207 protein-coding genes, 1 other RNA gene and 5 pseudogenes (1 of these 213 cut by a window edge) are annotated in these 230686 nt (G+C 60.4%); 99 read left to right on the top strand and 114 right to left on the bottom strand.

Features of this window, described 5'->3' with window-relative positions; genetic code table 11:
- A protein-coding gene (locus JZ00_RS14380) for a glucose/quinate/shikimate family membrane-bound PQQ-dependent dehydrogenase (RefSeq protein WP_039591463.1) crosses the window boundary here: on the bottom strand, nt 1-876 show its start. 1539 nt of this gene lie to the left of the window's left edge; the window shows 876 of its 2415 coding nt (coding positions 1-876); the start codon lies at nt 874-876; the stop codon falls past the left edge of the window.
- A 454-nt stretch (nt 877-1330) separates the two neighbouring features.
- On the opposite strand from JZ00_RS14380, the gene JZ00_RS14375 reads away from it, so the two are divergent.
- Both JZ00_RS14375 and JZ00_RS14370 read left to right on the top strand, forming a co-directional pair.
- Nucleotides 1331-1561, top strand: a complete 231-nt coding sequence (locus JZ00_RS14375; RefSeq protein ID WP_039591464.1) for a VF530 family protein — start codon at nt 1331-1333, stop codon at nt 1559-1561.
- Nucleotides 1562-1591: 30 nt separating this feature from the next.
- A complete protein-coding gene (locus tag JZ00_RS14370) occupies nt 1592-2209 on the top strand; it encodes a Pr6Pr family membrane protein (protein ID WP_082112092.1) in 618 nt (205 codons plus the stop codon).
- Nucleotides 2210-2282: 73 nt separating this feature from the next.
- Here JZ00_RS14370 and JZ00_RS14365 read toward each other — a convergent pair whose 3' ends face one another.
- From JZ00_RS14365 to JZ00_RS14355, 3 genes are read right to left on the bottom strand one after another with little or no spacing between them, the layout of a single operon-like run.
- Nucleotides 2283-2492 carry a DUF1289 domain-containing protein gene (locus tag JZ00_RS14365; RefSeq protein WP_039591465.1) on the bottom strand — a complete coding sequence of 70 codons (210 nt, stop codon included), beginning with the start codon at nt 2490-2492 and terminating at the stop codon, nt 2283-2285.
- Nucleotides 2489-3013 carry a gamma carbonic anhydrase family protein gene (locus tag JZ00_RS14360; protein ID WP_039591466.1) on the bottom strand — a complete coding sequence of 175 codons (525 nt, stop codon included), beginning with the start codon at nt 3011-3013 and terminating at the stop codon, nt 2489-2491. Before JZ00_RS14360 ends, JZ00_RS14365 begins: the two co-directional genes overlap by 4 nt.
- Nucleotides 3014-3029: 16 nt before the next feature.
- Entirely contained in the window at nt 3030-3629 is a 600-nt protein-coding gene (locus JZ00_RS14355; protein ID WP_039591467.1) for a CoA pyrophosphatase, read from the bottom strand.
- Nucleotides 3630-3774: 145 nt separating this feature from the next.
- On the opposite strand from JZ00_RS14355, the gene JZ00_RS14350 reads away from it, so the two are divergent.
- Complete coding sequence (locus JZ00_RS14350) at nt 3775-4326, top strand: NUDIX hydrolase (protein ID WP_039591468.1); 552 nt, start codon at nt 3775-3777, stop codon at nt 4324-4326.
- A gap of 42 nt (nt 4327-4368) precedes the next feature.
- Nucleotides 4369-4875: a L,D-transpeptidase family protein gene (locus tag JZ00_RS14345; protein ID WP_039591469.1), complete on the top strand. Its 507-nt coding sequence runs from the start codon at nt 4369-4371 to the stop codon at nt 4873-4875.
- A gap of 85 nt (nt 4876-4960) precedes the next feature.
- On the opposite strand, the gene JZ00_RS14340 is transcribed toward JZ00_RS14345, so the two are convergent.
- From JZ00_RS14340 to JZ00_RS14330, 3 genes are all read right to left on the bottom strand, one after another.
- A complete protein-coding gene (locus JZ00_RS14340) occupies nt 4961-5317 on the bottom strand; it encodes a DUF6124 family protein (protein ID WP_082112091.1) in 357 nt (118 codons plus the stop codon).
- A gap of 243 nt (nt 5318-5560) precedes the next feature.
- A complete protein-coding gene (locus tag JZ00_RS14335) occupies nt 5561-6013 on the bottom strand; it encodes a hypothetical protein (RefSeq protein ID WP_039591471.1) in 453 nt (150 codons plus the stop codon).
- On the bottom strand, nt 5997-6635 hold the full coding sequence (locus tag JZ00_RS14330; protein ID WP_039591472.1) for a DUF6036 family nucleotidyltransferase: 639 nt from the start codon (nt 6633-6635) through the stop codon (nt 5997-5999). The genes JZ00_RS14335 and JZ00_RS14330 overlap by 17 nt, the downstream gene beginning before the upstream one ends.
- A gap of 544 nt (nt 6636-7179) precedes the next feature.
- Here JZ00_RS14330 and JZ00_RS14325 point away from each other — a divergent pair.
- Genes JZ00_RS14325 through nagE form a run of 5 tightly spaced genes read left to right on the top strand, consistent with a single transcriptional unit; the run spans nt 7180 to nt 14350 of the window.
- Nucleotides 7180-7911 carry a GntR family transcriptional regulator gene (locus JZ00_RS14325; protein WP_039591473.1) on the top strand — a complete coding sequence of 244 codons (732 nt, stop codon included), beginning with the start codon at nt 7180-7182 and terminating at the stop codon, nt 7909-7911.
- 17 nt (nt 7912-7928) lie between these two features.
- The gene (nagA, locus tag JZ00_RS14320) at nt 7929-9035 is read left to right on the top strand and encodes an N-acetylglucosamine-6-phosphate deacetylase (protein WP_039591474.1); all 1107 of its coding nucleotides are present in this window, start codon (nt 7929-7931) and stop codon (nt 9033-9035) included.
- Complete coding sequence (locus JZ00_RS14315) at nt 9016-10038, top strand: SIS domain-containing protein (RefSeq protein WP_152668434.1); 1023 nt, start codon at nt 9016-9018, stop codon at nt 10036-10038. The genes nagA and JZ00_RS14315 overlap by 20 nt, the downstream gene beginning before the upstream one ends.
- Before the next feature lie 47 nt (nt 10039-10085).
- Nucleotides 10086-12599, top strand: coding sequence for a phosphoenolpyruvate--protein phosphotransferase (ptsP, locus tag JZ00_RS14310; protein WP_039591476.1), 2514 nt, complete (start codon nt 10086-10088; stop codon nt 12597-12599).
- 32 nt (nt 12600-12631) lie between these two features.
- Nucleotides 12632-14350, top strand: coding sequence for an N-acetylglucosamine-specific PTS transporter subunit IIBC (gene nagE, locus JZ00_RS14305; protein ID WP_039591477.1), 1719 nt, complete (start codon nt 12632-12634; stop codon nt 14348-14350).
- Between the two features lie 102 nt (nt 14351-14452).
- Here nagE and JZ00_RS14300 read toward each other — a convergent pair whose 3' ends face one another.
- Nucleotides 14453-14764, bottom strand: a complete 312-nt coding sequence (locus JZ00_RS14300; protein ID WP_030139606.1) for a YqfO family protein — start codon at nt 14762-14764, stop codon at nt 14453-14455.
- Between the two features lie 4 nt (nt 14765-14768).
- On the bottom strand, nt 14769-18665 hold the full coding sequence (gene purL / locus JZ00_RS14295) for a phosphoribosylformylglycinamidine synthase (protein ID WP_039591478.1): 3897 nt from the start codon (nt 18663-18665) through the stop codon (nt 14769-14771).
- A gap of 287 nt (nt 18666-18952) precedes the next feature.
- On the opposite strand from purL, the gene mltF reads away from it, so the two are divergent.
- Nucleotides 18953-20413, top strand: coding sequence for a membrane-bound lytic murein transglycosylase MltF (gene mltF, locus JZ00_RS14290; RefSeq protein WP_082112090.1), 1461 nt, complete (start codon nt 18953-18955; stop codon nt 20411-20413).
- 69 nt (nt 20414-20482) lie between these two features.
- On the opposite strand, the gene pdxJ is transcribed toward mltF, so the two are convergent.
- The 8 genes from pdxJ to lptF all read right to left on the bottom strand — a co-directional run bounded on the left by pdxJ (nt 20483) and on the right by lptF (nt 28829).
- Nucleotides 20483-21226, bottom strand: coding sequence for a pyridoxine 5'-phosphate synthase (gene pdxJ / locus JZ00_RS14285; RefSeq protein WP_039591479.1), 744 nt, complete (start codon nt 21224-21226; stop codon nt 20483-20485).
- A gap of 50 nt (nt 21227-21276) precedes the next feature.
- Complete coding sequence (gene recO, locus JZ00_RS14280) at nt 21277-21966, bottom strand: DNA repair protein RecO (RefSeq protein ID WP_039591480.1); 690 nt, start codon at nt 21964-21966, stop codon at nt 21277-21279.
- Between the two features lie 98 nt (nt 21967-22064).
- The gene (gene era, locus JZ00_RS14275; protein ID WP_039591481.1) at nt 22065-22967 is read right to left on the bottom strand and encodes a GTPase Era; all 903 of its coding nucleotides are present in this window, start codon (nt 22965-22967) and stop codon (nt 22065-22067) included.
- A complete protein-coding gene (gene rnc, locus JZ00_RS14270; RefSeq protein WP_030139612.1) occupies nt 22960-23649 on the bottom strand; it encodes a ribonuclease III in 690 nt (229 codons plus the stop codon). Before rnc ends, era begins: the two co-directional genes overlap by 8 nt.
- A 184-nt stretch (nt 23650-23833) precedes the next feature.
- Nucleotides 23834-24688, bottom strand: a complete 855-nt coding sequence (lepB, locus tag JZ00_RS14265) for a signal peptidase I (protein ID WP_039591482.1) — start codon at nt 24686-24688, stop codon at nt 23834-23836.
- Between the two features lie 5 nt (nt 24689-24693).
- The gene (gene lepA / locus JZ00_RS14260) at nt 24694-26493 is read right to left on the bottom strand and encodes a translation elongation factor 4 (protein WP_039591483.1); all 1800 of its coding nucleotides are present in this window, start codon (nt 26491-26493) and stop codon (nt 24694-24696) included.
- A 160-nt stretch (nt 26494-26653) separates the two neighbouring features.
- Nucleotides 26654-27715 (bottom strand): LPS export ABC transporter permease LptG, encoded by a 1062-nt coding sequence (lptG, locus tag JZ00_RS14255; RefSeq protein WP_039591484.1) that lies wholly within the window; start codon nt 27713-27715, stop codon nt 26654-26656.
- The gene (gene lptF, locus JZ00_RS14250; protein ID WP_039591485.1) at nt 27708-28829 is read right to left on the bottom strand and encodes an LPS export ABC transporter permease LptF; all 1122 of its coding nucleotides are present in this window, start codon (nt 28827-28829) and stop codon (nt 27708-27710) included. Before lptF ends, lptG begins: the two co-directional genes overlap by 8 nt.
- 360 nt (nt 28830-29189) lie before the next feature.
- Between lptF and JZ00_RS14245 the strand changes: the two genes are divergently transcribed.
- The 5 genes from JZ00_RS14245 (at nt 29190) to rlmF (ending at nt 35706) form a co-directional block, all read left to right on the top strand.
- Complete coding sequence (locus tag JZ00_RS14245) at nt 29190-30680, top strand: leucyl aminopeptidase (protein WP_039591486.1); 1491 nt, start codon at nt 29190-29192, stop codon at nt 30678-30680.
- 60 nt (nt 30681-30740) lie between these two features.
- Nucleotides 30741-31169: a DNA polymerase III subunit chi gene (locus tag JZ00_RS14240; RefSeq protein WP_039591487.1), complete on the top strand. Its 429-nt coding sequence runs from the start codon at nt 30741-30743 to the stop codon at nt 31167-31169.
- 7 nt (nt 31170-31176) lie between these two features.
- Nucleotides 31177-31542 carry a hypothetical protein gene (locus JZ00_RS14235; RefSeq protein WP_039591488.1) on the top strand — a complete coding sequence of 122 codons (366 nt, stop codon included), beginning with the start codon at nt 31177-31179 and terminating at the stop codon, nt 31540-31542.
- Nucleotides 31543-31700: 158 nt separating this feature from the next.
- Nucleotides 31701-34547, top strand: coding sequence for a valine--tRNA ligase (locus JZ00_RS14230; protein ID WP_039591489.1), 2847 nt, complete (start codon nt 31701-31703; stop codon nt 34545-34547).
- 139 nt (nt 34548-34686) lie between these two features.
- Entirely contained in the window at nt 34687-35706 is a 1020-nt protein-coding gene (gene rlmF / locus JZ00_RS14225) for a 23S rRNA (adenine(1618)-N(6))-methyltransferase RlmF (protein ID WP_039591490.1), read from the top strand.
- Between the two features lie 80 nt (nt 35707-35786).
- Here rlmF and JZ00_RS14220 read toward each other — a convergent pair whose 3' ends face one another.
- Nucleotides 35787-36068, bottom strand: coding sequence for an HU family DNA-binding protein (locus tag JZ00_RS14220; RefSeq protein ID WP_039591491.1), 282 nt, complete (start codon nt 36066-36068; stop codon nt 35787-35789).
- A gap of 394 nt (nt 36069-36462) precedes the next feature.
- Here JZ00_RS14220 and JZ00_RS14215 point away from each other — a divergent pair.
- The 5 genes and pseudogenes from JZ00_RS14215 to JZ00_RS14195 all read left to right on the top strand — a co-directional run.
- Nucleotides 36463-36747 (top strand): annotated as a pseudogene (locus JZ00_RS14215) (nucleoid-associated protein); the annotation flags it as partial.
- 135 nt (nt 36748-36882) lie between these two features.
- Nucleotides 36883-38031 (top strand): tyrosine-type recombinase/integrase, encoded by a 1149-nt coding sequence (locus tag JZ00_RS14210; protein WP_039591493.1) that lies wholly within the window; start codon nt 36883-36885, stop codon nt 38029-38031.
- Nucleotides 38031-39710 (top strand): hypothetical protein, encoded by a 1680-nt coding sequence (locus JZ00_RS14205; protein WP_039591494.1) that lies wholly within the window; start codon nt 38031-38033, stop codon nt 39708-39710. The genes JZ00_RS14210 and JZ00_RS14205 overlap by 1 nt, the downstream gene beginning before the upstream one ends.
- Nucleotides 39707-41587 carry a site-specific integrase gene (locus JZ00_RS14200; protein ID WP_039591495.1) on the top strand — a complete coding sequence of 627 codons (1881 nt, stop codon included), beginning with the start codon at nt 39707-39709 and terminating at the stop codon, nt 41585-41587. Before JZ00_RS14205 ends, JZ00_RS14200 begins: the two co-directional genes overlap by 4 nt.
- Nucleotides 41584-42006 carry a TetR family transcriptional regulator gene (locus JZ00_RS14195; protein WP_039591496.1) on the top strand — a complete coding sequence of 141 codons (423 nt, stop codon included), beginning with the start codon at nt 41584-41586 and terminating at the stop codon, nt 42004-42006. The genes JZ00_RS14200 and JZ00_RS14195 overlap by 4 nt, the downstream gene beginning before the upstream one ends.
- On the opposite strand, the gene yejK (JZ00_RS14190) is transcribed toward JZ00_RS14195, so the two are convergent.
- Both yejK (JZ00_RS14190) and JZ00_RS14185 read right to left on the bottom strand, forming a co-directional pair.
- Nucleotides 41992-42993, bottom strand: a complete 1002-nt coding sequence (yejK, locus tag JZ00_RS14190) for a nucleoid-associated protein YejK (RefSeq protein WP_039591497.1) — start codon at nt 42991-42993, stop codon at nt 41992-41994. The two genes, JZ00_RS14195 and yejK (JZ00_RS14190), sit on opposite strands and share 15 nt — an antisense overlap.
- A 221-nt stretch (nt 42994-43214) precedes the next feature.
- Nucleotides 43215-43442, bottom strand: a complete 228-nt coding sequence (locus JZ00_RS14185) for a hypothetical protein (protein WP_039591498.1) — start codon at nt 43440-43442, stop codon at nt 43215-43217.
- Between the two features lie 304 nt (nt 43443-43746).
- Between JZ00_RS14185 and JZ00_RS14180 the strand changes: the two genes are divergently transcribed.
- Together JZ00_RS14180 and JZ00_RS31960 are read left to right on the top strand one after the other, a co-directional pair.
- Nucleotides 43747-44169 (top strand): hypothetical protein, encoded by a 423-nt coding sequence (locus JZ00_RS14180; RefSeq protein WP_152668433.1) that lies wholly within the window; start codon nt 43747-43749, stop codon nt 44167-44169.
- Between the two features lie 71 nt (nt 44170-44240).
- Nucleotides 44241-44678 (top strand): antitoxin Xre/MbcA/ParS toxin-binding domain-containing protein, encoded by a 438-nt coding sequence (locus tag JZ00_RS31960; protein ID WP_349497281.1) that lies wholly within the window; start codon nt 44241-44243, stop codon nt 44676-44678.
- 523 nt (nt 44679-45201) lie between these two features.
- Here the strand turns inward: JZ00_RS31960 and JZ00_RS30210 are convergent.
- Nucleotides 45202-45689, bottom strand: a pseudogene (locus JZ00_RS30210) (transposase); the annotation flags it as partial.
- Between the two features lie 118 nt (nt 45690-45807).
- Nucleotides 45808-46524, bottom strand: a complete 717-nt coding sequence (locus JZ00_RS14170; RefSeq protein ID WP_020191432.1) for a GntR family transcriptional regulator — start codon at nt 46522-46524, stop codon at nt 45808-45810.
- Between the two features lie 135 nt (nt 46525-46659).
- Between JZ00_RS14170 and JZ00_RS14165 the strand changes: the two genes are divergently transcribed.
- Together JZ00_RS14165 and JZ00_RS14160 are read left to right on the top strand one after the other, a co-directional pair.
- Nucleotides 46660-48060, top strand: a complete 1401-nt coding sequence (locus JZ00_RS14165) for an FAD-binding oxidoreductase (RefSeq protein ID WP_020191431.1) — start codon at nt 46660-46662, stop codon at nt 48058-48060.
- 119 nt (nt 48061-48179) lie between these two features.
- On the top strand, nt 48180-48932 hold the full coding sequence (locus tag JZ00_RS14160) for an IclR family transcriptional regulator (RefSeq protein WP_020191430.1): 753 nt from the start codon (nt 48180-48182) through the stop codon (nt 48930-48932).
- A gap of 22 nt (nt 48933-48954) precedes the next feature.
- Here the strand turns inward: JZ00_RS14160 and JZ00_RS14155 are convergent, their stop codons facing one another.
- From JZ00_RS14155 to JZ00_RS14145, 3 genes are all read right to left on the bottom strand, one after another.
- Nucleotides 48955-50349: a GntP family permease gene (locus tag JZ00_RS14155; RefSeq protein ID WP_020191429.1), complete on the bottom strand. Its 1395-nt coding sequence runs from the start codon at nt 50347-50349 to the stop codon at nt 48955-48957.
- Nucleotides 50350-50442: 93 nt separating this feature from the next.
- Nucleotides 50443-51465: a 4-hydroxy-2-oxovalerate aldolase gene (gene dmpG, locus JZ00_RS14150; protein ID WP_020191428.1), complete on the bottom strand. Its 1023-nt coding sequence runs from the start codon at nt 51463-51465 to the stop codon at nt 50443-50445.
- 1 nt (nt 51466) lies between these two features.
- A complete protein-coding gene (locus JZ00_RS14145) occupies nt 51467-52420 on the bottom strand; it encodes an acetaldehyde dehydrogenase (acetylating) (RefSeq protein ID WP_020191427.1) in 954 nt (317 codons plus the stop codon).
- Nucleotides 52421-52801: 381 nt separating this feature from the next.
- Here JZ00_RS14145 and JZ00_RS30205 point away from each other — a divergent pair.
- Nucleotides 52802-53224: pseudogene (locus JZ00_RS30205) on the top strand (IS3 family transposase); the annotation flags it as partial.
- Here the strand turns inward: JZ00_RS30205 and JZ00_RS14140 are convergent.
- Complete coding sequence (locus JZ00_RS14140) at nt 53198-53638, bottom strand: site-specific integrase (RefSeq protein ID WP_235433086.1); 441 nt, start codon at nt 53636-53638, stop codon at nt 53198-53200. The pseudogene JZ00_RS30205 and the gene JZ00_RS14140 sit on opposite strands and share 27 nt — an antisense overlap.
- Nucleotides 53639-53760: 122 nt before the next feature.
- On the opposite strand from JZ00_RS14140, the gene yejK (JZ00_RS14135) reads away from it, so the two are divergent.
- Complete coding sequence (yejK, locus tag JZ00_RS14135; protein ID WP_082112089.1) at nt 53761-54528, top strand: nucleoid-associated protein YejK; 768 nt, start codon at nt 53761-53763, stop codon at nt 54526-54528.
- Between the two features lie 50 nt (nt 54529-54578).
- On the opposite strand, the gene JZ00_RS14130 is transcribed toward yejK (JZ00_RS14135), so the two are convergent.
- The 5 genes from JZ00_RS14130 to JZ00_RS14110 all read right to left on the bottom strand — a co-directional run bounded on the left by JZ00_RS14130 (nt 54579) and on the right by JZ00_RS14110 (nt 58493).
- Entirely contained in the window at nt 54579-55514 is a 936-nt protein-coding gene (locus tag JZ00_RS14130) for a glutathione S-transferase family protein (RefSeq protein WP_039591500.1), read from the bottom strand.
- Nucleotides 55515-55593: 79 nt separating this feature from the next.
- A complete protein-coding gene (locus tag JZ00_RS14125) occupies nt 55594-55917 on the bottom strand; it encodes a GIY-YIG nuclease family protein (protein ID WP_039591501.1) in 324 nt (107 codons plus the stop codon).
- Nucleotides 55918-55957: 40 nt separating this feature from the next.
- Nucleotides 55958-56428, bottom strand: coding sequence for a nuclear transport factor 2 family protein (locus JZ00_RS14120; RefSeq protein WP_039591502.1), 471 nt, complete (start codon nt 56426-56428; stop codon nt 55958-55960).
- Between the two features lie 87 nt (nt 56429-56515).
- A complete protein-coding gene (locus JZ00_RS14115; protein ID WP_039591503.1) occupies nt 56516-57844 on the bottom strand; it encodes a CynX/NimT family MFS transporter in 1329 nt (442 codons plus the stop codon).
- On the bottom strand, nt 57834-58493 hold the full coding sequence (locus JZ00_RS14110; protein WP_039591504.1) for a FadR/GntR family transcriptional regulator: 660 nt from the start codon (nt 58491-58493) through the stop codon (nt 57834-57836). The genes JZ00_RS14115 and JZ00_RS14110 overlap by 11 nt, the downstream gene beginning before the upstream one ends.
- Nucleotides 58494-58657: 164 nt before the next feature.
- Here JZ00_RS14110 and JZ00_RS14105 point away from each other — a divergent pair, with 164 nt between their 5' ends.
- Nucleotides 58658-58969, top strand: a complete 312-nt coding sequence (locus JZ00_RS14105) for a type II toxin-antitoxin system MqsR family toxin (RefSeq protein ID WP_039591505.1) — start codon at nt 58658-58660, stop codon at nt 58967-58969.
- The gene (locus JZ00_RS14100; protein WP_039591506.1) at nt 58966-59448 is read left to right on the top strand and encodes a type II toxin-antitoxin system MqsA family antitoxin; all 483 of its coding nucleotides are present in this window, start codon (nt 58966-58968) and stop codon (nt 59446-59448) included. Before JZ00_RS14105 ends, JZ00_RS14100 begins: the two co-directional genes overlap by 4 nt.
- 59 nt (nt 59449-59507) lie before the next feature.
- Here the strand turns inward: JZ00_RS14100 and JZ00_RS14095 are convergent, their stop codons facing one another.
- The 4 genes from JZ00_RS14095 to JZ00_RS14080 form a co-directional block, all read right to left on the bottom strand.
- On the bottom strand, nt 59508-60272 hold the full coding sequence (locus tag JZ00_RS14095) for an amino acid ABC transporter ATP-binding protein (RefSeq protein WP_003178331.1): 765 nt from the start codon (nt 60270-60272) through the stop codon (nt 59508-59510).
- A 10-nt stretch (nt 60273-60282) separates the two neighbouring features.
- Entirely contained in the window at nt 60283-61380 is a 1098-nt protein-coding gene (locus JZ00_RS14090) for an amino acid ABC transporter permease (RefSeq protein ID WP_039591507.1), read from the bottom strand.
- 10 nt (nt 61381-61390) lie between these two features.
- A complete protein-coding gene (locus JZ00_RS14085; protein WP_039591508.1) occupies nt 61391-62572 on the bottom strand; it encodes an amino acid ABC transporter permease in 1182 nt (393 codons plus the stop codon).
- A 65-nt stretch (nt 62573-62637) separates the two neighbouring features.
- Nucleotides 62638-63669 (bottom strand): amino acid ABC transporter substrate-binding protein, encoded by a 1032-nt coding sequence (locus tag JZ00_RS14080; RefSeq protein ID WP_039591509.1) that lies wholly within the window; start codon nt 63667-63669, stop codon nt 62638-62640.
- Nucleotides 63670-64140: 471 nt separating this feature from the next.
- On the opposite strand from JZ00_RS14080, the gene JZ00_RS14075 reads away from it, so the two are divergent.
- The 5 genes from JZ00_RS14075 to JZ00_RS14055 all read left to right on the top strand — a co-directional run bounded on the left by JZ00_RS14075 (nt 64141) and on the right by JZ00_RS14055 (nt 69350).
- Nucleotides 64141-64797, top strand: coding sequence for an alpha/beta hydrolase (locus tag JZ00_RS14075; protein ID WP_039591510.1), 657 nt, complete (start codon nt 64141-64143; stop codon nt 64795-64797).
- 98 nt (nt 64798-64895) lie between these two features.
- Nucleotides 64896-66374 carry an ATP-dependent RNA helicase RhlB gene (gene rhlB, locus JZ00_RS14070; RefSeq protein WP_039591511.1) on the top strand — a complete coding sequence of 493 codons (1479 nt, stop codon included), beginning with the start codon at nt 64896-64898 and terminating at the stop codon, nt 66372-66374.
- A gap of 125 nt (nt 66375-66499) precedes the next feature.
- The gene (locus JZ00_RS14065) at nt 66500-67447 is read left to right on the top strand and encodes an ornithine cyclodeaminase family protein (RefSeq protein ID WP_039591512.1); all 948 of its coding nucleotides are present in this window, start codon (nt 66500-66502) and stop codon (nt 67445-67447) included.
- 61 nt (nt 67448-67508) lie between these two features.
- The gene (locus JZ00_RS14060) at nt 67509-68651 is read left to right on the top strand and encodes an NAD(P)/FAD-dependent oxidoreductase (protein WP_039591513.1); all 1143 of its coding nucleotides are present in this window, start codon (nt 67509-67511) and stop codon (nt 68649-68651) included.
- Nucleotides 68652-68723: 72 nt separating this feature from the next.
- Nucleotides 68724-69350 carry a helix-turn-helix transcriptional regulator gene (locus JZ00_RS14055; protein ID WP_039591514.1) on the top strand — a complete coding sequence of 209 codons (627 nt, stop codon included), beginning with the start codon at nt 68724-68726 and terminating at the stop codon, nt 69348-69350.
- A gap of 125 nt (nt 69351-69475) precedes the next feature.
- Here the strand turns inward: JZ00_RS14055 and JZ00_RS14050 are convergent, their stop codons facing one another.
- The 6 genes from JZ00_RS14050 to JZ00_RS14025 form a co-directional block, all read right to left on the bottom strand.
- Nucleotides 69476-70252 (bottom strand): ABC transporter substrate-binding protein, encoded by a 777-nt coding sequence (locus JZ00_RS14050; RefSeq protein WP_039591515.1) that lies wholly within the window; start codon nt 70250-70252, stop codon nt 69476-69478.
- Nucleotides 70253-70430: 178 nt separating this feature from the next.
- Nucleotides 70431-70883: a molybdopterin synthase catalytic subunit MoaE gene (gene moaE / locus JZ00_RS14045; protein WP_039591516.1), complete on the bottom strand. Its 453-nt coding sequence runs from the start codon at nt 70881-70883 to the stop codon at nt 70431-70433.
- 3 nt (nt 70884-70886) lie between these two features.
- Nucleotides 70887-71129 carry a molybdopterin converting factor subunit 1 gene (moaD, locus tag JZ00_RS14040; protein WP_039591517.1) on the bottom strand — a complete coding sequence of 81 codons (243 nt, stop codon included), beginning with the start codon at nt 71127-71129 and terminating at the stop codon, nt 70887-70889.
- Nucleotides 71126-71599 (bottom strand): cyclic pyranopterin monophosphate synthase MoaC, encoded by a 474-nt coding sequence (gene moaC / locus JZ00_RS14035; protein WP_039591518.1) that lies wholly within the window; start codon nt 71597-71599, stop codon nt 71126-71128. Before moaC ends, moaD begins: the two co-directional genes overlap by 4 nt.
- A gap of 168 nt (nt 71600-71767) precedes the next feature.
- Nucleotides 71768-73162 carry a PhoH family protein gene (locus JZ00_RS14030; protein WP_039591519.1) on the bottom strand — a complete coding sequence of 465 codons (1395 nt, stop codon included), beginning with the start codon at nt 73160-73162 and terminating at the stop codon, nt 71768-71770.
- Between the two features lie 335 nt (nt 73163-73497).
- Nucleotides 73498-74622, bottom strand: coding sequence for a polysaccharide deacetylase family protein (locus JZ00_RS14025; RefSeq protein ID WP_039591520.1), 1125 nt, complete (start codon nt 74620-74622; stop codon nt 73498-73500).
- 182 nt (nt 74623-74804) lie between these two features.
- Here JZ00_RS14025 and yaaA point away from each other — a divergent pair, with 182 nt between their 5' ends.
- From yaaA to JZ00_RS13960, 13 genes are all read left to right on the top strand, one after another.
- A complete protein-coding gene (yaaA, locus tag JZ00_RS14020; RefSeq protein WP_039591521.1) occupies nt 74805-75584 on the top strand; it encodes a peroxide stress protein YaaA in 780 nt (259 codons plus the stop codon).
- 810 nt (nt 75585-76394) lie between these two features.
- Nucleotides 76395-77711, top strand: a complete 1317-nt coding sequence (locus JZ00_RS14015) for a nucleotide sugar dehydrogenase (protein WP_039591522.1) — start codon at nt 76395-76397, stop codon at nt 77709-77711.
- A 100-nt stretch (nt 77712-77811) separates the two neighbouring features.
- Nucleotides 77812-79293 carry a mannuronan synthase gene (gene alg8 / locus JZ00_RS14010; RefSeq protein WP_411829929.1) on the top strand — a complete coding sequence of 494 codons (1482 nt, stop codon included), beginning with the start codon at nt 77812-77814 and terminating at the stop codon, nt 79291-79293.
- Nucleotides 79294-79328: 35 nt separating this feature from the next.
- Nucleotides 79329-80498, top strand: a complete 1170-nt coding sequence (locus tag JZ00_RS14005) for an alginate biosynthesis protein Alg44 (protein WP_039591524.1) — start codon at nt 79329-79331, stop codon at nt 80496-80498.
- A 15-nt stretch (nt 80499-80513) separates the two neighbouring features.
- Nucleotides 80514-81998 carry an alginate biosynthesis TPR repeat lipoprotein AlgK gene (algK, locus tag JZ00_RS14000; RefSeq protein WP_039591656.1) on the top strand — a complete coding sequence of 495 codons (1485 nt, stop codon included), beginning with the start codon at nt 80514-80516 and terminating at the stop codon, nt 81996-81998.
- Nucleotides 81999-82003: 5 nt separating this feature from the next.
- Nucleotides 82004-83488 carry an alginate export family protein gene (locus tag JZ00_RS13995; protein ID WP_039591657.1) on the top strand — a complete coding sequence of 495 codons (1485 nt, stop codon included), beginning with the start codon at nt 82004-82006 and terminating at the stop codon, nt 83486-83488.
- Nucleotides 83489-83514: 26 nt separating this feature from the next.
- The gene (algG, locus tag JZ00_RS13990; protein ID WP_039591525.1) at nt 83515-85107 is read left to right on the top strand and encodes a mannuronan 5-epimerase AlgG; all 1593 of its coding nucleotides are present in this window, start codon (nt 83515-83517) and stop codon (nt 85105-85107) included.
- A gap of 12 nt (nt 85108-85119) precedes the next feature.
- Nucleotides 85120-86571 carry an alginate O-acetyltransferase gene (locus tag JZ00_RS13985; protein ID WP_039591526.1) on the top strand — a complete coding sequence of 484 codons (1452 nt, stop codon included), beginning with the start codon at nt 85120-85122 and terminating at the stop codon, nt 86569-86571.
- 11 nt (nt 86572-86582) lie between these two features.
- The gene (locus JZ00_RS13980) at nt 86583-87719 is read left to right on the top strand and encodes a mannuronate-specific alginate lyase (protein ID WP_039591527.1); all 1137 of its coding nucleotides are present in this window, start codon (nt 86583-86585) and stop codon (nt 87717-87719) included.
- A 119-nt stretch (nt 87720-87838) separates the two neighbouring features.
- A complete protein-coding gene (locus JZ00_RS13975; protein WP_039591528.1) occupies nt 87839-89404 on the top strand; it encodes an MBOAT family O-acyltransferase in 1566 nt (521 codons plus the stop codon).
- Nucleotides 89405-89415: 11 nt separating this feature from the next.
- The gene (locus JZ00_RS13970; protein WP_039591529.1) at nt 89416-90591 is read left to right on the top strand and encodes an alginate O-acetyltransferase; all 1176 of its coding nucleotides are present in this window, start codon (nt 89416-89418) and stop codon (nt 90589-90591) included.
- A gap of 14 nt (nt 90592-90605) precedes the next feature.
- Nucleotides 90606-91271: an alginate O-acetyltransferase AlgF gene (locus tag JZ00_RS13965; protein ID WP_039591530.1), complete on the top strand. Its 666-nt coding sequence runs from the start codon at nt 90606-90608 to the stop codon at nt 91269-91271.
- Between the two features lie 111 nt (nt 91272-91382).
- Nucleotides 91383-92834 carry a mannose-1-phosphate guanylyltransferase/mannose-6-phosphate isomerase gene (locus tag JZ00_RS13960; protein WP_039591531.1) on the top strand — a complete coding sequence of 484 codons (1452 nt, stop codon included), beginning with the start codon at nt 91383-91385 and terminating at the stop codon, nt 92832-92834.
- A gap of 72 nt (nt 92835-92906) precedes the next feature.
- Here JZ00_RS13960 and JZ00_RS13955 read toward each other — a convergent pair whose 3' ends face one another.
- Nucleotides 92907-95732 (bottom strand): RHS repeat domain-containing protein, encoded by a 2826-nt coding sequence (locus JZ00_RS13955; protein WP_082112088.1) that lies wholly within the window; start codon nt 95730-95732, stop codon nt 92907-92909.
- Nucleotides 95733-95873: 141 nt separating this feature from the next.
- Here JZ00_RS13955 and JZ00_RS13950 point away from each other — a divergent pair.
- Nucleotides 95874-96038, top strand: a pseudogene (locus tag JZ00_RS13950) (mannose-1-phosphate guanylyltransferase/mannose-6-phosphate isomerase); the annotation flags it as partial.
- 108 nt (nt 96039-96146) lie between these two features.
- On the opposite strand, the gene JZ00_RS13945 reads toward JZ00_RS13950, so the two are convergent.
- Both JZ00_RS13945 and JZ00_RS13940 read right to left on the bottom strand, forming a co-directional pair.
- Nucleotides 96147-96788, bottom strand: a complete 642-nt coding sequence (locus JZ00_RS13945) for a hypothetical protein (protein WP_152668431.1) — start codon at nt 96786-96788, stop codon at nt 96147-96149.
- Nucleotides 96716-98971 (bottom strand): RHS repeat domain-containing protein, encoded by a 2256-nt coding sequence (locus tag JZ00_RS13940; RefSeq protein ID WP_082112087.1) that lies wholly within the window; start codon nt 98969-98971, stop codon nt 96716-96718. Before JZ00_RS13940 ends, JZ00_RS13945 begins: the two co-directional genes overlap by 73 nt.
- 174 nt (nt 98972-99145) lie before the next feature.
- Between JZ00_RS13940 and JZ00_RS13935 the strand changes: the two genes are divergently transcribed.
- Nucleotides 99146-99610, top strand: coding sequence for a hypothetical protein (locus tag JZ00_RS13935; protein WP_039591534.1), 465 nt, complete (start codon nt 99146-99148; stop codon nt 99608-99610).
- Between the two features lie 34 nt (nt 99611-99644).
- Nucleotides 99645-100469, top strand: a complete 825-nt coding sequence (locus tag JZ00_RS13930; protein ID WP_039591535.1) for an SDR family oxidoreductase — start codon at nt 99645-99647, stop codon at nt 100467-100469.
- Nucleotides 100470-100533: 64 nt separating this feature from the next.
- Here JZ00_RS13930 and JZ00_RS13925 read toward each other — a convergent pair whose 3' ends face one another.
- From JZ00_RS13925 to JZ00_RS13905, 5 genes are all read right to left on the bottom strand, one after another.
- Nucleotides 100534-105516, bottom strand: a complete 4983-nt coding sequence (locus JZ00_RS13925; RefSeq protein WP_039591536.1) for a leucine-rich repeat domain-containing protein — start codon at nt 105514-105516, stop codon at nt 100534-100536.
- Nucleotides 105517-105601: 85 nt separating this feature from the next.
- The gene (locus JZ00_RS13920) at nt 105602-106465 is read right to left on the bottom strand and encodes an efflux RND transporter periplasmic adaptor subunit (protein ID WP_039591537.1); all 864 of its coding nucleotides are present in this window, start codon (nt 106463-106465) and stop codon (nt 105602-105604) included.
- Between the two features lie 10 nt (nt 106466-106475).
- Nucleotides 106476-106676, bottom strand: a complete 201-nt coding sequence (locus JZ00_RS13915; protein WP_039591538.1) for a DUF1656 domain-containing protein — start codon at nt 106674-106676, stop codon at nt 106476-106478.
- Entirely contained in the window at nt 106666-108864 is a 2199-nt protein-coding gene (locus JZ00_RS13910; RefSeq protein WP_039591539.1) for an FUSC family protein, read from the bottom strand. Before JZ00_RS13910 ends, JZ00_RS13915 begins: the two co-directional genes overlap by 11 nt.
- A 2-nt stretch (nt 108865-108866) precedes the next feature.
- Nucleotides 108867-110432, bottom strand: coding sequence for an efflux transporter outer membrane subunit (locus tag JZ00_RS13905; RefSeq protein ID WP_045156832.1), 1566 nt, complete (start codon nt 110430-110432; stop codon nt 108867-108869).
- A 300-nt stretch (nt 110433-110732) separates the two neighbouring features.
- Here JZ00_RS13905 and JZ00_RS13900 point away from each other — a divergent pair, with 300 nt between their 5' ends.
- Nucleotides 110733-111701, top strand: a complete 969-nt coding sequence (locus JZ00_RS13900; RefSeq protein ID WP_039591540.1) for a LysR family transcriptional regulator — start codon at nt 110733-110735, stop codon at nt 111699-111701.
- A 27-nt stretch (nt 111702-111728) separates the two neighbouring features.
- Here the strand turns inward: JZ00_RS13900 and JZ00_RS13895 are convergent, their stop codons facing one another.
- Complete coding sequence (locus JZ00_RS13895; protein WP_039591541.1) at nt 111729-111983, bottom strand: hypothetical protein; 255 nt, start codon at nt 111981-111983, stop codon at nt 111729-111731.
- A gap of 228 nt (nt 111984-112211) precedes the next feature.
- Here JZ00_RS13895 and JZ00_RS13890 point away from each other — a divergent pair, with 228 nt between their 5' ends.
- The 5 genes from JZ00_RS13890 to JZ00_RS13870 all read left to right on the top strand — a co-directional run bounded on the left by JZ00_RS13890 (nt 112212) and on the right by JZ00_RS13870 (nt 120145).
- The gene (locus JZ00_RS13890; protein WP_039591542.1) at nt 112212-113369 is read left to right on the top strand and encodes an efflux RND transporter periplasmic adaptor subunit; all 1158 of its coding nucleotides are present in this window, start codon (nt 112212-112214) and stop codon (nt 113367-113369) included.
- Nucleotides 113366-116476 carry a multidrug efflux RND transporter permease subunit gene (locus JZ00_RS13885; protein ID WP_039591543.1) on the top strand — a complete coding sequence of 1037 codons (3111 nt, stop codon included), beginning with the start codon at nt 113366-113368 and terminating at the stop codon, nt 116474-116476. The genes JZ00_RS13890 and JZ00_RS13885 overlap by 4 nt, the downstream gene beginning before the upstream one ends.
- 9 nt (nt 116477-116485) lie before the next feature.
- Entirely contained in the window at nt 116486-117160 is a 675-nt protein-coding gene (locus JZ00_RS13880; protein WP_039591544.1) for a heavy metal response regulator transcription factor, read from the top strand.
- A complete protein-coding gene (locus JZ00_RS13875) occupies nt 117147-118514 on the top strand; it encodes a heavy metal sensor histidine kinase (RefSeq protein WP_039591545.1) in 1368 nt (455 codons plus the stop codon). The genes JZ00_RS13880 and JZ00_RS13875 overlap by 14 nt, the downstream gene beginning before the upstream one ends.
- 146 nt (nt 118515-118660) lie before the next feature.
- A complete protein-coding gene (locus tag JZ00_RS13870; RefSeq protein ID WP_039591661.1) occupies nt 118661-120145 on the top strand; it encodes a GGDEF domain-containing protein in 1485 nt (494 codons plus the stop codon).
- A gap of 104 nt (nt 120146-120249) precedes the next feature.
- On the opposite strand, the gene lpxC is transcribed toward JZ00_RS13870, so the two are convergent.
- From lpxC to rsmI, 18 genes are all read right to left on the bottom strand, one after another.
- Entirely contained in the window at nt 120250-121161 is a 912-nt protein-coding gene (gene lpxC / locus JZ00_RS13865; RefSeq protein WP_011063304.1) for a UDP-3-O-acyl-N-acetylglucosamine deacetylase, read from the bottom strand.
- Nucleotides 121162-121273: 112 nt separating this feature from the next.
- Nucleotides 121274-122467, bottom strand: coding sequence for a cell division protein FtsZ (gene ftsZ, locus JZ00_RS13860; RefSeq protein ID WP_039591546.1), 1194 nt, complete (start codon nt 122465-122467; stop codon nt 121274-121276).
- A gap of 99 nt (nt 122468-122566) precedes the next feature.
- Complete coding sequence (gene ftsA / locus JZ00_RS13855; RefSeq protein WP_003205342.1) at nt 122567-123826, bottom strand: cell division protein FtsA; 1260 nt, start codon at nt 123824-123826, stop codon at nt 122567-122569.
- A gap of 15 nt (nt 123827-123841) precedes the next feature.
- Nucleotides 123842-124708, bottom strand: a complete 867-nt coding sequence (locus tag JZ00_RS13850) for a cell division protein FtsQ/DivIB (protein ID WP_039591547.1) — start codon at nt 124706-124708, stop codon at nt 123842-123844.
- 3 nt (nt 124709-124711) lie between these two features.
- Nucleotides 124712-125677, bottom strand: coding sequence for a D-alanine--D-alanine ligase (locus JZ00_RS13845; protein WP_039591548.1), 966 nt, complete (start codon nt 125675-125677; stop codon nt 124712-124714).
- Nucleotides 125674-127134 (bottom strand): UDP-N-acetylmuramate--L-alanine ligase, encoded by a 1461-nt coding sequence (gene murC / locus JZ00_RS13840; protein ID WP_039591549.1) that lies wholly within the window; start codon nt 127132-127134, stop codon nt 125674-125676. The genes JZ00_RS13845 and murC overlap by 4 nt, the downstream gene beginning before the upstream one ends.
- Nucleotides 127127-128197 carry an undecaprenyldiphospho-muramoylpentapeptide beta-N-acetylglucosaminyltransferase gene (murG, locus tag JZ00_RS13835; protein ID WP_039591550.1) on the bottom strand — a complete coding sequence of 357 codons (1071 nt, stop codon included), beginning with the start codon at nt 128195-128197 and terminating at the stop codon, nt 127127-127129. The genes murC and murG overlap by 8 nt, the downstream gene beginning before the upstream one ends.
- Nucleotides 128187-129404, bottom strand: a complete 1218-nt coding sequence (gene ftsW, locus JZ00_RS13830) for a putative lipid II flippase FtsW (RefSeq protein WP_039591551.1) — start codon at nt 129402-129404, stop codon at nt 128187-128189. The genes murG and ftsW overlap by 11 nt, the downstream gene beginning before the upstream one ends.
- Entirely contained in the window at nt 129401-130747 is a 1347-nt protein-coding gene (gene murD, locus JZ00_RS13825) for a UDP-N-acetylmuramoyl-L-alanine--D-glutamate ligase (RefSeq protein WP_039591552.1), read from the bottom strand. Before murD ends, ftsW begins: the two co-directional genes overlap by 4 nt.
- Nucleotides 130748-130752: 5 nt before the next feature.
- A complete protein-coding gene (mraY, locus tag JZ00_RS13820; RefSeq protein ID WP_039591553.1) occupies nt 130753-131835 on the bottom strand; it encodes a phospho-N-acetylmuramoyl-pentapeptide-transferase in 1083 nt (360 codons plus the stop codon).
- Nucleotides 131835-133202, bottom strand: coding sequence for a UDP-N-acetylmuramoyl-tripeptide--D-alanyl-D-alanine ligase (locus tag JZ00_RS13815; protein WP_039591554.1), 1368 nt, complete (start codon nt 133200-133202; stop codon nt 131835-131837). Before JZ00_RS13815 ends, mraY begins: the two co-directional genes overlap by 1 nt.
- The gene (locus JZ00_RS13810) at nt 133195-134658 is read right to left on the bottom strand and encodes a UDP-N-acetylmuramoyl-L-alanyl-D-glutamate--2,6-diaminopimelate ligase (RefSeq protein WP_039591555.1); all 1464 of its coding nucleotides are present in this window, start codon (nt 134656-134658) and stop codon (nt 133195-133197) included. The genes JZ00_RS13815 and JZ00_RS13810 overlap by 8 nt, the downstream gene beginning before the upstream one ends.
- Nucleotides 134658-136397 carry a peptidoglycan D,D-transpeptidase FtsI family protein gene (locus JZ00_RS13805; protein WP_200900488.1) on the bottom strand — a complete coding sequence of 580 codons (1740 nt, stop codon included), beginning with the start codon at nt 136395-136397 and terminating at the stop codon, nt 134658-134660. The genes JZ00_RS13810 and JZ00_RS13805 overlap by 1 nt, the downstream gene beginning before the upstream one ends.
- Complete coding sequence (gene ftsL, locus JZ00_RS13800) at nt 136397-136690, bottom strand: cell division protein FtsL (RefSeq protein ID WP_039591557.1); 294 nt, start codon at nt 136688-136690, stop codon at nt 136397-136399. The genes JZ00_RS13805 and ftsL overlap by 1 nt, the downstream gene beginning before the upstream one ends.
- Nucleotides 136687-137634, bottom strand: coding sequence for a 16S rRNA (cytosine(1402)-N(4))-methyltransferase RsmH (gene rsmH, locus JZ00_RS13795; RefSeq protein ID WP_039591558.1), 948 nt, complete (start codon nt 137632-137634; stop codon nt 136687-136689). Before rsmH ends, ftsL begins: the two co-directional genes overlap by 4 nt.
- Nucleotides 137631-138086: a division/cell wall cluster transcriptional repressor MraZ gene (mraZ, locus tag JZ00_RS13790; RefSeq protein WP_003205355.1), complete on the bottom strand. Its 456-nt coding sequence runs from the start codon at nt 138084-138086 to the stop codon at nt 137631-137633. The genes rsmH and mraZ overlap by 4 nt, the downstream gene beginning before the upstream one ends.
- Before the next feature lie 307 nt (nt 138087-138393).
- An RNA gene (gene rnpB, locus JZ00_RS29730) (RNase P RNA component class A) lies at nt 138394-138747 on the bottom strand.
- A 74-nt stretch (nt 138748-138821) separates the two neighbouring features.
- A complete protein-coding gene (gene rsmI / locus JZ00_RS13785; protein WP_039591559.1) occupies nt 138822-139694 on the bottom strand; it encodes a 16S rRNA (cytidine(1402)-2'-O)-methyltransferase in 873 nt (290 codons plus the stop codon).
- 236 nt (nt 139695-139930) lie between these two features.
- Between rsmI and JZ00_RS13780 the strand changes: the two genes are divergently transcribed.
- The 4 genes from JZ00_RS13780 to JZ00_RS13765 all read left to right on the top strand — a co-directional run bounded on the left by JZ00_RS13780 (nt 139931) and on the right by JZ00_RS13765 (nt 143374).
- Nucleotides 139931-141742, top strand: a complete 1812-nt coding sequence (locus tag JZ00_RS13780; protein WP_039591560.1) for a penicillin-binding protein activator — start codon at nt 139931-139933, stop codon at nt 141740-141742.
- On the top strand, nt 141742-142104 hold the full coding sequence (locus tag JZ00_RS13775; protein WP_039591561.1) for a YraN family protein: 363 nt from the start codon (nt 141742-141744) through the stop codon (nt 142102-142104). The genes JZ00_RS13780 and JZ00_RS13775 overlap by 1 nt, the downstream gene beginning before the upstream one ends.
- A gap of 101 nt (nt 142105-142205) precedes the next feature.
- Nucleotides 142206-142799, top strand: a complete 594-nt coding sequence (locus JZ00_RS13770; protein ID WP_007928463.1) for a phosphoheptose isomerase — start codon at nt 142206-142208, stop codon at nt 142797-142799.
- Complete coding sequence (locus tag JZ00_RS13765; protein WP_030139689.1) at nt 142796-143374, top strand: BON domain-containing protein; 579 nt, start codon at nt 142796-142798, stop codon at nt 143372-143374. Before JZ00_RS13770 ends, JZ00_RS13765 begins: the two co-directional genes overlap by 4 nt.
- A gap of 219 nt (nt 143375-143593) precedes the next feature.
- Here JZ00_RS13765 and JZ00_RS13760 read toward each other — a convergent pair whose 3' ends face one another.
- The 7 genes from JZ00_RS13760 to rplM form a co-directional block, all read right to left on the bottom strand.
- Entirely contained in the window at nt 143594-144007 is a 414-nt protein-coding gene (locus JZ00_RS13760) for a ClpXP protease specificity-enhancing factor (protein WP_039591562.1), read from the bottom strand.
- Between the two features lie 16 nt (nt 144008-144023).
- A complete protein-coding gene (locus tag JZ00_RS13755; RefSeq protein WP_030138559.1) occupies nt 144024-144641 on the bottom strand; it encodes a glutathione S-transferase N-terminal domain-containing protein in 618 nt (205 codons plus the stop codon).
- 152 nt (nt 144642-144793) lie between these two features.
- Complete coding sequence (locus tag JZ00_RS13750) at nt 144794-145576, bottom strand: cytochrome c1 (RefSeq protein ID WP_039591563.1); 783 nt, start codon at nt 145574-145576, stop codon at nt 144794-144796.
- Nucleotides 145576-146787, bottom strand: a complete 1212-nt coding sequence (locus JZ00_RS13745; RefSeq protein ID WP_039591564.1) for a cytochrome b — start codon at nt 146785-146787, stop codon at nt 145576-145578. The genes JZ00_RS13750 and JZ00_RS13745 overlap by 1 nt, the downstream gene beginning before the upstream one ends.
- The gene (petA, locus tag JZ00_RS13740) at nt 146787-147380 is read right to left on the bottom strand and encodes a ubiquinol-cytochrome c reductase iron-sulfur subunit (protein ID WP_039591565.1); all 594 of its coding nucleotides are present in this window, start codon (nt 147378-147380) and stop codon (nt 146787-146789) included. Before petA ends, JZ00_RS13745 begins: the two co-directional genes overlap by 1 nt.
- Nucleotides 147381-147636: 256 nt before the next feature.
- Nucleotides 147637-148029 (bottom strand): 30S ribosomal protein S9, encoded by a 393-nt coding sequence (gene rpsI / locus JZ00_RS13735; protein WP_003228056.1) that lies wholly within the window; start codon nt 148027-148029, stop codon nt 147637-147639.
- A gap of 14 nt (nt 148030-148043) precedes the next feature.
- Complete coding sequence (rplM, locus tag JZ00_RS13730) at nt 148044-148472, bottom strand: 50S ribosomal protein L13 (protein WP_003205365.1); 429 nt, start codon at nt 148470-148472, stop codon at nt 148044-148046.
- Between the two features lie 245 nt (nt 148473-148717).
- Here rplM and JZ00_RS13725 point away from each other — a divergent pair, with 245 nt between their 5' ends.
- On the top strand, nt 148718-149758 hold the full coding sequence (locus JZ00_RS13725) for an NADP(H)-dependent aldo-keto reductase (RefSeq protein ID WP_039591566.1): 1041 nt from the start codon (nt 148718-148720) through the stop codon (nt 149756-149758).
- A 133-nt stretch (nt 149759-149891) separates the two neighbouring features.
- Here the strand turns inward: JZ00_RS13725 and JZ00_RS13720 are convergent, their stop codons facing one another.
- Nucleotides 149892-151028 (bottom strand): acyl-CoA dehydrogenase family protein, encoded by a 1137-nt coding sequence (locus tag JZ00_RS13720; protein WP_039591567.1) that lies wholly within the window; start codon nt 151026-151028, stop codon nt 149892-149894.
- A 242-nt stretch (nt 151029-151270) separates the two neighbouring features.
- On the opposite strand from JZ00_RS13720, the gene JZ00_RS13715 reads away from it, so the two are divergent.
- The 5 genes from JZ00_RS13715 to JZ00_RS13695 all read left to right on the top strand — a co-directional run bounded on the left by JZ00_RS13715 (nt 151271) and on the right by JZ00_RS13695 (nt 157747).
- Nucleotides 151271-152167, top strand: a complete 897-nt coding sequence (locus JZ00_RS13715; RefSeq protein WP_196304804.1) for a GlxA family transcriptional regulator — start codon at nt 151271-151273, stop codon at nt 152165-152167.
- A gap of 260 nt (nt 152168-152427) precedes the next feature.
- Nucleotides 152428-154374, top strand: a complete 1947-nt coding sequence (locus JZ00_RS13710; protein ID WP_039591662.1) for a flavin monoamine oxidase family protein — start codon at nt 152428-152430, stop codon at nt 154372-154374.
- Nucleotides 154375-154560: 186 nt separating this feature from the next.
- Nucleotides 154561-155448 (top strand): nitrilase family protein, encoded by an 888-nt coding sequence (locus JZ00_RS13705; RefSeq protein WP_039591569.1) that lies wholly within the window; start codon nt 154561-154563, stop codon nt 155446-155448.
- A 15-nt stretch (nt 155449-155463) separates the two neighbouring features.
- Nucleotides 155464-156675 carry a threonine/serine exporter family protein gene (locus JZ00_RS13700; RefSeq protein WP_039591570.1) on the top strand — a complete coding sequence of 404 codons (1212 nt, stop codon included), beginning with the start codon at nt 155464-155466 and terminating at the stop codon, nt 156673-156675.
- Between the two features lie 79 nt (nt 156676-156754).
- Complete coding sequence (locus tag JZ00_RS13695) at nt 156755-157747, top strand: asparaginase (RefSeq protein ID WP_039591571.1); 993 nt, start codon at nt 156755-156757, stop codon at nt 157745-157747.
- Between the two features lie 115 nt (nt 157748-157862).
- Here JZ00_RS13695 and zapE read toward each other — a convergent pair whose 3' ends face one another.
- From zapE to JZ00_RS13680, 3 genes are all read right to left on the bottom strand, one after another.
- The gene (gene zapE, locus JZ00_RS13690; RefSeq protein ID WP_039591572.1) at nt 157863-158957 is read right to left on the bottom strand and encodes a cell division protein ZapE; all 1095 of its coding nucleotides are present in this window, start codon (nt 158955-158957) and stop codon (nt 157863-157865) included.
- A gap of 101 nt (nt 158958-159058) precedes the next feature.
- Nucleotides 159059-160414, bottom strand: coding sequence for a tryptophan--tRNA ligase (locus tag JZ00_RS13685; protein WP_039591573.1), 1356 nt, complete (start codon nt 160412-160414; stop codon nt 159059-159061).
- Between the two features lie 24 nt (nt 160415-160438).
- The gene (locus tag JZ00_RS13680; RefSeq protein ID WP_039591574.1) at nt 160439-161068 is read right to left on the bottom strand and encodes an alpha/beta hydrolase; all 630 of its coding nucleotides are present in this window, start codon (nt 161066-161068) and stop codon (nt 160439-160441) included.
- A 147-nt stretch (nt 161069-161215) separates the two neighbouring features.
- Between JZ00_RS13680 and JZ00_RS13675 the strand changes: the two genes are divergently transcribed.
- Nucleotides 161216-161653, top strand: a complete 438-nt coding sequence (locus JZ00_RS13675) for a Z-ring associated ZapG family protein (protein ID WP_039591575.1) — start codon at nt 161216-161218, stop codon at nt 161651-161653.
- A 123-nt stretch (nt 161654-161776) separates the two neighbouring features.
- On the opposite strand, the gene JZ00_RS13670 is transcribed toward JZ00_RS13675, so the two are convergent.
- The 8 genes from JZ00_RS13670 to ehuR form a co-directional block, all read right to left on the bottom strand.
- A complete protein-coding gene (locus JZ00_RS13670) occupies nt 161777-163162 on the bottom strand; it encodes an aspartate aminotransferase family protein (RefSeq protein WP_039591576.1) in 1386 nt (461 codons plus the stop codon).
- Entirely contained in the window at nt 163159-164646 is a 1488-nt protein-coding gene (locus tag JZ00_RS13665; RefSeq protein WP_039591577.1) for an NAD-dependent succinate-semialdehyde dehydrogenase, read from the bottom strand. Before JZ00_RS13665 ends, JZ00_RS13670 begins: the two co-directional genes overlap by 4 nt.
- Before the next feature lie 130 nt (nt 164647-164776).
- The gene (locus JZ00_RS13660) at nt 164777-165256 is read right to left on the bottom strand and encodes an Lrp/AsnC family transcriptional regulator (protein ID WP_039591578.1); all 480 of its coding nucleotides are present in this window, start codon (nt 165254-165256) and stop codon (nt 164777-164779) included.
- 96 nt (nt 165257-165352) lie between these two features.
- Nucleotides 165353-166354, bottom strand: a complete 1002-nt coding sequence (gene doeB / locus JZ00_RS13655; protein ID WP_039591579.1) for a N(2)-acetyl-L-2,4-diaminobutanoate deacetylase DoeB — start codon at nt 166352-166354, stop codon at nt 165353-165355.
- 3 nt (nt 166355-166357) lie between these two features.
- Entirely contained in the window at nt 166358-167548 is a 1191-nt protein-coding gene (gene doeA / locus JZ00_RS13650) for an ectoine hydrolase DoeA (protein WP_039591580.1), read from the bottom strand.
- Between the two features lie 40 nt (nt 167549-167588).
- Entirely contained in the window at nt 167589-168581 is a 993-nt protein-coding gene (locus JZ00_RS13645) for a cyclodeaminase (protein WP_039591581.1), read from the bottom strand.
- A 22-nt stretch (nt 168582-168603) separates the two neighbouring features.
- Nucleotides 168604-169575: a hydroxyectoine utilization dehydratase EutB gene (gene eutB, locus JZ00_RS13640; RefSeq protein WP_039591582.1), complete on the bottom strand. Its 972-nt coding sequence runs from the start codon at nt 169573-169575 to the stop codon at nt 168604-168606.
- 177 nt (nt 169576-169752) lie between these two features.
- Nucleotides 169753-171147, bottom strand: a complete 1395-nt coding sequence (gene ehuR / locus JZ00_RS13635; protein WP_039591583.1) for a MocR-like ectoine utilization transcription factor EhuR — start codon at nt 171145-171147, stop codon at nt 169753-169755.
- 289 nt (nt 171148-171436) lie between these two features.
- Between ehuR and ehuB the strand changes: the two genes are divergently transcribed.
- From ehuB to ehuA, 4 genes are all read left to right on the top strand, one after another.
- Complete coding sequence (gene ehuB / locus JZ00_RS13630) at nt 171437-172294, top strand: ectoine/hydroxyectoine ABC transporter substrate-binding protein EhuB (RefSeq protein WP_039591584.1); 858 nt, start codon at nt 171437-171439, stop codon at nt 172292-172294.
- A 72-nt stretch (nt 172295-172366) separates the two neighbouring features.
- Complete coding sequence (gene ehuC, locus JZ00_RS13625) at nt 172367-173026, top strand: ectoine/hydroxyectoine ABC transporter permease subunit EhuC (RefSeq protein WP_039591585.1); 660 nt, start codon at nt 172367-172369, stop codon at nt 173024-173026.
- Nucleotides 173023-173679, top strand: a complete 657-nt coding sequence (ehuD, locus tag JZ00_RS13620; RefSeq protein ID WP_039591587.1) for an ectoine/hydroxyectoine ABC transporter permease subunit EhuD — start codon at nt 173023-173025, stop codon at nt 173677-173679. The genes ehuC and ehuD overlap by 4 nt, the downstream gene beginning before the upstream one ends.
- Nucleotides 173679-174548, top strand: coding sequence for an ectoine/hydroxyectoine ABC transporter ATP-binding protein EhuA (gene ehuA, locus JZ00_RS13615; protein WP_408003292.1), 870 nt, complete (start codon nt 173679-173681; stop codon nt 174546-174548). Before ehuD ends, ehuA begins: the two co-directional genes overlap by 1 nt.
- 119 nt (nt 174549-174667) lie before the next feature.
- On the opposite strand, the gene JZ00_RS13610 is transcribed toward ehuA, so the two are convergent.
- Together JZ00_RS13610 and JZ00_RS13605 are read right to left on the bottom strand one after the other, a co-directional pair.
- The gene (locus JZ00_RS13610; protein WP_039591588.1) at nt 174668-175402 is read right to left on the bottom strand and encodes an OmpA family protein; all 735 of its coding nucleotides are present in this window, start codon (nt 175400-175402) and stop codon (nt 174668-174670) included.
- Nucleotides 175403-175554: 152 nt separating this feature from the next.
- Nucleotides 175555-176730: an aspartate aminotransferase family protein gene (locus JZ00_RS13605; protein WP_039591589.1), complete on the bottom strand. Its 1176-nt coding sequence runs from the start codon at nt 176728-176730 to the stop codon at nt 175555-175557.
- 98 nt (nt 176731-176828) lie between these two features.
- Between JZ00_RS13605 and JZ00_RS13600 the strand changes: the two are divergent.
- The 4 genes and pseudogenes from JZ00_RS13600 (at nt 176829) to JZ00_RS13585 (ending at nt 180535) form a co-directional block, all read left to right on the top strand.
- A pseudogene (locus JZ00_RS13600) lies at nt 176829-177744 on the top strand (LysR family transcriptional regulator).
- A 135-nt stretch (nt 177745-177879) separates the two neighbouring features.
- Complete coding sequence (locus JZ00_RS13595; RefSeq protein WP_039591591.1) at nt 177880-178893, top strand: sensor domain-containing diguanylate cyclase; 1014 nt, start codon at nt 177880-177882, stop codon at nt 178891-178893.
- A 73-nt stretch (nt 178894-178966) separates the two neighbouring features.
- Nucleotides 178967-179710 (top strand): DUF72 domain-containing protein, encoded by a 744-nt coding sequence (locus JZ00_RS13590; RefSeq protein ID WP_039591592.1) that lies wholly within the window; start codon nt 178967-178969, stop codon nt 179708-179710.
- A 120-nt stretch (nt 179711-179830) separates the two neighbouring features.
- A complete protein-coding gene (locus JZ00_RS13585) occupies nt 179831-180535 on the top strand; it encodes a hypothetical protein (protein WP_039591593.1) in 705 nt (234 codons plus the stop codon).
- 192 nt (nt 180536-180727) lie between these two features.
- Here the strand turns inward: JZ00_RS13585 and JZ00_RS13580 are convergent, their stop codons facing one another.
- The 8 genes from JZ00_RS13580 to hmpA all read right to left on the bottom strand — a co-directional run bounded on the left by JZ00_RS13580 (nt 180728) and on the right by hmpA (nt 188895).
- Nucleotides 180728-181042, bottom strand: a complete 315-nt coding sequence (locus JZ00_RS13580) for a helix-turn-helix domain-containing protein (protein WP_039591594.1) — start codon at nt 181040-181042, stop codon at nt 180728-180730.
- Nucleotides 181043-181259: 217 nt separating this feature from the next.
- Entirely contained in the window at nt 181260-182147 is an 888-nt protein-coding gene (gene cyoE, locus JZ00_RS13575) for a heme o synthase (RefSeq protein ID WP_039591595.1), read from the bottom strand.
- 11 nt (nt 182148-182158) lie between these two features.
- Nucleotides 182159-182494, bottom strand: coding sequence for a cytochrome o ubiquinol oxidase subunit IV (cyoD, locus tag JZ00_RS13570; RefSeq protein WP_039591596.1), 336 nt, complete (start codon nt 182492-182494; stop codon nt 182159-182161).
- Nucleotides 182495-183121, bottom strand: coding sequence for a cytochrome o ubiquinol oxidase subunit III (locus JZ00_RS13565; protein ID WP_039591598.1), 627 nt, complete (start codon nt 183119-183121; stop codon nt 182495-182497). It lies immediately after the preceding gene.
- Nucleotides 183122-183124: 3 nt separating this feature from the next.
- Nucleotides 183125-185155, bottom strand: coding sequence for a cytochrome o ubiquinol oxidase subunit I (gene cyoB, locus JZ00_RS13560; RefSeq protein ID WP_039591599.1), 2031 nt, complete (start codon nt 185153-185155; stop codon nt 183125-183127).
- Nucleotides 185156-185158: 3 nt separating this feature from the next.
- Nucleotides 185159-186106: a ubiquinol oxidase subunit II gene (cyoA, locus tag JZ00_RS13555; protein WP_039591600.1), complete on the bottom strand. Its 948-nt coding sequence runs from the start codon at nt 186104-186106 to the stop codon at nt 185159-185161.
- A 786-nt stretch (nt 186107-186892) separates the two neighbouring features.
- The gene (locus tag JZ00_RS13550) at nt 186893-187402 is read right to left on the bottom strand and encodes a disulfide bond formation protein B (RefSeq protein ID WP_039591602.1); all 510 of its coding nucleotides are present in this window, start codon (nt 187400-187402) and stop codon (nt 186893-186895) included.
- Between the two features lie 311 nt (nt 187403-187713).
- Nucleotides 187714-188895, bottom strand: coding sequence for an NO-inducible flavohemoprotein (hmpA, locus tag JZ00_RS13545; RefSeq protein WP_039591603.1), 1182 nt, complete (start codon nt 188893-188895; stop codon nt 187714-187716).
- 150 nt (nt 188896-189045) lie between these two features.
- On the opposite strand from hmpA, the gene norR reads away from it, so the two are divergent.
- The 5 genes from norR to JZ00_RS13520 all read left to right on the top strand — a co-directional run bounded on the left by norR (nt 189046) and on the right by JZ00_RS13520 (nt 194092).
- Nucleotides 189046-190599 carry a nitric oxide reductase transcriptional regulator NorR gene (norR, locus tag JZ00_RS13540; RefSeq protein ID WP_039591604.1) on the top strand — a complete coding sequence of 518 codons (1554 nt, stop codon included), beginning with the start codon at nt 189046-189048 and terminating at the stop codon, nt 190597-190599.
- Between the two features lie 135 nt (nt 190600-190734).
- Complete coding sequence (locus JZ00_RS13535) at nt 190735-191637, top strand: chemotaxis protein CheV (RefSeq protein WP_039591605.1); 903 nt, start codon at nt 190735-190737, stop codon at nt 191635-191637.
- Nucleotides 191638-191765: 128 nt separating this feature from the next.
- Nucleotides 191766-192092, top strand: coding sequence for a hypothetical protein (locus JZ00_RS13530; protein WP_039591606.1), 327 nt, complete (start codon nt 191766-191768; stop codon nt 192090-192092).
- A 79-nt stretch (nt 192093-192171) separates the two neighbouring features.
- The gene (locus tag JZ00_RS13525; protein WP_039591607.1) at nt 192172-192921 is read left to right on the top strand and encodes a YkgJ family cysteine cluster protein; all 750 of its coding nucleotides are present in this window, start codon (nt 192172-192174) and stop codon (nt 192919-192921) included.
- Between the two features lie 199 nt (nt 192922-193120).
- Nucleotides 193121-194092 carry a 2-hydroxyacid dehydrogenase gene (locus JZ00_RS13520; RefSeq protein ID WP_039591608.1) on the top strand — a complete coding sequence of 324 codons (972 nt, stop codon included), beginning with the start codon at nt 193121-193123 and terminating at the stop codon, nt 194090-194092.
- Between the two features lie 60 nt (nt 194093-194152).
- Here the strand turns inward: JZ00_RS13520 and JZ00_RS13515 are convergent, their stop codons facing one another.
- Nucleotides 194153-195055, bottom strand: coding sequence for a DMT family transporter (locus JZ00_RS13515; protein WP_039591609.1), 903 nt, complete (start codon nt 195053-195055; stop codon nt 194153-194155).
- A 136-nt stretch (nt 195056-195191) separates the two neighbouring features.
- Between JZ00_RS13515 and JZ00_RS13510 the strand changes: the two genes are divergently transcribed.
- From JZ00_RS13510 to fecA, 4 genes are all read left to right on the top strand, one after another.
- Nucleotides 195192-196067 (top strand): helix-turn-helix domain-containing protein, encoded by an 876-nt coding sequence (locus JZ00_RS13510; RefSeq protein ID WP_039591610.1) that lies wholly within the window; start codon nt 195192-195194, stop codon nt 196065-196067.
- A 129-nt stretch (nt 196068-196196) separates the two neighbouring features.
- Nucleotides 196197-196685 carry a sigma-70 family RNA polymerase sigma factor gene (locus JZ00_RS13505; RefSeq protein WP_039591611.1) on the top strand — a complete coding sequence of 163 codons (489 nt, stop codon included), beginning with the start codon at nt 196197-196199 and terminating at the stop codon, nt 196683-196685.
- Nucleotides 196682-197641: a FecR domain-containing protein gene (locus JZ00_RS13500; protein ID WP_039591612.1), complete on the top strand. Its 960-nt coding sequence runs from the start codon at nt 196682-196684 to the stop codon at nt 197639-197641. Before JZ00_RS13505 ends, JZ00_RS13500 begins: the two co-directional genes overlap by 4 nt.
- Nucleotides 197642-197751: 110 nt before the next feature.
- Nucleotides 197752-200091, top strand: a complete 2340-nt coding sequence (gene fecA / locus JZ00_RS13495; protein ID WP_039591614.1) for a TonB-dependent Fe(3+) dicitrate receptor FecA — start codon at nt 197752-197754, stop codon at nt 200089-200091.
- A gap of 82 nt (nt 200092-200173) precedes the next feature.
- On the opposite strand, the gene JZ00_RS13490 is transcribed toward fecA, so the two are convergent.
- Entirely contained in the window at nt 200174-200584 is a 411-nt protein-coding gene (locus JZ00_RS13490) for an HPF/RaiA family ribosome-associated protein (protein ID WP_039591615.1), read from the bottom strand.
- Nucleotides 200585-201082: 498 nt separating this feature from the next.
- Between JZ00_RS13490 and JZ00_RS13480 the strand changes: the two genes are divergently transcribed.
- Entirely contained in the window at nt 201083-201400 is a 318-nt protein-coding gene (locus tag JZ00_RS13480; protein WP_039591618.1) for a DUF3509 domain-containing protein, read from the top strand.
- On the opposite strand, the gene JZ00_RS13475 is transcribed toward JZ00_RS13480, so the two are convergent.
- Nucleotides 201397-201897, bottom strand: a complete 501-nt coding sequence (locus JZ00_RS13475; RefSeq protein ID WP_039591619.1) for a phosphate-starvation-inducible protein PsiE — start codon at nt 201895-201897, stop codon at nt 201397-201399. The genes JZ00_RS13480 and JZ00_RS13475 overlap by 4 nt on opposite strands.
- A 288-nt stretch (nt 201898-202185) precedes the next feature.
- Between JZ00_RS13475 and JZ00_RS13470 the strand changes: the two genes are divergently transcribed.
- On the top strand, nt 202186-202446 hold the full coding sequence (locus JZ00_RS13470; RefSeq protein WP_003205410.1) for a YebG family protein: 261 nt from the start codon (nt 202186-202188) through the stop codon (nt 202444-202446).
- A 76-nt stretch (nt 202447-202522) separates the two neighbouring features.
- On the opposite strand, the gene JZ00_RS13465 is transcribed toward JZ00_RS13470, so the two are convergent.
- A complete protein-coding gene (locus tag JZ00_RS13465) occupies nt 202523-203542 on the bottom strand; it encodes a Leu/Phe/Val dehydrogenase (protein ID WP_039591620.1) in 1020 nt (339 codons plus the stop codon).
- A gap of 185 nt (nt 203543-203727) precedes the next feature.
- On the opposite strand from JZ00_RS13465, the gene JZ00_RS13460 reads away from it, so the two are divergent.
- Nucleotides 203728-204531 carry a SirB1 family protein gene (locus JZ00_RS13460; RefSeq protein WP_039591621.1) on the top strand — a complete coding sequence of 268 codons (804 nt, stop codon included), beginning with the start codon at nt 203728-203730 and terminating at the stop codon, nt 204529-204531.
- Between the two features lie 44 nt (nt 204532-204575).
- Here JZ00_RS13460 and maiA read toward each other — a convergent pair whose 3' ends face one another.
- The 3 genes from maiA to hmgA are packed head-to-tail and all read right to left on the bottom strand — an operon-like array spanning nt 204576 to nt 207836.
- A complete protein-coding gene (maiA, locus tag JZ00_RS13455) occupies nt 204576-205214 on the bottom strand; it encodes a maleylacetoacetate isomerase (protein WP_039591622.1) in 639 nt (212 codons plus the stop codon).
- Between the two features lie 9 nt (nt 205215-205223).
- Nucleotides 205224-206528, bottom strand: coding sequence for a fumarylacetoacetase (fahA, locus tag JZ00_RS13450; RefSeq protein WP_039591623.1), 1305 nt, complete (start codon nt 206526-206528; stop codon nt 205224-205226).
- A 3-nt stretch (nt 206529-206531) separates the two neighbouring features.
- The gene (hmgA, locus tag JZ00_RS13445; protein ID WP_039591624.1) at nt 206532-207836 is read right to left on the bottom strand and encodes a homogentisate 1,2-dioxygenase; all 1305 of its coding nucleotides are present in this window, start codon (nt 207834-207836) and stop codon (nt 206532-206534) included.
- A 151-nt stretch (nt 207837-207987) separates the two neighbouring features.
- Here hmgA and JZ00_RS13440 point away from each other — a divergent pair, with 151 nt between their 5' ends.
- Nucleotides 207988-208800: an IclR family transcriptional regulator gene (locus tag JZ00_RS13440; protein WP_039591625.1), complete on the top strand. Its 813-nt coding sequence runs from the start codon at nt 207988-207990 to the stop codon at nt 208798-208800.
- On the opposite strand, the gene JZ00_RS13435 is transcribed toward JZ00_RS13440, so the two are convergent.
- The 4 genes from JZ00_RS13435 to JZ00_RS13420 form a co-directional block, all read right to left on the bottom strand.
- Nucleotides 208772-209473 carry a hypothetical protein gene (locus tag JZ00_RS13435; protein WP_039591626.1) on the bottom strand — a complete coding sequence of 234 codons (702 nt, stop codon included), beginning with the start codon at nt 209471-209473 and terminating at the stop codon, nt 208772-208774. The two genes, JZ00_RS13440 and JZ00_RS13435, sit on opposite strands and share 29 nt — an antisense overlap.
- A 182-nt stretch (nt 209474-209655) precedes the next feature.
- On the bottom strand, nt 209656-212208 hold the full coding sequence (locus tag JZ00_RS13430; protein ID WP_039591627.1) for a helix-turn-helix transcriptional regulator: 2553 nt from the start codon (nt 212206-212208) through the stop codon (nt 209656-209658).
- A gap of 144 nt (nt 212209-212352) precedes the next feature.
- Entirely contained in the window at nt 212353-213720 is a 1368-nt protein-coding gene (locus JZ00_RS13425) for a DUF1329 domain-containing protein (protein WP_039591628.1), read from the bottom strand.
- Between the two features lie 22 nt (nt 213721-213742).
- Nucleotides 213743-215536 (bottom strand): DUF1302 domain-containing protein, encoded by a 1794-nt coding sequence (locus tag JZ00_RS13420; RefSeq protein ID WP_039591629.1) that lies wholly within the window; start codon nt 215534-215536, stop codon nt 213743-213745.
- 647 nt (nt 215537-216183) lie between these two features.
- On the opposite strand from JZ00_RS13420, the gene JZ00_RS13415 reads away from it, so the two are divergent.
- Entirely contained in the window at nt 216184-216948 is a 765-nt protein-coding gene (locus JZ00_RS13415) for an N-acetylmuramoyl-L-alanine amidase (protein ID WP_039591630.1), read from the top strand.
- Between the two features lie 41 nt (nt 216949-216989).
- Here JZ00_RS13415 and JZ00_RS13410 read toward each other — a convergent pair whose 3' ends face one another.
- The 4 genes from JZ00_RS13410 to JZ00_RS13395 all read right to left on the bottom strand — a co-directional run bounded on the left by JZ00_RS13410 (nt 216990) and on the right by JZ00_RS13395 (nt 220322).
- Complete coding sequence (locus tag JZ00_RS13410; RefSeq protein ID WP_039591631.1) at nt 216990-217901, bottom strand: SDR family oxidoreductase; 912 nt, start codon at nt 217899-217901, stop codon at nt 216990-216992.
- Nucleotides 217902-218049: 148 nt separating this feature from the next.
- The gene (locus JZ00_RS13405; protein WP_039591632.1) at nt 218050-218952 is read right to left on the bottom strand and encodes an alpha/beta fold hydrolase; all 903 of its coding nucleotides are present in this window, start codon (nt 218950-218952) and stop codon (nt 218050-218052) included.
- Nucleotides 218952-219734, bottom strand: a complete 783-nt coding sequence (locus JZ00_RS13400; protein ID WP_039591633.1) for a class II aldolase/adducin family protein — start codon at nt 219732-219734, stop codon at nt 218952-218954. The genes JZ00_RS13405 and JZ00_RS13400 overlap by 1 nt, the downstream gene beginning before the upstream one ends.
- A 108-nt stretch (nt 219735-219842) precedes the next feature.
- On the bottom strand, nt 219843-220322 hold the full coding sequence (locus tag JZ00_RS13395; RefSeq protein ID WP_039591634.1) for a flavodoxin: 480 nt from the start codon (nt 220320-220322) through the stop codon (nt 219843-219845).
- Between the two features lie 149 nt (nt 220323-220471).
- Here JZ00_RS13395 and JZ00_RS13390 point away from each other — a divergent pair, with 149 nt between their 5' ends.
- Both JZ00_RS13390 and JZ00_RS13385 read left to right on the top strand, forming a co-directional pair.
- The gene (locus tag JZ00_RS13390) at nt 220472-220945 is read left to right on the top strand and encodes a PAS domain-containing protein (protein WP_039591635.1); all 474 of its coding nucleotides are present in this window, start codon (nt 220472-220474) and stop codon (nt 220943-220945) included.
- 49 nt (nt 220946-220994) lie between these two features.
- The gene (locus JZ00_RS13385; RefSeq protein WP_039591636.1) at nt 220995-221600 is read left to right on the top strand and encodes a hypothetical protein; all 606 of its coding nucleotides are present in this window, start codon (nt 220995-220997) and stop codon (nt 221598-221600) included.
- Between the two features lie 8 nt (nt 221601-221608).
- Here the strand turns inward: JZ00_RS13385 and JZ00_RS13380 are convergent, their stop codons facing one another.
- On the bottom strand, nt 221609-222568 hold the full coding sequence (locus tag JZ00_RS13380) for a MerR family transcriptional regulator (RefSeq protein ID WP_039591637.1): 960 nt from the start codon (nt 222566-222568) through the stop codon (nt 221609-221611).
- A 223-nt stretch (nt 222569-222791) separates the two neighbouring features.
- Here JZ00_RS13380 and JZ00_RS13375 point away from each other — a divergent pair, with 223 nt between their 5' ends.
- From JZ00_RS13375 to JZ00_RS13345, 7 genes are all read left to right on the top strand, one after another.
- Entirely contained in the window at nt 222792-223352 is a 561-nt protein-coding gene (locus tag JZ00_RS13375) for an antibiotic biosynthesis monooxygenase (protein ID WP_039591638.1), read from the top strand.
- Nucleotides 223353-223464: 112 nt separating this feature from the next.
- Nucleotides 223465-224169 (top strand): dihydromonapterin reductase, encoded by a 705-nt coding sequence (folM, locus tag JZ00_RS13370; protein WP_039591640.1) that lies wholly within the window; start codon nt 223465-223467, stop codon nt 224167-224169.
- A gap of 21 nt (nt 224170-224190) precedes the next feature.
- The gene (gene folE / locus JZ00_RS13365; RefSeq protein ID WP_039591642.1) at nt 224191-224748 is read left to right on the top strand and encodes a GTP cyclohydrolase I FolE; all 558 of its coding nucleotides are present in this window, start codon (nt 224191-224193) and stop codon (nt 224746-224748) included.
- A complete protein-coding gene (gene folX, locus JZ00_RS13360) occupies nt 224749-225129 on the top strand; it encodes a dihydroneopterin triphosphate 2'-epimerase (RefSeq protein ID WP_025211888.1) in 381 nt (126 codons plus the stop codon).
- 97 nt (nt 225130-225226) lie between these two features.
- Nucleotides 225227-225523, top strand: a complete 297-nt coding sequence (locus JZ00_RS13355) for a DUF1244 domain-containing protein (RefSeq protein ID WP_039591643.1) — start codon at nt 225227-225229, stop codon at nt 225521-225523.
- Nucleotides 225516-225854, top strand: a complete 339-nt coding sequence (locus JZ00_RS13350) for a HopJ type III effector protein (RefSeq protein ID WP_039591644.1) — start codon at nt 225516-225518, stop codon at nt 225852-225854. The genes JZ00_RS13355 and JZ00_RS13350 overlap by 8 nt, the downstream gene beginning before the upstream one ends.
- A 189-nt stretch (nt 225855-226043) precedes the next feature.
- The gene (locus JZ00_RS13345; protein WP_039591645.1) at nt 226044-227294 is read left to right on the top strand and encodes a 2-aminoadipate transaminase; all 1251 of its coding nucleotides are present in this window, start codon (nt 226044-226046) and stop codon (nt 227292-227294) included.
- A gap of 101 nt (nt 227295-227395) precedes the next feature.
- Here the strand turns inward: JZ00_RS13345 and trxB are convergent, their stop codons facing one another.
- Nucleotides 227396-228358, bottom strand: a complete 963-nt coding sequence (trxB, locus tag JZ00_RS13340) for a thioredoxin-disulfide reductase (RefSeq protein ID WP_030139882.1) — start codon at nt 228356-228358, stop codon at nt 227396-227398.
- A gap of 310 nt (nt 228359-228668) precedes the next feature.
- Here trxB and cysZ point away from each other — a divergent pair, with 310 nt between their 5' ends.
- A complete protein-coding gene (gene cysZ, locus JZ00_RS13335) occupies nt 228669-229424 on the top strand; it encodes a sulfate transporter CysZ (RefSeq protein WP_039591646.1) in 756 nt (251 codons plus the stop codon).
- Nucleotides 229425-229488: 64 nt separating this feature from the next.
- A complete protein-coding gene (locus JZ00_RS13330) occupies nt 229489-230664 on the top strand; it encodes a glycosyltransferase family 4 protein (protein ID WP_039591647.1) in 1176 nt (391 codons plus the stop codon).
- Nucleotides 230665-230686 lie beyond the last annotated feature (22 nt).

Raw genomic sequence — 230686 nt, 5'->3', positions numbered from 1 at the left:
GCTCTGCTCGGCGGACGCGTAGACAGCATCGTCGTGGTAGGTCACGCCACGGCAGGTCATGTGGGCCCAACCCTTGAAGTTTTCCGCTTTTTGCGTGGAAAGCTTCGGATCGAAACGCCAGATTTCCTTGCCGGTTTCAGGCTCCAGGGCGATCACTTGGCTGTGAGGCGTGCACACGTAGAGCATGCCGTTGACCTTCAACGGAGTGTTTTCGGCGGTGGTTTCGCCCGGATCGTTCGGCCCTGGCAGGTCGCCAGTGCGATAGGACCAGGCTTGCTTCAGCTTGCTGACGTTCTCGGGGGTGATTTGCGCCAGCGGCGAATAGCGGTCGCCATGGGCGCTGCGGCCGTAGGAGTTCCAATCCCCGTCCGGCATGGCCGGTGCGGTGTTGGTCATGCCCGGCACGCTGTCGCGGTCCAGTTGACCCTTGATTTCACCGGGATTGGTGAATTGGCTGGCCAGCGCGGCGATACCGGCGATCACGACGGCGGCGCCCAGCGCTCGGGTGCCCATGGGCGAAGCATCGCCGGTCAGCAGCGGGCGGCGGAACCACGGCAGCAGCATGACGATGCCCAAGGCAAACAGCATTGCCAGGCGTGGCACCAATTGCCACCAATCCAGGCCCACTTCCCATAATGCCCAGACCGTACTGGCGAAGAGCACCAGCGCGTACAGGCCCAGCGCTGCACGGCGCGCCAGGACCAGCAGTACACCAGTGATCGCCAGGCCGATACCGGCCAGCAAGTAATACAGCGAGCCGCCGAGCGTACTCAGTTTGATCCCACCGGCCAGCAAGGCCAGCCCCATCAATAGAAGCAGAATGCCGAGCAAGCTCGGTAGCAGACGGCTTCGACTCAAAGCACCCTCAGCGCTCATAGTGTGTATCTCCGTGACGTTTCAAAGAGTCCCGCGCAAGTAGTCACTTTAGATGACGATCCTGAGGGGGCATGGTTCAGTTGAAAAAAGGCAAATTCGATTGACGCGGTCCGCTGTGGGAGCGGGCTTGCTCGCGAAAGCGGTTGACCCGCCACCCCAACGCTGAATACACCGCACGCTGAGATAGCGCTGTCTCTGCAGAGTCAGTGCAATAGGGCCAGGAAAGCAATTCACCACATGCAACCGCTCTGGCACGCTAGAAGAAGCGTTTCAGCGGGCGGCGCAAGGATAATGTCCTGTTACAAATAGAGAAAGCGCTTTTGTTGACATGGATCATCTCGGATTCGGTAACAGTGTGGCAGACCCACAAGGCAGTGATAACAGCGGCACTTCCCCCCGAAGGGCGCCTCGGCTAAGGTGCGCGGCTTTACAGCTCTCCATGCATAGGCCTGCCATGACCGAACCGAACAATAACCCGCTGCACGGCGTGACGCTGGAGCAGATCCTCAACATTCTGGTGCAGCACTACGAATGGTCGGGCCTGGCCGAACGCATCGACATCCGTTGCTTCAAGAGCGACCCGAGCATCAAGTCGAGCCTGACCTTCCTGCGCAAGACGCCATGGGCGCGAGAAAAAGTCGAACGCCTGTACGTCAAGCTGATGCGCACCAAGCGGCCCGATTGAACCGTGGGCGTTCGAACCGGTTTCGTGTGGATGCTGGCATTGCTCGGCTGGGCGGGATTGAGTATCCAGCTTTACTTGATTCTGCTCGGGCGCTGGGAACTGGGCGCGAGCCTGTTGGGTGGCCTGGTCAATTTCCTCAGTTTTTTTACGGTGCTGACCAATACCTTGGCCGCCGTAGTGCTGACCTGGGAACTGACACAGCGCGAATCAGCCGTCCGGCGCTGGTTCCTGCTTCCTGCGGTACGCAGCGGCATCGCGGTGAGCATCGCCCTGGTCGGCCTCGCCTATAACCTGCTGCTGCGCCACCTTTGGCAGCCGCAAGGCTGGCAATTTATTGCCGATGAATTACTCCACGACGTCATGCCGGTGCTGTTCATCATCTACTGGGGGCTGTGGGTGCCCAAAGGCACGTTGCGCCTGGCCCACATCGGACTCTGGATGATTTATCCGCTGGTGTACTTCGCTTACATCCTGCTGCGGGGAGATTTGCTGGCGGCCTATCCCTACCCGTTCATTGACGTGGCGAGCCTGGGTTATCCACAGGTGTTCATCAATGCCGGGGGGATATTGGCGGGGTTCGTCGGGATTGCGCTGGGGGTGGTGGGGTTGGATCGGTGGTTGGGACGACGATCGGTTGAAGCCTTGTGAGATGCCCTTGTGGCGAGGGCATTAAATCCCCTCGCCACAGATCATTTTTTGCCACAGGGGGATGTGTTCACAATCATCGCCCCGCCGGCAACATCCACACCAACCCACTGGCCTTGGCCCGTTCATGGCACAACGCCAAAACCCCGCGCCGCTCGGCATTGTCCATCCGGCTCCACCGGGTGATTTCCGCCACGGTGCGTTGGCAGCCGGTACAGATGTCGTCATCGTCGAGCGCGCAGATGTTCACGCAGGGCGATGGCACCGGGCGTTCGGGCGCGTTCATTGTTCCTGCTCGACCAGGTCGCGAGCATAGCGCTGCGCGTTGTGCACATAGTGCGCCGCACTGGCTACGAGCATGTTCTTCTGGGCGTCGGTCAATTCCCGCACCACCTTGCCGGGGGAGCCCATTACCAGCGAACCGTCGGGAATCTCCTTGCCTTCGCCGATCAGCGAATTGGCGCCGATGATGCAGTTCTTGCCGATCTTCGCGCCGTTGAGGATCACTGCGTTGATGCCGATCAGGCTGTAGTCTCCGACGGTGCAGCCGTGGAGCATGGCGTTGTGGCCAATGGTCACGCCGGTGCCGATGGTCAGCGGATAACCCATGTCGGTGTGCATCACGGTGCCGTCCTGCACGTTGCTGTCCTTGCCGATCAGGATCAATTCGTTGTCACCCCGCAACACGGCGTTGAACCAGACGTTGGCGCCCTCTTCGAGGCGGACCTTGCCCACCAGCGTGGCGTTGGGCGCGACCCAGCTCTGTGGATGGGTTTCGACACGGGCATCGCCCAGGCGGTATTTCATGAGGTGTCCTCGGGCATCAGGTGTTGATGAAAGTCTTGGGCGGGGTGTGCAGGTCGATATCGGCGTCGTACAGCAGATTCACCAACTCAACGATCATGATCGCCGTCAGGCCCCAGATCTTGTACCCCTCGAAGCGGTAGCTGGGCACGTACCAACTGCGGCCCTGGTAGTCGATGCGGTGCGTGTGCTCGCGCGGGTCTTCGCGGAAAAACTCCAGCGGCACGCTGAACACCGCGGCGATCTCGGCGTCGTTGGGCTGGTATTCGACGTAATCCGGTATCACGCCGACATACGGCGTGACCTTGATGCCATGCAGCGAGATCAACGGGCTGAGGGGGCCGATCACTTCGACCAGGCCGGGCGGCAGGCCGATTTCTTCCTCGGCTTCGCGCAGGGCGGTGAAGATCAGGTCGGGGTCCTCCGGGTCTCGGCGCCCGCCGGGGAAAGCCACCTCGCCGCCGTGGGTCGAGAGACCGCTGGCGCGCAGGGTCAGCACCAGCTCCGGTTCATCGCTGCGAGTGATCGGCACCAGCACCGCAGCTTCCGGGAAACGTTGGTCAGCCTGCAGATCACGCGGGGTATGGTTGCTTACTCGATGCAGTAGCTCGTCCAGCATGAGACTTCTCGATTTATTCGCTACCTTGCATCATGCACCAATCGTTCAAGCGGCCCAAGCCCCGCACCGCGTCGTGTCGCGAAACGACAACTTGCCGCACCGGCCAACGCACGCCAAGATAGGCGCAGCCTTCAGGAATCCCAGCATGAAATTCTGCAGCCAGTGCGGTAACCCGGTAACCCAGCGCATACCCGAGGGCGACTCGCGCCTGCGCTTTGTTTGCGACACCTGCCACACCATCCATTACCAGAACCCCAACATTGTCGCCGGTTGCGTGCCGACCTGGGGCAGTAAAGTCCTGTTGTGCCGGCGCGCCATCGAGCCGCGGCGCGGTTACTGGACATTGCCGGCAGGCTTCATGGAGAACGGCGAGACCGTCGAGCAGGCCGCCGTGCGTGAAACCGCCGAGGAAGCCTGCGCCCGAGTGCGCAACCTGAGCATCTATACGCTGATCGACGTACCGCACATCAGCCAGGTGCATGTATTCTTCCGCGCCGAACTGATGGACCTGGACTTCGCCGCCGGGCCCGAAAGCCTGGAAGTGCAGTTGTTCGAAGAGGCGGACATCCCCTGGGACGAGCTGGCTTTCCGCACCGTCGGCCGTACCCTAGAATACTTCTACGCTGACCGGCGGGCCGAGGATTACCCGGTGCGATCCGAGTCGATACCGCCGCTGGCTCAGCCCGCCAATACTTAGAAAATCCAATATAGCCGCGACACCTCTAGGGATATCGTTTCAATGCGCTGGTTGCTTGTCCTGTTCTGCTTGTCATTCACCGCGGTGTCCCAGGCCGCCGCCGTGGGAACCTACAATGGCAAGGTCATCGAAAAAGTGCTGGTGCTCAAGTCCGCCCATCAATTGCAATTGATCAACGACGGCAAGCCGCTCAAGACCTATCGCATCTCACTGGGCAAAGGCGCCAAGAAAGGCCCCAAGCTGATCGAAGGCGACAAGCGCACCCCCGAAGGTTTTTACTGGATCGACTGGCGCAAGGTCAGCGACAAGTTCTACCTGTCGATGCACATCTCCTACCCCAACATCAGCGACGCCGCCCGCGCCCGCCGTGAAGGCGTGGAGCCGGGGGGCATGATCATGATCCACGGCACCCCGGATTCGGAAGACAATCCTGAGCAGTTGTTCCATACGCTGGACTGGACCGACGGCTGCATTGCCATGCGCAATGTGGACATGCGCGAGGTGTGGAACCTGGTGCCGGATGGGACGATGATCGAGATTCGGCCGTAACCTCCACTTGCTTTGGTGAGCAGCTCTTGGCGAGGGAGCTTGCTCCCGCTGGGACGGTCCGACGATGAGGCCGGCAACTATGGCGTCAAGTCCGCAACTCAACCCGGTCCAACGCCTTGTTCGCCAACAACGTCCCCAGCTCGATCATCTGCGCCACACCCAACGCCACATGGCGACGCGAACCGTCCAAGTCAAACAGCAGGTCGCTCAGCACCGCATTGGCCGAGGCCAGGGTTTCGCTGAGGTTGGCTAGCAGGGCTTCGGTGTCGACGTTGTCCGATACGGTGAACAACTGCACCGAGGGTTTGGGTTCTGGTTCGCCGTCGTCGGGCTTGAGGTAATGGTCCATCGCGCGGTCGGCGGCTTCTTTGAGCTTGTCGGGGGCGTAGTCGCCGTAGGGGAAGGCTGAGGCGGGTTTGGGCATGTCAGAATTATTTTTCAATTGAAGCTCCTTTGATTTAATGGAGCCCAGGACAAAGCGTCCGGGCCTATTGCCCCCTGATTTTTTTCGGACGGTCAAACCCGGTCGCTGAATTGGCAGCGACACCCAAAGGCTAGAGCCCTGCCTTCCGAGGCACAACCTTAAAAACATGTCGGAAACTTCGGTGCGTCTGACAGACCAAGGGATGATGATTCACATAACAAAAAACCGGCCTAGGCCGGTTTTCGTTGATGACATTCGTATTCACCCAAAAGCTGCGCGCTGCTCAGCCTCATAATGCCGAGTCTGAAAAGGCAAGAGGGTTTGCACCTTCAAGCCAAGACCTTCATTCAGCCCCCAAGAGAGAGCGAGTTCATCACGGCGTTTGCGAAGCGCAACAGCGGTTTGTGAGGTTATGGCTTGCTTGGGTGTCGAGCGTAAAAATAGCTCAAGGGCTTTGAAGACCTCCAACGCACGGCTGTCCGTGACACAGGAAAATCGAGTGAGTCGTTCGAGCAAATATCCTGCGCGACGCAACTCGAGCTCATCAGTGTGTTGACTCAAGAAAGCCTGGGTTACGCTTATCAAGTCCAAATTGGAGTACCAAACAGCTTTGGCTGTGCTCACGAGCGCAACATCATCTGCGTGATCCAACGGGCTTTTGACCAATTTGTCCAGAGCGGCTGAGAGGACTTGGCCGTTAGCAGGCTTCGCCATCTGTATTCTCCAAATAATTTTGCAAAATAGAGGTAAGAACAGAGGTTGGAGACTCTTTGTTGCCAACATATACATCAATCGCCTGCGATGCCAGTCGACTCAGCTCAGCGGTCAATATGAAGCCGGCCCTCAGGAGCGCCATGATATCGCCAATATCTTGATCCGTTGCTCTGCCCAGTTTTGAAATCGCAATATCGACAGGGGCAGCAATGTGAACGTGCAAAGGAGATTCTACCGAGAACTCTTCAAGAGGGAGGCTTCGAGCCCAATAGTCTTCGTGAATCGGACCGAAGCTAGTGTTGTATTGAAGGTCGTAGTTGAGCTCCATCAACCGGCCGGATTTTTCGTCGACGAATTGCTCAGGCACTTCCGCAAGCAAGGTTCGAAGATGAAAATTTTCTGGAAGGTTTGCCTCATAAATTTCGGCGTCAACGTCCATGGAGACACGATGGTTCGTATAAAGGTGCACTGCGCACCCACCAAAAATGATGATTTTGAGCACCCCAGGCGCTGCGTTCTCAAACGTCAGCTCCGCTTCGACAGACTTGAACATTGAAATCAAAGCCTGTCCTAGGGCGGTACCTGTATTAAGTCGGGGAGTGATCATATCCGGCAGTTTCATGTTTGAACCTCAGAGGCTGATGTTGCTCCTTGAAACTTGGATCTGCCGCTTGGTCGTCCTAAAGACTGGTAAGCGATCCCTGCGCTAGGAGATTTGGGCCTCGAAAGCTAGAGCCCTCGCTTCCGAGGCACAACCTTAAAAACATGTCGGAAACTTCGGTGCGTCTGACAGACCGTCCACTTGACCATGGATGTTTCAGACGAAATTCCAGATAGGCTTTTTTTGGATTGAATTGGGTACATAACCATTGCTGCGGTAACGGATATACACAAAACGCCCCATCACCGCTCACCACCAAAAATAAATATCAAATCTCAAAACCCGCCCCTCATGCATACCACTGACCTCTAAAAACCCCAGCCCAACGCTGCAATTCAACGCCACATCATCACCACCCTAATACCACTTGAAGAACCACCCTCATAGAGACCCAGAAAACGCTATAAAACCCCGGAAAAGCAGCGTTGACATGGTATTCAAGTGGTATTAGTTTCCACCCCGTTAGCCGAGGAAAACTCCTACAATCGCATCGGACGCATCGCCAATGAACGACATCCTGGTCCTACGCCCCGACGACACCCAACCCACCCCGCTCTACCTGCAATTGGCACGCAACCTCGAAGCGGCCATCCACGCCGGCCATTGGAAAGCCGAGCAAGCGATGCCTTCCGAGCGCAGCCTGAGCGAGCAACTGGGTATTTCCCGGGTGACCGCCCGCAAGGCGCTGGAGGTGCTGTTCGAACAAGGCCTGATCCGCCGCAACCAAGGCTCGGGCACCTTCATCACGCCGCGCCTGGAACAACCGCTCTCGCGCCTCAGCGGCTTCAGCGAGATGCTCCGGCTCAAAGGCTTCGTGCCCGGTTCACAGTGGCTGGAGCGGAACATCACCCCGCCGACCCACGAAGAATTGATCCGCCTGGGCCTGTCGCCCACCGACAAAGTTGCCCGGCTCAAACGGCTGCGCAAGGCCGACGACACGGTCATGGCCATCGAGATGAGCACCCTGCCCGCGTCGATCATTCCCAAGCCGCAGGCGGTGGGCGATTCGCTTTATGAATTTCTCGACGGCATCGGCAAACCGGTGGTGCGCGCCCTACAGCACATCCAGGCCATCAACGCCTCGGACGAGTTCGCCGCCCTGGTGGGCATCGCCCCCGGCACCGCGATGCTGCTGATGACCCGGGTCGGCTACCTGGAAGACAACACGCCCATCGAAGTCACCGACACCTATTGCCGCAACGACTACTACGACTTTGTCGCAGAGTTGCGGCGCTAGACGACCAGAGAATCCCCATGTCCGAAGACAACATCCTCACCGCCAACGGTTGGATCCGCGGCCGCCTGGTCCATGAACACGGCAGGGTCGTGTCCATCGAAGGCCAGCCTTGCGATCCGACGAGCAATGACCTGCCCTACCTGCTGCCCGGCTTCATCGACCTGCACGTGCACGGCGGCGGTGGCAAGGACATCATGGAAGGCGCCGCGGCGTTCGACACCATTGCCCGCACCCATGTGCGCTTCGGCACCACGGCGTTGCTCGCCACCACCATGACGGCGCCGAGCGAAGAAATCGCCAGCGTACTCAAGGCCCTCGGTGAGTTCTGCGAACAGCGGTCCAGCGGCAGTGCACGTGTTCTCGGTGTGCACCTGGAAGGCCCCTATATCAACCCCGGCAAACTCGGCGCCCAACCGAATTTCGCCCACACCGCGTTGATGGCAGAAGTGGAGGCGTACCTGGCCCTGGCGCCAATCCGGGTGATTACCGTCGCGCCGGAAATCGCCGGTCACGATGCCCTGATCCGCGCCCTCAGCGCTCGCGGCGTGCGCATGCAGATCGGCCATACCCTCGGCAGTTACGAAGAAGGCGTCGCGGCGCTCACGGCCGGGGCCAGCAGTTTTACCCATCTGTACAACGCCATGAGCCCGTTGCATCACCGCGAGCCGGGCATCGTCGGCGCGGCGCTGGCCCATGCGCAATATGCCGAGCTGATCCCGGATCTGCTGCACGTGCACCCCGGCGCCATGCGCGTGGCGTTGCGTTCGATCCCGTGCCTGTATTGCGTCACCGACTCCACCGCCGCCGCCGGCATGCCCGATGGCGAATACAAGCTGGGCAGCCACACCGTCACCAAATGCCTGGGCGGTGTGCGCCTGGCCGACGGCACCCTGGCCGGCAGCACCCTGACCATGGACCAGGCTTTGCGCAACCTGGTGAAAATCGGCCTGCCCCTCGACGACGCCTCCCGACGCCTGTCGCAATTTCCCGCCGATTACCTCGGCCTGCCCGAACGCGGACGCCTGCAACCCGGCGCCTGGGCCGACTGTGTGCGCCTTGACCGAGCCCTGAACCTGATCGACGTGATGGTCGAAGGAGAAGCCATTGACTTGCAAAATGCTTGAAGAGGCCCTCGCCTCGGCCGAAGCCGTCGAGCGGCAATTACAGCGGCTGGATCCGACGCTGGCGGAAATCGCCGGACGCCTGCGCCGTCAACCGCCGCAGGTGGCGATGACTGTCGCTCGGGGCAGTTCCGACCATGCCGCCAGTTACTTCGCCTACCTGACCATGCAGCAATTGGGCTTGCCGGTGGCGTCGCTGCCGATGTCGGTGGTCACCCTGCAACAGGCGCCGCTGAAGGTCAGCGGCCAGGTGGCGTTCGCCTTCTCCCAATCGGGACAGAGCCCGGACCTGGTCAACAGCCTGCGCCTGTTGCGCAAGCGCGGCGCCTTGAGCGTGGCGATGGTCAACGCAGAGGATTCTCCCCTGGAGGCGGCCTGTGAATTCAACGTGCCGTTGTGCGCCGGCATCGAAAGCAGCGTTGCCGCGACCAAGAGTTTTATCGCCACCCTCAGCGCCAGCGCACGGTTGGTGGCTCACTGGAAAGACGATGCCGAGTTGCTCGAAGCCGGCGATGCCTTGCCCGGAGGACTGCGCGACGCCGCGAGCCAGGATTGGAGCCCTGCCGTCGAGGCCTTGCGCGAATGCCAGCGGCTCATGGTGATCGGCCGTGGCGCCGGGTTCGCCATCGCCCAGGAAGCGGCGCTCAAATTCAAGGAGACCTCGGCGATCCAGGCCGAAGCCTTCAGCAGCGCCGAGGTCCGCCACGGGCCGATGGCGCTGATCGATGAGCATTATCCGTTGCTGGTGTTCGCGCCGCGCGGTGCCGAGCAGGCGGGTGTGTTGAGCCTGGCCGCCGACATGCGCCAGCGCGGGGCCCGGGTATTGCTGGCTGCGCCGGATGACATCGTCGAGCGCGACTTGACGCTGAGCTGCGCCGAGCATGCGGCCCTGGACCCGATCCTGGCGATTCAGAGTTTCTATGGCATGGCCGCCCGGCTGGCGGTAGCCCGAGGCCTGGACCCGGATCAGCCACGGCATTTGAGCAAGGTCACCCGGACCCACTGACCCGATAAGCCACGCAAGGCCAACGAGATCCCAAAGAGAGCGAGCCCATGCCCAACAACAATAAAGAGCTGATCCTCAGCGCCCCGCTCAGCGGTCCGGTGCTCACCCTCACCAACGTCCCGGACGCGGTATTCGCCAGCGGCGCCATGGGCGACGGGATCGCCATCGATCCACTGAACGACACCCTCTACGCACCGTGCGATGGCGAGGTAATCCACGTCGCTCGCACCGGCCACGCCGTGACCCTGCGAGCCGACAACGGCGCCGAGCTGCTGCTGCACCTGGGGCTGGACACCGTCGAGTTGCAGGGCGACGGTTTTTCCATGCTGGTCAAGGAAGGTGCGCGGATCAGCCACGGCCAGGCGCTGCTGCGCTATGACCTCGACAAAGTGGCCCAACGCTGCAAGAGCCTGGTCAGCCTGCTGATCGTTACCAATGGCGAACACTTCCAGGCACGGCCGATTACCCTTAAAGGCGTCAAGGTCGGCGATCCCTTGTTGCACATCGTCGCCAAGGCGCCAGGCGAAGAACGCGTCGATGATTCGGATGGCGGCATCGAAGTGTCCGGCCAGATCCGCATCGCCCATCGCGGCGGCCTGCATGCGCGACCGGCAGCCTTGGTTCGCCAGACCGCACAGGGTTTCAAGAGCCGCTCGCACCTGCACTTCGGCGGCCGGTCGGCGTCCTGCGACAGTGTGATGGGCATGATGGGCCTGGCGATCAGCGAGCAGGCCGAAGTGCATGTCAGCTGTCGCGGCCGCGATGCCGAAGCGGCATTGCAAGCGTTGCTGGCGACCCTGTCCACGGCGTTGGCCGAAGAGGTCCACGCGAAGGCGCCGCAGGTCCAGCCGCCCAGGCGTGCCGCTGAAGATGGCGTATTGCAAGGCGTCTGCGCCGCGCCTGGCTTGGTGAGCGGACCGCTGATTCGATTGGACGGTATCCAATTGTCCGAGGATCCCGGCGGCCACGACGCCGAAGAACAACGGCAACGATTGCGCCAGGCCCTTGGGCAAGTCAGCCGCGATATCCAGCAGACGCTGGCAAACGCCCAAGCCCGGCACCTGGTCGATGAGCAAGCGATTTTCAGCGCCCACCTGGCGTTACTGGAAGATCCAGTGCTGCTGGACGCCGCGTACCAGTCCATCGATCAAGGTTGTGCGGCGACCCACGCCTGGAGCCACTCCATTGACCTGCAGTGCCAAGTACTGCGGCAATTGCACAGCGCGCTGCTGGCCGAGCGCGCCAACGATTTGCATGACCTGCGCCAGCGAGTCCTGCGGGCGCTGCTCGGTGAGGCCTGGCAATTCGACGTACCGGCGGGCGCCATTGTCGTCGCCCAGGAACTGACGCCGTCGGACCTGTTGCAACTCAGCGCCCAAGGCGTCGCCGGGGTGTGCATGGCCGCGGGCGGAGCGACCTCCCATGTGGCAATCCTCGCTCGTGGCAAAGGCCTGCCCTGCCTGGTGGCGTTGGGCGAGGTCCTGCTTGCACAGGCGCCTGGGCAGCCGGTGGTGCTGGACGCTGACAATGGCCGCCTCGAACTCACGCCAACCGCCGAACGCCTGGCGCAGGTGCAACAAGCACAGACCCGACGCGCAGCCCTGCGCGCCGAGCAACGGACCCTTGCCCATACACCTGCGCGAACCGTCGATGGGGTGGAGGTTGAAGTCGCCGCCAACGTCGCCTCCAGCGTCGAGGCAAGCGAGTCCTTGGCCAACGGCGCCGATGGCATCGGCTTGCTGCGCACCGAATTTCTCTTCGTCGACCGTCACACCGCACCCGACGAAGAGGAGCAACGCCAGGCCTATCAAGCCGTGCTCGATGCCATGGGCGACAAGCCGGTGATCATCCGCACCATCGACGTCGGCGGTGACAAACAACTGGACTACCTGCCGCTGCCGACCGAAGCCAACCCGGTGCTCGGCCTGCGGGGCATTCGCCTGGCCCAGGCGCGGCCGGAGCTGCTGGATCAACAGCTGCGCGCACTGCTGCAAACTCGGCCGCTGCAGCGCTGCCGGATTCTGTTGCCGATGGTCACCGAGGTCGACGAGCTGCTGCACATCCGCCAGCGCCTCGACGTATTGGGTGCCGAACTTGGCGTGAGCGAACGCCCGCAGCTTGGAGTGATGATCGAAGTACCGGCCGCCGCCCTGCTCGCCGAGCAACTGGCCGAGCACGCGGACTTCCTGTCCATCGGCACCAACGACCTGTCCCAATACACCCTGGCCATGGACCGCGACCACGCCGGTCTCGCCGCCCGGGTCGATGCCTTGCACCCGGCGCTGTTGCGGCTGATTGCCCAGACCTGCGCCGGCGCCGCCAAACATGGGCGTTGGGTCGGCGTGTGCGGGGCCCTGGCCTCCGATCCCCTGGCGACGCCGGTGCTGATCGGGCTGGGTGTGCGAGAGCTGTCGGTCAGCCCGCCGCAAATCGGCGAAATCAAGGATCGCGTACGCCGCCTCGATGCCGCCCAGTGCCGCCGCGTCAGTACCGATTTGCTCAACCTCGCCAGCGCCGCCGCCGTGCGCCAGGCCTGTCATCAACACTGGCCCCTGGGCTGAGCCACGTCGAAGAACAATAAAGGAGAGACGCCATGTACCAGCATTTCATCGAAGGGCTTCAGCGCCTCGGCCGGGCGTTGATGCTGCCGATCGCGATCTTGCCGATCGCCGGCCTGCTGCTGCGCCTGGGTGACACGGACCTGTTGAATATCGCGATCATCCACGATGCCGGCGAAGCGATTTTCGCCAACCTGCCGATGATCTTCGCCATCGGCATCGCCGTGGGCTTCGCCCGGGACAACAACGGCACGGCCGGGCTGGCCGGGGCCATCGGCTACTTGGTGATGATCGCGACGCTGAAGGTGCTCGACGCGACCATCAACATGGGCATGCTCGCCGGAATCATCAGCGGCCTGTTGGCCGGCGCGCTGTACAACCGCTTCAAGGACATCAAGCTGCCGGAGTACCTGGCGTTTTTTGGCGGGCGACGCTTCGTGCCGATTGTCACCGGTTTCAGCGCCGTGGGCCTTGGCCTGGTGTTCGGCCTGATCTGGCCGCCGATCCAGCACGGCATCAACGCCTTCGGCGAGCTGCTGATGGCCAGCGGCAGCTTCGGCGCGTTCGTCTTTGGCGTGTTCAACCGGTTACTGATCGTGACCGGCCTGCACCACATCCTCAACAACATGGCCTGGTTCATCTTCGGCAGCTTCACTGACCCCACCACCGGCGCGGTCGTCACCGGTGACCTGACCCGCTATTTCGCCGGCGACCCCAAGGGCGGCCAATTCATGACCGGCATGTTCCCGGTGATGCTCTTCGGCCTGCCCGCCGCGTGCCTGGCAATGTACCGCAACGCCCTGCCGCAGCGGCGCAAAGTCATGGGCGGGATCTTCTTGTCGATGGCGCTGACTTCATTCCTGACCGGCGTCACCGAGCCCATCGAATTTGCCTTCATGTTCCTCGCGCCACTGTTGTACCTGGTCCACGCGTTGCTCACCGGCCTATCGATGGCGGTGACCAATATGTTGGATATCCACTTGGGCTTTACCTTCTCGGGCGGCTTTATCGACATGGTGCTGGGCTGGGGCGAATCCACCAACGGCTGGTTGGTCGTTCCGGTGGGCCTGGCCTATGCGCTGATCTATTACCTGGTGTTCGATTTCTGTATCCGCCGCTTCGACCTGAAGACGCCGGGGCGTGAAGAGGTGCCGGCGGGCAACAAACCGGTCATCGCCGAAAACCAACGCGCCGCTGCGTATATCCAGGCCTTGGGCGGCGCCGACAACCTGATCACCGTCGGCGCCTGCACCACACGCTTGCGCCTGGACATGGTGGACCGCAACAAGGCGTCCGACCCCCAGCTCAAGGCCCTCGGCGCCATGGCCGTGGTCCGCCCTGGCAACGGCGGCAGCTTGCAGGTGGTGGTGGGGCCGATGGCCGATAGCATCGCTGATGAGATCCGCTTGGCGTTGCCCTCTTCCGAACGGGCTGCCCCAACGCCCGAACCGGAAACTATCGAAGAATCGCCACGCGTGCCCACTGCCGAAGCGCAACAATGGCTCGATGCCCTGGGCGGTGGCGGGAATGTATTGCAGCTTGATTGCGTGGCGATGAGCCGTTTGCGGGTGCAGTTGGCTGATGGCAAGCGGTTGTCGGAAAGCCAGCTCAAGGCGCTGGGTTGCCAGGGGGTTAGCTCGCTGGAGGGTGGCGTCTGGCACTTGCTGCTAGGGGAGAAAGCGCCGGGGTTGTGGCGGGCGTTGGCAACGGCTGTAAATCGAGACGGGGTCAAGGCTGAAGCCTCCAGTGGCTGACACAGCACAATTCCTGTGGCGAGGGTTCGTGTACACAAAATCACCGGCAATAAAAAACCCGCTGAACCAGTCAGCGGGTTTTTCGTTTTCAGCGCAGGAGAATCAGAATTCCTCCAACCGCCACACTTCATACGCCGGTGTCTCGTAGGGATGGCTCTGTTTCAGCGCCTCCACCACGGGGCGGATCAACTCATCGGCGACAACAAGCTCCACCTTCCACTCCTCGACCTGCTCGACCTGCCCCGCCTCGCCAATGAACGGCTGGCTGCCGTCCAAGGGGCGAAACTGACCCAGGCCCAGTACCTGCCAAGCGCAATGATCATAATCGCCGATTCGCCCGCCACCGGCAGCGAATACGGCGCTTTTGACCTCGTCCACATGGCTGGCCGGGACAAAGAAGCAGAGCTTGTACACCGTCTTAGTTCACCCAGACGCGCGCGTTGCGGAACATGCGCATCCATGGCGCGTCTTCGTTCCAGTCGTCCGAACGCCACGAGTTCTGCACCGCGCGGAACACCCGCTCCGGGTGCGGCATCATGATCGTGACGCGGCCGTCGCGGCTGGTCAGGCCGGTGATCCCGCGCGGCGAGCCGTTCGGGTTGGCCGGGTAGGTTTCGGTGACCTTGCCGTGGTTGTCGACGAAACGCAGCGACACGCAACCGGACAAGTCGGCTTCGAGCAAGGCTTCTTCGCTTTCGAATTCCGCATGGCCTTCGCCGTGGGCGATGGCGATCGGCATGCGCGAACCAGCCATGCCCTGCAGGAAGATCGAGTTCGACTCCTGCACCTGGACCATCGCCACGCGGGCTTCGAACTGCTCGGAACGGTTACGCACGAAGTGCGGCCAGAATTCGCTGCCCGGGATCAGCTCGTGCAGGTTGGACATCATCTGGCAACCGTTGCACACGCCGAGGGTGAAGCTGTCGGTACGTTCGAAGAAGCCTTGGAACGCATCGCGGGCGCGGCTGTTGAACAGCGCCGACTTGGCCCAGCCTTCACCGGCGCCCAGCACGTCGCCATAGGAGAAGCCACCACACGCGACCATGCCCTTGAAGTCGTTCAGGTCGACACGACCGGCGAGGATGTCGCTCATGTGCACGTCGATCGCGTTGAAACCGGCGCGGTCGAACGCGGCTGCCATCTCCACCTGCCCATTGACGCCCTGCTCACGCAGGACTGCCACTTGTGGGCGAATGCCTTTCTTGATGTAGGGCGCGGCCACGTTGTCGTTGACGTCGTAGCTGAGCTTGGCGCTCAGGCCCGGGTTGTCTTCTTCCAGCAGCGCGTCGAACTCCTGCTCCGCGCAGTCGGCGTTGTCGCGCAGGCGCTGGATCTGGTAGCTGGTCTCGGCCCACTGGCGCTGCAACAGGCGGCGCTGGCCTTCGAAGACGGTGTCGCCATTGAAGGTTATGTTGATGTGGGCGTTGTTGATCGGCTGGCCGATCACCGAGACGCATTCGGCCAGGCCGGCGGCGCTGAACTGGGCGAGGATGTCCGGGGTCGCGTCCTGGCGAACCTGGATCACTGCTCCCAGTTCTTCGTTGAACAGGATCGCCGGGATTTCGCTGGCCGATTCGGCCACGCTGTCCAGGGTCAGGTTGAGGCCGCAGTGGCCGGCGAAGGCCATTTCCATCACGGTGGTCAGCAAGCCGCCATCGGAACGGTCGTGGTAGGCCAGCAGGTGACCGTCGGCGTTGAGGCCCTGGATCACGGCAAAGAACGCCTTCAGGTCCTCGGCGTCGTCGACGTCCGGCGCTTGCGAACCAAGCTTGCCATGCACCTGGGCCAGGATCGAGGCGCCCATGCGGTTCTGGCCACGGCCCAGGTCGATCAGGATCAGGTCCGTGGTGCCTTTGTCCATGCGCAGTTGCGGGGTCAGGGTCTGGCGGATGTCGGTGACCGGTGCGAAACCGGTCACGATCAGCGACAGCGGCGAGGTCACGCTCTTGTCCACGCCTTCGTCGTTCCAGCGCGTGGCCATGGACATGGAGTCCTTGCCCACTGGAATGGTGATGCCCAGCTCAGGGCACAGCTCCATGCCGACCGCCTTGACGGTGTCGTACAGGCGGGCGTCTTCACCGGGGTGGCCGGCGGCGGACATCCAGTTGGCTGACAGCTTGATGTCGGAGATCTTGCCGATACGCGAAGCCGCGATGTTGGTCAGGGTCTCGCCGATCGCCATGCGACCCGAAGCCGGGGCGTCCAGCAGCGCCAGCGGCGTGCGCTCGCCCATCGCCATGGCTTCGCCGGTGTAGACGTCGAAGCTGGTGGCGGTCACGGCCACGTCGGCCACCGGTACCTGCCATGGGCCGACCATCTGGTCACGGGCCACGAGGCCGGTGATGGTGCGGTCGCCGATGGTGATCAGGAAGCTCTTGCTCGCCACGGCCGGGTGATGCAGGACGCGCTCGATGGACTCGGCGATGTCAAGGGTGGACGGATCGAAATCGTCGCCCAGCTCGGCCTCGCGAACCGCCGAACGGTGCATACGCGGGGCCTTGCCCAGCAGCACTTCCAGCGGCATGTCCACCGGGCTGTTGCCGAAGTGGCTGTCGGTCACGGTCAGTTGCGGCTCGGCGGTGGCTTCACCCACCACGGCGAACGGGCAACGCTCACGCTCGCAAATCGCCTGGAAGCGCTCGAAGTCGGCCGGGCCGACCGCCAGGACGTAACGCTCCTGGGATTCGTTGCTCCAGATTTCGTGCGGGGCCATGCCCGGCTCGTCATTCGGAATGTTGCGCAGTTCGAAGCGGCCGCCACGGCCACCATCGTTGACCAGTTCCGGGAAGGCATTGGACAGGCCGCCCGCGCCGACGTCGTGGATAAAGCTGATCGGGTTCTGCTCGCCCAACTGCCAGCAACGGTCGATGACTTCCTGGCAACGGCGTTCCATTTCCGGGTTTTCCCGCTGGACCGAAGCGAAGTCCAGGTCCGCCGAGCTGGTGCCGGTGGCCATGGAGGATGCCGCGCCGCCGCCCAGGCCGATCAACATGGCCGGGCCGCCGAGGACGATCAGCTTGGAGCCGACCACGATTTCGCCTTTCTGCACGTGTTCGGCGCGGATGTTGCCCATGCCGCCGGCGAGCATGATCGGCTTGTGGTAACCACGGACTTCTTCACCACGGGGGGTGGTGATGGACTGTTCGAAGGTACGGAAGTAGCCGGTCAGGGCCGGACGGCCGAATTCGTTGTTGAACGCGGCGCCGCCCAGTGGGCCTTCGATCATGATGTCGAGGGCGTTGACGATGCGCTCAGGCTTGCCGTAGGGCTTTTCCCACGGCTGTTGGAAGCCCGGGATCTGCAGGTTCGATACGGTGAAACCGGTCAGGCCAGCCTTGGGCTTGGCACCGCGACCGGTGGCGCCTTCGTCGCGGATCTCGCCACCGGAACCGGTGGACGCGCCCGGGAACGGGGCAATGGCGGTCGGGTGGTTGTGGGTCTCGACCTTCATCAGGATGTGCACGGGCTCTTGGACCGCACCGTACTGGCGGGTCTCGGGGTTCGGGTAGAAGCGACCGGCAACGTTGCCGACGATCACCGCGGCGTTGTCCTTGTAGGCCGACAGCACACCTTCGTTGTGCATCTGGTAGGTGTTCTTGATCATGCCGAACAGGCTTTTTTCCTGGTCCTGGCCGTCAATATCCCAACTGGCGTTGAAGATCTTGTGGCGGCAGTGCTCGGAGTTGGCCTGGGCAAACATCATCAGTTCGATGTCGTGCGGGTTGCGCTTCAAGCCCTGGAAGGCGTTGACCAGGTAATCGATCTCGTCTTCGGCCAGGGCCAGGCCCAGCTCGGCGTTGGCTTTTTCCAACGCGGCACGGCCACCGCCCAACACGTCGATGGCGGTCAGCGGCTTGGGCTCGGCGTGGCTGAACAGGCCGGCGGCCTGCTCCAGGTTGCCCAGCACCACTTGGGTCATGCGGTCGTGCAGGCCTTCGGCGATCAGTTGGGCCTCGGCCTCGCTGAACTCACCGGCGACATAAAAGGCTATGCCGCGCTCCAGGCGCTGGATTTTCGACAGGCCGCAGTTGCGGGCGATGTCGCTGGCCTTGCTCGACCATGGCGAAATGGTGCCGAAACGCGGCAATACCAGGAACAGGCGACCGGTCGGCTCCTGGACCGGGACACTTGGACCGTACTTCAGAAGGCGCGCGAGCACCTGCTGTTCGTCGCCGGTCAAACCGCCGGTGACTTCGGCGAAGTGAGCGAATTCAGCATACAAGCCACTGACAGCCGGTACTTTCTGGCTCAGTTGCTCAAGAAGTTTGCTGTGGCGAAAGGCAGAAAGGGCAGGAGCGCCGCGCAGGATCAACATCTTCGGGACAGCCTCGGGAAGGGGTGTGCTTTGAGGCCGTGCATTCTAGCCTAAACCGCTGCCGACGGCACCCGAAACGCTACGTCAGGTGCCAGCCGAACGTCGGTCGCGCTGTCGACGGCAGCCTCACCCGGTCATCGGCGCCACGCCATGGAGATATTTTTTATCCACATGAGCCCTGCCGCGCGCCGGCCCGCTTGGCTTGCGGACACGTTTTGCAACCTCTAGCAGACTGGCCTTTTGCTGTCGATATATGGCGGTCGAGGCCGTTTGCGTATACTGCGCAGATGTTTTCCCCAACGGCTTTGCGTCCGCGGTACGCCAGATGGCTGATCGCAACCGGACTCTTCCTGGTGCTCAGTGGCTGTGTTGAGAAACCCAACACACTGGAGCGCGTAAAGGAGGATGGCGTGCTGCGGGTCGTTACCCGGAACAGCCCCGCCACCTACTTCCAGGATCGCAGTGGTGAAACCGGCTTCGAATACGAGCTGGTGAAGCGCTTCGCCGAGGATTTGGGGGTCGAGCTGAAAATCGAGACCGCTGACAACCTCGACGATCTCTTCAGCCAGGTCGGCAAGCCCAACGGCCCGGTGCTGGCCGCCGCGGGCCTGGTCAGCAGCGAACAGCGCAAGAAGCAGGTACGGTTTTCCCACCCTTACCTGGAAGTCACCCCGCAGGTCATCTATCGCAATGGCCAGTCACGCCCCACCGACGCGGCAGCCCTGGCCGGCAAGAAGATCATGGTGCTCAAGGGCAGCTCCCACGCCGAACAGCTGGCGCAGCTCAAGCAGCAATATCCAGGAATCGACTACGAAGAATCCGACGCCGTCGAAGTCGTCGACCTGCTGCGCATGGTCGATGAGGGCCAGATCGACCTGACCCTCGTCGATTCCAACGAAGTGGCGATGAACCAGGTCTACTTCCCCAACGTACGCGTGGCTTTCGACCTGGGCGACACCCGCAGCCAGAGCTGGGCGGTGGGCCCCGGCGAAGACAACAGCCTGCTCAACGAGATCAACGACTACCTGGACAAGGTCCAGAAGAATGGCACGCTGCAACGCTTGAAGGATCGTTACTACGGCCACGTTGACGTCCTCGGCTACATGGGCGCGACGACCTTCGCCCAGCACTTGCAGCAGCGGCTGCCCAAATACGAGCAACACTTCAAGACGTACGCCAAGAAGGAAAAGGTCGATTGGCGGCTACTGGCTGCCATTGGTTACCAGGAATCACTATGGCAACCGACAGTGACCTCCAAGACGGGCGTGCGCGGCCTGATGATGCTGACCCAGAACACCGCCCAGGCCATGGGTGTGTCCAACCGCCTCGATCCGAAGCAGAGCATCATGGGCGGCGCCAAGTACCTGGCCTACATGAAAGAACAACTGGACGAGAGCATCGAGGAACCGGACCGTACCTGGTTCGCCCTCGCCGCCTATAACGTCGGCAGCGGCCACCTCGACGACGCGCGCAAGCTCGCGGCCAAGGAAGGGCTGAATCCGAACAAGTGGCTGGACGTGAAGAAAATCCTGCCGCGCCTGTCCCAGAAACAGTGGTACAGCAAGACCCGCTACGGCTACGCCCGGGGCGGCGAACCGGTGCATTTCGTGGCGAACATCCGTCGCTACTACGACATCCTGACCTGGGTGACGCAGCCGCAACTCGAAGGCAACCAGGTGGCCGAGGGCAACCTGCACGTGCCGGGCGTGGACAAGAGCAAGCCGAACCAGGAATCCCCGCAGCTATAGGCTCTACACAATTCCTGATGTTGTGATGACCCTGTGGCGAGGGGATTTATCCCCCCGCCACAGGGTGGATCAGGACTTGGCGGCAGCCAGGATCAGCGCTTTCATTTCCGACACAGCCGACTTGAAACCGACGAACAACGCATGAGCCACCAGCGCGTGGCCGATGTTCAGCTCGTTGATACCCTTGATCGCGGCGACAGCCTCAACGTTGTGGTAATGCAAGCCATGGCCGGCGTTGACGATCAGGCCTTGGGCCAGGCCAAAGGTGACGCCATCGGCGACCCGCTGCAGCTCTTCGGCCACGTCGGTCGGGGTCTCGGCGTCGGCGTAACGCCCGGTGTGCAGTTCGATGGCCGGGGCGCCGACCCGCCTGGAGGCTTCGATCTGCCGCTCGTCGGCATCGATGAACAGCGACACCTCGGCGCCCATCTTCGACAGCCGCTCCACCGCCGCCTTGATCCGCGCCTCCTGCCCCGCCACGTCCAGGCCGCCTTCGGTGGTCAGTTCCTGGCGGGTTTCCGGCACCAGGCAGATGTGCGCCGGGCGAATGCGCTCGGCGAACGCCATCATTTCCTCGGTCACGCCCATTTCGAAGTTCATGCGGGTTTGCAGCACATCCTTGAGCAACAGCACGTCGCGTTCCTGAATGTGGCGACGGTCCTCGCGCAGGTGCACGGTGATACCGTCGGCACCCGCCTCTTCGGCATCCAGTGCGGCCTTGACCGGATCCGGGTAGCGCGTACCACGGGCCTGGCGCAGGGTGGCGACATGGTCGATGTTCACGCCGAGAAGAATGCGATTGCTGGTGCTCACGAAAAGCGCTCCTGAATGGACAGAGATTCGGCCCACAGCATACGGGGAGATCAGGGCTTGCGAAACAGCTCGCGACTGACCAGCGGCCGACCGCCCAAATGAACGGCCAAGGCTTGGCGCATCAAACGCTTGGCCGCCGCCAACGCACCCGGCGCGGTCCAGTCGGCTTCGGCCATGGCCAGGAGTTCAACGCCATTGAACAGCCCGGGTTGAAGCTGGTAGACCTGCTCCAGGCCCGCGTCCACTTGCAAGCGGTACAGCCCGTCGGCGGCGATGGGCTGGCCGTGCAGGTCGGTGTCGAGGGAAAAGCCATAGCCCAGGTCATCCAGCAGGCGCCATTCGAACGAGCGCAGCAACGGTTCCAGCGGACGCCCTTCGGCCAGTGCCAGCAGCGTGGCGGTGTAATGATCAAATACAGCGGGATGGGGATCCTCGGCCGGCAGCAGGCGGATCAACAGTTCGTTGAGGTATAGACCGCTGAACAAGGCCTCGCCATTGAGCCAGGCCGCGACACCGTTGCTTTCCATGCGCCCGACATTTTTCAACTCGCCCCGGCCGCGGAATTCGACTTCCAACGGCACGAACGGCCGCGCCAGCGTCCCCGCCTTGCCCCGCGCTCCGCGCAACACTGCCCGCAGCCGCCCTTGGGGCGTGAGGAAGTCCACCAGGGCGCTGCTTTCGCGGTAGGCGCGGCTGTGGAGGACGTAAGCGGGTTGGGCGAGGGGTTGGTTGGGCGACATCGGGGGCCTGAGTATCAGCAAGACATCAATGGATAAACGGATCCTGTGGCGAGGGAGCTTGCTCCCTCGCCACAAGAGCCCGCCCCCAGCCAAACAGATTACAGGTCGCCGTAACCCAACGAACGCAACGCCCGCTCGTCATCGGACCAGCCGCCCTTCACCTTGACCCACAGGTTGAGCATGATCTTGGAGTCGAACAGCAGCTCCATGTCCTTGCGCGCCTCGGTGCCGATGCGCTTGATACGCTCGCCCTTGTCGCCAATGATGATTTTCTTCTGGCCGTCACGTTCGACGAGGATCAAGGCATGAATGTGCAAGGTCTTGCCCTGCTGCTTGAACTCCTCGATCTCCACCGTGATCTGGTACGGCAGCTCGGCACCCATCTGACGCATGATTTTCTCGCGCACCAGCTCGGCGGCGAGGAAGCGGCTGCTGCGATCGGTGATCTGGTCTTCGGGAAAGAAGTGATCGTTTTCCGGCAGGTGCTCGGCAATTACCCGCTCCAGCGCGTCGAGGTTGTGGCCATGCTGGGCGGAGATCGGGATGATCTGGGCGTTCGGCAACTGCTCCTGCAACCAGGTCAGGTGCGGCATCAGTTCAGCCTTGTCTTCGATGCGATCGGTCTTGTTCAGTGCCACGATCAAGGGCCCGGTCACGTACTGGACGCGCTCGAGGACCATCTGGTCTTCTTCGGTCCACTTGGTGCGGTCGACCACGAAGATCACCACGTCGACGTCTTTCAACGCCGCCGAGGCGGTCTTGTTCATGTAGCGGTTCAGGGCCTTTTCGCCCCCCTTGTGCATGCCTGGGGTGTCGACATAGATCGCCTGCACGTCGCCTTCGGTCTTGATGCCCAGCATGTTGTGACGAGTGGTTTGCGGCTTGCGCGAGGTAATCGCCAGCTTCTGGCCGAGGATATGGTTCAGCAACGTGGACTTGCCCACGTTCGGCCGACCGACAATGGCGACATAGCCGCAGCGGGTGACGGTTGTATCAGTCATTGCCATTCTCCACGCCCAGGGCGATCAGTGCTGCGGCGGCCGCTACCTGTTCGGCAATACGACGGCTCACGCCCTGGCCCCGGCTTTTTTCATTCAATAAGACCACTTCGCATTCGACGAAGAAGGTTCGGCAATGCGGCTCACCCTGGATATCCACCACTTCGTAGCGTGGCAGTTCGCAACTGCGCGACTGCAGGAATTCCTGCAAGCGAGTCTTGGGATCCTTGTTGGTGTCCACCAGCGTCAAGCTGTCAATTTCGGAAGTCAACCAGGCCAGCACGCGCTCGCGCGCCATTTCCATGCCCGAGTCCAGGTAGATCGCGCCAATCAACGCCTCCAAGGCGTCGGCGAGGATCGATTCGCGGCGGAAACCGCCGCTTTTCAACTCGCCGGAACCCAGGCGCAAGTAATCGCCCAGGTCGAAACCACGGGCCAGTACCGCCAGGGTCTCACCTTTTACCAATCGTGCGCGCAAACGCGACAACTGGCCTTCGCGAGCCAGGGGGAAGCGTTCGAACAACGCCTCGCCGGCGACGAAGTTGAGGATGGCATCGCCGAGGAATTCCAGGCGTTCGTTGTTGCGCCCGGCAAAACTGCGGTGAGTGAGGGCCAGGAGCATCAGCTCCTGATCCTTGAACGTGTAGCCGAGCTGACGCTCTAGGCGGCTTAGAGAAACGCTCACGGTTTACCCACGCTGAGTTCGTGGCTGGATTCCACTACCACGGCGGCAAGGCGCCATTGGCTTGGGACAATTAACGCTGTGTTCAAAAATGACGTCCTGACTATCGTTGGCTTCATGCCTTCGGGCAACCTCGTACAGGCTCCAGAAATGCATTCGGCGCTGTGTTCAACAGCGCCGTGTGTGATTACTTGATCAGGCCAACCCGCGAGAAATTCGGCAGGTGGCTGAGTTTGGGTTCCGGCCAGCTCATCCAGACCGCAAAGGCCTTGCCGACGATATTGCGGTCGGGAACCATGCCCAGTACGTCCTTGGGTATGTTTGGATCATCCCAGTACCGGCTGTCGTTGGAGTTGTCGCGGTTGTCGCCCATCATGAAATAGTGCCCGGCCGGCACGGTCCACGAATGGTCCGGCGTGGCGCGGTAGCGGCTCATTTCCTTGCGGATCAGGTGTTCCGCCTCGCCGAGTTTTTCCTTGTAGAGCTCGGCGCTGCCCAGCGTGCCCGGTTCGGAACCGATCAACTGCTCGGCCACCAATTCGCCGTTGACGAAGAGGCGTTTGTCGGCGGTATAGCGGATCTTGTCGCCCGGCAGCCCCACCACACGCTTGATGTAGTTGACGTTCGGGTCGCTTGGGAAGCGGAACACCATCACATCGCCGCGTTGCGGGTCGCCGATCTCGATGACCTTCGTGTCGATCACTGGCAGCCGGATCCCGTAGGAAAACTTGTTCACCAGAATGAAGTCGCCCACGTCCAGGGTCGGTTTCATCGAACCGGACGGAATCTGGAACGGCTCAACCAGGAACGAGCGCAGCACCAGCACGATGAACAGCACAGGGAAGAACGACTTGCCGTACTCGACCAGCAGTGGTTCCTTGTTTAGCTTTTCAATGACCACGCCGTCAGGCTGGCTGACACTGCCCTGGTAAGAGGCAATGGCCGCCCGGCGCCTAGGCGCCAGGAACAACAGATCAAGCAACGCCAACAGGCCGCAGACGAACACGGCGATAACCAGCAACAGCGGGAAATTTAGCGACATAGGACCTAACTATCCAACCTGAGCACCGCGAGGAAGGCTTCCTGTGGAATTTCCACGTTGCCGACCTGCTTCATGCGTTTTTTACCGGCCTTCTGCTTTTCCAACAGCTTGCGCTTACGGCTGACGTCGCCGCCGTAGCATTTGGCCAATACGTTCTTTCTGAGTGCCTTGACGGTTGTACGCGCCACAATCTGCCCGCCAATGGCGGCCTGGATTGCCACATCGAACATCTGCCGCGGAATCAGCTCCTTCATCTTCTCGGTCAATGCGCGACCTTTGTAGTGCGCGTTGTCACGGTGCACGATCAACGCCAGGGCATCGACCTTCTCGCCGTTGATCAGCACATCCAGCTTCACCAGATTAGCCGATTGGTAACGATCGAAATGATAGTCCAGCGAAGCATAGCCGCGGCTGGTGGATTTGAGACGGTCGAAGAAGTCCAGCACCACTTCGTTCATCGGCAGGTCGTAGGTCACCTGGACCTGGGAGCCAAGGAACAGCATGTCGTGCTGCACGCCGCGCTTCTCGATGCACAGGGTGATGACGTTGCCCAGGTGCTCCTGAGGCACAAGGATGTTCGCCCGCACGATCGGCTCGCGCATGTCCTCGATGGCCGACAGGTCCGGCAGCTTGGACGGGTTGTCGACGTAGATCGTCTCGCCGTTCTTGAGCAGCAGTTCGAAGATTACCGTCGGCGCCGTGGTGATCAGGTCCAAGTCATACTCGCGCTCCAGGCGCTCCTGGATGATTTCCATGTGCAGCATGCCGAGGAACCCGCAACGGAAGCCGAAGCCCAGGGCGTCGGAGCTTTCCGGGGTGTATTGCAGGGACGAGTCGTTCAGCGTCAGCTTTTGCAGCGCTTCGCGGAAATCTTCGAAATCGTCGGAACTGACCGGAAACAGGCCGGCGTAGACCTGCGGCTGGATGCGTTTGAAGCCGGGCAGCACATCGACATCAGGGGTCGAGCTCAAGGTCAGGGTGTCGCCGACCGGCGCCCCGTGAATGTCCTTGATACCAGCAATGATGAAGCCCACTTCACCGGCCTTCAGGTCGACGGTGGCGGTATGTTTCGGGTTGAAGACACCGACGCTGTCCACCAGGTGGATCTTGCCGGTGGACTTGACCAGGATCTTGTCGCCCTTCTTCACGCGGCCATGGCGCACGCGAACCAGGGAAACTACGCCCAGGTAGTTGTCGAACCAGGAGTCGATGATCAACGCTTGCAGCGGATCTTCGATATTGCCGGTCGGCGCGGGAATGGTGGTAACCAGGCGTTCGAGCACTTCATCCACGCCCAGGCCGGTCTTGGCACTGCAAGCAACCGCGTCGGTGGCGTCGATGCCGATGATTTTTTCGATTTCTTCCTTCACGCGGTCCGGATCGGCCTGGGGCAGGTCGATCTTGTTCAGCACCGGCATGACTTCCAGGCCTTGCTCGATGGCCGTGTAGCAGTTGGCGACCGACTGGGCCTCGACGCCCTGGCCGGCATCGACCACCAGCAACGCACCTTCACAGGCCGCCAGCGACCGGCTGACTTCATAGGTGAAGTCGACATGGCCCGGGGTATCGATGAAGTTGAGCTGGTAGGTAATTCCGTCGCGAGCCTTGTAATAAAGGGTAACGCTGTGGGCCTTGATGGTGATCCCGCGTTCACGCTCCAGGTCCATGGAGTCCAGGACCTGGGCTTCCATTTCACGCTCGGCCAGGCCGCCGCACATCTGGATGAAGCGATCAGCCAGCGTCGACTTGCCATGGTCAATGTGGGCGATGATGGAGAAATTGCGGATATGACTCAAATCACTCACGGATCAACACTCAAAAAGGCTGCAGGCATGGCCCGCCGAAAAATAGCCGGGAATTGTACCTGATACACCGCGCAAGCGTCACGTTCGCCTGTCGATGGGCTTCTGTGGCGAGGGGATTTACTCCCTCGCCACAGAAGCTCCTCGCCACGATGAATCTGAATCAACCCGCCCGGCGCAGCAACCAGAGCCCGGCCAACGCGCAGACACCGGCCGGCACCAGCACCGCAAACAAAGGCGAGAAGCCGAATACCAGGCTCGATGGGCCGAGCAGATCCTGGGCGATACGGAAGGTAAAGCCCACCAGCACGCCGGTGAAGACCCGCTGGCCAAGCGTCACGGAGCGCAGCGGACCGAAGATAAAGGAAATGGCCATCAAGACTAGTGCAGCGGTCACCAGCGGTTGCAACACCTTGACCCAAAAAGCCAGCCAGTAGCGACCATTGTTAAGGCCCTGGTCCGCCAGGTAGTGGATGTAGCCCCACAGGCCGGTGATCGACAAGGAGTCCGGCGCCATGACGACGGTGCTGAGCAGTTGCGGGCTGAGCGCCACGTCCCAGCGCTCCTGCGGGACGGCGACGACTTCGGTGCGCTTGTCATGGAACAGCGTGGTCGTAACGTCGTTCAGTTGCCAATGGTCCTCTTCGAACTTCGCGCGCTTGGCGAAGCTTGAGGACAGCATGTGCCGCTGGTCGTCAAAGCGGTAGCGGGTCACGCCATACAGGGTGCCATTGGGCTGGACCGAGTTGATGTGGATGAACTCATCGCCCTGGCGGTGCCACAGGCCATGCTTGGCGCTTTGCGCGTCACCACCGCCCTGGGCCAGGGAACGGTTGGCCTGGGCGGTGTTCTCGGTGGCCGGGGCGATGTATTCGCCGATCAGCAAGCCCACCAACATCAACACGAGCATCGGCTTCATTACCGCCCAGACGATCCGACCGATGGACACGCCAGCGGCGCGCATGATGGTCAGTTCGCTGTTGCTCGCCAGGCTGCCAAGGCCGATCAGGCAGCCGATCAATGCGGCCATCGGCAGCATGTCGTACAAGCGGCGCGGCGCGGTCAGCAATACATAGCTCGCCACGTCCAGCAGCGTATAGGTATCGCTGACATCGCCCATCTCGTCGATGAACGCGAACAAGGTCGCCAGGCCAAGGATGATCCCCAGTACCGCGAGGATCGCCATGAAAACGCTGCTGCCGATATAGCGGTCGAGCTTAACCACGGGCCACCTCCAGCGCGCTGCGACGGCTGGCGAGTTTCAGCCGCAGTGGCTCCCAGTAGAGCAACCCGAGGCCGATGGCCAGGAAGATCGAATGCACCCACCACAAGCCCAGCGTCGGTGGGATCTTGCCCTTCTCCAGGGCACTGCGGGCGGAAATCAGGATGGTGAGGTAAGCCATATACAAGAGAATCGCCGGCAACAACTTGAGGAAACGGCCCTGGCGCGGATTGACCCTCGACAGCGGAACCGCCATGAGCGTCACGATAAACACCAGGAGCGGCAGCGACAGGCGCCACTGCAGCTCGGTACGGGCGCGGATGTCGTCGTTGCCCAGCAGACTGGCAGTCGACATCGCATCCCGGTCAGTGACTTCGTCGCTGGCCTCGGGCTTGGGCAGCAGCACGCCGTAGGTGTCGTACTTGATCGCCCGGTAATCGGCCTGCCCCGGCGTGCCGTCGTAGCGATAGCCGTTTTCCAGGATCAGGTAGCGGTTGCCGTCAGGGTTGATTTCCTGGCGCCCCTTTTCGGATACCAGCACGGAAATGCCGCGGTCCTTCTTGGTGTCCGAAGACACGTTCTTCTGGGTGATGAAGACCCCGCCCAGGTTGACGCGGTCTTCGGAAAGCTCCTCGGTATAGGTGACGCGCGTCCCGTCGCGCAGGGCCTGGAAGCGCCCCGGTACCAGGGTGTCGAATTCGGTCAGGGCGTCCTGCTGGTTGATCAGTAATTGAAACTGGTTCGCCCCTTGGGGCGCCAGGCTCAGGCTCAACCAGGCGACCACCAGTGCCACCAGCGTCGCCGGGAACAAGGAGATGCGGAACAGGCGCTGCTGGCTCATGCCGGTGGCCGACAGCACGGTCATTTCGCTGTCCAGGTACAGGCGACCATAGGCCAGCAGGATGCCGAGGAACAATCCCAGGGGCAGGATCAACTGGAGGAAGCCCGGCAGGCGGAACCCCATGATCAGGAACAGCGAGCCCGGGTCCAGGGCGCCCGAAGCCGCCTGGGCAAGGTATTTGATGAAGCGCCCACTCATGATGATGACCAGCAGCACGGCGCTGACGGCGCTCAGGGTCAGCAGGACTTCGCGGGACAGATAACGAAAGACGATCACACCAGACACTCCAGGATTGTCAGGCTGGGCTTTGTATGAAAAGTGCCTGCGCGACGACTTTTCAAACAAACCTATGGCGGCCAAACAAGAAACGTATCGAGCCGACTCACACCGCGAGCAGCCGAAAAAAGAGCCGCATTATCCTGTGATTGGACGCGCCTGTCACTGCGCACGCTTTAACCAGACGCTTCATGGCAAAAAAGTTAACGGCTGCGAGGGTTGTCAGGCTCGGGCGCCGGGGTTCAAACTGCGGCCTTTGTCGCCGGTGAGCCCCGGCGCTTCTATATAGAAGACAGCTGTTCAGCGCGCCAATGTTGTCCTGGCGCCTGGCCTCTTGACCATTGACTCAAGGATCCGGACATGGAACTGGTTGTAAAAAGCGTCAGCCCAGAAACGTTGAAGACCGCCACGCTGGTGGTTGCCGTGGGTGAAAACCGCAAGCTCGGCGTCGTCGCGACCCAGCTCGACGCCTTGAGCGGCGGTGCGATCAGCGCGGTGCTCAAGCGCGGCGACCTCGCTGGCAAGGTCGGCCAGAGCCTGTTGTTGCACAGCTTGCCTAACCTCAAGGCCGAGCGCGTGCTGCTGGTGGGCGTGGGCAAGGACGCCGAACTGGGCGACCGTCCGTTCCGCAAGATCATTGCCGGCGTGCTGGGCACCCTGAAGAGCCTGGGTGGGACCGACGCTGCGCTGGCGCTGGACGAACTGGTGGTCAAGGGCCGCGACAGCTACGGCAAGAACCGCCTGCTGGCCGAGACCCTGGTGGACGGCGAATATCAGTTCGACCGTTTCAAGAGCCAGAAAGCCGAACCCCGCGCCCTGAAAAAAATCACCGTGCTGACCATCAAGGCCGCCCAGGCTGAGGTCCAGCGCGCCGTGACCCACGCCACCGCGATTGCCAACGGCATGGCGTTCACCCGCGACCTGGGCAACCTGCCGCCGAACATCTGCCACCCGACGTTCATGGGCGAACAGGCCAAGGCGCTGGGCAAGGAATTCAAGGCCTTGAAGGTCGAAGTCTTCGACGAGAAAAAGATCAAGGACCTGGGCATGGGTTCCTTCTATGCCGTCGGCCAGGGCAGCGCCCAGCCGCCGCGCCTGATCGTCATGCAATACAACGGCGGCAAGAAATCCGAGAAGCCATACGCACTGGTCGGCAAGGGGATCACTTTCGACACCGGCGGCATCAGCCTCAAGCCGGGCGCCGGCATGGATGAAATGAAGTACGACATGGGCGGCGCCGCGAGCGTATTCGGCACCCTGCGCGCCGTGCTGGAACTGCAACTGCCGATCAACCTGGTGTGCATCCTGGCCTGCGCCGAGAACATGCCCAGCGGCACGGCCTCGCGTCCGGGCGACATCGTCACCACCATGAGCGGCCAGACCGTCGAAATCCTCAACACCGACGCCGAAGGCCGTCTGGTGCTGTGTGACGCCCTCACTTACTCCGAGCGCTTCAAGCCGCAAGCCGTGATCGACATCGCCACACTGACTGGCGCCTGCGTGGTCGCCCTCGGCGCCCATACTTCGGGCCTGCTGGGCAATAACGACGAGCTGATCGGCCAACTGCTCAGCGCCGGCCAGCAAGCCGACGACCGTGCCTGGCAGCTGCCATTGTTCGACGAATACCAGGAACAACTGGACAGCCCGTTCGCCGACATCGCCAACATCGGCGGCCCGAAAGCCGGGACCATCACGGCGGCGTGCTTCCTGTCGCGCTTCACCAAGAACCTGAACTGGGCGCACCTGGACATCGCCGGCACGGCCTGGACCAGCGGCGGCAAGGACAAGGGCGCCACCGGTCGTCCGGTTCCCCTGCTGACCCAATACCTGCTGGACCGCGCCAAGGCCTGACATCAATGATTGCCGTTGGCGTCGCCCTCGGGTGGCGCCAGCGATGGCTCCGGAACCGCAATGACCAAAGTCGATTTCTATATCCTGCCCAGCGCCGATCCCTCGGCGCGACTGGATTTCGCCTGCAAGCTCACTGAAAAGGCCTGGCGCATGGGACACCGCATCTACCTGCATTGCAGCGATGCAGCCCAGCGCGAGGACCTCGACGCACGGCTATGGGCTTTCAAAGGCGAAAGCTTCGTGCCCCATGGCCCGGCGGAAAGCGAGTCAGAGGGTGCAATCGTGCTCGGGTTGGGGGATGACTGCGCAGAGCATCAGGACCTGCTGGTCAACCTTGACCTGAAAGTGCCGGCCTTCGCCCAGCGCTTCGCCCGCGTGGCGGAAGTGGTCGTGGAAGACCCGGTCATCCGGCAAGCCGCGCGGGAGAGTTTCCGCTTCTACCGCGAACAGGGCTATCCTCTGCAAGACCACCGTTTACAGCGACTTTGAGCCTACGATGGATACTCCAAAACCACCGCAAAAACCCGCGCAATTGCTCGATGACCTCGAGTCGATCCGCCAACTGCTCGGCGACGACACCCTGCAACCGCCGCTGCTGACCGATACGGTGGAGCACGAACCGGTGCACGACGAACAGATCCCGCTGCTGTTCGACCCGATCAACGGCCAGCCGGAACCCAAGCCAGCCCCCAAGGCCGAACCAAAAGGCCCCGACGCCTTGCTGCACCTGGACCGGGAACTTCGCGCCGCCGCGCAACTGATCATGCAAGACGTCATCGACGACTTCGCCCCGCACATCGAAACCGAGATCAAGCGCCGGCTGGATGCGCGGATGGAGCGGTTGTTGAGTCAATACGAGTAACCCGGCGCCCCGATTGTGATTGTTTTCGTGGCGAGGGAGCTTGCCCCCTCGCCACGGGGATCTGTTCGCAGTCGTTGCGTACTGACTCGCCCTGCGCCCCACGCCCCGCTATACTTCCCGGCTTTTCCTGAATAAATGCCAATAGGGTCCCGCCGCGCATGGATAAGACCTACCAGCCGCACGCCATTGAAACTTCCTGGTACAACACCTGGGAGTCAGAGAATTATTTCGCTCCGCAAGGCGCGGGCGATTCCTACACCATCATGATCCCGCCGCCGAACGTCACCGGCAGCCTGCACATGGGCCACGGTTTCAACAACGCGATCATGGACGCCCTGATCCGTTTCCGGCGCATGCAAGGTCGCAACACCTTGTGGCAACCGGGCACCGACCACGCCGGCATCGCTACGCAGATGCTGGTGGAGCGTCGTCTCGAAGCCCAGGGCCAGAACCGCCATGACCTGGGTCGCGAGAAATTCCTCGAGAAAGTCTGGGAATGGAAAGACGAGTCCGGCGGCAATATCAGCCGCCAGATCCGTCGCCTCGGCTCGTCGGTGGACTGGAGCCGCGAGCGCTTCACCATGGACGACGGCCTTTCGGAAGCGGTGAAGGAAGCCTTCGTGCGCCTGCATGAAGATGGCCTGATCTACCGCGGCAAGCGCCTGGTCAACTGGGACACCAAGTTGCACACGGCCATTTCCGACCTCGAAGTGGAGAACCACGACGAGAAAGGTTTCCTGTGGAACCTGAAGTACCCGCTGGCCGACGGCGCCAAGACCGCCGAAGGCAAGGATTACCTGATCGTCGCCACCACCCGTCCGGAAACCATGCTGGGCGACTCCGCCGTGGCGGTGAACCCGAACGATGAACGTTATCAGGCGCTGATCGGCAAGTTCGTCGAGCTGCCGCTGGTTGGCCGTCGCATCCCGATCATCGGCGACGATTATTGCGACCCCGAATTCGGCACCGGCTGCGTAAAAATCACACCGGCCCACGATTTCAACGACTACGAAGTCGGCAAGCGCCACAACCTGCCGCTGCTGAACATTTTCGACAAGAACGCCCATGTGTTGCCGGCCGCCCAGGCCTTCAACCTCGACGGCACCTTGAACGAAAGCGTCGACGGCCAGATCCCGGCCGAATGCGCCGGCCTGGACCGTTTCGAGGCGCGCAAGCAGATTGTTGCCGCGTTTGACGCCGCCGGCCTGCTGGTCAGCGTCGACGACCATGCCCTGAAAGTCCCGAAAGGCGACCGCTCCGGCACCATCATCGAGCCGTGGCTGACCGACCAGTGGTATGTGTCCACCAAGCCGCTGGCCGAGCCTGCGATCGCCGCCGTGGAAGACGGCCGCATCCAGTTCGTGCCCAAGCAGTACGAGAACATGTACTTCTCGTGGATGCGCGACATCCAGGATTGGTGCATCAGTCGCCAGCTGTGGTGGGGCCACCGTATTCCGGCCTGGTACGACGAGTCGGGCAAGGTCTATGTCGGCCGCGATGAAGCCGAAGTCCGCGCCAAGCACAACCTCGGTCCGGACGTTGCCCTGGCGCAGGACAACGACGTCCTCGATACCTGGTTCAGCTCGGGCCTGTGGACGTTCTCCACACTGGGCTGGCCGCAGCAGACCGAGTTCCTGAAGAAATTCCATTCCACCGACGTGCTGGTCACCGGCTTCGACATCATTTTCTTCTGGGTCGCCCGGATGATCATGCTGACCATGCACCTGGTGAAAAACGAGGACGGCACCCCGCAAGTGCCATTCAAGACCGTCTACGTCCACGGCCTGGTGCGCGATGGCCAGGGCCAGAAGATGTCCAAGTCCAAGGGCAACGTCCTGGACCCGCTGGACATCATCGACGGCATCGACCTGGAAACCCTGGTGCAGAAACGCACCTCCGGGCTGATGCAGCCGAAACTGGCGAAGAAGATCGAGAAAGCCACCCGCGAAGAATTCGCCGAGGGCATTGCCAGCTACGGCACCGATGCCCTGCGCTTCACCTTCTGCTCGCTGGCGTCCACCGGTCGCGACATCAAGTTCGACATGGGCCGCGTCGAAGGCTATCGCAACTTCTGCAACAAGATATGGAACGCCGCGCGCTACGTGCTGGACAAAGGTGAAGACTGCGGCCAGAACGGCGAAGCCTACGAGCTGAGCCTGGCCGATCGCTGGATCATTTCCCAGTTGCAACGCACCGAAGCCGAAGTGACTCGCCAGCTCGACCAGTTCCGTTTCGACCTGGCCGCGCAGGCCTTGTACGAGTTCATCTGGAACCAGTATTGCGACTGGTATCTGGAACTGTCCAAGCCCGTGCTGTGGGACGAAAACGCACCGGTGGAGCGCCAGCGCGGCACACGTCGCACCCTGGTGCGCGTGCTGGAAGTGGCCCTGCGCCTGGCGCATCCGTTCATGCCGTTCATCACCGAGGAAATCTGGCAGCGCATCGCACCGCTCGCTGGCATCCAAGGCAAGACGATCATGCTGCAACCGTGGCCGGTGGCCAACGAGACCCGCATCGATCCGGCCGCCGAGGACGACATCGAGTGGCTGAAGACCTTCATGCTCGGCCTGCGCAACATCCGCGCCGAAATGAACATCGGCCCGGGCAAGCCGCTGACCCTGTTCCTGAAAAACGCCAGCGCCGAAGACCTGCGTCGCCTCAATGAGAACGAAGCACTGCTCAAGAAGCTGGCGAAGCTTGAATCGGTGACCGTGCTGGCTGCGGGCGAAGAAGCGCCTCTGTCGGCCACCGCATTGGTCGGCGAAATGGAAGTGCTGGTGCCAATGGCCGGCCTGATCGACAAGGCCGCGGAACTGGCGCGCCTGGACAAGGAAATCCTGCGCCTCAAAGGCGAAGTCCAGCGCGTGGGTGGCAAGCTGTCCAACGCAGGCTTCGTCGACAAGGCCCCTGCCGAAGTCATCGAGAAGGAACGGGCCAAGCTGGCCGAGGCTGAACAGGCCTTGGGCAAGCTGGCTGAGCAACACGCGCGGATCTCCAGCCTGTAACGGTTGTTCGCGATTAAAAAAGGAGGCCTGATGGCCTCCTTTTTTGTGCCTGCCACTTCTTCCTTATGCAGCAGGAACCTGTGGGCCGGATGTGGGACAATGCCCGCCACTTTATGAGCCAGCCCCGAACGATCCGCCCATGACTGTCCCTCGCACACCCCGACCTGCCCGCCAGAAGCCCAAGCTCGCCCCCGAGGCCAAAGCGCCCCGCGAGAAAGCCAGCCTGCATCCACGCAATCGCCATCAGGGACGTTATGACTTCCCGGCATTGATCAAGAGCACGCCCGAACTGGCGCAGTTCGTGATCATCAACCCCTACGGCAAGGAGAGCATCGACTTTGCCAGCCCTGAAGCGGTGCGGGTGTTCAACCGGGCGCTGCTCAAATCCTTCTACGGCATCGCCCATTGGGATATCCCGGCTGACTACCTGTGCCCGCCGGTGCCAGGGCGGGCGGACTACGTACATTTCCTCGCCGATTTGCTCGCCAGCCACAACGCAGGTGAAATCCCCCGTGGGGCTGCGGTGAAGGTGCTGGACATCGGCACCGGTGCCAATTGCGTCTATCCACTGATCGGCTACAGCGACTATCGCTGGCATTTCCTCGGTTCGGAGATCGACCCGACCGCGATTGCCTCGGCCAAGACCATCGTCCAGTCCAATGGCTTGGACAAGGTCATTCGGCTGCGCCAGCAAACCAATCGCAAGCAAATCTTGCTGGGCCTTTTGGAGAACGCCGAACGGTTCGACCTGACGATGTGCAATCCGCCGTTTCACGCCTCCCTGGAAGAAGCGACCAAGGGCAGTCAGCGCAAATGGCGTGCGCTGGGCAAGGCGGACCCGAAGCGCAAGTTGCCGGTGTTGAACTTTGGCGGCCAGGCGGCGGAGTTGTGGTGCGAGGGTGGCGAGGCGCGTTTTGTCACGCAACTGATCAGCGAAAGCGCCCAGGTGGCGGGTCAAGTGCTGTGGTTCAGCACCCTGGTGTCGAAGGCGTCCAACCTGCCGGCCATCGAGACAGCGCTCAAGAAGGCGGGAGCGTTGCAAAGCCAGGTGGTGGAGATGTCCCAGGGCCAAAAACAAAGTCGCTTCGTGGCCTGGACCTTCCAGGACGACGCGCAACAGCAAGCTTGGCGCCAGTCGCGTTGGGTTCGCAAGGACTAGAAAGGCACAGTTCCTCAGTTTTCCAAGGCAATAAAAAACCGTGCCCGGATCGCTCCGCGGCACGGTTTTATCAAGCGGTCTTACTTGTTGACCGCGTCGGTCAGGCCTTTGGCCACAACCAGCTTGATCACTTTCTTGGCCGGGATTTCGATGGCTGCGCCAGTCGAAGGGTTGCGACCGGTACGGGCAGGACGCTCGGTGACTTTCAGCTTGCCAACGCCTGGCAAGGTCAGTTCGCCGCCGTTTTCCAGCTGATCGGCAACGATTTGGCCCAGTTGGTCCAGCAGTGCACGCACGGTAGCTTTCGGTGCGTCTACAGCTTCAGCCAAATCAGCGATCAGTTGGTCTTTAGTAAGAGCCATGTAGTGTTCCTTCCCTATCAAATTCATATGGATTGCAGAGTGCAGTGTCAGCCATCGAGCCCGATCTATCTGATCAGCCGCCCTCGGTCATTACCACGACGGATCGGGGTAATAGATGCCGAAATCCGGGTTTGGTTCGACCTGACAAATGCTGAATGCACGCTTAACGCAGTGACATCGCGTAAGACCGGGCAAAACTAGCACAACGCCTGTGAAATATCCGCCTCTACCTACCCAAATGGTCAGCTTTATTGCGCTAAATCGGTAAAAAAATGCTCTCAGGGTGTCGGAAGGGTCTGAAAGGCCCTTCGACGCGTTGCAAAACCAGTGATTGCGGTACACTGGGCCCTTTTCGGGGAGCGCGCACTCCCCTCTTTCATCAGCCGAGAAATCCATGCCGATCCGTCATTGCATCGTCCACCTGATCGACAAAAAACCCGACGGCACGCCTGCTGTGCTCCACGCCCGCGACTCCGAACTGGCTGAGTCCACGGCCATCGAGAACATGCTCGCCGATCTCAATGAAAGCTATAACGCCAAGCAAGGCAAGGCCTGGGGTTTCTTCCACGCCGAGTCCGGGGCGCATCCGTTCAGCGGCTGGCTGAAGGAATACCTGGACGGCGGCAAGGACTTCACCGCCTTCAGTCGCGTAGCGGTGGAGCATCTGCAAAAACTGATGTTCTGGCACCTAGAGAACGTTAAATATTTGTGCTATTCCATACAGACATTTAGAAGCTCAGGCGCTTCAAAGGCTGCTTAAGGCCCCCTTAGCTCTACCTGAGACTAAGATAGGCGCCAATGTTGGGGGCCATCCATGGAACTTGTTCGGGCTACTGAAGATTTTGTGATCGCCGGGCAACCCCATCCAGGGTTTCCTATTCTGCTTTGGAACTCGATGGAGAGCTGCGCCCCCGCTAATCAGTTCTTCCGTCACTACTTGCTTCGTGCAGCCATTGGTTCCAAGCGATCCTGGCCAAGTACCGGACGCGCACTGTACGACTTCTTCAGCTTTCTTGAAGCCCATGACATTGGCTGGGTTGACGTAGAGCGTGGCGAGGCAAAAAGCCTTGTGGCGGCCTATCGAGATTATTGCTTAACGACATGCAAGCTGGCACCGAACAGCACTCGTCAGCGCTTGACTTACATCTGCAAGTTCTATGAATACGCACTGAAGCAGGGTTGGGTGAAACGTCTTCCCTTTGCGTACGAAGAGCGCATTGTACGAAGTCAAGAAACCTTCCTTGAACATGTCGGCTCCAGCGGTGGCAAGACCATGGCAAACGACGTGATGCCGCGTAGCTACAAGGCCCTGCCCAAGTTTTTGAGCATGCACGAAATCAAGTCGCTCTTGGCCGCTGCGGAAAATCCCCATCATCGAATGATGATACGCCTCGCGTTGCACTCGGGCCTACGCCGCGAGGAACTCGCAGCCTTCCCACTGGCCTATGTTTTCGATCCAGACAAGGTGCAAGGAACCGAGCGTAACCTGCGCATTTGTCTCGATCCCTTTGACGGAAGTGGCATGGTGACGAAAGGCAGCAAGCCGCGAACGATTTATCTGAGCCGCACGTTCATGGCCGAACTCTACCGCTACGTGATGAAGGTCCGTGGCGAGCGCGTTTCACCGAGCAAGCCTCCTCAAAAAGCGCTATTTCTCAATCAATTCGGAGAGCCTTACGCCGAGGACGGCAAGAGCCTTAACCGGATCATCAACGAAACCGGTAAGCGGGTTGGCATTAGGGTCCATACGCATATCCTCAGACACACCTACGCTACGCACACGCTAGTCAGCCTTCAGCGCAACCCCGCGAACGGGCTGAATCCTCTTGTATTCCTACAGCGACAACTTGGTCACAGCTCGATTCAGTCGACTATGGTGTACCTGCATCTTATCAACGAAATGGCCGACGAAGCCGTACTTGCCTATGACGAGGAGTTGAACTCACTGGCAGGGACAGCCTGATGCGTAAGCGCAAGGTATTTGTGAGGGCCGACCTCAGCGTTCCCCAAGTCGAACACCACCACGACTCGGCCGGTAATGTGGTCATCCTTCCCCAGGCTATCCCTGCGAGTAACACTATCGTAGAGTTTGGACGGAATACGTCCAAGAGCCGTTGCTTCGACTTTGCTCGCTGGTACGGCGTCGGTATTGATTCCATCGCCTACGCATGTCAGCGCCAGATCGAACGCTTCCTAGCCGGCCAAGATGGCGCCATCGCCACCACTACCGTGGCGGGCTACTGCGTAAATGGACTGCGCAATTTCCTCGACTGTTGCATGCTCCGGGCAACCGCTTTTGGCCGTGACTTACTGTTGAGCGACATAGACCGAGACTTGATCGACGGTTACCTAGGTCATCTGGCGGGGCTAGGCGTCTCAACAACGTCTCAAAAGACCCTTTACACGCAAACTAAGCCGGTACTTACTGCATTGGGGCGGCGTGGGCTGATTCCTATGATCGCCTCAGGCGATATGGCCACCTTCCCAAGCACACCCTTCCCGAATAGTAACCACAAGTTCAAGAGCGAGACCGCATTAACCAACAGAGAACGACAAGCGTTCAGTGCGGCACTACGGCAAGCCATCAAGCCGATATGGACCGACGGCGTGTCTGTAACCGGCGAGCTGCTGGCATTCGCACTTTTGATTGTGGCGCTGCACACCGGGCGTAATAACACGCCACTCTTGGAAATGGACCGTAACTGCCTACGTCCGCACCCGAAAGATGACAGGGTGTTCCTGGTTCTATGGAAACGGCGAGGATACAACACCAGCAAGGTGACCCTGCGCGCCGATTCGGACGTTGAACGCGTCCTTGAATCCACGCCGAGCGTAACCACCAGCGTGGAACGTCTGATTCGTCGTGTGATGGTCCTGACCGAACCTCTGGATGCGGAGGCTCCAACTGGACTCGAAGGCCGTGTATGGCTTTATCGTGCTCGCGCCTCGAAAAATTTCGGCAACGTCACCGCATTGGACTCATCAGATGTGGCAATCGCGGTAACTCGACTTGTAGCTGGATTTAACCTGACCGACAGCGATGGAAAGCCGCTACGCATAAACATCTCACGACTGCGCAAGACATTCGCCAACGCTATCTTCGAGCTGACCGGCGGAAACGTTGCAATCGCCGCCGCAGCACTCGGCAACACCCTACAGATCACCGACCAACACTATTTAGCGCCAAGTGAAGAGGCCCGTCGCAACTGGCAGTTCATGGGTGAGGTATTGGTACAGGAGTTATTGACTCGAACCATTGGCACAACCTATCGAGATACTCCCATGGGACGCTGCGCTGATCCGGAGAACGGCCAGTACGCTCCTAAGCGAAAGGGGGCGACTTGTATGAACTTCATCAACTGTCTGCGCTGCGAGCACTACGCGGTGACCACCGAAGATTTGTACAAACTGTTCAGTTTCTATTTTCGGGTATTGAGCGAACGCTCTCGCATGAATAAACGGCTCTGGGCGCGGGAATACGCTCACATTCCCCGCCTAATCGATCACTACATTGTTGGCGAAGGGCTGCGGCGCGGTACTTTCAAAGCCGCAGCGGTAGATGCCGCACGTGAGCGTGCGCGCACCCAGCCACATCCGTTCTGGTCGATTGATCTGATCCAAAGCCTGGAGGTATTTGCATGAGTGCCAACCTACCAGCAGTAATACCTTGGAACACCCTTACAGCCCAACCTAGCGATGTGCGTGGACTCCTTGAACGCGACACCTTGATCATTAGCGCCACCCAAGTCGACGGGCAGTGGATTATCCTCAGCCGCTATGGCGACGATATCTGGCTGCTCGACGGTTTCACCACCAACGTGTCGGCCAGCCAGAAACGACTAGATTTTAACCTCGTGCCAATAGCGTTTCGAGCGGTTATGAAAGCAATGATGTATCGCTACCTACGACGTGGGCGACGAGGCGGCACGCGGCCTAAAGGCAGCTCAATGAAGGGTCTTTTCCATTCTACGATGCCATTTTTACGTCATCTGGAGGTGCTTAATTTCAATCATATCGGTGCGGTGACCCCCATGGTCTGCGCAGCATATGTGAATACCTGCAAGGCGTACCGACATATCAGCCGATACCATGGTAAGCCACTGTCGCAACGTGGACTGGAGGGCCGCCTGAAGGCCGTCGAAGCTCTCTATGAGCTAAGTCAGTACACAGACGATCGGATGCCCACGCATCCCTGGCCCGAGACTTCCGCGAAGGCATTGGCGGGGCTTACTGCTCTTGGTACCCATGGCAGCAAAACGCCCCTTATTCCCGATGATGTGTTCTGCAACCTATTCGAGCGAGCCCACCAGCAGGTTGAGCGCGGTCAACAATTACTTGACCTTCGCGATGCTATTGATGCCCTCACGGTGCAGCTAAAGGGGCAACCATACACAACAGTCAATGCTGCAAAGAACCGACACCTGGAAGCCTTGGCTTGGAAGGGTGGCTTGAAGGCACTCAACAAATCACTCATTGATCTGCGTACGTCCTGTTATATCGTTATGGCCAGCACCTCCGGTTGCCGCAATCACGAGCTGGCGAACGTACAATCGGGCTCGCACTTGCGGACCCGGGACAGTCAGGGCACGGTTTATCACTGGATGCGCTCACGCTCGGACAAGACCGATGCGGGCATCCATCAATGGATGATCCCTGAGGCAGCCGTTCGCGCACTGCGTCTGATGGAGCGCTGGGCCATGCCGTATCAGGCCATGATCACCGCCGAACTCCTGAAGCGACGCCGGTCCAACCCGCATGATCCCCAGATCGTCGAGGCAAACAAGCACCGCCATGCTCTCTTCCTCGGCGTGGCTCCGGGAGGCGTCCAAGTACGCACAATTTGCAACAGTACCTGGAACTCCTGCCTAAAGGCATTTAGCAAGGAATGTGGACTGAGCTGGAACCTCTCTACCCACCAGTTCCGCCGCAAGTTCGCCAACTATGCCGCGCATAGCCGCTTCGGCGACCTGCGCTATCTCAAGGAACATTACGCGCATTGGACGCTGGACATGACCTTAGGCTACGCCATGGACGACAGTTGGGGGCAGCATTTGGATCTTGATCTATATACCGATATTCAGGACGAGTTGGATGATATCAAGCTCGGCGTCGTCGATGACTGGATCGGCGAAGCACCTCTGGCCGGGGGCTACGGTCGCTCCCTCAAGCAGTGGCAGCGAGAGCCGCAGAACTTACTGATTTTCAAGGATCATGCCTCAATGTTGAAGTCTATTGCTGAGAGCACTGCAATTCGTAGTAATGGACACGCGTGGTGCACGGCGGACAATGACGGCTGCATCGGCAATACCCTTGATCGCACACGATGCGGCAACTGCAATAACGCCGTGATCGGGAGTAAACATACGGCGATCTACCAGCGGCTCTATGAGGAGTTGAAAGGTCTGCTGCAGTGCCCAGACATTGGCGACGGCGGCCGTCAACGCGTTGAGCGCGACCTGACTCGATGCCACAGCGTACTAACACAACTGGGAATGCCTCCGGAGACTCCACTCGCATGAAGCCCACTAAGAAAGCAGCCCACTACAAACCGGCTGAGGATCGCGAAAAGGATCTGCGGCTCGCCCTTTATCGTATCCAGAAAGGTCGCCCCCATTTCGGGGAAACCAAGATTACTATCGCCGCAGTCGCCCGCGAGGCAGGCGTATCCACAGCGTTGATCCACAACTACTACCCGAAGGTTGCTGAGGCTATCCGCGAAGCTCAGGGGCGCTCCAGTCGTACTGTACGTGATATGAAACATCACGACCTGATTGCTGAGCGCAAGAGATCCGCAGCCTGCCGTCATGAGATAGAGGAACTGCGGGCCAAAATCGCCAGTCTCGCGTCCATCAACGAAATGCTATTGGACGAAAACCGTGTGCTCAAAGCCAAGGTGAGCGACCGCAAGGTGACGGATCTGGGTTCAGCGGCGTTTTAACTGATCAATGAGTTGAGTTGGCAAGCCCTTAATGATCAAGGTACCGGCGGCCTCGTCGTATTCAATCTTTTCGCCCAGTAAGTGCGCCTCGAAGCTGATCGACAGCCCTTCAGCGCGCCCGGTGAAACGGCGGAACTGGTTCAGGGTGCGTTTGTCGGCCGGAATCTCTGGCGACAAACCATAGTCACTGTTTCGGATGTGATCGTAGAACGCTTTTGGGCGATCCTCGTCAATCAGGCTAGAGAGCTCTTCTAGAGTCACCGGCTCGCCAAGCTTGGTCTGTGTGGTGGCGTAGTCGACCAGGGTCTGTGTCTTCTCCCGCGCAGACTCCTCTGGCAAGTCCTCTTTTTCGACGTAGTCGCTGAAGGCCTTCAGCAGAGTACGTGTTTCGCCCGGGCCATCGACGCCTTCCTGGCAGCCAATAAAGTCGCGGAAGTACTCTGAGACCTTCTTGCCGTTCTTGCCCTTGATGAACGATATGTACTGCTTGGAGTTCTGATTGTTTTTCCACTCCGACAGGTTGATCCGCGCCGCCAAGTGCAGTTGACCGAGGTCCAAGTGGCGAGAGGGGGTCACGTCCAGTTCGGCATTTACCGCCACACCTTCGCTGTGATGCAGCAGGGCGATGGCCAGATATTCGGTCATACCTTGCTGGTAGTGGGCAAACAGCACATGACCGCCGGTGGAGAGGTTGGATGCCTCCATCAGTGTCTGCAAATGCTTTATGGCCACGCGGCTGAAGCTAGTGAAATCCTGGCTACCGTCGAAATACTCCTTCAACCAGCCGCTGAATGGGTACGCACCAGATTCGGCATGGAAAAAGCCCCAGGCCTTGCCTTGTTTGGCGTTATAGCTGTCGTTGAGGTCAGCCAGCAGGTTCTCGATGGCGGCCGACTCGGCAAGCTCGGAGTCGCGGGCATGGAGAACTGCAGGTGTGCCGTCAGGTTTTTTGTCGATCAGATGAACAATGCAATGACGGATAGGCATCAGAGCGTTTCCTGTATGGGGGTTATTAAGAAAATCTGCACGGAGTAGACCGACGGGAAGCGTTGCTTTTAGCGCGGTATTCACCCGCCGTGCAAGACGCATTACGCCAACTATCATGGGACGCGATCAGTAACTTTACTGTACCAGCGGACATCCCGCTGCCGAGGATGATCCTCATGATGTGAGGGGCGCTCAGGACCTGCGGGAAATTAAGCTCCACATCAAAGCCCAGCGCCGGCTTGCCAGATGGACCCAAACGGCAGCCTCTCGAAGTCATCGTCATCCCATTCAATGGTGTGTAAGTAGAACAGCTCCTCGACAGCACGCAACATATCTAGCAGACAGCGCATTGCCGAGCTCGCTTCAAAGGGAGCTAGTGCGGTGCCGACGCGCGCCTGTAGTTCAGCGATACTGCATTCGACTTCGTCGCGGGAAAATGACTCAGTCATGTGCTGGGGTAGCTCTCGTGGATATTCCGATTTATCTTGTACTCATGCGCAACCGTATGACGGCAGAGGGTTAGGATTCCGCGCTGGACATTAGTGACTTTGCCACGCTCTTCCTGGCCTACGGGTAGAGCTCTTGCTTCACAGAAGGCATCTACAGAAAGGCGCGGCTACACTAGATCCTCAATAGGGGCTTGCACCGTTCTCATGAGAGGGACCGGCGATGCGCTTTTGAATTTCATACAAGCCATTGCAGCTAGCCAGCGTTCCCCAAACTCCGCCAAATTCCGCTCAGAGGCTACACGGCATGGCTTTGACAGCACGAAGACTTGAGGAAATGCTTACTCAGGCAAAAAATGAGATTCTGGCAGGAGGACGTTTCCATGCTCCAGATTGCCTTGCCCGACTTTGTGGTAAGGCACCCGATAGACTCAAGCCGGCACTCCAGCAAGCAGAGGCGAAACGGGAGATTTTTTCAATAGAATATCAGGGACAAGCGTTGTACCCGGACTACGCGTTCATGGAGAACGAGGAAGGAAATTTCCAGCGAGGCCTGGCCGAGGTAATAACAGTCCTTCACCCAACGCATGATGGGTGGGGAATGGCGTTTTGGTTCAGATCACCTAACAACTTCCTTGGGGGCCAGCGGCCAGAAGATATTCTTCCTGAGGCTCCGGAAGCAGTACTTTCAGCGGCTTGCAAGGAAGTCGACGACATCATGCCCGGTTAACTTCTAAGGGATACGCCTGGGATCGCTATGGCTCCACCTGCTGCCTATGACCGCCACGAGAGCCAGCATAAATGGTTGCTACATGTTGGCTGAAGCTATGCCCGAAAGTGTTTACCACACATATCGAGCTCGAATGGAAACGTTTCTCCAGATTCCAATCGATGCATCGGATCAATATTTCCACAAACAAATCCATCGCGGTTTTCCAGCATCTGCTGTCCAAACGCTACTCATTAGGAGCAATTAATACGAGCCCCCGCAATCGGATAGTCCCGCTCACGGCGCTTCGACGCAGGCTGGCGCAAGGCGAGCGGTTGACGATAGTGGAGAGAGACCGGCTCTTCCGAGTCATACACAACACAGCCATGGCTCAGGCACTATTCGAAGACACAGAGAAAGCAAAGCGATGGCTGACAAAACCGAAGGTTAGCTTGTCAGGCAACAGCCCGATGCGATGCTTTCCACTACGCTGGGCACACGTCGGGTCGAGGAGATGCTGGTGCGCATAGGTGAAGGCTTCGCGTTCTAACCATGCCCTTCTGCCGCAATAGCGGATCTCAATTATCGCGATTCTCGCTGACCTAGCGGGGTAAACCTTATACATCTCCGCGCCATCAACACACGCGTGTAGCCTCTCCGTTGCACACTTCGAATTAAAGGGGATTTATCTCCTGCCTACCCTAGAATTATGTGATGTCACGACTTGGCAGTCCTCCAATTCCGCGAGACAGACCAGCTTGGAATCATGTTTGCGACGCAAACATTCCTTTTTTCTCTTTTGGCGTGATGGATTCAACCTTCGGCCCCCTTGAAACGCCAAATCGATGGGTCAGCCAGGAGATGAACCAGCGTTAATTCATTTTTACCTCGCATACGGCCAGCACGCGGGTTATGGGGATGCTGCGTTAGCCCGAGATGGCCTAGGGTTTATGTTCATCTGACCACATATAGCGTCCAGCGAATTCAATTATCCTGTACTCAACAGGTTGCGTTTGATAGATAGGGGTCATCAAACCTACAACATCCACTGTCCGTACGCCTACCGGGAGCACTGCGGCCTTGGGTGAACAACTCGCTCACCCGACTGCGCAATCGAAGGCGTTCTACATCCGGTGTGCGGCGCCTGAGACGCCGAGCGTAGTAGCACGAGCGGGTCACTTCAAACACCTTGCACAGCCAATCAACCGGCTCGTGGATGCTCAACTGGTCAATCAGCGCGAACGCTCGAGATCTTCCGACATCAAGAGCGCGGTGGCCTTTTTTAAGATCGATTTTTCCCGCTCAAGGCGAGTAATTCGGGCTTCCAGCTCTTGGATTTTCTGCTGCTCCGGGGTCAGCGCTTTGCTCTGCGGGGTCACGCCCATGCGTTCTTGCTGCACCTGGTCGACCCATCGGCGCAAAGCCGACTCGCCGACACCAAGCGAGCGGCTGGCCTCAATGAAGCTGTAATCCTGCTTGAGAACGAGGTCGGCAGCCTCGCGTTTGAATTCAGGGGAAAAGGTACGGCGTTGTTTGGTCATCTGACACCTCGTTCTGGCGAGCATTCTCGCCTAAATGGGTGTCCGGTTTCATTAGACCACTACAGACCTGTCAGAGCATGAGTGGTTGGTGCAAGCATGAGATCGTGTTAAACCGACACTACAAACGCAGCTTTCGACGAATTTTCTCGACTCGGTCACTGTTTTGACTCTGTAACTCCTGACGCTCACGCAAGGTGGCGATGTAACTCTCGCGGGTTCGCAAAATATGCCGGCTAAGCAGCGTGGCAAGCGCACCCTGTTTTCCCGTTTCAGCCAGCTCGATCAGTCGTTGATGATCGTTGCATGAACGGTCTGGTTCGCCTCGGGCACGCCTGGCCAAGTGGGTACGCAAAGCCGCGACACGACCTAAATTACGTTCGTAGGCATCCACCAAATAACGATTGGCGCAGAACCTGAAAAAGCTTAGGTGGAACTCGGTATCCGCGGCGCCATAGCTCAAACGGTCGTCCTGCTCCAGCGCAGTGATCATGCGCTCCAGCGCCACACGCATCGCCTGCAGCGTGGCTTCAGGGTTACGTTCAAGTGCTCGGCGAGAAGCCTCGACTTCGAGCGTTACACGGTGCTCGCACAACTCAACAATATCGTCCTCGGTAGGACTGAAGACGTAGCTGCCTGATTTGGCGACCACGTTCACCAGGCCCTCGGTCTGCAGTAGTGCCAGCGCCTCGCGCACCGGCGTGCGGCTGACCTCAAAGGCCGCTGCCAAGCTTTCTTCAGAAAGCGCCTCCCCCAAATCCAGACGTGCAGAGACGATAGCTTCACGGATATTGTCGGCCAAGCGCACGACAAGAGATTTTTCTACGATTTTGCTCATTGGATCTACACAGATTTTCATCGCCGAGCTAGGGCTCAAGGCTGTTGGCGCAATGATAACGGAACAGCAGCTTTAAACATGTATACTAGTTGTTGTACCTTAGATTATTAAACAAACAATAAAATGGACCTCACGATGGCCACTCACGATGCGCTTCAAACATCCCCCATGCCCACTCTAATCAATGCTTTGCGCGAGCTGATCGGTGAGCGATTGAGTACAAGCCGTACCGAATGCGAGCAGCACGGGCGTGGAGAGTCTTATCATCAGACATTACCGCCGGACGCAGTGTGTTATGCCGAGTCCACCGCCGAGGTTGCGGCTATCGTCGAACTCTGCGCCGCACATCGGGTGCCGATCATTGCCTTTGGTGCTGGCACGTCGCTGGAAGGCCATGTAGGCGCCGCAATGGGCGGAGTCTGTATTGACCTGAGCCGCATGCAGAGAATCATCGATGTTCGTCCCGACGATCTGGATGTGACTGTCGAAGCAGGCGTCACCCGTATGCAACTAAATGCCGAACTGCGTACCACTGGCTTGTTCTTCCCCGTCGACCCGGGGGGAGAGAGCACCTTGGGCGGCATGGCAGCAACCCGGGCATCAGGCACTAATGCAGTGCGCTATGGGACAATGCGTGAGAACGTATTGAGCCTCACGGTAGTACTGGCCGATGGGCAAGTGATCAAGACCGCTGGCCGGGCACGCAAGTCTTCTGCCGGTTACGACCTCACGCGATTATTCGTTGGCTCGGAAGGCACGCTAGGCATCATCACTGAAGTCACTCTACGGCTTTACGGTATCCCTGAAACCACCTGTGCGTCAGTCTGCACTTTCCCGACGATTGCCGCAGCGGTGAGTTCGGTGGTTTCAATCATTCAGTATGGGATCCCAGTCTCACGCGTTGAATTGCTGGATGCGCGCACTGTGCAGGCGGTAAACCGCTTTTCCCATATGGGGCTTACAGAGACACCGACACTTTTTTTCGAGTTCGCTGGATCACCAGCCAGCGTGGCGGAACAAGTCAAACTGACGCAGGAAATTGTTGAAAGCAACGCCGCACTGGGTTTCCAGACAGCAGCCGATGCTGATGCCCGCAGCGCTCTATGGCGTGCCAGACACAATGTTCACTATGCGATGCAGTCCATGCGCCCGAATGCGCGGATCTGGAGTACCGACGTGTGCGTGCCGATTTCAGCGTTGACCAAATGCATCGCCGAAACAGCTGAAGATGTCGCCAAGGTCTCATTTTTCGTAGGCGTTGTCGGGCACGTGGGCGATGGCAACTTCCACTTGGGGCTGGTAGTCGATCCGGATAATGAAGCAGAAATGGCTGAGGCCGAGGCTCTCAATGAACGTGTGGTCGAGCGCGCTATTGCGCTGGACGGAACGTGTACCGGTGAGCATGGAATTGGGTCAGGAAAAATAAAGTACATGACGCTGGAGCACGGTGCAGCAGTTGGAGTGATGCGCTTGATTAAACAAGCGCTAGATCCCTTAGGACTGATGAACCCCGGAAAAATCCTTCCCGAAGCTTGACGCACAGAGTTAGATCCCACGCCTTCACGCAGGCATGTCTGTACTGGAGGCTTTTGGCTGGGTCTTCGTGGCAGTGCAGGGTAGAATACTCCCCCCAATTGTTGACTGCGCCAGTGCCTATGAAACCTCCACGCCAACTCGCCAGCCAGACCCTCTTTCGTGGGCTGGAGGTCGTTGATGCCGTTGCTGATGGCCTCACCACGCTTCCAGAGATCAGTGCTCGCCTAGCCGTTTCGGTCAGTACGACTCATCGCTTGGCCTCAGCGCTCGTCCAGGTCGGTTATCTTCGTTTCGAAGCGCGAAAGGGCTACAGCCTCGGACCGCATTTGATCGAGCTAGGCTTCAAAGCTCATCGCCAATCCGACTTGGCGACCCGTGCCCGTCCGCACTTACAGGCTTTGGCCGACCTGACCCACGACACTGTGCATTTGGCGACCGTGCTGGATGAACAAGTGGTGTATCTGGACAAAATTGCCGGTTCGCGCGCCGTGCAGGTCAGCTCGTTGATTGGTGGTCGTAAGCGTCTCTGCAGTACAGGTGTTGGCAAGGCACTGCTGCTGGACGAGACGGAGCAGCGTTGGGCTGAGCTGTATCGGCAAGACACTACCAGTGACTTTTGCAACGCTAAGGGCGAGTCGAACTGGTTGGCGTTGATGCGCGGTTATGTGGCTGGAGGTTATGCATTTGACCTGGGTGAGGATGACGAAGCGATTCGCTGCGTCGCGGCACCGATTCGTGATGCCAGTCGCCAGATAGTCGGTGCAGTCAGCGTATCGAGTACAGTTCAGCACATGGATGCCGCGAGGATGCAGGCGTTGATTGCCGTCGTGCAAAACAGTGCGGCGTGTATCGGTCGCGAATTGGGCGGCTGATACACGCTGTAGCTCAGTTCGGTTAAACAATTCCCGTGGTGTAGAACAGCACAATTGCTAGACCTGCCACCAGGGTCTTGATGATGGTTATGGCGAAGATATCGCCATAAGACTGGCGATGTGTAAGGCCACACACGATTAATAATGTGATGACTGCGCCGTTGTGGGGCAGTGTATCCATCCCGCCGCTAGCCATGGAAGCTATGCGGTGGAAAACCTCCAGAGGTATGCCTGCTGCATGCGCCGAGGAAATAAAAGTCTCGGCCATGGCACCTAGGGCGATACTCAGCCCCGCGATAGCAGAACCTGTCAGCGCCGACAGCACCGTAATAGAAATAGCCTCATTCAACAGTGGATCAGGAATCGCTTTCAGTGCCGCGGCTGCGACGACGAAGCCTGGGAGAATTGCCATCACGGCCCCGAAACCATATTCAGTCGCGCTGTTCATGGCCGCTAAAATCGACCCTCCAGCTGCAGCTTTACTACCTTCTGCAAATTTTGGCAGGATCACATGACCACGTGTAAGCATCAGCGTGATAATGCCTGCGAGCAGCCCGCCAAGTACCGACCACACCGCCGCGTAGGTTTTAATGTCGATAACAGCGGGCGCAACCATGCCTCCGATGCTCAGGCTGTACTTATCCCCATAAAGCTGCGGAATCAGTCGGATCAGGTAAAAATTTACGACGCACACCACTATCAGAGGTAGCAGAGCGATCAGTGGGTGGGACAGTTTTTCATTCGGGTCAGCAGGAAGCGGCTCGTTGATGTGGCCCGTGCCATAGCCTTCTCCTGCACGCAGGGCCGCGCGCCTGCGCGACTCTAAATAGAGCATGCCTGCAGCGAAAATCATTACCCCGCCAATTGTGCCCAACCAAGGGGCCGCCCACGTGCTGGTCTGAAAAAAAGTAGTCGGAATAATATTCTGTATCTGAGGACTTCCTGGTAGCGAGTCCATGGTGAAGGTAAACGCGCCCAGGGCGATTGCGCCTGGGATCAGGCGTTTGGGAATCTGGCCTTGACGGAACAACTCGGCGGCGAACGGGTATACCGCAAATACCACAACATTCAATGACACGCCGCCGTAAGTCAGAATTGCGCACGCCAATACAATCACGAGCACGGCTCGATGACTGCCTACCAGGCGGATCAATGCAGCGCTGATGGCTCGTGAGTTGCCGGAGATTTCGATCAGTTTTCCGAACAGCGCCCCAAGTAGAAACACCGGGAAAAAGTTCTTAACGAACATTGCCACCTTTTCCAAAAATATAGCGAAATAGGCGGGTGCTACTGCTGCGGGTTCAGTCAGCAAAATTGCACCTAATGCAGCAATAGGGGCGAAAATGATGACGCTGAATCCGCGGTAAGCCATGAAAATAAGGAACGCCAAAGCGGCAAGGATGACGATAACGTCCATCTGTAATGCTCCACATTATTTTAGTTATTGGGGGACGTACAACTGTCTGACGGGGTTGCTGGGGCGTTTCAATGCCACGCCCCAGCACGCGGCTCAATCCTTCTTGAGCAAGTCCAGGGCAACATCCACGATCATGTCTTCCTGCCCACCTACCATGCGCCTTTTGCCTAGTTCGACCAGTATGTCCAAGGTCTTGAGGCCGTACTTCTGGGCAGCAATCTCGGCATGACGCAAGAAACTCGAGTACACCCCGGCATAACCCAGTGCCAGAGTCTCTCGGTCTACCCGAACCGGGCGGTCCTGCAACGGACGAACAATGTCATCCGCAGCGTCTATCAGCGTGTAAAGGTCGGTGCCATGATTCCAACCAAGCCGCTCGGCAGCAGCGATAAACACTTCAAGCGGCGCATTTCCAGCTCCCGCCCCCATACCTGCAAGACTGGCGTCGATGCGATCGCAACCTTCCTCAACGGCGGCAATGGAGTTGGCGACACCTAGACTGAGGTTGTGGTGAGCATGCATACCGGTTTCGGTTTGTGGGTTAAGCACCGCCTTGAATGCACGAAAACGATCCCGTACATCTTGCATATTCATCGCACCGCCAGAGTCAGCCATGTACACGCAGGTGGCACCGTAGCTTTCCATCAATTTGGCCTGGGCTGCCAACTGCTCGGCCGGAATCATGTGACTCATCATCAGAAAACCGACGGTGTCCATACCCAACTCACGGGCGTACTCAATGTGCTGCTTTGAGACATCTGCTTCGGTGCAATGGGTCGCGATACGGACCACTCTAGCTCCAGCGTCATAGGCTGCCTTCAAATCGTGAACAGTACCTATACCTGGTAGCAGAAGGGTTGTGATCTTCGCGTGAGTGATGACATCTGCGGCAGCCTCAATCCATTCCAAGTCCGTATGAGAGGCAAAGCCGTAGTTAAAGCTTGAACCTTGCAGGCCATCCCCGTGAGCCACTTCGATTGAGTCGACACGAGCCTTGTCCAGAGCGCGGGCGATATCCTGTACGTTTTGCAGGGAATACTGATGGCGAATGGCATGACTGCCGTCGCGCAGTGTCACGTCAGAGATATAAAGTTTTTTTTCAAGGTTAAACGTCATGTCAGTCTCCTCGGGCGCTCAGCATTGACTGCGCCATGCGCTCGGCAGTTGCCAAGGCAGCGGAGGTCATGATGTCGAGATTGCCCGCGTAAGCAGGCAGGTAATGGGCCGCACCTTCAATCTCAAGGAATATTGAGGTTTTAAGACCTGAAAACCTGCCAATTCCTGGAATATTCAGCGGGGCATTTTCCGGGATGAGGTCGAACTGCACTTTTTGCTTAAGACGATAGCCCGGAACGTAGGCCTTAACAGTGGTGGCCATTTCAACTATGGACGCCTCTACCTGAGCTTGGTCAGCCGCTTCGGACAACACAAAGACGGTGTCGCGCATCATCAATGGCGGCTCGGCCGGGTTCATGACGATGATTGCCTTACCCTTGGCTGCGCCACCGAGCACTTCAACGGCTTTGGAAGTGGTCTCGGTGAACTCATCAATGTTGGCCCGAGTTCCGGGACCGGCTGATTTACTGGCAATCGAAGCGACAATTTCGGCGTAGTGCACTTTGGTCACGCGTGAAACTGCTGCAACCATTGGAATAGTGGCCTGCCCCCCACACGTGACCATGTTGACGTTGAGTTGATCGAGATTTTGTTCGAGGTTCACCACCGGGACACAGTAAGGGCCAATTGCGGCAGGTGTCAGGTCAATCAGGCGAATACCGGGCTTGATCGAGCGCAGGAAAGCATCGTTGTTCACGTGAGCCGCCGCCGATGTGGCATCGAATACAAAATCGATGTCTTTAAACACGTCGAGGCGCGTTAGTCCTTCAACCCCTTCATGGGTTACTGCCACACCCATGCGTGCAGCTCTGGCCAGACCGTCAGAGGCCGGATCGATACCGACCATGGCCGCCATCTCCAAATACTTAGCGTTACGCAGGATCTTGATCATCAAGTCGGTGCCGATATTGCCGGAACCAATAATGGCAACTTTCAGCTTTTGAAAACCCACCATGCTCCCCTCTCTTGTGATTGTGATTTCGAGGTTAAGGCGAACAAGTCGCCTGTGACGTTTAGTGGGCAGATTAGGATTCAGCATCAAAGTTGTCAATATGTGATTATTAATATCATATAGTGATATTTTTGGAAAAATAGGATCTTGATAAGGAGGGGGATTTAAACAGGGGGGGCAAGGATCCAGTCGCTACGTGGCGCGTTGAACCTGCATTAACGAAGCCGATTGCTCTGCCAAGGTAGCCCATAAACTGGCAAACCTCGTTCTTGATCCTGCTGACGGCTTGTGTGAGGCGTTCGAAATCACCCGTTCGATTTACTACGCCCTAGCCTCAGGCGGCTATCTCCGGGCGTTGGGAGCATTCGATTACGCAGTCGAGGACTGAGGCCGCTGCACTCTCTCGAAAGCCTGCTGACGTTTGCCGGTTTGGCACGAAGCACGTTTTATTATCAGCAAAAGGCGCTGCAAGCAGCGGATAAATATGCGGTTCTGAAAGCCCGGATTCGTTCGACGTTCGACCAGCACAAGGCGCGATATGGCTATCGTCGGATAACGGCTGCGGTCCGAAACACTGGCCACCTCGTCAACCACAAAACGGTTCAGCGATTGATGGCGCAACTTGGGCTAAAGAGCCTGGTGCGCGTGAAGAAATACCGCGCCTACAAAGGGGAAGTCGGCAACGCCGCGCCTAATGTTCTGAAGCGCGAGTTTGCGGCGCCGCAGCCCAATAAAAAGTGGGTAACCGATGTTACTGAATTCAAAGTCGGTGGTCAGAAGCTAGGCCATTGGCCCGCCGTCCAACTGGCGGTGCTTGAACGCCAGTTCAAAGGCTTGCCCTTTGTGCGTCATGACCAGCTTTGATCCTGGGCGAAGCCCACGATACTCATCGGCGCCGGAGAAGCCCCAGCGGCGTTGTAGGCGCACGGCAAGCCACGCATCGAGCGCGGCGAGGCAGCGGGCATGGGTCAGGTACACATTGCGCGGTCGGCAGCCCTTGGTGATGTCAGCCCGCAAGTAGACCTCGGGTTTGATGGCACCGCTGGGATAGAGCACGTCGTCCACCTCCAGCATAGCCAGCTCGGTGACGCGAATGCCGGTGGTGTGGGTGAGCCACAACAGCATCACATCACGCTCTGGCATGCGGCCAGTTACGGATGCAACACGGATCAAGTGCTTGAATTGTCCAGGGCGAAGCGAAGTAGCGCGGCGGGTGGTCATGCACAGCCACTCCGCATGCCTTGAACGGTTACCATGGAAATAATGCTAGGCGAGGGAAGAAGCACTAAGTCGCTCCGCACAAAAAATCACGAAAAAAGTTAAATTAGGTAAGTAATTGATTTATGAATGATAAATCTAATATAACAGTTAGTGACGCTCCGGAACTGATGGAAGAATCCAACCTGTCGGTGGGTGGCCACGTGCTGTTTGCGCATTACCAGCAGGGCATGACCGACTACCTGGCCATCGCCCTGCTGCACCACAGCGAAGGCGTGGCAGTCACCGATGAACTGGACGTGACCCCGTCCCGTCACCTGGACCTGGGCCAGTTGCACCTGGCGGCGCGGATCAATGTGTCGGAATGGCAAAACAACAAACAGTCCAAGCAGTACATTTCGTTCATCAAGGGCAAGAACGGCAAGAAAGTCTCGGAATACTTCCGTGACTTCATCGGCTGCCAGGAAGGCGTCGACGGCCCCGGCGAGACCCGCACCCTGCTCAAGGCCTTCAGTGACTTCGTCGAGAGCGAAGACCTGCCGGAGGACGATGCCCGGGAAAAAACCAAGACCCTGGTGGACTACGCCAGCAGCCAGGCCAAGCTCGGCGAGCCCATGGGCCTGGAAGAACTGTCCGAGCTGATCGATGAAGAGCGCCCGAAAGCCTTCTACGATCACATCCGCAACAAGGACTATGGCCTATCGCCAGAAATCCCCGCCGATAAACGCACGCTCAACCAGTTCCGCCGCTTCACCGGCCGCGCCGAAGGCTTGTCCATCAGCTTCGAAGCGCACCTGCTGGGCTCCAAGATCGAGTATGACGAGGAGGCCGGCACGCTGATCATCAAGGGCTTGCCGACATCCCTGACGGATCAGCTCAAGCGCCGTAATTGAGCACTCCCTGTGGGAGCGAGCTTGCTGGCTCCCACAAGATCATGCGTTGTTCATCGAGCCTCGACCCTGAAGCCAAACCGCGGAAAGTGCACGTGCACCACCCCGCCACGCTCATCCTCGCGCCGCAGAACCAATTCTTCGCTACCCGCAAACACCAGCTCCCCGGCCACCGGATCGACACCATAATCCGTCGCGGCGATGGTCACCTGCTGCCCCGCCACAAAGCCATTCGGGTCATTGAACAGTTCATCCGGCAACGCTGTCGGCGTGGCGTTGCGAGCTACGTCCAACGCCTCTTCGGAACTCATCTCTTTCGGCGCGCCATGACCAAAGCCCAGCACCCGTGCGAGCCAGGCCGATACGGCCGGATATTCATCCACCAACGGCGAAGTGACTGGCGTGCCCTTGAGAAACCACAGCGGATGGGCCATGGCGAAGTCGGCTATGGAAGCATCGCCCAACAGGAAATCCCCCTCCTCACGCAGCAACTGTTGTTCAAGCCGCGCCATGATCGTCAGCCATTGGTGCTTGGCCTGTTCGGCGGACAAGCGCGTGGTCGTGCCGCCACTGAACAGGCCGGCGCGGTCGCTGATGAATGCCTTGATGGCTTCAGGCGTCAGCCTGGCAAAGCGCACCGCCACCGATTCAGGCTGGAACACCAGGCTGACCGCATGCTGGAACACCACCGAATCGGCCCAGGCCGCGAAGGACGCCGCGATCATTTCTCGGCCCTCAGGGAACAGCGCCGGCGAGGCTTTTTCCTGCTCCAACCGGTGAGCGATCAACGCCGTATCGCAGTAGATATCCGCGCCGATCTGCAACACCGGCGTCTTGCGGTAGCCGCCGGTCAAGGCGGTCAGGTCGGGCTTGGGCATCATCGCAGGGATGTTCACCGATCGCCAGGCCAGGCCCTTGAAGCCCATCAGCAGGCGGGCCTTTTCGGCAAATGGTGATGTCGGGTAATGGTGAAGGATCAGCTCTGACATGAGATTCGCCAATGCAGGGAAGAAGACCCGCACTGTAGCGTGACATCGGGCAACAGCCTACCCGCGTGATAAAGGCCTATCAGTGCGATTGATCCGGCGCCGTCGCGCTGGCCACCAGGCATTCCTTGGCGCTTTTCCTGAGTTTCTTGATCAGCCGCTCCTGGCGCAGGGCCTCGCCCTTGTCGCGACAGGCCTCGGTGTACACCAGCGCCACCGCCGGGCTGGAAAGAAAGAAGCGTGCGCCTTTGCCGCTCTGGTGCTTGGCAAAGCGCCGTACCGGATCATCACTGATGCCGCAGTACAGCGAGCCATTGGCGGCCCGTACCAGATAGACGAACCAGGGCTTGCCCGGCTCGGTCGCCTCGGGCACGCACAGGTCGGAAGATTCGTTGGCGGTCGTCACAGATGTTCAGCAAGCAGGTAGGAAACAAGCCGCGATCTTATCAGCGACTGGCCTGGAACGCCCGCAGCCCCTTGAGCGCCTGGGCCCTGACGGCGTTGCGCACCAGCGGCGTCCAGCCCAGCAGCAGGCCCTTGGTGCCCAATGCCTGGCGGGACCAGCGCCACAGATCGAAGCTGTCATGGTGCTCGCAAATCTTGCCGTCGCGGAAGACAAAACGCGCCTGGATATCATTGACCACGATATTGCCGGTCTGGCTGAACAGGTACGTCGCCACCCAATGCGCGCCGCCGGTCCGCTCGTCGCTGCGCACGTTGTCGAAGGTCAGGGAAAAATCCTTGGCCCGAGTGGTCAACATGCGCCACATGTCCCCGGCATCACGCCCGCGCAGTTCGCCGAATGCCGGATCGCTGAACACCACGTCGTCGGTGTAGCAATCGCTCATGGCTTCGGCATCCAGGCGCTGGAAGGCCTGGTAGAAGCGGGTGATCAGGGCATTGTGGGCATCACTCATGGACAGGCTCCGGAAAACGGTTCGATAGGCCTGCACGATAATCCGCCACCGTCGGGAAGACCATCGTCATTCGCCATGAAAATGATATCAATGAGACTCGGTGACTCTTTCACTGACCACACCCACATACAGCGCCCGACCGGCCCCGATTCCCGCGATGATCGCCCCCAGGCCAATCACACCGAAGATCCAGCCCAGGGCACTCCAGCCTCCGGTCAAGTCGTGGACCAGGCCCACCGCGAAGGGCCCCAGCGACGCCAGCGTATAGCCGAACCCCTGGGCCATGCCGGACAGGTTGGCGGCCACATGGGCGTCGCGCGAACGCAACACGATCAGGGTAAGCGCCAGGCTGAACGTCGCGCCCTGCCCCAACCCCAGCAATATCGCCCAGCCCCACAACCCATCGATGGGTGCGTAAAGGCAACCGAACAAGCCACCCAGGGTCATGAGCATGACGACAACAATAGCCAGCCGCTGGTCCTTGCCCCGCGTCGCCAGCCAAGGCGCACTCAGGGAACTGATCAACTGCACGATGACCGACCCGGACAGCACGAGCCCGGCCTCGGTCGGGCTCAGCCCGCGACCGATGAGAATCGACGGCAGCCAGCCGAATACAATGTAGGCCAGGGACGATTGCAGCCCCATGTACAAGGTCACTTGCCAGGCCAACGGATCACGCAGCAAGCCCCGGACCCGGTAAGCCACCTGATGCGCACCGTGTTTCTGGCCGACTTGTGGCAACCAGAACATTGCCGCCAGGAGCGCAGGGGCTACCCAGAAACCCAGGCCCAAGGCCCAGCTGCCGCCGAGGTGCTGGCTCAGCGGCACCGTCGCCCCTGCCGCCATCGCGGCGCCCAGGCACAGCGCCATGGTATAGACACCGGTCATGGCGCCGGCGTGCTTGGCGAAGTCGCGCTTGACGATGCCCGGCAAAAGCACGCCGATCACACCGATACTGGCGCCCGCCAGGATGCTGCCGGCGAACAAGCCGAACTGGCCGAACGAGCTGCGCAGGACGATCCCGCCAGCCAGCGTCAGCAAGATCCCCAACACCACGCGCTCGGCACCAAAACGCCGCGCCAGCACCGGCGCCAGCGGCGCGAACAGACCCAGGCAAAGCACCGGCAACGTCGTCAACAACCCCGCTTGCGCGGCCGACAGGCCAAGGCTTTTTGAAACATCACTGAGCAGCGGCGCCATGCTCGACAGCGCCGGACGCAAGTTCAGCGCCACCAGAATCAACCCAAGCAGCAACAGCCAGGGACGTCGTACCAACGGGTGGCTCTGCTGGGCCTGCTCGTCGTCGGCTTCGGCGTCGATCAGCAGTTCTTCGAGTTCGGCGGCGCGTTTGTGCGTCGTCGCCGTGGTGCGGTCAAGCGAATCGCGGGACATGGAAAGCTCTGGTTCAGGGTTCATTGATCAACTGCCGGCAAAGGGCCTTGGCCCGCTCCGGGTCCTGGCTTTCGACGGCTTCGAGGATTTCGACGTGCAGGTCGAAAACATGTTGATGGCGGGGGATGATGTTGAGGCTCTGGCGCAGCTGTGCGCCAATAACGCTGGAAAAGTAGCGATAGAGTTCGCTCAGTGCGGGGTTGTGCGCGGCATCCACCAGCAGACGGTGAAACACCAGGTCGCAGGCGATGTAGTGCTCCAGGTCGCCGTGGTAATGCTCGCCGCTGGTTCGCAGCGCCTGGCGCAACGCAAGCAAATCCTCATCGGTGCGCCGCAGCGCCGCCAGGCCAATGGCCTCTACTTCCAAGATGTGCCGAGTTTCCCGGGCCTGTTCCAGCGAACAGCGCGACAGCACCTTGAGAGTATCCAGCGGATCGACCACCGCCCGCACGTAGCTGCCGTCGCCCTGGCGGATCTCGATCAACCCGGAAAACGCCAGCACGCGCATGGCTTCGCGCACCGTGTTGCGGCTGATCCCCAACTCCGCCACCAGTTCCGGCTCGGTGGGCAAGCGCTGGCCGACGGCCCACACCCCCTCGCTGATTCGGCGGCGCAATTGCTCCAGGGCCTGATCGACCAAGGAGCGTTTCATTAATGGAGAAATATCTGACATAGAGTCCGCCCTTTCATCCAATCATAGGATGAATTTTCTGACATGTTAGTCAGCTTCGCGTAGGACAGCAACCGCCTAGGGTCAATGAGAGAAAAAGAAGCGAGATTTTCGATTGATCAAAATTACCCTTTAAGGGTAATTTTAAGGACAAGGCACACCGTTCCATGGAAAAGAACACACCCCATTACGCCTTGGTGGCGATACAGGCGGATGTCAGGCGGCTTAAAGGGAAAGCTTTCACCAGCACTGCGAAGAACACTGCTCGGACGCTTGGTCTAAACGTCTCGGACATGCAGCAGGTCATCCATGGGCTTGAGCGAAAACAATTCTACAAATCGATGACCACCTATGACGATCATCGAGTCTGGCATGACGTCTACCACGCCAATTCACACGGTCTGCAGATTTACCTGAAGGTGACGTACCGCCCCAGCGGAGGCCCTCCGGTAATTTCCTTCAAGGAGCAAAACTCATGAAACACCAACAATGCTTCAGCTGTGGTGCCCCGGAGGGCATGTTGCATTTCGAAGGTCGCGGCGAAACCATCAGCGTCAAGGGACTGGAACGCCGGGTCGATGACTTGTCTGGCTGGGAATGTCAGATGTGCGGCGAAGTCGAGCTCGATTCAAGCTGCTCGGATCGCTACGACCACGCAGGTGATGAGCTGGTCAATGCGGCCAGGGGGATGATCGGCGAAGAGATCAAACGCATCCGCCGCAAACTGCAGTTGTCGCAAAAAGAAGCGGTGTCGTTTTTGTCAGGTGGTGGGCACAACGCGTTTTCCCGCTACGAACGCGGTGAGGTATTGCCATCAAAAGCGTTGGTGCTGCTGATGCGCCTGCTTGATCGCTATCCGCATTTGCTTGCAGATGCACGAGCCCTGGCTGAAGGTGCGGACTTGAGGGGATTCAAGACGACGGTGCACAAAGAGCACGAAACCCTCACGACTCACTGAGTCCGCTGCAAAAAAATAAACCCGGACAAGTCCGGGTTTATTTCACTGCCTAGCGCCGATCAATGCAGGATCTGGCTCAGGAACAGCTTGGTGCGGTCGTTCTGTGGGTTGTCGAAGAAGTCGTTTGGCGCTGCCTGTTCGACGATTTCACCCTTGTCCATGAAGATCACGCGGTTGGCTACGGTACGGGCGAAGCCCATTTCGTGGGTCACGCAGAGCATGGTCATGCCGTCTTCAGCCAGGCCGATCATGGTGTCGAGTACCTCCTTCACCATTTCCGGGTCGAGGGCCGAAGTCGGCTCGTCGAACAGCATGATTTTCGGTTTCATGCACAGGGCACGGGCAATCGCCACACGCTGTTGCTGACCGCCGGAGAGCTGGCCCGGGTACTTGTGCGCCTGCTCTGGAATGCGTACGCGCTCCAGGTAATGCATGGCGATTTCCTCGGCCTTGCGCTTGGGCATCTTGCGCACCCACATCGGTGCCAGCGTGCAGTTCTGCAGGATGGTCAGGTGCGGGAACAGGTTGAAGTGCTGGAACACCATGCCGACTTCACGGCGGATCGCTTCGATCTGCTTGAGGTCGTTGGTCAGCTCCACGCCATCGACCACGATGCGACCCTGCTGGTGCTCTTCCAGGCGGTTGAGGCAGCGGATGGTCGTGGACTTGCCGGAGCCCGACGGGCCGCAGAGCACGATGCGCTCGCCCTGCTTGACGTTCAGGTTGATGTCTTTCAACACGTGGAACTGGCCGTACCACTTGTTGACGCCCTGCATCTGAATAATGCCTTCAGGGCTCACAGGCTGTTTGATCGCTTCACTCATGAGTCAACTCCTAACGCTTGTGGCCAGTGTCCAGCTTGCGTTCCAAATGCATGGAATAGCGGGACATACCAAAACAGAAAATCCAGAACACCAGGGCGGCGAACACATAGCCTTCGGTGGCCATGCCCAGCCATTTCGGGTCGGCGGCAGCTTGTTTCACGCTGTTGAGCAGGTCGAAGAGGCCGATGATGATCACCAGGCTCGTGTCCTTGAACAATGCAATGAAGGTGTTGACGATCCCGGGGATTACCAGCTTCAGGGCTTGCGGCAGGATCACCAGGCCCATGCTGCGCCAGTAACCGAGGCCCATCGCCGCAGCCGCTTCGTACTGGCCCTTGGGAATCGCTTGCAGGCCACCGCGCACCACTTCGGCCACATAGGCCGACTGGAACAGGATCACGCCGATCAGCGCCCGCAGCAGCTTGTCGAAGTTCATGCCTTCTGGCAGGAACAACGGCAGCATGACCGAGGACATGAACAACACCGTGATCAACGGCACGCCGCGCCAGAACTCGATGAAGGTCACGCAGACCACGCGGATCGCCGGCAGGTTGGAACGACGGCCCAGGGCGAGGACGATACCCAGCGGCAAGGCGCCAGCGATACCGACGGTGGCGATCACCAGCGTCAGCATCAGGCCGCCCCACTGGCTGGTCGCCACGGTATCCAGGCCCAGCACGCCGCCGTGCAACAGGCACCAGGCGATGATCGGATACAGCACCAGGAAGCTCAGGCCGTAGACCGCCTTGCGGGGGAAGCGCGAGATGAACAGCGGCGCAACACCGATCACAGCCAGCCATACCGTCAGGTCGACGCGCCAGCGCAGGCCCGTCGGGTAATAGCCGTACATGAACTGGCCGAAGCGCTGCTGGATGAACACCCAGCAGGCGCCTTCCTTGGTGCAGTCGGCCTGGGTGGTGCCGACCCAGTTGGCATCCAGGATCGCCCATTGCAGGATCGGCGGGATGATCAGGTAGATCAGGTAGAACGCAAACAGCGTCAACAGCGTATTGAGCCAGCTGGAGAACATGTTTGCGCGCATCCATGCCACCACACCGATGCTGCTGCTCGGAGGGGGCATGTCGGGTTTGAAAGTATGGGATGTCATGCGCGTTTCCTCACCGCTCGATCAGCGCAATGCGCTTGTTGTACCAGTTCATCAGCAAGGAAATGCTGATACTGATCGCCAGGTACACGCTCATGGTGATCGCAATCACCTCGATAGCCTGGCCGGTCTGGTTCAACACCGTGCCGGCAAACAGCGAAACCATTTCCGGGTAACCGATACCGGCCGCCAGGGAAGAGTTCTTCGCCAGGTTCAGGTATTGGCTGGTCAACGGCGGGATGATCACACGCAGGGCTTGCGGGATGATCACCTTGCGCAGGGTCGGGCCGTTGCGCAGGCCCAGGGAGTGGGCAGCTTCGGTCTGACCGTGACTGACCGACTTGATGCCCGAACGCACGATCTCGGCGATGAACGCCGCGGTGTACACCGTCAGTGCCAAGGTCAATGCCAGCAACTCGGGAATCAGTACCCAGCCACCGACGAAGTTGAAGCCCTTGAGCTCCGGCATTTCCCAGTGCACAGGAGCGCCGAAGACCAGGGCGCACAACGCCGGGATCACCAGGAACAACGCCAGGCCCACCCAGAATTTATGAAACGGCTCGCCAGTCGCTTCGAAACGCTTGTTGGCCCAGCGGGTCATCAGCACGATGGCGACAATCGCCAGCACGACGCTGATCACAAATGGCCAGAACCCGTCCGCCACCAGCGCGGCCGGCATATTCAGGCCCCGGCTGCTGACAAAGAAGGTGTCGCCGAAGTTATGGGCGGCGCGCGGCCCCGGCATGGTCAGGAACACCGCGAAGTACCAGAACAGGATCTGCAACAGTGGCGGGATGTTACGGAAAACCTCCACATACACCGTTGCTAGCTTGGCGATGATCCAGTTTTTCGACAGTCGGGCCACGCCGACTATGAAACCGAGAATCGTCGCCAGGATCACACCGATAAACGTCACCAGCAGTGTGTTGAGCAACCCGATGACAAAGACGCGGGCATAACTGTCCGCCTCGGTGTAGTCGATCAGGGTTTGAGCGATGCCAAAACCGGCACTGCGCTCCAGAAAGCCGAAACCGGAAGTGATGCCCCGGTGTTCCAGGTTGGTTTGTGTGTTATCGAACAGAAACCAGCCCAGCGAAATAACCGCCACGATGGTGACGATCTGAAATACCCACGCACGCACTCGTGGATCGCTGAGGCTGAGCCTCTGCTTAGGTGCGCCGATTGAATTTTGCATGAAGTGCCCCGCAAGGAATGGAACAGAACATCACCCGGTGGTTGGCCCACCGGGTGATAGAACCATCAGCGCACTGGTGGTGCGTATTGAATGCCGCCTGCGTTCCACAGAGCGTTCAGACCGCGATCGATCTGCAGCGGGGTGTCCTTGCCGAGGTTGCGCTCGAACATTTCACCGTAGTTGCCGACTTGCTTGACGATCTGCACGACCCAGTCTTTCGGCAGCTTCAGGTCTTTACCGTATTCACCGTCAGCGCCCAGCATACGGGCAACGTCCGGGTTCTTGGTGGACTTGGCTTCAGCTTCGACGTTCTTCGAAGTCACGCCTGCTTCTTCAGCGTTGAGCATGGCGTAGCCAGTCCAACGCACGATAGCCAGCCACTCGTCGTCGCCGTTACGCACGACCGGGCCCAGTGGCTCCTTGGAAATGGTTTCTGGCAGAACCACGTAGTCCTTCGGCGAAGCCAGCTTGCTGCGCTGGGCGAACAGTTGGGACTTGTCGGAAGTCAGCACGTCGCAACGACCGGATTCCAGCGACTTGGCGCTTTCATCGGAGGTGTCGAAAGTGATCGGGGTGTACTTCAGGCCGTTGGCGCGGAAGTAATCGGACACGTTCAGCTCGGTGGTGGTACCGGCCTGGATGCAGATGGTCGCACCGTCCAGTTCCTTGGCGCTCTTGACGCCCAATTTGCTGTTGGCCAGGAAACCGATGCCGTCATAGTAGGTGATGAAGCCAGGAAACTTCAGGCCCATGCCAGCATCACGGGAGCTGGTCATGGTGGAGTTGCGCGACAGCACGTCGATTTCGCCCGACTGCAGCGCGGTGAAGCGCTCCTTGGCGTTCAACTGGCTGAACTTGACCTTGGTCGCGTCACCGAATACCGCTGCGGCCACGGCGCGGCAGAAGTCAGCGTCGATACCGACGATCTTGCCGGTGGAATCAGGCACCGAGAAGCCCGGCAGGCCATCACTTACACCACATTGCACAAAACCTTTCTTCTGCACGGCATCCAGGGTTGCACCCGCCTGAGCGAACCCGCTGACACCGAGGACTGCTGCTGCAGTCACGACTGCCAGGGTGGATTTCAGTAACTTCATTCAAACCTCCAGTTTTGCTCTTGTTGTGTCGGAGCTCGAGCCCTGTCGCACCCTTTTGAGGCATTGCCGACCCTTGTTGGCTTTTTTTAGGGTCAACCGACGTCTGGGCCTTCGCTATGAGTCTATTAATGAGAGCGCCCATAAACAGCGGCCTGCTCACTTCTCACCAATCGGCCGAACGGGCTGTAGCCCTTCACGTTCGCGAAGCCCGTAGCGGCTATTGGCGAACATCCATCACCGGATTTCTGATATCCCATGCGTCGCGTCGAGCTGATAGTGTTACCGCGCAGCGTAAGAATCATCACTCGGCTAAACCAATAGCAAAGCCCGTACCACACCGCTGCGCTTGTCCCTTACTGGGAACGTCAAGACAAAAAGTTGTAGCATTGCGACATGTAATTAACTGAGGCGCCAGGCGCGCACCGTAAACACGCACTGATTGAGCGCGCCCGCACATTTTTGGAGCACACCATGACCGACCCCTTGATTCTCGAGCCCCCTGGCACCGCCGACGCGTGCGTAATCTGGCTCCACGGCCTGGGTGCCGATCGATACGACTTCATGCCGGTAGCCGAAATGTTGCAGCAAAGTCTGCACACCACGCGTTTCGTCTTGCCCCAGGCACCGACCCAGCCCGTCACGATCAACGGCGGTTATGCCATGCCGAGCTGGTACGACATTCGCGCCCTGCGCCCGGCCCGAGCGATTGACGAAGACCAATTGGAAAGCTCGGCACAGCGGGTCATTGACCTGATGAAAACCCAGCGAGCCTGCGGAATAGACGCTTCGCGAATCTTCCTCGCGGGTTTTTCCCAGGGCGGCGCCGTGGTCTATCACACAGCGTTCGTCAAATGGCAGGGGCCGCTGGGTGGCGTGATCGCCCTGTCCACTTATGCCCCAACGTTCGGCGAAGAACTGCAATTGTCTGCGAGCCAGCAACGCATTCCGGTGCTGGCGCTGCACGGACAATACGATGAAGTGGTACTCAACCCGATGGGCCGGACTGCGAAGGAGTATCTGAAGCAGCATGGTGTCACCGTGACATGGCGAGAATACCCAATGGGCCACGAAGTGTTACCCGAGGAGATTCGCGACATCGGCACCTGGCTGGCCGAGCGGCTGCGCTAAGAGGCCAATCGCCACGTCAACGCTTTGATGAACACACTACGCCGCGCCCGTTTCTTGCATTACACTGGCCGGCGTACATTCCTTAACCAATCGATGAGATGACCGTGCTCAAAGCACTCAAGAAGATGTTCGGTAAAAGCGAGGCCGAGCAGCTCGCGCCTGTTTCCAGCGCGCCAGTCCAAGCCCCGAGCCGCACCGATGCGCAACAACCGCGCCGGACCGCTCCGCCGGTTGCGCAGGCAAAAACAACGCCCACGACCTCCCCCGCTGCCCAGCCCGTCGCCGCACCGGCCGATGAAAAGCCACGCAGCGAAGCGCCAAGGCCACGCCGCGAACGCGCACCAAAACCGCCCGTCGTCGCTTGGAAGCTCGAAGACTTCGTCGTGGAACCCCAGGAAGGCAAGACCCGCTTCCACGACTTCAAGCTCGCCCCCGAATTGATGCATGCCATCCAGGACCTGGGTTTCCCTTACTGCACGCCGATCCAGGCGCAAGTGCTCGGTTACACCCTCGCCGGCAAAGATGCCATCGGCCGCGCCCAGACCGGTACCGGCAAGACCGCCGCGTTCCTGATCTCCATCATTACCCAGTTGCTCCAGACCCCGCCGCCCAGGGAACGCTACATGGGTGAACCGCGGGCACTGATCATCGCGCCGACCCGCGAGCTGGTGGTGCAGATCGCCAAGGACGCCGCCGACCTGACCAAGTACACCGGCCTGAACGTGATGACGTTCGTGGGCGGCATGGACTTCGACAAGCAGCTCAAGCACCTCGAAGCCCGCCACTGCGACATTCTGGTCGCCACGCCGGGCCGCCTGCTGGACTTCAACCAGCGCGGCGACGTTCACCTGGACATGGTCGAGGTGATGGTGCTGGACGAAGCCGACCGCATGCTCGACATGGGCTTCATCCCGCAGGTGCGCCAGATCATTCGCCAGACCCCGCCGAAAAGCGAACGCCAGACCCTGCTGTTCTCCGCCACCTTCACCGAAGACGTGATGAACCTGGCCAAGCAATGGACGACCGACCCGGCCATCGTCGAGATCGAAGCCGAGAACGTCGCCAGCGAAAACGTCGAACAACACATCTACGCAGTCGCCGGTGCCGACAAATACAAGCTGCTTTACAACCTGGTCAACGACAACGGTTGGGAGCGGGTGATGGTGTTCGCCAACCGCAAGGACGAAGTGCGCCGCATCGAAGAACGCTTGGTGCGCGATGGCGTCAACGCCGCCCAACTCTCCGGCGACGTGCCCCAGCACAAGCGCATCAAGACCCTCGAAGGTTTCCGCGAAGGCAAGATCCGCGTGCTGGTTGCCACCGACGTGGCCGGCCGCGGCATCCACATTGATGGCATCAGCCACGTGATCAACTTCACCCTGCCGGAAGTGCCGGACGATTACGTGCACCGTATCGGCCGCACCGGTCGTGCCGGGGCCGCGGGGGTTTCGATCAGCTTCGCTGGCGAAGATGACTCTTACCAGTTGCCGTCGATCGAAGCGCTGCTGGGTCGCAAGATCAGCTGCGAGATGCCGCCGACTCATCTGTTGCGACCGGTTGAGCGTAAGCGGCCTTAACCGCTTGACGAGACAAGAGGCGCAGCCCGCAAAGGCTGCGCTTTTTTTTGCCTGGGGATATTGCCCGATAAAACTAAAAGTCCATAATGGACAAATTAGTTTATACGAGACACTCGGAGCACACGATGACCAGCACGCCTCAAGTCATGACCCAAGCCCAGGCCCGAGCGCTGCTCGAACACGTCGATGTGCCGCAGATCCTGCGCAAGCTGTTCCGCGATCTCGCCGCCGGACAAGCAGTGCAACCAGCCCAGCAGTTGGTGGTTTTCCCTCAAGGCGCCGGGGACTTCATCAATTACCTGGGCGTGCTGGCTGAAGACCAGGTCTACGGGATCAAGACCTCGCCCTATATCGTCCGTGAGCAAGGCCCATTGGTTACCGCCTGGACTTTGCTGATGTCTATGCAGACCGGCCTGCCGTTGTTGCTGTGTGACGCAGCCCTGCTGACAACGGTCCGCACCGCCGCGACGACCGCCGTTGCCATCGATGCCCTCGCTCCCCTCGAGGCCAAGCGCCTGGCGGTAATCGGCAGTGGCGCAGTGGCGCGCGCCCATGTGCAGTACGTCAAGGGACTGCGGGATTGGCAGGGCATCAGTCTCTATTCACCAAGCCTGAGAGACCGGGCACCTGAAGATCTCGCGCTGATCACCGACCTGGACCCACGCCTGCAGATTTGCGACACCCTTGAAGCCGCGCTACAGGACGCCGACGTGGTGATGCTCTGCACCTCGTCCGCCAAAGCGGTGCTTGATCCACAGGCCCTGGTTAAACCTGCGCTGATCACCTCCATCAGCACCAACGCCCCACGCGCCCATGAAGTGCCGCCCGAGCGCCTCAACGATATGGACGTGTTCTGTGACTATCGTCAGACCACTCCGGGCTCGGCCGGCGAGATGCTGATCGCCAGCGAGCAACATGGCTGGCAGGCATCGAGTATCGTCGGTGACTTGCCTGACCTGCTGAGCGAACGGGTGGCGCAGCCGAACTACGAGCGCCATGTGTTCTTCCGCTCCATCGGGTTGGGGCTGGAAGATGTTGCGCTGGCGAATGCGCTGTATCGACTTCATAACTGACACCACTGTAGTCCCGGCGGGATTTCAAACTCTCCGGCACCGTGTTCGACAGGAGCGCTCCATGACACAAGCAGACTTCATCATCATCGGCGGCGGCATCGCCGGTGCCTCCACCGGCTACTGGCTCGCGCCCCACGGCCGGGTCATTGTGCTCGAACGCGAAACTCATCCGGCCTACCATTCCACCGGACGCTCGGCGGCGCTGTACACCGCCGCTTATGGCACGCCACAGGTAAGGGCGTTGACCCAGGCCAGCCGGGATTTTTTCGACGCCCCGCCAACCGGTTTCTGCGAGCATCCGTTGCTCACACCACGCGGCGAGATGACTGTGGATTTCACCGGTGACCCGACCGAACTGAACAACCAATACCTCAGCGCCAAGGCCACGGTGCCGCAGATGCAGCTGCTCAGCGCCGAAGAAGCCTGCGTGCGGCTGCCGATATTGCGGCGGGAAAAAGTCCACGGCGCGATCTATGACCCCACTGCCTGTGACATCGACACCGATGCGCTGCACCAAGGTTACTTGCGCGGCATTCGTCGCAGCGGCGGCGAGGTGCACACCGACAGCGAAGTGCTCGACTTGATCCGGGACGATCAAGGGCAATGGCAGGTCAGAACCGCCAGCCAGACTTTCTGCGCGCCCGTGCTGATCAACGCGGCCGGCGCCTGGGCCGACCAAGTGGCCGAAATGGCCGGTGCGCCCAAGCTGGGGCTGCAACCAAAGCGGCGGGCAGCATTCATTTTCGCCGGCCCCGAGGGCGTGGACATTCATGACTGGCCGATGTTGGTGAGCCTCGACGAGTCCTTCTACATGAAGCCGGACGCCGGCATGTTCCTCGGTTCGCCCGCCAATGCCGATCCCGTCGAGCCTCACGACGTACAGCCCGAAGAGCTGGACATCGCCATGGGTATCTACCAGATCGAAGAAGCGACCACCCTGACCATCCGCCGCCCGACTCGCACCTGGGCCGGACTGCGCAGTTTCGTGCACGACGGCGATCTACTGGCCGGTTTCGATCCACATGTGCCCGGCCTTTTCTGGGTCGCGGCCCAAGGCGGCTACGGCATCCAGACCTCCCCCGCCATGGGCCAGGCCAGCGCGGCCCTGGTGCGCGGAGAACCATTGCCCGAACCCTTGGCCCGTTTCGGCCTGAACGCTGCGATGTTGTCACCCGCACGCCTGGGCGGACCTTCACCAAGGTGACGCATCTCCACGATTGCGGCACACTCCCTCGCGCCCCTGCTTCACGGGGCGCTGACTGCCTGGAGTCCTGTCATGAATGCCCCGCAAGCCGATCCGGCACTGGATAATTTCCGCACTATCGCCGATGCCATCGCCACGCTGTTCTATCCCCACGCTGAAGTGGTGTTGCATGACCTGCGCACGCAACGGGTCGATTACATCGCCAACAACCTGTCCAAGCGCGAAGTGGGCAACGACTCGTCCTTGGAAGACATGCTCAGCGAAGACGTCAGCGAACGAAACATCGGGCCATACGAGAAGTTGAATTGGGACGGCCAGAAAATCCGCAGCCTCAGCAGCGTGCTGCGAGACGCAGACGGCCACCCGCTGGCGGTGCTGTGCATCAACCTGAATATCTCGCTGTTTGAAAACGCCAAGGCAGCGCTGGACCTGTTCTTGTCACCGAGCAAGTTGATTGCACAGCCGGACTCGCTGTTTCGCGATGATTGGCAGGAGCGGATCAACACCTTCCTCCACGCCTGGATGCGCGAGCGTCAACTGAGCCTGAACCTGCTGAACCGCGACCACAAGCGCGAGCTGGTACTGGCACTGCATGCCGAGGGTGCATTCAAGGGCAAGAGCGCGTCCAACTATGTGGCGAACGTGCTGAACATGGGGCGGGCGACGGTGTACAAACATCTGAAGGAGTTGAAGGGCTGAGGTTTGTGTCGCATGGCCTGACGCCTTCGCGAGCAGTCTCGCTTCCACATTTGATTTTGTTGCACACAAATATCGTGCACGACGCAAATTCCTGTGGGAGCTAACCTGCTAGCGAAGGCGATGTATCAGTCTCCGTAGATATCCGACTTGAAATACTTGGCCTGGATCTTCTGGTACTCGCCATTGGCCCTAATCCCGTCGATGGCCGCGTTCAAGTCCGCCACCAGTTGGGTATTGCCTTTGCGCACCGCAATCCCGGCACCCTCACCGACGTATTTCGGATCCTTGAGCTCCGGCCCGACAAACGCGTAGCCCTTGCCACGAGGCATCGACAGGAAATCTTCCAGCGGGATCGTGTCGGCGAAAATCGCGTCCAGGCGCCCCGACGCCAGATCCATGTAGATTTCTTCGTTATTGCTGTAGCGCTTGACCGTCACGCCTTTTGGCTCGAAGACTTCCGTGGCGAAACGATCCGTGGTGGTGGCCCGCTGCACGCCCACGGTCTTGCCCTTAAGGCTGGCGTACTGGTCATCGACTACAGCGCCTTCCTTCATTACCAGCCGCGACGAAGTGAAATAGTACTTGTGGGTGAAATCCACCGACTTCTTGCGCTCTTCGGTGATGGTCATGGACGACAGCGCCAAGTCGATCTTCTTCACCTTGAGGGACGGGATCAGTCCGTCGAACTCCCCTTCGATCCACTCGCACTTGACCTGCATCTGCGCGCACAAGGCATTGCCTATGTCGTAGTCGAAACCTTCGATCTTGCCTTCCGAGGTCTTGGAAGCAAACGGTGGATAAGCGGCCTCGATACCGATGCGCAAGGTTTTCTCGGCGGCGAACAGACTGCTGGAGGCCAACAGGCTCAAGGCCAGGCCGGTAATGAGGGGGAGTTTCTTCATGGTCGTTCTCTCGCGGGTTGTTGTTGGTTTGGCAGAGAAAGGTGGACGCGACTACTTTGTACTTATAAATCCATACTGGACTTTAATGTACATGTCGTCAATTGGATAAACAGGGGAATGCGATGGGAGGCTGCTCGCGAATCGCGCATTCGCAAGCAACAAAAGAATGACAGGCTGCCTACTGCTTCCAGCGATCCGCCGCCGCATGATCACTGTCACGCCCTTCCACCCAGCGCGGGCCGTCGACGGTGTTTTCCTTCTTCCAGAACGGCGCACGGGTCTTGAGGTAATCCATCACAAAGGCGCAGGCGTCGAACGCCGCCTGGCGATGGGCGCTGGCAGCGCCGACAAAAACAATCGGCTCACCCGGCTCCAGGGCGCCGATGCGGTGCAGCACTTCGAGCTTGAGCAACGGCCAGCGCTGCTCGGCCTCGATGGCGATCTTGCCCAGGGCTTTTTCGGTCATGCCCGGGTAATGCTCCAGGAACATCCCCGACACATCGAGACCGTCATTGAAATCACGCACGTAGCCGACAAAGCTCACCACCGCTCCCACGCCGACATTGGCCGCGTGCATCGCATTGACTTCAACTCCCGGATCGAACGGCTCGACCTGCACACGAATGGCCATGGTTCAGCCTCCGGTCACGGTGGGGAAAAACGCGACTTCGTCACCGTCTGCCAATGGTTCGTCGAGCTGGCACAGCTCTTCGTTGCGCGCACACATCAGGTTCTGCTCCTTCAGGACCTCGGCGCCGTCGCGCTGCGCAAGCAACGCGCGCACATCCTCGACGGTGGAAAAATCGCCTTCGACCTGTACCGAATCCACGCCAAGCGCTTCACGATAGCGCGCAAAAAATTTCACGGTGATTTTCATGGGGCATCCGCCTGGAAATGGCCGCTCTTGCCGCCGAGTTTTTCCAGCACCCGCACGCCTTCGATGGTCATGGCACGGTCCACGGCCTTGCACATGTCGTAGATGGTCAGCGCGGCGACGCTGGCGGCGGTGAGCGCTTCCATTTCCACACCGGTCTGCCCCGACAGTTTGCAACGGGCAACGATGCGCACGCGATCCTCACCTTCGGCATTGAGCTCGACCTTGACGCTGGTGAGCATCAGCGGGTGGCAGAGGGGAATCAGGTCGCTGGTTTTCTTGGCAGCCTGGATACCGGCAATACGGGCAACGGCAAATACATCGCCCTTGGGGTGGCCGCCACTGACGATCATTTGCAGGGTGTCGGGCAGCATGCGTACAAAGGCTTCGGCGGTGGCTTCACGGAAGGTCACGGCCTTGTCGGTCACGTCGACCATGTTGGCGCGACCTTGGGAATCGAGATGAGTCAGCACAGGGTTACTCCTGATCAGGAGCAAGGATTGTAAACCCGTGGGTCAGATTCCGGCAGGGCTGATTGTCGCACCCATGTCCATCCTGGATCTGCAAGCTCGCACACAGGGAATTGCCAGCAGCCATAAAAAACCAGGCAACGGTGAGGTTGCCCGGTTCTGATGAATCAATTACAGATGAGACTCAGCGTATTCGGCCAGGATCGAGCGCGGTACGCCTTGCAGGGTGATGTGGACGCCGTTGGGGAAGTCCTTGAAACGTTCGGTCAGGTAGGTCAGCCCGGAGCTGGTCGCGGACAGGTAAGGGGTGTCGATCTGTGCCAGGTTACCCAGGCACACCACTTTGGAACCGGCGCCGGCACGGGTGATGATGGTTTTCATCTGGTGCGGGGTCAGGTTCTGGCATTCGTCGATCAGGATCAGGCTCTGCTGGAAGCTGCGACCCCGGATGTAGTTGAGGGATTTGAACTGCAACGGCACTTTGCTGAGGATGTAGTCGACGCTGCCATGGGTGCTTTCGTCGTCCATGTGCAAGGCTTCGAGGTTGTCGGTGATTGCGCCCAGCCACGGCTCCATTTTTTCCGCTTCGGTGCCGGGCAGGAAGCCGATCTCCTGGTCGAGGCCCTGCACGCTGCGGGTGGCGATGATGCGCCGGTAGCGTTTGCTGACCATGGTCTGCTCGATGGCGGCGGCCAGGGCCAGGATGGTCTTGCCGGAGCCGGCGGCGCCGGACAGGTTGACCAGGTGGATGTCCGGATCGAGCAAGGCGAACAGCGCCAGGCTTTGGTAGATGTCACGAGGCTTGAGGCCCCATGCCTCTTGATGCAACAGGGGTTCCTGATGCAGGTCGAGAATCAGCAGTTTGTCGACCTGGATTTCCTTGATCCAGCCGACGAAGCCTTGTTCGTCAATGATGAATTCGTTGAGGTGCACCGCCGGCAGGTTGTCGATCAGTTGCACCTGGTGCCAGGTGCGCCCGTGGTCCTGACGGGTTTCGACCTTGCTTACGCGGTCCCAGAAGGAGCCGGTCATCGTGTGATAGCCGTTGGGCAGCAGCGACACGTCGTCGACCAGTTGGTCGGTGCTGTAGTCCTCGGCCGCTATCCCGCAGGCGCGGGCCTTGAGGCGCATGTTGATGTCTTTGGTCACCAGCACCACGGCTTGGTCCTTGTTGCGCGCGTGCAGGTCGATCAATTGGTTGATGATGATGTTGTCGTTCAGGTGTTCGGGCAGTACCAGGTTGGGCTCGGTGCGCTTGCTCATCAGGATCGAGAGCAAGCCCTTGGGACCGCTTTTGCCGCGCTGGATCGGCACGCCCAGCTCGACGTCTTCGGGAGAGGCGTCCCCCAGGGTCTTGTCGATCAGGCGGATCGCCTGGCGACATTCGGCCGCCACGCTGTGATGCCCGCTCTTGAGCTTGTCCAGCTCTTCAAGGACGGTCATCGGAAGGGCAACGTGGTGTTCTTCGAAGTTCAGCAGCGCGTTTGGATCGTGGATCAATACGTTGGTATCGAGTACATACAGGATTGGCTGGTTGGAGGAAGGGCTACGTCCGTGGTCATCCATACTCGGTCACCTTTGTGGGGGCCATTCGACGCAATACCGTGACAGTGCTGCGCCTCGAGGTAGCCACCGAATTCACCCGCGACGATTCGGGCGAACTGCACACAATCTGGGTCTTGGAAGACGCCACCTGTGTTGCAGGTTTCGGCGGTCTGACTTCTTGATACTCCAAAACACATGACAGGAAAAAGCACTTTGACGCTTTTTTGAAGTTTATTTTTCAGAGTGACGAATAACCCTTGGCGTACCGCTGCCGCACCGTTAAAGTCGGAAGTCGGGTCGCACCGAATGCGTGCCAGAAAACCCGTCCTGCCCAATGTTTCCGGGACCTTCGTCCCTCAGCGAAACGCGTCCTGACAATCCTCCCAACCGATCCCGCTTTGTGCCGTTTGCGCAATGAGCCAGGGCAGCGCGATTTTCACTGCGTCCTGCTTGGCGTTGAAGTTGATCACGCCATGGCGCCACAACAGCATGAGGGTCAGTGCTCGCTGGGCGCTCTGTTCGGGCTTGAGACGGTTCGCGCTGTCCTGGGGATCAATGTCCCACAGTGCCACTTGCAAACCCTGGGTCCGGAAAAACGATTGCGCATCGCCCCGGCGCTGGCCTTGGGGCGGGCGGAACAGCGGCACGAAGTTCTCCGGCAGCTTGCCCTTGACCAGATCGACGCTGCGCCGCACCGAATCCTGCCAATCCTGCCAGAAACTGTGAGAGCGAAACTCCCAGCCCTGCACGCCGACGCATTGTCGCGAATAAAGGGCCTGGAGATCGTTGACCGAGCGATCCGCAAGCCGCGCCTGGATATCCTTGCCCAGTACGAAGAACGTGCCGTTCATGTTCGATTTGCGCAGGTATTCCGTCAGCCACGGGGTGTTATCCGGCGCGACATTGGCGCCGCTGTCGAAGGTCAGCAAAAACAGCCGGTCGTTCATCTGCTCGCCGTTGCGCTCGTAATCGCCAAAACGCTCGACTTCGCTGCTGACTTGAGGGAACAGGGCCGCCTTGCGCAGCAGTTCATCCCGATAGTGGGTATGGAAGATCCGGCTCGGCTCGGCCCACTTGATGTAATACGAGTTGTCATCGAGCTGGAACCTGCCCGCCTCCTCCTTCAAGGTCCCCATGTCTTCGACCAGATAGCAGAAGGAGGCGTCCAGTTCGCAACTTCGCTGGGCGAAGTTGTAGCTCGATAGCAGGCGTTGCCAAAGCCGTGCGCGCAGCGCGTCGACCGCCGCCATATTGACCGAGCGCAACCCAAGGTACTGCTTGAGCGCCACTTCATCCATGGCGTCGATGTCCAGCAACACCCGGGCGAACATCAGGATTTCGGCCCGCGAGGCGACATCGAACAGCGTCGGGTTGCCGAGTTGCTCAGGCCAGGTGCTGCGGTCCAGGGTGGCGACATCGTTGGGTGCGGCGACCGCAGCGAAACTCAACAACCAGGCCGACAGTAGAAGGACGATACGCAAAGGGGATGTCTCCATAACGAAACCCGCGCGGCATGATAGCTGATCCTGGTGTGACGCTCTTGTGCGACCGCCTCCTTCCTGATGAACCTGGCTTGCTCACCATCCATCCCCTATCAACCCAATAGCTGGAGTCCACCCGTACAACCCCCTAGAATCGCCGCACCCTCAAAGGAGACGTTTGCATGCTGATGGTGATTTCCCCCGCCAAGACCCTCGATTTCGAAACACCGCCGGCCATCGAGCGCTTCACCCTGCCGCAGTACCTGGACCATTCCCAGGAATTGGTCGAGCAACTGCGTGAACTGTCGCCGGCCCAGATCAGCGAACTGATGCACGTTTCGGACAAGATCGGCGGCCTCAACGCCGCGCGGTTCGGCAGTTGGAACCCGGCGTTCACTCCGGCCAACGCCAAACAGGCGTTGCTCGCCTTCAAGGGCGACGTTTATACCGGCCTCGACGCGCAAAGCCTCGGTGAAGCCGATCTCGACTACGCCCAGCAGCACCTGCGCATGCTGTCAGGCTTGTATGGCCTGCTGCGCCCACTGGACCTGATGCAGCCTTATCGCCTGGAGATGGGCACGAAGCTGGCCAACGCCCGGGGCAAGGACCTATATGCGTTCTGGGGCACCCGCATCAGCGAATGGTTGAACGAAGCCCTGGCCGAACAGGGTGACGACGTATTGTTGAACCTGGCGTCCAATGAATACTTCACGGCGGTAAAACGCAGTGCACTGAAAGCACGCGTGATCGATACCGAATTCAAGGATCTCAAGAACGGCCAGTACAAAATCATCAGTTTCTACGCCAAAAAAGCCAGGGGCCTGATGAGCCGATTTGTCATTGAGCAGCGCATCGATGACCCCGCGGCACTCAAGGCATTCGACGTGCAGGGTTATCGCTACAACCCCGAACAATCTTCACCACAAAAACTGGTCTTCTTGCGCGACCACGCCCCGCAATAACGCAACGCCTCTTTCAGGCCCCTATAAGGGGCCTCGATCACACCGCTAGATGTCATCGCAGTTCCCCATACCAATTGACACTTTATTGGCGTCAATAAAACCAACACACCCTGCGCTAACTTTTCTTTCACTCGACAAATGTCAGATTTTTCCGTAGTGGCACGGAAATTTTTCATCGGTAGTGGCACAAAACTATCTACCCTCCCCAACTCCCCGAAACTAAAGGCCAAAATCGCAAGTGCTATCACTATGAGGGCAGTGCCATCTAAGCAGATATTTCGAAAAATTTCGAAAATGGCGATGAGCGGATCGGAACTATGTGAAATTGCACGGCTCATACCACCCGTAACGATTCTCGCCGAGCGTGTACGAGATAACTTACATAGCACGTCGTCCGAAGTAACCGAGTTGTAACGACAACTTAGCGAAACGGTCGTCTAATTGGATCCACCCTAAAAGGACGGGAGATAACGCACCATTACTATCCCCTACAAGGCCAAGGCTGCGCCCCTATTAACGTGCTCACCCGAGCACACAAGCTTCTGATTTTGTGGGCTTTTTGCCAGGAGTCTGAAGTGAAAGATCTTTTGCACGGACGTCCCGCCAACGAGGACTGGCTGCATAACAGGGCAGGTCATAACAACTAGGCCGCTTTGCGCACAACTTGAGTGCAATTATTTAGTCACTCGGAACTTTTGTATGCCTGCACACGGCACTGTGGCGCCTGCATTCCACACTTCCGAGTGCACGATGACCGCTGAACACTATTAACTCCGGCCATTTAATGGCGTGAAAACAGAGGTAAATGCGATGCGCATTAGCATATTTGGTTTGGGTTACGTCGGTGCAGTATGTGCCGGTTGCCTGTCTGCACGGGGCCATGACGTAGTTGGCGTAGATGTCGCCAAAGACAAAATCGACATGATCAACGCGGGTAAATCCCCGATCGTTGAACCGGGTCTTGGCGAGCTGTTGGCGCAAGGCATTCAAACCGGCCGACTGCGTGGTACTACCAACTTCGCCGAAGCAATTCGTGATACTGACCTGTCCATGATTTGCGTTGGCACGCCAAGTAAAAAGAATGGCGACCTGGAACTGAACTACATCGAAGCAGTGTGCCGTGAAATCGGTTTTGTCCTGCGCGAGAAGTCCACCCGCCACACCATCGTGGTTCGCAGTACTGTACTGCCAGGCACCGTTGCCAACGTGGTCATCCCGATCCTCGAAGACTGCTCCGGCAAGAAAGCCGGCGTTGATTTCGGCGTCGCGGTCAACCCTGAGTTCCTGCGTGAAAGCACCGCGATCAAGGACTACGACCAGCCGCCAATGACCGTCATCGGCGAGTTCGACACCGCCTCGGGCGATGTCCTGCAATCGCTGTACGAAGAGCTCGATGCGCCGATCATCCGCAAGGACATCGCCGTCGCCGAGATGATCAAGTACACCTGCAACGTCTGGCACGCCACCAAGGTGACGTTTGCCAACGAGATCGGCAACATCGCCAAGGCTGTCGGCGTCGATGGTCGTGAAGTGATGGACGTGGTCTGCCAGGACAAGGCGCTGAACCTTTCCCAGTACTACATGCGCCCTGGCTTCGCCTTCGGCGGTTCGTGCCTGCCAAAGGACGTGCGCGCCCTGACCTATCGCGCAAGCTCGCTGGACGTCGAAGCGCCGCTGCTCAACTCGCTGATGCGCAGCAACGAATCCCAAGTGCAGAACGCGTTCGACATCGTTTCCAGCCACGACAAGCGCAAAGTCGCCCTGCTGGGCCTGAGCTTCAAGGCCGGTACCGACGACCTGCGTGAAAGCCCACTGGTAGAGCTGGCGGAAATGCTGATCGGCAAGGGCTTCGACTTGAAGATCTACGACAGCAACGTCGAATACGCTCGTGTCCACGGTGCGAACAAGGATTACATCGAGTCGAAGATTCCTCACGTCTCGTCCTTGCTCAACGCCGACTTCGACTCGGTGATCGACAGCTCCGACATCATCATCCTGGGTAACCGCGACGAGAAGTTCCGCGCGCTGACCGAGAACGTACCGGAAGGCAAGCAGGTCATCGACCTGGTTGGCTTCATGTCCAAGGCCACCTCTCCGAATGGCCGGACCGAAGGTATCTGCTGGTAAGTCTGTTTGCCGGCCGGGATTCGTCCCGGCCGGCCTTTCGCCTGCCTTAACCCATCGGGCCGCCCACAAGGCCCGCCCGAGATAGAGACGGATGCAGATTATGCACAGGCTAAAGCACGGCCTGCTTCAGGCCGCCGGTTGGCTGTTTTACTTGAGTTTACTGATGGGCATCGCCACGGCGTTGCCCACGTCCACGTTCGACTCCGAATCCAAGGATTTCATTTTCCTGATCGGTGCCGTGGGCATCTGGCGTTACTCCATGGGAGCGACGCATTTCGTGCGCGGCATGATCTTCCTGTACATCGTCTACCCACACCTGCGCCGCAAGGTACGCAAGTTGGGCAAGGCGGCGGACCCGTCCCATGTGTACCTGATGGTCACCAGCTTTCGCATCGACGCACTGACCACCGCCCAGGTCTATGGCTCGGTGATTCGCGAAGCCATCGAGTGCGGGCTGCCCACCACCGTGGTTTGCTCCATCGTGGAAATGTCCGACGAGTTGCTGGTCAAGAGCCTCTGGGCTCGCATGAACCCACCGGAACACGTCAAGCTGGACTTCGTGCGCATCCCCGGTACCGGCAAGCGTGATGGCCTGGCCTACGGTTTCCGCGCCATCTCCCGCCACCTGCCGGACGATCGCGCAGTGGTCGCGGTGATCGATGGCGACACCGTCCTCGCAGAGGGCGTGGTGCGCAAGACCGTGCCGTGGTTCCAGCTGTTCGGCAACGTCGGCGGCCTGACCACCAACGAGTTCTGCGAAGTACGCGGCGGCTACATCATGAGCGAGTGGCACAAGCTGCGTTTCGCCCAGCGTCACATCAACATGTGCTCCATGGCCCTGTCCAAGCGCGTGTTGACCATGACCGGACGCATGTCCGTATTCCGCGCGACCGTGGTCACCAACCCGGACTTCATCGCCGACGTGGAAAGCGACTCGCTGCAACACTGGCGCCTGGGCCGCTTCAAGTTCCTCACCGGTGACGACAAGTCGAGTTGGTTCAGCCTGATGCGCCTGGGCTACGACACGTTCTACGTGCCGGACGCGGCCATCAACACGGTGGAACATCCGCCGGAAAAAAGCTTCATCAAGGCGAGTCGCAAGTTGATGTTCCGTTGGTACGGCAACAACTTGCGGCAGAACTCCCGGGCCCTGGGCCTGGGTCTGCGGCGTCTGGGCCTGTTCACTTCGGTGGTGCTGTTCGACCAGCGCGTGTCGATGTGGACTTCGCTGCTGGGCCTGACCGTGGCGATCATCGCCAGCGTCAAGTACGGCACCGCGTTCATCCTGGTGTACCTGTTGTGGATCGGCATCACGCGGTTGCTCCTGACCCTGCTGCTGTCGTGCTCCGGACACCGGATCGGCCCGGCCTACCCGGCGATTCTCTATTACAACCAGATCGTCGGCGCGCTGGTGAAGATCTATGTGTTCTTCCGCCTCGATCAACAGTCCTGGACCCGCCAGCCCACCCACCTGACCCGTGATCTCGCCAGCTTTCAACGTTGGTTCAACACCTGGTCGTCTCGGACCATGACCTTCTCCGCCGGCAGCATCTTTGTCGCCGTGCTGCTGACGATGGTCTGACCGAACTTGCCTGAATTAACTAGGAAATCGCCCCTATGAACACCGCCGTCAACGTCAACGTAGTGCATGAATCCGAAGCCCAACGCCAACACGCCCGGGTCAAAATCCCGGCCAAGTTGCGCTTCTTCGGCCCTGACCGTACGCCCATGGAAGTCAAGGTCCTGGACCTGTCCGCCGGTGGGCTGTGCTTCAACGCCGGCCAACTGCCGCTCAAGGTTGGCGAGACCTACAAGGCTCGCCTGCAGTTCGTGATCGACAACCTCGGCCTGGCCATGGACGTGGAACTGCAGATCCGTTCCTACGACCGCCAGACCGGCCGCACCGGTTGCCAGTTCCAGAACCTGGAGCCGCGTGACATTTCGACACTGCGCCACATCATCACCTCGCACCTGGCCGGCGACATCGTTGGCGTCGGTGACGTGCTGGCGACCCTGCAGCGCGACAACTTCACCAAGGCCCGCAAACAGAAAGACGACAACGGCGGCATGAGCGCCTTCGGTCGCCTGCGCGCCGTGACCTTCAGCCTGGGCATCTTCGTTGTCGGCCTGGCGGCGTTCGGTTTCATCTTCAAGTCGGTGTACGGCATGTACTTCGTCAGCCACGCCCAGGCCGGTATCGTCAACGTACCGGGCATGGCCATCACCATGCCGCGCGACGGCACCGTGCAGAGCCTGGTCAAGGCCGACGGCCTGGCCGCCAAGGGCGCTCCGCTGGCGACTTTCAGCACCAGCATGCTGGACGTGCTCAAGGGTCACCTGGACGACAACCAACTGCAGCCGGCCAAGGTTGAAGAACTGTTCGGCAAGCAAATGACCGGCACCCTGACCTCGCCATGCGATTGCATCGTGGCCCAGCAACTGGTTTCCAACGGCCAGTACGCCAGCAAGGGCGACGTGATCTTCCAACTGGTTCCACGCGGTGCCGAAGCCAACGTCGAAGCGCGCTTCTCCTATCGTCAGTTCGGCGACGTGCGTCCAGGTACACCGGTCAGCTTCCAGGTGGCCGGCGAAGACGCCACCCGCACCGGCAAGATCGTCAGCAGCACCAGCCTGAAAAGCGCCGACCTGTCCTCCGATATCCGCGTGCTGATCCAGCCTGACGAAGCCCTCGACAGCGCATTGGCCGGCCGTCCGGTGGAAGTTGTCAGCGATCGTGGCCCAAGCCTGAACTGGCTGATCGACAAAGCCATGGCCGTTGGTCTTTAAGTCGAGGATATGCCCGTGACCATTATAAAAATCCTGAACAGCCCACAGACCCTGTGGGAGCGAGCCTGCTCGCGAAAGGATCAACGCGGTCAGGACGATGCGCCGCAAGCTCGTTCCCAAGTGGGAACCCTCTGTGCCCTGGCATTGGCAGTGAGCCTGGCCGGTTGCGCCGGCCTGCCCGACCAGCGCCTGGCCAACGAAGCCCTCAAGCGCGGCGACACGGCGCTGGCGCAGCAGAACTATCAGCAACTGGCAGACCTGGGCTACAGCGAAGCCCAGGTCGGCCTGGCCGATATCCAGGTGGACAGCCGCGACCCCGAGCAGATGAGAAAGGCCGAGGCGACCTACCGCGCCGCGGCTGACATCTCGCCACGGGCCCAGGCTCGCCTGGGTCGCCTGCTGGTGGCCAAGCCCGGTTCCACCGAAGCGGAAAAACACGAAGCCGAAGGCCTGTTGAAGAAAGCCTTCGCCAACGGTGAAAGCAGCACCTTGATCCCGCTGGCGATGCTGTACCTGCAATATCCCCATAGCTTCCCGAACGTCAACGCACAGCAGCAGATCAGCCAATGGCGCAGCGCCGGCTACCCGGAAGCGGGCCTGGCGCAGATCCTGCTCTATCGTACCCAGGGCACTTACGACCAGCACCTGGACGAAGTGGAAAAGGTCTGCAAAGCCGCGTTGGCCACCACCGACATCTGCTACGTCGAACTGGCCACGGTCTATCAGAAACGCGGCCAACCGGAACAGCAGGCCGAGCTGATCAAGCAAATGCAAGCCGGTCACGCCCGCGGCGTGGTCTCGGCCCAGCGTGTAGACAGCGTCGCCCGAGTCCTGGCCGATCAGAGCCTGGGCAAGACTGACGAGAAAACCGCCCAGTCGCTGCTTGAAGGCATCGCCCCCGGCTACCCCGCTTCCTGGGTCAGCCTGGCTCAGCTGCTCTACGATTTCCCCGAGCTGGGTGACGTCGACAAGATGATGCAGTACCTGGAAAACGGCCGAGCGGCCGACCAGCCTCGCGCCGAGCTGTTGCTGGGCAAGCTGTACTACGAAGGCAAATGGGTGCCCGCCGACGCCAAGGTCGCCGAGGCGCATTTCCAGAAAGCCGTGGGCCGCGAAGTGGCCGCCGATTACTACCTCGGCCAGATCTATCGCCGTGGCTACCTGGGCCAGGTGTATTCGCAGAAGGCTCTGGATCACCTGCTCAAGGCCGCCCGCAACGGCCAGAACAGCGCCGACTACGCCATTGCCCAGCTGTTCTCCCAAGGCAAGGGCACCAAGCCCAACCCGGTCAACGCCTATGTGTTCAGCCAGTTGGCCAAGGTCCAGAACACCCCGCAGGCCACCGAGCTTGCCCAGACCCTCGAAGCGCAATTACCGCCGGAACAACTTGCACAAGCGCAACGCCTGCTACAACAAGAGCAGGCCATTCGCGGCGCAATGAGCCCCGATACGCTTGAACTGCAAGCCCTAAAAGAAGATGACGGCGAGGAACCTCTATGAAGCTTTTGAAGCTCAACCCTTTTGTGCAGGCTGGTATTGGCCTGTCGTTTGCCCTGCTGTGGTCCTGCCCGACCCTGGCGGCGCTGACCGAAAGCAAGAATTTCGGCCTAGAAGTGAAGATTACCGGCCAGTCCGAAGATGACCGCGACCTTGGCACCCAGCGCGGTGGCGATGTCAACGGCGTCGGCCTGGACCTGCGTCCCTGGATCTACGGGGAAAGCGGCGCGTGGAGCGCCTACGCCATGGCCCAGGCCGTGACGTCCACCGACATCATCGAGACCGACACCCTGCAGCAGTCGGATGACGCGACCCAACAAACCGACAGCGGCGACCGCGAGGCCAAGAAGAGCTACCTGGCCATGCGCGAGTTCTGGATCGGCTACCGGGGCCTGACCCAGTATCCGGGCGAACAGTTGAAATTCGGTCGCCAGCGCCTGCGCAATGACGACGGCCAGTGGCGCGACACCAACATCGAAGCCCTGAACTGGACCTTCGATACCACCCTTTTGCGCGCCAACCTGGGCGTGGCCGAACGTTTCAGCGAATACCGCACCGACCTCAAGGAGCTGTCGCCCCAGGACGAGGATCGCATGCATGTCTACGGTGACGTCGGCTACCAATGGATGCCAGGCCAGTGGGCCGGGATCCGCGCCCACCACAGCCACGACAACGGCAGCCTCGACTACCCGATCCCGGGCCAGGCCATCGACACCCTGGACAAGACCCAGAATGGCGACCTGACCTGGCTCGGCCTGGAAGCCAACAGCGACGCCTACAACTGGCGCAACACCAATACCGTCAATTACTGGGCAAGCGTCACCGGGATGACCGGCGACCGCGACACGGTCAACCCGCTCAACGCCGACGGCACCCGTCCGGCACAGCTCAAGCGCAGCGACGACGTCGACGGCTGGGCAACCGACCTGGGTATCCGCCTGCGTCTGGACCCGCAATGGCAAGTCGGTGCGGCTTATGCCCGGGCCAGCGAGGACTACGAACAGAACGGCCTGCAAAGCAACCGCTCGAACTTCACCGGCACCCGCTCGCGCGTCCATCGTTTCGGCGAAGCCTTCCGCGGCGAAATGGCCAACACCCAGAGCGCCAGCCTGTTCGGTTCCTGGCAGTTGCGCGACGAATACGACGCCAGCCTGGTGTACCACAAGTTCTGGCGCGTCGACGGCAACAAGACGGTGGGCAGCAATGGCATCAATGCCGTGCAAAACAACACCGACGACGTGACCGGCGCCATCTTGTCCACCTCGACCCTGCCGCTGCGCGATGGCGAGAAGGACCTGGGCCAGGAAGTCGACCTGGTGGTCACCAAGTACTTCAAGCAAGGCCTGCTGCCGGCTGCGCTGAGTCAATCCATAGATGAGCCGTCGGCGCTGGTGCGCTTTCGTGGCGGCGTGTTCAAGCCAGGCGACGCCTATGGCAAAGAGGTCGATTCGTACATGCATCGCGCCTTTGTCGACGTGATCTGGCGCTTCTGATGCGAACGGCCATGGGAGTGCCCGATATGAACCGCTACCTCAGGAACAGCCAGGCGATGAAAGGTTCGATCAGCCTGTTGGCCGCGGCGATGCTGCTGGCCGGCTCGTCGGCGTTCGCCAACGTTGAACCGGTGGTCAAGCCGGGCAACGTGGCCAAGGAACTGCAACAAGCCAAGACCTACACCGTCAGCAGCGCGCCAACCGCACCGCTGGAACTGGCCGCGCCCACCCTGCCCGACCTCTCCGGCTACACCGCCGAAGCGGTCGCGGCGAAGATCGTGCGCAGCAAGCCCGGCAAGGTCAGCGTACGGCGGATGATGCAGGAAAACGCCTTGAAGGACTTCATCGGCGGCGACAACAAGATGGCCGAGTGGGTGGTGCGCCAGCACGGCATCCCGCAGGCCATCTTCATCGACGACGGCTATATGAACCTCAAGGACCTGGTCAAGAAGGTGCCCAAGCAGTACCTCAAGGAAACGTCGCCAGGGGTGTTCCTGGCACGGATTCCGATTGTCGTGGGCGAAAAAGGCATCCTGGAGATCGACAAGCAGACCCAGGAACTGCGCCTGTCCCAAGAGGGCGGCTCGTTCCTGGTCAACGATGGCCGGATGTTCATCAGCGACACCAAGGTCACCGGCTGGCGCGAGAAGGACAACGGCCCCGCCACGTTCCGTTCGCCCAATGAGTTTCGTCCGTTCCTGCTGGCCTGGGGCGGCACCGAGACCTACATCGTCAATTCGAAGATGGCCAGCTTCGGCTACGCCAACAGTAAGTCGTACGGGGTGAGTATTTCCCAGTACACGCCAAACATGGCCAAGGTCCTCAAGCGCCCGGAACCGACCGGCTGGATCATCGGTTCCGAGTTCTCGGACATGTGGTACGGCTTCTACTGCTACGAAACCAATGACTTCGTGGTCAAGGGCAATACCTACAAAGACAACATCGTCTACGGCATCGACCCGCACGACCGTTCCCATCGGCTGATCATTGCCGACAATACTGTGTTCGGGACCAAGAAGAAGCACGGGATCATTATTTCCCGTGAGGTCAACGACAGCTTCATTTTCAACAACCGCAGCTACGACAACAAACTCTCGGGCCTGGTGATCGACCGTAACAGCATCAACAACGTGATCGCCTACAACGAGATCTACAAGAACCACACCGACGGCATCACTCTCTATGAGAGTGGTGACAACCTGCTGTGGGGCAACAAGGTGATCAGCAACCGCCGCCACGGCATCCGGATTCGTAACAGCGTGAACATCCGCCTGTACGAAAACCTGTCCATGGCCAACGGCCTGACCGGCCTCTACGGCCACATCAAGGACCTGTCGGACACCGACCGGGACATCAAGCTCGACCCGTTCGACGCCCAGGTCTCGCTGATCGTGGTCGGCGGCGAACTGGCCGGCAATGGCAGCGGCCCGCTGTCCATCGACTCGCCGTTGAGCGTCGAGCTGTACCGCGTGTCCATGCTCGCGCCGACCAAATCCAGCGGCATCAGCTTCACGGGGATCCTGGGTGAACGCCAGGACGAAATCCTCGACCTGCTGGTGCGCCAGCAAAAAGCCGTGCTGATCGACCCTGTCGAACGCCAGACCGAAATGCGGGACTGAGGAATGACCTTTATGAACCCACACATGATCAAACTTCTGGGCCTGTCCGCCCTGACTGCCGGCATTCTCGCCGCCGCAAGCGGCGCGCGCGCCGATGAAGTCAAAGCACCGACGTTTACGGCCGAACCGTGCTGCAACCTGTGCCCGGCTGCCCACGACGCGAAGAACTACACCACGCGCTACCAGCAAAACTTCACCACGCTGGTGCAGGCCCAGGGTGACTGGCTGTTCCGTACCCAGGAAGACCTGCGCACGGAATTCAACACCACGCCGGCCGGCTACAAACGCATGCAGCAGCTGCACGATGCGTTCAAGAAAAAAGGCGTCGAGCTGGTGCTCGTCTACCAGCCGACCCGCGGCCTGGTGAATCGCAACAAGCTCAACCCGCAGGAAAAGGCCGCGTTCGACTACGAGAAAGCGCTGACCAACTACAAATCCATGCTCGGCCGTTTCGCCCAGATGGGTTACGTCGTGCCGGACCTGTCGCCGCTGACCAACGAGAACCTGCCCGAAACCCTGCCGGCCCACGATTTCTATTTCCGTGGCGACCAGCACTGGACACCTTACGGTGCCCAGCGCACGGCGAAAATCGTCGCCGAGAAGGTCAAGCAGATCCCGGCCTTCGCCGACATTCCCAAGCGTGAGTTCGAAACCAAGAAGTCCGGCCGCATGGGCAAGACCGGCACCCTGCACAACATGGCCGGGCAACTGTGCGGCACCAGCTACGCGATCCAATACATGGACCAGTTCACCACCGAGCCCAAGGGCGAGGCAGGCGATGGCGACCTGTTCGGTGATTCCAGCGATCCGCAAATCACCCTGGTGGGCACCAGTCACAGCGGCAAGAACTACAACTTCGCCGGTTTCCTGCAGGAAGCCATCGGCGCCGACATCCTCAACGTGGCCTTCCCTGGTGGCGGTTTGGAGGGCGCGATGATCCAGTACCTGGGCAGCGAAGAATTCCAGAAGAACCCGCCGAAGATTCTCATCTGGGAATTCTCGCCGTTGTATCGCCTGGACCAGGAAACCATCTACCGCCAGATGATGGCGCTGCTGGACAACAACGGTTGCGAAGGCAAGCCGGCACTGATGAGCAGCAAGACCAAGCTCAAGCCGGGCAAGAACGAATTGATGGTCAACAGCAAGAATATGGACCTGCGTAACGGCAGTCACCAGGTCGACATCCGCTTCGCCGACACCTCGGTGAAAACCTTGCAAGCCACCCTCTGGTACATGAATGGGCGCCACGAGGACATCAAGATCGAAAAACCGAACACCTCCGAAACCGACGGACGTTTCGCCTTCCAACTGCGCACCGACGAGGACTGGGCTTCCCAGAACCTCCTGGCGCTGGAAGTCCAAGGACCTGAAGCCGGCAAGGAGCCACTGCAAGTGGAAGCGAAAGTCTGCAAACGCAACGCATCTCCGCAAGCCGAGCAACAAACGGCTCAAATCGGACAATGAGGTCTCGTCTCATGACCAGAATCATGCGCACCCGAACGTTGAAAACGCTGCTGGCGCCGTCCCTGCTGACCCTGGCGATGTTCGCCGGGGCCACGCAGGCCGCGGCTCCACTGCGCCCGCCACAGGGCTACTTCGCACCGATTGAAAAGGTCAAAGAAGGCGACGGCGGCAAGGGCTGCGAGGCCGTGCCGACCCCGTACACCGGCTCGCTGCAGTTTCGCAGCAAATACGAGGGCTCCGACAAGGCTCGCGCAACGCTGAACGTGCAATCGGAAAAAGCCTTCCGCGACAGCACCGCCGACATCACCAAGATCGAGCGCGGCATCAGCAAGCAAGTCATGCAGTTCATGCGCGACGGTCGTCCCGAGCAGCTGGAATGCACGCTGAACTGGCTGACCGCCTGGGCCAAGGCCGATGCGTTGATGTCCAAGGACTTCAACCACACCGGCAAGTCCATGCGCAAATGGGCATTGGGCAGCATGGCTTCGGCCTATGTGCGCCTGAAGTTCTCCGAGTCGCGCCCGCTGGCGAACCATCAGGAGCAGGCGCAACTGATCGAAGGCTGGTTCAGCAAGATGGCCGATCAGGTGGTCAGCGATTGGGACAACCTGCCGCTGGACAAGACCAACAACCACTCGTACTGGGCCGCCTGGTCGGTCATGGCCACGTCCGTGGCGACCAACCGCCGCGACCTGTTCGATTGGGCCGTCAAGGAATACAAGGTCGGCGTCAACCAGGTCGATGCCGAGGGTTATCTGCCCAACGAGCTCAAGCGCAAGCAACGCGCCCTGTCCTACCACAACTATGCCCTGCCGCCGCTGGCGATGATCGCCAGTTTCGCCCAGGTCAACGGCGTGGACCTGCGCCAGGAAAACAACGGTGCCCTCAAGCGACTGGGTGACCGGGTGCTGGCCGGGGTGAAAGACCCGGACATCTTCGAAGAGAAGAACGGCGAAGAGCAGGACATGAAGGATCTGAAGATCGATTCGAAATTCGCCTGGCTCGAACCGTTCTGCAGCCTCTACACCTGCTCCGAGGATGTGCTGGAACGCAAGCACGAGATGCAACCGTTCAAGACCTTCCGCCTCGGCGGTGACTTGACCCGGGTGTACGACCCCTCACGGGAGAAAGGCGAAAAAGGAAGCTGACACCCTTCTCTCTGCCTGGCAGGGAAGTGGTCTGTTTCAAATGCAATGCCCCCCGGTTTTCATGGGGGGGTTTGGGGGGCTCTGGCCCTTGACTGTTGATTCAACAAGGAGAGATCGGGATGGTATTTTCATCCAATGTGTTCCTGTTCCTGTTCCTGCCGATCTTTCTCGGCTTGTACTACCTGAGCGGGCAACGCTATCGCAACCTGCTGCTGCTGATCGCCAGCTATGTGTTCTATGCCTGGTGGCGCGTGGACTTCCTGGCCCTGTTCGCCGGCGTGACCCTGTGGAACTACTGGATCGGCCTGAAAGTCGGCGCCGCCGGTGTGCGCACCAAACCGGCCCAGCGCTGGCTGCTGCTCGGCGTGGGCGTGGACTTGGCCATCCTGGGCTATTTCAAATACGCCAACTTCGGCGTGGACAGCCTCAACGCAATCATCACCAGCTTCGGGCTCAACCCGTTCATCCTGACCCACGTGCTGTTGCCGATCGGGATCTCGTTCTACATCTTCGAGTCCATCAGCTACATCATCGACGTGTATCGCGGTGATACGCCGGCGACCCGCAACCTGATCGACTTCGCGGCGTTCGTGGCGATCTTCCCGCACCTGATCGCCGGCCCCGTGCTGCGTTTCCGTGACTTGGCCGACCAGTTCAACAACCGCACCCACACGCTGGACAAGTTCTCCGAAGGCTGCACGCGCTTCATGCAGGGCTTCATCAAGAAAGTGTTCATCGCCGACACCCTGGCGGTGGTGGCCGACCATTGCTTTGCCCTGCAGAACCCGACCACGGGCGACGCCTGGCTCGGTGCCCTGGCGTACACCGCGCAGCTGTACTTCGACTTCTCCGGCTACAGCGACATGGCCATCGGCCTGGGCTTGATGATGGGTTTCCGCTTCATGGAAAACTTCAAGCAGCCCTACATCAGCCAATCGATCACTGAGTTCTGGCGCCGCTGGCACATCAGCCTGTCGACCTGGCTGCGTGACTACCTCTACATCACCCTGGGCGGTAACCGCAAAGGCACGCTGATGACCTATCGCAACCTGTTCCTGACCATGCTGCTGGGTGGTCTGTGGCACGGTGCGAACATCACCTACGTGATCTGGGGTGCCTGGCACGGCATGTGGCTGGCCATCGAAAAAGCGGTGGGCATCAACACCACGCCACGCAGCATCAACCCGATCCGCTGGGCACTGACGTTCCTGCTGGTGGTGATGGGCTGGGTAATCTTCCGTGCCGAGAACCTGCACGTGGCCGGTCGCATGTACAGCGCCATGTTCAGCTTCGGTGACTGGTCGCTGTCGGAACTGACCCGCGCCAACCTCACCGGCCTGCAGATCGCCACGCTGGTGGTGGCCTACGCCACCCTCGCCTTCTTCGGCCTGCGGGACTTCTACACCAATCGTCCGCCGGTCAAGGCCAAGCCTGAGATGGACACCGAAGCCAATGGCCCGGCCACTGCGCAACCGGGGCTGATCAAGGCTGTTCCGGGCGACAACCCGTCGACCATCCATGAACCCGGCTACACCGTGGGCGTAGAAGCCCAGGTGCAACCGGCCTACTGGACCGTGGACTGGTCACGCTATGTGATGCGCACCCTGGTGTTGGTGCTGTTCATCGCCTCGATTCTCAAACTGTCGGCGCAAAGCTTCTCGCCGTTCCTTTACTTCCAGTTCTGAGGGATCCGGACATGACCCGCTCATTACGCATCTTCTACGTCGCGCTGTTTATGTTGATCCTGACGGCGCTGGGTATTTGGTCGATGCGCAGCTTCCTTGGCTTCAGCACCAACCCCGATGCGACCGTGCTCAACGGTCGCTGGGCCAAAGCCGTGGAAACGCACTACGACGATGAATTCCCGATCAAGCGCCTGGGCACCAATATCTGGGCCGCGCTGGACTACAAGCTGTTCAACGAAGGCCGCAAAGGCGTGGTCCTGGGCCGCGACCAGTGGCTGTTCAGCGACGAAGAGTTCAACCCGATCGTCAACGAAGAGCAGAACCTGCAAGGCAACTACGCGCTGATCGAAGGCGTGCGCCAGAAGCTCAAGGAACAAGGCATCACCCTGGTCATGGCGATCGTGCCGGCCAAGGCGCGCCTGTATCCCGAGCACCTGGGTGAAGTGAAGCCTTCGAGCATTCACGCCAACCTGTACCAGGACTTCCATGCCCGCGTGGCAGCGGACAAGATCGTCGCCCCTGACCTGCTCGCCCCGCTGCAGCAGGCCAAGCAAAGCGGCCAGCAAGTGTTCCTGCGCACCGACACCCACTGGACGCCGGAAGGCGCGCAAATTGCTGCGGAACATCTGGCCAAGGCCATTGCCGAACGCACACCACTCAACGGTGAGCCCCAGCGTTTCGTCACCGAGCCTGCGGAGAAAATCATCCACAAGGGCGACCTGCGCCAGTTCCTGCCGCTGGACCCGCTGTTCGAAAACCTGATGCCGGCCCAGGAGCCGCTGGTCAAGCGCAACACCCGTGAAGCCGATGACCAGCCGGCCAGCGAGGACGCGTTGTTCGCCGATGCCCAGGTGCCTGTGGCCCTGATCGGTACCAGCTACAGCGCCAACCCCAACTGGAACTTCGTCGGTGCACTCAAGCAAGCCCTGCACAGTGATGTTGTGAACTACGCCGAGGACGGCCACGGCCCGATTCTGCCGATGCTCAGCTACCTCAAGAGCGACGCTTTCAAGAACAGCCCGCCACAGGTGCTGATCTGGGAGTTCCCTGAACGTTATCTGCCCGTGAACAACGAGATCGGCGACGCCGATCCACAGTGGGTCGCCGAACTCAAGCAAGCCGGCGCCCGCCAACAGAACGTAGCTGCAAACACACAATCCGAGACGCCCGATCGGGCGCAAAACTGAAAGAGAGGTCCACCATGACTTTCAACACTACTCCTCGCCGTCTCGCTGCTCGCTCCTTCAAGGCCGTTGCCCTGGTCGCCAGCATGAGCGCCCTTTCCTTCTCGGCCTTCGCCGGTGACTCGGCCCTCTATGGTCCGGTCGCGCCAAAAGGTTCGAGCTTCGTGCGGGTCTACAACGCCAGCAACGCCGAAGTCAGCGCCACCGTCGGCAGCACCAATATCAGCGACGTAGCCCCACTGGCCAGCAGCGACTTCAGCTTCATGCCTGGCGGCGACTACAGCGCCAAGGTAGGCAGCCAGACCGTACCGGTTAAACTGGCTTCCGATCACTATTACACCCTGGTCAACAACGCCAGCGGCCAGCCACAACTGATCGAAGAACCACCGTTCAAGAACAAGCAGAAATCCCTGGTACGCGTACAGAACCTCAGCGACAAAGCCCTGACCCTCAAGACTGCCGACGGCAAGACCGAAGTGGTTCCGAACGTAGCGGCCAAGGGCCGTGGCGAGCGTGAAATCAACCCGGTGAAAGTCAGCCTGGCCCTGTTCGAAGGCGACAAGAAAGTTGGCGATCTGAAGCCAGTCGCCCTGGAGCGCGGCGAAGCGGCCGTGCTGTATGTGACCGGTTCGGGTAGCAACCTGTCGCCGGTCTGGGTCAAGCGCCCGGTTTCCACCCGCTGATCATTTGCCCGGGTGGCCTGAGGGCCGCCCGGGCACGGAACAAAAACAAGAGAGTGAAACGACAGAACGCAGTAGCTCTAAAACCATTTCGATTTTGTAGGAGTAACACACATGATTCCGGTGATCTTGTCAGGTGGTAGCGGCTCACGTCTTTGGCCGCTTTCGCGCAAGCAGTTCCCTAAACAGTTCCTGGCCCTGACCGGCGAACACACCCTGTTCCAGCAGACCCTCGAGCGCCTGGTGTTCGAAGGCATGGACACCCCGATCGTGGTCTGCAACAAAGAGCACCGCTTCATCGTCAACGAGCAGCTGTCCGGCCAGAACCTGGAGGCCCAGCGCATCCTGATGGAGCCGTTCGGTCGCAACACCGCGCCAGCCGTGGCCCTGACCGCGATGATGCTGGTCAACGAAGGCCGCGACGAACTGATGCTGGTGTTGCCAGCCGACCACGTCATCGAAGATCAGAAGGCCCTGCAACGCGCCCTCGCCCTGGCAACCGTGGCCGCCGAACGTGGCGAAATGGTGCTGTTCGGCGTACCGGCCACCAAGCCGGAAACCGGCTATGGCTACATCAAGTCGACCAACGATGCGCTGCTGCCTGAAGGCGTGAGCCGCGTCTCGCACTTCGTCGAGAAACCCGACGTCAAGCGCGCCACCGAGTTCGTCGAAGCCGGCGGTTACTTCTGGAACAGCGGCATGTTCCTGTTCCGCGCCAGCCGCTTCCTCGAAGAACTGAAGAAGCACGATCCGGACATCTACGACACCTGCCTGCTGACCCTGGAGCGCAGCGAGCAGACCGCCGACACCATCACCTTCGACGACGCCACTTTCGCCTGCTGCCCGGACAACTCCATCGACTACGCCGTGATGGAAAAAACCCAACGCGCCTGCGTAGTGCCGCTGTCGGCCGGCTGGAGCGACGTCGGTTGCTGGGCATCGCTGTGGGAAGTCAACGCCAAGGACACCAACGGCAACGTCACCAAGGGCGACGTCGTGATCCAGGACAGCCGCAACTGCATGATCCACGGCAACGGCAAGCTGGTGTCGGTGATCGGCCTGGACAACATCGTCGTGGTGGAGACCAAGGACGCCATGATGATCGCCCACAAGGACAAGGTCCAAGGCGTCAAGCAACTGGTCAACACCCTCAACGCCCAGGGCCGCACCGAAACCCAGAACCACTGCGAGGTCTATCGTCCGTGGGGCTCCTATGATTCGGTGGACATGGGCGGTCGTTTCCAGGTCAAGCACATCTCGGTCAAGCCGGGCGCGTGCCTGTCGCTGCAGATGCACCACCACCGTGCCGAACACTGGATCGTGGTCAGCGGCACCGCCGAAGTGACCTGTGACGAGAACGTGTTCCTGCTCACTGAAAACCAGTCGACCTACATCCCGATCGCGTCGGTCCACCGCCTGCGCAACCCGGGCAAGATCCCGCTGGAGATCATCGAAGTGCAGTCCGGTAGCTACCTGGGCGAAGACGACATCGAGCGTTTCGAAGATATCTACGGTCGTTCCACTCCGATCGAACGCGGCGTGTCGGTGAAGACCATCGCGCAGTAACGATCAGCAGAACAAGAAGCCCTCATCCAGCCCACTGCGTCCCCTATCCGCAGTGGGTTGGGTGGGGGCTTTTTAGTTCTTTCTTCGAAAATTCATTAACAATCCGGGGTATGAATCTGCATTACGCATGATCACAGCGACACGTACCCGTGGATTTTTAACGAATGCCGTCCTTCGTTCCTCTGGGGACTTAGCAGGCGATTGTCCCGATTGCTTCAGAGAAGCATTAATGGTCCCTTCGTACGCTTTGCGACCACTGGAGTTCATTCGTTCCTCTATAGGTCCCTGGCTTACAACATCCTCGGACATTAAAATTTTGAGCAGGGGATAAGTATCAATATCTTCTGAAGTTGCGTCCGCCGGCAACGTTTCTGGAAGATACCAAAAGTCCCGAACATGCTGGCCTCCCCCAGCATACATGGCATGGGCAGCCTCATGCACTAAGGTACTCGCCACCCCTAGAACATGTGATTTTTCAATCAGATCCAAACTCAACCATACATTATGATGTTGACTGTTGTTATATGCCGTCTCCCCATTGACCCCAGCTCGTCCAAACTTCACCAACCCTAGCCTCCAGCTATCGCTCCCCTTGAGGTCGCGCAGGTAATTACTTAAGTCATTCAGCTTCTCTTGCAAGGCTATTCGTAGACCATCGGTGCCCTTCTCGTTGGCAAGAGCATCTTTTCCAAAAAATTTTTCGAAAAGTATCTTGGTGCTTGAACTCAGCGTGCTTGAGGATAGCGCCTTCATCGCCTCACGCAGCCAGAGCTCACCCTCCGTGAAGGCAGCGTCAACCTTTTGCCTCGCTGCTTCTGGAAAGTTCTCCAGCCCGCGGGCGATAAGTACGCTGCCCGTATCCATCGCCTTTGTCTCAGACTCATTTAGTACATCGAAGCGATTGTCAGCGGTCACTTGGAAACTGTTCCCGCCTGAGTCGTCCTTATAACTGAGTGGGCAGTTCCTGAGCATCCGGAACAGATTGAATCCGTCAACTTGCCCCGCCGGATCCGGGTTCACCCAGCGCTGCAACCAGGGGATGTAATAACGAAAACCATAGTAGTAAAGCCCCGTCGCATCCCGCTCCTTGCCCGAATAACGCACCGTTTTGTAACCCACCTCGATCGCGTCTTCCCCAGCTAGATAAGCAGTCTCACCAAAGGGATAAAAATGCTCACGGCTGATAAGCCGTCCATCAAGGGCGACCTCCAGGCCGATCGAACCCAGATGATCGGTAACGCTGAATCGGTAAGCGTCGTTCTCTCCGGTCGGCGGCGTGTTTTCCCAATGCAACACCCGAACTTCGCTGAGCCCAACCTGGGCGACGATCACTTGCAATGCCTCGCCCGTGCCACTGTCGGCACGCAGCTCCAATCCCGGCAGATAACGCACCTCGGCGGCCAGCGTACGAGTGCCAGTGTGCAGCGTGCGCAGCTTGCGCACCCGTTGGCCCCCGCCGTCGTAGACGTACGCCTCGCTGTCGTTGAGACCCGAGTCGCGCTCGATGGGCGTAACCGAATCCAATTGGTTGCGTAAGTCCCAGGCCAGGAACCGACCCGCGTCCAGTTCCAGGCAATTACCTCGCGCATCAAACGCGGCTGCAATTTCTTCTTCCGTGGGTGGCACACCGTTGCGGTACGGCAAGCAGCGATTACTGTAGCGAGCCGCTTTGATTTCGCGACCATGACTTTGAGCGCCGATGTGCGTCAGCTCCAATAAATTACCGGCCTCATCGTAGCGATAGGTTTGCCGATAATTGCTGACCGCCGCCGGGTCGTTGCGCCCCACGGAGTCGGGCCCCTGATTGCTCGTGCCCGCCTCCCAGCCGGTGGCTTCGATCAGTTGGTAGAGACTGTCGTAGACAAAGCGACTGATCGGGTCGATGCGCTGGTTGGCGAAATAGCGTACTGGCTGGGCCAGGTCCTCAATGCCCAGCACATTGCCCATGGGGTCATAGTCGTAGCGCAGATGTTGCAACACCTGGCCGGCGCGCACGGCTTGACGCTCCATCAGGCGCCCGTCTTCGGGGCTGTACGTAAGCGTGGTCCACAGGCCATTGCCGGCCATCTCCTGTTCGATCCGCCCCTGGGCGTCGTAGCGAATATCACTCACCAAGGACTGCCACTCCCCCTGCCCCTTCAGCAGCAATTGGCTGCCAGACAGCCGACCATCGAGCGTCAAGCTCTGGGATTGTTGATTTTCCCTGGCATCGACCTGCTCCAGCACATCACCCAGCGGGCCGACGCACCATGTCGAAACGGCGCCGTCGCCGGGTTCAAGCAAGGACTCGCGGTCGGCTTCAAGCTCCAGCCAATCGGGCAAAGCCGCATCGAGGATGAAACGACGGTCCTGCATGAGGTTTTGCCCGGTCAACGCAAAGGACGCCAGCAACAAGGTACCCGCCGTGTCGTCATGGCGGATCAATTGCCGGTACTGGTTGTACTCCTGATCGCCCTGGCCCGGATATCCGTAGGTCATGCGCTCGGTGCACCGACGCGGCATCTCGTCACCTTGCTCGAACACCGCCACGGGACGCAGCGAGTCATCGTAGAGCGTCTCCCGTCGCGTGCCTCGACCATCCCAGCCCAGCAAGCCTTCGTCGGCGAGGCCTGGCAGACCGATCTGGATGCCGGCATCGACGCTGTCCGTAAGCAGGGTGGCGCCGGACAGCGAGTAAATCGCCGAGAGATTGGCCGGCGCCGATTCATCGGTCTGCTGCAAGGCCCACAAGCGCGAATCCCATTGTTTAATCGCACGTCCCGCCACGTCAAAGAGATTGCGATTGAGGCGCAGCTGCGTGGCGCTCCTCTCAAGGCCGCGGCAATAGCCGACCGAGCGAACCGCAAAGCGACGCGGATCGGAGACAATCAGTGTTGGTGTTCGATGATCCATGCCCATCAATCCAGTGTCCCGTCGTAGCGCCAGGGTTGTTGCACGTCATCTAAGCCAAGGACCAGCACCACTGCCTACTGTCAGATGTCACAGTGGCGACCGGCGGTAGAGAAGGAAGAAATTTCCCTGCTGCCCAATTGCTCCAATGCATGGCTTCACCACCTATGCAACCCAGGCAAGATCCCGCCGCAAATCATCGAAGTGCAGTCCGACAGCTACCTGGGCGAAGATGACATCGAGCGTTTCGAGGATATCTATGGGCGCTCGACGCCGATCGAACGCGGCGTGTCGGTGAAGACCATCGCGCAGTAACGATCAGCAACACCGATCAGTCGTACAAGAAGCTCCCATCCAGCCCACTGCATCTCTATCCGCAGTGGGTTGGGTGGGGGCTTTTTATATTTCCTGGCCATCCAACGCTTAGCTTGATGCTGAACGGCGCAACATCCTGGCTTTTACTACGTATCTATGCGCCGTTCCGAATCGCTTTGCGTCGTCCATATAGGCATTTCCTTTCGGGATAAATTGCAACGAAGTTATTTTGATTTTGTTGTATATCGGAAACGTCACTTCGCCCTCAGATGCATATAACCCTTCTGAAACCCCCGCATGTCCAGAGTCCAGCTCGAAGTGCCACATTATTGATTTACCGGATACATACCCCATGCTTGGGTCCTTTGCCGTTGACATGATCAACGGAGAAGTGATTTCTAAATCCAGCATTATTTCTGTAGCGGTGTCAGCGTGCCGTTCTGTAAATTCGGCAAGCCATGTGTAGCTGTTCAATACGGCTGGCGAGTCCCCGCGAAAAACTTCCGTCACATCTGCTCGATGATAGCTGGACCATTCTGAGTCTATTTCCCCCATGACACTTTGGACTTCCAGAGCTTTCTCATGATCTATATTTCTCGCAGGCGGGATCATGTTATTTCCTACCTCACGCCACGCTGTTACGAATTCATCCTTATCAGCAATCAGGCTGTAATGCTCTATACCAAGCTTCTGAAGGGTGATTGAAAATGACGAGTAGTAAGGGTATTCGCCCCCTTGCTGCTTATACAACGCGGGGTCTTTTTTAATGACCCATTTTTTTTGACGGGTTGCTGGGAAGCGGCCCCTGGTGGCGGGTGGGGCAGGCCCGGCGCAGACGGCGGTGGCGGAGGAGGCCCCGGCGCAGAAGGCGGTTGGGGAATAAATGGCAGCGGCCTGAACGGCGGAGCACTGGGTGTAACTGACGTTTCACTTCCTTTATCACCCGCCGCCTCTACCTTTATGCGCCCATCCGTATCCACAAATGTCAGCGGATTGTTACTCACCATCACAAACAGGTTCAAACCGTCCACCGCCCCCGCCGGATCCGGATTCACCCAGCGCTGCAACCACGGGATGTAATAACGGAAACCATAGGAGTAAAGCCCCGTCGCATCCTGCTCCTTGCCCGAGTAGCGAACGGTCTTGTAGCCGACCTCGATCGCATCCTCTCCAGCCAGATAAGCCGTTTCACCGAACGGATAAAAATGCTCCCGACTGATCACCCGCCCATCTTGGCCAAGCTCCAGGCCGACCGAGCCCAAGTGATCGGCAACGCTATACCGATAGAGATCGTTTTCCCCAGTCGGCGGCGTACTTTCCCAATGCAGGACCCGAACCTCGCTGAGCCCGCCCTGGGCGATGATCACCTGCAGCGCCTCGCCCGTGCCACTGTCAGCACGCAGCTCCAATCCCGGCAGATAACGCACCTCGGCGGCCAACGTACGAGTGCCGGTCTGCAGGGTGCGAAGCTTGCGAGCCCGCGGCCCGCCACCGTCGTAGACATACGCTTCGCTGTCGTTGAGCCCGGAGGCGCGCTCGATGGGCGTGACCGACCTCAACTGGTTGCGCAGATCCCAGGCCAGCAACCGACCCGCGTCCAGTTCCAGGCAGTTACCCCGCGCATCAAACGCAGCATCGATTTCGTCCTCGGTGGGCGGCATGCCGTCGCGGTAAGGCAGGCAGCGATTGCTGTAGCGCGCCGCTTGGATTTCCCGGCCATGGCTTTGCGCACCGACGTGAATCAGCTCCAGCAGGTTACCGCCCTCATCGTAGCGGTAGGTTTGCCGATAGTTGCTGAACGCTGCCGGGTCGCTTCGCCCCAGCGAGTCGGGCCCTTGATTGGCCGTACCGGCCTCCCAACCGGTGGCTTCGATGAGTCGATAAAGACTGTCGTAGGTAAAGCGACTGACCGGATCGATGCGTTGGTTGGCGAAGTAGCGGACCGGCTGGGCCTGGTCTTCGATGCTCAGCACGTTGCCCATCGGGTCATAGGCATAGCGCAAGTGTTGAAGCACCTGGCCGGCGCGCAGGGCTTGGCGCTCGGACAAGCGTCCGTCCTCCGGGTCATACGTGAGTGAAGTCTGCACGCCGTTGCCGGCTGTTTCCTGCTCGATTTTTCCTTCGGCGTCATAGCGAATATTGCTCACCAGCGCCTGCCAATCGCCTTGCCCTGCCAACAGCAATTGGCTGCCGGACAGCCGGCCATCGAGCGTAAGGTCCTCTCGTTGTCGATTGCCCCTGGCATCGACCTGCTCCAGCACATCGCCCAACGGCCCAAAGCGCCACATCGAAACGGCGCCTTCTCCCGGCTCCAGCAGATGTTCGCGATCGGCCTCAGCCTCCGGCCAATCGGGTAAAGCGGCATCGAGGATGAAGCGGCGATCCTGCGTGAGGTTTTGCCCGGTCAAGGTAAAGGACGCCAGCGACAAGGTGCCCGCCGTGTCGTCGTGGCGGATCAATTGCCCGTACTGGTTATGGTCCTGGTCGCCCTGGCCCGGATAGCCATAAGCCATGCGTTCGGTACACCGACGCGGCTGCCCATCGCCTTGCTCGAATACCGCGACGGGGCGGAGCGAGTCGTCATAGAGGATGTCGCGCCGTGTCCCTCGGCTGTCCCAGCCCAGCAGAACTTCGTCGGCGAGGCCCGGCAGGTCAATCTGCGTGCCCGCGTCGACACTGAGCGTATGCAGCGTGGCGCCGGACAACGAATAAACCGCTGAAAGATTGGCGGGCGCCCGTTCATCCGTTTCCTGCATGGCCCAGAGGCGCGGATCCCACTGCCGGATTGCCCGTCCCGCCAGGTCAAAAAGATTTCGGCTGATATACGGCTGCGCAGGGCCATCCTCAATAGTGCGGCAATAATCGACCGAACAGATCACCAAACGACGCGAGTCCACGACGGTCAGCCTTGGCGTTCGATAATCCATGCCCATCCATCAAACCTCTTGTCACGACGCCTTGGCGGTTCGCTGCATCCAAACAGCCGCAGATTCCGCTGGCTACTGTCAGGAATGACGGTGGCGACCAACGGCCCCCCTTTCGTGCGGATGTCCATCCAGGCTCCTCTTCGATAGGATGGTGGTCATGACTTCGCGGAGTTTTGTTCCATGTTAATTGGCGTACTGCTTGTCATCACCTGGCTCATCCTGCTGTTGCGCTACCCGGCCAAGGCCTTGCCGGTTTCCCTGGCAGCATTCGTCGGCCTGGGGCTGGTGGCGGCGTGGGTGCTCTGGCAGGAAAACCGCGAGACCCGGCAACTGGCCCGCCTGGACCTGAGCATTGCCTACGCGCCCGAACACTGCCCGGCCGATCGGCCGCTGTTGCTGAAAATACGCAATGGCAACGATGTTCCGTTGACCCAACTGCACTGGCGAGTCGCGGCCTATGCACCCGGCGATACCATCAACCTGGCCGACAACCTCTACAGCTCGCCGCGTTATCGCGGCCCCGGCGACTTGCAGCCCGGCGCAGACTGGCAGGATTGCCTGCCGATCCCGCCACTGCGCCCCGGCTATCGCCCGCAAACCCTGGAATTTCGCGCGGAGCGATTGCAAGGTAGCTTCTCCAATTGACCTCCCCTTCAGCTTCTTGCACAAGGAATGCGCCATGCCCGTTGCGTTGATCACCGGATGTTCCAGCGGCATCGGCCGCGCCCTCGCCGATGCTTTCAAGGCCGCCGGCTACCAGGTATGGGCAAGCGCGCGCAAAACCGAGGACGTGGCGCAGCTAAACGCCGCGGGTTTCACGGCGGTGCAACTGGACGTCAACGATGGCCAAGCGTTGGAGCAACTGAGCGAACGGATCAACCAGCAACACGGCGGCCTCGATGTGTTGGTCAACAACGCTGGCTACGGGGCCATGGGCCCGCTGCTGGACGGCGGCGTGCAAGCGATGCAGCGTCAGTTCGAAACCAACGTGTTCGCCATCGTCGGCGTGACGCGCGCATTCTTCCCGGTGTTGCGCCGGGCCCGGGGATTGGTGGTAAACATCGGCAGTGTTTCCGGCGTGCTGGTCACGCCGTTCGCCGGCGCCTATTGCGCCTCGAAGGCGGCGGTGCATGCCCTGAGCGACGCACTGCGCATGGAACTGGCACCGTTCGGTATTCGCGTCATGGAAGTCCAGCCTGGCGCGATTGCTTCAAGCTTTGCCAAGAATGCCGGGCATGAAGCCGAACAGCTCATCAGCGAACAATCGCCGTGGTGGCCGTTGCGCGATGGCATCCGCGCCAGGGCCAGGGCCTCCCAGCACAATCCGACCCCGGCCCATGAGTTCGCCGCCGGGTTGCTGAAGGCCGCACGACAACCCAAGCCCCCCCGCCTGCTTCGCCTGGGCAACGGCAGCCGGGCCTTGCCCTTGATCGCGACATGGCTGCCCTCCGGTTTGCTACAGAAGGGGTTGATGAAGCGGTTCGGGTTGAAAGGTTCTCTTTGATCGCACCGCAGTCTGCCAACGCCAGCCAGCTCCCCCTGCGCAATGAGACCTGCTGGCGAGTCGTTCAAATTGGCGACCTGTACGGCCACCAGGCATGCACCAAGGCCTCGGTAGCCTGGGTTGAAGCTTGTACCGCCTCAGCGGCCTGGACGAATTTTATGATCAGCCATGCCCGGCGCAATTGATCCGAATTGAGCTCGATGTCCGTGGCGCCCCAGGGCACCTCCCCTACCGGCTCCAGAGGGGGTTGCGCCTGGGGAGGATGGGCCAGGCTGTCCATAAGTTCCAGGGGCCATTGAGAGGTATCCAGCCCTCCATCATAGGCATCGCTCAGGCTTTCGATAATGGGATCCCACTTGCTCTCGAAAGCCCGCCAGATGGGGGACATTTCCTTGAGATAGGGTGCCCAGGAGAGCGTCTCGAATTGCGGCTCTCCTTCCGTGAGGTCCTTCAACAAGTGGCTGACGAAAAGCGCCTCGGTCGCCTGGGCGTTGAACACCTGGGGGCTCCATCCCTCATTGATGGCCTGCAGACCAGCCCAGATTCGATAGTGCTGAAACATGAATCGAGAAAAATTGTTCAGCATGGGTTGCGCCAGGTCCAGGCAGAAATAGCGGAATAATTGCAGGTGCACCTCCAGCTCATCCAGGGCAAATGTCCGATGGCGCACGCTGGGTTCCAGGCGTGAGAAAATACGCGACTGCAGCGCCTTGAAGCGCTCATCCAGATCGGTGACCCGCTGGCGCATGAACGCCATGGAACCGTCCAGATTGAAAAGGCGCTCGGCGGCTCTTACGCCGCGGCTGTTCGGCTCGGAGGCATTGATTGCAACATCCTGCGCCCCACCAAGACGAGCCATCTCGTTGCTGAGCCAGTCGAGGAATCTCGCATTGGCGGGGTTTTCGCGAAGCTGTTCGAATGCACTGCGCAGCCTCTCGTTCGCGACCCAGAGGTCACGGCTATATCCAAAGTCATACTTCGCCGCTCGCAGCCTGGCGATCTGGCTCACCGGTAGAGGGTTGTCGTACAGGTTCACACCCAACAACCGGCGATCCGCCTCGTTACGGGGCAACACCGATAGCATGGATTCCACTTGGGTAATGGCGTTGCCCTGCAAGATCACATAGAGCGCACGGCAGGGCGTGCGCTGCCACAGCTCAATGACCGTTGCAGGGATTTCCCTGAGTTTCGCTTGGCTCAGATCCAGGAATGCCAGCTCAGTCAATCCGGACAGACTCGGCAAATCGGTCAGCCGATTGCCGCTCAGGTCCAGTCCGACCAGACGATCCAGATGGCCAAGAAACGCATTGTTCTGCTCATCCAAGACCAACCGGCTATCGCTCAGGCTGAAAAACTCCAATTGCCTCAGCCGACCGATGGCGTGCAGCAGCTCGGTGCCGAACCAGAGGTTATTCTTCCACACCAGATGTCTGAGCCGCGGCAACATCGCCAGCGCCTCGATCGCCGAGGCGGCGCGTTGAACCTGCGCAGCCTCCGGACCACTGGACACCCCCGAGAGTTCGATCCATTCGAGTGTGGCGCTGGGTGTTTGGGCAAGCAGGGGCGCAAACACCTGATCGTCGAAAACAAGGGGGTTTTCATTCATCAGGAGAAACCGCAACCGAGTCATGCCGGCAATAGCGGAAGGACAACGTGGGAGGCGATTATGAGCCAGCGAGAGCTCGATGAGCGCGGGAAAGTGACTCAAGAAATCCGAGGGATCTTCACTTAAGGCCAGCCCCTTGAGCGAGACTGCTTCGACATGACTGAAATCAGCTGTCAGCCTCGGCAGTTTCCCTATTGGGCAAGACTCCACCGCCAAACCCAGCACGGTGCGTTGCCGGGTGGGAAAACGGATTTCACGGCGCCAACTGCGGCGCAACGCCTTGCCAACTCTCTTGCGCAAAGCCATCCTGACGGCCGGATCATCATGTTCCACGACATGGAGCTTGTCCTGGTCTTGCTCCCAGGTTTCCAGGCTTTCGTCGAGCGCTTTCCACTCGGCTTCTTTTTCACTGATCAGCTCGGCCAGGCGTTTGCCCGTTTGCTCGCTGCGTGCCTGGAGTTCGGTCATCACCTGGGCGCAGATCGTCGCGTCTGGATAGAGCGCCTGAAGGCGAGATTGCAAGGTCGCCCTGCGCTGCCACGATCCCCGTCCTCGCCCGCTCATCGGGTAGCCCAGATGCTCGCCCACCCGTTCCGGGGAACGTACGTTGTCAAGTCGCGATGGGCGAATACCCAATGCCGAGCGCAGTTGCTCGCGATGTCCCAAGGCATGCTCCAGCAGACGGCTGCGCAGCTTGTCCTGTTGCCAAATGTCCAGGCCCAGCCTGCGGCGTGCCGAGTCAGGCAGGGCCCGTAGCAAGGCATCTTCCAGGCTTGTGGGCGGGCCGAGTCCGTTCCCCGTCTCGTCGAAAGGCTCGTAGCGACCGTCATGGCGGCGAATCGTCTTCAGCGGTCCGGTTTCGCCAGCGTCCAAAGGGTCGGCAAAATTGCCGTCGAGCTGCAATTGCACACGTACCGGCTCTGCCAGCCCTATCAACTCGGACGCGAACAGCCTCATGACCAACCGATCCCGGTCATTGCCGGAAACACCGGCCTTGAGCGCCTCCAGTGCACGCGCTACACGTAGTTCACGCAGCACTTCAACCGTTCGTTGGGCAAGGCTCTGCGGTACGCGACCGCTGCTCAGGCCATGTTGTTCTTCGACGGTCATACCCGACAGCAGGGCATCCGTCACCGGCTCCGGCAAGTTCGGAAAGGCGCGGCGCAGGAGCGCGGCGTACGGATGCCGCGCAGCAAGATTGGCGAAGTTATCGATCAAACGGTAACCGGAGCGCTCCAGCCTGTCAGCCAACAGGGTGGCGAGACGGCGATGAGTAATGGCAGGGGCTTCCCAGGGGGTTTCAGGGCCCAGCAAAGCGCTCTTTTCGCGGGCGTCGAATTGCCAAAGCAAGCGTTCCTGCCATTGACCGGTGCTGAATGCGTTACCGTCGAGATGCAACTCGGGGCCTTCTCCGGCAATAAGAAAAGAGGCACGTTCATCCATGTAGCGAAACGCACGACGGGCCGGCCAACCGGGCAACTCCGTCAGCAACTGGGCAACGCCCAGGGGCACGCTCTGCAAGGGCTGATTGGCACGCAGCCGGGCCATCGCTACCGATATTTGCGCGCGGGCTGAAAGACGCCGGGCCATGTAGGGCAACAGTTCCGGCAGTGGCTCGCCGTTCACGGCCAGGTAGCGCAGGCGATCATCGCTGATGCCCAACAATTGTTGAGCATCGTTCAGGCTGACTTTTGACAACGCTTGCAGTCGAGGGTCGATTTCCTGCAGCAAGCGTGCGCCTTGCATGCCCAGGGGATCTCGATGCATCCAGCGCCACCCTGTCGCTCGGCGCCACTCCAGGGCTGGAGCTACGCCACGGTAATCGGGGGCAAGCCTGAGACGCAGGTCACGCTCTTGACCGGTTACCTCGTAGAAGCGTCCATCTATTTTCACCCAGGCATCATCCGCAGCGCGCCACACGCCATAGGGGTCGACAGTCGCATGGGCGGGCGGCGAACGCAGGCTGGCGAACGCCTCGGTGCGACCGTGCCAAAGCCGCTCATGCCCCTCGATCGTGACCACCGGGCTCATTTCATCAAGCAGATGATTGGCTCCGAACGCACCTACCCCGAACGTCGCGGCGCTCATCGCGGCGCTGAAAAGATGCTGGATCGCTTCCAGCCGTTCTCCCAGGTTCAGCGCGTGGGCGCCTTCATACACATCCAGGATGAATTGCCCCATTCCCAGCGCAACCCCTGCCCAGGCCAGCGGCTCGACGCCTGGCAGGAACATGCTGATGCCGCTGAAAAATTGCAGTCCGGCACCCAACCACATCCAGGTTTCTCCAATCAGCACGTCTCGATCAATATCAGCCACCGAGCGGGCCTGGCTCGATGCGCTGCTCAGCACAACGCTGCGCCACTCACGGTACAAGCCTTGCCAGAAGTCCCCACGTAGTCCATGGCCCTTGACCAGGTTCCTTTCCCCCTTGCGCAACAGTTCCACCAGGGCTGGGTCGCTCCAGCTTCTATGGGGCAGGGGCAGGAGTCGGGAAAAGAATGCCGCATAGCGAAGATCTCCCAGACGCTCGGACAGATCATCCTGGAACGCTACCGAGCTGGGATATTGCTTGATGGGCGAGACGGGGTCGTCAGGTATGTGGACCACGATCGGTACCAGTTGCCCCGCGCGTTGGGGTTCGCTCCAAAAGACACGCACCCCCGGCAGGATGACGTGGTGCTCCGCCCGCCACCGATCGCTCAGTTCCAGGCCGCTGGCGACCGCTGTTCGCAGCGGTTGCAGGACAACGGAGACGTCGAGCTGCACGCCAAACGCCGCCAGGATGCGTTCGCCCGTGACGTCCAGCAGTCCCTGCATGCGGGCTTGCTGGGCGTCGTGTCGCAACTGGTTTTTTTTGTATTTTATGTAAGTCGCCGCGATGGTTGGCAGGGAGGCCGCATCGTGGGAAAGCTGGGGGAGCTGGCGCCGCAATTCGTGGGCGTAGGCGGCTCCAGTATCCAGATCGCGACAGAGCTTGGCGAAGTCATGCATCTGCACAAGAGACGCGCTGGCATCCTCAGGATAAAGTTTGAATCGACTGCCCCGGAAGAAAGCCTGGGCCTGCGTATCGGAGGAGGTGAAATTGATCAGCGCATATTCCAGCAGCGAGCGCTTTTCAGGTGCACGCGGTGTACACACCGGCGTCGACGTACCTCCCCCAGGTATGGGGTAAGTTGCACAGTCATCCCGAAAATACCTGATCAGTTCAGAACGCTCCACGTCGACGGTCGCGCCGAAGAGACGATCCAGATGCAACTGCATGCGTGACAGCGAAAAGTCGCGCAGGGACGGGATACTGTCTATCGCTTGGCTGAAGCGATGCCCGGCCTCGGCAAGGTCAAGGGCGGCCTGCTGCAGTTTCGCCTGTTCGGCCTGGTCGGCATCCAGCAACCACTTGGGCAACTGGCGGCGTATGAAATGGTGATGAGTCAGCTGGGTCATCGAGAGTTTCCTTCAGTCGAAGACACCAGCTTGGACGGGCCAGGGACAGGCCGGGTGGTACATATTTACTACAACCGAGGGGGGCTCAGCGCACGACGGGCGGGTCGACCACCACGGTGCAGGTCATCCCTGCCGCCAGCAGCACACCGTCCGGCACTTCGTCGAGATGGATGCGCACCGGCACGCGCTGGGCCAGGCGTACCCAGTTGAACGTGGGGTTCACGTCGGCGATCAACTCGCGGCTCTCGGGGTTGTCGCGGTCATAGATCCCCCGGGAAATACTTTCCACGTGGCCCTTGAGCACCTCACCGCTCATCAGTTGCAACTGTGCCGAATCACCCACCCGCACCTTGGGTAGCTTGGTTTCTTCGAAGAAGCCATAGACCCAGAATGAGTTCATATCCACCACGGCCATTTTCGCCTCGCCGATGCGCGCGTAGTCGCCACGGTGCACGTTGAGGTTGGTCACGTAGCCATCCACCGCCGCGCGAACCTCGGTACGGGCAAGGTTCAGTTCAGCCGCCTCCAGTTGCGCCTGGGCCTGCTGGTAGTCGGCCAGGGCCGAGTCAGCGATGTTGCTGGCGTCGTCGCGGTTCTCCCGGGAGATCACCAGGCTGTCGAGGTCAGCGCGCCGGTGGGCATTGACCTTGCGCATCTCCCAAGTGGCCTTGCGCGACGCCACCAGGGAGCGCGCCTGTTTCACTGCGATGCGGTAGTGCTCGGCGTCGATGCGCATCAGCAAGTCGCCCTTTTTCACCAACTGGTTGTCGCGCACCGGCACCTCGATCACCTCGCCACTGACATCGGCGGCGACATTGATGATGTCGGCCCGCACCCGGCCATCACGGGTCCAGGGCGTGTTCATGTAATGCACCCATAGCGTACGGCCAATCCACAGCGCCAGGGCCAGCACCAACAACGTCGCCAGCAGGCTGAAAAACTTCTTCATCGCATCGATCTCAACGGTAGACCGTCAGCGCCAGCGCGCCGAACAGACAGGTAAACAGGCTCAGGCGCAGCAGCGCCGGGTGCCAGAAAAAACGGTACAGGTCCAACCCCGACAGGAAACGATCCAACGCCCAGGCCAGGCCGGCGGCGACGAAGAACATCAGGGTCATGGTGGGCATGTAAACGCCGTGGAAGGCGATCTCACGGGGCATGTTCAGGTTCCTGGGGCGGCGCGGCCTGCGGCATGGCATAGCTGGCCAAGGGTGATTGCGGATCCAGCAAAGACGTGCGAATGAAGTGCAGGTAGCTTTTCACCCGGCGCAGGGCCGAGGTGTCGAAGTGCGGGGCGAAGGGTTCGTCGGTGGCTTGCACGCGGCCAATGGCGTGGTCCACCGCCACCAGCGCACGTTCCAGGTTGTTCTGGCCGGGCTGGCGGAACAGCCGCACCAGCGCCCGCCCCATCACCCGGATCGCCTGGCGCCAAGGCTGGCTTTCGGCGTAGGCAGGATGTACCGGCAGCGTCGCCTGCTCCTTGCGCAACTCAATGATGGCGTGGCCGATTTCCAGCACCACGAACATCCAGCGCAGCAAATCCCGTTGCACCCGAGGCTGCCCCGCCGCCAACCCGTAGGCCTGATGCAGCAAGTCGCGGGTACGGCTTTCGAAACCCGATGCCAGCCCCTTGAGCTTACCGCTGATGGCAAACACCACCTGTTCGCGCAGGTCCTGTTCGAGCCGGCGCCACAGCCAGCGGCTGTTGGGCGGCAGGATGATTGCCCCAGCGGCGGCGCACACCAGCATGCCGAGGATCATCGCGAGGTAATCGTTGATGAAGGTGTACGGGTTGTAGACCGTCGGGTTGTCCGGCACCGAGCCGGTGCAGAAAAAGATCAGCAACCCCAGCCCCACGCCGGTGTATTGCGGGCGTGAACTGAGGAATGAGCCCAGCATGATCACCGGCGCCAACATCACGCAGAGCAACGGGAAACCGTCAATCAATGGAAAGACGAAAAACATCTCGACGAAGCCGACCAACGCCCCGAACAACGTGCCGCAGGCCATCTGGAACGCCATGCGCTTGGGGTTCGGCGTAGCGGCGGACAGCCCGACGGTGGCAGCGGCGATCATTGTCATGGTCGCGCCGCTCGGCCAGGCCGTGGCGACCCAATAGCTGCCCAGCACCAGCAGGATGAACGCGGCGCGAAAACCGGACGCGGCTGCGGCTAGGCCGTTGGTCTGCGACACGAACGGCTCATCCCAGCGTTCACGTTCGTGACGATGGTCGGCCAGGGAAGCATGGGTCTGGGCGTAGCCATGCAGGTCTTCGACAAAGCGATACAACAACTCATAAGCGGTGTGGAAATCCAGTTGCTGCGCGTCACTGGGATCCGTCTCCTGGAACTGCGCGCGCAACCGGCGCACCTGGGCCGGCAAATCGGCTTTGTAGGCTGCGAGCGCCGCCGCCAGGCGCCCCGCGTCGGCATCGGTCAGGGCCCGTGCGCTAAAGCCATCGAGCAGTTCGGCCAGGCTTTGCAGTCCAGGTTTCATGGCGCTGACCACCGCGTCCGCCGTGCCGTTGCGCAATCGTTCGAGCAATTGGTGCAAGGCGTTGAATCGGGTGGTGATGCCCATGAACTCGCTGTTCAAGCGACTGAGCCGACCATTGCGCCGGCGCATGTGCGGGTCTTCGAACACGGTCACGCTGCGCAGGCTTTCCAGCCCCACCGCCTCGGCAATAAAACCCACATTGCGCGCCTCGAAGGCCTCGGGTTGGCTGCGCCCGCGCAAACCGTCGGTGACGAACAAGGCGAACACGCCAAAGCGCTGGTAAAGCGCATTGCGCATGGCAGCGCTCGCGGTCTGCGGCAGGATCGCGGCGCTGACCGCGGTGGAACAGAGAATCCCCAGGGCAATCTCCACCACCCGCCACACAGCCGCCATGAAGGCCCCTTCCGGATGGGCCAGTGCCGGCAGGCCGATCATCGCCGCGGTGTAGCCGGCCAGCACGAAACCATAGGCCCGAAAGTTGCGATAACGCGCCGCGCCCGCCGAACAGATGCCGACCCAGATCGCCAGGCAGCCGAGGAACAGCTCGGTTTCCTGGGCGAACAGGGCAATCAACGCAACCATCACGGCCGAGCCGGCCAAGGTGCCGAGCAAGCGATAGAAACTCTTGGCGAAGACCTGCCCGCTCTGGGGCTGCATGACAATGAACACGGTAATCATCGCCGTGCGCGGCTGCGGCAGTTCCAGGCGCATCGCCAGCCACAACGTCAGGAACGCCGCCAGCAAGACCTTGAAGATGTAGACCCAGGTCACGCCATCGCTGCGGGCCCAATCGTAGAGTCCACGGCGCCATTCGAGGCGATGGAGTCGAAGTACAGACGTCAAGAACGGCATGCTCAGCATCGTGGCGAGGGAGCTTGCTCCCGCTTGGGTGTGCAGCACCGACCTGAAGGGACTGCTGTGCAGTCCGACGGGAGCAGGCTCCCTGGCCACGAGATATCGCGTGCCAAAGGCATGTCGCTACCCGCCTCGAGCCCGCCACCCAACGCCGTCACCAGATCGGCATGGGCACTCAAGCGCGCCGCCTCGACCTGCCGTTGCACCTGTTGTTGCTTGAACAACAGGCTCTGGGCGTTCAGTACGCTGAGGTAGTCCGTCAGGCCACGCTGGAACGCCACCAGCGCTATGTCATAGGTGCGCTGGGCGGCGGCCACCGATTCGGCGGCGAAGACCTGTTGCTTGTCCATCGACTCGCGGCGGATCAACTGGTCGGAGATGTGCTTGAGCGCGTTCACCAAGGTCTGGTTGTAATGCGCCACGGCGATATCGTAACCGGCAGCCGCCTCGCCCAATTGCGAACGCAGGCGGCCGCCGTCGAAGATCGGCAGCGAGATCGCCGGGCCGACGTTGTAGGTGAGCTTCTTGCCGGTCAGGAACTCCAGCGCCCCACCGCCGGTGGCCATGTAGCCCAGGCTGCCCACCAGATCGACGTTGGGATAAAAACCCGCTCGGGCGACATCGATGCCGCGGGCCTGGGCCGCCACCCGCCAACGTCCGGCAACTACATCCGGGCGCTGGCCGAGCAGTTCGGCGGGCAGCGTGGAAGGCAACTTCAGGGGGGCGCCCAAGGCCAGGGTGGGACGTCGCAGGCCCGCGCCGTCGCCCGGTCCCTTGCCCGCCAGCGCGGCCAACTGGTTGCGGCTCAGTGCGATGGCTTCATCGAGGGCGTCGAGTTGACGGTGGGTTTCGGGCAGCGGTGCCTGGGCCTGGCTGACTTCCAAGTGCGTGCCGATGCCACCGTCCAGGCGCTTGCGGGCGAGTTCGAGGATCTGCTCCTGCTGACCTAGCGTCGCAGCGACGATATCGCGCTGGGCGTAGTGCAGCGAAAACTGGATATAGGCGCGCACGATGTTGTTCTGCAACTCCAACTGCGCCTGGCGCGCCTCGGCAACGCTGACATGGGCCAGGTCGACGGCTTGCTCACTGGCATTGCGCTCACGCCCCCAGATGTCCAAGGCGTAGCTCAAGCCCAGGGCGGCGTTGTTGTCCCACGTGGTGGTATCGGCCAACTCGCCGGGGCCATAGAACTGATCGGTGGGCCAGTTGTGGCGCTTGAGGGTCGACTCGCCATTGATCTGCAGCGACTCGGCCGCTTCGGCGACACCGGCCATTGCCCTGGCCTGCCGGACCCGGGCAGCGGCGATGGCCAGGCTTGGGCTGTCGTGCCCGGCCAAGTCGATCCAGCGATCCAATTGCGGGTCGCCATAGGCTTTCCACCATTGCCGGGTGGGCCAATGGGCGTCGCGTGCCGCCTCGCGAATCGCGTCGTCGGTCGCCAATTGGTTGGGCGACAGTGCCTTGCCTTGCGGGGCAATCCCTCCCGTGCCGATGCAACCGCTGATGGTCAACGTCAAAACCCAAACACTGAGAGTCTTCAGCTCTCTGCTGATGCAACGCGGCACTGGCGCAATATTCCTGAAAGATAAGACGACGGTCTGCGGATAACTGCAAAACCTATGGGAGCGAGCCAGCTCGCGAAGGCGTCCGGGCAGGCACATCCAGAGCGAATGTGAAGCCACGTCGCGAGCAGGCTCGCTTCCACAGGTATCCAGGACTGGCGGCAATTCTAGGGACCGCCCCCAACGGCGATAAGCCGACCTTTGTGCGAATCTTTGTTACCGTAAACGCGATAATCCATAAGTCGGGGTCCCGTCACGCTGTAACTTCATGTCACAATTTGACACCTCCCAAGAGAGCCCTCCATGGACACTTTGCAAAACATGCGTGCGTTCAGCTGTGTTGCCGAAGCCGGCAGCTTCACCGCCGCCGCCGCGCAACTCGACACCACCACGGCCAACGTCTCGCGTGCGGTTTCCAACCTGGAAGCCCATCTGCAAACCCGCCTGCTCAACCGCACCACCCGACGCATCGCCCTGACCGAGGCGGGCAAGCGTTACTTGCTGCGTTGCGAGCAGATCCTGGCATACGTCGAAGAAGCGGAAGCCGAGGCCAGCGACGCCCATGCGCGCCCGGCCGGGCAGTTGAAGGTGCACACGATGACCGGTATCGGCCAGCATTTCGTGATCGATGCCATCGCCCGGTACCGCAAGACTCATCCGGACGTGACCTTCGACCTGACCCTGGCCAACCGGGTGCCGGACATCCTCGATGAGGGCTACGACGTTTCCATCGTGCTCGCCAGCGAATTGCCGGATTCAGGCTTCGTTTCCCAGCGCCTGGGAATCACCTACAGCATCGTTTGTGCATCGCCCGCCTACGTGAAGGCCAGCGGTTGCCCGCAAAAACCCGCCGACCTGCTCAACCACGCCTGCCTGCGCCTGGTCAGCCCGGTCATTCCGCTGGAAAAATGGGTGTTCGACGGCCCCGAAGGCCAGGAGATGGTCACCATCAACAGCTCGCCGTTCCTGGTCAATGCCGCCGACGCCATGAAGACCGCCATCATCAGCGGCATGGGCGTGGGGGTATTGCCGGTCTATGCGGCCATCGAGGGGCTGCGCAACGGCACGCTGGTGCGGGTCATGCCCAACTACCGCTCCCAGGAATTGAACCTGTACGCCATCTACCCGTCGCGCCAGTACCTGGATGCGAAGATCAAGACGTGGGTCGAGTACCTGCGAGGTTCACTGCCGGAAATCCTGGCGGCGCACCAGGCCGAACTGACGGCCTATGAACTGAGTGGAAGCCTGACGGGAGCACGGGTCGCGAACTGAATCCGCGCCCCCGCACCGAGGGAGATCTCAGCGCTTGCCCATCGAACGACGGGTGCCGGGAGGCGCCGCGCCCGGGGTCTTGGTGTGGCCGTTTTTCGCGCCGTTCTTGTACCAGGGCTGCTGCCCAACACCCTTGGCGGCTGCCAGTTCGCCGGGTTTGAACGGGAACTTGAAGGCCGGGATCGCAGGCTTATCATCGGCGTTGGAAACATCGCTGTCCGTCTGGGCAGACAGTTCGCCTTGCAAGCGTTCGTCCGCGGGCGATGGTATCGGGGAAGTCATGTAAGGCTCCGAGCGGTATGCCGGGCTCGGTAAGTGAGCCGCGAAACGCAGCAGTATACCTGCCCGAAATCGCGGTGCACGGGGCAGATTCGATTGTGAAGTTCCGTCTGACGGAAAGTCGGGACGAAACTGACAGCCCTGACAGCTAGCCGTCACCTTCCTGACCGCCTCGCAACGCTATATAAGACAGATAGAATTCCCACCGTCCCGAACCGGCTCCTCGCATCCATGCACATTCAGAAAAAAACCGTCCTGCTCGTCGCGCTGTTGGTCGTCCTGGGGGCGCTGGTCCTGTGGTTTTCGATGAAGCCTGCCGCCACCAAGCCCAGTGCTGCCGGCGCCGTACCGGTCAAGGTCGTGAGCGTGGTCGAAAAGGACGTGCCGCGCTTTGCCAGCGGGATCGGCACGGTACTGTCGCTGCACAGCGTGGTGATCCGCCCGCAGGTCGACGGCATCCTGACCAAGCTGACGGTCAAGGAAGGACAGTTGGTCAAGAAAGGCGACCTGCTGGCAACCATCGACGACCGCTCCATCCGCGCCAGCCTCGACCAGGCCCGCGCCCAACTCGGCGAAAGCCAGGCACAACTGGCGGTGGCCCAGGTCAACCTCAAGCGCTACAAAGCACTCAGCGTCGATGACGGCGTATCCAAGCAGACCTACGACCAGCAACAGGCGCTGGTCAACCAGCTCAAGGCCACCGCCCAGGGTAACCAGGCGGCCATCGATTCGGCACAGGTGCAACTGTCCTACACCCAGATCCGCTCTCCAGTGACGGGCCGTGTCGGCATTCGCAACGTGGATGAAGGCAATTTCCTGCGCACCAGCGACGCCGAAGGGCTGTTCACCGTGACCCAGATCGATCCGATCGCCGTGGAGTTTTCCCTGCCGCAACAAATGTTGCCGACGCTGCAGCGATTGATCGCCGCTCCGGACCAGGCATTGGTCAAGGCGTACATCGGGGCCGACGGGGCCACCGGGGAGGTGCTCGGCGAAGGACGACTCAGCCTCATCGACAACCAGGTCAATACCAGCACCGGAACCCTGCGGGCCAAGGCCCAATTCAACAACGCCGCACAACGGTTGTGGCCGGGGCAGTTGGTCACGCTGAAGATCCAGACCGCCATCGACAAGGCCGCGCTGGTGGTCCCGCCGACTGTCGTCCAGCGCGGCCTGGAGCAACCTTTCGTCTATCGAGTCGTGGGCGACAAGGTGGAAAGCGTGCCGGTGGAAATGGTTTACCAGGACAGCGACCAGCACATCATCAGAGGCGTGAACGCCGGTGACCAACTGGTAAGCGACGGCCAGTCACGGCTCAAGCCTGGCACCAGCATCCAGGTGCTCGGCGACCCGCCCGCCGTGGCCAAGGCCGGGCAGGCGCAGCCATGAAGGGGCGTGGCTGGATATCGGCGTGGTGCATCGACCACCCCATCGCCACGGTCCTTTTGACCTTCGCCCTGGTGCTGCTGGGGTTGATCGCCTTCCCCCGCTTGCCTGTCGCGCCTTTGCCAGAAGCAGAATTCCCGACCATCCAGGTCAACGCGCAGTTGCCCGGTGCCAGTCCCGAGACCATGGCTTCGTCGGTGGCGACACCGCTGGAAGTGCAGTTCAGCGCCATTCCCGGCATTACCCAGATGACTTCCAGCAGCGCGCTGGGCTCGACCAACCTGACCCTGCAGTTCAGTCTCGACAAAAGCATCGACACCGCCGCCCAGGAAGTCCAGGCGGCGATCAACACCGCCGCCGGCAAGCTGCCCAACGACATGCCGAACCTGCCGACCTGGCGCAAGGTCAACCCGGCGGACAGCCCGGTGCTGATCCTGAGCATCAGCTCCGACATGATGCCCGGCACCGAACTGAGCGACTACGTCGAGACCCTGCTCGCCCGCCAGATCAGCCAGATCGATGGCGTCGGGCAGATCTATATCACCGGCCAGCAACGCCCGGCGATCCGGGTCCAGGCTTCCGCCGACCGGCTCGCGGCGATTGGCCTGACCCTGGCCGATATTCGCCTGTCGCTCCAGCAGGCCAGCCTCAACCTGGCCAAGGGCGCCCTGTACGGCGAGTCGAGCATTTCCACGCTGTCCACCAACGATCAGTTGTTCAAGCCAGAGGAATACGGTGAGCTGATCGTGGCCTACCGGGACGGGGCGCCGGTTCATCTCAAGGACATCGCCAAGGTCGTCAACGGTTCGGAAAATGCCTACGTCCAGGCCTGGTCCGACGATCAGCCGGGGGTCAATCTGGTGATTTTCCGCCAACCGGGCGCGAACATCGTCGAGACCGTCGATCGCATCCAGGCGGCGCTGCCCACCCTGGAGGCCATGCTCCCCGCCGCGGTGCAGGTCAAGGTGATGATCGATCGCACCCAGACCATCCGCGCCTCGTTGCATGAAGTGGAGATCACCCTGCTGATCGCGGTGCTGCTGGTAGTGGCGGTGATGGCGCTGTTCCTGCGCCAGCTCTCGGCGACCCTGATTGTCTCGGCGGTACTCGGGGTGTCGTTGATCGCCAGTTTCGCCCTGATGTACGTGATGGGTTTCAGCCTCAACAACCTGACCCTGGTGGCGATCGTCATCTCGGTGGGGTTCGTGGTGGACGACGCCATCGTCGTGGTGGAGAACATCCACCGGCACCTGGAAGCCGGCGAAGGCATGCGCGAGGCGGCAATCAAGGGCGCCGGGGAGATTGGCTTCACCGTGGTGTCCATCAGCTTCTCGCTGGTGGCGGCGTTCATCCCGCTCCTGTTCATGGGCGGCGTGGTCGGGCGCCTGTTCAAGGAGTTTGCGTTGACAGCCACCTCGACCATCCTGATCTCGGTGGTGGTGTCCTTGACCCTGGCGCCGACCCTGGCCGCCTTGTTCATGCGTGCCCCGACGCACCATGCCCACGCGGGGCCGGGTTTCGGCGAGCGCTTGTTGGGCTGGTATGAACGGGGCCTGCTTCGGGCCCTCGCCCATCAGAAGTTGATGATCGGCGTGTTCGGCCTGACCTTGGCGCTCGCCGTGGTGGGCTACGTGTTCATACCCAAGGGGTTCTTCCCGGTACAGGACACCGGCCTGGTGCTCGGCACCAGCGAAGCCGCCGCCGACGTGTCGTTCCCGGACATGGTGGCCAAGCACAAGGCCCTGGCCGAAATCGTCGCCGCCGACCCGGCGGTGCAAACCTTCTCCCACTCCGTCGGCGTCTCGGGCAACAACCAGACCATCGCCAACGGTCGCTTCTGGATATCTCTCAAGCCTCGGGGCGAGCGCGACGTATCGGCCAGCGGCTTCATCGATCGGATCCGCCCCAAGTTGCTGAAGATTCCCGGCGTCGTGCTGTACCTGCGGGCCGGGCAAGACATCAACCTCAGTTCCGGCCCCAGTCGCGCCCAGTACCAGTACGTGCTCAAAAGCAACGATGGGCCGACCCTCAACGCCTGGACGCAAAAGCTCACTGACAAGTTGCGCAGTATTGCGGCGTTCCGTGACATCTCCAACGACCTGCAACTGGGCGGCAGCATCACCCACATCAACATCGATCGCAGCGCAGCAGCGCGCTTCGGCCTCACCGCCACGGACGTCGACCAGGCGCTGTACGACGCGTTCGGCCAGCGCCAGATCAACGAATTCCAGACCGAGACCAACCAGTACAACGTGATTCTCGAACTCGACACCCAGCAACGTGGCAAGGCCGAGAGCCTGGCGTATTTCTACTTGCGCTCGCCCTTGAGCGGGGAAATGGTGCCGCTCTCGGCCCTGGCCCGCTTCGACGCCCCCACCAACGGCCCGTTGTCGATCGCCCATGACGGCATGTTCCCGGCCGCCAACCTGTCGTTCAACCTGGCGCCGGGCGTGGCGCTGGGGGATGCGGTGCGTCTGCTCGACCAGGCGAAGAACGAAATCGGCATGCCTGCGGCGATCACCGGCACCTTCCAGGGCGCGGCCCAGGCCTTCCAGAGTTCACTGAAAAGCCAGCCGTGGCTGATCCTCGCCGCGCTAGTGGCGGTGTATATCATCCTCGGCGTTCTCTACGAGAGTTTCGTGCATCCGCTGACCATCATTTCCACCCTGCCCTCGGCCGGCCTAGGCGCGTTGATCATGCTGTGGCTGCTGGGCCAGGACTTCTCGATCATGGCGCTGATCGGCCTGGTACTGCTGATCGGTATCGTCAAGAAGAACGGAATCCTGATGATCGACTTCGCCATCGACGCCCAGCGAAACGGCGGGATGACGCCACAGGACGCGATTTTCCAGGCTTGTATGACGCGGTTTCGTCCCATCATCATGACCACCCTTGCCGCCCTGCTCGGTGCGCTGCCCCTGATGCTCGGCTATGGCGCCGGCGCGGAGCTGCGCCAGCCGCTGGGCATCGCTGTGGTCGGAGGCCTGCTCGTCAGCCAGGCGCTGACATTGTTCACCACACCGGTCATATACTTGTGGCTCGAACGACTGTTCCATCGACCCGCCCACCGGCACGGCCCTGCGCCGGCGACGCTGGCGAATGCAGACTGAGGCCGGGCCATGCGCGTTCTGATCATCGAAGACGAAGAAAAAACCGCGGACTACCTGCACCGCGGCCTGACCGAACAGGGTTATACCGTGGACGTGGCGCCGGACGGCGTCGAAGGGCTGCACCTGGCCCTGGAGAGCGATTACGCGGTGATCGTGCTCGACGTCATGCTGCCGGGCCTGGACGGTTTTGGCGTGCTGCGTGCCCTGCGCGCCCGCAAGCAGACACCGGTCATCATGCTCACCGCCCGCGAACGGGTCGAAGACCGTATCAAGGGCCTGCGCGACGGTGCCGACGACTACCTGGGCAAACCGTTTTCCTTCCTCGAACTGGTCGCCCGCCTGCAAGCGTTGACCCGCCGCAGCGGCGGCCACGAACCGGTGCAGGTGAGCATCGCCGACCTGTGGATCGACCTGATCAGCCGCAAGGCCACGCGGGCCGGGCAGCGCCTGGACCTGACCGCCAAGGAATTTTCGCTGCTCAGCGTCCTGGCCCGCCGCCAGGGCGAAATCCTGTCGAAGACCGCCATCGCCGAAATGGTCTGGGACATCAACTTCGACAGCGACGCCAACGTGGTCGAAGTCGCGATCAAACGCCTGCGGGCCAAGCTGGACGGTCCTTTCGACCATAAGCTTCTGCACACCATCCGAGGAATGGGATACGTGCTGGAGAATCGAGGTGAGTAACAGCATCGCGCTGCGCCTGAGCGGCATGTTCACGCTGGTGGCGGCACTGGTGTTCCTGCTGATTGGCGGTGCCCTGTACCAGCAACTCGACAGAGGCCTTGGCCTGTTGCCGGAAGCGGAGCTCGACGCCCGCTACAGCGTGCTCGAATCCACCGTGGGCCGTTATGGCACGCCCGAGCACTGGGCGAAGATCAATAACAAGCTGCGGTTGCTGGGCGAGGAAGACAAGCGGATCCATTTCTGGATCGTCAGCGGCGACCCGCGCTTTGAATATGGCAACCCCGACCCTCGGATTCGCGCCGTCGCCCAAGGCCCCTTGGGCAAGCACGACCTGACCTTGCCCGACCGGCGCTATCCAATGAAGGTGCTGGTGAGCCAGTTCCCCGCCAAGGAGCAACGCCCTCCCCTGCGCTTCATGATCGGCATCGATACCGAGACGTTCTACCAGACTCAACACCGTCTGCTGGTGGCGCTGGTGAGCCTGGCCTGCGTCGGTGTGCTGCTGGCCTCGTTGCTGGGTTACTGGGTGGCGCGCATCGGGCTCAAGCCGCTCATCAAGTTATCGGACGAAGCCCAACGCCTGGCGCCACCCCGCCTTTCCGGGCGGTTGCGATTGTCCCCGTTGCCACCGGAACTCGGCCAGTTCGTCAGCTCGTTCAATGCCACCCTCGACCGGGTCGAACAGGCTTACTCCCGGCTCGAATCGTTCAACGCCGACGTTGCCCATGAACTGCGTTCGCCGCTGACCAACCTGATCGGCCAGACCCAAGTGGCGCTGACCCGGGGCCGCTCGGCAGAGCATTACTTCGAAGTGCTGCAATCGAACCTCGAAGAGTTGGAACGCTTGCGCTCCATCATCAACGACATGTTGTTCCTGGCCAGCGCCGACCAGGGCAGCAAGGCCACCAAGCTGACCACGACTTCCCTGGCCGACGAAGTGGCAACCACCCTAGATTACCTGGACTTCATCCTGGAAGACGCCCAGGTCCAGGTCCGCGTCAGCGGCGATGCCCAGGCCACTATTGAAATTGCCCACCTTCGCCGGGCCTTGATCAACCTGCTCAGCAATGCCGTGCAGCACACTGCACCCGGCCAACAAATCGATGTACACATCGAAGCCATCGGCGAGCAGATCACCCTCGCCGTCACCAACCCCGGCACGCCTATCGACCGCGAACATCTGCCGCGCCTGTTCGAACGTTTCTATCGCGTCGATGCTTCGCGCAGCAACAGCGGCGCCAACCATGGGCTGGGCCTGGCCATCGTCAAGGCGATTGCGCTGATGCACGGCGGCGATGTTTTCGTGCACAGCGACCGAGGCGCAAACACCTTCGGAATCCGTCTGCCGGCTTGAAATAAGCCACGATGTGGATTGCTCAATTTCAGTGTCCCAAGCACAATCTTGCAAAAGGCCAGCATTGTTTGATGCCAGTCATCCGCAGTTGTGGATGCGCAGCCTATGGGAAGGATCCCAGCCATATGACAATGCAGATCGGAACCATGAACGCGAGCAGTGCAACTCCCGGCAATACCCCGCTTCCAATACGCTCGGAACGGGTACTCGTCTTGGCCAGCTCGCTGGCTGTGATTGCCATCCTGAGTATCGTGACGTTCCTGCTGATCCGTGAACACGCCAGTGCCGAGCAGGCTGCAACGCGTGCGGCAAGCAACATCGTGCAACTGATCGACGCCGATGTGCTGCGCAATGTCGAACTGTATGATTTGTCATTGCAAGGCCTTATGGCCGCCGCAAAGCGCGACGACCTGAAGGACGTATCGCCGGCGATCCGTCATCTCGCCTTGTTTGACCGCGCCACCGCCGCGCCTTACAAAGGCGACATACTGCTGCTCGACAAGCGCGGTGACGTGATTGCCGATTCCGCCTCGGCCCAGCCGCGCAAAGGCAATTACGCCGAGCGGGAGTACTTCAAATCCCATCTGCAAGACCCGTCCCCGGGCATGATGATCAGCCGCCCTTTCCGCGCCCGGAGTGAACCGCACGACTGGCGCATCAGCTTCAGTTATCGCTTGAACGACGAGCATGGCGAGTTCATCGGCGTGGCCGAGGCCGCGATGCGGCTGAATTACTTCAACCAACTGTTCAAGAGCCTGAACATCGGTCGCGGCGGAACGGTCAACCTGGTCAGCCGCGACGGCATCCTGCTGGCACAAGAACCGCCGCTGGCGGAGGACATGATCGGCAAGGATTTCAGCAACCGGCCAAATTTCGTACGCATCCTGCGCGAAGGTGATGGGAGTTTCACCGGCACCTCCAGCGTAGACCAGACACAACGCCTGTATACCTTTTCCCAGGTTGGTAACCTGCCGTTGATCGTGGTGGTCGCGCTTTCTTCGCAAGAGGTCTTCGCCTCCTGGCAACGTACGGCACTTCTGGTCAGCGGCGCCACTGGTGCGCTGTGCATCAGCCTGCTCTGGCTCACTTGGCTGCTGCGCCGGGAATTGAAACGCCGCCGTAGCGCCGAGCGGGAGCTGGCTCAATTGGCGTCCGTCGATCCGCTGACCGGCCTCGCCAATCGTCGGACCCTGGACCACTCGCTGCATTTGGAATGGCTACGCGCCCAGCGCTCCGGGCAACCGCTGTCGGTCCTGATGATCGACGCGGATCATTTCAAGGCGCTCAATGATCGCCTCGGCCATCAACGGGGTGACGAGGCGTTGCGAAGCCTGGCTCAGTTGATTGGCGAGCATGTTCGTCGACCCGCCGACCTGGCGGCGCGCTACGGCGGCGAAGAGTTCTCGGTGGTATTGCCGGAAACCACGACGGCAGGTGCGTTCACGATGGCGCAGAACATTCGCGAAGCCGTGGAACAGATACCTGGCGAGATGCCGATGACCGTCAGCATCGGCATCGCCACTTGGGCCCAGGGGCCCTACAACGAACTCGAGGAATTGCTGTTCGCCGCCGACAAGGCCCTTTACCAGGCCAAGGTCAGCGGGCGTAATCGGGTCGTCTGCGCGATGTGAAGCAAGCTCCTGTCTGTGGCATGAAGCTCTTGCCACTCCTTAAAATCAAGCATAAAAAAGGGCCACCCGAAGGCAGCCCTTAAAAAACTAGAGAGGTTTTTTGCTTACACGGCCGCGACAGGACGCATGTAAGAGATTGGTGCGGTGCTGGCGTCTTCGAAGGTCACGACTTCCCAAGCATCTTTCTGCTCAATCAACTTGCGCAGCAGCTGGTTGTTCAGTGCGTGGCCGGACTTGAAGCCCTTGAACTCACCAATCAGGCTATTGCCCAGCAAGTAGAGGTCACCGATTGCATCGAGGATCTTGTGCTTGACGAATTCGTCTTCATAACGAAGGCCGTCTTCGTTCAACACGCCATCGGAATCGACCACGATCGCGTTTTCAACACTGCCGCCGAGTGCGAGGTTGTGCTTGCGCAGGTACTCGATGTCACTCATGAAACCAAAGGTGCGGGCGCGACTGACTTCTTTTACGAACGAAGTGCTGGAAAAGTCCACGCTTGCACTCTGTGTGCGGTCACGGAAAACCGGGTGATCGAAATCGATCTCGAAGCTCACCTTGAAACCATCGAAAGGGACGAAAGTGGCGCGCTTGTCGCCGTCTTCCACTGTCACTTCCCGCAGGATGCGGATGAACTTCTTGGCCGCGTCCTGCTCTTCCAGGCCAGCCGATTGAATCAGGAATACGAAGGGTCCGGCACTGCCATCCATGATCGGGACTTCGGACGCGGAGAGCTCGACGTAGGCGTTATCGATGCCCAGGCCAGCCATGGCCGAGAGCAAATGCTCCACCGTGTCCACTTTGACGTCACCGTTGACCAGCGTGGTCGACATAGTGGTTTCACCAACGTTTTCCGCGCGAGCAGGAATCTGCACCACAGGGTCGAGGTCGGCACGACAAAACACGATGCCGGTGTCGACAGGCGCTGGCTTGAGGGTCAGGTAGACCTTCTCGCCGGAGTGCAGGCCGACACCTGTGGCACGGATAATATTCTTCAGGGTGCGTTGTTTAATCATGGCATGGGCCGCTTCAGCGCAAATTGCGAACTGGTATCAACAAAGGCTGGCGATGATAGCAGACCAGACCTTTGCTGAACACCAATCACCCGTATACCCCTGATACATTCCATCAATCGGCCTGACGACGCAGGAATGCCGGGATGTCCAGGTAATCCAGATCGTCTTGCGGATTCATCTTCGCGGCAGTCGCAGCACCGGCCTGGGCCTGGTTGCGCATGACGGTCGGACGGTCCAGGTCACGGTAGTTGACCGCAGGCGCTTCCTGACGAGCGGCAGCCGGCTGCTGTGGCTGCGAAGCCATGGCAGTCTGCACGGTGTTGTCGATCACCTTCATCGGCTTCTCGATTTTCGCGCCCAGGCCAGTGGCAACCACGGTCACGTGCAGTTCGTCACGCATGTCCGGATCGATCACGGTACCGACCTTGACCATCGCGTGGTCGGAGGCGAACGCTTCGATGATGCTACCCACGTCGGAGTACTCGCCCAGGGACAAGTCCGGACCGGCGGTAATGTTCACCAGGATGCCGCGGGCGCCCTGCAGGTTCACATCTTCCAGCAGCGGGTTGCGAATGGCCGCCTCGGTGGCTTCGCGTGCACGATTCGGACCGCTGGCGCAGCCAGTGCCCATCATCGCCATGCCCATCTCGGACATCACGGTGCGCACGTCGGCGAAGTCGACGTTGATCATGCCTGGACGCTTGATGATGTCGGAGATACCGCGAACGGCACCGGCCAACACGTCATCGGCCTTGGCGAAAGCCGACAGCAGGCTTGCGTCTTTTCCAAGGATGGTCAGCAGCTTCTCGTTGGGGATGGTGATCAACGAGTCGACGCTTTCGCTCAGCGCGCGGATGCCTTCATCGGCGATCTGCATGCGCTTGCGGCCTTCGAACGGGAACGGACGGGTCACCACCGCAACGGTGAGGATGCCCATTTCCTTGGCCACTTCGGCAATGATCGGCGCTGCACCGGTACCGGTACCGCCGCCCATGCCCGTGGTGATGAACACCATGTTGGTGCCAGCCAGGACTTCAGCGATGCGCTCGCGATCTTCCAGGGCAGCCTGACGGCCGACCTCGGGATTCGCGCCGGCACCCAGGCCCTTGGTCACGCCGGTACCCAGTTGAAGGATGGTCCGCGCGCCGATGTTTTTCAGCGCTTGAGCATCGGTGTTGGCGCAGATGAATTCGACGCCTTCGATGTTGCTCTTGACCATGTGGTTGACAGCGTTGCCGCCGCCACCGCCGACACCGATTACCTTGATAACCGGGCTAGCGGGGATGTTGTCTACGAGTTCGAACATGTTCCCTCTCCTTACATTCTCTAGTTTTTTTCGCCTACTGCGTTTGCTGCGTCTTCCCGCGCCAAGCCTGAAACTTGCCGCTTGAAGCTTTGAAACTGTTTAGAAGTTGCCTTTGACCCAAGCCTGGAGCCGCTCGAACAGCGGTGCCTTCGGCTCGTCGCTGCTGTAGCTGTCGCGGCTGCCTATCCCCGAGAACGAAATCCCGTCGGATTGCTTCTGCAGGCCGTACATCAACAGGCCCACGCCGGTGGAATAGATCGGATTGCGGACCACGTCATCCAGGCCCTTGACGCCGTGGGGCACGCCCAGGCGCACCGGCATATGGAAGATCTCCTCGGCCAGCTCGACCGCGCCTTCCATCTTCGACGTACCGCCGGTCAGCACGATGCCGGCCGGGATCAGGTCTTCGTAGCCACTGCGACGCAGTTCGGCCTGGATCAGCGTGAACAGCTCGTCGTAGCGCGGCTCGACCACTTCGGCCAGGGCCTGGCGCGACAGTTCGCGCGGAGGACGGTCGCCGACGCTTGGCACCTTGATGGTTTCACCGGCACCGGCCAGTTTCGCCAGGGCGCAGGCGTAGCGGATCTTGATTTCCTCGGCATACTGGGTCGGGGTGCGCAACGCCATGGCGATGTCGTTGGTCACCTGGTCGCCGGCGATCGGGATCACGGCCGTATGGCGAATCGCGCCTTCGGTGAAGATCGCGATGTCGGTGGTGCCGCCGCCGATGTCCACCAGGCAAACGCCCAGCTCTTTCTCGTCGTCGGTCAGCACCGAGTAGGCCGAGGCCAGTTGCTCAAGGATGATGTCGTCGATTTCCAGGCCACAGCGGCGCACGCATTTCTCGATGTTCTGCGCAGCGTTCACCGCACAGGTCACCACGTGGACCTTGGCTTCCAGGCGCACGCCGGACATGCCCAGGGGCTCGCGCACGCCTTCCTGGTTATCGATCACGTAGTCCTGCGGCAGGGTGTGCAACACACGCTGGTCGGCCGGGATCGCCACGGCCTGGGCCGCGTCGAGTACGCGCTCGAGGTCGGCGGAGCTGACTTCGCGATCACGAATCGCCACGATGCCGTGGGAATTCAGGCTGCGGATGTGATTGCCCGCCACGCCGACGAATGCCGAGTGAATCCGGCAACCGGCCATCAGTTGCGCCTCTTCGATGGCGCGCTGGATCGATTGCACGGTGGACTCGATGTTCACCACCACGCCTTTTTTCAAGCCGCGGGACGGGTGTGTACCGATCCCGACGATGACCAGCGTGCCGTCGTCCGCGACTTCGCCTACCAGCGCCACCACTTTGGAAGTGCCGATATCGAGACCGACGATCATTTTCCCGCTTTGCACGTTTGCCATGGGTCCTGCCTCTTCTTAATTCTTCGCGACGGCGGGTTCGGCCGTCGTCGGCGCTACCGGTTCCCGCCAGCCAACAGCCAGGCCGTTGGCGTAGCGCAGATCGATTCGCGCAATGTTCGTAATCTGTTCTTTGAGCGTCTTGTCATAGATGGCAATGAAGCGGCGCATCTTTTCCACCAGGTTGCCGCGCCCGAGCAAAAGCTCGATGCCCGGTCCCGAGCTGCCCGCGCCAGTGGTCAGGAACCAGCTGCCGCGCTCACGCAGTTCCAGGCGCGCGATGGAGAAGCCCAATGGCCGCAGCATCTGGCTCAACACCTGATATTGCTGCATCACTTTCTGCTGGGCCCGCTGTGGACCGAACAGTTGTGGCAAATGTTCATAATTGGCCAGTTCCCGTGGCGTAAACGCCTGGCCCTGGTTGTTCAACAGCGACTCGTCGCCCCAACGGGCCACCGGCAGTTGTTCTTCCAGGCGAATCGACACCTGGTCGGGCCACACCCGCCGTACTTCGGCGTGGGCGATCCACGGCATCTGCTCCAGCTCCGTGCGCATGCCCGCCAGGTCGATGGTGAAGAAGCTCGACGCGACGAACGGGGCGATCCGCTGTTGCACCGCCTGCTGGCTGATGTAGCTCAGGTCGCCCTGGACGTTGATCCGGGCAATCGGCCGGTCGGCATAAGGCAGCAACCGTTGCGCGCCTTCATACGTACCGAACCCCAACGCCACCAGCATCACAGGCCAGAACAGGCTCTTGAGAAAACCAAGATTGGCTTTCGGCAAGCGCGCCGACATCGGCTCCTTGGCCACCATTCGGCTGGCACCCCGCGGCACCGGCTTGCGACCGGGTGCGGATGGCTGATGACGAAGCGATGCGCCTTGCATGGCTTAACCTCTTGGCTCTTGGTTGCCGACGCTGGCAGCCAGGATCGACAGCACCAGTTGCTGGAAATCCAGCCCGGCGGCACGGGCCGCCATCGGCACCAGGCTGTGATCGGTCATGCCGGGAGCAGTGTTAACTTCCAGGAACCAGAACTGCCCGTCGGCGTCCTGCATCACGTCCGCTCGGCCCCAACCGGCGATACCCAGCGCCTCACACGCCTTGGCGGTGAGGTCCATCAGTTCTTTTTCCTTGGCGGCATCCAGTCCGCAGGGAACGCGGTACTGGGTATCGTTGGCGATGTACTTGGCGTCGTAGTCGTAGAACGTGTGGGGCGTACCCAGCGCAATCGGGGGCAGCACCTGGTCACGCAGGGTGGCGATGGTGAACTCGGGACCGGTGATCCACTGTTCGACCAATACTTGCGAATCGTAGGAACTGGCGTCCTTCCAGGCTGCGGTCAACTCAGGCAGCGAATTCACTTTCGCCATGCCGATACTTGAACCTTCATGGGCCGGTTTGACGATCAAAGGGAAGCCCAGTTCCGTCGCCGCGCAAATACAATCGGCTTCGGACGCCAGCACGGCGTGACGCGGCGTCGGGATCCCGAGGCTGTGCCAGACCTGCTTGGTGCGCAGCTTGTCCATTGCCAGCGCGGACGCGAGGATGCCGCTGCCGGTATAGGGAATGCCCAGGCATTCGAGCAGGCCTTGCATGCTGCCGTCTTCACCGCCACGGCCGTGAAGGATGATGAACGCACGGTCGATCTTTTCGCTGAGCAGGCGCTGCAGGAAATCGTCGCCCACGTCGATGCCGAAGGCGTCGACGCCGGCGCTTTGCAGGGCTTGCAGCACGGCGTTGCCGGATTTGAGGGAGACCTCGCGCTCGGCGCTCTTGCCACCGAACAGCACGGCAACGCGGCCGAAGGCTTTCGGATCGAGGGTCGAGACCAGGTTGGCGTAGGCAGCAGTCATTTCAGTTTCCCCTCGCTGGAGGCCACGATGGCTCCGGCGAATAACGGACTGTTCAACAGTTTCGGGGCCAGGCCACCGATGTCACCGGCACCCTGGCACAGCAGGATGTCGCCGGCGCGCAGCAGCGGCTTGACCAGCGGCGCGAGGTCCACGCCGCGTTCGATGTAGATCGGGTCCAACTGGCCGCGCTGACGGATGCTGTGGCACAGCTGACGGCTGTCAGCGCCGGGAATCGGCTCTTCGCCGGCCGGGTAGACTTCCATCAACAGCAACACGTTGGCGTCGGCCAGCACCTGGACGAAATCGTCATACAGGTCGCGTGTGCGGCTGTAGCGGTGCGGCTGGTAAACCATCACCAGGCGCCGCTCCGGCCAGCCGCCGCGCACGGCCTTGATCACGGCCGCGACTTCGGTCGGATGGTGGCCATAGTCGTCCACCAGCATCACGTTGCCGCCGTCCACCGGCAGTTCGCCGTAGACCTGGAAACGCCGCCCCACGCCCTGGAACCCGGACAGGCCCTGGACGATAGCCTCATCGCTTACGCCTTCGTCGGTGGCGATGCAGATGGTCGCCAAGGCGTTGAGCACGTTGTGGTTGCCCGGCATGTTCACCGACACATCCAACGGCTCGCGCTCAGGACGCAGCACGGTGAAGAACGTCTGCATGCCCTGCTGGCGCACGTTGATGGCGCGAACGTCGGCGTCTTCGCCAAAGCCATAGGTCACGGTCGGTCGCTTGATCAGCGGCAGGATTTCACGCACCACCGGGTCGTCCAGGCACACCACCGCCAGACCGTAGAACGGCAGGTTGTGCAGGAACTCGACGAAGGTTTTCTTCAGTTTGTTGAAGTCACCGTCATACGTCGCCATGTGGTCGGCGTCGATGTTGGTGACGACGGCGACCAGCGGTTGCAGGTGCAGGAAGCTCGCATCGCTCTCGTCGGCTTCGGCAATCAGGTAACGGCTGGTGCCGAGCTGGGCATTGGTGCCCGCAGCGTTCAGACGGCCACCGATCACGAACGTCGGGTCCAGGCCACCGGCGGCGAACACAGAGGCGATCAGGCTGGTGGTGGTGGTCTTGCCGTGGGTGCCGGCGACCGCGATGCCGTGGCGATAACGCATCAGCTCGGCGAGCATTTCGGCACGCGGCACCACGGGAATACGGCGCTCCAGGGCGGTGGCGACTTCCGGGTTGGAGGTGTTCACAGCGCTGGACACTACCAGCACGTCGGCATTGGCGGCGTTCTCGGCACGGTGGCCGATAAAGATTTGCGCACCGAAGGACTCCAGGCGCTCGGTGACCGGGGAAGCCTTCAGGTCGGAACCCGAGACCTGGTAACCCAGGTTCAGCAACACCTCGGCGATCCCGCACATGCCCACGCCGCCGATACCGACGAAGTGGATACGGCGGATACGGCGCATTTCCGGTTGCGGCATGGCTTTGCGATTCTCAACCATGGGCCACCTCCAGGCAGGTATCGACCACTTGGGCCGTGGCATCGGGTTTGGCCAGGCGGCGGGCGGCGCGGGCCATGTCTTCAAGTCGTTGCGGCTGCATCAAAACCTCTGTCAGGCGGGCGGCAAGATCCGCGGCGCCAGTCGTTCTTTGCGGCATCAGGAAGGCAGCGCCTTCACGGGCCAAATAATCGGCGTTACGGGTCTGGTGGTCGTCGATCGCATGGGGCAAAGGCACCAGCATCGAGGGCAGACCGGCGGCAGCCAGTTCACTGATGGTCAGCGCGCCTGCGCGGCAGATCACCAGGTCGGCCCAGCCATAGGCTTGGGCCATGTCTTGGATGAAAGGCTGCACTTGCGCCTCGACGCCAGCGGCGCGGTAGCGCTCGGCGGTCACTTCATCGTGGTTTTTGCCAGCCTGGTGAAACACTTCCGGGCGCAGTTCGGGGGCGACCTGCGACAGGGCTTCGGGCAGCAATTTGTTCAACGGTTCTGCCCCCAGGCTTCCGCCCAGGACCAGCAAACGCGCCTTGCGTCCAGCCAGGGCCGGGCGCGGTGTTTCGAGGAACAGCTCGGTACGCACCGGATTGCCGGTGGTGCGGCGGCTGCCCGACAGGGTAAAGGTGTCGGGAAAGGCTTCACAGACCCGAGCGGCCAACGGCACCAGTAACCGATTGGCGGTACCGGCCACGGCGTTCTGCTCGTGGACGATCACCGGCACGCCGGCCAGTTTTGCCGCAACGCCACCCGGACCGGTCACATAACCACCAAAACCGACCACGCACACCGGCCGCAGCCGACGAATGATCGCCCGCGCCTGCCAGACCGACTTGAGCAGCATCAGCGGTGCCTTGAGCAACGACAGCTTGCCCTTGCCGCGAAGGCCGCTGGCATTGATCCGATGCAACTCCAGGCCTGCGGCCGGCACCAGTTCGTTCTCGATGCCCCGTGGCGTACCCAGCCAGTGCACGGTGTAGCCGCGTGCCTGGAATTCCCGGGCACAGGCCAGCGCCGGGAACACATGCCCACCGGTACCGCCCGCCATGATCAGCACGTTAGCGCCCATGAGTCGGGTCCTCGGCGAAGTCGCTCTCCTGGAATTCCATCTCTTCGCTGCCCAAGTGGGTTCGACTCTCCCATTCGATGCGCAGCAACAGGCCGAGGCAGGCACAGCAGATCACCAGGGAACTGCCGCCATAACTGAGGAACGGCAGGGTCAGGCCCTTGGTCGGCAACAGGCCGACGTTCACACCGATATTGATCAGGAACTGGCCGATCCACAGGAACGACAAGCCATACGCCACATAGGCGGCGAAAAACTGTTTGGCCTTCTCGGCCCACAAGCCGATGTACATGCCGCGCACGCAGACGAACACGAACAGCGCGACGGTGCACAGGGAGCCCACCACACCCAGTTCTTCAGCCAGTACCGAGAACACGAAGTCGGTGTGCGCTTCCGGCAGGTAGAACTGCTTCTGCACGCTGTTGCCCAGGCCCACGCCCAGCCACTCGCCGCGACCGAAGGCAATCAGTGCCTGGGTCAATTGATAGCCGGAGCCGAACTGGTCGGCCCACGGATCGGTAAAGGTGATCAGGCGCGCCATCCGATACGGTTGGGCCTGCACCAGCACCGTCACAGCCGCCACTGCCAGCACCACCATCAAGGTGAAACGGAACAGCCCGACGCCGCCCAGGAACAGCATCGCCGCCGCCGCGCCCATCATCACAACCGTGGCGCCGAAGTCCGGCTCCATCAGCAGCAGGCCTGCCATCGGCAGCAATACGATGAATGGCTTGAAGAAGCCCATCCAGCTCTCGCGTACTTCTTTCTGGCGACGCACCAGGTAGCCGGCGAGGTAGATCACCACGAAAACCTTGGCGATCTCCGAAGGCTGGACGTTGAAGAAGCTGAAGCCAATCCAGCGCATCGAGCCGTTGACCTCACGGCCAATACCCGGCAACAGCACCATCACCAACAGGCCGAAGGCACCGAGCAACATCAGCCAGCCCAGGCGTTGCCAGGTGGCGATCGGCACCATCATGGTGACGATGCACGCGCCCAGGCCAATCACCAGGTAAATCAGGTGGCGGATCATGTGGTAAAGCGTGTTGCCCGACTGCACGGCGGCCACTTCCGACGACGCGGAGGTGATCATCACCAGGCCCAGGCCCAGCAATGCCAGGCAACCAGCGAGCATCGGGAAGTCCAGGTCGATACCGCGACCGGTGATCAGCGGCGACGGGTACGGCTTGATGATGTTCAACAGGTTCATGCCAAGTCCTCCGCCGCCTGGGCGAACAACTGCCCGCGCTCTTCGTAGTTCTTGAACATGTCGAAACTGGCGCAGGCCGGCGACAACAACACCGCGTCGCCCGGTTGAGCAAGGGCGCGGCATTGCTGCACCGCCTCGTCCAGCGAAGCGACGCGAACCAGCGGCACGGCATCGCCCAAGGCCTGGGCGATCAATTCGCGGTCGCGGCCCATCAACACCACGGCGCGGCAGTTGGCGGCCACGGGGTCGCGCAGGTCCTTGAAGTCGGCGCCCTTGCCATCGCCACCGGCAATCAGCACGAGCTTGCCATCAATGTCCGCGCCCAGGCCTTCGATGGCCGCCAGCGCGGCACCGACGTTGGTGGCCTTGGAATCGTTGTACCAGGCCACGCCATCCAGATCGCGTACCCATTGACAGCGGTGCTCAAGGCCGCCGAAGTTGCGAAGGGCCGAAAGCATGGCGTCGAACGGCAGCCCGACCGCGTGCCCCAGCGCCAGCGCGGCCAGGGCGTTGGCCTGGTTGTGGGCGCCACGAATCTTCAATTCGCGTACCGGCATCAGGGCCTGGAATTCAAAGGCCAGGTATTTCTCGCCATTCTCTTCGCGCAACCCGAAGCCTTTGAAATCCGGGACACCGAGGCCGAAGGTCCAGCACGGCAGCCCTTCGCCCATCAACGGGCGGGTCAACGCATCCTGGCGGTTGAACACCACTTGGCGAGCGCCACGGAAAACCCGGTGCTTGGCCAGGTGATAAGCCGGCAGGCCGCTGTAGCGGTCCATGTGGTCTTCGCTGATGTTGAGCACAGTCGCCACTTCGGCGCCAAGATGGTCGGTGGTTTCAAGCTGGAAGCTCGACAGCTCCATGACGTACAGCTCGATGTCATCACTGAGCAGGTCCAGCGCCGGGGTACCCAGGTTACCGCCGACCGCGACGCGTTTGCCGGCCGCCGCGGCCATTTCACCGACCAGGGTGGTCACGGTGCTTTTCGCGTTGGAGCCGGTGATGGCGACAATCGGCGCCTTCGCGTTACGCGCGAACAGTTCGATATCGCCGGACAGCTTCACGCCACGGGCGGCGGCAGCCTGCAGGGCCGGGGTCGCCAGGGCCAGGCCGGGGCTCACGTAGAGCTCGTCGGCGCGGCACAGGAACTCGACGTCCAGCTCGCCACAACGCACGTCCACCTGTGGATAGTCACGGCGCAGCGTGGCCAGCTCAGGCGGATTTTCCCGCGTATCGGCCACGGCAAACGACACGCCCCGGTTCGCCAGGAAGCGAACCAGGGACATGCCGCTCTTGCCGAGGCCGACAACGATGCGGAAGTGGTCAGAAGCGATCAGGGACACTCGTTCTACCTCAGCTTCAGGGTGGCAAGGCCGATCAGCACCAGAATCACGGTGATGATCCAGAAACGGACGATCACGCGTGGCTCGGGCCAGCCCTTGAGTTCAAAGTGGTGGTGGATCGGCGCCATGCGGAATACGCGGCGGCCGGTCAATTTAAAGGAGGCAACCTGAATGACGACTGACAGGGTCTCCATCACGAACACACCGCCCATGATGAACAGGACGATTTCCTGGCGAACGATCACGGCAATAGTGCCCAGGGCCGCGCCCAGCGCCAGGGCGCCGACGTCGCCCATGAAGACTTGCGCCGGGTAGGTGTTGAACCACAGGAAGCCGAGGCCGGCACCGATCAGCGCACCGCAGAATACGATCAGCTCGCCCGCGCCAGGCACATAAGGAATCAGCAGGTATTCGGCGAATTTCACGTTACCCGACAGGTAGCAGAAAATCCCCAGGGCGCCGCCAACCATGACCGTAGGCATGATCGCCAGGCCGTCGAGGCCGTCGGTGAGGTTGACCGCGTTACTCGAACCGACGATGACCAGGTAAGTCAGCACGATGAAACCTGCGCCAAGCGCAATGCTGTAGTCCTTGAGCATCGGCAGGATCAGGGTGGTTTCCACCGGCGAGGCGGCGGTCATGTAAAGGAAGATCGCCGCGCCGAGGCCGAACACCGATTGCCAGAAATACTTCCAGCGGCTTGGAAGCCCACGGGAGTTCTTTTCGATGACCTTGCGGTAGTCGTCGACCCAACCGATGGCGCCGAAGAACAAGGTCACCAGCAGCACGACCCAGACGTAACGGTTCGCCAGGTCGGCCCAGAGCAAGGTGCTGATGCCGATGGAGGACAGGATCAGCGCGCCGCCCATGGTCGGCGTGCCGGACTTGGACAGGTGCGACTGCGGGCCGTCGTTACGGACCGACTGGCCGATCTGCAGGTTCTGCAGGGTGCGAATCATCCACGGGCCCAGGAACAGCGACAACGACAGCGCGGTCAGCACACCCAGGATCCCGCGCAGGGTCAGGTACTGGAAGACCGCGAAGCCTTTGTGGAACTGTTGCAGGTACTCCGCTAGCAGCAGCAGCATTAATGTTTCTCCATACGGGTGCCGCACAAAGCCGCGACGATGTTTTCCATCGCCGCACTGCGTGAGCCCTTGATCAATAAGGTGGTGTTCGGGTCTTGCTCGGCACCCAGGGCCTGGATCAGCTCGGCCTGGGTCGTGAAATGCTGTGCGTGCTCGCCAAACGCCGCGACCGCATGGGCCATCATCGGGCCGACGGCATACAGCGCATCGACCTTGCCACGCGCATACGCGCCGACGTCGTGATGGCCTTGCTGCGCCCACTCGCCCAGTTCACCGATATCGCCGAGCACCAGCACGGTACGACCGGAGAAACCGGCGAGGATATCCACGGCCGCGCACATCGAGGTCGGGTTGGCGTTGTAGGTGTCGTCGATGACGCGCATGCCATTGCTGGCCAGTTGCGCGACGGAGCGCCCCTTGACCGGTTGCACCGCGTTCAACCCGGCGACGATGCCCGGCAGCGATACACCCAATGCATGGGCGGCAGCCGCGGCGGCCAGGGCATTGGCAACGTTATGGGTGCCCAGCAGGTTCAACTGCACGCGCTCTGCCCCGTCCGGGCTATGGAGGTTGAAGGCCGGGCAACCGCGGGCATCGCGATCCAGGTCGCTGGCATAGAAATTCGCGGCGAGGTTGCTCAGAGCAAAGGTCAGCACCTTGCGCTCGCCCGCCCGGGCCTTCCAGATTTCGAAGGCCTTGTCGTCGAGATTCAGCACGGCGACGCCATTGGCATCCAGCCCCTCGATGATCTCGCCCTTGGCCTCGACGATTTTTTCCGGGCCGCCGAACTCGCCGACATGGGCGGTCCCGGCGTTGTTGAGCACCGCCACGTGGGGCTTGGTCATCGCCACGGTGTAGGCGATCTCGCCGAGCCGCGAAGCACCCAGTTCGATGACGGCGGCGCTGTGCTCCGGTGCAAGTTCGAGCAAGGTCAGCGGCACGCCAAGGTCATTGTTCAGGTTGCCACGGGTCGCCAACACCGAACCGCGGGTGCGCAGGATGCTGGCAAGCATTTCCTTGACCGTGGTCTTGCCGCTGGAGCCGGTGATGGCCGCAACGGGGTGGGCAAACGCCGCACGGTTCAGCGCACCGAGCTGGCCCAGCGCCTGGCGAGTGTCGCTGACCAGCAATTGCGGCAGCGTGCTATTGGTCACTTCATGCTCGACCAACGCCGCGACCGCGCCTTTGGCGGCCACTTCATTCAGGTAATCATGTCCATCGAAACGCGGCCCGGCCAGGGCAACGAACAATTGGCCCGGCGCGATCGCCCGGCTGTCGATGCTGACGCCGTTGAAACTGGCGTCTGCGGCAACCAGGCGCGCATTCAGGGCATTGGTCAGTTCGCCGAGTTTCCAGGCCTTAAGCATGGGCCACCTCCCATGCGGTCAATGCGTGATCGGCTTCCACCAGATCGGAGAACGGGTGGCGCTCGCCGTTGATTTCCTGGTAATCCTCGTGACCCTTGCCAGCCAGGACGATGACATCGTCCGCCGAAGCACTGGCGATCAACTGGCCGATGGCCTGGCCGCGACCGGCGACGAAGGTGACGTTATCCACCTCGGTAAAGCCGGCGCGAATGTCGTCGAAAATCCGCAATGGGTCTTCGCTGCGCGGGTTGTCGTCAGTAACGAGCACGCCGTCCGCCAGCCGCTCCACGACTTCGGCCATCAACGGGCGCTTGCCACGATCGCGATCGCCGCCGCAGCCGAACAGGCACAGCAGCCGGCCCTTGGCGTGAGGACGCAGGGCCGTGAGGACTTTTTCCAACGCGTCCGGGGTGTGGGCGTAATCGACGACCACCAACGGTTGAGTCCCGCCGCCCAGGCGCTGCATGCGTCCGGCCGGGCCTTCGAGCTTCGGCAGCACCTTGAGGATTTCATCGAGTGCATAATCCAGCCCGAGCAAGGCGCCGATAGCGGCCAATACGTTGCTCAGGTTGAAGCGGCCCAGCAAAGTGCTGCGCAAATGGTGTTCACCCTGGGGGGTGACCAACGTGGCGCGCACGCCCTCGTCGTCGAACTGTGCCTGGCGTACATAAAGGTAGGCGCTGGCGTCTTCGAGGCTGTAGGTGATCAAGCGCGATTCGCGGGACTCGGCGGCCAGTTGCCGGCCAAACTCGTCATCGATATTGATGACCCGGCATTTCAGGTTGTTCCAGGCAAACAGTTTGGCCTTGGCCTCGCCATAAGCCTGCATCGTGCCGTGGTAATCCAGATGATCGCGGGACAGGTTGGTCAGCACGGCAACGTCGAAGGCCAGGGCGGTGACGCGACCTTGATCGAGGCCATGGGAAGAGACTTCCATCGCAACGGCCTTGGCACCGGCCTTCTTCAGGTCGGCCAGGGTCGCCTGCACGGCAATCGGGTTTGGCGTGGTGTGCAATCCGCTCTGCAGCGCGCCGTGAAAACCGTTGCCCAGCGTCCCGACGATGCCGCAATGCTGCCCGAGCAGGTCCAGCGCCTGGGCCACCAGTTGGGTCACGCTGGTCTTGCCGTTGGTACCGGTCACGCCGATCAGGTTCAGGTGCCGGCTCGGCTCGCCATAAAAGCGCCCGGCGATGTCCGACAACTGCGCCGCCAAGCCCTTGACTGGTATCAGCGGGACGTCGGTAATGGGCAGCACGGTTGCGCCGTTGACTTCATAGGCTACCGCGGCCGCTCCGCGCTTCAAGGCGTCGGCGATGTGGTCACGGCCATCGACGCGAGCGCCCGGCACCGCCAGGAACAGGTCCCCGGCACGCACGTCGCGACTGTCCAGCGCCAATTCGCGAATCAGCAGGTCATGGCCGGCATGGGCAAAAATCTTGTTCAGGCTCAGGGACATCAGCCACGCCCTCCTTCGGCTTTCAAGGGAATGACCGGTGCGGTGTTGGCCTGCTGGGTCGGTGGCAGGTTATCCGGGGTAACGTTCATCAGGCGCAGGGTGCCGGACATCACTTTGCTGAACACCGGAGCGGAAACCAGGCCGCCGAAATAACCGGCCTTGCTCGGCTCGTCGATGACCACCACGATGGCGTAGCGCGGGTCGCTCATCGGACCGAAGCCGGCGAACAGCGAGCGATAGGAGTTCTCGGCATAACCCTTGGTGCCCACGGATGTCTTGCGCGCCGTACCGGACTTGCCGGCAACGTGGTAAGCCGGCACTTGGGCACGATAGACACCGCGCGGCGCCTCGATCACCTGTTGCAACATGCCTTGCATGGTCTTGGCGACGTCTTCCGGAATCACTTGGGTGGTTTGCGGCGCCTTGTCGGTCTTGATCAACGTCAGCGGTGCGATCCGACCGTTGTTGGCCAGCGCCGAGAAGGCGTGGACGAGCTGGATCGCCGTCACGGAAACACCGTAGCCATAGGACAGCGTGGCGGTTTCAGCCTTGCGCCATTCGCGGTAGTTGGGCAGGTTGCCGACGCGCTCGCCCGGGAAGCCCAGGCCGGTATCCTGGCCGAGGCCGATTTTCTGTGCCAGACGATAAATCGCCTCGCCACCGATATCGAAGGCGATCTTGCTCATGCCGACGTTACTGGAGTTGATCAGGATGCCAGTCAGGTCGAGCACCGGGCCTTCGGTCTTGGACACGTCACGAATGGTGTACTTGCCGATCTGCAGGGTCCCCGGATACACCTCGACGGTGTCGCCCGGCTTCCAGCGCCCGGTTTCCAGGGCAGCGGCCATGGACACGGCCTTCATGGTCGAACCCGGCTCGAACACGTCGATCATCGCGCGGTTGCGCATCATCGCCGGTTGCAGGTTGCGGCGGTTGTTCGGGTTGTAGGTCGGCTGGTTGACCATGGCGAGGATTTCGCCGGTCTTCACGTCCATGATCACCAGGCTGCCGGCCTTGGCACCGTTCTCGACGATGGCATTGCGCAGCTCGCGGTTGGCCAGGTATTGCAGGCGCAGGTCAATGGACAACGCCAAGGGCTTTCCGGCCTTGGCGTTTTTGGTGACTTGGACATCCTTGATCAGCCGGCCGCGCCGGTCCTTGATGACCTGGCGCTTGCCGGCGACCCCGGCGAGCCATTCGTCATAGGCCAGTTCGACCCCTTCGCGCCCTCGATCATCGATATCGGTAAAGCCGACCATGTGGGCCGTGACTTCTCCGGCCGGGTAGAAACGCCGGAACTCTTCGATGCCGTAGACACCGGGCACTTTCAGATCGAGCACACTCTGGCCTTGCTCGGGCGTCAACCCGCGCACCAGGTAGATGAATTCTTTGTTCGCCTGGGCTTCAAGACGCTCGGCCAGGGCCTTGGGGTCCTGGCCAAGGGCAGCGGCCAATGCCGGCCACTTTTCCTTGGCCTGCTGCATTTCCTTGGCGTTCGCCCACAACGTCGTCACCGGCGTACTCACGGCCAATGGTTCGCCATTGCGGTCGGTGATCAGGCCACGGTGGGCGGGGATCGGAATATGACGCACGCTGCGCGCATCGCCCTGCTCCTTGAGAAAGTCACGATCGACGACCTGCAGGTCGATGATGCGCCACGAAATCGCCGCAACCATGAGCCCGAGCAGGCTCAGGACCAGACGAAACCGCCACGGGAACAGCGCACCTTCGAGTTTCATCATGGCGCCACCATCTGCACTTCGGCGGCGCCGGGGATGCGCATTTTCAGTTGTTCGGTGGCCAATACTTCGATGCGACTATGGGCCGTCCAGGTACTCTGCTCCAGGATCAACCGGCCCCACTCGGCCTGCGCCTTGTCGCGCACGCTCAGCTCGCTATAAAGAGTGTTGAGCAACTGCCGGTTCCAGTGCGCGCTATAGGACACGGCGATGGCCGACACGAGCACGCCCACGAACAACAGCAGCATGAAAAAGCTGCCGCCCGGCAGGGGCTTGGCGAAGAGCTTGCTCACCGCAACTTCTCCGCGACACGCATGACGGCGCTACGGGCGCGTGGGTTGGCCTTGAGTTCGGCTTCGGAGGCGAACTGCGCTTTGCCGTGGATCTTGATTTTCGGTACGAAAGCCTCGAAACGCACCGGCAGGTTGCGCGGCAGGTTATCGGCTTCGCCTTTGGTGAGCTTGCGCATGAACAGCTTGACGATGCGGTCTTCCAGGGAATGGAAGCTGATCACCACCAGCCGGCCACCGATCTCCAGCGCCTCAAGGGCGGCTTCGAGACCCACTTCCAGGTCGCCCAGTTCGTTATTGACGTGGATGCGCAAACCCTGGAAAGCACGGGTCGCCGGGTTCTTGCCCTTCTCCCATGCGGGGTTGGCAACCTTCAGCACTTCGGCCAGGTCACCGGTGCGTTCGAAAGGCTTGATTTCGCGGCGTTCGACCACGGCACGGGCCATGCGGCCGGAGAAACGCTCTTCACCGTATTCTTTAAAGACACGGGCGATTTCTTCCACTGGCGCGGTGTTGACGAATTCGGCGGCACTGATGCCGCGGGACGGGTCCATGCGCATGTCCAACGGACCGTCATTGAGGAAACTGAAGCCGCGCTCCGGGTCATCCAGTTGCGGCGACGACACGCCCAGGTCGAGCAGCACGCCACTGACTTTGCCGGCCAGGCCACGCTCGGCGACTTCGGCGCCCAGCTCGGCAAAGCTGCGCTGCACAACGACAAAGCGGCCGTCTTCGGCCGCCAGCGCTTGCCCGGTGGCAATCGCTTGAGGATCCTTGTCAAACCCCAGCAATCGACCGTCCGGACCGAGCTGGCTGAGAATCAGCCGGCTGTGTCCGCCACGCCCGAACGTACCATCCAGATAGCAGCCATCAGGACGTACGGCGAGAGCCTCGACGGCCTCGTCAAGCAGTACGGTGATGTGGTTAAAGCCGCTATCAATAGTCACAGGATCAAATCACGCAGTTCATCAGGCATGGCGCCCGGTTGTTGAATAGCAGCGAGGTCAGCGGCAGAAACCGCATTCCAGGCATCTTCGTCCCACAGTTGGAACTTGTTCAGTTGACCGACCAGCATCGCGCGCTTGTCCAGCTTGGCGTACTCGCGCAGGCGCGGCGGCACCAGGAAACGACCGCTGCCGTCGAGCTCGAGGTCGACGGCATTACCAATCAGCAAGCGTTGCAGACGGCGGTTTTCTTCACGCAGCGAAGGCAAGGCGCGCAGCTTGGTTTCGATGATTTCCCACTCATCCAGCGGATAAACGCACAAACATGGGTCAACAGCGTCGATCGTGACGATTAACTGCCCGGAACTTCGCGAAACGAGCTCGTCACGATACCGGCTGGGCATGGCGAGCCGGCCTTTTGCATCGAGACTGATAGCGTTAGCTCCGCGAAACACGTCAGCGTTTCTCCACTTTTTTGCGTTTTACCTTCAAAAAAACCCACTTCGTGCCACTTTCCGCCACTTGCGCACACTATAGGAATGCGCCCACCGCACCGTCAAGGCGCGGGATGAAGGAAAAGCCTTATAGATCGGAGATTTAGGAGCGTTTCAGGAGGGGCAACAAGAATTTGGCGTAGGAAATTTCGCTCCAACCTGAGGCAGCACAGGGGACTGCGCGCACAAGTTAAAGTGATTTGTTAAGAGTAAGATTTTTTTGGTATTAGGAACTGCGTCTGCCTTTGATTCCGGCAGGGAGGGGAAGGTGGAGAGTCGATCTGTAAGCCGGGTTCTGTCTTGAACAGTCATTCGTCTACGATGGCCATCACTGGACATCTTTAGCAACCTACCCGGTCCCAGCGCGGGCCACGCCTTGGGACCCTATTTGGTCTTGCTCCAAGTGGGGTTTACCTAGCCACGAACTGTTGCCAGCCGTGCGGTGCGCTCTTACCGCACCTTTTCACCCTTACCGGCACCGAAGCGCTTAGGCGGTTATTTTCTGTGGCACTTTCCGTAGGCTCACGCCTCCCAGGCATTACCTGGCACTTCGCCCTATGGAGCCCGGACTTTCCTCCCCCCCCTAATTTTCATAGAGGGCAGCGACTGTCCGATCGACTCTCCGCCGCGAAGGTTAACGGCAGAGCGCCTCAAGAACAAGCGGTAAAAGCCCTTGGCCAGCCCGACACCCCGGTTTCATTGGCCTTTCTGTTTTTCCAACGCGACCTGATACAGCACATTCTTGCGCTCGCCTGTGATCTGCGCGGCAAGGGCTGCGGCGCGCTTGAGGGGCATCTCTTCCAGTAACAGATCGAGCACGCGCATCGCCTCGCTGCTGACCGCATCTTCGTTTTCAGGCGGCGTCCAACCCGCCACCAGCACGACACACTCGCCACGCTGCTGATTGCTGTCGTTCTCGACGAAGGCCCGCAGCTCTGCCAATGGCAGGCCCTTGAGGGTTTCAAAAGTCTTGGTCAACTCACGGGCCAACAACGCCTGGCGCTCGGGACCGAACACCTGCTCCATGTCTTGCAGGCATTCCAGAATGCGGTGCGGCGCCTCATAGAAAATCAGTGTACGAGGCTCTTCCTTTATAGCTTCCAGACGCGCTCGCCGCCCCACCGCCTTGGCCGGCAGGAAACCTTCGAAAATGAAACGGTCGGACGGCAAGCCGGCCGCCGACAGCGCCGCAATCAACGCGCAAGCCCCCGGCACCGGCACCACATTGATGCCGGCAGCGCGGGCCTGGCGCACCAGGTGATAACCCGGATCGGAAATCAGCGGCGTGCCGGCATCGGAAATCAGCGCCACGTTATCACCTGCCAACAGCCGGGTGATGAACCGACTGCCTTCGTCCCGCTCATTGTGCTCATGGCACGCCGCCAACGGCGTCGAAATCCCGAAATGCTGCAGCAGGCGTTGGGAATGGCGCGTGTCTTCGGCGGCGATAAGAGCCACCTCCCTCAGGATCTTCAGTGCCCGGGCGCTGATATCGTCCAGGTTGCCGATGGGCGTCGCCACCACATAAAGCGAGCCGGCAGCGGAATTCAAAGCACCTGGAGCAGTCAAAACGCGTACCTCATGATCGGTAAAACGGCCATTGTAGCGTGTTGCGGCGAGGGGATTTAGCGAAACGTCGCACCGCCCCACAGGTATGGTGCTTCCACCGAGTGAGTGACGTCTTTTGTGCTGCGCCGCACCCTTTGAAATACCTAAATCAATCGATTCACACCAGTAACATCGCGCCCCGGCCAGTGCTTGGGTACAATTCGACGCTAATTTGATCTCGTATCAGGAACACTTACATGATCGCTTGCCTGCGGCTGCTCTCCGCCCTCTGCCTCGCTGCCCTACTGGCGGCTTGCGCCAGCTCGCCTTCGTCCAGCCTTGGCGAACTCCCACGGACCCCGGATGCCAGTATCGAGCAACTGCTCGAACAGGCCACCCAAAGCAAAACACCGGAAAAAGCCGCCCTGTTGCGCCTGAGCGCCGCAGACCTGGCGTACCGCCAGGGCAATGCCGGCCAGTCCGCACAGATCCTGCAGCAGGTGCCGATGGAGCAACTCAAGCCCGGCCAGCAGATTTTCGCCAGCACGTTGTCGGCCGAACTGGCAATGACCCGCAACCAGCCCAAGGCAGCGCTGACGTCCCTGGGCCATCCGAGCCTGCAACACCTGAGCGAAATGCCAGTAGAACAGCAGGTCCGCACCGGCACCGTTCGTGCTCGCGCCCTTGAGGCAGATGGCCAGACATTGGCCGCCGCCAAGGAACGGATCTTCATTGCCCCGTTGCTGGAAGGCGAAGCCGCGGCGAAAAACCACGAAGCGATCTGGTCACTGATCGCCTCGCTGCCTACCGACCAACTGCAACCGACCACCACCGATGACCTCGGCGGCTGGCTGAGCCTGGCCAAGTCCGTGAAAACAGCCGGCACCTTGGAGCAACAACAGGCCGCCATCGATAGCTGGCGCGAACAGAACCCGAAACACCCGGCCGCGCTACAACTGCCGACTCCCCTGATCAAGCTCAAGGAACTGGCAAGCCAGCCGCTCAACAAGATCGCCTTGCTGCTGCCGCAGAACGGCCCGCTGGCTTCCGTTGCCAAAGCCCTGCGCGAAGGCTTCATGGCCGCGCACTACCAGGCGCAACAGGCCGGGCAGAAGCCGCCAAGCATCCAGATCTACGACAGCGCCAGCCTGACCTCCATGGATGAGTTCTACCGCAAGGCCCAGGCCGACGGCGTACAGCTGGTGGTCGGCCCGCTGGAAAAACCACTGGTCAAGCAGATCGCCACTCGCCCACAGTTGCCGATCACCACCCTGGCGCTGAACTACAGCGAAGGCGAACAAGGCCCACCCCAACTGTTCCAGTTCGGCCTGGCCCCGGAAGATGAGGCCCGCGAAGTATCCCGTCGCGCCCGCGCCGACGGCCTGCATCGTGCCGCCGCGATGGTGCCGAAAGGCGAATGGGGCGATCGTGTATTGAAAGCCTTCAGCCAGGACTGGCAGGCCAACGGCGGGACCATCGTTGCGATCGAGCGCGTCGACCAACCAGTGCAGCTGGCCCAGCAGATCGCCGACATGTTCCAGCTGCGCCAGAGCGAAGGTCGCGCCAAGAGCCTGCAAAACACCGTAGGCACCGCAGTGGCGGCCCAGCCTTCGCGTCGCCAGGACATCGAGTTCATTTTCCTGGCATCGACGCCACAGCAAGCCCAGCAGATCAAGCCGACCCTGAACTTCCAGTACGCTGGCGACGTGCCGGTCTACGCCACCTCTTCAGTGTTCAGTGTCAGCGGCGACCAGAACCAATACAACGACATGAACGGTGTGCGGTTCTGCGAAACACCATGGCTGCTCGACGCCAACGATCCGCTGCGCCAGCAAGTCACTGCACAATGGCCCCAGGCCGGTGGAAGCCTGGGCCGACTGTATGCGATGGGTGCCGACGCCTATCGACTCGCCCCGCGCCTTGGCCAGCTCAAGGCGTTGCCGGACAGCCGCATCGAAGGCCTGTCGGGTAGCCTGGCGATTTCGTCGACCCAACGCGTGCAACGTCAATTGCCGTGGGCCCAATTCATCAATGGCCAGGTGCAGCGCCTGCCGGATACCCAGCGCTGATGCCCGACCGATCACACTTGCAAAGCGGAAAGAATGCCGAGGGCCAAGCCCTCGCGCATCTGCAGCGAAAGGGCTTGCGCTTGCTGGCGCAGAACTGGTTGTGTAAGCGCGGCGAGCTGGATCTGGTCATGCTTGACGGCGATACAGTAGTATTCGTCGAAGTCCGCTACAGAAAAAATACCCAATGGGGCGGCGCGCTCGACAGCATCGACGAGCGCAAGCGCCGGAAGTTGATTTTCGCCGCGCAGTACTTTCTGCAACGCGAGTCTCGCTGGGCCGATTACCCCTGCCGCTTCGACGTGGTCGCCATCGACAGCAATGCCGACCAGTTGAACTGGCTGCAGAACGCCTTCGACAGTTGAACGCCCAGCCAAGCCGGACACCTTCATTTAACTTTTTTGCTCTTTGCTTTGCGCGCCGCACATGTTTGTGCCGATAAGTCGCGCTACTTAAGGTCACACAGATGGACATGCAATCGCGAATCCGCCAGCTTTTTCAGGCCAGCATCGACACCAAGCAACAGGCGATGGACGTACTTGCACCGCACATCGAGCAAGCCAGCCAAGTGATGGTCAATGCCTTGCTCAACGAGGGCAAGATGCTCTCCTGCGGCAATGGCGGTTCGGCCGGCGACGCCCAGCACTTTTCCTCGGAGCTGCTCAACCGCTTCGAACGCGAGCGCCCGAGCCTGCCGGCCATCGCACTGACGACCGACAGCTCGACGATCACCTCGATCGCCAACGACTACAGCTACAACGAAGTATTCTCCAAGCAGATCCGCGCTCTCGGCCAGCCTGGCGATGTGCTTCTGGCGATTTCCACCAGCGGCAACTCGGCCAACATTATTCAAGCGATCCAGGCCGCACATGATCGCGAAATGATTGTCGTAGCATTGACCGGTCGCGACGGCGGCGGCATGGCATCCTTGCTCTTGCCCGAGGACGTCGAGATCCGCGTACCGGCCAATGTCACCGCACGTATTCAGGAAGTCCACCTGCTGGCGATCCACTGCCTTTGCGACTTGATCGACAGCCAACTGTTCGGGAGTGAAGAATGACCCCTAATCGCCTAGGCCTTCTGGCCCTGACCCTGTGCCTCGGCATCAGCGGCTGCACATCGGTGGTTAATGCCAGCCGGGAAAAGCCGATCGAAGACGACCGCGGCACCCGCACCTTCGGCAGCAAGATCGACGACTCGCTGATCGAAACCAAAGTCGGCGTGAACATCGCCAAGGCCGACCCGGATCTGGACAACAACTCGCACATCGTCGTCACCAGCTTCAACGGCGTCGTGCTGCTGGCCGGCCAGACGCCACGCGCCGACCTCAAGGCCAAGGCCGAACAGGAAGCCAGTGCGGTGCAGCGGGTCAAGACCGTGCATAACGAGCTTCAGGTTCTGCAACCCTCCTCCCTGCTGGCGCGCCAGAACGATGCCTGGCTGACGACCAAGATCAAGACGCAGATGCTGACCGACGCCAGCATTCCGGGTTCGCGCATCAAGGTCGTGACCGAGAATGGGATTGTCTATCTGCTGGGGTTGTTGACCAAGCAAGAGGCTGCGCAGGCGACCAATCTGGTGCAGGGTGTGTCTGGGGTGCAGAAAATCGTCAAGTTGTTTGAGTACATTGACTGATTAACGAACTTCAATTGTTCAAGAAAAACGGCGCTTCTTCCGAGACGGAAAGCGCCTTTTTTTTGGCTTCATTTTCCGTGATCGGTGTGTATCGCCGTCGCTGCGGTAACGGATACAGCCACCAACCATGACAAAGAAAATGCCCACATCTCACGATACGGGCATTTTCTTAACCAAGTCACCAAGCTTTCAAACAGCCTGTCTCTGGCACATATCCAACTACTTCACCACTTTCAAGCTCGGCCGCCCGCTAGGACGCGGCGGCTCGTCATCCGGTGGCGGCATATCATCATCCGCCTCGAACTCTTCTTCACCATCCAACGGCACTTCCAACTCGAACACCATGCCCTGCCCGTTCTCCCGAGCATAGATTCCCAGGATCGAAGCAATCGGCACGTACAGCGTATGCGGCACCCCGCCGAAACGCCCTTCGAAGCTGACCGCATCGTTATCCATGTGCAGATGACGCACAGCGGCCGGCGATACGTTCAATACAATCTGCCCGTCATTGGCAAAACCCTGCGGCACCTGGACCGACGGATACTCGGCATTGACCAGCATGTGCGGGGTGCAATCGTTGTCCACAATCCACTCATAGAGCGCGCGGACCAGATAAGGTCGACTGGAGTTCATAGCGGCTCCCTAAGCCTTAGCGCATGTCACGTTCGACACCAGACAGACTCGCCTGGAATGCCTCACGCGCAAATTGGCGCTCCATATAATCAAGCAGCGGCTTGGCGGGCCGCGGCAGTTCGATACCCAGGATCGGCAAACGCCAGAGTATGGGCAATAGGCAGCAATCCACCAGACTTTGTTCCTCACTGAGGAAAAACGGCTTGTCGACGAACAGCGGCGACACGCCCGTCAGGCTTTCGCGCAGTTCCTTACGCGCCACGACCCGTGCTGGCTCCTTGGTCCGCGGATCCAGGATCAGATCCACCAACCCGCACCAGTCACGCTGGATGCGGTGGATCAGCAAACGACTGTTGGCACGCGCGACGGGGTATACCGGCAGCAAAGGCGGATGCGGATAACGCTCATCCAGGTATTCCATCACCACGGTCGACTCCCACAACGCCAGGTCTCGATCGACCAGCGTTGGCAGGCTGCCGTAAGGGTTCACCTCGATCAGCTTCGGCGGCTGACGGCCCGCTTCGACGTAAATGATCTCGGCGCTGACACCCTTCTCGGCCAGTACGATGCGTACCCGGTGGGAATAGTGGTCGGCGGGGTCGGAGTAACAGGCCAACCGATTGGTCACGCCCATGGCGATCCTCCTCGCTTGTTGAAATTATCGAAAAACGGAAAAACGAGCGCGCCCAGAGGGCGTCTCCCGTAACCACCTGGCCGACCAGGCTCGTTACACCTTCAGAGACGCCCTTGGGCGCGCACGATTAACAGCAACGGCTTACAGTTTTATCAATGCACGTCTTTCCAGTATTCACGCTTGAGCAGATATGCGAATACGAAGAAGAACGCCAGGTACAGCAATACATACGTACCGATACGCTGGTGTTCCAGCTTTACCGGGTTGGCCGAGTAGGCCAGGAAGGTCACGAGGTTCTTGACCTTCTCGTCAAACTGCTCGGGCGTCAGAGTGCCAGAATTCGGCACGATGGTCAGCTGGTCGCAGGCTTCATGAGTCAAAGCCGTGCCGGTCAGCGGATCATATTGCTTCTTGCCGTCCTCGACGATCTGAACCTGCTTGCAGCCTATCACTTGGCGACCTTGCAAGCCGACCAGTACGTTCGGCATCCCGACGTTCGGGAAGACCTTGTTGTTCACACCCCATGGGCGCGCAGGATCTTCGTAGAACGAACGCAGGTAGCCGTAGAGCCAATCGGTACCCCGCACGCGGGCCACCAGGGTCAGGTCCGGCGGCGCAGCGCCAAACCAGGTCTTGGCGTCCGCAGGCTGCATGCCGATGTTCATGTGGTCGCCCAGCTTGGCGCCAGTGAACACCAGCTTCTCAAGCATGAGCTCGTGAGGGATGCCCAAGTCATCGGCCACGCGCTCGTAGCGTTGGAACTTGGCGCTGTGACAACCCATGCAATAGTTGGCGAACGTACGGGCGCCGTCCTGCATTGCCGCTTTGTCGGAAACGTCGATGTCGACTTTTTCCAGTTCCGGCCCACTCGACGTGGACGCAAAGGACAACACAGGCAACGCAGCAAGAATCAGTACAGAAAATAGCTTTTTCATCAGCCAGTCACCCTTTCCGGAACCGGTTTGGTCTTCTCGAGCCTGGTGTAGAACGGCATCAGAATGAAGTAGGCGAAGTACAGGAAGGTGCAGACCTGCGACAGCAGCGTCCGGCCCGGTGTCGGTGCCAATACACCCAGCACGCCGAGGATTACGAACGAAATGCAGAACACCCAGAGCCAGATCTTGCTCAGCCAGCCCTTGTAGCGCATCGACTTGACAGGGCTGCGGTCCAGCCAAGGCAGGACGAACAGCACGGCAATGGCGGCGCCCATGGCGATTACGCCCAACAGCTTGTCAGGAACGGCCCGCAGGATCGCGTAGAAAGGCGTGAAGTACCAGACCGGTGCAATGTGCTCAGGGGTCTTGAAGGCGTTGGCCTGTTCGAAGTTCGGCTTCTCGAGGAAATAACCGCCCATTTCCGGGAAGAAGAACACGATGGAGCAGAAGATGAACAGGAAGACCACTACGCCGACGATGTCTTTCACGGTGTAGTACGGGTGGAAGGCGATGCCATCCAGCGGTACGCCGTTCTCGTCCTTGTGCTTCTTGATGTCCACGCCATCCGGGTTGTTCGAGCCCACTTCGTGCAGCGCCAGGATGTGCAGCACCACCAGGCCGAGGATCACGATCGGCAGTGCCACGACATGCAGGGCAAAGAAGCGGTTCAGGGTAATCCCCGAGATCAGGTAGTCACCGCGGATCCACTGGGTCAGGTCGTCGCCGATGACCGGGATCGCACCGAACAGCGAGATGATCACCTGGGCGCCCCAGTAGGACATCTGGCCCCACGGCAGCAGGTAGCCCATGAAGGCTTCGGCCATCAGCGCCAGGTAGATCAGCATGCCGAAGACCCACACCAACTCACGCGGCTTCTGGTACGAACCGTAGAGCAAACCACGGAACATGTGGAGGTAGACCACGATGAAGAACGCCGAAGCGCCGGTGGAATGCAGCAGACGCAGGATCGAGCCGTACTCGACGTCGCGCATGATGTATTCGACGGAGGCGAACGCTTCTTCTGCCGAAGGGGTGTAGCTCATCGTCAGCCAGACACCGGTGACGATCTGGTTGACCAGGACGAGCAACGCCAGGGAACCAAAGAAGTAGAAGAAGTTGAAGTTCTTCGGAGCGTAGTATTTGCTGAGATGGTCTTCCCACATTTTGGTCGCGGGAAAGCGCGCATCAACCCAATCCATTAGTTTGCTCATCACGCTTTCTCCGTATCGACGCCAACGACAATGATGTCATCGGTCTCATAGGAATGCGGGGGAACTGGCAGGTTCAGAGGTGCAGGTTGCGACTTGTAGACGCGACCGGCCAGGTCGTAGTGGGAGCCGTGGCAAGGGCAGAAATAACCACCAACCCAGTCTTTGCCCAAGTCGGCAGGGGCCACTTCGGGACGGAACGTTGGCGAGCAACCCAAGTGCGTGCAGATCCCGATCAGCAGCAGGACTTCCGGCTTGATCGAGCGAGTCTCAGGGTTGACGTATTCCGGTTGGACCGAGTTCTTGGAGGAGGGATCGGACAGCTGGCCCTCAATCTTTTTCAGATTCCCCAGGATTTCCTCTGTACGGCGGACGATGAACACCGGCTGACCGCGCCATTCAGCAATCATCTGCTGGCCTGGCTCGATCTTGCTGACATTCACTTTCACCGGTGCACCTGCGGCTTTCGCCTTGGCGCTGGGAAACCATGACCCCACGAACGGGACCGCAGCCCCCACCGCTCCTGCAGCACCCACCACGGATGTGGCTGCTACCAGGAAGCGACGCCGGCCTGCATTCACGCCGTCATTGCTCATTCAGTCCTCTCCCATCAGCTTTGTGGCCTGTTAAATCAGGCGTCTACTAAGTAAAAATCTGAACTTATAAAAATTTTGCCGAATGGTAATGAAAACCCCCAATTCTGACAAGGTAATTACCAAGCGGCGAAACCGCCAAGCCTTGTAGTATAGGGGCTCTACGAATGTGGCAAGTTGTCACAGAGCAATTATTTCGCACATAAAAAAACGCCCAGCTCCGTGAGGAACTGGGCGCCTTTTGAACGCGGAAGCGAAATTAACGCTTCGAGTACTGCGGACGCTTACGCGCTTTACGCAGACCGACTTTCTTACGTTCAACTTCGCGAGCATCGCGAGTTACGAAGCCAGCTTTACGCAGGGCGCTGCGCAGAGTCTCGTCGTAATCCATCAGGGCGCGAGTGATGCCGTGGCGGATTGCGCCAGCCTGGCCACTTACACCACCACCGATAACGGTGACGTAGATGTCGAATTTTTCGACGGTCTCGGTCAGTTCCAGCGGCTGACGAACTACCATGCGGGCAGTTTCGCGGCCGAAGAAGTTATCCAGGGAGCGGTTGTTGATGGAGATGTTGCCAGTGCCCGGACGCAGGAAAACGCGTGCGGTTGCAGTCTTGCGACGGCCAGTGCCGTAATTTTGAGTCGCCGACATAATGAACTATTCCGTTAAAACTTCAGTTCTTGGGGCTGCTGAGCAGTATGAGGGTGAGCAGCGCCCGCATAAACCTTCAGCTTACGATACATGTCGCGACCCAGCGGGTTCTTAGGCAGCATGCCTTTAACCGCGGTCTCGATCACGCGCTCAGGGGCTTTGGCGATCAGCTTTTCAAAGTTGATCGACTTGATGCCGCCAGGAAAACCGGAGTGGGAGTAGTACATTTTGTCAGTGGTTTTAGCGCCAGTAACACGTACTTGCTCGGCATTGATCACGACGATGTAGTCACCGGTGTCAACGTGAGGGGTGTACTCAGGCTTGTGCTTGCCACGCAGACGGCTCGCGATTTCGGTGGCCAGACGACCCAGGGTCTGACCAGCAGCGTCGACGACAAACCAGTCGCGCTTTACTGTTTCCGGTTTAGCAGTAAAAGTTTTCATTCTTTATAGCCTCAGGGGCCGCCCTGTAAATTAGACGGCGGATCTTACTGAATAGTGCGTACTTTGACAAGTCAAAGGCAGCCGGATACAGACGCTTTCGGGGGCTCGGGTCGGCGCGTCCGTTCAACGGCAAGATTCTTCGGCGGCGGCGCATCACTTCCACTGCAGAAAGAGGTGCGCAATTATGCAGATTGCGAAAAATATTTCAACCTGCTTTTATGATTGTTTTGCCCAAGGAGTCCCCGATGGACTATCGCAAGCTAGGCCGTACCGATCTGAATGTCAGCGCCCTGTGCCTCGGCACCATGACCTGGGGTGAGCAGAACAGCGAGGCCGAGGCCTTCGCCCAGATCGAACGTGCCAAGGGTGCCGGCATCAATTTCCTCGACACCGCCGAGATGTACCCGGTGCCACCCAAGGCCGAGACCTACGCCACCACCGAGCGCTACATCGGCAACTACTTCAAGAGCCGTGGCGACCGTGCCGACTGGATCCTGGCGAGCAAGATCGCCGGCCCCGGCAACACCATCGACTACATCCGAGACAAGAACCTCAAGCACAACCGCCGCCATATCGTCGAAGCGCTGGATGCCAGCCTCAAGCGCCTGCAAACCGACTGGATCGATCTCTACCAGTTGCACTGGCCGGAGCGCAGCACCAATTTCTTTGGCCAGTTGGGCTACACCCACAAGGCCGATGAAGATTTCACGCCGCTTGAGGAAACCCTCGAAGCCCTGGACGAACAAGTCCGGGCCGGCAAGATCCGCCACATCGGCCTCTCCAACGAGACGCCATGGGGCACCATGAAATTCCTCGCCCTGGCCGAAGCCCGTGGCTGGCCGCGAGCGGTGTCGATCCAGAACCCCTACAACCTGCTCAACCGCAGCTTTGAAATCGGCCTGGCAGAAATCGCCATCCGGGAACAATGCGGTCTGCTGGCCTATTCGCCCCTGGCGTTCGGATTCCTGTCAGGCAAATACGAAAACGGCGCGCGCCCCGCCAAGGGTCGCCTGACCTTGTACAGCCGTTTCATGCGCTATTTCAATCCACAATCGGAAGCCGCGTGCAGCCGTTACGTAGCGCTGGCCCGCGAACACGGCCTGGACCCGGCGCAAATGGCACTGGCTTTCGTTACCCAGCAACCTTTCGTCACCAGCAATATCATCGGTGCCACTACCCTGGAGCAACTGGACAGTAACATCGCCAGCTTCGACCTGAAGCTGTCGGATGAAGTGCTGGCAGGGATCGAGGCGATTCACAAGGACCATCCAAACCCGGCGCCTTGATGGGTTCACAGACCCCAACGCGAGCAAGCTCGTGCCCATATTGGATGTATGACTGGCCACTCATTGGTGATCAACATACAACTCATGGGGCAGCGGGCTTGCTCGCGATAGCGCCTTCAAGCTCACAACCGCATCAAAGCGACCGCGCAATGATCTCCTTCATGATCTCATTGGTCCCGGCATAGATCCGTTGCACCCGCGCATCAGCCCATGCCCGGGCAACCGGGTATTCCCACATGAAACCGTAGCCGCCATGCAACTGCACGCATTCGTCCAGCACTTTGCATTGCAGGTCGGTGCCCCAATACTTGGCCATCGCCGCAGTCGGCACGTCGAGCTTGCCCTGCAGGTGCAGCTCCAGGCAGCGGTCGACAAAGACCCGGCCGATCTGGATCTCGGTGGCCATTTCCGCGAGTTTGAAGCGAGTGTTCTGGAAGTCCGCGATGGACTTGCCGAATGCCTTGCGATCACGGGTGTAGTCCAATGTCCATTGCAACGCCGCTTCGGCCGAGGCCAGGCCTCCAATGGCGACGGTCAGGCGCTCCTGGGGCAGTTCCTGCATCAGGTACGCAAAGCCCATCCCGGCCTGTCCCAAGAGGTTCTCCTTCGGCACCCGCACGTCCTGGAAGAACAATTCGGACGTGTCCTGGGCCTTCATCCCGACTTTTTCCAGGCGCTTGCCTTTCTCGAAGCCCGGTGTACCCGCTTCTACCAGGAACAGGCTGGTGCCCTTGGCCCCCGCCTTCGGATCGGTCTTGGCGACGACGATGACCAGGTCCGCAAGGAAGCCATTGGTGATGAACGTCTTGGAGCCGTTGATGACATATTCGTCGCCGTCCAGCACCGCCGTAGTCTTCACGCCCTGCAAGTCCGAGCCCGCGCCCGGCTCGGTCATGGCGATGGCAGTCACCATTTCGCCTGACACCAGTTTCGGCAGGTACTTGTGCTTCAACGCTTCGCTGCCGTAATGGAGGATGTACGGCGCGACGATGTCGGAATGCAGCGAGAAGCCGATCCCCGTCAGCCCCAGGCGGCCGATCTCCTCGATCACTACGGTGCTATAGAGGAAGTCTGCGTCCAGCCCGCCGTAGGCTTCTGGAAGGTGCGAACACAACATTCCCGCCTCCCCTGCCTTGTTCCAGAGCTCGCGATCGACATGTCCCTGTTTTTCCCACTGGCCGTGGTACGGCACGGCTTCTTTTTCGAGGAAGGTTCGTACAGAGTCTCGAAACAATTCATGCTCGGGACTGAACAGGGTTCTAGGGATCATGGCGCACCTTTGGTTATTGTTGGATGGTCATCCAACAGAGCCTAAGCCTGCGGCGCACAACGGGACACTGGACACTTGCGCCAAAAAATAAGACGATCCAGCCGTTTGATGACCACTATCCCCTATAAAAATAAAGATGAATTATGTCCATGCACGTCTCCACGCCCTTGCGGCGCGTCAGCATCCTGGCCGTCGACCGGGTTTTCGCTTCCACCCTCATGCAAGCCAAGGATTTTTTCCACCTGGCCAGCCTGCGCTATGGCAAACAACTGGGCCACGGCCTGACCCCGGCCTTTGAAACCCGCCTGGTCAGCCCCGATGGCAACCCCGTGAACAGCTTCAGCGATGTGATCATGCCGGTGGACGGTGGCCTGGAAAACACCGACGTCATCATCCTGCCTGCCTTCTGGGATGACTTCGCCACCCTGTGCCAACGATATCCGCAGGTCCTGCCGTGGCTGCGCGAACAACACGCCCGCGGCGCGGTGCTCTGCGGAGAAGCCACGGGAGTGTTCTGGCTGGCCGAGGCCGGGCTTCTCGACGGCAAGGAAGCCACCACCTATTGGCGTTTTTTCAATGCATTCAAGGAACGCTTTCCCCAAGTCCACCTCAACCAGGACAAACACCTGACCGACGCCGACAACCTGTTCTGCGCCGGCGGCACCACCTCGGCGTGCGATCTCTACATCTACTTGATCGAACGCTTCTGCGGCGCCAACGTGGCCCAGGCCGTGGCGCGAGACATTCTCTATGAAGTGCAGCGCAGCTATTCGCCGGGACGCATCGGCTTCGGCGGGCAGAAACTGCACCAGGACGTGATCATCCTGCAGATCCAGCAATGGCTCGAAGAACACTTCGCCGACAAGTTCCGCTTCGAGGACGTCGCCAGGGAACACGGCATGAGCATCCGCAACTTCATGCGTCGCTTCCAGACCGCCACGGGCGACAAACCGCTGCATTACCTGCAACGGCTGCGGATCGAAACCGCAAAGGGCCTGCTGTCCGGCAGTCGCAAGAGCATCAAGACCATCAGCTATGAAGTCGGCTACGACGATGCGAGCTTTTTCGCACGACTATTCCGGCAACACACCGACCTGTCGCCGAACCAGTATCGGCAGCAGTTTCAGCAGGCGGCGTGAGCCGAGGCTGAATGCAATCCAGTGTGTGCGGGCTTGCCCGCGATGGCGAATTATCAGCCAATCCGAATGCCGGCTGACACGCCGCCATCGCAAGCAAGCTCGCTGCCTTGATCCTGTGTACGGCGCAAGGCTGTCCTTCTGCGCAGTCCTACATGAAAAGCGGAATGCGGAGCACCCGAGCGCTGGATTTCGCTCACATACGCTACCGGGTGAACATCGCAACATCACTCCCTGAAAAACTTCATCAGGGAAGAACAACGATGACCATCGGATCAAGCTACAACTACCCCTCCTCCGCCGTTAAGGAAATGGCTCGGACCCAGCGTTCGGCTGGCAGAAAATGGGCGGCTCGCTTTCCAAACCCACCCGATTTGTGCTTCGACTACAGGGCGTTGGTCGAACAGAACAACGGCATCGCCAAGGCAACCGATCCACAACACAGAATTTGCATCATAGGTGCCGGCATCACCGGATTGACGGCCGCCAGAGAGCTTTATCGTTGCGGATTCACCCACATAACCCTGATAGAGCAATCCAGTCGCATCGGCGGCAGGCACCTGACCGTCCCAGGAAGTAAACAATCCAACGCCAGCCATACACCTTTCGAAATGGGCGCCATGCGCATGCCCTTTTTCAACCGGTCGGATGAACCTCCAGTGGAAGGCCGGTCGCTGATGGCTTACTACGCCAAGATTTTTGAGTTATCGACTGCCGATTTCGCCAATCCAGGCAGCCAATGGGTCCACTCGACAGGCATTTATCTGCGCGAGGGCACTATTGGCGGCGAGCCGACACCGCATATGCTGATCTGGAAAAACGCAGACGGCAGTACGCCACCGCCCGGCAGAGAGCTACAAGAGGTATATGCAAAATGGAAAGCTTTCGCCGACCGAATGACGCGACATGTCGCCGAGGTCTACGCCACTGAACGATGGGAAGCCATGTGGCAGGCCATCGTAGCGAGATATCAGAATGTCTCATTTCGCGATTTGGTGAGCATGCCTGCCTTAAAAGCCTGGGATGAGCGCGAACCGGGAGATTTCGGCGGCATGGGGATGTCTGCCGAGGAGTCCGCGATCTTCTATGCGATCGGCATCGGCGATGGCAGTTGGGGGGCCTTCTACGATGTCTGCTCTCTATATCCCCTTCGCACAGCGATATTTGGGTTCAGCAGCCACTTGCAGTTGGTGCTTGGTCGGGTGGACTCGCTGGGTGATCCAATCCCTTCGCCCCATCTGCATAGCGAAACCGTTGTTGATTCGGCGGGATTGAGCTTCGACAGCCCCCGCTACATCGGGCTCGCGGCCCTGAGCGAATGCTTGATGTTCATGAAGACTGCGGAGACCGGCAAATCCGTCCATGAGCATAGCCTTGAACGAAAAGACGGCCTGCTCACAAACTCATCCGTGACCAGGCTGACAAAACTGGCAAACCAAAAGATACGCGTCCATTTCGACTGGCAATACAGTCTGCCCGAGCAAACCCGGCAGCACGCCCAGGATTTCGACTCGGTCATCCTGACGCTCCCTTCTTGGCTGATCGAAACTCGCATCGAACTGGAAAATTTCACACCGCAAATTCTGCCGTTCGAAACAATCAATGCTTATAAAACTGCTCACTGGGAGACCAGCTGCAAAGTATTCGCACCGTTGAAGAAATCATTTCTTTCTAAAAACAGAACCATCCCGCAGGCAATCGTCACCGACAGTCTCATCCACGACGTCTACACCTATCGCTACAACGACGACTACAGCTATGACTGCATCCTGCTGAGCTACACATGGGAAGACGATGCAACCAAACTCGCGTCATTCAGCGACAAGGAGCTTGTCAGCAAGTGCGCCAGGGAGCTGGATCGAATACTCATGAGATGTACCAATATCCAGGAGCGAATTTCGCCCTATATCGGACTCGATCAAGCCGTGGTCCAACGGTGGATTACCGATAAAAACTCGTTGGGTTGTGCCAAGTTGTATCGGCCAGGTACCTATCGCGATGCCGTGAGCCTGATGAAATACAACAGGGACTTTGGTCATCAGTCGGGCCTGTATTTTTCCGGCGAATCGTTTTCCGTGGACGCTGGCTGGACAGAGCCTTGCTTTCGAGGTGCCATCGACGCTGCCATCCACATCTGCAACAAGACCGCTGCGACCTTCAATGGCGGGTTCTCCCTGGACGACTATCCGCACTATAAGTTCGGCTCCTGACCCTGGTCCGTCTCGTGCCATGCACGCTGTGCATGGCACGGCCGAGTCACGCCAAAACGTTCCTATTGTCCATCTTCGGAAGCTGCCTACAACCTACACGGAAACGGCCGACTTACATCCCTGCCTGTTTAGCCTCTTATACACACGCCAATACACAGCGTAATAACAATAAAAAGAGGTTATCCCATGAGCGAGCCAACCAGTCCTGTTCGTGTCGCCGTCGTACAATTCGACCCACAAGTTGGTATCAGCAATCGAGAAACCAATCTGCATCGCAGCCTTGCGTTAGCCCATAAAGCGGTCGACGACGGCGCCAACCTCGTCGTCCTGCCCGAGCTGTCGAATACCGGCTATTTCTTCAACAACCGACAGGATGCGTTTGAGCACGCCGAGTCGGTCCCCGACGGGCAAAGCGTGCAGGCCTGGATGGACTTCGCCCGCCAGCACCAAATCTACCTGGTAGCCGGCTTGACGGAGCGCGACGGCATGCGGCTGTTCAACACTGGCGTTCTGGTGGGGCCTGATGGTTTTATCGGCAAGTATCGAAAAGCGCATCTGTGGAATCTGGAAAAGCTCTGGTTCACGCCAGGTGATCTGGGCTTTCCGGTGTTCGAAACCCCCATCGGCCGCATCGGGTTATTGATCTGCTGGGACATCTGGTTCCCGGAAGTACCGCGCATTCTCAGCCAGCAAGGCGCAGATATCATTTGCAGCCTGAACAACTGGGTCTGGACACCACCGCCTCTGTTTGATGACGCCGGCAAATGTATGGCGTCGTACCTGACGATGACAGCCGCGCACGTCAACAATGTGTTTATCGCAGCGGCAAGCCGCATAGGTGAAGAGCGAGGTGCCCGCTACCTGGGCTGTTCACTGATCGCGGGCACCAACGGCTGGCCAATCGGTGCGGTCGCCTCCGCCGACCAACAGGAAATCCTGCTTGCCGACATCGACCTGACCAGTTCCCGCAGCGCCGCCATCTGGAACAATCTGAATGACCTGCACCGCGATCGTAGAGCCGATCTTTACGATCAAATGCTTGGCTACACCCAGCACCCTTCTCTGCCGCGTTGATAAGGGAGCTATCCGATGGAAACTACAAGCGAAAAGCTCGAACAACGCCAGCCGGCCAACCGATCACCGCTGGACATCGCCATCGTCTTGCTGATGCTCGGCGCGATAGCACTGGTCATCTGGCTTTCATTCACGTATCGCTCTTCCTGGCCTGCCCACTGGCCAGACTACAGCCACATGGTATCGAACCTGCCGCAGCCCGTTGCCTGGTTGCGCTGGGTGTTGGGCGACATCAGCGAGGTTGCGTTCTACAAGCATGAATTTGCCTCTATTGGATTGCTGGCCGGGGCCTATCTCGCTTACCGGGCCAATCGGACAGGAAAAGCCTGGCAAGGCTTTTCCATCTGCTACGGCACCGGTCTGTGGCCCTGGCTAGTCACCAGTTCGCTTCTGGGGCTCTTGCTCAGCAACCTGTTGTGGGGCTGGACAGTCACCGCTACAGCCTGGCAGCCCACGTTCGCAGCGTTCGTTTCATTGCCTGCAGCGATGGTGCTGATGTTTGGCGGCGGTTGGAAGGTCGCAGTCAACGGGGCGATCATGGGCGCTTTGCTGGTCACCCCCGCGTGCTTGCTGATCGTCAACTACGTCTGTAATCCGCTCGGATTACCCTCAGTGATTGGCAACGTCTCGGGCATGGCTGTCGCCAGCGTCATCGCTTTTCTGATCTGTCGCTACCAGCCGAGCCTGGTGAAGTCGCAGGCCTCGGCAGAGCCATCCGAGCCAACACCCGCACCACTGCCCGCCAAGACGCCCGACTACGGTATCGTCTGGACGCTCCGCCGGATACTGGCGGACTTTTCCGAGGCACCGTTCTTTGGCAACGAATGGGCCAGCATCGGCCTGATAGTGGGCGCATTGCTGGCCTACAGCTTGAACCCGATGAGCCCGGCCTATGGCTCGGGCTTGCTGCCCCAATTGATCGGTGCGCAAGCATTGACCTCGGCATTGGGTGTAGTGATCTGGCGCCGACAATGGATATTGCGTGGCTGGTATCCCACCTACATTCCACTGGTATCAGTGGTTCCGGCGGCGCTGCTGACCTATGGCGACAGTTGGCTGGTAATCATTTCAAGCGCCTTGCTGGGTGCCTTGATCGCGCCACCGCTGGCGTGCGCAATTGCAAGGCGGGTGCCCGCGGACATGCACCCTTTCATCGCCAATGTCCTGTCCATGGCCATAAGCACCCTTCTGATCATTCCGTTTATCGGACTACTGATGACGCGCTGAGCCCATGATCCACTGGCTGTATTGCGACCTTCAAGCGCGGCGCGTACAGCCAGTTCCCACAAAAAAAGAGAGGTATTGCATGAACTTGCCCAAACTGGCCATCGCGTCACTCGGCGGCACCGTAAGCATGCAGGCCCGGGCCGTCGGAGAGGGCGTGGTGCCGACTGTCAGTGGCGCAACCCTGCTAGCGTCGATACCGGAGCTGAGGACGCAGGCACACGTCACCGTCGAAACACTCGGAATGTTACCCAGCGCCTCGTTGGATTTTGCGTTTCTGCTGAGCGTCCTGTGCTGGGCGAATTATCAGGTCGAGCAAGGCGCGGTAGGTGTAGTCATCACTCAAGGCACTGACACACTGGAAGAATCGGCGACCTTCTTCGATCTTCTATGGGAACACGATGAACCACTGGTCCTCACCGGCGCGATGCGTTCGGCAACCCAGGCGGGGGCCGATGGGCCGGGCAACCTGCTGGATGCTTGCCGGGTCGGCTTGGCGCAGGACAGCCGCCGGCGAGGTGTTCAAGTGGTGATGAACGGGCAGATCCACTCGGCGCAAGCTGTTCGTAAAACTGACTCGATGGCGTTACAGGCTTTTTCTTCGCCCATCGTGGGGCCGACCGGTCTGTTGCGCGAAGGGAGCGTTTATTACCTGCGTTCCAGATCGCAACGCCACGTCTTGCCTGTGCCGCATCAAACCGCACAGAAAGTCGCCTTGCTTCAGGCATCACTGTCTGCCGACACCCTGTTGTTGGATAACATCCTCACGCTGGGCTACGACGGGTTAGTCATCGCCAGTTTTGGTGCCGGACATCTTTCCGAAACCTGGACTGCGTCGATTGATGCCATTGCCAAAAAAATCCCGGTCATTATCGCAACTCGCTGCGGCTCAGGATCCACGGCACGTTCGACCTACGGGTTCAAGGGTGGCGAGATGGATCTGGTTCGCAGGGGCGCGTTGATGGCTGGATTTGTCTGTCCACGCAAAGCCAGGATTCTCTTGTGGCTGCTGCTTGGATGTGAGCGCCAGGATGATGTGAGCCGCTACCTGAAAGAAAACGTCCAGTTTCAGTAACGTTCAGATTATTGCGGCGAGACGGCTGCTGCCCTGGCAATCGCTTCGCCACGGTTTTGTCACCGCCCTTGCCGGACAGCTTTGCTGGCATGCAAGGGCGTTTGTCCGCAGAACCCTACGGCTTATGCGCCCGCGCAAGGAATTCGTGCGACTGCATCTCCAGCAAGCGACTCAAGGTGCGCTGGAACTCGAAGGTCAGGCGACCGCCGGTGTACAGGTCCTTGAGTTCGACTTCGGCCGAGATGATCAGCTTCACGTTACGGTCGTAGAACTCGTCGACCATGTTGATGAAGCGACGGGCGATGTCATCGGTGGTGACGCTCATCTGCTCGACATTGCTCAGCAGCACGGCGTGAAAGATCTTGCCCAGTTCGATGTAGTCGTTCTGGCTGCGCGGGCCGTCGCACAATTCGCGGAAGTCGAACCAGGCCACGTCATCGCAAGTACGCACGGCGCGGATCTCGCGGTTCTCGATGACCAGCACATCGTTTTCGACGGCCTGGGTGCATTCCGGCGTGAGGGCACGGAAGCTCTTGCGCAGGCTTTCTTCGGCGGCGGCATCCAGAGGAAAGTGGAACAGTTCCGCTTGCTCGAGGTGACGCAGGCGATAGTCCACGCCGCTGTCGACGTTGACGACTTCGGTGTGCTCCTTGATCAGCTTGATGGCCGGCAGGAAACGCGCCCGTTGCAGACCGTCCTTGTAGAGGCCGTCGGGCACGATATTGGAGGTGGCGACCAGGGTCACGCCGTTCTTGAACAGTTCTTCCATCAGCGTGCCGAGGATCATGGCGTCGGTGATGTCGGAAACGAAGAATTCATCGAAGCAGATCACCCGGGTTTCGGCGGCGAAACGCTTGGCGATGATGGTCAGCGGGTTCTTTTCGCCGCCCAGGGTTTTCATTTCTTCGTGCACGCGCTTCATGAAGCGGTGGAAGTGCGTCCGCGTCTTTTCCTTGAACGGCAGCGCTTCGAAGAAGGTGTCCACCAGGTAAGTCTTGCCCCGACCAACGCCGCCCCAGAAATACAGGCCCTTGACCGGCGCCTGGTCTTTTTTGCCGAACAGTTTGCCCAACAAGCCCGGCTTGTTGTTCGACGCGGCGATCAGGTCGTCGTACAGGCGCTGCAAATGCCGCACTGCCGTTTCCTGGGCTGCGTCGTGAAAGAATTCCGGGCGTTTCAGATCAGCTTGATATCGTTCTAGGGGCGTCATATTCGTTAGCAAGGCAACAAAAACGGGCCGTCACTGTAGCGATGGCCCAGAGGAATGGCAATCGGCCCTTATCCGGGCCGATGGTCGGGTTACGCCTTCGGTCAGTCCTGGGCAGGCGTCAGTGCCACGCGCAACGCGTCGATGGCGGCATCGCGGGCGGCATTGTCAGCGAACGCAGGGCTCTGGGCCACGCATGCGCCGTCGAGCCATACACCGAAACCGAGGTCTTCGCTGCGTACATCCAAGGGTTGGCCGGACTGCAATTGCTTGCTCACCTGCCCGGCGGTCTTGCCGTCCGCAAAATTGTTCGAGAGCAACAGTTGCTCGCCATCGGCGGAAAGCAGCCGGAAGCGGAAACTGCCGTCCTCGTCGCGGAAACTGACAAAACGGGCGGCCTTGGCCGCTTTCTTTTTGGTCTGGGTGGTCACCTGGACCTGGCTGACAAAGGACCGCAGGCCAACCGCCTCGCGCAGTTCATTGAGGAACGGCGTGGCCACGGCCCGGGCTTTCTTCGCGCCCAGTTGCAGGATGTCTTCAAGGTCCGACGGACGCTCGATGAACTGGTGGTAACGCTCGCGCGCTTCACCCAACTGGTCATCGAGCAATTGGAACAGACGACTCTTCGCCTCGCCCCAACCCAGGCCCTGCAGCAATTCGCTGCGGAACTCGGCGGACTGTTCGGCAGTAGCGAAGGCCTGGAACAGAGTGAACAGGTGCGAGTTGTCCGGATCCTTGGCTTCGCCCGGCGCGCGGGAGTCAGTGACGATCCGCGAGATCGCGTCCTTCATGTCCTTGGCGCTGCTGAACAACGGGATGGTGTTGTCGTAGCTCTTGGACATCTTGCGACCATCGAGGCCCGGCAGCGTGGCGACGCTTTCTTCGATCAGGGCTTCGGGCATGGTGAAGTATTCCTTGCCCTGGCCAAACAGGTGGTTGAAACGCTGGCCAATGTCGCGGGCCATTTCCACGTGCTGGATCTGGTCGCGACCGACTGGCACCTTGTGGGCGTTGAACATCAGGATGTCGGCGGCCATGAGGATCGGATAGCTGTAGAGGCCCATGGTGACGCCAGCGTCCGGGTCTTCGCCGGCCTCGACGTTCTTGTCCACCGAAGCCTTGTAGGCGTGGGCGCGGTTGAGCAGGCCCTTGGCGGCGACGCAAGTCAGCAGCCAGGTCAGTTCCGGGATCTCGGGAATGTCGGACTGGCGATAGAACGTCACGCGGTCCACATCCAGGCCGCCGGCCAGCCAGGTGGCGGCGATTTCCAGGCGCGAGCGCTGGATGCGCAGCGGGTCATCGCACTTGATCAGGGCGTGATAATCGGCCAGGAAGTAGAACGAATCGGCGTTGCTGTCGCGGCTGGCGAGGATCGCCGGACGGATGGCGCCGGCATAATTGCCCAGGTGCGGGGTGCCGGTGGTGGTGATGCCGGTCAGGATACGGGTACGCGTCGTCATGGGTTATCGCTTGTCAGACTGCTGTCAATTCGAGAGGCGCGGCAGGAGCAGATCCTTGAGATCGGTCAGCTTGCCATGAAAAAAGTGTCCGCATTCTGCCACTTTCAGCAGCTCATGGGGGCGTTGGAGCGCGTCGGACCATGCGTAGACCAACTGCGGATCGACCACTTCGTCGGTTTCCGGCTGGATCACGGTCAACTCACCGCCCGTCGGCAAGGGTGATTGTTCGTCCAGGCGCATCACCGCGGGGGCCACCATGAACAGGTGCTTGACCGGTTGTCCCTGGGCTTGCAGGCGCCCGCCGAGGGTCGCGGCAACGAAGCCGCCGAAAGAGAAACCGAACAGGGTCAGGGGCAGGCCGGGGTGCTTTTCCAGCAGCCAGGCGGCCGCGGCCTGGGCATCGTCCACTTCCCCGGTGCCCATGTCATGCGTGCCGGCACTGGCGCCGACGCCGCGATAATTGAAACGCAACGTAACCAGGCCGGCGTCGCGGGCGGTGCGTTGCAGGGTCGAGACCACTTTGTTGAGCATGGTCCCGCCCTGCACCGGGTTCGGGTGGCAAATCAGCGCCAGGCCACGGGGGGCCTCGCTGTCCAGGTACAACGCTTCCAGTTGGCCCACCGGGCCATCGATGACTACAGGGGTTTCGCGCATAAGCAAGGAAAGAACTCCGTGACCTCGAATTGGGTCGACTCGTCTAGCTAAAAGTCTGTGCCTGGCATCATTGCGATGTTCTTCGCGGTATACAGCGCAGGTCCGAGCCGTTAACGTAAAGCAAAGCCGTTTATAGAGGAAGGACTCGTGGAACACTCGCTCTTAGTTTGGCTGTTGCCGACTCTTGCCCTGGTTGCCGGTGTCGCCATTGGTTTCCTGATTGCCCGCCTGCTGCCCAACGCGGTGCCCAACAGCACCCAACGTCAGCTGGACGACATCCAGGAACGTTTCGACAGTTATCAGAATGAAGTGGTCACTCACTTCAACAGCACCGCCTCCCTGGTGAAAAAACTCACCCAGAGCTACCAGGAAGTCCAGGATCATCTGTCCGAGGGCGCCAACCGCCTGGCCCTGGACGAGCAGACCCGCCAGCGCCTGCTCGCCGCCCTGCAAGCCGATGCGACGCAGACCCCACGGGAACGCCTGACCCCGCCAAAAGGGATCCAGGAACCACCACGGGACTACGCGCCCAAGGCCCCGAACTCGCCCGGCATGCTCGATGAGCATTACGGTTTGAAGAAGTAGTTTCGCAGCGACACCAAAAAGCCCGCCCGATCGCATGATCGGGCGGGCTTTTTATTGGCTAAACTCCACTCGCTTCAATGCTCGCCACAGGATATTGGTGTCCTGAAAAATTATTGACTCAGTTCAACCCAACACCTCACCCGCCACCTGGTCGATCGCCCCCTTGGTGATGTCGACAATCAGGTCCGCATCCTCGCGGGTCAGGATCAAGGGCGGGGCGAAGCCCAGGATGTCGCCGTGGGGCATGGCGCGGGCGATCATGCCGCGCTCAAGGCAGGCGGCCGAGACCTTGGGGCCGACCTTGAGCGCCGGGTCGAACGCCGTGCGCTGTTCGCGGTCGGCCATGAATTCCACCGCCGCCAGCATGCCGTCTCCGCGCACCTCGCCCACCAGCGGATGACCTTCGAGGGTTTCACGCAGGCGGCGATTGAGATAGCCGCCCACCTCCTCGGCGTTGGCCGTGAGGTGTTCCCGTTCGAGGATGTCGAGGTTCGCCAGCGCCGCCGCCGCACAGATCGGGTGGCCGGAATAGGTCCAGCCATGGCCCATGGCCCCTTCGGCCTGGGAGGCTTTTTCAATCACGCTCCAGACCTTTTCCCCGATGATCACCGCCGACAAAGGTGCATAGGCACTGGTCAGGCCTTTGGCAGTAGTGATCAGGTCCGGCTTCATGCCATAGCGCTGGCTGCCCATTTTCGAACCGAGGCGGCCGAATGCGCAGACCACCTCGTCGGCAATCAACAACACGTCGTATTTCTTCAACACGGCCTGGATCGCATCCCAGTAACCGGCGGGAGGAACGATGATGCCACCGGTGCCCATCAGCGGTTCGCCGATGAACGCCGCCACGGTGTCCGGGCCTTCGGCGAGGATCATTTTTTCCAGTTCGTCGGCGCAATAACGCACGAAGGCCGCTTCGTCCATGCCCGCCGGGGCCTTGCGATACCAATGCGGACACACGGTGTGCTTGACCCCTTCCGCAGGCAGGTCGAAATGCTGGTGGAACGCCGGGAGACCGGTCAGGCTGCCGGTCATGATGCCCGACCCGTGGTAGCCACGGTCACGGGAGATGATTTTCTTCTTCTGCGGCCGGCCCAGCACGTTGTTGTAGTAACGCACCAGTTTGATTTGGGTCTCGTTGGCATCGGAGCCGGACAAGCCGTAGTAAACCTTCTTCATTCCCTCCGGCGCCCAATCCATGATGCGGCTGGACAGCTCGATGATCGCCTCGCTCGAATGGCCGACGTAGGTGTGGTAGTAGGCCAGTTCCTTGGCCTGCTTGTAGATGGCGTCGGCGACCTCGGTGCGGCCGTAGCCGATGTTCACGCAGTAGAGGCCGGCAAAAGCGTCGATGAACTCACGGCCTTCATGGTCGCGAATGCGAACGCCCGAAGCACTCTTGATGATCCGGCCCTTGAGCGCGCCACTGGCGTGGTCATGGGCGTGGGTCGAGGGGTGCATGAAATGCGCACGGTCTTGTTCGAACAGCGTGTTGAAGTCTTGGCTCATGCGGACTCTCCTGGGAACTGGCCTTGATGGTGCAGGCAAAAATATTTGGTTTCGACGAAAGGCTCGAAGCCTTCGGTGCCGCCCTCGCGGCCGAGGCCGGAGGCTTTCATGCCACCGAAGGGAATCGGGTGGCCGGTGAACTTGACGCCGTTGACCGCAACCATGGCGTGGTCGAGACGGCGGATCAGCGGGTAGATGACATCCAGGCGGTTGGAGCAAATATAGGCGGCCAGTCCGTACTCGGTGTCGTTGGCCAATTCGACGGCTTCGTCCAAGGTGTCGAACGGCATCACCCCGGCGATGGGCGCGAAATTTTCCTCGCGGTAGATGCGCATCTGCGGTGTGACATCAGCCAGCACGGTGGGTTGGTAGAACAACCCGCCCAAGGCGTGGGCCTCGCCACCCACCAGGCGCTGGGCGCCAAGGTGCAAGGCATCGGCGACACGATCGACGGTCGCATCCAGCGCGGCCTGATGCATCAATGGGCCGACATCCACGCCCTGTTCCTGTTGATCGACCATGGCCGGCCCGACGCGCAAGGCGCGCACGGCGGCGGCGAAGCGAGTGAGAAATGCCTGGTAGACCGGACGCTGCACCATGATTCGGTTGGCCGCGCAGCAATCCTGACCAGAGGTCTGGAACTTCGCCTCTACAGCGACTTTCACCGCCAAGGCCAGATCGGCATCGGCGCAGACAATGAACGGCGCATTGCCGCCCAACTCCAACGCGACTTTCTTCACGTCATGGGCCGCCGCTTGCAACACCAGCTTCCCGACCCGGGTCGAGCCGGTAAAGCTCACAGAACGTACGCGACGGTCCTTGACCAGGGTTTGCATGGCCATTTGCGGCTCGCCCAGGACCACGTTGAACACCCCGGCCGGAAAGCCTGCCTCCTCGGCCAACTGCGCCAACGCCAGGGCCGAATACGGTGTCTCGTGGGCCGGTTTGATCACCACCGTGCAACCGGCGGCCAGGGCGGCGGCGGCTTTGCGGGTGATCATCGCCGACGGGAAGTTCCATGGCGTGAGCAGCGCGCAGACGCCCACGGGTTCCTTGATGGTGCCCAGGTGAGCATTGGGGATATGGCTCGGAATGTTCTGGCCGTATAGACGCCGGGCCTCCTCGGCAAACCACGGGATGAAACTCGCGGCATAGGCGATTTCGCCACGGGATTCGGCCAGCGGCTTGCCCTGCTCCAGACTGAGAATGCGCGCCAGGTCTTCGCTGTGCTCGGTGATCAACGCCGCCCAGCGCCGCAGCAGCGCGCCCCGGGTCTCCAGGCTTTGCTCGCGCCACGCCGGGAATGCACGATGCGCCGCGTCCACCGCCGCGACGATCTGCGGTTGATCAAGCATCGGCACATGACCGATGACGGTGCGGTTGGCCGGGTTGTGGACGGCCACGCTATGGCCGCTGTCGCTGTGGACCCAATGGCCGTCGATGTAGCAAAGCGCTTTGAACAGCAGCGGATGTTGGTAAGGCATGACGTTCACTCCAGACCGTTTGCGTGAATCCATGCTAGGCCAGCGGCACTTGGGCTTTCGGGTGTTCGAGTGGGGTCAGACCTTGGTTTTTTTCTGGAAAGAACCCGCTGAAGAGCGTTTTCTGCGGTGCTCAGGCGGATGGCGCCAGCTCCGCCGGCAACGCACCGGCGGTCTTGATGGTCTTGGTGACGATGTAGGTGAAATAGCGTTCGATGCCGAGGTCTTCGAGCAGCAATTGATCGACGAAGCGCTGGTAGGCATCGACATCCGGTGCCTGGATCATCGCCAGGTAATCGACACCGCCACCGGTGGCATAACAGAACGCCACTTCGGGCGCGGCGATCATCCGTTGCTCGAAACGGCGCATGTCCTGGGCGGTGTGCCGGGCCAGGGTGATTTCCACCAGCACTTGCTGACGCTTGAACACCGCGGCCCAATCGACCTGCGCCCGGTAACCGACGATCAGGCCCGCCGCTTCCAACTTGCGCACCCGCTCCCAGGCCGGCGTCACCGACAGGTTGATGGCTTCGGCCAGGCTCGACTTGGTAATCCGCCCGTCCTCGGCGAGGATCTGCAGGATCTTGAGGTCGTAGCGATCGAGCTTGTGCATGGGCCGGGCTCCGGGTGGTTACAGAAAACTTCCAGACAGACATCAATTGTGGCGAGGGGATTTATCCCCTCGCCACAAAGGTCACGCGCAGCCTGATCACGCCAACACATCCGCAATCACCACCAGCGTATCGCCACACTGCACCAGCCCGGGAAAGTGCCGGGCAGCCAGGAGGCCGCTGCGGGCGGCGCGGTATTGCACCGGGGCGACGCCGCTGCGGGTGGTGTCATGGATGCGCGCCACTACCTCACCCTGGGTGACGTTTTCCCCAAGGTCACGGCACATCTCCAACAAGCCGTTGTGCTCACTGGCAATGAAGCAACTGGCGTCCGGCATATCGAGCATCAGTGAGGGCTGCAATTCGATCGAGCCCCGCAGGATGCCAGTGTGGATCAGCAGGTTGCGCACCCCGCGCTCGGCAATCGCCACGCTTCGGGCCGTGGACGAACCGCCGCCGCCCAGCTCGGTGGTGACGAACACCTTGCCCTGGGACTCCGCTGCGGTGTCGTACATCGATCCGGCATCCAGCTCCAGCATGCGCATGCAATACGGCGCGTTGAACGCCAGCATCCCGGCCTCGCAGCGCGCCTGTTGCTGCTTGTCGGACAAGACGTGGCAGGCGGCGAATGGCAGGAAATCCAGGGTCCGCCCGCCGGAATGAATGTCCAGCACAATGTCGGCCAAGGGCAGCAAGGTGCGATTGAAGTAGTCGGCGATTTTCTCGGTGACGTTGCCGTCCGGCCTGCCGGGAAAGCTACGGTTGAGGTTGCCCTTGTCGATGGGCGAAGTCCGGCGTCCGGCATGGAAGGCCGGGGTGTTCATGAACGGAACGATGATCACCCGCCCGCTCACGTCTTCAGCCGTCAATTGCTGGGCCAGTTTGCTCAGGGCCACCGGGCCTTCGTATTCGTCGCCGTGATTGCCACCGCTGAGCAGCGCGGTCGGGCCGCTGCCGCGCTGGATCACGGTGATGGGGATCATCACCGCGCCCCAGGCCGAATCGTCCCGCGAATACGGCAGCTTGAGAAAACCGTGCTGTACGCCCTCGCGGCTGAAATCAACCGTGGCGCTGATGGGATTGTTGGGCAAATCGGACATGGCTCAATCCTTCACGAACAATTGACGAGGCACGTTGCACAGCGTCTCGACGCCAGTCTCGGTGATCAGGATGCTCTCGGTAATTTCCAGGCCCCAATCGTCCATCCACAGCCCCGGCATGAAGTGGAAGGTCATGCCCGGTTGCAACACGCTGTTGTCGCCGGGACGCAGGCTCATGGTGCGCTCGCCCCAATCCGGTGGATAACTGATGCCGATGGGGTAGCCGCAACGGCTGTCCTTGTGGATGCCGAACTTCTCCAACACCTTGAAGAACGCCACGGCGATGTCACCGGTGGTGTTGCCCGGCTTGGCCGCGTCCAGGCCCGCGGCGATGCCTTCGACCACGGCTTTTTCACCCTCGAGGAAATGCTGCGGCGGCTTGCCCAGGTAAATGGTGCGCGACAGCGGGCAGTGGTAACGCTTGTAGCAACCGGCGATTTCGAAGAAGGTCCCGGCGCCCCGTTCGAACGGCGAATCATCCCAGGTCAGGTGCGGCGCGCTGGCATCAGCCCCGGTGGGCAACAGCGGCACGATGGCCGGATAGTCTCCGCCATGGCCGTCGGCACCGAGGATGCCGCTGCTGTAGATCTCGGCCACCAGTTCATTCTTGCGCATGCCCGGCTCGATCCGTTCGAGTATCCGACCGTGCATGTTCTCGACGATGCGCGCAGCGATGCGCATGTAGGCGATCTCCTGGGGCGACTTGACCGCACGCTGCCAATTCACCAGGCCTACCGCATCCACCAGTTTTGCCTCGGGCAAATGCTTTTGCAGCGACAGGTACGCAGCGGCGCTGAAGTAATAGTTGTCCATTTCGACGCCGATGCTCAGCGCGCCCCAGCCACGGGCGATGATCACTTCGCGGGACAAATAGTCCATGGGATGGCGCTCGCGGGACTGCACGTAGATGTCCGGGTAACCGACGATGTTGTCGGCGTGCATGAACACCGTGCGCCTGGCACCGTTGGCATCCTGGCCGCGACCGAACCACACGGGCTCGCCCTCCAGCGCCAGCAGCACGCACTGGTGCACATAGAACGACCAGCCGTCATAGCCGGTGAGCCAGGCCATGTTCGATGGATCGGTGACCAGCAGCAGCTCCAGCCCTTGGGCCTGCATGGCCGCGCGAACCTTCGCCAGGCGCTGGGCGTATTCCTCCCGCTGGAACGGAAGATTGACGACTATCTCTGACATCCACCTGCCCTCTGATCAATGAAGCACGAATGAAAAATGGTTAGCGATCGAACGCAAAGCCCTTGCCCGCCGCTTTTGCCCGCTCGAAAGCGAGGTTGGCGATAGCGGTGTCCTGGGCGCCGGTACCGGTGAGGTCGCACAGCGTCACTTGCGCCGCATCGGTGCGCCCGAGCCGCTGCCCCGCCAACACCCGTCCCAATTCCATCAACGCCAGGTCATCGCGAACGGTGCCTGCCGCGAGGGCATGGTGCAGCTCGCCGAGCACGCGGGTCTGGCTCAGGCGATCGGCGACATAGCAGTCGACGGCGGCCAGGGCTTGCGGGGAAATCTCGTTCTTGTGTTCCGCGTCCGAGCCCATCGCGGTGATGTGCAGGCCGGGGTGCAAATGACGGGCTTCGATCAAAGGTTCGCGACTGGGTGTGCAGGTGATGGCGATGTCCACGCCTTCCAGGGCAGCGTCAATGGACGCGCCTGGTGTGACGGCCAGGCCGGTTTCACGTGCCAACGCCTGACTGAATGCCTTGGCTTTTTGTCCATCACGCGCCCAGACCCGCACCTCGTCGATGGGCCGCACCAGGCGCAGCGCCTGAAGCTGCAACGCCGCCTGCTCGCCGGCACCGATCAGCGCGACGCTGCGGCTGTCCTCGCGAGACAGGCAACGGGCCGCCACCGCACCCGCTGCAGCGGTGCGCACGGCGGTGAGGTAGCCGTTGTCCAGCAGCAGCGCCTCCAGCAAACCGGTGCGTGCCGAGAGCAGCATCATCATGCCGTTGAGGCTGGGCAGGCCAAGCTTGGGATTATCGAAAAAACCCGGGCTGACCTTGATGGCGAAGCGTTCCAGGCCCGGCAGGTAAGCGGTCTTCACATCCACTTCACCGTTGTGCTCGGGAATGTCCAACCGCAGGATCGGCGGCATCGCCACGGCGGCGGTGGCCAGCAGCACGAAGGCCTGTTCGACGGCATCGATACTCGCCAGATCGAGGGCCACGCAGCTGCGCAGGTCGACTTCGCTCAATAGGGTGACTTCACTCATGGCAGGCTCCGTTAATGGGTGATCAAGCGTTGGCGCCGGCGATCACGCGGGCATGTTGTTCGGTGTCGACGTTGCGCCCGCTGACCACCACCACAATGGAGCCGCGCGGTTCAATCAAGCCGTCGAGCAGCGCCGCGATGCCCACCACGGCAGCGCCTTCGAGCACCAGGCGCTCGTGGTGATAGGCGTGGCGGATGGCATTGGCAATCGAGGCTTCCGAGAGCAGGTGCAGGCCATCGATCAGTCGGCGGGTCATGGCGAAGGTGTAGCGATTGTCCAGGCCGATGCCGCCGCCGAGGGAATCGGCCAAGGTGGGCAGCTCTTCGATGTCCACCGGTTGTCCGGCGGCAAGACTGGCGTGCATCGCGGCACCGCGGGCCATGCTGATGCCGTGGACCTGGATCGTGGGATTGGCGCTTTTCAGCGCGAAGGCGACGCCGGCGAACAGGCCGCCGCCGGACAATGGCACCAGGACCTGGGCCACGTCCGGTTGCTGTTCGAGGATCTCCAGGCCGAGGGTGCCTTGGCCGGCGATGATTGCCGGGTGATCGAACGGCGGCAGGAAGGTCGCCCCCTGCTCCCGGGCGATGCGCTCGGCTTCGCGCTGGGCATCGTCCTGGGATTGGCCGACGATGCACACCTCGGCGCCCAAATCGCGAATCGCCTGCACCTTGTTGGCTGGCACCAGGTTCGACAGGCAGACAATCGCCCGGACGCCCTGCTGCGAGGCCGCATGGGCCAGTGCCCTGCCATGGTTGCCGGTCGAAGCCGTGACCACGCCTTGGGCCTTTTGCTCGACACTGAGCTGCGCCACGGCATTGCTCGCCCCGCGCAGCTTGAAGCTGCCGGTCAATTGCAGGGATTCGAGCTTGAGGTACACCGGCACGCCCATCAGTCGCGACAGGCTGGGGGAATGCTCCATGGGCGTGCGCCGCACCTGCGACTCGATGCGCTGGCGAGCGATGTAGATGTCCTGAAGCTGCAACCCTGTCATGACGGCGTCCCGAGCGGAGATGTTGGGCGCAGTCTAAGAGGGCTGGATTGTGGTGATGAATGTACTAGGGCAATTTAGTTTGCGTTCATTTCGCTTGAACGAAAGGCCCGGAGATCCCCTCGCCACAAAGGCGCGCGCAGTTCTTGAGTAAGCACCTGCTTTTACAGAGCACTGCCATCAGAAATCATGAATCTGCGGGTACTGGTTGAAGATCTCCCGCATGCCGATCAGTGCATGGCGCATTTCCTCGTCGCTGCATTCAGCGCCGACGCAGACCCGCACCGCGCGTGGCCGGGGGGTGCCGCGCACGGTGAACGGGTCGGGCGACGTGACGGCGATGTGCTTATGCCTTAGCGCCCGCACCAGGCTGTCGACTTCCCAGTGGGGCGGGATGCCGATCCAGGCATTCAAGGCGTGAGGATGCTGGGCCAATACGTGCTCGCCCATGTATTCAGTAACCATCGCCTGGCGCCCGGCCAACAGGCGCCGCTGCAGGTGCAGCAACGATTCGGCGCGGCCATCGCGGATCCAGCGGGCGGCGATCTCCGACACCATCGGCGTGGCCATCCAGCTGTTGACCCGCAGGATGCTTTCGGTGCGCAGCGCGAGGCGCTTGGGCACCACCAGATAGCCGATGCGCAACCCCGTGAGCACCGACTTGGTCATGCTCGTGCAATAGAACGACAGCTCCGGCAGGTAATGGCTGATGGGCGGCGCACGGCGTTCGTCCAGCAGCGGACCGTACACATCGTCTTCGATGATGTGCACACCGAAGCGGCGAGCGATCTCGGCAATTTCCCGACGCCGGGCGTCAGGCATCAGGCTGGTGGTGGGGTTGTTCAGGTTCGGCGTGCACACCAACGCGGTGATGCGCTCGTTGCTGCACATGTCCTCGAAATGCTCGGGGTCGATGCCATGGCGGTCAGTGTCCAGGCCCTTGAGGGTAAAGCCCAGTACCTGGGAATTGCCGATCACGCCGTGGTCGGTCAGCCCTTCGCAGAGCACCACATCGTCGGGACCGGCGAGGGACGCCAGGGCGAGGAAGATGCCATGAGCCGCGCCATTGGTGATCAATACATCGTTGCGATCGACCTTGAGCCCCTGCCGCCCAATCCACTGCGCCGCAGCTTCGCGATGGGACTCAAAACCGGCTATCGGACGAAACGCATGGATCCATGGCTGATCCTCTTCGGTACTCAGTTCGGCACAGGTGTCACGCCAGAACTGATCATGCTCGCGGGTGTGGAGAATGCGCGTGATGGAGAAATCCACCAGCGCCCGCTCGGGGCTGTCGAGTATGTAAGTCGCCACCCGGTCGCTCATGCGCCGCGAGACGAAACTGCCACGCCCGACTTCGCAACGGACCAGCCCTTGGCGCTCCAGCTCCTTGTAGGCGTTGGTGACGGTCTGCACGCTGATGCCCATGGCGTCGGCCACTTGCCGTTGCGGCGGCAGGCGCTGATCGTTGGCCAGGCTGCCCTGTTCGATATCGTCGGCAATGGCCTGCACCAGGATCTTGTATTTGGATTCACCGCTGCGGGCAACATCCAGGGCTGATTTCCACTTATCCATAACGCTGCAACCGGCATGAGAACGGGTGCGCACAGCATTGCGCGGCCATGGCGGCAAAGCAATTGTCCTAGTGCAATACAATCCGCGCCGGGGCTTTTGTATGCTCGGTCCACGGTCGTCCTCCAGGCGGGTTCATTACCCCGACAAAAAGCCGGATCGACCTGTACCGGCGCTGTTACCGTTTCCAGGCCCCGCCCGGATCCGCCGCCGTACGTTTTGCTCTTGTCACACTGCCTCCTAACACAGAACCGTCCGCTGACGGATCCACAAGAAACAGGAGATTTTATCGATGAGCAATTTTCTTCCCGGCGACTGCGCGCCCTTGCGTAGGCTCTTGTTGACCTGTGCCGTACTGGGCCTGGCCGGCAGCGTTCAAGCGGCCACCCTGGACACCGTCAAAAGCAACAGCAGCATCCGGATCGGCTACGCCAACGAAACCCCGTTCGCCTTTACCGAAACCGACGGCACCGTCACCGGCGAATCGCCGGAGATCGCCAAGATCATCTTCGCCAAGATGGGCATCAAGCAGGTCAACGGCGTGCTCACCGAATGGGGCTCGCTGATCCCTGGCCTGCGCGCCGGGCGCTTCGACGTGATTGCCGCCGGCATGTACATCACCCCGGCGCGCTGCAAGCAAGTATTGTTCACCGATCCGCAGTACCAGTTGCCCGACGCGTTGCTCGTGGCCAAGGGCAACCCGAAAAAGCTCCATAGTTATGAAGACATCGCCAAGCAACCGGACGTCAAGTTGGCCATCATGGCCGGTACGGTGAACCTGGCGTATGCCCGCGATTCCGGGGTCAAGGACGAACAGATTCTCCAGGTTCCCGACACCACCGCACAGCTGCAAGCCGTGCGCGCCGGTCGCGCCGACGCCGCCGTCGGCACGCAACTGACCATGAAAGGCCTGGCCAGCAAGGGCGGCGACAAGGTCGAGGCAATGACGGAATTCAAGGACGACCCGTCCCACATCGGCTACGGCGCCCTGGCCTTCCGCCCCGAAGACAAGGACCTGCGGGACGCGGTCAATGCCGAGCTGAAAAAGTGGCTGGGTTCGGAAGAACACCTCAAGGCCGTCGCGCCATTCGGTTTCGACAAATCCAACGTCACCAGCAAGACCGCGGCCGAGCTCTGCGCTCAGCCCTGACGGCACGCCGAAACGGGCATGACGCGCTGGCGTGATGCCTGTTCCCTGCTTCATCGGATATCGGGTTGAACCATGGGCGAATTACTTCCGTTATTGATTCAAGGGGCCTGGGTCACGCTCCAGGTGACCTTCTTCGGCTCGCTGCTGGCGATTGTCGCAGCGGTACTCGCAGCCCTCGGGCGGCTGTCGCCGTGGCGCGCGTTGCGCTGGTTTTCCATCACTTACATCGAAGTGTTCCGAGGTACGTCGCTGCTGGTGCAGTTGTTCTGGCTGTTCTTCGTGCTGCCGCTGCCGCCCTTCAACGTCGAGTTGAGCCCTTACGCCGTGGCGATCGTCGGCCTGGGCCTGCACATTGGCGCCTATGGGGCCGAGGTGATGCGCGGCGCCATCAGTTCGGTCGCCAAGGGCCAATACGAAGCCTGCACGGCGTTGAATTTCAGCGGCTTCACGCGCTTCAAGCGAATCATCCTGCCCCAGGCGTTGCTGGCAGCGATTCCACCGGGCACTAATTTGCTGATCGAGTTGTTGAAGAACACCTCGCTGGTGTCGCTGATCACCTTGTCGGACCTGAGCTTCCGGGCGCGCCAGTTGGATCAGGCGACATTCCAGACCCTGGAAATTTTCAGCCTGGCGCTGGTGATGTATTTCATCCTCGCCCAGGCCATCAACTTCGGCATGCGCAACATCGAGCGGCGGCTGAGCCGGGGCCGGATGCGTGGAGGTCTGTCATGACGTTGTTCGACTGGTCCTACGCCGCGCAAATCCTGCCGGACTTGCTGCGCGCCTCCCTCAACACCGTGGGCATCACGTTGATCGGTTTTTTGATCGCGATCGTGCTGGGGCTGTTCCTGGCGATTGGCCGACGCAGCCGCAGGTTCTGGCTGTCGTGGCCGGCCACGGCGGTAATCGAGTTCATCCGCAGCACGCCGCTGCTGATCCAGGTGTATTTCCTCTACTACGTGCTGCCCAACTACGGTCTTAGCCTGACGGCCATGCAGGTCGGCATCCTCGGCATCGGCCTGCACTATGCCTGCTACATCGCCGAGGTCTATCGCAGCGGTCTCGACGCGGTGCCGCGGGCGCAGTGGGAAGCGGTGACGGCATTGAACATCGCGCCGTACGACGCCTACCGCAACATCATCCTGCCCCAGGCATTGCGCCCCATCGTGCCGCCGCTGGGCAATTATCTGGTGGCGATGCTCAAGGACACGCCGGTGCTGTCGGCGATCACCGTGGTGGAAATCATGCAGCAGGCCAAGAACATCGGTTCCGAGCACTTCCGCTACCTGGAACCGATCACCCTGGTCGGCCTGTTCTTCCTCGCCCTGAGCCTCGCCTTGGCTTATCTGGTACGGCGCCTTGAAACGCGCATGGAGCTACGCTAATGACTTTACCTCTGTCCACGCCCACCGATTTGTCCCGGCGCAGCACGCTGGCGTCACAGCAGGAGGCCCCGGCCATGCAGATTCCGACACCGTCCCGGCCGATTGTGAGTTTCCAGGACGTGACCAAAAGCTACGGCAGCTTCACGGTACTCGACCATCTGAACCTGGATGTCGCACCCGGTGAAAAAGTCGCGATCATCGGCCCGAGCGGCTCGGGCAAGTCCACCCTACTGCGGGTGCTGATGACCCTGGAAGGCATCGACCAGGGCCAGATCCGCGTCGAGGATGACTCACTGACCCACATGCCCAATCGCAACGGCGTGCTGGTGCCGGCCAACGACCGACACATTCGCCGGGTGCGCGGCAAGATCGGCATGGTGTTCCAGAGCTTCAACCTGTTCCCCCACATGACCGCGCTGCAAAACGTCATCGAAGCGCCGGTGCAGGTGCTTGGCATGAACCCGAAAGAGGCCCGGGAACGCGCTGCCGACCTGCTGGAACTGGTGGGGCTGGGCAACAAGCTCGACCATTACCCGTCGCAGTTGTCCGGCGGCCAGCAACAACGGGTGGCGATTGCCCGGGCGCTGGCGATGCGGCCCAAAGTGATGCTGTTTGACGAAGTGACGTCCGCGCTCGATCCGGAGCTGTGCGGCGAGGTCTTGAATGTGATCCGCAAGCTGGGTGCCGAGCACAACCTGACGATGCTGATGGTGACCCACCAGATGGGGTTTGCGCGAGAATTCGCTGATCGGGTGTGCTTCTTCTACAAAGGACAGATCCATGAACAAGGCACGCCGGCGCAGATCTTCGAGAACCCTCAGCAGGAGCGTACGTGTGCGTTTTTGAGTGCGGTGAAAGAAGCGAATTGATTCCCTCCCCATCATTCAAATGAACACCCTTGTGACGGCATCAGGCGGATAGAAACTGACAACCACAAAAAAACGGGGGCCCTGTTTCCAGAGCCCCCGTTTCATTTGCCGCCCAGCCGTTATGGGTATTGCTGGTAAGTCTGCCCCTGCTGTTGCGGCGCCTGGTACTGCTGCCCAGGAATTGCCTTGAGATTAACCTCGACCCGACGGTTCTGCGCGCGACCATTGACGTCGGCGTTGCTTGCCACCGGGTTGTCCGGGCCGGCGCCACGGGCCGACAGGTTGGCACCGCTCACGCCTTGTGCCGTCAGGTAGTTCGCCACGCTTTGGGCACGGCGCTGGGACAGGTCCATGTTGTGCTGGCGGCTGCCGGTGCTGTCGGTGTAGCCGACGATTTCGATCTGGTTCTGGTTGAACTCCTTGAGGGAGTTGGCCAGGTTGTTCAGCGGCTGGTAGAAGCTGGACGCGATGTTCGCCGAGTCGGTGGCGAAGGTGATGTTGCCCGGCATGATCAGCTTGATCTGGTCACCCTGGCGCTGCACTTCAACGCCGGTATTGGCCATGCTGGCGCGCAGTTTCTTTTCCTGTTGGTCGGCGTAGTAGCCGTAGCCGGCAGCGGAAGCCCCCACCACCGCTGCGCCGATCAGCGCGCCCTTGCCGCGGTTATCGTGACCGATGGCCGCACCGGCCAACGCCCCCGCCAATGCTCCGAGGCCACCGTACTTGGCGGTTTTGCTCATGCCCGACGATTCGGTAGAGGCCTGGCCCTGGTTGTCATAGGGGTTGGGCGACGCACAGCCGGACAACAAGGCCACAGCAGTAGCGACAACGATCAAGCGACGCGAGGTGAACATGGAGTGCTCCTGGGATTTTCAGTCTGGTTGCCAAAGTGTAGGCAATCGACTCTGGCTGGCGTTGGAACGCGGCAATCGTTAAAAATTCCGTCGCGTTGCGCTGCGCTTCGCCTCGACTGAAAAACATCGGTCGTCGCCCGATCGAAGACGTTTCACGCCTGCGCCAAACTGCGGCTCACGCCCCTGGTGATCATCTCCGCTTCCCGCCCGTCAATGGTCAGCGGCGGCAACAAGCGGATGGTCTTGCCCCGGGTCACGTTGATCAGCAGCCCATGGTCACGGGCGGCTAGGAGCGTCAGGTCGCGCACCGGCTGCTTGAGCTCGATGCCAATCATCAACCCTTGTCCACGAATCTCCAAGACGTTCGGATTGTCGGCCAGTTCGGCACGCAACCGGCTGAGCAACTGCGCCCCCTGACGCTCGGCGTTTTCCAGCAGGCCTTGCTCCTCGATGATGTCCAATACCGTGCAACCCACGCGGCAGGCCAAGGGATTGCCGCCAAACGTGCTGCCATGACTGCCGGGCGTGAACAGCTCGGCGGCCCTGCCCCGCGCCAGGCAGGCACCAATGGGAACACCGTTGCCCAAGCCTTTGGCGAGGGTCATGACGTCCGGCACGATGTCCTCGTGCTGGAACGCGAACCACTGGCCGGTGCGACCGATGCCGGTCTGGATCTCATCGAGCATCAACAGCCAGGCGCGCCGGCTGCACAGATCCCGCAGGGCCCGCAGGTAACCCGGCGGTGCGAGCTGCACGCCACTTTCCCCTTGGATCGGCTCCACCAGGATCGCGACGATACGCTCGCCATGGGCTTGCTGAATTTTGTCCAGCGCCGCAAGGTCACCAAACGGCACCTTGACGAAATCCCCCGGCAACTGGTTGAAGCCCAGCCGTACCGATGGGCCGTCGCTGGCAGACATCGTGCCCAAGGTGCGCCCATGGAAGGCGTTGTCCATGACCACGACCAGCGGCCGCTCGATGCCTTTGTGCCATCCATGCAGACGGGCCAGTTTCAACGCGGTTTCGTTCGCCTCGGCTCCGGAATTGTTGAAAAACACCCGCTCCATTCCTGAAAGCTGCGTGAGCTTGCGGGCCAGTTTTTGCTGCCAGTCGATGCTGTACAGGTTCGATGTGTGCAGCAGCAGGCCAGCCTGTTCACTAATGGCCGCCACCAACCGGGGATGGGAATGCCCGACGTTGGTCACCGCCACCCCCGCCACCGCGTCGAGGTACTCGCGCCCATCCTGGTCCCACAGGCGCGTGCCCAGCCCATGGGTGAAACTCAGCGCCAGGGGTTGGTAGGTGGTCATCAAGCAGGTGGCGGTCATGACATCTAGCTCCATCGGGTGGTTTTTTCCAGTATGGTTAGCCACTGCTGCTGGATAAACGCCGATTTACTTCAATCATTTATAAGCAGAGCTTGATAATGGACCTGTTCCAGGCAATGACCGTTTACGTGAAAGTCGTGGAGACCGGCAGCCTGACAGCGGCAGCCCAGGCCTGCGAAATGTCCACCACCATGGTAGGCAATCATCTTCGTGCGCTGGAGCAACGTCTCGGTGTGCGCCTGATCAACCGTACGACACGTCGCCAGCGCCTGACGGAATTCGGCTCAGCCTATTACCAGCGGTGCCTGGAAGTGCTCGGGCTGGTCGCAGACTCCGAACGCCTGGCGGAACAGACCCAAGGCGATCCCACCGGCACCCTGCGCATCACCGCGCCACTGACCTTCGGCACGGAGCGCCTGGCACCGGCGCTGGCGCAATTCAGCCAACGTTATCCACAGGTCAAGCTTGACGTCGTATTGACCAACCAACGCCTCGACCTGCTCGACCACGGCTTCGACGTCGCCATCCGCCTGGGACTCCCCGATCCAAAGTTGATTGTCCGCCCCTTGGTGGACTACACCTTGACCATCTGCGCGTCAAAGGCTTACCTGGCACGGCGAGGCACGCCGCTCAAGCCAGACGATCTGCAACACCACGATTGCCTGTCGTTTGCCTACTCCGCCGGCGACGAATGGCGCTTCGCCCAGGAGCACTGGCCCATCGGCGCCGAAGGGGAAATCAAAGTCCCGGTGACCGGGCCGATGCTGATCAACAGCTCCTCGGGGCTGCACCGTGCGGCGCTGGCCGGCATGGGCGTGGTGTTGCTGCCCGACGCGCTGGTGGAAAAAGATCTGCAAGAAGGCCATCTGGTGGCGCTGCTGCAGGACTATCAATTGCCCCATCGGCCGATGAGCTTGATGTACGCCCAGGATCGCTACCGTTTGCCGAAACTGCGCAGTTTCGTCGAGTTTTGCTTTGGAGAAATGGGGCAAACCCCACCCCCCAGGCAAGTGATGTTGTGGCGAGGGGATAGATCCCCTCGCCACAAAGGCAACCCCGCCTGCGTCTGCTGCTAGTGACGCCGCGCCCCATCGGCTACTCTTCACGCCTGGAGAGCATTTTGATATCAGGGCTGATTGAGGAACAACGATGGACGACGCCTCGAAGATCGATTTGCTGCGGTTCGACTTGTCCGATCTGGACGAAAGCGTGCTGCACACCATCATGGAGCTGGTCAGCGACGGCATTTGGGACTGGAACGCCAATACCGGGTTCGTCTATCGCAACCCCGGTTGGTACACGATGCTCGGCTACACGCCCCATTCCCTGAGCAACACCGTGCTGACGTGGGAGAGTGTGATCCATCCGGAGGATTACCCCCAGGTAATGGCCCTGTTCGACGATTACCTGGAACAGCGGTCGTCGAAATATCAAGCCGAATACCGCTGCCGGGCCCATGACGGTTCCTATATTTGGATCGAAGACCGCGGCTACGTGATCGCCCGCAACCCCGACGGCAGCGTGGCCCGAATGATCGGCGCGCACCGCAGCATCGACGACAAGAAGCGGCTGTTCGAGCAACTCGAACGACGTAACAAATCCCTGGAAGCGATCATCGAAGAGCGCACCCGCGAACTGTCGCGGGTCAATCATCAACTGCAAATCCAACTCGACGAAAACCGCAGGCTGGCCGAAACCGATGCGCTGACCCTGGTCGCCAACAGATATCGCCTGGAGCAAGCACTGCCACTGGCCTGTGAGCGCGCCCAGCGCTTTCGCGAACCGTTGTCGCTGATCGCCATGGACATCGATGATTTCAAGGACATCAACGATCGCTACGGCCACGCCTTTGGTGACGCAGCGCTGGTGCAGGTGGTGCAGGCGGTCAAACGCTGTGAGCGCGACGGTGACCTGTTGGTGCGCTGGGGCGGCGATGAATTCATCATGATTCTGCCAAACACGTCGTTGGCCGATGCAGTCCTGATGGCTGAAACCGTTCGCCGAGGCCTGTCCGACCTGCTCCCGGTGGGCGACTTCCAGATCACCATGAGCTTTGGCGTGGTGCAACGACTCGAAGACGAAACGCAGGAAGTACTGATGGATCGGGCGGACCAGGCGCTGTATCGCTCCAAGATGGCCGGCAAGAACGTCATCTGTAACTGAAGCAGCAATTGAATGAATCCATGAGCCGTTTGTTGCGGTCACAGCTTTGTCCCCCGCAACAGGTTCTCTGACATTGGCGACTCGACTCCCCCGCTCCTCGAACCTTTTCCTGGGCTGCGCCGGCTGGTCGTTGCCCAGGGCATATTGGCCGGCATTTCCTGATGAAGGAACCCATTTGCAGCGCTACAGCGCACGGTTCCAGGCAGTGGAGATCAACAGTTCTTTCTATCGCCCGCACCGCCCGGCCACCTATGCAAAGTGGGCGGACAGTGTAGCGCCGGACTTTCGTTTTTCGGTCAAGGTGCCAAAGCAGATCACCCACGAGCGACGTTTGCACGATTGCGAGGGACTTGTGGATGAGTTCCTCGGGCAATGTTCACAGCTAGGAGAAAAACTCGGTTGCCTGTTGATTCAGTTGCCGCCGTCGCTGGCCTTCGACAGTACCCAGGCCGAGCACTTCTTCAAGGTTTTGCGGGATCGATATCAGGGCCACGCGGTTCTCGAACCCCGACACCCGAGCTGGCTCGCACCGCAGGCCATGGCGATATTGGAGGACGAGCGGATCGCTCGTGTGGCCGCAGATCCGTCCCCCTTATCGGGAGGTGATCGACCGGCCGGCTGGCGTGGCATTCGTTATTACCGTCTGCATGGCTCGCCGCGAATCTACTATTCCCCTTACGAGGACGCCTGGCTGAAACAGCTCGCGGAGCAATTGAAAAGCGCTGCGGCCACGCCGACCTGGTGCATTTTCGACAACACCGCCAGCGGCGCGGCGACGCCGGATGCGTTGCGGCTGATGGAACTGATGCGCGACTGAAATACGTACCGGCCACCGCGCCGACCGTGACAATGCTGCCCGCGTCCAATAGATTAGGCGACCGGAAAAAGCTCAATGCCTTTCTCGCCTCATCCAGCTAACAGAAGTAGTGAAATTTCAATGTCCGATTCCAATACCGCTGAATCCCCGGTTTCCCTGTCGTCCAAAGCGGAATACGAAAACTCCATCAATCTTTCACAGCATCTGCCCCAGGCCAAAACCATCAGCGAGATGGTCCTCGATGCGTTCCAGTCGAACCGCGAAAGCGACCAGATCCGCGAACTGCGCAACGCCATTCGCCAGGCCCACGATGCGTTCGATGATGACAAAGCCTACGAACTGATGGGCCAACTCAAGCAACTCAAGGACGCCGAGGCGGCCGATTTCGCGGCGCTGGAAGACCTGAGCAGCCGCTTCCCCATCAGCCGCATCCTCTCCAGCTACAAGGACGATCCGGATTTCCAGGAACTGGTCTACGGCTTGGCCCTGAAAGTGTTGAACCAGACCCACCAGGCCATCAGCAACCCGAGCGGCAGCAAGGGCAAGGCCTCGCGGCCCAAGAAGGAAGCCGAGGTCTTTGTGATCAGCAAGGACGGCATCAGCGTCACCCTGCCCCTGCGCACGCCACGTTCCAAGCCGAACGTCGACCGCGAAGCCTTCGAGTTCCTGGGTTTCAACTTCGTCGGCGAAGGCGACGAAGCCGAACTGGAAAGCGAAACCTTCCTGGACAACGACGGCACCGAACAACCGGTCACCCGCAAGAGCATCGTCACCGCGCTGCAACAGCAGAAAGCCTTCGACGGCTACAGCATCGCCCAGCAATAAACCCAGGTTGAGTTTTCCCCTCGTGGGAGCGGGTTTGCTCGCGAATGCACCGTGTCAGTCAACATCCACTCAACTGACCCACCGCTTCGCGAGCAAGCCCGCTCCCACAGAAATGTCGACAGACCGAATATCGTCCATGAAAAAGCCCCGCTCTTCTCTCGAAGGCGGGGCTTTTTCCTGGCTGTCAGATTTTCAAACAGCACCAAGCCGCTCGACCATATCCGGAAACTTCTCAACCAATTTGATCAACAAAGCCGCCTGGGCATTGGGCTTGGACTTTTCCTGCTCCCAGTTTCTAAGGGTAGCTGGACTGGTCCTGATGCTCTTGGCAAAAACCGCTTGAGACATATGAAGCCTGTCGCGCAAAGCTACGATTTCCCGGGCTGACACCTCAGGAATCGGCTTGTCTTCAATCGAAATCTGGCGAAGGGTAATCTTGCCCTCGCGGTGAGCGGCCATCTCCTCGACGCCTTGCATCATCTCGGCAAACAGATCGCGCTTTTTCATAAGGTACCTCGTGCTTTCAACTCAGCTTCAATGGCGCGCTTGAGCGTCTTCTCTTCGTTTCAAAAAATAAGGTTCGCATGGCAGAAACTATAGGCAAATCGCCTATAGATCAACCAGCCACAATCTATTGCGACGAATGACAGCGGCTAGCCATGGCCCATATCAAAAAGCCCCGCTCTTCTCTTCGAAGGCGGGGCTTTTTTTGCAGCTCTGGCGCTTAAGGCGCGTAAGTCAGCAACAACTCACTCGGCACCTTGAAATCCAGGGACATCATGACGCTCAGGGCGGTGATGGTGAAGATCGAGAACACGAACAGCTTGCGTGCCCAGACCGTGTCATCCACCGCCTTGTAGCCGGTCCAGGCCATGTACAGCCAGTACATGCCCATGGCAGCCGCGACGGCGAGGTAGCTCATGCCGGCGTAGCCGCTGAAGGTCAGCATCAAGGTCGCCACGAGGAAGGCCAGGATGTAGAGCAGGATGTGCTTCTTCGCCACCTGGATACCGCGCTTGACCGGCAGCACCGGAATCGAAGCTGCCAGGTAGTCGTTGAAGCGGAAGATCGCGATGGCGTAGGAATGCGGCATCTGCCACAGGCTGAACATCACCAACAGCGTCAGCGCAGCCATGTCGAAGCTGTTGCTGACCGCGACATAACCAATCACCGGCGGCATCGCCCCCGACAGACTGCCCACCAGCGTGCCGTGAACCGACTTGCGCTTGAGGTACAGGCTGTAGAGGCCGACGTAGATGACAAAACCGATCACCGCGAACAACGCAGCCAGCGGGTTGGCGACCCAATACAGCAGCGCCACGCCGGCCACGCCCAGCACCGTGGCGAAGGCCAGGGCCAGTTGCACCGGAATCAGGCCTTGGACCAGCGCCCGGTTCTTGGTGCGTTCCATCTTGATGTCGATGTCGCGGTCGATGCAGTTGTTGAACACGCAACCGGACGCCACCACCAGGGAAGTGCCGATCATCGCCGCCAGGAAGATGGCCAGATCGACATGCCCTTTCGAGGCCAGGAAGAACCCGCCCGCCACAGAAAGCACGTTACCGAAAATGATCCCCGGCTTGGTGATTTGGATAAAGTGCTTCAGTGACATCCGGACTTTCCTCAGTGCGCCATCATGTTGGTGTGGATGCTGAACATGATCCACAGCGACAAGCCGACCAGCAGTACGATCACCAGCGCAGCGAAGACAAACGCAATCACGTTGTTACGCTGGGCGGCCGAGCGGTCCAGGTGCAGGAAGTACACCAGGTGGACCAGAACCTGGACCACGGCGAAGATCAGGATGATCCACAGCGTCAGGCTCTTGGGCAGCGACGGGTACATCACCAGGCCGAACGGAATGACGGTCAGGATCACCGACAGGATGAAACCGATGGCGTAGGACTTGACGCTGCCGTGGCCGGCGTCGTGGCCATCATGGGAATGAGCGTTAGCCATTTACAGGGTCCCCATCAGATAAACAACGGTGAATACGCAGATCCACACCACGTCCAGGAAGTGCCAGAACAGGCTCAGGCAGCTCAGGCGCGTCTTGTTGGTGGCAGTCAGGCCGTTTTTCTGGACCTGGTACATCATGATCGCCATCCAGATCAGGCCGCTGGTCACGTGCAGGCCGTGGGTGCCGACCAGGGTGAAGAACCCGGACAGGAAACCGCTGCGGCTAGGGCCGTAGCCTTCGGCGATCAGGATATGGAACTCGTTGATCTCCATGGCGATAAAGCCGGCGCCCAGCAGGAAGGTCATCGCCAACCAGCCCAGGACCTGGGTTTTCTTGCCCTTGTACAACGCCAGCATCGCGAAGCCGTAGGTAATCGAACTGAACAGCAGCAGAGCGGTTTCGCCCAGTACATAAGGCAGTTCGAAAATGTCGTGGCCCGACGGGCCACCGGCGACGTTGTTAACCAGCACCGCGTACACCGCGAAGATCGACGCAAACAGAATGCAGTCGGTCATCAGGTAGAGCCAGAAACCGAATACGGTCATCTCGCCCGAGTCGTGGTGATGGTCATCGTGCCCATGGTCATGACCATGGGCGTGTCCAACATTGGTCACTAAGTTCGACATGGTTTAAGCCTGTTCCAACGAGGTTTCAACACGGGTGGCGGTGGCAGGGACTTTCCCGGCCGCGACCAGACGCTTGTGCTGCTCGGCTTCGATGCGCTCGATGACATCCACCGGCACCATGTAGCCCTGATCGTCACGGGCGGCATGGATAGCGAAATACACCACGGTGCCGACCAGGCTGGCGATGGCCAGCCACCAGATGTGCCAGATCATCGCGAAACCGAACACGGTCAACAGCCCGCCCATGACCACACCAGTGGCGGTGTTGTTGGGCATGTGGATCGGCGAGTACTTGGCCGGGGCCTGGTACGCGGTGCCGTTTTCCTTGGCTTCGGTGAACGGATCGATGGCGTCCGCTTTTGGCAGCACGGCAAAGTTGTAGAACGGTGGTGGCGAAGAAGTCGACCATTCCAGGGTATGGGCATTCCACGGGTCACCGTGTTCGCACATGTTTTCCGGCTTCTTGCGGTCACGCACGCTGACGTACAACTGGATCAGCTGGCAGGCGATACCGACTGCAATCATCACCGCGCCGAACATGGCAACGTACAGGTACGGCACCCACTCAGGGTTGGTGGTGGCGTTCAGGCGACGGGTCATGCCCATGAAGCCCAGTGCATAGAGCGGCATGAACGCGACGAAGAAGCCCGAGATCCAGAACCAGAACGCTGCCTTGCCCCAACCTTCGTGCAGCTTGAAGCCGAACGCTTTCGGGAAGTAGAACGCAAAGCCTGCGATGTAGCCGAACACGGCGCCGCCGATGATCACGTTATGGAAGTGCGCGATCACGAACAGGCTGTTGTGCAGTACGAAGTCAGCACCCGGAATGGCCAGCAGAACGCCGGTCATGCCGCCGATGGCGAAGGTCACCATGAAGCCCAGGGTCCACAGCACATGGCTGGTGAAACGCAGGCGGCCCTGATAGATGGTGAACAGCCAGTTGAACAGCTTCACACCCGTCGGAATGGAAATCAGCATCGTCGCCAAACCGAAGAAGGCGTTGACGCTGGCCCCCGAGCCCATGGTGAAGAAGTGGTGCAGCCAGACCATGAAGCCCAGTACCGAGATCGCGCCCGAAGCGTAGATCATCGAGTGGTGGCCAAACAGTTTCTTGCCGGAGAAGGTCGAGATGACCTCGGAGAAAATACCGAACGCCGGCAGGATCAGGATGTACACCTCAGGGTGACCCCAGGCCCAGAACAGGTTGACGTACATCATCGGATTTCCACCCAGTTCATTGGTGAAAATGTGGAAATCCATGTAGCGGTCAAGCGTCAGCAAAGCCAGGGTAGCGGTGAGGATCGGGAACGAAGCGACGATCAGCACGTTGGCCCAGGTGCAGGTCCAGGTGAAGATCGGCATGTCCATCAGCTTCATGCCAGGGGTACGCATCTTCAGCACGGTGGCCAGGAAGTTGACCCCCGTCAGCGTTGTCCCCAACCCCGATAGCTGTAGCGCCCAGATGTAGTAATCCACCCCCACGCCCGGACTGTATTGCAGCCCCGACAATGGCGGATAGGCAACCCAACCGGTCTTGGCGAATTCGCCGACACCCAGGGAAACGTTGATCAGCACGACGCCGGACACCAGCAGCCAGAAGCTCAGGGAGTTCAGGAACGGATAGGCAACGTCACGGGCGCCGATCTGCAGCGGCACTGCAAGGTTCATCAGGCCGGTGAAGAATGGCATCGCCATGAAGATGATCATGATCACACCGTGGGCGGTGAAGATCTGGTCATAGTGTTCAGGCGGCAGGTAGCCAGGCGAACCCTCGGTGGCCATGGCCAGCTGGGTACGCATCATGATCGCGTCGGCAAAACCGCGCAGCAGCATGACCATGGCGACGATGATGTACATCACGCCGATCTTCTTGTGGTCGACCGAGGTCAACCATTCAGTCCACAGGTAAGTCCACTTCTTGAAGTAAGTGATACCCGCGAACAGCGCCAGGCCACCAAGCGCGATGATGGCGAGGGTCACCATGACAATCGGCTCGTGGAACGGGATCGCTTCCCAACTTAATTTACCAAACATCGTTTACTCCTCTGCCCCGGCAGCTGAATGCGAGCTCATGTCCATCCCTTCCATGTTGTGGGCCACTTCCTTCTCTTTCTTCTCGTGGTGCATCGGCTTGCCCGGATTCATCCCTTCATACTTATCGATGATGGTCTGGAACAGGTTCGGCGTGACCGACGAGTAGAGTTCGACTGGGTTGTTCTGGCTCGGCTTGGAAAGGGCTTCGTATTCAGCTTTTTCAAGCTGTTTAGGTGCCTTCTTCACTTCGTTGACCCAGGCGTCGAATTCTTCCTGGGTGGTGGCGGTCGCCTTGAACTTCATGCCGGTGAAACCCGCGCCGCTGTAGTTGGCGGAGATACCTTCAAGTTCGGTGTTCTGGTTGGCGATCAGGTGCAGCTTGGTCTGCATGCCGGCCATCGCGTAGATCTGGCCGCCCAGGCCCGGGATGAAGAACGAGTTCATCACGGTGTCGGAGGTGACCTTGAAGTTGATTGGCGTGTGGGCCGGGAACACGATCTTGTTGACCGTGGCGATGCCTTGTTCCGGATAGATGAACAGCCACTTCCAGTCCATCGAGACCACTTCGATGGTGATCGGCTTGACGTCCGAATCCAGCGGACGGTACGGGTCCAGTGCGTGGGTCGACTTGTAGGTGATGTAACCCAGGGCAATGATGATCAGTACCGGAATGGTCCACACCGCGATCTCGATCTTGGTCGAGTGGGACCATTTCGGGGTGTACGTGGCACTGGTGTTGGACGCGCGATACTTCCAGGCGAACAGGAACGTCATGACGATAACCGGCACGACGACCAGCAACATCAGCAGCGTGGCGGTGATGATCAGGTTTCGTTCATCCAGGCCGACCTGGCCCTTGGGATCGAGCAGGGTCATGTTGCAGCCTCCCAGCAGCAACGTGCCGAGCAGCGGCAACAAGCCTAGTAATCGGGGGTACCTGTTTTTACTCATCTCACGACCTCTAAAGCAGCTTGCGCAATGCAGTTGGGTTTTGATCGCCAACACTTCACCCTGCCAAGGGTTGGCATTTTTCTTGGATTGAATAAGGGCTGCCCGTCGAACGTCAGACGCTGTTCGACACATCCTGGGCCAGCAGTGAGTTCTTATTCGTTGGTCAAAGGCCTAGTTCAAGCCCAATTCCATTTGGTGCGGGTAGTTGGAGGCACCGACACCTGGGGTCGCATGGGGCGCTGGCGCCCTTCGACCACTCTCGTGCTCAAGCCTGAGCCGGGTCGGAAAATCGGTGCGGGCGATTGTAGTGAGCTGCGGCGTTGGAGACCATGTCTTAACCCGAAATAATTTTTATCCGATCCGGCAACAATCTATTGCCGCTATTGCAACGGGCCAGCATGTTATCGAAATTCATTCTCAACAAGAACCCCAAAAAACGTAAGGCTACTACGCCCGATTTAGACAGCTGCGCACGTTATCAGCGAGCTTTCGCAGCCGGCATGCGCCCGTTTTACGGGGCCTTGGCGATATGGCGCTTCGCTGTTAAAAATGCCTGCTTGGAAGATGACAATATTGCGGTCGAGGGGGATTCCAGGCCGTTTTTTTGTTACAGGTTGCAGCGCCAATTCGCCGCTTGGAAGGACGCTGGCGGCAAGATGTGTGACAACGTGTCGCACATCGTCGCAGGGCATTCTTGCCCAGGATCAAGGCTGATCCTGGGCAACCCTGAAACGAAAAACGCCCCGGCTCTAAATGAAGAAACCGGGGCGCCTGTTAAGAATGACTTCAGCGAATGGCTTTGCGATTACGCGACACGAGCAAAGGCACCAGCACGGCAGTCAGCACGAATGCCACGAGCGCCCATTGTGCCAGCGACAACCCTAGGACAGGCGGATACGGGGTGGAGCAGAAACCATCGACCTGGAAGCCCAACGGGAAGATCTTCGCCAGCGGCAGCTCATCGACGATCGGCTGCAGCACGTCGACGCCACAGCTGACCGCCGGGTAGAACTGCGTGTAGACGTGATGCCCCGCCACGCCCGCGCCGGCCAACGCACACAGCACGACTAACCCTTCGAAAATCGTCAGGCTGCGACGGGTGCGCATCGCGGCGCCGATGAAGGCAAAGAGGGCGATCAGCAACAACGCGTAACGTTGCAGGATGCACAGCGGGCATGGCGCTTCACCCAGCACGACCTGCATATACAGCGCGCCGCCGATCAGTCCCAGGCAGATCAACCCCAGCAACACCAGATAGCGCCGCTCACGGCCCAGCCGCATCATTTCCTCACTCATTGCGTTTCCCTTCATCTACATGGATCGACGCGCCGCATGACCGGACCTGGCGCGCTGTCGGATGGCCGAAGTCTACACGCAGAACATGAACGTGCGGCAGTCGGCAGTATCGAGGGGGAATAAACAGGAAGGGGGTTAAGCGCGGATTAATTCCGGTGGGAGGGAACCGCCGGGCAGCGTCGGTCATGCCGACGCTTTCGCGAGCAGGCTCGCGACACAATGTTCATTGCAGCGTCACAACCTTGTGGACGCTGCTGTAGGAGAGCTTGCCCGCGATAAGGGCAACCCGGTCTTCTGGAGTGCCCCAGCGATTATTCCAACGCCGCAGCCGGCCCGAAGAACTCATAGCGGCTTTGCTCCGCCGGCACGCCCAACGCCTTGAGATGGCGCTTGATCGCCGCCATGAAACCCTTCGGCCCGAGGAAATAGGCATCAAGGTCACGTTGCTCCGGCAGCCATTGCGCCAGTTGCTCCTGGCTCAACAGCCCAACCTTGTCAGCCACCGGACCTGTGCCGTCATGCTCGTCATAGCAATAGAAGCGCTTGAGTTGCGGGTGCTGCCTGGCCAGATCGTCGATCCAGTCACGGAACGCGTGCACATGCCCATTGCGTGCGCAGTGGATGAAATGCACCGGACGTTCGGTTTGCAATGCCGCCTGCAACATCGCCAGGGTCGGCGTGATGCCGACGCCGCCACTGATCAGCACCAGCGGTTTGTCGCTGGCGGTGAGGTAGAAGTCCCCGGACGGCGGGAACAATTGGATACTGCTGCCCACCTGAAACTCGTCGTGCAGGTAATTGGATACGCGACCGCCCGCCTCGCGCTTGACGCTGATGCGATACTGTCCGTTGCCCGCCAAGGCCGACAGCGAATAGTTGCGGCGGACTTCCTCGCCATCCAGGAGCAGTTTCATGCCGATGTACTGGCCTGGCTCAGCTTGCAGGATGGGCCCTTTGTCTGCCGGTTCGAAGTAGAACGAAGTGATTTCCGCGCTTTCCTTTACCTTGTCGACAAGGACGAATGCCCGCTCCCCACGCCAGCCGCCCGGCGCCGCGGCCTTCTGCTCATACAGGCCCGCTTCGGCGCCGATCAGGATATCGGCCAATTGGTTATAGGCCGCGCCCCAGGCGGAGATCACTTCAGGGGTGGCGATCTCTTCGCCCAGCACCTCGGCAATTGCCCGCAGCAAGCAGGCCCCGACAATAGGGTAGTGTTGCGGCTGGATCTGCAGGGCCACGTGCTTGTTGACGATCTTGGCCACCAGGTCGCCCAGTTGATCGAGCTGGTCGATGTGCCGCGCATACATCAGCACACCGTTGGCCAGCGCTCGCGGTTGGTCGCCACTGGCCTGGTGAGCCTGGTTGAACAGCGGGCGCACTTGGGGGTATTCGGACAACATCATGCGATAGAAGTGAGTAATGAGCGCCTCGCCACCGCTTTCCAGCAAAGGCACGGTGGAACGGATAATGGCGCGTTGTTCTCGACTCAGCATGGGTAACTCCTCGCGTGGCACAGATAACTGATACCTAGACTCATCACTTTTCATGCCATAAAAATTATCTTTGTTTTTCAGTGGCTTAATAAACTAATAGTCATAATGACACGGCTGGCTTTATAGTCATTACGACCAGATGGAGTCATTATGACCGCAACCTCATTGCTCACCTCGCTGCTGCCCCTGGTGGCGGACCTGTCTCGCGAGCTGCCGGAGGGCGAGCGCTACCGCCGCTTGCTTGTCGCCTTGCGAGCCCTTCTGCCCTGCGACGCCGCGGCGTTGTTGCGCCTGGATGGGGATTGCCTCGTGCCGCTGGCGGTGGACGGCTTGAGTACCGACACGCTGGGGCGCCGGTTCCGCATCAGCGAACATCCCCGCTTCGAAGCGTTGCTAGCCAATGCGCAACCGACTCGCTTCGCCGCCGACAGCGACCTGCCCGACCCATACGATGGGCTGGTCGAAGGCTTGGATGAACACCTGGAAGTCCATGATTGCATGGGCTGTCCGCTGTTCGTCGACGAGCAGTCCTGGGGATTGCTGACGCTGGATTCGCTGGACCCGGAACGTTTCGAGCCTATCGACCTGAGCGCCTTGCAAGCCTTCGCCAGTCTCGCGGCGGCCACGGTCAGCGCAGCCGAACGTATCGAGCGGCTGGCCTTGAAGGCCGAGGACGAGCATCACCGCGCCGAGATCTATCGCCAGGCGAGCGGCCAGCAGCACCGCGACATGGTCGGCCAGAGCAAGGCCCACAAACGCCTGGTGGAAGAAATCAAGCTGGTGGGTGGCAGTGACCTGACGGTGCTGATCACCGGCGAAACCGGGGTCGGCAAGGAATTGGTCGCCCAGGCCATTCACGCCGCCTCCAACCGTGCCGACCAACCGCTGATCAGTCTCAACTGCGCCGCCCTTCCGGACACGCTGGTGGAGAGCGAGCTGTTTGGTCATGTGCGCGGTGCTTTCACCGGAGCCACCAACGACCGGCGCGGCAAGTTCGAACTGGCCGATGGCGGCACGTTGTTCCTCGATGAGGTGGGTGAGCTGTCCTTGCCTGTCCAGGCCAAACTGTTGCGCGTCCTGCAGAGCGGGCAATTGCAACGCCTGGGCTCGGACAAGGAACACCGCGTCGATGTGCGCCTGATCGCGGCGACCAATCGCGACCTTGCTGAAGAAGTGCGCAACGGCCGTTATCGGGCCGACTTCTATCACCGGCTGAGCGTGTACCCATTGCAAGTGCCCGCACTGCGTGACCGTGGGCGTGACGTGCTGCTTCTCGCCGGTTTTTTCCTCGAACAGAACCGTTCGCGCATGGGCCTGGGCAGCCTGCGCCTGACCAGCGATGCCCAGGCCGCGTTGCTGGCCTACGATTGGCCAGGCAATGTGCGCGAGCTGGAGCACCTGATCGGCCGCAGCGCGCTAAAGGCATTGGGCAGCCATCCGGTACGACCGAAGATTCTAAGCTTGAGCGCCGATGACCTGGATTTGCCTCACGCCAACCGCAACAGCGCGCCGACCGCAAGCCCGGCGCCCGATCCCTCGCTGGCAACGACCGGTGACTTACGCCAGGCCACGGAAAACTATCAGCGGCAAATCATCAGTGCTTGCCTGGAACGCCACCAGCACAACTGGGCCAGCGCAGCTCGGGAGCTGGGCCTGGACCGGGCCAATCTGGGACGGATGGCAAAGCGATTGGGACTCAAGTAGCGGCATCCCGGCCGAGGTAATCAGCTGTCGATACCTTTCGCCCTAAAGCCTGTCCCCAACAAGTCGATAACCCGTTATCAAAAGCTGTCTTGGCGACCTTCATGCTCGCCCCACCTTTTTCCACAGAAGGTTTTTATGTCCTCCAACAAAGCCCGCGCAGATTCCCTTTCGCTTCTGCTCTTTACCTTGCGCAGCGGCAAGCTGATGGCGATCAACCTGCTAAAGGTCAGTGAGATCATTCCCTGCCCGCCATTGACCAAGCTGCCGGAGTCGCATCCGCACGTCAAAGGCATCGCCACACTGCGCGGGGCATCCTTGTCGGTGATCGACCTGAGCCGTGCCATTGGCGAGCGGCCCCTTGAAGATCCGGACGGCGGCTGCCTGATCGTCACTGACGTCAGCCGCTCCAAACAAGGCTTGCATGTCCAGGCCGTGAGCAAGATCGTCCACTGCCTGACCACGGACATCAAGCCACCGCCCTACGGCTCCGGCGGCGTGCGCGCATTCATCACCGGCGTAACCTCGGTGGACGGCACCCTGGTTCAGGTGCTGGATATCGAGAAAGTCATCCACGGCATCGCCCCGGCGCAAATCGAGACGGCGCCGACCGAGTTGAGCATGGAAGACGCCGAAGTGCTCGGCAATGCACGAATCCTGGTGGTCGATGACAGCCAGGTCGCGCTGCAACAGTCGGTGCATACTCTGCGCAACCTGGGCCTGCAGTGCCACACCGCACGCAGCGCCAAGGAAGCCATCGACTGCCTGTTGGAACTGCAAGGCACTGCGCAGGAGATCAACCTGATCGTCTCCGACATCGAGATGTCGGAGATGGACGGCTACGCGTTGACCCGCACCCTGCGCGAAACGCCCGACTTCGCTCATCTCTATGTGCTGCTGCACACCTCGCTCGACAGCGCCATGAACAGTGAGAAAGCCCGACTGGCCGGCGCCAATGGCGTACTCACCAAGTTCTCTTCGCCCGAGCTGACCAAGTGCCTGATCACGGCGGCCAAGGCCGTTGCCGAACAAGGTCGCTGACTTCACCGAAGCCGATCCTGGCTTCGTTGTCGCCTCCAAGCGCAACGAAGCCCGGATCCGCCCCCAGCCCCAGCCGTTCTTTCAATCTCTGGCATACTCTTGTTCACCCCAGAACAAGGATTTTCCTGATGAAAGCCCCCGCCCTGATTCTCCTCGCCCTGACCGCCCTGTCTGCACAGGTTCATGCTTCAAGCTCCGACGCTTGGGCCGCCTACGACAAAAAAGTACTCGCCAGTTGCATCAAGGCCAGCGGATTGAAAAACGCCGAACCGGTCGGCACCGCCGCGCAATTCGATGATCGCGTGGGCTACACCGCAGTGTTGTTGCAGGGCCAGTACCCACAGAAACACATGAACGGCGCGACCGGCACCGAACTGTGCCTCTATCGCAAGAAGACCAAGACCGCCGTCGTGACCGAATGGGACTCGATCCGCCCGGCCAGCACTCCTCGGTGAATGGCGCACAACTTGCTTCGCTCGGCTGATCACGGCGTTTTTCTGTCGCCGCCCTCAGCCTATTGCCTGCGGTCAATGAATGAATACAACGTTTTCCTGTGTTGGGTGCGGTAAATGCTGCACCGGCCACCATGTTCCGCTGACGCTCGACGAAGCCAGGATGTGGGCCAGCGACGGTGGACAAGTGATTGTCCTGGTGGAAGCCTTCCTGCCCAATGGCCTCGGCCTGCCAATGGCGCAACGCGAGCACGCCGAACGGCGCTCCACAGTCGTGCGCAGCGGCACGAGCCAAGCCTTGGTGGCGATCACTTTCGCCGCCTACAACGCCGGCCCCTGCCACAACCTGGACGCTGACAACCTGTGCAGCATCTACGAGCGCAGGCCCTTGGTGTGCCGCATCTACCCCATGGAAATCAATCCGCACATCCCGCTCAACGTGGCCGCCAAGGATTGCCCGCCGGAGTCTTGGGAAACGGGGCCACAGTTGATCGTCGGTGGCAAATTGGTGGACCAGGAACTGGCCGAATTGATCGAGCGCTCGCGCCAGGCCGATCGTGAAGAAATCGGGATGAAGGAACGCATTTGTGCGTCACTCGGCATTCACACCACTGCACTGAAGGGTGACGGATTCACGGCGTACCTGCCGAACATGGATGCGTTCGCCGAAGCCATCGACCAGGCCCGTTCGCAGCCACTGCAGTCGCAAGCCAGTGAATGGCAGTTCCATTTGTCTGGGGATGACATTGCCAGCCAGGTCACGGCCAGTGGCGCGCGGGTGGTCACGGAAACCCCTGTCAATTACGCCTTTATTTCACTGCGGGCTGCATGAATCTCTGGGAATCCCGTTGGTAGCGAGCTCGCGATAGCGGTGGTTCAGTCGCTGTCGATGCAAGCCGAAAGAGCGCCTTCGCGGACAAGCTCGCTTCCACAAGGGATATCCAGGCGTACCAATAACACTGTCCCCTCTCGCCTAACCCGCGCCAGGAATGTTAGCGTGCTTGGTATTCCATGCAGATGAGCCTTGCACGATGAAAAAAACCGTACTTGCCTTCAGCCGTATCACGCCTCCCATGATCGAGCGCCTGCGACAGGACTTCGATGTGATCGTGCCCAACCCATCGAACGGCGACATCAATGCGCAGTTCAACGAAGCCCTGCCCCATGTCCACGGACTGATCGGTGTCGGCCGCAAGCTCGGCCGCGAGCAGCTGCAGAACGCCACGAAACTGGAAGTGGTATCCAGCGTGTCGGTGGGCTATGACAACTACGACGTGGCGTACTTCAATGAACGCGGGATCATGCTCACCAATACCCCTGACGTGCTCACCGAAAGCACCGCCGACCTGGCCTTCGCCCTGCTGATGAGCAGCGCCCGTCGCGTCGCCGAACTGGACGCCTGGACCAAGGCCGGACAGTGGCAGGCGTCAGTCGGGCCGCAGTTGTTCGGCAGCGATGTGCATGGCAAGACCCTGGGCATCGTCGGCATGGGCAATATCGGCGCGGCCGTTGCCCGACGGGGTCGCCTGGGGTTCAACATGCCGATCCTCTACAGCGGCAACAGCCGCAAGGCCGACTTGGAAAATGAGTTGGGGGCTCAATTCCGTTCGCTGGACCAATTGCTGGCCGAAGCGGATTTCGTCTGCCTCGTAGTGCCATTGAGCGAAAAGACCCGCCACCTCATCGGCGAACGCGAGCTGGCCTTGATGAAACCGAGCGCCATCCTGATCAACATCTCCCGCGGCCCGGTGGTGGACGAGCCGGCGCTGATCGAAGCGTTGCAGAACAACCGCATCCGCGGCGCCGGGCTGGATGTCTACGAGAAAGAGCCGCTGGCCGAATCGCCACTGTTCCAATTGAACAATGCCGTGACCTTGCCACATATCGGCTCGGCCACCCACGAAACCCGTGAAGCCATGGCCAATCTCGCCGTGGAGAACCTGCGCAGTGCATTGCTGGGCGAGCGGCCGAAGAACCTGGTCAACCCGCAAGTCTGGAAATGAAGCACACCGTGGCGAGGGAGCTTGCTCCCTCGCCACGGGATGATCGCCAGACCTTATGCCTCAACGAGCACCCAGCGCGACTTTCGCCGCCACCGGCCGTGGCTTGCGAAACACCAGCACGTTACCCAGCATCACCAGCACCAATCCCACCAATGCCGGCGCCGTCCACTGGTAGCCCTCGACAAAAGCCGAGACATTCAACGCCACCACCGGGAACAGCACCGTGCAATACGCCGCCCGCTCCGGGCCCATGCGTCCAACCAGTGTCAGGTAGGCGGTGAAGCCGATGACCGACCCTGGTATCACCAGGTACAGCAGCGAGCCGATGTAGCGCGGATTCCATTCCATGTCGAATGGGATGCCCTGGACCAGACACCACACCGACAACATCGCCGCCCCATACGCCATGCCCCAGGCGTTGGTGGTCAACGGCTTGAGGCCGGCCTTCTGTTGCAGGCTCGACAGCATGTTGCCCGCCGAGAAACACAACGTCCCCAGCAGCGCCAACGCCAACCCGAACAAGGTCTGCGGGCTTGCGCGGTGACCGGCCAGTTCAGGCCAGAACAACAACGCCAGCCCGAACAGCCCCAAGGCGCCGCCGAGCAACACGTTGCGGGCGATCCGTTGGCCGAAGAACACCCGGGCATTCAAGGCGTTCCAGAGGGTCGCGGTGGAGAACACCACGGCAACCAATCCACTGGGAATCCACTGGCTGGCGGTGAGGAAACACATGAAGTTGATGCAGAACAGGCACAGGCCCTGGGCGACGCAGATCAAGTGGCCGCGACGGTTCATCACCTGCAAGCGGCGGCTGAGCAGCAACATCGCGAACAGGATCAGCGCGGCCAGGCCGAAGCGATAAACGATCGAAACCGGAATGGCGACCACACCCAACTGCAATTTCAGCGCAATCCATGTGGTGCCCCAGATGAGCACGGTAAGCAGGTACAACGAGAGGTTCATGACGGCGACTCCAGGCAGTGGCGGCCAGTCTCCCGCCGATGCCTGCCTGGCGCTTGCGTAAACTTGCGGTTTTTATAAGTAATGGGCTGGCAGGGAACGGCCTACGGAGTAGGATGCAAGCGTTGGAGAACCGATCATGTCCACACTGCAAACCCTACAAGTCTTCCAAGCGCTCAACAGCTCGCCCAATGCTCGCCTCGAGCACAGCGCCGAGCTCGGGGACGGCATGGCGGCCGCTTTGTGGACCAATCACCACGACGCCCGGGACTACGAAGCGCCGACGCACCATACGCTGTCGTGCTACATCGCGGGCGGCACCGGAACGTTTCGTCGCGAGCGGCCCGATACCACCGGTGCACCGGACAAGCTCTGCATCCTGCCGGCCGGGCATGAGTCGGCCTGGGTCATCAATGGCGACATTCGCCTCGCCCATCTGTATTTCAGCGCTGAACAATTCGCCCTTGGCTGCATCACCGTGCTGGACCGCGAGCCTCGGCAAGTGCAGCTACACGAGGAAACCTTCCTCGACGATCCGCAACAGGCCCGGCGCTTTCGCCAGTTGATCGCGCTGAATTGGAACGAACCCGCGGAACGGCTGCTGACCACCAGCCTGGCCCATGACCTGCTCAACCACTTGCTGCTCAGCCAGGTCGGCCAGCGCCAAGGCGTTCGCTTCAAAGGTGGCCTGGCAGCTCACCAGCGGCGGTTGCTGGTGGATTACGTCGACAGCCACCTGGCCGAGGCCATCAGTCTCGGGCAACTGGCGGCGCTGTGCGCGTTGTCCGAATATCACTTTGCGCGGATGTTCCGCGAAAGTTTCGGGCTGCCACCCCACCGATATGTACTGGCTCGGCGCCTGGCCCGCGCGCGGCACTTGCTGCGCAGCACTTCCCGGCCCTTGGGCGACGTAGCGTTGGCCTGCGGATTTGCCAGCGCCAGTCATTTCACTAACCGTTTTCGCCACGCCATGGGCGCAAGCCCCGGGGAATATCGACAGGCGTTCTTGCGCTAAGCGCCAGCGTGCCCCGGCCAAATGAAACGACCAGGCACTCATCCCGATTGCCGTAGCCACCACTGCACCCCTACAATGCGAACAATTCTTGTTCTCTAGCACAGCTCTGCGCTGTCGGGATGTTTCTCGTTGCCGCCTGCACACACCGTCGAAGTGCTCTACAACGCCCATCACCGTTGGCTGAACGGCTGGTTGCGAAGAAAACTCGGTTGCCCCGACAGCGCCGCCGACCTTGCCCAAGACACGTTCATGCGTGTACTGACCGCTCGCGATCCGCAGCCGGTTCTTGAGCCCCGTGCATTTCTCACGACCATTGCCAAGCGCGTGCTGTTCAACCATTACCGCCGCCAGGACCTCGAGCGCGCCTACCTCGATGCCCTCGCTCAACTGCCGGAGCACGTGGTGCCGTCGGAGGAGGAGCGGGCAATCATCCTGCAAACCCTGATGGAACTGGACCAACTGCTCGATGGGTTGCCGCGGGCAGTCAAGCAGGCGTTTCTGCTGGCCCAGGTCGATGGCCTGACCTACAACGAGATCGCCCGCGAATTGGGGATTTCAGTGGCGACAGTCAAGCGTCATCTGAACAAGGCAGCGATGCGCTGCTACTTCGCCTTATGACGCCACCGATCAACGGCGCGCCGGGCGTCAGTGCACACGTCGCCGAGCAAGCCGTGCACTGGCTCTTGGAAATGCAGCAAGGCCCACTCGATACCCGCAAGCAGCAAGCTTGGGAACACTGGCTCGCTGCCCATAGCGAACATCGCCGCGCCTGGGAGCATATCCAGCGGGTCAATCAGCGGCTGCGCAGCGTGTCACCGCCACTGGCCCATGCGGCCCTCATTGCACCGAAGTCGGCGGCGCGACGTCGGGCGCTGAAGATGTTGCTGGTGCTTGGCGCTGGCTCGGCGTTGACCTGGGGCCTGCGTGAACGCCAACTGCTGCCGCCATTGATGGCCGATTTTCGCAGCCCGGTGGGCGAACGCCGACGGCTGATGCTGGATGACGGCAGCCAGTTGCAGCTCAACAGCGGCAGCGCGGTAGACGTTCGCTTCGACGCTCAACGCCGCTTGATCCGCCTGCTGGAAGGCGAACTATTGCTCACCGCCGCCCGGGATCCAAGGCCGCTGCAAGTGCTGGCCGCCCATGGCCTGCTGGAAAGCCGCGACGCCCGGTTCAACGTCCGCGAGTATCCGGACCACACCCAGGTGGCGGTGTTTGAAGGCGCCCTGGACATTCGTAGCCGACATGGCCCGGCTCTGTTGCTGACGGCGTCACGGCAAGTGTCCCTTGGCATCGACGGCACCGGGCCCGTCACCGCGCTGGACGCCAATAGCGGTGCCTGGACGGAAGGCATGCTGGTGGCCGCGCACATGCGCCTGGCGGACTTTCTCGACGAGCTCGGCCGTTATCGACGCGGCCAGTTGCACTGCGACGAAGCGGTCGCCAACCTTTTGATTTCCGGAACGTATCCGCTGGACAACAGCGAACGAATCCTCGACCTGCTGGAGGTCAGCCTGCCGGTAAAAGTACGTCGGTTCACCCGCTACTGGGTCACGGTCGAGGCTCGCGCTTGAATCGATCGCCACGCTTCCTGAAAAAAATGATGCGCCAGTGAGCCGTTTTCCACACCTCGGGTGACAGAGAAGCAAAGCACTTCGATACAACCTTCTCGGGAACCTCATCCATGCCGCAGCAACCCACCTGTCTCACCCCGCTCGCCCGTACCCTGCGTCAACTGTTGCTGGGGGCCAGCTTGAGTTTCGTCGCACTGCCTGCCGTGTTGGCTGCAGATACCAAGGCCTATCACATCGCACCTTCGTCACTGGAGAATGCCCTCAACCAGTTCGGACGCGAGGCCGGGGTGCTGATTTCCTTTGGATCGCAGACAACCGCAGGTCTGCAGAGTCGTGGCCTGGAAGGCAACTACAGCCCAGAGCAAGGGCTGAGCGCGCTGCTTGAAGGCACGGGCCTGCAAGCCCGGCCCGAGGGAGACAAAGCTTTCAGCCTGCAACCGACCACGGACGCCTCGCTGGACCTTGGAACCACCACCGTGGTGGGCGATTGGCTCGGCGACGCCGCCCAAGCCAACGTATTCGAACACCCCGGCGCCCGTGACGTCATCCGTCGCGAAGAATTCGAACGCCAGGGCGCAACCCAGGCGCGGGATGTGCTCAAACGCATTCCCGGCGTCAACGCACCGGAAAACAACGGCACCGGCAGCCACGACATGGCCCTGAACTTTGGTATCCGGGGCCTCAACCCACGCCTGGCCTCTCGCTCCACGGTATTGATGGACGGCATTGCGGTGCCTTTCGCCCCTTACGGCCAGCCGCAACTGTCGTTCGCGCCGATCAGCATGGGCAACATGGACGCGGTGGATGTCGTGCGCGGCGGCGGTGCAGTGCGCTACGGCCCGCAGAACGTCGGTGGTGTGGTCAACTTCGTGACCCGGGCGATTCCCGACGCACCGACGGTCAAGGGTGGTTTCCAGACCGAGACGAGCCCGTCCTCCAGCCACGACGGCTTCAAGACGTCATCGAACCTGCTGGCCGGCGCAACCGCAGACAACGGCCTCGGTGGTGCCCTGCTGTATTCCGGCACGCGCGGCGGTGACTGGCGTGAACACAGCGACACACAAATTGACGACTTGGTCCTCAAGGGCAACTACCAACTGGACGAGGCCAACAGTTTCAACGCCATGGCCCAGTATTACGAAGGTGAAGCCGACATGCCCGGCGGCCTGAACGTGGCCGACTACGATGCCGACCCGTATCAATCCACGCGTCCGAACGACCGGTTCTGGGGCCGTCGCACCTTGGTCAATGTCGGCTATCGCTACCAGCAGGACCGTCGGGAATTCACTGCCAGCACTTTCTTTACTAAGACCTTGCGCAGTGGCTACCTGGACCAAGGCACCTTCCTGTCCCTGTCGCCCCGCGAATATTGGGTGCGTGGATTGGAAACCCGTTTCGCCCAGGGCTTTGACCTTGGCCCGACCAGCCATGAAGTCGGCATCGGCTACCGCTACATCAACGAGGCCGGTCATGAGCTGCGCTACCGCACGCCCATTGCCAGCAATGAACTGCCCACAACCTCCAGCCGCAACGATCGGGATACGCGTGGCGGCACCGAGGCCAACGCATTGTTCATCGATGACCGGATCGACATTGGCAAATGGACCATCACGCCCGGTGTTCGCTATGAAATGATCGAGTCGCAGCAAACCAACAACCTGACGAATGTGAAGTACAAGGGCGACTACAACACCGCGTTGCCAGCGCTTAACGTGCTGTACCACGTAAACGATGAGTGGAACCTTTACGCCAATACCGAAGGTTCATTTGGCAGCGTGCAGTACAGCCAGATGCCCAATCGCGTGAGCAGCGGCGAAGTGAAGCCGGAGAAGGCTCGCACCTGGGAACTCGGCACCCGTTACGACAATGGCAATCTGCGGGCGGAAATTGGCGCTTTCCTGATCAATTTCGATAACCAGTATGAGAGCAATCAGACCAACGATTCGGTCATCGCTCGTGGCGAGACACGCCATCAAGGCATCGAAACCAGCTTCAGCTACGCGCTCGAAGGCCTTGACCCGGCACTGGCCGGTTTCGATGTATATGGCACGTATGCGTTCGTCGACGCGACTATCCGCGAGGAAGGCCCGAACAAGGGCAACCGGGTGCCCTTCTCCTCGAAGCATAAAGGCACCCTGGGAGTTGCTTACACAGAAGGCTCCTGGAAGCTGAACCTGGACAGCACCTACCAGAGCGCACAATTCGCAGACAACGCCAACACCCGAGCCGAAAGTGCCGACGGCAGCACCGGCAATATTCCCGGTTACATGCTGTTCAGCAGCCGCGCCGCCTATGACTTCGGCCCACGACTGTCGGATCTCAACGTCGCGGTGGGTGTGAAGAACATCTTCAACACCCAGTACTTCACCCGCTCGTTCGACGATAACAACCGCGGCAAATATGTCGGGGAGCCGCGCACGCTGTATGTGCAAACTTCCGTTGCGTTCTGACCCGATCTCGAAGGATCGTTGAAACAAAACGGGCCTGCGATTGCAGGCCCGTTTTCAGTTCAGACGTTGATAGACGGGGCAATCAGCCGTTGAGGGCGGCCCGTTCGTTTTCCAGGAATTCTTCCTCCAGCATCGCATCGGCCAGGGCAATCGACTCGGTCTGGCCATTGCTGGCGCCGCGCTTGCCGCGCAGCTTGCCAAACAGATGCTCCAACTTGTGTTCCAGCTTGGTGGCTGCGCCTTCGATGGCGAGTTCCAGCGACTCAGCCTTGTGTGTCACGGAAATCGGCTGATGGCCTTTGGGCCGGGCCTCGAGCTGGCATCGCAGGTCATGGGGACCGGGCTTGTCGCCGTTCTCATCCCCCAAATGGACCTCGACCCGTGTCAGGTCTTCTTCGTAACGTTCGAGCGTGCTTTCAATGGTAGTACGTACCCACTCCTCCAGTCGGATGCTGCTTTGAATATGGTTATCGCTGTTGACTTGGATTTGCATAGTTCATCCCTTATTTCGGCTAGCTCGCCAGGGGCCAATCGACGTTAGCGCAACGGCCCCTTGAGTACAGAGTCGGGCTGGCAGCGGAACAATTCAAGCCCCAGAAAAAGATAAATATTCATTTGCAAATAAAGCCGGACAATCGCCAAGAGCGCTGTTAATGTCGGGAGTTGCCTCGCCCCGCGCCCCTCTCGCCAATCCTCCCTACAGCCTGCACCGCAAGGGGACATCCGCCCCTCGTTGCCCTGAAACGGGCTACGCCCAGAGCTGCATTGCAGAGCATTGCGCAACCCGCCCCCCAGCTCATTGGCCCGGATTTTTTCCGGCATGGGCCTTGCAAACTCCCTGGCGGAGCTGCCGCTGGCGGGATCTGTCGATCCATCGCCCGCCCAGCCCACGGATGAACACGATCATGGAATGGCCGATGGTCTGGTGTTGCGAACTAATCCCGACCATGGCCGGTCAACAACTGCACGTTCAATCAGGCGGTGACGCATCATGGACAATCCTTTTCAGATCATTACGGACGCTTTCGCGCCGCAATACCAGATCAACCTGAGCATCCAGGGCCTGGATGGCAGCATCATGCTGACCCTGTCCAAGGCCGGGCGCATTATCGCCAAGCGCATGATCAGCGCCCAGCAACGCAACGACCCGGAACGGCTGCGGCGCCTGGTACAAAGCATTCAGTTCGGCATTGCCATCGAAGAAGGCCACAGCGCCGTGGCGATTCTCGAAGCCATGACCGGCGGCGACAACATCAAGGTGCCGCCACCGCAATCACAAGGCCCGGCACCCTCCGCCGTCGGTATCTAGATCTCGCCCTTCTCGACTTCGGAATGCTCGCTGGAACCCGCACCGATCTTGCGGTGCGGATGTTCGATTTTCACCGAGGGGAATTGCGACGAGGCGTAGCGCACCACCAGGATTGCGAACGACAGCAGCAGAATGCCGCCACACAGGTAGATGATGCCCAGGTCCGGCGGGCTGTGGTGGGAAACGTTGGAAATCAACAGCCGCGTCAGCGCAGTGATTGCCACATAGATCAGAAAGCGCACCGGCATATGGTTGGTCTTGAAATAGATTCCGACCATCGCCCCCAATTCCAGATAGATGAACAGCAGCAAGATGTCGTCGATCTTGATGTGCCCCACCTCGATCATCTGCAAAAACTCCATCACCGCCGCCCATGCGGTGACCGCACCAATGGCAAACAGCGCCAGGTAGTGGAAGGTCTCGACGAACAGGTTTCCCAGTGATTCGGCCAGTTGATGCACGTTCTGGCGCAGGTTCTCGGCCCAGTTGATTTTCACGATGTAGTTTCCTTAGGTCGACTCGACCGGATGATGCGGGATGGACGTGACGGTTTTCTGCATGCAGAAAAAAGGCCAGTGTCGGAGATGAGATGGCGATAGGCTGGTATTCGACACGTGGAGACGCGAATCGGCGTCGCCGAATGCCTGGAGCGTGCGCGACAAGACTCGAAACCGGACTACATTAAAAAGCCACTACCCAAAGAGAAGGGATTCGCTTATTCTTTGGCCTGTATATAAATACAGTAGTCACACAGACAACCAATGTGAAGGCATGTGAGGTGGTGAATGGCCGTCGAAGTGGTATACCGCAGCAGCCGAGATCTGGAGCGCTTGTTCATGGATAAAGCCGAAGCTGACCGTCATGACAAAATGCTGGAACTCGCCGAATTGCTGGCCGAGGTGTTGCAAAAAGCCGTCCCATCGCTGAGCGAGCAACAAGTGGAGGAAGCCGGGATCTACATGGCGAAGAATCGCGATGTCTTCGCCAAGGCATTCAAGAGCCAGCCGGACGCCCTGTCCGAACTGCTCAATCCGTCGGACGAATGAACCAGAAGATCGCAGCCTTCGGCAGCGCGTGCACTTGATGTCTCAATGCACGCGCTGCCGAAGGCTGCGATCTTTTTTATCGGTACAACAGACGCTCCGCCAACTCGTCGGCCACCCGAGCCGGCGAGCGTTTTTCCGCCTGGGCGTGGGCGAAGACTTCCGTAAGCCGGGCACCGATCTTCGACAGGTGCGCGGTGATGGTCGGCAATTCTTCGCCGCGGTGCTTCAACGCGACGTAGATCAGGCCGCCTGAATTGATTACATAGTCCGGGGCATAGAGGATCCCGCGTCTTTCCAATTGATCAGCGACCTGCAGATTGCTCAGTTGGTTATGAGCCGAACCTGCGACAGCCGAGCAGCGCAGTTGCGCCACGCTATGGCTGTTGAGTACGCCGCCGAGGCCGCAGGGTGCCAGGATGTCGCAAGGGGTACTGAGCAACGCATCGTTGGCAATGGGATGGGCGCCCAATTGTTCCATTGCCAGTTGGACCTTGCCGGGGTCGATATCGCTGACCAGCAGTTCCGCGCCCGCCGCGTGCAGCTGTTCAGCCAGGGCATAACCGACATTGCCCAGGCCCTGGATCGCGACGCGCAGGCTCTCCAGGTTATCGCTGCCAAGGCGCGCCATGGCCGTGGCACGGATGCCGGCGAAAACGCCCATCGCCGCGTGAGGCGCGGGGTCTCCCGCGGCGGTGGTGCTGGTGACATGACGGGTCTGCTGGGCAATGCAATCCATGTCGGCTACCGATGTACCGCTGTCGATGGCGGTGATGTAGCGTCCGTCCAACTGCTCTATGAAGCGCCCGAAGGCTTCGAACAGCGCGGCCCGGCTGTCAACATGCGCGGGGCGCATGATGACTGCCACTCCCCCGCCCACCGGCAATCCGGCCAAGGCGGCCTTGTAGCTCATGCCCTGGGCCAGGCGCACCGCGTCGGCCACGGCACTTTCGTCGTCGGGATAGGAAAGATAACGACAACCACCCAGGGCAGGCCCCGGACGGCTGCAATGAATGGCAATCACCGCCTTCAACCCGGTCGCCGGGTCCACGCTCAAGTACAGCGATTCAAGGCGGGAGCTTTGCATGAGAGCAAACATCGACAGGCTCCCGAATCACTTTTGTCTGTTTCGCCAGTATAGGCGCGCAGTCGAAAATTGCTGGAGCACGCCGGAATAAGCACAAGCGCGGCGCAGCTTTTCAGGCATAACCTGTAACGGGGCATTTGTAGGGCTGGACGAAAAGCCATGGCGGAGCTAAAACGAGGCATAGCCCGGAGATTGTGATGAAGCCGCGCCAAGCCTTTTTTGAATGCCTGCACCGTTCGCCACCGGCGCTGTTCGAAGCCGCGCTATGGGTCGCCGCCGAACATGACCGTGAGCTGGACGTACCGACGCTGCTTAATGATTTCAAGGACCTGCAACGGCTGGTCAGCCACGGCCTGCCCATGTTGCCGGTCAACGAATTGGGCCAGCCCTTGCTTCGACGCCTCAATGACCTGGGTTTCGCCCAGGACGATTTCACCCCGCTACGCCCCCGCGCGGCTTTGCTCGACAAAGTCCTGGCGCGCAAGCGCGGCCAACCGCTGGCCCTTGGGCTGATAGCGTTGGAACTGGCCCGTGGCTTGGAGATTCCGATGGTTGGCGTCAACTTTCCCGGTCATTTCCTGCTGCGGGTGCCCGGTGCCGACCATTTGCTCGACCCATGCGGTGGCCGGCGGTTGTACCCCAATGACTGCCGGGACCTGCTGCAACGCCAATATGGCGCCAACATGCAGCTCAAGGCTGAGCACCTGGTCAGCGCCGAGCCGATGCAAATGCTCCAACGGTTGTCGCGCAACCTGCGGCAATTGCACCTGGCGAACGATGATTACATTGCCGCACTGATTGACGCCGAACGCGTGCTGGAAATGGGCAATGCCAACGCCGCGGACTACCTGGCCCGCGCCAGCCTTTACCAACGGCTCGACTGCCCCAACGCCGAACGTTTCGACCTTGAACATGCCCTGATGCTCAGTGAAGATCCAATCCAGCGGCTGCGCCTGACGGAGCGGTTGGGACATTTGCCACCCAATTCGATTGTGCATTGAATGGGTGCGGCTTTTAGATTTTCAGCGATTGTTGGATCACCAAATCAAGCCGGGGTGTCAGGCTGGTTCGCTGGATGCGCTCTCTGGAACGCCTCATGCCCTGCCGCCAGCGCCGCGACTCGGCGGATCCGCGGGTAGGCTTGCAATGAAACGTTGAACCGCTCAGCGGCGTACAACTGCGGAACCAGGTACACATCCGCCACACCTGGCAGCGCACCGAAACAATAACCGTCATCGCCAATCAGTTGTTCTACCGCGGCGAGCCCCTGGCTGATCCAGTGCGTGATCCATTCCACCACCTGCGTTTCATCGTGCCCCCACTTGCGCAGCTTATTGAGCACGCTGACATTGTGCAGGGGATGAATATCGCAGCCGATCAGCGCCGCGACGCCACGCTCGTGGGCGCGAGTCGCAAGGTCGCGGCTGAACAGCGGCACCTGTGGATAACGTTCCTCCAGGTATTCGATGATGGCCGGCGACTGCACCAGCAGCGCCCCCTCATCGGTGCGCAGCGCCGGTACTCGCCCCTGTGGATTGATCGCCAAGTACATCGGCTGGCGATGCTCGCCCTCGGGTGTGGCGATCAGGTTGACGGGCAGCGCCTGGTAATCCAGGCCCTTGAGGGCCAAGGCAATACGCACCCGGTACGACGAAGTGGAACGATAGTAGGTATAGAGTTCCATGCCCGCGCCTCAACGTGCCGACAGGATCTTGCCGCGGCATTCGCCGAAGCCGATCGATACAACGCCCTCGCGGCTGCAACGGGCGCGCAGGATGATTTCATCGCCGTCCTCGAGGAACTTGCGGACTTCGCCGGATGCCAGTTCGATCGGCTTTTTGCCGCCCTCGGTGATTTCCAGCAGGCTGCCGAACTGACCGCTCTGCGGCCCCGACAACGTACCCGAACCAAACAGATCACCCGCTTGCAACTGGCAGCCGTTGACGCTGTGGTGCGCAACCATCTGTGCCACCGTCCAATACATGTACTGCGTGTTGCTCAGGGTCAGTCGATGGGCCGGCAGTTTCTGCTCACGCATGGCTTCGGTCAGCAGCAGCACTTCCAGCTCGATGTCGAATGCACCCGCGGCCTGGTCACGTTTGTCCAGCAAGTACGGCAATGGTTGCGGATCGCCCTCGGGACGCGCCGGCTGCGCACGACGGAACGGCTCCAGGGCTTCGGCAGTCACGACCCATGGAGAAACACTGGTCAGGAAGCTCTTGGACAGGAACGGCCCCAGCGGCTGGTATTCCCACGCCTGGATATCCCGGGCCGACCAATCGTTGAGCAGGCAGAAACCGGCAATGTGCTCGGCGGCGTCGCCGATGGCGATGGGCTCGCCAAGGGTGTTGCCCTTGGCGATCCAGATCCCCAGCTCCAGCTCATAGTCCAGCCGCGCGCAGGGACCAAAAGTCGGCTCGGTCTGCCCGGCCGGCAAGGTCTGGCCCTTCGGGCGACGTACATCGGTGCCCGATGGCCGCACCGTCGAAGCACGGCCGTGATAGCCGATGGGAACGTATTTATAATTCGGTAGCAGCGGATTGTCCGGCCGGAACAGCTTGCCGACATTTTGCGCATGCTCGATGCCAACGTAGAAGTCGGTGTAATCGTTGATTTTCGCAGGCAGATGCATCTGGCAGTTCTCCGCCAGATGCAGCAGCTTTTCACCCTGGGCCTGGATCTCGTCCCGCCGGGGACTGCCCTCGCGCAGCAGGTTCAATAACTGTTCACGCAGGGCAACCCGGGCGCCACGGCCGAGTTCGAAGAACGCATTCAACTGACCGTCCCGCATGGCCAGGATGGCTTCGCCCGCAGCGCCGTCGAACAGCCCAGCGTCCAACGCCGCCTGCAAGTCGAAAATCCGATCGCCAATGGCAACGCCGCTGCGCGGGGATTGCCCGGCCGGGCTGAAAACGCCGAGCGGCAGGTTCTGCAAGGGGAAATCGGCATGGCCGTTGGCGGAATCGACCCAGCTGCGGGTGGGGGAAACTTGAGTCATGGGTTATCTCCGGGTCGGGTCGAACGTGACTGGCAACGAAGCCCAGCAGGCGTCGTAGTCCGTTTGCAATTGCGGGCAGTCCAAGGCGAATCGGCTCGGGCGCAGCACTTGGCTGGTCTCGAACATGAACGCCATGGTGTTGTCGATTTTCGCCGGCTTGAGTTCGGCATTGATGGCCTTGGTGCAGGTCTCACCGTCGGGACCATGGGCGCTCATGCAACTGTGCAGGGACGCGCCTCCCGGCAGGAAACCTTCGGCCTTGGCGTCGTATGCGCCCTGGATCAGGCCCATGAATTCATTCATGAGATTGCGATGGAACCAGGGTGGACGGAAGGTGTTCTCCGCCACCATCCAGCGTGGCGGGAAAATTACGAAATCAAGATTTGCCAAGCCATGGACGCTGGTGGGCGACGTCAACACGGTAAAAATCGACGGGTCTGGATGGTCGAAGCTGACCGTGCCGATGGTATTGAAGCGACGCAGGTCATATTTGTACGGCACGTTGTTGCCATGCCAGGCCACCACGTCAAACGGCGAATGATCCAGTTCGCACGCCCATAGCTCCCCGAGGAACTTCTGCACCAAGGTAGTGGGTCGGGCGAGGTTTTCATAATGAGCGACAGGCGACAGGAAATCCCTCGGGTTGGCCAGGCCATTGCTGCCAATGGGCCCCAGGTCGGGCAGGCGCAACGGCGCACCATGGTTTTCGGCGATATAACCGCGAGCCTGAGGGTCGAGCAGCTCGACACGGAACTTCAATCCACGGGGCAGCACCGCGATTTCCAAGGGTTCCAGGTCCAGCACACCCAGCTCGGTGACGATCCGCAGACGCCCCAGTTGCGGCACGAGCAGCCATTCGCCGTCGGCATTGAAGAACACCCGCTCCATGGACCGGTTGGCCCGGTAATGATAGATGCTGATGCCCGCCGGCTTGTCCGAGCCAGCATTGGCGGCCATGCGCACCAGGCCGTCAATGAAATCGGCAGGCTCATCGGGAATGCCCAGCGGGCTCCAGCGCAAGCGGTTAGGCGTGACCTCACCCAGCGGGCCGCCAGCCAATTGCTGCTCCAGCTTGGTAAACGCCGGGTGGTTGGCCGAGGGCCGGATGCGGTACATCCAGGTTCGCCGCGCTTCGCTGCGGGCCATGGTGAACGCGGTGCCGGAAAAAAGCTCGGCATACAGGCCGTAAGGCGCCTTTTGCGGGGAATTCTGGCCAACCGGCAGGGCGCCAGGCAACGCTTCGCTGGCGAACTCATTACCGAAGCCAGACTGGTAAAGCACATCCGACGGCGTGGAGTCGAGGTTCATGGAGCCTCCTGAGATGCGGTCCGTCACTCAATGAACGACTTGAGGCGTACCGGGTTATTTTTATCGTAATCAAATTACGCATAACGTAATTTGCTCGACAACCACCGTCAAGCTATAAAGACGCCCATTCGCCCTTCGGACCCACACCTCCATGGAAAACCCGCCGAGCAACGGTAAACAGAAAGTCCGCTCCGCTGAGGTCGGCACCGATATCCTCAAGGCCCTGGCCGAATTATCGCCATCCACGTCGCTGTCGCGCCTGGCCGAGCATGTGCAGATGCCGGCCAGCAAGGTCCACCGTTATCTACAAGCCTTGATCGCCAGCGGATTTGCCGAACAGAACACAGCCACCAATCACTACGGCTTGGGCCGCGAGGCCTTGCGCGTGGGCTTGGCGGCGTTGAACGGCATGGACGTACTGCAAGTGGCCGCCCTGCCCTTGGCCGAGTTGCGCGATGACCTGAACGAAACCTGTTTCCTGGCGGTATGGGGCAATCATGGCGCGACAGTGGTGAGAATCGAGCCCGCCGTACGGGCCGTGACCGTGGTGACGCAACTGGGCTCGGTGTTGCCGTTGCTCAGTTCTTCCACCGGACTGGTTTTCAGCGCCTATCTGCCGGAGCGCGAGACGATCGAGTTGCGCGACCAGGAAGTGCACGCCACCCAGGGCCACGCCCTGGCGGACGAACAGGCCTATGCAACGCTGTGCGAGCACATCCGCAGTCGTGGCTTGCATCACGTGCATGGGTTGCTGATGCCGGGGGTGGATGCCTTGTCTGCGCCGGTGTTCAACGCCATGGGCGACGTGGCGGCGGTAATGACGATCGTCGGCCCGACGTCACTGTTCCACGCGGATGAGAACGGCCCGGCGGCGCGGCGCCTGTTGGCGGCGACCCGGGCCGTAAGCTGGCGAATGGGCTATGAGCAATCCGGGATCAGCTCAACAAGTCCGGCACGATCCTGATCAATAGGTCGTTGAGGTGGGCGATGGTCAACTGCGGATGAATGTGCGTCGCTTCCTCGCTGAAGGCCTGCGTGTACACGGCCTGATGGCCGCCCTTGGCATGAAAGGGAATATCGTCATCGTCGAAGTGAGCCAGCAGATAGTCCACAAGCTTCCGGGAAGAGGTGATGATTCGGCCCCCCAGATCGTCCGAGCCAAAACCGGTGACATAGGTTTCGTTCAACCCGACGCCTGGCAGGTGACTCTTCAAGATCGATTCAAGGTCCTCGACGGCCAGTGACCTCAGGGCGGGCCGGGATAGATCAATCGACGGTTCCTCGGTCAGGCTCGAGACGATATCCATGACGATTTTCTCAAAGCCGATCACATCGAGCCCCTTGATCCGATCCTCTGGAGCAAACGAGTAACGCTTGCTGAAAATTTGGTGAGTGCCTTGGGTGTAAGTGGGGCCGACTTGTCTTTGAACGCAAGCCAGCGCTTCATCAAACAATGTGACGGAGGAAACAACCTCTGTGCCAGCAATAGTATCCCGCGCATTTAAATAGAGGTGGTATGGACTGGTTTCCAACTCTTCCAACGCCTCACCGAGCAACACCTGTACAGCGAAGTCAACACGCGTTTTCTTGAGAGCAGCAAGCCTTTGCGAATATGAAGCAAATAATGGAGCGTACATAAAAACAACATCCTTGTTCTGTATCGAATCAAACTTCCCGCTCGATCCGTTGAATTGATTACACCTGTTACGGTGCCCGTGGCCAGCTGAAGTTAAACTTCAACCAAGTCCAGCCCGGAAGTTATACACCAACACCATTCATCTACGCTCAGTGATATGTAAGCGCGAGTAAGTTTTCAAACTTAGCTCATTACACCCATGACCTTGGCCTTGGCCACTGCCTGTGTACGCCGTTGCACCCCCAACTTGCTATGGATACGACGCGAATGGGTCTTCACTGTGTGCAATGAGATAAATAATTGTTCGGCGATCTGTTGGTTTGAATAACCTTGTGCAATCAACTCCAGCACTTCCAGTTCACGGTGACTGAGCACGGTTTCCTCGGCCATTGTCGATGGCGGGTCGAGGGGTTCGGCAGTTTGTGCCGCGTGCACCAGGTCCGGTTGGCGCAGGCACAGCTCGCGCAGGGCTTGTTGCGCCCGTCGACAGGCAACCCCTTCGAGCCCTTTTTGCAAAAGCTCGCGCGCCTGGTGACGATCGGCCGACAACCAGACGACCTCCGCCAATGCCAGCAGCAGTTCGGTTTCCAAGGCGTGCATCTCGCAGTGTTGTGCCTGGGCGATCATTTCCCTGAGCCGGGCCTGCGGCTCGTGCGCCCGGCGCAGATAGACTTCCGTCAGCACCAGCAAATACTCCAGACGGGGAATCAGTTCCAAGGTCGCGGGCGGCGCATGCTTGGCCTGTGGCCCATGGAAATGCCGCAACACTCGGGTCAACACCTCATGGGCCAGTTCCGGTCGCCCCTGCTGCAACCAGAACTGACAGCTGACTTGCAGCAACACACCGCGGTACACCGTGTCGGGAATGTGCCGCTGTTGCATGGTCCGCTCGGCGTCGCGAAGCTGCATGAAGGCCTCGCCATAGTCGCCCTGGTTGGCGGCCAGGCTTGCCTTGCCGAGAAAGCCATAGAGCACCTGCTTGTCCTGGCTGCGCAAACCGGCCTCCAGGCCCGCCTGGAAGTGCTCGGCGGCCTGCTCGTCAAGCCCCATGCGCAACGCCAGGCGCCCCCGTCGCAAGGCGATACGGCCCAGCAATGCAGAAAAATCCTGCCCTGGTTTATCGAGCAATGCCTGGACCGCGCCCAGCAGGTGATCGGCCCGGTGGGGCGCGCCGCGCTGTTCCAGGATTTGCGCGTGGTCCAGTTCCAGTAGCCCTTCGAACACCAGCGAACCGCCGGCGCGCGCTACGCAAAGTGCCTGGCGATTGATCGCCTGCGCCAACGCCAGTTCGCCTTGGAGCAGTGCCTGTTGTGTCTGTCCGATCAGGCACAGCACCTTGAGGGCCCAGGCCTCCGGATCCAGGCCGGCCAAGGCCTGGAGAAAATGTTCGCGAGCCTGGTCACCCTCGCCGCGCAGGTGCAACAACCAACCACGCAGCACCTCCCAACGGGCGATCAGTTGTCTCTGCTGACTGACCAGGGGATGTGGCATGAACCTGGCCAGCTGTTCAATGCAGACCTCAGCCTGGTCAAAGCGGCCGGCAAAGAGCAAGGCCGTGGTAATCAGCCCTACCGATTGCGCGGTCCCCAGCGACAATGCTTCGCCCTGCTGGTCGTGCAGGGCCAGCAGCAATTGGACATTGCTACCTTGCAGCACATGTTCGAAATTCAGGTGCTGCAGGAAACTGACGGCGGTCTCGAATTCCCCAGCTTGCATGGCTTGCTCGAATGCCATGGGCCAGTCCTGTTCGGCCGCGAACCATTGGCAGGCCCGTCGATGCCAGGAGCGGCCTTGTGGCCAGGGCTCTTCGCGCACTAACCGCGCCAGGGGTGGGAAAATCCGCAGCCAGTCCGAGGAATCCTCCCACGGTTCGATGAAGCACCCCAGGTCCAGCAGCAACGGAAGGCATTCGGCCCCCACCGTATCGCCGAACAGGTGCGAGCAAAGCTGGGCATTGAAACGCGGCAGGTGCGCCAGTACCCGCCAGGCCTGGGCCAGCTCCGGGGTCAACGTACCGAACAGTTCATATTCCAGGTAATCGAGCAAGGTGCCGGCCCGACCCGGCGCAGCGTGCCGGCGAGCCCATTCACAGCGCTCCAGCAGGGTGATGCGCACCCCGGCACACCAGCCGCCGCTACGCTGTATCACCTCCCTGGCCGTGCGCGCTGCCTGCGGGCCGGGCAAGTGCCTCAGCAGTTGCTGGACATCGTCGCAAGAAAAGACCAGGGCCTGGGCGTCGAACTCGTACAGTTCGTCATCGAGCAACAAGCGTGGCCAGTTGCAATGAGGACGACGACGGCCGTTCAACCAAAGATGCAATGCAGGGCTGCTGGCGCTCAACAAACGGTCAAGCAGTTGGTCCAGCTCAGGGTTGGCTACCCGGCAATAGTCATCCAGAAACAGCCACGTCGCCGATTGCAGGCGCGCCAGATGAGCCAGCAGGCTCGCCTCATCCGTCACCGGTAGCCCGAGGGCCTGTGCCAGGCTTTCGCACATTTGCGCGGCGTTCATCGTCGCGCCGGCCAGGGGCAGCCAATGCACCCGGCACTCGGCGGGGGCCTGCAGGAAACACTCGGCGAACAAGGCGCTCTTGCCACTTCCCGCGGGTGCGCAAAGCAGTTTTACCCGCGCCTCGGAAGCCAGCAAGGGCTCGCTCAACGACCTGCGTGGCACGTGCGTCGACGACAGGCGAGGCAGCAGCCCTGGACGGTCCGGACACGGGGTCATGGCGGTCATTGCGAGGTCCTTTTTATTGTTGTTCCTTCACCCTAGACCTGTGTCGACCACCTTAGGAGAAATATTCAGCACGCTGATTGGCGCCCATAAAAAAAAGACCGGCAACTCGGTTGCCGGTCTTTTTTTTCTGCCTTGCCAGGGGGATTACCGGACCCCGCTCGAACGCAACGCCGCCGGGGTGTAGTCGGCTGCCCGAGCCTCGAAACCATACACGTAGGCGTGTTTCTCTTCGTTTTTCATACCCAGCGCGATGTAGCGGCCTGCGATGATGTCGTAGAGCGCTTCGAGGGTGTAGCCCGGGTTCTGATGGTCATAGTAAAACTGGGCATGCCCCTCGGCCACTCGCCACAACTGGCCGCGACCGTCGTAGTGGTCGACCAGCGCCGCTTGCCAGCTGTCCTCGTCGATGTACATGTGGCGCTTGGCGTAGATATGCCGCTCGCTGGGCTTGACCGTACCGACCACTTCCCAGACCCGATGCAATTCGTAGCGGGTCAGGTCCTGGTTGATGTGGCCGGCCTTGATCACATCGTCGTACTTGAGGCTTGGCGAATCGAGCTTGTAGCTGTTGTACGGTATGTACATTTCTTTCTTGCCAACCAGTTTCCAGTCATAGCGATCCGGCGCGCCGGAGAACAGGTCGAAGTTGTCCGAGGTACGCAACCCGTCGGCGGCGGTCCCCGGGCCGTCATAGGCCACTTGCGGCGCACGCCGCACACGGCGCTGGCCGGCGTTGTAGATCCACGCCAAGCGCGGCTCTTTCACTTGGTCGAGCGTCTCGTGCACCAGCAACACGTTACCGGCCAGGCGCGCCGGCGCGGTGACCTCCTGCTTGAAATAGGTCAGCACGTTGCTGGCTTTTTCCGGGTCGGCATCCTTGATCAGGAACGGCACGGCGATTTCTTCTTCAAAGCGGATCGGCGTGAAGCTGCCGTTGGTCTGCGGCGTGGCCTGGGTGATGACGCGCCGCAGGTTGCCACCGTGATACCGGGTGATGTGGTTCCACAACACTTCCACGCCGTTTTTCGGGATCGGGAACGCGTAGTAGCGGTTGCCAGTGAAATTGGCCAGGCCATTGCCGTCGTTGATGGCGTTGACGTTGAGCGCGCTGCGCTTGGCCGACTCATAGACTTCCGGCGGCAGGCCGACGCTGCGATGGGTCGGGTAGACCGGAATCTTGTAGGTTTCCGGGTAGCGCTTGAACATCGCGACCTGACCGTCGGACAGCTTGTCCTTGTACTTGTCCACGGTCGCGGCGGTGATGGTGAACAGCGGTTTTTCATTGGCGAACGGGTCGGCCAGGAAGCCTTTGCTGTCCACGGCACCAGCGTTTTTCGGGATGCCGCCAGTCCAGGCCGGGATCGAGCCATCGGCGTTGCCGGCCTTCTCCGCGCCCAGTGGCGTGAGGCTGGTGCCCAGCTTGTTAGCTTCCTCCGGCGACACCGCCGCCATCACGTTTACGGCCAGCAGGCTCAGGGCCAGGGCACCGCATTGCAGGATCGTCTTGTGCATTGGGTTTTCCTTGTCAGCCAGATCAGAAGTTCACGCCGAAGCTCAACGCGAGGAAATCGCGGTCTTCGAGAACGTTGTAATCGCCGCCGAAGAAATCGGTGTAGCTCAGGCTGGCGGTGTAGGTGTTGCGGTAATCGGCATCGACGCCCACGCTGACAGCCTTGGCGCCTTCGTTGAACAAACCGTTGGGGCCATAGCCGGCCACGTCGTGGGACCAGGACACGTTGGGCTTGAAGTTCACCCCGGCGATCACGTTCGAGTAATCGAGAATCGCCCGGGCGCGGTAGCCCCAGGACGTCGAGGTGACGAAACCATCGGTATCGCCGCCGAAGCCGTACTGGCCGTAGACCGAATCGCGGCCATAACGCAGCTCGTTCTTCGATTCGAGGCCCCCGACGTGCACCACCGCCGCCTCGCCCACCACGGTCAGGCGATCGGCGCCCAATACCTGGTCGAAGAAGTGGGTCAGGGTGCTCTGGACCTGGGTGACTTCCTTGCGGCGGTAGCCGGTGTTGTCGGCACCTGGCCGGGTGGCGATGGGTGACGCGGCGCCGCCAGCGATCGGATTCACCAAGGCGAGCGTCAAGTCATTGGTATTGACCTGCACCGGAGCGTTGGGGCGATAGCTGATTTCACCGGTCCACGCGGTGCCGGTGGGGAGCGTGGTGGAGAAGCTTGCGCCGTACAGGCGAATATCCTCGGGGTACTCAAGGTAGTAGCCACCGCGACCCAGCATGACACTTTGCGCCAGGCCCGCGCCGCTGCCGGGCGCGATGCCGTTGGCCGTTGCAATCATCCCTGGCAGGGCTGCCAGCGTGGAGAGGCCCGCCGTGGTGGTGCCCACGGTCGGCGTGCGGCTGTGGTAATTCATGAAATACAGGCCGTACTCGGTGTCGTCGCCGAGCCAGCGCAACGCCGTGCCCCACTGTCCGGAATCCCGCGCATCGCGGTCACCGCCACGAGGGATGACGACGCCCTCGCTGGTCACCTGGATGCCTTGGCCGAATGCATTGGTCAACGGCACGAACGGCGCAATCGCCGGGCTTCCCACGGTATAGCCGTCGGTGCAGCCGTCGGCCACCACATCGTTGCCAAAGAACGTGCCGCAGTTGTCCACGACCGTCTGGTCCCACTCCAACTGGTAGAAACCTTCGACCGTGAGCTTGTCGGTCAGGCCCTGGGAGGCGAACAACATATTCACGGGGATCAAGCCTTCCTTGATCTCTGCGCCCGGACGACGGAACGCAGACACGTCCACCGGGTTGATGCTGTTGATGGAGTTACCAATGAAGGTACTTTCACCCCAACTGACTACCTGCTTGCCGGCCCGCACCGTGCCTGGCAAATCGGCGATGGAATAGTTGTGATAGACAAACGCATCGAGGATCTGCGCGCCCGATGACTTGGCGCCCTCCTTACGATTGCTGTCGCTGATGTCCTTGAACTCACGGTTTTCATCCTTGAGTTCGAAGTCATACCAATATTTGCCCCGCACGAACACGCCGGTGTCGCCGTACTTGAGCTCCAGGTCGTGCAGACCTTTGAAGATCTTCGAGAACGTCTCGCCCTTCCTGAAATTCAGTCGCCCATCGTCGCCGGTGGAAGACTGGCCTCTACCGCCGTTGACCGTACCGACCAAGTCACTGTCGGCATCGCGCATGCCCCAACTCGCGCCAACGGACAGCGAGGAGTCGAACTGCCCCTCGATTTCGCCAATGTTAAAAGAAACGGCCTGCGCCTGGGCACAGCAACCCAAGGCCACCGCGACGGCCAGCGCCTGCGGCTTGAAGATGGCGCGCATTGTTATTGTTGTCATGCGTCTTCCCCGGTGAGTGACAGAGCCTTCACCCTACTGCCGCGAGCCATGGGCGATAAGCGCACCAAGGGGGTATTCGCGCTGTACCTAGAAAGGATTACAGCCCGTGCGGGACTGGCCTCTGCGCAGCGCATGAACAGACTGGATGATGGATCATCAATGCCGCGCATGGCGATCACGGTGCGTGGGACTGTTGCGCGCACTGCAACAGTGCATGTCTGGAACCGGGCTGTTTCCCGCAACGTCCGATCCCTATGCTGGCCGGGCTTGCAGGGCAACGGGCCTGCAAGCACAAGTCGCCATGGCGTCCCTCGCGCCCGGCGCACCGTCATTCGGATGGATTGCGCATCAATCCATCGTCCCCGTGCACTACTGACGTTGATTTGTAGCTCCTTTGCAACGTCACGCTTAGGCCGCTGCGTTTTGCAGCGGCCTTTTTTATTTTTAATCGATTCAACTGAGAGCTTTCTTGCTTCCTACAACTTTGTCGGAATCTTTTTACGGTCCAGTTACATTAATAACGTATTGGCTGTTGTCTGCTCCTACAACGACGCCAGATCAGAACTACGCGCAGACCGATAATTGATTGTTACGCTGAATCAATCGCCGCATATCGCTCCGATTTGTTCAGCAGTGAGTCATTGATCATGCAAATAGACAACGCACGCTTTCGTTCAACAAAAAGTCATAACAGCCGCATTCGCTTTCTGGTCTTTCATTACACGGCCGGCAACTTCGCCTCTTCCGTCAATGCATTAACGGGCCCTTCCGTCAGTGCTCATTACCTTATCCCCGACGTCGCCGACCCCACTTACCTGAAGCTGGGCTTCAAAGAACCACAAATATTCAATCTCGTGGACGAAAACCAGCGCGCCTGGCATGCCGGCGTAAGCAGTTGGGGAAATCGCAGCAATTTGAACGACACTTCGATCGGCGTCGAAATCGTCAACCTGGCAACCGATAACCAAGGCCAATTCACCTTTCCGCCCTATAAGGCCCAGCAAATCGAGGCCATCGAATACTTGGCATCGGACATCCTCAAGCGATACCCGGACATCAGTCCAGTCAATGTGGTGGGGCATTCGGACATCGCAGCAGGGCGAAAAAGCGACCCCGGCCCGATGTTTCCTTGGCACGGGCTGTATCTCAAGGGAATCGGGGCCTGGTTTGACGAGGCCACGCAGAAATCGTTCATGCGGGCGTATCAAACCAACGGCATCCCACTTCGCGAACAACTGCTCGGGTTATTCAAGAGGTATGGCTATGACACTTCGGCGGCAACCACGGTCGTGGGTTTCCAACGACTCGTACGTGCCTTCCAGTTGCACTTTCGTCCGACCAGGCATGACGGCGTGATGGACATCGAGACCGCCGCGAACCTGGCGGCCCTGGTGCAGAAATACTTTCCCTGAGCTGGTCGCCGGATGATGGCAACCGGCCCGGGCAAAAAGTGCTAGACGGCGTAACGCTGCAGGTTAGCCATCATTTCCTTCAAGGCTTCCAGATTGTCATTTGGATGGACAGCATCCTGGAAATCGCAGATCTGTTGCCAATGGGCGGCGACGTCTTCTGGCGAGAAGCCTTCGCGCGGGTCGAACCCGGCGCCAAGGCTGCGCTCCCAGCGCACCTTGCCCATCCAGCCGCCGCCGACTTCGAACAAGCCGGAGGTTTCCTGGCAGGCTTCACTGGCCAGGTACACCACCAGCGGGCTGACCAGTTCGGGCTTGAGTTGCTCGAACACTTGCGGCGGGATCAGGCCTTCGGTCATGCGGGTTCCGCCGGTGGGGGCGATGGCATTCACGAAGATGTTGTTCTTGCGCCCTTCGATGGCCAGGGTACGCGTCAGGCCATAGAGACCCAACTTGGCCATGCCGTAGTTGGACTGGCCGAAGTTCCCGTAGATGCCGGACGTGGAAGCAGTGAAGATAACCCGGCCGTAATTCTGCTCGCGCAGGTGCGGCCAGGCGGCACGGGTGACTTTGTAGGCGCCTTCGACATGGACGCGGTAAACCAGGTCCCAGTCCGCGTCGTCCATTTTGTGAAAGGTCTTGTCCCTCAGAATGCCGGCGTTGTTGACGACAACATCAACCCTGCCGAATGCGTCGAGGGCGTTTTGCACAAGCTTGTCGCCGTCGGTAACAGAATCGTGGTTGGCTTCGGCGATGCCCCCGGCCTCGCGAATCTCAGCGACCACCCGATCCGCTGCCGAAGCGTTGGCCCCCTCGCCCTGCGCCGAACCGCCGAGATCATTGACCAGCACTTTTGCGCCATGCCTGGCGAACAACAGCGCATGGGCGCGACCCAGGCCACCACCGGCACCAGTGACAATCACGACTTTATCTTCGAAGCGCACAGAATCATTCATGGGCAGAACTCCATCAGACCGATAGGACATTGGCACGAGTGTCCGGTACAAGTCGGCCGGTCACAATCAACAAGGGCGGGAGTGAATGGCAGGCAATAAGGTGAAGGGATGATGCAGCGGTCGCGCTATCTCGTCCCGGCAATAATCGTCAGGAACATGCCAGTTGCCGGTAAGGCGCAGCGATCGCTTCGCGAAATGCCAGGTAATGCTTGAGCACCTGCACTGGCGCCTCGGTGTGGGGGTAGTGACCAATATCGGCTAACAACACTGTATCGGCGTTGGGAATCAGGGCTCGGTAACGCGCCACCATATGCGCACCGGAAATCGGATCGAATGCCCCGTCAATGACTCGCATGGGTACCTCACCACGCTGCATCGCCTTGACCCAACGGTCACGTTGCACGCGTCGTTCCGGAATATAGGTAATGAGCTTGTGCATGACCCGTGGTCCGCGATGGGTTTCGATCAGGCTCCAGTAATCATCCAGTTCGCTCTCGGTGGGGGCAGTCCAGGGGCCGAAGATTCGTCGAAAACTCTTGACCAGGCCATCCCTTGAAAAAGCCCGGCCAATCAACCATCCCAGAGGGCTGAGCAAAAGTTTTTGCATCAGCACCGGACGATGGGTTTCCGGGAACAAGCCCCCATTGAGAAAGGTACAACTGGCGACATTGATGCGTGCCTCGCCATGCCGGGCGATGAGCTCCTGGGCCACGCTGTCGCCGTAGTCATGGGCCAGTATATGAACCGCTTGCGTCACGTTCAGATGCGCCAGCAATGCCTGTTGCAGATCGGCCTGTTCAAGCAGGCTGTAGACATGATCCACCGGTTTGGCGGAGTCACCAAAACCGAGCATGTCGCAGGCAATCACCCGATAACGCTGCGCCAACGGCTGCCACAGGTAATGCCAATCCCAACTGGCGGTGGGAAACCCGTGGATCAATAGCAACGGCTCGCCATGTCCTGCAACCCAGTACCGGATAGCATGGCCACGGAACATGAACATCTGGCCGCGCTGTCGCCAGACACGCAAGGGGATCTGCACCATGGGCATCAACTCTTGTAACTCGGATCTTGCAGGTCGAGTTTGCGCAGCAGCGCCGGCCAAGCCAACGCCCCTCCCATGCCCTGGGCGCTCCTGGTCACTCCGGCGACCATTGCGCGGGCACCGGCCAGGACCTGCGGCTCGATGGCGATCAACTCGGCACCGCCCGTCTGGGCCAATACCTGGATTTCGCAGGCCCGCTGGAAGATGAACATCATCAGGAACGTATCGGCAATGGTGCCGCCGCAGGTCAGCAGGCCATGGTTGTGCAACATGAGGAAGTTGTTCTCGCCGAGGTCCGCTTGCAGGCGGGCTTTTTCCTCGGGATTGAGCGCTACCCCCTCATAAGGGTGATACGCCAGGCTCGACAGCACGAATAACGACTGTTGGCTGATCGGGAGCACGCCTTGCTTCTGGGCCGATACCGCGACGCCGGCTGCGGTGTGGGTGTGCAATACGCACTCAACGTCGTGCCGCACTTCGTGGACTGCGCTGTGAATGGTGAAGCCGGCGGGGTTGATCTCGTAGGGGCTGTCCATCAATTTGTTGCCGGCCTGATCGATCTTCACCAAGCTCGACGCGCTGATTTCATGAAACATCAAGCCGTATGGATTGATCAGGAACTCTTGCGTACCGGGAACCTTCGCGGAGATGTGGGTGAAGATCAAGTCATCCCAGCCGTGCAGCGCGACAAGCCGATAACAGGCGGCGAGATCGACACGGGTCTGCCATTCGGCCGCAGTGACCTGATCTTTGATGCCGACTGTCGATTGAAGGGACGCTACGCTCACGGCGGTGACCTCTGGCTTCTTGTTAGAGAAATATGTCCACGATCCTCATGAACAAGAAAACCAGTCTAGTCAGCTCCGGCGGGGGCGGTAGTTGCCTTGGCAGCCAGCTTACTGGCCGAGCGAGTCACCAGGGGCCCGCTGCAGCTCTGCGATCAGTTTCTCCAGCCAGGGCTCGGAATCGGTCTCAGGGGTAACGCTTTCGCTGGCATCCAGGCGCAGCATGGGCAGCACTTCGCGCACGCCCAGCTCGCCGAACAATTCGCGCATCTGCTCGCCACCACCGCAGAACGTGTCACCGTAGCTCGCGTCCCCCAAGCCGATGACCGCGCCAGGCAGACCGCGGAACGATGCGGGCAACTGGTCGCGAATCGTCGCGTACAGCGGCATCAAGTTGTCCGGCAGTTCACCCATTCCCGTTGTCGACGTCACGGCCAGCAACGCTTGCGGTCCGAACGCCTTGATGTCCTCCAGGGTCGCCCGTGGATGATGGAATACTTCATAACCGGCATCACCCAACAGGTTGGCGGCATGCCGGGCAACTTCTTCGGCCGTGCCGTATACGGAGCCGGAAAGAATGGCGACTTTCATCAATCTGATCCTGAAGCTGATAGAGGCCGGGAATAGTAACAGGCTGCGCGCAAAAGCTGCGATTGACTCTCAACAACTAATGGCCAATGAACATCGCGCTTGGTTCTTTTAGAATGACGCGCATACTCGGCTCCTAAAGGAGAGACTTCATGATCAATGCTCATCTGATGCAACTGGTGATCAACGCTTCGAACGATGGAATCGTTGTCGCCGAGAAGGAAGGCGAAGACAACATATTGATTTACGTAAACCCTGCATTTGAACGGCTGACCGGCTATGGACGCGACGAAATCCTCTATCAGGATTGCCGGTTCCTGCAGTCGGGCGATCGCGACCAACCTTCCCTCGAATCCATCCGCATGGCCTTGAAAGAAGGAGGCTCATGCAGGCAAATCCTGCGCAACTACCGTAAGGACGGCACGCCGTTCTGGAACGAGTTGTCACTGTCCACGGTGAAAAGCGAAGCCGATGGCCATACCTATTTCGTTGGGGTGCAGAAAGACGTAACGGTCCAAGTGAGGGCCCAACAACGCATTACCCAGTTGGAAGCGGAGTTGGCCGAAGCACGGCAGACCATCGCTCGGCTCAATGCGACGAATGGCGAAAACAAAACGGCGAATTAGTGGTCAGTCACTACAATCACCAGTGAAAATATCTTTTTTCGAGCACCCTATGCAGCGCGACAGCCTCCTGACCCAGGACGAACTGGACTTCATCCGGACGATGCAGCACAACCCGCAATTGAACGAGCGGGACGTCACGTCGAGCCTGCTGGTTAACGGCGGGTCGCAGATCCGTGATCTGTTGACACGTCTGGCGGCAAATGAACAGGTCACGCTGCAGGCTAATTTCGAAAACCAGCAGATGACCTTTCCATTGCAACTGGTTGAAGATGAGTTCCACGCCATGCACCTTCGCCTGGGTGTGCCGAGCATCTACGAGGATGGACCGAAAATACGGCCCTGGCGCCTCGCGCTCGAGGAGCCGGTGGCACTGGAAAATGCCCAGGGGCAGCCAGGGCCCTTGTGGGTGCACGAGGTGTCTTGCAAAGGCGTACTGCTGGAAATCCGCAATCGCACCAAGCCTGTGAAGCAGTTCGCCCTTTGGTTCAGCCCGTCAGGCTACGAGAGGATTGCCTTGCGTGGCACATTCGAAAGGGAAACCGATCAAGGCCTGTACGCTTATCACCTGAGCCAGCACGACCAGGACGAAACTGAACGGCTACGCCAATACATTCTTCAACAACATCGCCTGGCTCATCCCGCGATGCACCTCTAAGCCTGCTATCAGGTATCCAGGGTACCGTCCAGGAATTGACGCAAGCGCAGGCGCATTTCCGTTCCGTCGGCCCCCAGGCAACCGATTGATGAGCCCTCCAGGCTTTCCTGAGCCAGATCGGACGCCTCGCCAGCCAGGAACAACGGGCAATCCAAGCCCATCGCCAACTGTTTCAGACGCTTGGGCAGCTCGGTGATCGGCGCGTGGTTGGACACCAGCACCAATGCCAAAGGTTGGATCTTCTGGCAAACGAAGGTCAGCTCGTCAAAGGGCAGGCCGATAGTCAGAACCCTGACACCCACCTCGGCCTTGGACACGAAAAGCGCAGCCACCAGCAATTCAAGTTCCCGGCATTGGCTGGCAATCGCGCAGACCAGAACACGCCTGGCTAGCAGCTCACGATTGAGCAGAAGCCGTTGCGCTACACGCGAGCGCAGGAAAGCGTCGTAGAACAGCCATTCGCTGGTCTGCCCGAACTCGTGCCGGCGTTGCAGCAGGTCCCGCCAGAGCGGCATCAGGATGTCCTGGAAGACCACTGACACTGTGTAGCAGGAAAAAATCTGCCCGTAGACCCGGTCCAGTTCCACATCGTCGAAATTGCCGACCGCGTCCGCTACCTGTTGTTGCCATTGGCTGTAATCGGCGCGCACCAGATCGGGGGTGATCAACCTGGAGACCGGCTGCACCGATTCGGTCTTCGCCAGAATCTTTCCCACCTTGCTCACGGCCACCCCACGCTCGATCCAAGCGAGGATACTGCGGACCCTTTCAACATCATCCAAGGAATACAGGCGATGCCCGCTTTCGGTGCGCGTGGGTTGGATCAGGCCATAGCGACGTTCCCATGCACGCAACGTCACGGGATTCACGCCGGTCAACCGCGCCACTTCGCGAATAGGAAACAAGTCATCGCGCTTCACGGCGCCGGGCGCCGAGAAAACGGCATTATCTTCGGTGATTACGCTCATTCCGTCGGTTTTCCCAACTGGAAAATTGGATCCCATATTACCCCTTGTCAGCGGTGCACTGACAAGGGACAGCACCGGCCAATCTGTGGATTTGTTGTTTTGTGCTCGACTGGGAATAATCCTTGCCTGCCTCTTGTGACCAGACGCAGCCCTTACCCACGGGGCGTCTTTAACTGCGAAGCTCCTATCCCGAGCAACCGCACCTGTAACATGGAGATACAAAATGTCTGCCTCCCCAGTCACACTCATGGTGGCGCGCCGCGTCGCCAATGGATGTTATCACGACCTTATCGCGTGGTTGCGTGAAGGCGAACTGTTAGCAGCTGACTTCCCGGGCTACCTGGGCTCAGGCGTGCTCGCACCACCGCCCGAAGACGACGAATTCCAGATTATCTTCCGATTCGCCGACGAGCAGACCCTTCACGCCTGGGAACATTCGGCCTCGCGCACGGCCTGGCTGGGGCGCGGTAGCGAACTGTTTGCCCATCCATCCGAACACCGGGTACGCGGTATCGATGGCTGGTTCGGCGCGGCCGGCAAGCGCCCGCCACGTTGGAAACAGGCCGTAGCCATCTGGCTTGCGTTCTTTCCGGTTTCGTTATTGTTCAATTTCCTCTTGGCGCCGCTACTCGGCGAACTGGCGATGTTGAGCAGGGTATTCATCAGCACGCTCATATTGACGCCCCTGATGGTGTACTTGTTTATCCCTATGTCGACGCGTTTATTGGCGGGCTGGCTCACCGGTACACCAGAACGGCCGTTGGCGTCGACGCAGAATCATTGAACCGGCGCCTGCGCAAACCGGGCGGGGCGCTGGACTCGCCTTTGCGCATAGGAGGCGCCCGCCGTCGCTGTTATAGTTTTTGCTTGTGCCACGACCCGAGCCAAACCACCCCATGCCTACCGCTCCGATCCTGATCACCGGCGCAGCCCAACGCGTCGGCCTGCATTGCGCCCGACGTTTGCTGGAGGACGGGCAGCCGGTCATCGCCACTTACCGCACCGAACGCCCAGGCGTGCAGGCGTTGCGAGACATGGGGGCTACGGTGCTGTTCGCCGATCTTTCCAGCGAACCGGGTATCCTTGGCTTCATCGATCAGCTCAAGCAGCACACCGACCAACTGCGAGCGATCGTGCACAACGCCTCTGCCTGGCTGGCCGAAACCCCGGAGAGCGAAACAGCCGCATTCAACGAAATGTTTGCGGTGCACATGCTCGCCCCTTACCTGATCAACCTGCATTGCGCCGAGCTGCTGCAGCGCTGCACTCCGGCGGATATCGTGCACATCAGCGATGATGTGACACGCAAGGGCAGCAGCAAGCACATCGCCTATTGCGCCACCAAGGCCGGGCTTGAAAGCCTGACGCTGTCTTTCGCGGCGAAGTATGCCCCGACCATCAAGGTCAACGGTATCGCCCCGGCCCTGCTACTGTTCAATCCCGGCGACGATGCGGCCTATCGCGCCAAGGCCCTGGCAAAGTCCGCGCTGGGCTTCGAGCCTGGCAGCGAGGTTATTTACCAGAGCCTGCGCTATCTGCTGGATAACCCTTATGTCACTGGCACGACCCTGACGGTGAATGGCGGGCGGCACATCAAATAATCCCGGCCTCGAGGAACCACCATGGCGCTTTCGCCCCAGCATTACCGTGAGATCCTGATCGGCCTGGGCGAAGACCCGGAACGCGAAGGCTTGCTGGATACCCCGGCGCGCGCGGCCAGGGCCATGCAGTACCTTTGCCATGGCTACGAGCAAAGCGTCGAACAGATCGTCAACGGCGCCTTGTTTGCCTCCGACAGCGATGAAATGGTGATTGTCGCCGACATCGAGCTCTACTCATTGTGCGAACATCACCTGCTGCCCTTCATCGGCAAGGCCCATGTGGCTTATATTCCCACCGGCAAGGTCCTGGGGCTGTCGAAGGTCGCGCGACTGGTGGACATGTTCGCCCGCCGCCTGCAAATCCAGGAAAACCTCACCCGGCAAATCGCCGACGCGGTGCAGCGGGTCACCCAGGCTGCCGGCGTTGCGGTGGTGATTGAAGCCCAACACATGTGCATGATGATGCGCGGTGTCGAAAAACAGAACTCGACCATGAACACCTCGGTGATGCTCGGCGCTTTTCGCGAATCCAGCACCACGCGCCAGGAGTTCCTGCAATTGATTCGACGGAGCCAATAAATGCCACAACTTCAACCCGCCATGGCGCGCATCAAGGTCAAGGACCTGCGCCTGCGTACATTCATCGGCATCAACGAGGATGAAATCCTCAACAAGCAGGATGTGCTGATCAACCTGACCATCCTCTATGCCGCCCAGGAAGCGGTGCGCGACAACGACATCGACCATGCCCTGAACTACCGCACCATCACCAAGGCGATCATTGCCCACGTGGAAGGCAATCGCTTCGCCCTGCTCGAACGCCTCACCCAGGAGCTGCTCGACCTGGTCATGGCAAACGAGTCGGTGCTGTATGCCGAAGTCGAAGTCGACAAGCCGCATGCCTTGCGCTTCGCCGAGTCCGTATCGATTACGCTGGCGGCAAGCAGGGCTACTTCGTAGCAGCCAAAAGCTTCAAGCTGTAAGCTTCAAGCCTGAACACCGCAAACCCACTTGCAGCTTGAAGCGTGCCACTTGAAGCTGTCTCGCAGAGACTCCCATGAACGACCAACAACGCCTCGAACTTGAAGCCGCCGCATTCCGTCGGCTGGTTGCCCACCTCGACAGCCGCAAGGATGTGCAAAACATCGACCTGATGAACCTCGCCGGGTTCTGCCGCAACTGCCTGTCCAAGTGGTACAAGGCGGCCGCCGATGAGCGCCAGATCGACGTCAGCCTCGATGATGCACGCGAAGTCGTCTACGGCATGCCCTATGCCGAATGGAAAGCCCAGTACCAGAAAGAAGCCAGTGCCGAGCAGCAAGCGGCGTTCGCCAAAGGAAACCCCAATGCCTGACCTGAACACCTTTCGCACCAGCCTCAAGAGCGGCGAGCATCTTTTTGCCGACACCCTGGCCTTCATTGCCGATGGCTACGACTATCAACCCCGGGCCTTCAAGAATGGCGGCGTGGAAAACGCCGCCGGGCAGAACGAAGGCTCCTGCAAGACGTTGGGCCTGGCGCTGCTTGAAGGCTTGAGCGACGAAGAAGCGCTGCTGGCGTTTGGCGAACATTATCGTTCGGTACTGGCCACGCCCGAAGGCAGCGACCACGGCAATATCCGCGCGCTGATGGCCGATGGGTTGGAGGGTGTGACATTCGAGGCGCAGCCACTGCAACGGCGCTGATCCATCGAACTTTCGAAAACAGCCTTTGTGGCGAGGAGATTTATCCCCTCGCCACAGGGACTCGAGAACGCCAGGCTCCTTACCACATCCCAACTTTTAAGATTGACCCGGCAACTTTATTTCGTTTGCCCGGCCCCTCTGCTCGCGGCTTAGATAACGGCAATTTCTTCTTCGTCCGGACCGTCATCCATGAGCAGCGAAACCATCAGCCAATCGATCTCCATCGTGCATCCCGTCAGCCTCAGCCACGGCAAGAATGCCGAGGTCTGGGACACCGACGGCAGACGCTACATCGATTTCGTCGGGGGCATCGGTGTTTTGAACCTTGGCCATTGCCATCCGCGCATCGTCGAGGCGATCCGCGAACAGGCCACCCGGCTGACTCACTACGCCTTCAACGCCGCGCCTCATGCCCCCTACATTGAGTTGATGGAACGCCTGGCGGCGTTTATCCCGCTGGATTACCCGGTCAGCGGCATGCTCACCAACAGCGGTGCCGAGGCGGCGGAGAATGCCTTGAAGATCGTGCGAGGCGCCACGGGCCGCACGGCCGTGATCGCGTTTGACGGTGCCTTTCACGGCCGCACCCTGGCGACCCTCAACCTCAACGGCAAGGTCGCGCCTTACAAACAGAAAGTCGGTGTACTGCCCGGGCCGGTGTATCACCTGCCCTACCCCAGCCAGGACAACGGCGTGACATGCGCCGAAGCGCTGAAAGCCATGGACAGGCTGTTCAGCGTCGAGATCGATGTGAATGACGTGGCCTGCTTCATTGTCGAGCCGGTGCAGGGCGAAGCCGGCTTCCTGGCGATGGACGTGGCGTTCGCCCAGGCATTGCGGCAGTTCTGTGACGACAAGGGCATCGTGCTGATCATCGATGAGATCCAGTCCGGTTTCGGTCGCACCGGGCAGCGTTTTGCGTTCTCGCGACTGGGCATCGAGCCGGACCTGATCTTGCTGGGTAAGAGCATTGCCGGGGGCGTGCCGCTGGGCGCAGTGGTCGGCCGCAAGTCGCTGATGGACACGCTGCCTAAAGGTGGGCTCGGCGGCACTTACTCGGGCAACCCCATCGCCTGCGCCGCCGCGCTGGCAACGCTGGACGAAATGACTGATACCAACCTGAAGGCCTGGGGTGCACAACAGGAAGAAGCGATCGTCAGCCGCTATCAATCCTGGCGCAGCCGCGGGCTGAGCCCTTACCTGGGCCGCCTGACCGGCGTCGGCGCGATGCGCGGGATCGAACTCTCCCACGCCGATGGCACCCCGGCCCCGGCCCAACTCACGCAATTGCTGGCGTCGGCGCGGGATTCGGGTTTGCTGCTGATGCCCAGCGGCAAGTCGCGGCACATCATCCGGCTGCTGGCGCCGTTGACGACCGAAGCGGCGGTGCTGGAAGAGGGGTTGGATATTTTGGAGGCTTGCCTGGCGAAGCTGGCCTGATAACCGATCTTCTGACCAAACAGAGGACTCCCACAGGGTTCACCGGCAGATATCCAGCCACAAAAAAACCGGCCGAAGCCGGTTTTTTTTGTGCCCGAAAATCAGAACGAGGCGTTCTGCAGGCCGTCCAGGTAGCGCTCGGTGTCCAGGGCCGCCATGCAACCGGCACCGGCGGAGGTGATCGCCTGGCGGTAGACGTGGTCGGCCACGTCGCCGGCCGCAAAGATACCTTCGACGCTGGTAGCGGTAGCATTGCCGTCGCGGCCGCCCTTGACCACCAGGTAGCCGTCCTTGAGTTCCAGCTGGCCTTCGAACAACGAAGTGTTCGGGGTGTGGCCGATGGCGATGAACACGCCGTCAACCTTGATCTCGTCAAAGCTGCCGTCGTTGTTCTTCAGGCGCGCACCGGTCACGCCCATGTTGTCGCCCAGGACTTCGTCCAGGGTGGCGTTGAGCTTGAGGATGATCTTGCCTTCGGCGACGCGGGCGTTGAGCTTGTCGATCAGGATCTTCTCGGCGCGGAAGGTTTCGCGACGGTGGATCAGGGTGACCGTGCTGGCGATGTTCGCCAGGTACAGGGCTTCCTCGACAGCGGTGTTACCACCACCGACCACCGCCACCGGCTTGTTGCGGTAGAAGAAACCGTCGCAGGTGGCGCAGGCCGAAACGCCTTTGCCCATGAAGGTTTCTTCCGACGGCAGGCCCAGGTAACGAGCGCTGGCGCCGGTGGCGATGATCAGTGCGTCGCAGGTGTAGGTCGCGCTGTCGCCGGTCAGGGTGTATGGCTTGGCGGCAAAATCCACGGCGTTGATATGATCGAAGACGATCTCGGTCTCGAAGCGCTCGGCGTGTTCTTTCATCCGCTCCATCAAGGCCGGGCCGGTCAGGCCGTGAACGTCGCCTGGCCAGTTGTCGACTTCGGTGGTGGTGGTCAATTGACCGCCGGCCTGCATGCCGGTGATCAGCAACGGCTTGAGGTTGGCACGTGCCGCATAGACCGCGGCGCTGTAACCGGCAGGGCCGGAACCGAGAATAATCACTCGCGAATGACGGACTTCAGACATGACCTGCTCCTGTTGACCGGACCTGCGGCCCGGAACGCCGGCTGAGCGGCGGGAATAAAAAAGGACTGTTGATGCACTTGGGGAAGGCTTGGGTTCGACAGTCCTGAAAAAGATTGGGTGAAGCGTATCGAGGGAGCGAAGATTAAGGAAATACGGTTTAACAATCCAGCTCATAGGTGAGCTCTATCCGCTGCTGCGCTGCCGATAGCGACTATCCGTCCCCTAAACCTTTGTTACACGCCATGTCGCGGCTTTCCCGCACAAGGCAAAGCCGGTAAGGTCGGCGCGTCCACTACCCTCGGAGCCACCTATGCCCGCCCCCGTCCTGTCTGGCCCGCAATATTTGCGTGAAGGCCTCAAATTGATCCTGAGCCCCGGCCTGCGTCTTTTTGTATTGCTGCCGCTGGCAATCAACTTGTCGCTGTTCGTCGGGTTGATCTATTTGGCTGGCCATCAGTTCAGCCTGTGGGTCGAAACGCTGATGCCGTCGCTGCCGGATTGGCTGAGTTTCCTGAGCTACGTGCTGTGGCCTCTGTTCGTCGTCCTTGTGGTGCTGATGGTGTTTTTCACCTTCACCATGCTCGCCAATATCATCGCGGCGCCTTTCAATGGCTTTCTCGCCGAGAAGGTCGAAGTGGTAGTGCGCGGCACGGATGATTTCCCGGCGTTCAGTTGGGGCGAGCTGGTCGCCATGATCCCGCGCACCCTGGCTCGGGAGGCGCGCAAGCTCGGTTATTTCCTGCCGCGGGCCCTGGGGCTGTTCGTGCTGTCGTTCATCCCGGGGGTCAATGTGGTGGCCGCGCCGCTGTGGTTGCTGTTCGGGATCTGGATGATGGCTATCCAGTACATCGACTACCCGGCGGACAACCACAAGCTGGGCTGGAACGAAATGCTCGCCTGGCTGCGGGAAAAGCGCTGGCAGAGCCTGGGCTTTGGCGGCAGCGTGTACTTGGTGCTGTTGATCCCCTTCGTGAACATTCTAATGATGCCGGCGGCGGTGGCCGGGGCGACGTTGTTCTGGGTGCGCGAGCAAGGTGCGGAGACGGCGCTGGCCCGTCAAGGCTGACTTCGTCACAAATCCATCATCCAGGCGTCACAATGGCGCAACGGCCCCGGTCGACACTGGGGTCATGACTACACACTTGCACGTTACGCTCGTCACCGAAACCTTTGCGCCGGAAATCAATGGCGTCGCCAACACCCTGGGTCGTCTCCATGACGGCTTGCGCGCCCGCGGGCATCGGGTAGAACTGATTCGGCCTCGCCAGGCCGGGGACCAGGGCCTTACCAGTAACGACCAATTGCTGCTGTGTCGGGGCTGGCCACTGCCGGGGTATCCGGGGTTGCAGTGGGGGCAGGCTTCGATGCACAAGCTGCTGCGGCGTTGGAAACGTCATCGCCCGGATGTGTTGTATATCGCCACCGAAGGGCCGCTGGGCTTGTCCGCGTTGCGTGCGGCGCGGCGCCTGGGTATCTCGGTTGTGAGCGGCTTTCATACCAATTTCCAGCAATACACCCGGCAATACGGCCTCGGCCTGTTGAGTCGTGGACTCACGCATTACCTGCGCTGGTTCCACAACCGCTCAAGCCTGACGCTGGTGCCCAGCGTCAGCCAGCGCCTGGAACTGGAACGCCGGCATTTCGAACGCGTGGCGTTGTTGTCCCGTGGCGTGGACAGTCATTTGTTTCACCCGGCAAAACGCTCGGTCGCCCTGCGAGAGAGCTGGGGCTTGGGCGATGACGATATCGCAGTGCTGCATGTAGGACGCCTGGCGCCAGAGAAAAACCTTGCGCTGCTCAAGCGGTGCTTCGACACCCTGCGCAGTGCTTTTCCGACACGGCAAATCAAGCTGGTGATCGTAGGCGACGGCCCACAGCGGCTCGCGCTCGAAGAGCAACTGCCCGAGGCAATATTCTGCGGAGCACAGCGTGGCGAAGCGCTGGCGGCTCATTATGCGTCCGGGGATGTGTTTGTCTTTCCGAGCCTGACCGAAACCTTCGGCAACGTCGTGCTGGAAGCATTGGCGTCCGGGCTGGGCGTGGTGGCCTACGACCAGGCCGCGGCAGCGCAGCACATCCGTCACGGCTATAACGGGGTGTCGGCGATGCCGGGGGACGAAGAGGCGTTCTGCGACGCGGCCCGTTGGCTTTTGGAGGAGCGCGAAGCCTTGCGTTGCGTGAGGCTCAATGCGCGCCAGCACGCCAGTCGCCAAGGCTGGGCGTCGGTGATCGAGCAATTCGAGGCATTATTGCGGGGGGCTTGTGCCGGCGAGCAGGTGATGCCTGCCGCGCCGACCGTACGCTGATTGTTCGGTGATGCTCAGACCA

Origin of the sequence: Pseudomonas frederiksbergensis, assembly GCF_000802155.2 — a bacterium.
Taxonomy (GTDB): Bacteria; Pseudomonadota; Gammaproteobacteria; order Pseudomonadales; family Pseudomonadaceae; genus Aquipseudomonas; species Aquipseudomonas frederiksbergensis_A.
This window is presented reverse-complemented; position numbering and strand designations above follow the sequence as displayed.

Coding starts and splice junctions, on each gene's coding strand:
- JZ00_RS14375 (WP_039591464.1), top strand. CDS start 1,331: ATGACCGAACCGAACAATAACCCGCTGCACGGCGTGACGCTGGAGCAG.
- JZ00_RS14370 (WP_082112092.1), top strand. CDS start 1,592: ATGCTGGCATTGCTCGGCTGGGCGGGATTGAGTATCCAGCTTTACTTG.
- JZ00_RS14365 (WP_039591465.1), bottom strand. CDS start 2,492: ATGAACGCGCCCGAACGCCCGGTGCCATCGCCCTGCGTGAACATCTGC.
- JZ00_RS14360 (WP_039591466.1), bottom strand. CDS start 3,013: ATGAAATACCGCCTGGGCGATGCCCGTGTCGAAACCCATCCACAGAGC.
- JZ00_RS14355 (WP_039591467.1), bottom strand. CDS start 3,629: ATGCTGGACGAGCTACTGCATCGAGTAAGCAACCATACCCCGCGTGAT.
- JZ00_RS14350 (WP_039591468.1), top strand. CDS start 3,775: ATGAAATTCTGCAGCCAGTGCGGTAACCCGGTAACCCAGCGCATACCC.
- JZ00_RS14345 (WP_039591469.1), top strand. CDS start 4,369: ATGCGCTGGTTGCTTGTCCTGTTCTGCTTGTCATTCACCGCGGTGTCC.
- JZ00_RS14335 (WP_039591471.1), bottom strand. CDS start 6,013: ATGGCGAAGCCTGCTAACGGCCAAGTCCTCTCAGCCGCTCTGGACAAA.
- JZ00_RS14330 (WP_039591472.1), bottom strand. CDS start 6,635: ATGAAACTGCCGGATATGATCACTCCCCGACTTAATACAGGTACCGCC.
- JZ00_RS14325 (WP_039591473.1), top strand. CDS start 7,180: ATGAACGACATCCTGGTCCTACGCCCCGACGACACCCAACCCACCCCG.
- nagA (WP_039591474.1), top strand. CDS start 7,929: ATGTCCGAAGACAACATCCTCACCGCCAACGGTTGGATCCGCGGCCGC.
- ptsP (WP_039591476.1), top strand. CDS start 10,086: ATGCCCAACAACAATAAAGAGCTGATCCTCAGCGCCCCGCTCAGCGGT.
- nagE (WP_039591477.1), top strand. CDS start 12,632: ATGTACCAGCATTTCATCGAAGGGCTTCAGCGCCTCGGCCGGGCGTTG.
- purL (WP_039591478.1), bottom strand. CDS start 18,665: ATGTTGATCCTGCGCGGCGCTCCTGCCCTTTCTGCCTTTCGCCACAGC.
- mltF (WP_082112090.1), top strand. CDS start 18,953: ATGTTTTCCCCAACGGCTTTGCGTCCGCGGTACGCCAGATGGCTGATC.
- recO (WP_039591480.1), bottom strand. CDS start 21,966: ATGTCGCCCAACCAACCCCTCGCCCAACCCGCTTACGTCCTCCACAGC.
- era (WP_039591481.1), bottom strand. CDS start 22,967: ATGACTGATACAACCGTCACCCGCTGCGGCTATGTCGCCATTGTCGGT.
- lepB (WP_039591482.1), bottom strand. CDS start 24,688: ATGTCGCTAAATTTCCCGCTGTTGCTGGTTATCGCCGTGTTCGTCTGC.
- JZ00_RS14245 (WP_039591486.1), top strand. CDS start 29,190: ATGGAACTGGTTGTAAAAAGCGTCAGCCCAGAAACGTTGAAGACCGCC.
- JZ00_RS14240 (WP_039591487.1), top strand. CDS start 30,741: ATGACCAAAGTCGATTTCTATATCCTGCCCAGCGCCGATCCCTCGGCG.
- JZ00_RS14235 (WP_039591488.1), top strand. CDS start 31,177: ATGGATACTCCAAAACCACCGCAAAAACCCGCGCAATTGCTCGATGAC.
- JZ00_RS14230 (WP_039591489.1), top strand. CDS start 31,701: ATGGATAAGACCTACCAGCCGCACGCCATTGAAACTTCCTGGTACAAC.
- rlmF (WP_039591490.1), top strand. CDS start 34,687: ATGACTGTCCCTCGCACACCCCGACCTGCCCGCCAGAAGCCCAAGCTC.
- JZ00_RS14220 (WP_039591491.1), bottom strand. CDS start 36,068: ATGGCTCTTACTAAAGACCAACTGATCGCTGATTTGGCTGAAGCTGTA.
- JZ00_RS14210 (WP_039591493.1), top strand. CDS start 36,883: ATGGAACTTGTTCGGGCTACTGAAGATTTTGTGATCGCCGGGCAACCC.
- JZ00_RS14205 (WP_039591494.1), top strand. CDS start 38,031: ATGCGTAAGCGCAAGGTATTTGTGAGGGCCGACCTCAGCGTTCCCCAA.
- JZ00_RS14200 (WP_039591495.1), top strand. CDS start 39,707: ATGAGTGCCAACCTACCAGCAGTAATACCTTGGAACACCCTTACAGCC.
- JZ00_RS14195 (WP_039591496.1), top strand. CDS start 41,584: ATGAAGCCCACTAAGAAAGCAGCCCACTACAAACCGGCTGAGGATCGC.
- yejK (WP_039591497.1), bottom strand. CDS start 42,993: ATGCCTATCCGTCATTGCATTGTTCATCTGATCGACAAAAAACCTGAC.
- JZ00_RS14185 (WP_039591498.1), bottom strand. CDS start 43,442: ATGACTGAGTCATTTTCCCGCGACGAAGTCGAATGCAGTATCGCTGAA.
- JZ00_RS14180 (WP_152668433.1), top strand. CDS start 43,747: ATGGCTTTGACAGCACGAAGACTTGAGGAAATGCTTACTCAGGCAAAA.
- JZ00_RS31960 (WP_349497281.1), top strand. CDS start 44,241: ATGGTTGCTACATGTTGGCTGAAGCTATGCCCGAAAGTGTTTACCACA.
- JZ00_RS14170 (WP_020191432.1), bottom strand. CDS start 46,524: ATGAGCAAAATCGTAGAAAAATCTCTTGTCGTGCGCTTGGCCGACAAT.
- JZ00_RS14165 (WP_020191431.1), top strand. CDS start 46,660: ATGGCCACTCACGATGCGCTTCAAACATCCCCCATGCCCACTCTAATC.
- JZ00_RS14160 (WP_020191430.1), top strand. CDS start 48,180: ATGAAACCTCCACGCCAACTCGCCAGCCAGACCCTCTTTCGTGGGCTG.
- JZ00_RS14155 (WP_020191429.1), bottom strand. CDS start 50,349: ATGGACGTTATCGTCATCCTTGCCGCTTTGGCGTTCCTTATTTTCATG.
- dmpG (WP_020191428.1), bottom strand. CDS start 51,465: ATGACGTTTAACCTTGAAAAAAAACTTTATATCTCTGACGTGACACTG.
- JZ00_RS14145 (WP_020191427.1), bottom strand. CDS start 52,420: ATGGTGGGTTTTCAAAAGCTGAAAGTTGCCATTATTGGTTCCGGCAAT.
- JZ00_RS14140 (WP_235433086.1), bottom strand. CDS start 53,638: ATGACCACCCGCCGCGCTACTTCGCTTCGCCCTGGACAATTCAAGCAC.
- yejK (WP_082112089.1), top strand. CDS start 53,761: ATGAATGATAAATCTAATATAACAGTTAGTGACGCTCCGGAACTGATG.
- JZ00_RS14130 (WP_039591500.1), bottom strand. CDS start 55,514: ATGTCAGAGCTGATCCTTCACCATTACCCGACATCACCATTTGCCGAA.
- JZ00_RS14120 (WP_039591502.1), bottom strand. CDS start 56,428: ATGAGTGATGCCCACAATGCCCTGATCACCCGCTTCTACCAGGCCTTC.
- JZ00_RS14115 (WP_039591503.1), bottom strand. CDS start 57,844: ATGAACCCTGAACCAGAGCTTTCCATGTCCCGCGATTCGCTTGACCGC.
- JZ00_RS14110 (WP_039591504.1), bottom strand. CDS start 58,493: ATGTCAGATATTTCTCCATTAATGAAACGCTCCTTGGTCGATCAGGCC.
- JZ00_RS14105 (WP_039591505.1), top strand. CDS start 58,658: ATGGAAAAGAACACACCCCATTACGCCTTGGTGGCGATACAGGCGGAT.
- JZ00_RS14100 (WP_039591506.1), top strand. CDS start 58,966: ATGAAACACCAACAATGCTTCAGCTGTGGTGCCCCGGAGGGCATGTTG.
- JZ00_RS14095 (WP_003178331.1), bottom strand. CDS start 60,272: ATGAGTGAAGCGATCAAACAGCCTGTGAGCCCTGAAGGCATTATTCAG.
- JZ00_RS14090 (WP_039591507.1), bottom strand. CDS start 61,380: ATGACATCCCATACTTTCAAACCCGACATGCCCCCTCCGAGCAGCAGC.
- JZ00_RS14085 (WP_039591508.1), bottom strand. CDS start 62,572: ATGCAAAATTCAATCGGCGCACCTAAGCAGAGGCTCAGCCTCAGCGAT.
- JZ00_RS14080 (WP_039591509.1), bottom strand. CDS start 63,669: ATGAAGTTACTGAAATCCACCCTGGCAGTCGTGACTGCAGCAGCAGTC.
- JZ00_RS14075 (WP_039591510.1), top strand. CDS start 64,141: ATGACCGACCCCTTGATTCTCGAGCCCCCTGGCACCGCCGACGCGTGC.
- rhlB (WP_039591511.1), top strand. CDS start 64,896: ATGACCGTGCTCAAAGCACTCAAGAAGATGTTCGGTAAAAGCGAGGCC.
- JZ00_RS14065 (WP_039591512.1), top strand. CDS start 66,500: ATGACCAGCACGCCTCAAGTCATGACCCAAGCCCAGGCCCGAGCGCTG.
- JZ00_RS14060 (WP_039591513.1), top strand. CDS start 67,509: ATGACACAAGCAGACTTCATCATCATCGGCGGCGGCATCGCCGGTGCC.
- JZ00_RS14055 (WP_039591514.1), top strand. CDS start 68,724: ATGAATGCCCCGCAAGCCGATCCGGCACTGGATAATTTCCGCACTATC.
- JZ00_RS14050 (WP_039591515.1), bottom strand. CDS start 70,252: ATGAAGAAACTCCCCCTCATTACCGGCCTGGCCTTGAGCCTGTTGGCC.
- moaE (WP_039591516.1), bottom strand. CDS start 70,883: ATGGCCATTCGTGTGCAGGTCGAGCCGTTCGATCCGGGAGTTGAAGTC.
- moaD (WP_039591517.1), bottom strand. CDS start 71,129: ATGAAAATCACCGTGAAATTTTTTGCGCGCTATCGTGAAGCGCTTGGC.
- JZ00_RS14030 (WP_039591519.1), bottom strand. CDS start 73,162: ATGGATGACCACGGACGTAGCCCTTCCTCCAACCAGCCAATCCTGTAT.
- yaaA (WP_039591521.1), top strand. CDS start 74,805: ATGCTGATGGTGATTTCCCCCGCCAAGACCCTCGATTTCGAAACACCG.
- JZ00_RS14015 (WP_039591522.1), top strand. CDS start 76,395: ATGCGCATTAGCATATTTGGTTTGGGTTACGTCGGTGCAGTATGTGCC.
- alg8 (WP_411829929.1), top strand. CDS start 77,812: ATGCACAGGCTAAAGCACGGCCTGCTTCAGGCCGCCGGTTGGCTGTTT.
- JZ00_RS14005 (WP_039591524.1), top strand. CDS start 79,329: ATGAACACCGCCGTCAACGTCAACGTAGTGCATGAATCCGAAGCCCAA.
- algG (WP_039591525.1), top strand. CDS start 83,515: ATGAACCGCTACCTCAGGAACAGCCAGGCGATGAAAGGTTCGATCAGC.
- JZ00_RS13985 (WP_039591526.1), top strand. CDS start 85,120: ATGAACCCACACATGATCAAACTTCTGGGCCTGTCCGCCCTGACTGCC.
- JZ00_RS13980 (WP_039591527.1), top strand. CDS start 86,583: ATGACCAGAATCATGCGCACCCGAACGTTGAAAACGCTGCTGGCGCCG.
- JZ00_RS13975 (WP_039591528.1), top strand. CDS start 87,839: ATGGTATTTTCATCCAATGTGTTCCTGTTCCTGTTCCTGCCGATCTTT.
- JZ00_RS13970 (WP_039591529.1), top strand. CDS start 89,416: ATGACCCGCTCATTACGCATCTTCTACGTCGCGCTGTTTATGTTGATC.
- JZ00_RS13965 (WP_039591530.1), top strand. CDS start 90,606: ATGACTTTCAACACTACTCCTCGCCGTCTCGCTGCTCGCTCCTTCAAG.
- JZ00_RS13960 (WP_039591531.1), top strand. CDS start 91,383: ATGATTCCGGTGATCTTGTCAGGTGGTAGCGGCTCACGTCTTTGGCCG.
- JZ00_RS13955 (WP_082112088.1), bottom strand. CDS start 95,732: ATGGGCATGGATCATCGAACACCAACACTGATTGTCTCCGATCCGCGT.
- JZ00_RS13940 (WP_082112087.1), bottom strand. CDS start 98,971: ATGGGCATGGATTATCGAACGCCAAGGCTGACCGTCGTGGACTCGCGT.
- JZ00_RS13935 (WP_039591534.1), top strand. CDS start 99,146: ATGTTAATTGGCGTACTGCTTGTCATCACCTGGCTCATCCTGCTGTTG.
- JZ00_RS13930 (WP_039591535.1), top strand. CDS start 99,645: ATGCCCGTTGCGTTGATCACCGGATGTTCCAGCGGCATCGGCCGCGCC.
- JZ00_RS13925 (WP_039591536.1), bottom strand. CDS start 105,516: ATGACCCAGCTGACTCATCACCATTTCATACGCCGCCAGTTGCCCAAG.
- JZ00_RS13920 (WP_039591537.1), bottom strand. CDS start 106,465: ATGAAGAAGTTTTTCAGCCTGCTGGCGACGTTGTTGGTGCTGGCCCTG.
- JZ00_RS13915 (WP_039591538.1), bottom strand. CDS start 106,676: ATGCCCCGTGAGATCGCCTTCCACGGCGTTTACATGCCCACCATGACC.
- JZ00_RS13910 (WP_039591539.1), bottom strand. CDS start 108,864: ATGCCGTTCTTGACGTCTGTACTTCGACTCCATCGCCTCGAATGGCGC.
- JZ00_RS13900 (WP_039591540.1), top strand. CDS start 110,733: ATGGACACTTTGCAAAACATGCGTGCGTTCAGCTGTGTTGCCGAAGCC.
- JZ00_RS13895 (WP_039591541.1), bottom strand. CDS start 111,983: ATGACTTCCCCGATACCATCGCCCGCGGACGAACGCTTGCAAGGCGAA.
- JZ00_RS13890 (WP_039591542.1), top strand. CDS start 112,212: ATGCACATTCAGAAAAAAACCGTCCTGCTCGTCGCGCTGTTGGTCGTC.
- JZ00_RS13885 (WP_039591543.1), top strand. CDS start 113,366: ATGAAGGGGCGTGGCTGGATATCGGCGTGGTGCATCGACCACCCCATC.
- JZ00_RS13880 (WP_039591544.1), top strand. CDS start 116,486: ATGCGCGTTCTGATCATCGAAGACGAAGAAAAAACCGCGGACTACCTG.
- JZ00_RS13870 (WP_039591661.1), top strand. CDS start 118,661: ATGAACGCGAGCAGTGCAACTCCCGGCAATACCCCGCTTCCAATACGC.
- lpxC (WP_011063304.1), bottom strand. CDS start 121,161: ATGATTAAACAACGCACCCTGAAGAATATTATCCGTGCCACAGGTGTC.
- ftsZ (WP_039591546.1), bottom strand. CDS start 122,467: ATGTTCGAACTCGTAGACAACATCCCCGCTAGCCCGGTTATCAAGGTA.
- ftsA (WP_003205342.1), bottom strand. CDS start 123,826: ATGGCAAACGTGCAAAGCGGGAAAATGATCGTCGGTCTCGATATCGGC.
- JZ00_RS13850 (WP_039591547.1), bottom strand. CDS start 124,708: ATGCAAGGCGCATCGCTTCGTCATCAGCCATCCGCACCCGGTCGCAAG.
- JZ00_RS13845 (WP_039591548.1), bottom strand. CDS start 125,677: ATGACTGCTGCCTACGCCAACCTGGTCTCGACCCTCGATCCGAAAGCC.
- murC (WP_039591549.1), bottom strand. CDS start 127,134: ATGGTTGAGAATCGCAAAGCCATGCCGCAACCGGAAATGCGCCGTATC.
- murG (WP_039591550.1), bottom strand. CDS start 128,197: ATGGGCGCTAACGTGCTGATCATGGCGGGCGGTACCGGTGGGCATGTG.
- ftsW (WP_039591551.1), bottom strand. CDS start 129,404: ATGAACCTGTTGAACATCATCAAGCCGTACCCGTCGCCGCTGATCACC.
- mraY (WP_039591553.1), bottom strand. CDS start 131,835: ATGCTGCTGCTGCTAGCGGAGTACCTGCAACAGTTCCACAAAGGCTTC.
- JZ00_RS13815 (WP_039591554.1), bottom strand. CDS start 133,202: ATGCTTAAGGCCTGGAAACTCGGCGAACTGACCAATGCCCTGAATGCG.
- JZ00_RS13810 (WP_039591555.1), bottom strand. CDS start 134,658: ATGTCCCTGAGCCTGAACAAGATTTTTGCCCATGCCGGCCATGACCTG.
- JZ00_RS13805 (WP_200900488.1), bottom strand. CDS start 136,397: ATGAAACTCGAAGGTGCGCTGTTCCCGTGGCGGTTTCGTCTGGTCCTG.
- JZ00_RS13780 (WP_039591560.1), top strand. CDS start 139,931: ATGATCGCTTGCCTGCGGCTGCTCTCCGCCCTCTGCCTCGCTGCCCTA.
- JZ00_RS13775 (WP_039591561.1), top strand. CDS start 141,742: ATGCCCGACCGATCACACTTGCAAAGCGGAAAGAATGCCGAGGGCCAA.
- JZ00_RS13770 (WP_007928463.1), top strand. CDS start 142,206: ATGGACATGCAATCGCGAATCCGCCAGCTTTTTCAGGCCAGCATCGAC.
- JZ00_RS13765 (WP_030139689.1), top strand. CDS start 142,796: ATGACCCCTAATCGCCTAGGCCTTCTGGCCCTGACCCTGTGCCTCGGC.
- JZ00_RS13760 (WP_039591562.1), bottom strand. CDS start 144,007: ATGAACTCCAGTCGACCTTATCTGGTCCGCGCGCTCTATGAGTGGATT.
- JZ00_RS13755 (WP_030138559.1), bottom strand. CDS start 144,641: ATGGGCGTGACCAATCGGTTGGCCTGTTACTCCGACCCCGCCGACCAC.
- JZ00_RS13750 (WP_039591563.1), bottom strand. CDS start 145,576: ATGAAAAAGCTATTTTCTGTACTGATTCTTGCTGCGTTGCCTGTGTTG.
- JZ00_RS13745 (WP_039591564.1), bottom strand. CDS start 146,787: ATGAGCAAACTAATGGATTGGGTTGATGCGCGCTTTCCCGCGACCAAA.
- petA (WP_039591565.1), bottom strand. CDS start 147,380: ATGAGCAATGACGGCGTGAATGCAGGCCGGCGTCGCTTCCTGGTAGCA.
- rpsI (WP_003228056.1), bottom strand. CDS start 148,029: ATGTCGGCGACTCAAAATTACGGCACTGGCCGTCGCAAGACTGCAACC.
- rplM (WP_003205365.1), bottom strand. CDS start 148,472: ATGAAAACTTTTACTGCTAAACCGGAAACAGTAAAGCGCGACTGGTTT.
- JZ00_RS13725 (WP_039591566.1), top strand. CDS start 148,718: ATGGACTATCGCAAGCTAGGCCGTACCGATCTGAATGTCAGCGCCCTG.
- JZ00_RS13720 (WP_039591567.1), bottom strand. CDS start 151,028: ATGATCCCTAGAACCCTGTTCAGTCCCGAGCATGAATTGTTTCGAGAC.
- JZ00_RS13710 (WP_039591662.1), top strand. CDS start 152,428: ATGACCATCGGATCAAGCTACAACTACCCCTCCTCCGCCGTTAAGGAA.
- JZ00_RS13705 (WP_039591569.1), top strand. CDS start 154,561: ATGAGCGAGCCAACCAGTCCTGTTCGTGTCGCCGTCGTACAATTCGAC.
- JZ00_RS13700 (WP_039591570.1), top strand. CDS start 155,464: ATGGAAACTACAAGCGAAAAGCTCGAACAACGCCAGCCGGCCAACCGA.
- JZ00_RS13695 (WP_039591571.1), top strand. CDS start 156,755: ATGAACTTGCCCAAACTGGCCATCGCGTCACTCGGCGGCACCGTAAGC.
- zapE (WP_039591572.1), bottom strand. CDS start 158,957: ATGACGCCCCTAGAACGATATCAAGCTGATCTGAAACGCCCGGAATTC.
- JZ00_RS13685 (WP_039591573.1), bottom strand. CDS start 160,414: ATGACGACGCGTACCCGTATCCTGACCGGCATCACCACCACCGGCACC.
- JZ00_RS13680 (WP_039591574.1), bottom strand. CDS start 161,068: ATGCGCGAAACCCCTGTAGTCATCGATGGCCCGGTGGGCCAACTGGAA.
- JZ00_RS13670 (WP_039591576.1), bottom strand. CDS start 163,162: ATGAGCCAAGACTTCAACACGCTGTTCGAACAAGACCGTGCGCATTTC.
- JZ00_RS13665 (WP_039591577.1), bottom strand. CDS start 164,646: ATGCCTTACCAACATCCGCTGCTGTTCAAAGCGCTTTGCTACATCGAC.
- JZ00_RS13660 (WP_039591578.1), bottom strand. CDS start 165,256: ATGCACAAGCTCGATCGCTACGACCTCAAGATCCTGCAGATCCTCGCC.
- doeB (WP_039591579.1), bottom strand. CDS start 166,354: ATGTCCGATTTGCCCAACAATCCCATCAGCGCCACGGTTGATTTCAGC.
- doeA (WP_039591580.1), bottom strand. CDS start 167,548: ATGTCAGAGATAGTCGTCAATCTTCCGTTCCAGCGGGAGGAATACGCC.
- JZ00_RS13645 (WP_039591581.1), bottom strand. CDS start 168,581: ATGAGTGAAGTCACCCTATTGAGCGAAGTCGACCTGCGCAGCTGCGTG.
- eutB (WP_039591582.1), bottom strand. CDS start 169,575: ATGACAGGGTTGCAGCTTCAGGACATCTACATCGCTCGCCAGCGCATC.
- ehuR (WP_039591583.1), bottom strand. CDS start 171,147: ATGGATAAGTGGAAATCAGCCCTGGATGTTGCCCGCAGCGGTGAATCC.
- ehuB (WP_039591584.1), top strand. CDS start 171,437: ATGAGCAATTTTCTTCCCGGCGACTGCGCGCCCTTGCGTAGGCTCTTG.
- ehuC (WP_039591585.1), top strand. CDS start 172,367: ATGGGCGAATTACTTCCGTTATTGATTCAAGGGGCCTGGGTCACGCTC.
- ehuD (WP_039591587.1), top strand. CDS start 173,023: ATGACGTTGTTCGACTGGTCCTACGCCGCGCAAATCCTGCCGGACTTG.
- ehuA (WP_408003292.1), top strand. CDS start 173,679: ATGACTTTACCTCTGTCCACGCCCACCGATTTGTCCCGGCGCAGCACG.
- JZ00_RS13610 (WP_039591588.1), bottom strand. CDS start 175,402: ATGTTCACCTCGCGTCGCTTGATCGTTGTCGCTACTGCTGTGGCCTTG.
- JZ00_RS13605 (WP_039591589.1), bottom strand. CDS start 176,730: ATGACCGCCACCTGCTTGATGACCACCTACCAACCCCTGGCGCTGAGT.
- JZ00_RS13595 (WP_039591591.1), top strand. CDS start 177,880: ATGGACGACGCCTCGAAGATCGATTTGCTGCGGTTCGACTTGTCCGAT.
- JZ00_RS13585 (WP_039591593.1), top strand. CDS start 179,831: ATGTCCGATTCCAATACCGCTGAATCCCCGGTTTCCCTGTCGTCCAAA.
- JZ00_RS13580 (WP_039591594.1), bottom strand. CDS start 181,042: ATGAAAAAGCGCGATCTGTTTGCCGAGATGATGCAAGGCGTCGAGGAG.
- cyoE (WP_039591595.1), bottom strand. CDS start 182,147: ATGTCACTGAAGCACTTTATCCAAATCACCAAGCCGGGGATCATTTTC.
- cyoD (WP_039591596.1), bottom strand. CDS start 182,494: ATGGCTAACGCTCATTCCCATGATGGCCACGACGCCGGCCACGGCAGC.
- JZ00_RS13565 (WP_039591598.1), bottom strand. CDS start 183,121: ATGTCGAACTTAGTGACCAATGTTGGACACGCCCATGGTCATGACCAT.
- cyoB (WP_039591599.1), bottom strand. CDS start 185,155: ATGTTTGGTAAATTAAGTTGGGAAGCGATCCCGTTCCACGAGCCGATT.
- cyoA (WP_039591600.1), bottom strand. CDS start 186,106: ATGAGTAAAAACAGGTACCCCCGATTACTAGGCTTGTTGCCGCTGCTC.
- JZ00_RS13550 (WP_039591602.1), bottom strand. CDS start 187,402: ATGAGTGAGGAAATGATGCGGCTGGGCCGTGAGCGGCGCTATCTGGTG.
- hmpA (WP_039591603.1), bottom strand. CDS start 188,895: ATGCTGAGTCGAGAACAACGCGCCATTATCCGTTCCACCGTGCCTTTG.
- norR (WP_039591604.1), top strand. CDS start 189,046: ATGACCGCAACCTCATTGCTCACCTCGCTGCTGCCCCTGGTGGCGGAC.
- JZ00_RS13535 (WP_039591605.1), top strand. CDS start 190,735: ATGTCCTCCAACAAAGCCCGCGCAGATTCCCTTTCGCTTCTGCTCTTT.
- JZ00_RS13530 (WP_039591606.1), top strand. CDS start 191,766: ATGAAAGCCCCCGCCCTGATTCTCCTCGCCCTGACCGCCCTGTCTGCA.
- JZ00_RS13525 (WP_039591607.1), top strand. CDS start 192,172: ATGAATACAACGTTTTCCTGTGTTGGGTGCGGTAAATGCTGCACCGGC.
- JZ00_RS13520 (WP_039591608.1), top strand. CDS start 193,121: ATGAAAAAAACCGTACTTGCCTTCAGCCGTATCACGCCTCCCATGATC.
- JZ00_RS13515 (WP_039591609.1), bottom strand. CDS start 195,055: ATGAACCTCTCGTTGTACCTGCTTACCGTGCTCATCTGGGGCACCACA.
- JZ00_RS13510 (WP_039591610.1), top strand. CDS start 195,192: ATGTCCACACTGCAAACCCTACAAGTCTTCCAAGCGCTCAACAGCTCG.
- JZ00_RS13500 (WP_039591612.1), top strand. CDS start 196,682: ATGACGCCACCGATCAACGGCGCGCCGGGCGTCAGTGCACACGTCGCC.
- fecA (WP_039591614.1), top strand. CDS start 197,752: ATGCCGCAGCAACCCACCTGTCTCACCCCGCTCGCCCGTACCCTGCGT.
- JZ00_RS13490 (WP_039591615.1), bottom strand. CDS start 200,584: ATGCAAATCCAAGTCAACAGCGATAACCATATTCAAAGCAGCATCCGA.
- JZ00_RS13480 (WP_039591618.1), top strand. CDS start 201,083: ATGGACAATCCTTTTCAGATCATTACGGACGCTTTCGCGCCGCAATAC.
- JZ00_RS13470 (WP_003205410.1), top strand. CDS start 202,186: ATGGCCGTCGAAGTGGTATACCGCAGCAGCCGAGATCTGGAGCGCTTG.
- JZ00_RS13465 (WP_039591620.1), bottom strand. CDS start 203,542: ATGTTTGCTCTCATGCAAAGCTCCCGCCTTGAATCGCTGTACTTGAGC.
- JZ00_RS13460 (WP_039591621.1), top strand. CDS start 203,728: ATGAAGCCGCGCCAAGCCTTTTTTGAATGCCTGCACCGTTCGCCACCG.
- maiA (WP_039591622.1), bottom strand. CDS start 205,214: ATGGAACTCTATACCTACTATCGTTCCACTTCGTCGTACCGGGTGCGT.
- fahA (WP_039591623.1), bottom strand. CDS start 206,528: ATGACTCAAGTTTCCCCCACCCGCAGCTGGGTCGATTCCGCCAACGGC.
- hmgA (WP_039591624.1), bottom strand. CDS start 207,836: ATGAACCTCGACTCCACGCCGTCGGATGTGCTTTACCAGTCTGGCTTC.
- JZ00_RS13440 (WP_039591625.1), top strand. CDS start 207,988: ATGGAAAACCCGCCGAGCAACGGTAAACAGAAAGTCCGCTCCGCTGAG.
- JZ00_RS13435 (WP_039591626.1), bottom strand. CDS start 209,473: ATGTACGCTCCATTATTTGCTTCATATTCGCAAAGGCTTGCTGCTCTC.
- JZ00_RS13430 (WP_039591627.1), bottom strand. CDS start 212,208: ATGACCGCCATGACCCCGTGTCCGGACCGTCCAGGGCTGCTGCCTCGC.
- JZ00_RS13425 (WP_039591628.1), bottom strand. CDS start 213,720: ATGCACAAGACGATCCTGCAATGCGGTGCCCTGGCCCTGAGCCTGCTG.
- JZ00_RS13420 (WP_039591629.1), bottom strand. CDS start 215,536: ATGACAACAATAACAATGCGCGCCATCTTCAAGCCGCAGGCGCTGGCC.
- JZ00_RS13415 (WP_039591630.1), top strand. CDS start 216,184: ATGCAAATAGACAACGCACGCTTTCGTTCAACAAAAAGTCATAACAGC.
- JZ00_RS13410 (WP_039591631.1), bottom strand. CDS start 217,901: ATGAATGATTCTGTGCGCTTCGAAGATAAAGTCGTGATTGTCACTGGT.
- JZ00_RS13405 (WP_039591632.1), bottom strand. CDS start 218,952: ATGCCCATGGTGCAGATCCCCTTGCGTGTCTGGCGACAGCGCGGCCAG.
- JZ00_RS13395 (WP_039591634.1), bottom strand. CDS start 220,322: ATGAAAGTCGCCATTCTTTCCGGCTCCGTATACGGCACGGCCGAAGAA.
- JZ00_RS13390 (WP_039591635.1), top strand. CDS start 220,472: ATGATCAATGCTCATCTGATGCAACTGGTGATCAACGCTTCGAACGAT.
- JZ00_RS13385 (WP_039591636.1), top strand. CDS start 220,995: ATGCAGCGCGACAGCCTCCTGACCCAGGACGAACTGGACTTCATCCGG.
- JZ00_RS13380 (WP_039591637.1), bottom strand. CDS start 222,568: ATGAGCGTAATCACCGAAGATAATGCCGTTTTCTCGGCGCCCGGCGCC.
- JZ00_RS13375 (WP_039591638.1), top strand. CDS start 222,792: ATGTCTGCCTCCCCAGTCACACTCATGGTGGCGCGCCGCGTCGCCAAT.
- folM (WP_039591640.1), top strand. CDS start 223,465: ATGCCTACCGCTCCGATCCTGATCACCGGCGCAGCCCAACGCGTCGGC.
- folE (WP_039591642.1), top strand. CDS start 224,191: ATGGCGCTTTCGCCCCAGCATTACCGTGAGATCCTGATCGGCCTGGGC.
- folX (WP_025211888.1), top strand. CDS start 224,749: ATGCCACAACTTCAACCCGCCATGGCGCGCATCAAGGTCAAGGACCTG.
- JZ00_RS13355 (WP_039591643.1), top strand. CDS start 225,227: ATGAACGACCAACAACGCCTCGAACTTGAAGCCGCCGCATTCCGTCGG.
- JZ00_RS13350 (WP_039591644.1), top strand. CDS start 225,516: ATGCCTGACCTGAACACCTTTCGCACCAGCCTCAAGAGCGGCGAGCAT.
- JZ00_RS13345 (WP_039591645.1), top strand. CDS start 226,044: ATGAGCAGCGAAACCATCAGCCAATCGATCTCCATCGTGCATCCCGTC.
- trxB (WP_030139882.1), bottom strand. CDS start 228,358: ATGTCTGAAGTCCGTCATTCGCGAGTGATTATTCTCGGTTCCGGCCCT.
- cysZ (WP_039591646.1), top strand. CDS start 228,669: ATGCCCGCCCCCGTCCTGTCTGGCCCGCAATATTTGCGTGAAGGCCTC.
- JZ00_RS13330 (WP_039591647.1), top strand. CDS start 229,489: ATGACTACACACTTGCACGTTACGCTCGTCACCGAAACCTTTGCGCCG.